The following is a 223,149-nucleotide window of genomic DNA, read 5'->3' on the forward strand; positions in this document are numbered from 1 at the left end:
TGATTGATCGCGCTGCGCGTCAGGACGATCCCGCCGACGAGCAATACGCCCGTGACGGCGGCGATCGCTCCCCACACGGTAAGCAGGGGGCTGAGTGCTATCACCAGGCCCACGACCATGCCGATCAGGGCGAGGTGGATCATCGCGAATGCTGCCAGCCCCCGGACGACCCCGCGCTTGCCCTTGTCGGCAACGAAAGCGGCGCGGCTCTTCTGAAAGGCCTTCTCGGCTTCCAGATAGGTTTTGCCGTCTTCGAGAAGCGCGAGGATATCTTCGGTGAGCGAGACGCCCGCCGGCGCTTCCGCATCGGCGGGCCTCTCTTCACCGTCCTGCCCGTCGGGCAGGGGCTCGTTATCCGTGATTGCCACGCTGGGGTGCAGAATCAGTCGCGGCGGCCGCGGAGCATCCGGGCCAGCATGAAGCCCGCGACGGCGGCCACGCCGACCGCGAGGCCCGGGCTCTTGCGGACGACTTCGCGGGCGTCTTCACCCAGTTCGTCCACGCTCTTCGCGTCCAGCTTGACCGAGGCGTCCTGCAAGCTGCGCGAGGCCTTGCGGGCATATTCGCCGTATTGCGAACCGAATTTCTCGTCGATCGCGGCGGCGTTCTCGGCCACCATCCGGCTCAACGACGACAGCGCCTCGCTCGCCTTGGTCTTGCCTTCGGTGGCAAGTTCCTTGCCCTTGTCCCTGGCCTGCTCGCCATAGGCCTTCGCTTCGACAACCCAGTCGTCGGAACGGTCGCGGGCCTTGTCGCGATAGGCGGAGGCGCGATTGGCGGCCTCGGCCTTCAGCGCGGCCGCGCCGGCCTTGGCTTCCTCCAGCGCGGAATTGAACCGCGACTTGGCTTCGGTGCGGTGGTCCGCCGCAGGGGCTGCCGCCGAAGTCTTCTTCGCGGTGGAAGCGGAGCCGGCGGCCGGTTTTCTGGTGGTCTTCTTCTTGGTGGTGGGGGGTGTCGCGTCAGCCATGTTCTCGTTCCTTAATCCCTCGATATATTCGCAGCGCGCAGCCGTCGTCGGCGCAATAGCCGCTCAGATTGCCAACGCAACTTGCGCCGCATAGTTCCGGCGCATAGAGGGACGCCAGACATCCGATATTGGGGGTGTCATAGCCTATTACAACACCTGTCATTCCCGGAGCGCCCAATGACCGCCATCATCGACCTTCACGGCCGCGAAATCCTCGACAGCCGGGGCAATCCGACGGTCGAAGTGGACGTGCTGCTCGAAGACGGCAGCTTCGGCCGGGCGGCGGTCCCGTCCGGTGCGTCGACCGGCGCGCACGAGGCGGTCGAACTGCGCGACGGGGACAAGGCGCGCTATCTCGGCAAGGGCGTGACGAAGGCGGTCGATGCCGTGAACGGCGAGATTGCCGACACCTTGCTGGGTCTGGATGCGGAGGATCAGCGCGACATCGACCTGGCAATGATCGCGCTGGACGGCAGCGGCAACAAGGGGCGCCTCGGCGCCAACGCCATCCTGGGCGTCAGCCTGGCCGTGGCCAAGGCGGCTGCCAATACACGCGGCCTGCCGCTCTTCAGCTACGTCGGCGGCGTTTCGGCGCATGTCCTCCCGGTCCCGATGATGAACATCATCAACGGCGGCGAGCACGCCGACAATCCGATCGACATCCAGGAATTCATGATCATGCCGATCGGCGCCGAAACCCTGGCCGATGGGGTGCGCTGGGGCGCCGAGGTGTTCCACACGCTCAAGAAAGGGCTGGCGCAGAAAGGCCTCTCCACCGCGGTCGGCGACGAAGGCGGTTTCGCGCCCGATCTCGCCAGCACGCGGGCGGCGCTCGATTTCATCATGCGCTCGATCGAGGAGGCCGGCTTTCGCCCGGGCGACGACGTCGCACTGGCGCTCGACTGCGCCTCGACCGAATTCTTCACCGATGGTCGCTACGACCTTGCGGGCGAGGAAATTTCGCTCACCCCGACCGAAATGGCCGACTATCTGGCGAAGCTCTGCGCCGATTACCCGATCCGCTCGATCGAAGACGGGATGAGCGAGGACGATTTCGAGGGATGGAAGGCTCTGACGGACCTGGTGGGCGACAAAGTCCAGCTCGTCGGCGACGATCTTTTCGTCACCAATCCCGAGCGCCTGCGAATGGGAATCGACAAGGGGCTGGCGAACTCGCTGCTGGTGAAAGTCAACCAGATCGGCACGCTCACCGAAACGCTGGAAGCGGTCGATATCGCGACCCGCGCCGGATATACTTCGGTCATGAGCCATCGTTCCGGCGAAACCGAGGATGCGACGATCGCCGATCTCGCGGTGGCCACCAACTGCGGCCAGATCAAGACCGGCTCGCTCGCCCGTTCGGACCGCCTCGCCAAGTACAATCAGCTGGTCCGTATCGAGGAAGAGCTGGGCGACAGCGCGCGCTATGCCGGCGGCGCCTGTTTCGGTCGCTTGTCCCGTTGATCCAGCGGAAGCGGGAGGAAGGCGCTGCGCGGGCCAGTGCCGTCTCGATGAAATCTAGCCGTCGACGTCGCGCTCGGCCTCTTCCTCCAGCTCTTCCAGTTTTTCGAGCTTGCGCCTGTTTCGCGGGCTCAGGAGATACTGCCAGACGCCCCAGGCGTTGATGGCGAGCAGTATCGCGTTCATCGCGGCGATCGGCATGGCGCCGCTGGTCAGCCCGGACACGATCCAGGTGATCGCCACAGCGCAGAAAAGAACGAACCCCCACCCGGTAGCCTTGCGGCCCAGATCGGCTGCGATCAGGCCTGCCGCGATCATCGTGCCGATCGCCGCGATCCATTCCAGCGGGCCGTTCACATCCGCGGCTCCGCGTATCCGGGCCGGTGGTTCACGCGAACTTGCCCTGCAGGTCGAGCATCGCGATCGCGGCGCGGGCCGCTTCGCCGCCCTTGTCCTTCTGCATCCTGTCCGCGCGGGCCAGAGCCTGTTGCTCGTTTTCCACGGTCAGAATGCCGTTGCCGATCGCAATGCCGTCCATCGTCAGCGCCATGATGCCGCGGGCGCTTTCGCCGGCGACGATTTCGAAATGATAGGTCTCGCCGCGAATGACGACACCGAGCGCCACGAACCCGTCGTACCGGCCGCTTTCGGCCGCGAGGGCAATGGCGCCGGGCACTTCCAGCGCGCCGGGAACGGCGATCACGTCGACCTCGTGCCCCGCAGCTTCCAGCACGCTGCGAGCACCGTCGAGGAGCATGTCGTTGAGATGTTCGTAAAACCGGGCCTCGATCACCAGAAAGCGTGCCATGCAAATCTCCGCATCACAATTGCCCGCGCGGTAGCACAAGCATGGCGCGGGGGAAGAGGGCGACCGGCGGAAAATCGTGGACGCACCGGTCACCTGAATCTGAGTTCGCCTCGTCGTTCCTGGCAGAAGCGCTTGACGGAGGCGAGGATCTCGTCAGCGGACATGGTCCAGTGGCAGGCCTTCGGGTTTTCGTTGCGAGTCCCGATGAATGCGAGAGGCCATCTTCGAGCTTGGCGGGGGACCGAGCCGGTGATGACGACGTGCGCGGCGCGCCAGTGCCGCGACGCCTGGCGGCACTGTAAAGCCAGCCAGGTCACAGCCAAGATTCTGAGTCGGCGGAAGCTGTTGCTCGCAGCGCAACAGTTGTCGCCGATAGAGCGATACCGCTCTCCTCGCGGTCGAAGCTAGGTGCGCCTGCGAAATCGCCAGTTCGGGGGCAACGATGATTCGCGTATTTCTGCTGACCACCGCCGCTTTCCTTGCATCTGAGGCGAATGCCCGGGAAGCCGGGATCGACTCTTCGAATGTCGACGAGATCGTGGTGACCGGCACGCGCACCGAGGGGCGCGCCGCCGTGGAATCCTCCGCACCGATCGATATCGCCGGCGGCGAGGAGATCCTCGAAAGCGGCTATCCGGATCTGGGCCGCGCGCTCAATTTCCTCGAGCCCGGCGTGAACTTCGCACGCGCAGCCACGACGGCGACCGCGGCCAACACCCGGCCGGTCACACTGCGCGGGCTCTCGCCCGACCAGACATTGGTGCTCGTCAACGGCAAGCGCTGGCACGCGAATGCCGTGCTCAACGTCAACAACAGCATCGGCCGCGGGTCCGCCGGGGTCGATCTCGACACCATCCCGCAAAGCGGGATCGAACGGATCGAAGTGCTGCGCGACGGGGCAGCGGCGCAATATGGCTCGGACGCGATTGCGGGCGTCGTCAACATTATCCTGAAGTCGAACGCGTCGGGTGGCTACGGCGAGCTGCTTGCCGGCATCACCGAGGAAGGCGATGGCGCGAACGGAATGGCGACCGTTAGCGCCGGCTTCGGCCTGGGCCGCGGCGGTCATCTGACTCTGACCGCGCTTGCCCGGGGGCAGGAGGCGACCAATCGCGCATTCGTCGATCAGCGCTTCGACCGCGTGACCTATCGCATCGGCGATCCCGAGGCGCGTGTCGCCAATCTCGCCTTCGACGCCGGGCTGCCGCTGGGCACGGCCGAACTCTATGCGTTCGGCGCAGTCACACGGAAGATTTCGAACAATGCCGCGGGTTTCCGCGTACCGGGCTTCTCGCCGCTGTACCCGGACGGCTTCCTGCCGATCATCGAGCCGCGGATTTGGGATTTCGGCGGAACCGTCGGCGTCAGGACGGACTTCGGCCGCCTGCGCGCCGATCTGAGCTATGGCTATGGCGAGAACCAGGCGGATTTCCGTGTCCGCGACACCGCCAATGTGTCCCTGGGCCTGGAGAGCCCCACCAGCTTCGATTCCGGCGGTGTCACCTATGGACAGCATGTCGGCGATCTCGCCCTGTCGCTGCCGATCGAAGGCGTGCTGGCGGGCGGCAACATCGCAGCGGGCGGGCAATATCGGAGCGAGCGATACAGCATTCGCAGCGGTGAACCGCAGGCCTATTTCGGTCTCGGTGCGGCCGGCTTTGCGGGCTTCAACCCGAGCAATCCGACCGACGCGAAGCGCGACGCCTATGCCGCCTATCTCGACATCGAACTGCGGCCGGTAGAGGCGCTGCTGCTGGGCGGTGCGGTGCGCCATGACCATTATGACGATTTCGGGGGCGAGACGACCTGGCGCGCGACCGCGCGGCTCGACGCGGCTGACGGTATGGCGTTGCGCGGCACGATCGGCACCGGCTTCAAGGCGCCGTCGCTTCAGCAGCAATATTTCAGCGCGGTGCAGGGTGCGACCAGCCAGGGGCAGCTCGTCACCGTCGGCACGCTGCCTGTCGCCGATCCGGTGGCGCGTGCGCTGGGGGCCAGCGATCTCAAACCCGAGCGTTCGCGCAACACGACGGTCGGGGTGGTGTTCGGGCCGTTCGACGGCTTCGCCTTCACCGCCGACTGGTTCCGCATCCGCATTCGCGACCGGATCGCGCTGAGCGAGCAACTGGGCGGCGCGGCGGTGCAGGCGATCCTGGCGCAGGCCGGTATCACCGGTTATCAGCAGGTGCGCTTCTTCACCAACGCGGTCGATACGACGACCGAGGGCGTCGAAGTGACCGCGCGATGGCAGGGGAATCTCGGCCCCGAAACCCACGCATCGGTTCAACTCGGCTATGGCTGGTTCAAGTCGGAACTCGACAGGCTGCGGGCCAACCCGGTGCTGCCGTCGCTGCCGCTCCTGCGCACCAAGTCGATTCTGTTCCTGACCGAAGCCCAGCCGCGCGACAAGTTCACCGCGCAGGCAAGTCTTGCGCATGGGGCCTTCGACCTGCGTGCCAATGTGGCGGCGTTCGGCACCTACACCTCGGCGCCGCTCATCGGTGCGCAGATATTCGATGGCAAGGAAGTCGTCGATCTGGCCGCCGGCTATGCGGTGGCGGAGGATATCCGCTTCGTGCTCGGCGTGCAGAACCTGTTCGATGCCCGGCCCGACGAGATCGACGGGCAGGATCTCGTGATCGGCGCAACCGGCGGCAGTTTTCCCACCGGCGAGGAAACGCCGATCGGACTCAACGGCCGATCCTACTACGCCCGGCTGACGGCGCGCTTCTGATGCTCGACCGGCGACGACTTCTGGGGCGCGCGGCGGCGCTCGCCGCGATGCAGTTTCTCGCCGGGGGCATGCGTGCACGCCCCGCGCAAAGCCGGGTGCGGACCACGGTTGATCCCTTCGCACTCGGCGTCGCCTCCGGCGAGCCGACAGCGGATGGCTTCGTACTGTGGACGCGGATCGCCGGGATGACCGAGGACCGAACAGTCGGCTATGAGATTGCCGAGGATGCGGGTTTCCGCCGTATCGTCCGGCACGGACGCGCCCTTTCACCGGCGGCGCGCGGCGGCGCCGTGCATCTGGAAGTGCGCGGCCTCGAGCCGGGCCGCCCCTATTTCTATCGCTTCCATTTCGGCGAAGCGGTCAGCCGAACGGGGACTGTCGCCACGATCGCCCCAGCGCCGGAGCGGTTGCGCCTGGCTCTGACCTCGTGCCAGCATTGGGAACATGGGTGGTTCTCCGCCTATCGCGACATGATCGCGGCCGGGGTGGAGGCCGTGCTGCAGGTCGGCGACTACATCTACGAACGCTCGTTCGGCGCGGGTCCGAACGTGCGCAGCTTCGGCGCGGGCGATCCGCAGACGCTCGAGGACTATCGCGCCCGCCACGCGCTCTATCGCAGCGATCCCGATCTCGCCGCGGCGCATGCGGCGATGCCGTTCCTGGTCAGCTGGGACGATCACGAGGTCGAAAACGATTATTTGGCCGATCGCGCCGGCTATACCGCCGATCCGCAGGCGTTCGTCCGCCGGCGAGCCGCCGCCTATCGCGCCTATTTCGAGCATATGCCGCTGCGCCCCTCCGCGCTCCGCCCCGGCGGCGAAGTACGGCTCTATCGCAGCACCTCCTGGGGCGATCTTGCGGCAGCGCACATTCTCGACACGCGCCAGTATCGGACGCCAAGCGCCTGCATTGCGGAGGGCGAGACAGCGGGTGGGCCGATCGCCCGCTGTGCACGGGCCGGCGAGGACGTAGGGTCGATGCTGGGGCCCGCACAGGAGGCCTGGTTCGCGCGGACGGTCGCGGAGCGACCGGTGCGCTGGTCGTTGGTGACCCAGCAGACGCTGTTCGCCCGACTGGCGCTGCCCGAGGGTCCGAACTCTCTCTATCCGCAGTTCTGGGACGGCTATGCCGCCGCCCGCACCCGGATGCTCGATGCTCTGGAAGCCGCAAACACGCGCAATGCCGTGATCTTGGGCGGGGACGTGCATTCCTTCTGGATCAACGATGTGAAGCGGGATTTTGCGCGCTCCGATAGCGCTGCGGTTGCAACCGAAATCGTTACCAGTTGCCTTGCTTCGCACAACGGGCCGGAGGCGCTGTTCGGCCCGGCGCCGGCGCTCAACCCCCATGTGCGTTTTTTGAACAATACGCACGCCGGCTATGTCCTGCTGGACATTCGCCGCGATCGTATCGAGGGCATGCTGCGCGCCGTTTCCGACCTTGCCGACTCGCAGGCGACATGCCGTGAACTGCGCACCTTCACGATTGAGGACCGCCGGCCCGGCGCGCTGCTTTAGTCGAACGCCGGGACCGCCCCCGTTGTGTTCCGGCGCCGAGGAGAGCGGACGGCGCGGCAATCGCGAACATGGCGGGGATGGCAACGCCCATGGCGGCCTCCGGGTGCCGCCGACGATCAGGCGAGCATGGCGCACGCTGTGTCGCACAACCGTGACACTACGGGGTTACAGCGAAGCGATGCTTCGCAAGGCACCGCCACTCGAGTCGGTCGAAATCTTCGTCGCCGCAGCGCAGGGCAATAGCTTGCGCGCCGTCGGGCGCCGCCTTGCGCTCAGCCCGTCTGCAGTCAGCCGCCGGATTGCTGCGCTCGAGCAATTCCTGGGTACGCAACTGTTCGACCGCGCGGCCCAGTCGCTGGCCCTCAATGCCGTAGGCGAGCGCTATCTCGAGGACGTGGCCCCGGCGATCCGAAGCATCCAGAATGCGACCGAGGCAATCCGTCTGGGCGAGGCGCGCGCGCTGCGAGTCGCCACTTCGCACAGCCTCGGAGGCTGGCTCCTGTCGCATCTTCCGGCATTTCAGCGTGAGACGGGCGTGGATGTCGAGATCGCCGTCACTCGCGACGTTCAGACGCTCGCCAGCGGCGAAGTGCATCTCGCCATTTGGGGCGATCTTGCAGTGCCGGCCGGCATCGCTGCCGTACATCTGCTGACTCCCGAGACCGTCCCGGTCTGCGCACCGCACCTTGCCGACGGACGCGCCATGCCAACTGCGGAAGCCGAACTGCCTCATTACCCGCTCGTATCGGTCCGCCAGCCTGTCGGCCTGTGGGAGCGATGGTTCGCAATGGCCGGATTGGAATTGGAAACCGGCAAGCTCAACCTGCGGAGCTTCGACACGCTGCAACTCGCCTATGAAGCCGCAGCGGCCGGTTCGGGGATCACGCTTGCAATGCCGCTGATCTCGAACAGCTTCCTCGCCGGCGGGAGGCTGGTCGTTTGCACGCGCCGTGCCTTTCCGCTGGGAGCGAGCTATCAGTTGTTCCGATCGGTCGAACGGCCGCAACATCCTGCCGCCGACATCTTCACTCCCTGGCTCCGGGAGCAGATCGACAGGTCCGCTGCGGAGTTTCGAGGGATGCTCCAAGCCGCATAGTTCCTCTCGTTTCCCGCTTCGGGGTCTACGCCTTCGACGCGCAAGCGTGCGATCGGGGCCGGTCTCCAACTCGCAACGGTTTTGCGGCATCCTTTTTGCAGAAGAGGCTCTTTGCAGAAGGGGCCCCTTGCAGAAGGGGGAAATGCCATGAAGCTCGCAGTCTACAATGTCGAAAATCTGTTCGATCGCGCCAAGGCGATGAATCTTGCAAGCTGGGACGAAGGCCGCCCGGTGCTGGAGAAGTTCGCCGAGTTGAATCAACTGCTTGGCGAGATCGACTATACGCCTGCCGACAAGTCGCGCATGGTCGCGTTGATGCGGGAACTGGGGCTGGAAAAGTCCGACACCGGCCCCTTCGTCATCCTGCGCCGCAACCGGGGCGGCCTGTTGCGCCGGCCCAGGCCCGGCGGCATCGTGATCGAGGCAAACGGCCGTGCCGACTGGGTGGGATCGCTGGAACTGCGCTACGAACCGGTCAACGAACATGCGATGCGCAACACCGCGCGGGTAATGATCGACATTCAGGCTGACGTACTCGGAGTGGTCGAGGCCGAAAGCCGCCCGGTGCTGAGCGCCTTCAATACCGAAATCCTTCCCGCACTCGGCGGCGAGGCATTTCGGCACGTGATGCTGATCGACGGCAATGACGAGCGCGGCATCGATGTCGGTCTTATGAGCCGGGACGGCTATCCGATCGGAACGATGCGCAGCCATGTCGATGACAGGCTGCCGAACGGCCAACCCGTCTTCTCGCGCGACTGCCCGGAGTTCGAAGTGACGACGCCGAGCGGCAATCGGCTGCTGGTGCTGGTCAACCATCTCAAGAGCAAAGGCTATGGCGGCATGGCCGCGTCCAACGCGAAGCGGAAGGCGCAGGCCGAGCGGATCGCTCAGATCTATAAGAGTCTGATCGACAATGGTGAGACCAATGTCGCGATCATCGGCGACTTCAACGACACCCCCGCGAGCGCACCGCTTGCCCCACTGCTGGACGAGACCGATCTCAAGGACATTTTCGAGCACCCCGCTTTCGATGATGGCGGCTGGCCGGGCACTTATGGTCTGTGCAACGCCTCGAACAAGATCGACTATATCCTGCTCTCGCCCGGCCTGTTCGACCGCGTTCAGTCGGGCGGCGTATTCCGCAAGGGCATGTGGCCCGGCTCCCGACCGAGGCGCTGGGACGCCTATGCCGAAGTCAAGCGTCCGGCCGATGCAGGATCGGATCACGCCGCTCTCTGGGCGGAGATCGACATTTGATCGATGGTCCGGCCGCAAGGCAGTAAGCTCGTCGACCAGAGGATCGAACAGCGTGGCGACCGAGCTGGATGACGCCGGGGTCGAGGATATCCGGCCGATCACCGGCCATGACCAGGCAAACACCAACAAGATCAACGAGCGCAAAGCCACTGCCATCGCCAGAAAGCGGCGCGAGCACCTTACGCTTTTGGCCGACCCCGAAGCCGACGACAGCGAAGGAAGCTCCGCCGATTTGCCGGAACGCGATACGTCCAATGTCGGAATGAAAGGAGGATATGGCGGCTAAGCTACTGAGAATATGGTGGACGCACTAGGGCTCGAACCTAGGACCCGCTGATTAAGAGCTAGCCATAAGCTCTTGTTATTCCTTGTCATTCTGCGTCATTTCGCGTCTTGGGGAACACGAAAACGTATCTTCGACCCGCTGATTCCGAGGCATATTGCTTCACGTCTGGTCACGCAAGTTCGGGCGCCCGGGACCCCCGTGATACCCACACGGAAGATCGTCGATTTTCTGGGTATCAGAGCGATGGAGGGGAGAGGCGGGGCGATCTTCTACGAAGCCTCGCAGCAACGTCATATCGATTGTGGGTGTTCGCGTCAGGAAAAATCCTGGTGCCGCTACGATGGTAACCTTGCGCGCGTTGGTAACGGATTCGTTATTCTCGAGAGGTGAAAGTCACGAGGTCGTTACTTCGTTGGATGGAATGGCCCTATGTCGAATTGGCAGACGGATTTGCCTTCTTGAGTGCGGCCGTCGCCGTGGATGTGAGCATGAACAGCCGATCAGGATGCATCGGGAAGGGGATGAACCCGAACGATCGATAAAAGTCCGACGCGGAACCGTTCTTCGCTTGAACCACGATGGCAAAGACGGCCAAATCTTGCGCCACATTGACAATTCGATGCAAGGCATCGGCTATCAAAATCTCACCAATGCCTTTGCCGCGTGATCGCTCGTGCCGGGCAAGCCGACCGATTAAAGCGGCTGGGATGTGATCGTAGCGAGGAAGCTTTGCGGCGACATCATCCGGCATTTCGTCCAATGACAGGGTGAATGCGCTTAAGCTGTAGAAGCCGACAATCTGTGAATCATCGTCAAGTGCGACAAAGACGCGCGCGACGTTCCGGCGCTCATCTTGCCCCGCGCGTTTCTGGAACCACTCGTCAAGCTCCGCCTCACCACAGCGAAAGTGCGAACGGTCGTGGCGCTTGGCGAGCGGTTCAAATGTGATAGCCAAGCAGGATCAGCCGACGACAGATTTATGGCGTTCAAATGCCTTGATCAGTCGATCGGCAGGCGCAGGCGGGTTGGCAACCGCTTTCAGGAAAGCGTCGGCGTCGGCTTGCGAAAGCCTCATGCGCTCATGTTCATCGAGCACGCGGCGCGCACCCTCATAAGCAAGGTCGCCAGCCGTCATGCCGCTCACAGCCATTGCACGCTTGATCAACGCTTTGGCAGACGTCGCCACGCGCAATTCCATGCGCTCGCGCTTGATTTCGCTGTGCTGGGTCTGGCGGGATGAAGCTGACACCATCACAAATTCCTTTCATGCATTCATATACGGCATTTTGCCGTGCAATACAATGTGGAACGGCTTACCGATCAGGAAACAGCTGAAATGTGATCAATAGAATCCTACGCTATCGATCATGACACCCATGCAGGGAGCGGCGGCGTGAACAAAAAGACAATCAAGCAACATGAGACTGATCGACTGGGTTGTGATGCTGCCGCCGAAGATACGGCATGGCAGGAACTGAAAGTCGTGCTGGAACACAGGATCACCGAGGGCGTGGCGGACGGCACATCAGCCAAAAATGTTGATGCCATCGTTGATGAGGAATTGAGCAAAGACAGCCCTGCTTGACCTATGCTGATGCCGGCCACGAAAAATTCCTGAACGGTAAAATTGCGGTCTCTGCCTCGCTCGATTTGTATAAATTTACCGATCGGGAACATTATTGTTGCATTTGGGCGAAAAGGCTCATAATATCCCGATCGGGAAAACCGTGATGCTCGACACCAACGCCATAGGAAAAATCGTCCGCGAGGAACGCAAGGCGCTGGGGCTGCGTCAGGCAGAGCTTGCCGCTGCCAGCGGCGTTGGTGTGAGATTCCTTGTGGACTTGGAGCGGGGCAAGCCGACCGTCCAGCTCGGCAAAGTGATGGCAGTCCTAGCGGCGTTGGGGTGCTCGCTCGATATTCGGCGACCGCAATGAGCGGGCCGATCCTCGATAGCCTGAGCGTTTGGTGGGGGCAGCGTATTGCTGGAACGCTTTCGATCGATCGCGGCGGCGCGATGCACTTTGCCTATGCGCCTGATTGGCTGACCGCCCCCGATGCGCCTGACTTGTCGCGCGCGATGCCCAAGCGCGAAACCGAATATGATGACGCCATCTGCAAAGCGGTCTTCGGTGGTCTGCTTCCCGAGGAAGGGCAGCGCACCGCGATTGCTCGCGCGCTTGGTGTTTCTCCCGACAACCCATTTCGATTGCTGGCGGCATTGGGCGGCGATGTTGCGGGCGCGCTCGCGTTTCTGCCCACAGGCGAGCATCCACCACAAGCGACGACAGGCGATCCGGAGCCCTTGGATGATTCGGCGCTTGCCGAACTGATCGAACGGCTGCCGCGCGTGCCGATGCTTGCAGGAGAAGGGGGCGCACGTCTCAGTCTCGCCGGCGCGCAGACCAAGCTCCCGGTCGTGCTCATAGGTGGCCAGATCGCCGTTCCCTTGCCCGGCCAACCTTCAACCCATCTGATAAAGCCCGAACCGGATCGTTTTCCGGGCCTTGCCGCGAATGAGGCCTATTGCCTCGCCCTCGCGCGCGCCGTGGGCTTTGATGCCGTGGATGCGGAATGGAGGCAGGTCAACGGGCGGCCCTATCTGCTTGTGACCCGCTACGATCGTGTGGCAGCGGATGGCGAAATCCGGCGGTTGCATCAAGAGGATTTTGCGCAGGCGCTGGGCGTTCCATCGAACCGCAAATATGCGGCTGAAGGCGGGCCGGTGTTTCGGGACTGCTTCGCCCTGCTGCGCGAGGCGGCAGCACGTCCGGCGCTTGAGGTGCTGAAGCTGGTCGATGCGGCCATCTTCAACGTCATCATCGGTAATGCCGACGCCCATGCGAAGAATTTCAGCCTGCTGCGACAGGAAGACGACGGCGGTCCTATCGTCCTCGCTCCGCTCTATGATCTGGTCGGCACGGTGATCTGGCCCGAGCTGTCTCCGCGCTTCGCAATGACGTTCGGTGGAGCCGGGACATTGGAGCAGTTGGAGGCCAAGCATTTCGATCGGTTCGCAGCCGATGCAGGCGTTGCAGCGCCCTTCGTGCGACGTCGGGCTTCGCAATTGGCGGAAGCCGTGGCCGATGCGATCGAGGGCGACTTGAACGTTACGGGGCTTGATAATCGCGAACTCATAGCGACTCAGGCGGACGCCATCCGGGATCGTGCCCAGCGTTTCATGTTCAAGGCTCGCGCGCGTAGTTGATAGCCGACACGTAATCGCGTGAGACCGAAAACCCAGAATCAGTGTCGCGGCACTTGGTCCGACTATCGATGCTGGCTCTCTATCCAAACGACCCCCCGGGTGCGGGGAGGCATGGTCACATCGCGTCACGCTGCACTTTCCTGTTTCAGGTCCTTCGCGACCCGGGATTTTCTTTGAGATTGGCGGAATTCCGTGATTATTGAAGTGTCATTCGAAAGGATGACACATGCAAAAGGCGCTGACTGCAAAGACCCTCGACGCCCTGAAGCCGCAGGCAAAACGCTACGAGGTTCATGATCTTCATTGCCCCGGCATGAGCGTCCGGGTCTCGGCGCAGGGCCAGAAGGTCTTCACGGTCAAGTTCCGCTACGGCCTTGAACAGAAGCGCATGAAGCTGGGCGTCTATCCCCGCATCTCGCTCGCCACGGCCCGCGAAAAGGCGATCGACATCTTGCGGCAGGTTGATGAAGGTATCGATCCGACCAAGCGCAGGCGCACGGCCAATATGAAGGTCGAGAATATCTGCCGGGAATTCATCCGGCTTCACGCATTGCCGCGCAACAAGAGCTGGCGCGAGGCTGAACGCATCTTGGATCGCGAATTCGTCGGCACCTTCGGGCAGCGCGACATTCGCGAGATCAAGCGGTTCGATGTGCTGGAAATCATGGACGCCGCCGTCGCGCGCGGTTCGACCTATCAGGCCAATCGCATCCATTCGAACATGCGCAAGCTGTTCAACTGGTGTGTCGAGCGCGGCATCCTTGATGCCAGTCCCATCAATGGCCTGAAGCCGTTGACCAAGGAGGAGTCGCGCGATCGGGTGTTGGAGGATAACGAGATCGTCCGGCTGCTGCGTGCTTGCCGCAACGATGTCTATCCTTTCCGCCAGTTCGTGCCGATGTTGCTGGCGACGGCGCAGCGCCGGGGAGAGTTGGCCGAGATGCGCTGGAGCGAAGTCGATCTCGACGCCAGGCAATGGGTCATTCCCGCCGAACGCTCGAAGAATGGCAAGCCGCATGTCGTGCCGCTCAGCGCCTTTGCGCTTGCCGTCCTTGATGAGGTGCCGCGTTTCCTCGATTGCGACTATGTGTTCACGACCACCCGCCGGTCACCCGTCAGCGGCTTTTCGAAGATGCTGCGCCGTTTGTCCGAAGGTTCCCAGACGTCCGGTTGGCGCTTGCACGATCTGAGGCGAACCGCCGCCTCGGGTATGGCACGGCTAGGCGTAGCGCCGCATGTGGTCGAAAAGGTGCTGAACCATATTTCGGGCACGATTTCCGGTGTCGCGGCTGTCTACAACCGTTATGGCTACGACAAAGAGAAACGCGACGCCTTGGAGCAATGGGGGCAACTGCTTGAGGGATATAACAAGCGAACTGAGTGAACTTTTCGGCGATGCCGTCATGCAAGAGATTGCCGATATCGCCGGTGTTGCGGGGAAGGGGGCGATTGCCGACTTACAAACCCGGTTGAAGGCGGTTGGCACTGAATATCGTCGCGTCATTTCCATCACACCATGCGACCTGCCCGGAGCGCCCTCGGGCGATACATTGTCGCAGCGGCTTGCGTGGGTGGATGCACAATTGCTCAATCCGGTTGAAAGACTGCTCGAGGCGCTTGAACCTGAAAATCGTCACATGCTGTCGCTATGGCCCGAGGAGCCCAATGCGGACCTGATCCCCGACTATGACGAGATCGCCGAGCAATTGGAGAACTTGCAATTGCTGGGCAAGAACCTCGCTATCATCATCGCGAAGTACCGGTTTCATGATCTGCCGCCCGGCCCGCTGATCCGATACCGGATCGTCGCCGCTATCGCTGAAGTGCTCGACGACGCACTGCCCGACCTTCGCCCCAGCCGGGGCACCTATGACGTCAGCACCAAACAATTCCATGGCGTCTATCCCGCATTGATCCGCCGCATCTTTCTGGAGATCACCGGCCTGCATGAGCAGTTGGACCGGCTGATCAAGGAACAGGTCGACGAACGCCGCCAGCGATGAACATGCCATCGGCTTGTCCGATGATGTGTTCATTCGCCTCTGTAGAATCTCTTCGCCGCGTGGTCCTAATAATTCGCCGTCATTGAACGCGAAGAAAGGACCAAATCATGACGGTATTGAATTCAAACAAGCTTCTACTGGTGCGACAGGACTTGCCACGCCTTGGCATCAACCTGTCTCCATCCACATTGTTGCGGCTCGAAGCGGCGGGGAAATTCCCCAAGCGCGTGCGCATCGGGGCGCATTCGGTGGCGTGGCTGGCTTCTGAAATCCATGCCCATATCGAAGCGCTTGCCGCTGAGCGGGAGGCGGCGTGATGCGCGTTCCCAATCGATTCACTTCACTCGCCGATGCGGCTCCAAGTTCGCGCAGCCACGATGCGATCGTCCGGTTCCTAGAAGAGGTGTGGGACTACTCGTCCACGGAATATACATTCCTATACACCCGCCGCGCTGGCACGAACCGAATGGTTCCGCATCCCATCCGAGGCGAACGAGCCAGCAAGATCGGCCGTTTGCTGGAACAGCGTTCGCCGGAAAACCACGACTACTATTTCTGCCCGAATCCATTTGACGCTCCCCGGAACACGAAGGGCAGAGCTATGGCGACGCGCTACGCATGGTCCGACATCGATGATGCCGACCCTATGCGCTTCAAGCCGCAGCCAAACGTCCTTTGGGAAACGTCTACGGGCCGCTTTCAGGGGCTGTGGATTTGGCGAAAGACTGTGCCGGCCTTTGAGGCCGAACAGTACACGAAGAACCTCTGGAAGCTCTATGGTGGTGACAGAGGAGCATGGTCAGCCAACAAGCTCCTGCGTGTGCCCGGTACGATCAACCACAAGCCTGAGCGGCATGGCGAGACAGTGCGTCTTGTCCATTATGACGCGCGGCCAAAACGGGTGCCGGAGGCAATTCGGGATCTGTCGGAGATGCACAAGCCGAGCTGCGATCGGGGCGGTGTCGATCCATCACGATATGATCCCCATGAAGTGATGCGACGCTACCGTCGGAGCATGGGCCTTGTCGCGGGCACGCTGATGACCGCGCGGATCGTGATGCGGACCGATCGATCCGGTGCGGTGTATCAAATCGTTTCCGCCATGGCGACTGCAGGGGCGACGGATGATGAAATCGCCGCCGTGCTGCTCGTCAATCCGTACTTCACATCCAAGTGGGGCAGCGATGTCGGCGAAGCCGAACGGCAAATCCTGCGCATCCGCAATCTTGTGGAGGCAGGCCGATGAGCGCCGGATCGAAGAGAAAGGGCCTCAGGTTGAAGGGCAGAGACCGTGGAAGGGAACTGCAATCCGCGATTGTGGAATGGCGCCTACGCGGAATGTCGAAGGCTCAAAGCATGCAATTGGCAGAACTGTTCGATGAGACCGCAAACTCGCCTCCACTAACGGACAAGGAGTTCGCAGAGGTGCTCGACCAAGCTTGGGCAGAAGTCCGTCAGATCAATAAGGAAGAGCATTTCAAAGACCTTGCCGAATTCGAGGTTCTGCCTGTTGAATATCTGATCGAGCCGCTTGTGCCGATCGGGTGTACATCAATCCTCGATGGCAATCCGGGAATGGGCAAGTCGTTTCTCAGTCTTGCCATGACGGCTGCCGTAACGGCAGGAGGCCAATTCTGCGAAAAGCAACCTGACCGAAACGGCCGCGTCCTGCTGCTCAACGATGAGGATGATCCCAGTCGGGTGTTGCTGCCGAGGCTTGAAGCGATGGGAGCGGATATCAACAAAGTCAGAGTGATCGATGCGCCGTTCACTCTGAATGATGATGGTGTCGAAATTCTGCGCCGACAAATCCGAAGCTACGACCCCACACTGGTCGTCATCGATCCTTTGACGAATTTCATGGGAGCTAGTGTCGATATGTATCGACCTAATGAAGCCAACGCATTTATGCGGCCGCTGCACCGGTTAGCGAAGGAGTTCGACATCAGCCTCCTGATTGCTCGCCATTTGCGAAAGCAGACATCTGAAAATGCCATGCATATGGGGCAAGGATCAATGGCGTTTGGCGGAGCCGTGCGATCGGGCATGATCGTCACGGCCCATCCAACACAACCCCAATGGCGTGTGCTTTCGCACTATAAGAGCAGTTACGCCCAAGAAGCGGTGTCTCAGGCTTTCGAGATTGGCACTCCTCCCAAGGGTGGTGGCGCTCGCATAATCTGGCGCGGACCGGTTGAAATGTCGGCCAATGAACTGGTGGCTTTGTCGTCCGTCCAAGAATCGGTGTTGGATCGGGCGGCGCGTGCCCTTGAGGACTATCTTTCCGAGGGAGAAGCCGAGGCGCGGGACGTTAAGGAAGCGATGAAAAAGAAGGGAATCCAAGAGCGCACACTGGACCGTGCGAAAAAGAAGCTGGGCGTAATCAGCGGTAGAGGGCCGGGAGCAACATGGAAACTGCCGGACTAAAGAGCGCCAAATGTGCTTATATACAATGTTGGCGCTCTTTATCGATCCGCGTCAGCTTTCGACCGGTGTGGTCAGCGCCTTCTTTGCCTCTTCCAGCGCCTTCGAGCCCGGCTCCCATTGCCACGGTTGACGTGCGACATGCTCCTTGCCGAGTGCGGATATTGCCTCGTCTGTTTCGCGGCAAGACGCAGCAGCATCCGGGCCTCGCGCGGGGTCATCTTCAATTCACGGGCGAGCTGGTCGAGCGTGACCAATTCGGGGTTGCCGCTGTCGGCCTTCTTCGCGTTGGTCGTCGTGGCAGCGGGCTTTGTGATTTTGGTCGTGGTCATGTCGGTCATCTCCTTTGGTTTGGGACCGACATTTCCATTAAGACGGGTTCCGGAGGCTTGTCAGGGCAAATCCCAGAAATCCTCATCGCATTCCATCAGGGGTATCGCGAACGTGGTCACACCGTCGGTGAAGACATATTCATCATCATCGCTCCCGATCTCGAAGGTGTAGCGATGGCCGTTCACATCGATGTGGATGATTTCGTCCGGCGTATAGATCACGTTGATAACCGCGCCGGGGAATAGTGCCTGCGCATGGGATAGAAGATGCAGACGGTCGCGGGGGTCGTCGTTGGACAAGATGGCCTCCTTTCGTTGACCATCACCTCATTAAGATCATCGCTGGCACGAAGTCAGGAAAAAGCCCGGAAATCCTGAGTTTTCTCTTCATCTGGTCGGCTTACAATTGGTCGCATGAAACGGGACTTTCGGTATTCAGATATTCCGATCCGATCGGCGGTGATCGCGTGGCAACCGGCATTCTTGCCTCGCTTCGCCGACAGCGCCCGGGTTAGCGAGGTTGCCGTTCTTCGGGAGGGGGATCGGCGAGAACGACAGTTCGGGATGATCCACGGCGCATGCTGGTGCGATTGGGCAGAGCAATCGGTAGAAGAATTGATCGATACGCTGGATTGGCTGAAAGGGGTAATGGTCAGCGAGCACGGCATCGCCCCGCATCGGATCAAGGCAGCCTTCGCCAACATCCCCGAATATCGCCAACGACAAACCCGTCAGGGCAGGGCGAGCCTTTAGGGAAGGCGATACGATTTCTCGTGCGGGGTCCCACTGGGGTACCAGCTATGATCAAGGCTGAAGATTCCTAGAATTCTGCGCTTATTGGGTTGAATGGCTCGAAATTTCGAAAAAGCGCACGTCGCGAAAGTGGCGGATTTCCGTCAGGACCCGCTGATATCAAATGAGGCCATCGAGTCGACGTGGATCGCAAAATTGCGTCTCTTTTTACCGTCTGATCGGTGCGCTGGGTCACCAGTGGGTACCAGACCATGATTTTCCATCATTCGCTTTATGATCAGGGTCGAATTGGGCTACCTGAGTCCCATTCGTTATCGGCTTTTAAATGCGATGAATGGTTTCTCGTGATGACACGTCCAGCTCAACGTGAGGGCAGCCACTTTGCCTTTGCTGACTTACATTGATAAATAGGGGCACACCCACGCATGGGAAAAAGCAAAGTAAATGAGGGCCTTGGGTTTGTTAGGTTTGTCCTAGTATGGTCAAGCCTAAGCCCTGTGTTTTTGCTCTGGTCGATTCGAGGTGTGGATGCAGTCGGAGACCACATTTGGATTCCTGTATGCTTATTTCTTTTTGCTCTACCTACGATTATTATTTATTTTATTTTCCGCCGAGTTCGGAAAAGTGAGAATGTAAAGACAATTGATATTGTCAACGCACGGGATCAACGGGAGCATTTGCTCACTTATCTTTTTGCTATGCTCATTCCACTGTTCGACGTCAATTTAGGCGGGACCCGAGACATATTAGCCGTCGCATTCGCCCTGGCGTTCGTCATGTTCTTGTTCTGGCACATGCGGCTTCATTACATGAACTTGATCTTCGCAATCTGGGGTTATCGGATCTATACGGTTGAGGCAAAAATTGGCACTACGGGGCGGGACCGGGAAGAGCGTCGATTGGTAACCTTCGCGATAATATCGCGGCAGCATCATCTATCCGATGGCTCAGCGGTAACAGGCTATCGACTAGGGGGGAACGTTCTGGTGGATAAAAACGATGATTGATCAGGAGTTCGATGTTCAAAACATCGCTGACGTAAATTTTGGCATATCTCTCAGAAGCAATGGAGATATGTATTTTATACCGACCGATGGCCCGACAAAAAACACTTTGAAGGAAACATTCACAAATACCAGAAATATTTTTGAGGGTCTTCCTGGTGACTGGGAACTACATGATATCTCGGAAGACTATGGTGCTCGTAGACGGATATACGCACCACGAAATAACGAATTCATGGCTGAGCTATCAGCAGTCTATAATGCCGGCACGCTCGATGATCTGACGAACATCCAAGATCACGCACACGATGTGGACTTCTACTTCGCGGAATTCCGAGATAACCAGCAACGGAGAGCGGTTGGTATTCGCAAAGCCACCAAGCTTAAAGGTACCTTGAATGCCCGGAACAGGCTGGTTCGGCTCGTTGACGATACTCTGGTGCTTATCCAAGACGCAGTGTTGCACCTAGACACGGAATTCGACGTCATCGTAACCGATGGAAAGGTCTTTATCTTAAATGCCCGTCAAACTGAGCAAGTCGCCAAGATCGTCCAGCACGTCGCCGCAACAGCCGCTGCTAAAGTGCAGGCAATTCATGATGCAATACCGTTTCTGGATTTGAGCAGGATAGCCGAAAAGATAGGAAGACATCCGCGTATGGCCCGCCATGCCGCCTCTATCGCCGCAAATCCAAACTTGGCAAACTTTCAGCGACCGCAGATTGAAGCGCTTGCCGTTCGGCATGGGATCAAGTTCAAAGAACTTTATGATGGGCGTCTACAGTGCCGCGTCACAGATGAAGCCAAGCTTTTAGAGCTTCTCGATGCTCGCCGCTATCATCTTGATTTGCAAGGAAATGGTGGAGATCCTTACCGGGCCACCGGCCGCCAACGCGTGACAGTATAGCTTTTTGCTCACCACTATGACCGCTTTCACCACGCGTACGGCCGCATATTACAACTCATTTTGCGCTCGAAGTAGGCATGGGGCACCGACGGATATTCTAACTCCTGTGGCAGTTGTCCTCTTCCCCTAAATTATATTCAAATGCTACCGGTCATCCCGCGCAAATGCTCACGGTAGAACTCGCGAGCAACGTGCTTCGCCTGCTTGAGTTCCTGTACTTTAGCATATCGATTCCGACCCCGTGGACGTGCGTAGCGGGTGTCGCCTTCAACCTGCCTGTGCAGTTTGCGCGCTTTGCGGCGGGCACGGGATAAGTCGTCCTCGCTCTGACTGGCATAGGTCAGCCTGTGGGCCTTGCGGGATGCAAATATGCCATCCGCGAGGAATAGCTGTCCGCACCGCGTACCAGTCAGCGGGCAGAGGAAATAGCAGCGATAGCCGCCATAGGGGCAGGGGACGCATTCGATCGCCGCTCGCTGGTCAGCGACATCCCCGGCAATGCGTATCGATGCGTCGTCCTCATCACTCAAATCGACGAAAATTCGAACCTCAAGCACCTGTAGGTCCTGATTTCGCCATCGCAATGTGTCATATGTGCATTCACCGGGCTTCAACAGTCGAGCGCGCTTCAGCACGCGCAGGTCGATGACGGGAAACTGCTCGACCGAGCCGCGATGGACGCTGCGCCTCCGCCCGGAATTGATGCCGCCCATGATGGCCTCTCTGTGCCGCTGATACTGGGCGATTATACGAAATAGTCTGGCGAAGATCAGGCGAAACCCCGGCCATACAGCTTTCCGTTGCTTGAAAGCGGCACCTGTCCCATACAGCTTGGTGATGCCGCCACGCACGGCATTGGGGATTAGTAACCCCGAACACAGCGGTTGGCCTGCCCGTAGCGGTCCACACTCCTTGACCTATGGTCGGGGAGCCTATGGCGTATGTCCAGGGCTCTCGGGCCTAAAGGCTATAGGGCCGACTGTGTTCGGTTTACTAACTCCCCGATCACCAGAGGATCAGGTGTGAAGTCGAAAGCGGGGGCGTACCGCCATCGACTTCCGGGGAGATACCCGAAATGCCGAGAGGAGCGCGCCACGTGGAGACGGGCATTCTGCGCCCGTCGCAATACGGCCTGTACGCACTGGAGATGGACGGTGGCGGTATCTGGCAGCTTGACGTTGGCTGGGGGTGGAAAGCTCGAAAGCTCGTCGGTCAACGCGTTACGGTCGAAGGCACCCGGGCAGGGTTCAACTTGCTGGATGTGAGGCGGATTAAGATCAAAGGCGAAGGCCGATCAAGATAATGAAATTGAGCTTCTGGGGTGCATGACAATTCAACATCGCATAAGAATGCCAGCTTGTCAGATAACGTTTGATGACAGCAGATTTGCCGATAGCGGACAAGCAACTCATGGCTATCAGGCCGCGACAGCCGACCATTGTTCGGTTGCGCATGGGCGCATCCGAACGCCGCGAATGTCATCACAGCGGGTAGTGGGCCTCGACGACGTAACAGTCATCGCGGATAATGGCACCATGTCTCGCATTGTCTATCTTGACCAGAACGCTTGGGTGACACTCGCAAAAGGTTCATGGGACAAGGAACGCTATCCGGAAGAGCACGCGGCGCTGACCAAGGTCGTCGGCATGGTGCAAGCTGGCTCGATTAGAATTCCGCTTAGCTTCACCAACATTTACGAGACCTCGAAGGTTAACGTGCCGCATCGGCGCGCCAATTTGGCCCGAACGCAGGCAGTGCTCAGCAGCGGCATCGTCTTTCGCGGACGGCGAAGAATTCTACGTGAGACGTTGGCCGCTTACCTCGCGGATAGGTGCAAAATCAACCGACCCGCTCCTCAGAAGCGATGGTTCCTGTCTGAATTGTGGTTTGAGGCAGCGGGCGATTACTCGCCTGAGAGCTATGGGTTCGTGATGTCGGAGCGCTTGCTAGCCCTCATCCGTCAGGATCCAGGCGGTGCGCTGCTCGACTACCTAGCGTTCCAAGACGAGGAAGTGAGGCTCGAGGCTGTGCGTCGCTACAGCGCCAGTTCGGCACAACTTATCTCACGAATTGAGTCTCGGCGCGCGGTGGTCGCCGGCGAGACTTTCGCAAAAAGGAAGCGAGCATACGGCGCCAGACTCATCATCGACGAACTCGACCTCATCTTCGATACCGCGCGTGCCCTAGGCCTAAATTGGTCCAGCGTCGCCGATATAGGATCATCGCTAGTTCGCAGCATGGTGGTTGATGTGCCAGTCCTAAACGTGGAGAGCGAGCTCGTCGTTCGTCTCGAAGATCAGGGACGAGCCATATCGGAGAACGACTTACGAGATATTGCCGCGTTCATGACGGTGCTACCACTCGCCGATGTGATCGTCGCCGAGAAGCAGTTCGTGAACCTCGCGCGCCAGGCTCGTCTCGACGAGCGCCATGAGACGATGCTGCTGACCTCGATCCTCGACCTCTAAGTTCGGGTTGGGCGATATCGCGGATTCTTTGGCGTATCGGCATATACCTCAAGGTGATCGCCATGTAGTTAATCTTTGGCTTGCAGCCACCATTTCATGGCCGCGTCGAGCACTGCGTGTGCCTCTTTTATGAGTTTGATGTCGCGCGCCCATTGGCCGTCAGGGCCTCCCCTGAATTTCTCACCATGAAGGTAGCTGTTTCTGACTCGGCAAACTCCTTGCACGATTAACCCGTGCACGTTTGTGAGAGGAGCAGGAGTTTCAGGCGCCCACTCAAGGTCGTTCATTAGCCTGCGAGGTGGTATGCCAATCAGTGTCTTGGCGACGCCCATTTCTACAACCGCACAAAAGAAGTCTTGCCCGAGTTCACGAGCAAACGCGTCCCAATCCGCTTGCGCTGCTTCTTTGTTGTGCCGAAGAATACCCGAGCGCTTCATTACGTACTCTGCCTCGCCGAATGCACGAGCGAAGTCGGAGGCGGCTTTGTAGGGATCATTCACCTGGATGCTCCGTATTTTCCAATGCTTCACTGGCCATGAATCACACCGCTAAATCAATTGGGAATTTCCTGAGGTCGGATTGTAAATGCCCAATACCACACAATATTGTTGAGCCGATTCCATGAGAAAATCCGACCGAGGTTGGGATAATCGGTTGCCATCTTGGAATGGCGCAATGCATTAGGATCATCGATCAGCGAAATGGGGCAAAAAACATCAGGGTCTGGGGAACGCACTGCTCGGCAAGGTCTGAGATACCAAGACCGCGCGTCTGCAACCCTTGCTTACCAAGCGATCTTGGACGGTACTCTCTCGTTCATTGCCCTTGCGGACGATCGGGCAGGCATGTTCGACGACCTTGTTCTGGGGATTGCTGGGCAGGTTATCGGGCATCAGTACAAATCCTCGACCAAGCCAAAGCCGGTTGGAGTTCGTGGACTGCTTCTGGGCAAGGAAAACGTCATCGCGGATTGTGCCGCCTCCTTCAAGGAGTTGGAGGCCGCATATCCTCGGAAGCACATCAGGGTGCGTTATGTCACATCGCATATCGCATCGGTCAGCGACAAAGGTCGGTTTGGCGTCAAAGGACGGGATTCACAGGACTTCTTTTTGGAGAAGGATCGGCATCCCGACTGGTCGCTGCTAGATTGGCGCGCTTCCGTCTGGCAACCTATCATCGACGAGCTAGTCAGCGCTTCAGGTCTCGACGAGCACGATTTTGAGCGCTTTTTTCACCGCTTCGAGATCGAACTGGGCGCCCCTCGGACAATTGAACTGAATCACACCTTGGATGCCTCGGTTCGCGGGCAAATCGTGGAGCTTGCCCGAGCAATTGGAGATTTGGTGGGGCGTGCCGAAGGGAAGACCTCTTGGACCCGTCGGGAACTACTCGATGAACTTGGATGGCCAGATCGGTTCCGGCAGCGCTTCGAGCATCGTTTCCCGCTTGGAGCACATGTTCAAAGTAATGAGCAAAGCGAAGCCGAACTCGAAGCAGCGCTGAAAAATCACAGCTCGGGATACATATGCCTGCTGGGTTCTCCGGGAACCGGAAAATCGACTCTGCTTGAACGCTTCGTTCAATCCGGCCCGAACCGCAAGGTCGTTCGGTATCTCGCCTACGTTCCAGGGACCGCGCAAGGTCAAGGGCGAGGTAATGACGCAAATTTTCTGGCAGACCTCAACAGTCAGCTCATCAGCTCGGGATTTCAAGCAAGCCGAGTTAAGGACGACACCCTCGAACAGCGACGCGAGACATTTCAAAGGCTACTCCAGCAAGCTGGAAAAGAATTTGAGACGAGCGGCCAGTCGACCATCATCGTGATCGATGGCCTGGATCATGTGCCTCGAGAAGAGAAGCCAGTCGCAAGTTTCCTTCGCGCGCTACCACTCCCAGCGAGTATCCCGGAAGGCGTCGTCTTCGTTCTGGGAAGTCAGCGAATTGATTTGGAGGACATTCCTCGCGAAGTGAGAGAACAAGCCTCACTTCCCGACCGAAAGATTGAGATTGCTCCCCTCACCGAGGCCGCCGTCAGCGAGATGGTCACTTCGATCGGACTCGCCAGCGAGATTGACTCAGCAGAGGTGTTTTCAGTCAGTTTAGGCCATCCGCTGGTCACGCAGTATCTGCTAGGAAAACTCCTCGTTGCCGATGCGGAAGAACGAAGAGTTCTCCTCGATGGGGGCTTCGAGTTCGACGGTGACCTAGAGAAGGTTTATCAGGCTGCCTGGCGCGAAGCTGAGGGAGCAGATCGCGAGGTAGCGAAGGTTCTTGTCACGCTAAGCTTCGTCGAAGGGCGAATAGAACCCGAGTTGCTAGCGGCTTGTCTATCCAGTTCAGCCGTCGACAACACCTTCAAATTAGCGCACCATCTAATCGATCATTACAACCGTGGTTGGCTGATCTTCCATAACAGCTTTCGTCTGTTCCTACGCCAGAAGACCATAACGCTTTATGGGGCCCCCGACCCGGATTTCACTGTCATTGCGATATATCGCCGGCTCGCAAAAGTTGCCAAATCGGCCCCAGCCACCAGCGCACAACGATGGCTCGAATTTCGCTACCGGTATCTGGCTAATGATCACGCCGAAGCAGCCGCGATCGCTTGCCGTAGGTACTTCGTGACCCAATTCATAGATGGTCGAAGAAGCGACGAAGTTAGCAATGACATTGAGGACGCATTTGCCTGCCTCGATGCTGGCGAGACACCCGTGCAACTTTTCGATCTGATGCTTGCAAAGGATGAAGTCTGGAGGCGCCAACAAGCCCTAGAGATGGCGGAGCAACTTGTCGCAGCGCAAATCGCTGCGGGTGACCTTTATTCTGCCGAAGCACAACTCGACGCCAATCATGTAGCTGGAGATGAATGGCTGGTGGTCAAGGCTTTGCTTGAAGATGGCCAGCCTGAGCGCGCGCGGGCAATCTTTGACAGGGAAAATCCTTGGGACTGGTATGACGACCATCATTCGGGAGGAGAAGACTCCGCGAACAAATGGGCGGATTTCGCCGTGGTCCTGCTCGATGACGAGCAGATCGAACGCCGTATCAAAATGCCTGACGTCAAAGGTGATAATGACAAGCAATCATTCTATGGCCAGACGCGACAGCAATATCTTGATGAACTGCGCTTCGCGCTTGCAAGAGCCATGCTTCGCCATGATCCGAATTGCAGCGTCGATGACGTGGTCTCCCGGTTCATCATCATGGCTGGAGCGCACCCCATCCTTTATGCGGAAAGCGCAGAAGCGAAAGTTCGGGCGTCGCGCTATGAAGAAGCGCTAGCTTGCCTCGGCGACTACGAAAAATGCCAAGGCATTGAAGACGTGCATGGCTCTTGGCACCTCCATGCTGCCAACCTGGCAATCGCATGCCGTCACAGTGAACTCGCCACCCGTCTCTTTGCAAAGGCCAAGATTCCCGATCTATGCAATCTTGAGCACCGCTCTGAGGAAGTAGCCGACGCGGTCCGCTACCTCATTCGGTATTGTGTCGTCGCAGCTCAACTTGGCGCGAGTCCGCCCCAGCCAGCTCTGCCAAAAGAGCACCTCTTCAAGGCAATCCAAAACCATGCGGTGCGGTTGGGCACCCGGATTGGCAAACTGCGGCAAGACGCCGCTGATGCAACGACGGGTGTATCAGCGCAGATCAAATCGTCTCTGGAGTTTATTGCGGGGGCGGTTGCTGACCGGCGTGATGATGTTCTCTTGGACTACCATGTTCGCAAAGCGGACCAACCGCTCTTTGACGCGATCTGTGAGATCGTACGGCTTAGCCCGGACGCTGCGCCTGACTTCGCCAGCAATTTCGAGGCGTGCCTTAAACTGTCGGTTTGTACATTCAGGGGATCATTGCCGATTGTCCGCAAATTCACTGAAACCATGTTCAATTTTGATGGGGATGCTGCAGCGGCAGTAGCGCGGCTTGAAAGGTCACGTCGAGAAGTCGACGGAGCCCGCTCGCCGCAGGAAGCAATCGACGGACTCGCCGAACTTGCGATCGTGTTCGGGAAAATCGGTCTCCAAGAGCGAGCGCGTGAATTGCTACATGAAATGCGAAAGATGTCCTTGGGCAGTTATGCGGCGGCCAAGAAGGACGGGCAGTACCTTCTTTGGGCGGATTTGCTTGAATTGGCCAATCGCATGGATCCGGCGCAAGCAGCGGAACGGTCATTCATGATGTTGCGCCTAGTGGCGGGCGTGGACGACAGCGACGCGCACGACCAAGCGTGGCGCATTTCCAAGACTGTTTTGGTGGAAGCGATTGCCAGTGGGCAGGAAGAAGCGTGGGATGCCTTCGAATGGGCGAAGGCAACGGGTGTTTGGCGCTGGGATGCGCTCGTGGATGCGGTCGCTAGGGGGATAATGCGGAGGAGACCAGACCTATCGATTCCAATCGCGATTACCTGGACCGCCCTTTGCCTTCCCTATTATGATGAGGTTTACAACAGCGTAACACGGACTGGCGAATATCTGCGGGAGCTGGTTTCTGCGACGCCCGAGGCGCAGCTCCCCGAAGTCGAACGCATTATTGTTGCTGGCATTGAACGCGATGCCAGATCCGAACTTCGGCCAAGGCTCCTTCGAGCATTCCGCGACGCGCTGGCTGATTGCGGTCCTATTTCGCCGCTCGTTTCAGCGGCAGTCGATAGATGGAACGCTGAGCCTGCATTTGACACTGAATATTCGTCGGATGAGAAAGTTTTGCCTGACTACTTCCAGCTGCAATCCTTTGAAGATGTGGAACAAGCCGTGGCGCTCGAACGACAGCGTCGAGAGGCACAAACGAGCGTTTACTACGGCAATTTCGTAAATGGCACGCTGGGGAAACGCATAGGGCGCATTATCCAGGAGCGACCTTGGCCCGAGGTTCATGCATTTGCTTTGCGTAACCCAGAGCTTGTACGTGACCGGCCGATTAAGGAGGCGTTGGCAAGGGCAGCAATCGCGGCTGGAGAAGTCGACTACGCCGAGACTTCGTTACTACCTGAGAGGCCAGAAAGGGATGGTTGGGGTGGTTGGGCCAGTCGAGACACGCTAGAATATCATAAGGCGCGGCACGTCTTGGGTTTTGCTGATGCTCACAAACGCGCGCAAGATGATTTTGTTCGCGACCTCTCTGAAGGGGGCTATGGCACCGGCTCGGCGTTATACAGCATCGATGAGATATACCCGATGCTGTACAAGGACATTGATTGGCCAGCATTGTGGGACCGCCTCGCGGAGCAGGTCGATGGCTATCGCGATTATCAGAAGGTTGAGCCCATCCCGCGCAATGACGACGTGGCGCATGACGACATTGACCTACTAACTCGCCTCTTTCTGGAGGCAGTAACGTTCGGCGTGTCGGATCCGTGCGAGCAAGCGACCAATGGGCTTCTCGAACTAGTCAGGGCTGGCGCACCTGAACTTTTCTGCAGGACATGCAGCCGTTTGCTTGAAGGTGAAGGTCATGCAGTGCAACTCGGCGCCCGCCTCCTGATTGAAGCCCATGACAATCAAGCGGTCGCGACGAAGTTTCGTCATGAATTAGGCAAGCTCACTGCGCACGAGGATACCTGCGTCGCGGCAATCGGTGAGATATTGGCCGACTTTTGGGGCGTCGACGCACACATGGAAGCTGCTGATCTCCCGCCTCTTTATTCTCTCGAACTTCCACCTCTGGATGAGACTTCAGGTCGATCCCTACGCGACGAAGCATCGCTGGGTCCTGTTATCGACGATCCTGCAGCGTGGACCGAAGGATTCAACCAGTGGTTGGAGGCACTCTCCCGGTATTCCGAAGTGCCTGTCAGCACTCTCCGGCGTCGCGTCGCGCAGCTAATCAACCAATGGGGGGGAGTTGAAAAATATGGAGCGAAGGCGACGAAGCAGCTTGAAAATAGCCTTTCTCCTCTTGGCTTGCTGCTTCCCTTTGTGCGCCCACATATAGGCATCTGCTTGCGAGCATTTCATGTGGTTGTCGGTGAACTCTGGCGTGCATCACGGCTCTCCGAAAGGGACGTGGACGTTCTTCTTCATCGGTTGACGGGGGCCCCGGTGCTTCCACCCCATGTCCCCCAATTGTCTCGTCCCGTCGACATCGACTGGCCAACCTTTCCGGAAGATACGTGGAGTACGGATGGAATAGAATGGATCGAGGCCGAGGATATAAGGCGGCATTGCGTCTCGCCCGCGGTTGTGGGCGAATGGGCGCGCCTAGTAATGTATAAGTCAAATTCGCTCTACACTGAGGAAATGCTGGTCGCGCGCGGGATCGAGGACGGCGCGTTCGAGGACCTAGACCGGGCAATCGGGAAGCTGCCAATTGCCTTTTGGGCTGCCGGGAGAATGATGGTCGACTCAGAGCGCGCAGCAGAAATGGTTGGCATCGTGAATTTGCGGACTTCGCTCGTAGGCAACCGGCCCGAGGTGCTTATTTTCGATCCCTTGCTGGCCCAGATGCTAGGCTGGCACCTGTCGGCGGATAACCCGTTCACTTTCGTTGATTCACAGGGAAAAGCAATGGCCACGACGCGCTTTTGGCGTGATGGGTGGCAACAAGAAATGAAGCATGCACGTGCCTTTCGCTGGGCTGAGGGCCAACGGGTTGAGCTTACAGAAGCCGGACAGGCGGAAGTCGAACGGCAAGGCTGTTTGCCTCCGTCAGTCACTGCGAGGTGGCGCACACACAAGCCGCACTCGTCAAAAACTGAACTTGCATCGCAATGGAGAAGTGACGGCGAAGTTCTGTGACCCCATTGGGACCCACGCGGGAGGTCCCCCCACCCGATCATCTGTAAGTCGTTGAAAAATGGTGGACGCACTAGGGCTCGAACCTAGGACCCGCTGATTAAGAGTCAGCTGCTCTACCAACTGAGCTATGCGTCCCCATGCCGTCAGGCTGGCCGGGCGGGGCAGGGCGCCCCGACTCGGGAGGCGCTGCATATAGCGATCCTCCCGCGCATGAAAAGAGGCGATTTCGCCGGGCTAGCTGAAACGGCTTTGCGGCGCCTGGCGATTCCAGCGATTGACCATCATCAGCGAACCGATGCAGATCATGTTGGTCAACATCGACGATCCCCCATGGCTCATGAAAGGCAGGGGGATGCCGACGACCGGCGCGAGGCCCATCACCATCATCAGGTTGATGGCGACGTAGAAGAAGATCGTCGCCACCATCCCTGCCGCCAGCAGCTTGGCGAACCGGTCGCGCGACTTGTGCGCCACCTGCAATCCCCAGCGCATGATCAGCCCGAAGATGAGGATCACCACGATCCCGCCGATCAGCCCCCATTCCTCGGCCATGGTGGCGAATACGAAATCGGTATGCGGCTCCGGCAGATAATTGAGATGGCTCTGCGATCCTTCGTTGAAGCCCTTGCCCGTCAATCCGCCCGATCCGATCGCGATTTTCGACTGGGTGATGTGATAGCCGGCCCCCAGCGGATCGCTTTCGGGGTCGAGAAACGTGGTCACCCGTCGTCGCTGGTAATCGTGCAGGCCGAAGAAGTAGGCGATCGGGGCGACGATCAGCGCCGCCAGCGCGCCGGTAGCGAACCAGCGCATCGGCAGCCCGGCGAGAAACATCAGGACCGCTCCGCCGAATGCGATCGCGAGCGCCGTGCCGAGATCGGGCTGCAGCAGCACGAGGCCCATCGGCATGGCGATCAGGACTCCGGCCGGGACGAGCGCTCGCCACGAAGTGGTCATAGCCGGAGGCAGGCCGCTGTAGAAGCGTGCCAGAACGAGCACGACGGCCGGCTTCATCAGTTCCGATGGTTGCAGTTGGATAACGCCCAGATCGAGCCAGCGCTGGCTTCCGCCGCCGACAAAGCCCATGGCCTCCACTGCGACCAGCATTACCAGGACCACGGCATATCCCGGATAGGCCAGCAGACGGACGAGATCGCGGCTGAACAGCGTCATCACGCACGCCATCGCCAGGAAAATGCCGAAGCGCACCAGGTGCGAGACGGCAAATGGCTGCCAGTGCCCGCCTGCTGCGGAGTACAGGACCATCGCTCCGAAACCGACCAGCACGAACAGGGGCAGCAACATGCCCCAGGGCTGGCGCGCGACGGGTGCTGGAATGACCGAACTCATTCGTCCACCTGCGAACGGTTGATCGCGGCATCGGTCGCTTCGTTGACGGGAACCATAGCGGCGGCCCGCGCTTCGGCATCAACGCGGTCGAAGATCTCCTCTTCCCGGCGGGGCACGGGGATGACGGCCTCGCCCGCCTGCGCGGCATAAGCGGCGTACTTCGCGTTCAGCCGCTCCTGCGCCGTTCCGCCCCATTGCTGTTCCAGCGCATGAAGCGCCTCCATCCCTTTTTCGGGGTCGAACAGAAAGGTCGTGACGTCCCGCGCGATCGGATAGGCGGCCCCCGATCCGCCGCCATGTTCGATCACCACGGCCCCGGCATAGCGAGGGTTGTCGTACGGCGCGAAGAAGATGAAGAGCCCATGGTCGCGATATTTCCACGGACCGGAGCGGCCGTCCGACTTGGCGAGCGAGACGACCTGTGCGGTGCCGGTCTTGCCGGCCATAAGGACATCGGGGATCGGCAGGCGTGCACGCCCGGCCGTGCCGGGGCCGTTCACCACGTCGCTCATCGCCTGGCGGACCAGCGCGACATGCTCGGGCGGGAAATCGGCGGAGGCGAACGGGGGCTCGGTGCCTCCGAACAGGAGCCTGGGCTGGACATGATATCCGGTAGCGATGCGCGAGGCCATGACCGCCAGCTGCAGAGGATTGGCCAGCATATAGCCCTGGCCGATGGTCGCATTGACCGTGTCGAAGGCCTGCCATTCCCGGCCGTGCTTGCGCAGTTTCCACGCCGGATCGGGGACGGTGCCGTAAAACTGGCTGAGCACCGGCAGGTCGAACTCTTGGCCCATGCCGCAACGGCGTGCCATCGCCGCGATCGGGTCCATCCCGATCCGCTGGGCGAAGTGATAGTAATACACATCGCAGCTCTGGTAGATGCCTTTGGCCATATCGACCCGGCCATGCCCGCCGCGTTTCCAGCAGCGAAACACCCGGTTTCCGACGCGAAGACCCCCGCCGCAAAAGACGCTTTCCTCCGGATCGAGGCCTTCGCGGAGAAACGCCAGCGAAACCATCGGTTTGACCGTGGAACCCGGGGGATAAAGGCCCTTCAGAACCTTGTTTCGCAAAGGCACGCGTTCGTCTTCGCGCAACATGGCATATTCGATACTGCCGATCCCGTCGGAAAAGCTGTTGGGATCGAAGCTCGGCATCGAGGCCATGCACAGCAGGTCGCCGGTCCGGCAGTCCATCACCACGACGGAACCGGATTCGAGCCCGATGCGGCGGGCGGCATAGTCCTGCAGCGGACCGTCGATTGTCAGCTTGACCGATTTGCCCTGCACGTCTTCGCGCGTTTCCAGGTCGCGCACGATTCGGCCCGATGCGGTGACTTCCACCCGGCGAGCGCCGGGGATACCACGGAGCCGCTGCTCGAACTGTTTTTCCAGGCCGTCCTTGCCGATCTTGTAGCCCGGAGTGATCAGCAGCGGGTTGCGGTCAGCCTCGTATTCTTCGGCGGAAGCCGGGCCGACATATCCGATCAGGTGCCCGACCGAGGGCCCGGTGGGATAGAAGCGGGAAAAGCCGCGCTGGGGGACCACCCCAGGCAACTCCGGAAGACGCACGCTGAGTGCCGCGAACTGTTCGTAGCTGAGGCCGGTGCCGACTTCGACCGGGCGAAATCCCCGGGTCTGGTCCATTCGTTCGCGCAAGTCGCGCAATTGCGTTCGGTCGAGCGCAAGCACCTCTCCCAGCACCGCAATCTCGCGATCGGTGTCGGTCATTCGCTCCGGGATGACGTCGACCCGGAAATCGGCGCGGTTGGACGCCAGCGGAGCGCCGTTGCGATCGAGGATCCAGCCCCGCCGCGGAGGGATCAGCGACAGGTTGACGCGATTGCTTTCCGCCTCGGTGCGGTATTTCTCGTTCTCGGCGATGGCGATATAGCCCATGCGCACCGCCAGAAGCGTGCCGATCCCGGCGCCGAAAGCCGCGATCGCGAAGCTGCGCCGGTCGTAGACGTTTTCCAGCGTGGCTGACGTGATCTGTGACGAGGCGGCCTTGCGATAGCGCGACTTCCTGCCGAACATCAGGCGAGTATCCGAATGCGCAGGAGCCTGAACCGGTCGAGGGCGGAAACCATACGGGCGATAATGGGATAGACGAGCAGCGACAGCAAGATCTGCGGCATCAACGCACCCAGCAGCGGCGTGCCCGGGCTTGCGCCCGACAGCAGCGCGGCCGCGACGATGTAGCCGGTCGTGATCACGCCGGCGATCAGCCAGTCCTGAAGAAAGCTGCGCCAGGGGAACCGGATTTCGATCGCTTCTATCGCGATCATTGCCAGCGACCACAACAGAACGCCGCTGCCGAAAGGCTGGCCGCTGAAGAGATCGTCGATAGCGCCGAACGGAACGCCGGCCCATACCGGGAGGAGGCCGGGCCGTACCAGGCGCCACGATACCAGCACCATCAGCCCGATCGGCGGAACCAGCGGTGCGGCGGAAGCAATGGGGAACACGGGCAGAAGGCTGGCCAGAACGATGGTCGCCCAGGGAACCGCATATGCCAGCGTTGGCGAATGGGCCCGGTTGATCCGCGAACCGTAGGCGTCGCGGCGCGATCGGGGGTCGGCGCGCTCCATCAGTCGCCCACCCGCTGCTCGACCGGCGTTTCCGCCGCCAGAATGGCGTCTTCCTGCCAGATGTCCTCGACTGCGACGTAATCGGTGGCCGCGGGGTCGCTGATGATCCGCGCCAGGGCGCCGTCCTCGGTCTTCTCGGCGACGATGGCGACCGCCGTGCCGGGCCGGTAATAGCCGCCTGCGCCGCTGGTGACGAAGACGTCGCCGGGCTTCAGCGGATTGATGCCGAGATTGATCAGCCGGATGCGAAGCATGCTGTCGCCGCGCCCTTCGGCGAAGGCGACGACATTGCCGTCGGCAAGGCGGACCGGCAGGACGCTCTGGCTATCGGTGAGAAGCAGGACCCGCGAGCTGTGCCGCCCGACCTCGAGCACGCGACCGACCACGCCGCGCGGACTGCGCACCGGCATTCCGGCGGTCACGCCGTCGGCGCTGCCGGCGCCGAGATAGGCGAAGCGCCGGGCGCTGGCGGAGGTCGATCCGATCAGGCGCGCGACCGCCACCGGGCGAACTTCGCCCTCCTGCAATCCCAGCAGGGCTTTGAGCCGTTCGTTCTCGAGCGCGATCGCCTCCGCTTCTGCCAGGCGAATACGGGCGAGTTCGACTTCCTTCTTCAGCTCGGCGTTCTGGCTTCCCGCGCGCAGATAGCCGCGTATCGATTCGATCAGATTCTGGCTTTCGGCCCGAACTTCGGCGCTTGTCGCAGCCGCCGGTGCAATCGCGTCGGCGGCGACGGAACGCGGGCCGCTGAAGCTGGCCGGGCGCCAGAGCGAGAGGGCGAGCAGAACTGCGCCGACAAGCGCACCTATCCCGGCGATCACATAGCCGGTAAAAACCCCGTATTGCGCCCTGCGCGAATAGCTCGAGCGCCGTGACGAAGTCGGCGCCATATGTCCTCCCTCAAGCGGTCATCAATACGCCGCGATAGATCGGATCTTCCATCGCCCGGCCGGTGCCGATGGCGACGCACGACAACGGATCTTCGGCGATGCTGACGGGCAGGCCGGTTTCCTCGCGCAGATGCTCGTCCAGTTCCTGGATCAGCGCGCCGCCGCCGGTGAGCACGATACCCTGGTCGACGATGTCTGCCGCAAGCTCGGGGGCCGTGTTCTCCAGCGCGATTCGCACGCCTTCGACGATCGCACCGATCGGCTCGGCCAGCGCTTCGGCGACATGCGCCTGGTTGATCGTGATTTCCTTGGGCACGCCGTTCACGAGATCGCGCCCCTTGAGCGTGATGGTTTCCCCCACGCCGTCTTCGGGGACGGTGGCGATGCCGTAATCCTTCTTGATCCGCTCCGCCGTCGATTCGCCGATCAGCAGGTTATGGTGGCGCCGGACGTAGGAAACGATCGCCTCGTCCATCTTGTCGCCGCCGGTGCGGACCGAAGTGGTGTAGGCGAGACCACGCAACGACAGCACCGCGACCTCGGTCGTGCCGCCGCCGATGTCGACGACCATCGAGCCGACCGGCTCCGTCACCGGCATGTCCGCGCCGATCGCAGCGGCCATCGGCTCGAGGATCAGGTAGACGGCGCTCGCACCGGCATTGCTGGCCGCATCGCGGATCGCGCGCCGTTCGACGGACGTCGAACCGGAAGGGACGCAGATGGTAATTTCGGGATAGCGAAACAGGCTCTTCTTCCCGTGCACCTTGCGAATGAAGTGCTTGATCATCTCCTCGGCGATTTCGATGTCGGCGATTACGCCGTCGCGCAGCGGGCGGATCGCCTCGATGCTGTCGGGCGTCTTGCCCATCATCATTTTCGCATCGTCGCCGACGGCCTTGACTCGCTTGATGCCGTTGATCGTCTCGATCGCGACCACCGAAGGCTCGTTGAGAATGATGCCCTGGTCCTGGACGTAGACCAGAGTGTTCGCCGTACCGAGGTCGATTGCCAGGTTCTGCGAGCCGAATTTGAACATATTGGACAGGAAGCTCATTGCCGTTGCGCGTTTCCGTAAATGTTTCGGGTCCTTGCCGCAGTTACCTGCGACTGCCGTAACCCGCATCTGACAGGGATGGCGGGTCCTTACCCAATGCTGCAGGAAAAGGCCAAAAGAATTGTCATGAAAAACCGGGCATACCCATCCGCCGGCCTCGAAATACCCGCGCTTCGCCGCTAGGTAACCGGTGATGCCCGAAATTCGCCGCCTGCCCGAAGACCTGGTGAACCGCATTGCCGCCGGCGAAGTGGTGGAGCGCCCGGCGTCGGCGCTCAAGGAACTGGTCGAGAACGCGATCGATTCCGGCGCCTCGCGAGTTGCGGTCAAGATCGCGGAAGGCGGATTGGCGCGGATCGAGGTTACCGATGACGGCTGCGGAATGACCCCTGCGGACATGGCGCTGGCGCTGGAGCGTCATGCGACGTCCAAACTGCCCGAGAGCCTGATCGGGGAAGAGGGCGCGATCGAGCGGGTCGTCAGTCTGGGTTTTCGCGGAGAGGCGCTGCCTTCCATTGCCAGCGTCGCCCGGCTCACTCTCGAAAGCCGGCCGCAGGGCGAGGCGGAAGGCTGGAAGTGCGTCGTCGACCACGGCGAGCTGCGCGAGGAAGGCCCCGCCGCTCTGCCGCCCGGAACGCGGGTGCGGGTGGAAAACCTGTTCGGCAACGTGCCGGCCCGCCGCAAATTCCTGCGTACCGCGCGGAGCGAATATGCTGCCTGCCACGATGTCGTCCGGCGGCTTGCAATGGCGCGGCCGGATATCGCCTTCATCTTCGAGCATGGCGAGCGCCGTATCCTTTCGCTCCAGGCCGGGCAGCCACTGACCGGGCGCGTGTCGGAAATCGTCGCCCGCGAACTGGCCGCGAACGGGGTCGAAATCGATCTCGAACGCGGCGCCATGCGCCTGACCGGAATAGCCGGGCTGCCGACGTACAACCGCGGGGTTGCCGACCACCAGTACTTGTTCGTCAACGGGCGGCCGGTGAAGGATCGCCTGCTCAGCGGAGCTGTGCGGGGCGCCTATGCCGACATGCTCGCGCGCGATCGTCATGCGGTGCTCGCGCTGTTCATCGAGCTTCCGGCGGAGGATGTCGACGTCAACGTCCATCCGGCCAAGACCGAAGTGCGTTTTCGCGATGCGGCGGCGGTGCGGGGCTTCATCGTCTCCGGTCTACGCCAGGCGCTCGCGACCGGCGACAAGCGCAGCGCACAGGCCCCCGATGCCGCCGCGATGGGACGCTGGCAGAGCGAACCTGCGGGAGAGGCGGCGGAGGGCGAGCGCTCGTCGGCAAGCGCCCTGCAGTCGATCTTCTCCGGGCGCGACTGGTCGCGCTCGCAGAGCGGCGTGCGCGAAGCGTCGCAAGCCTGGCGCGGTTACGAGCGCGAGGTCATGGCCGCCCCCCAGGGCCGGGCGGAAGAAGCGGCGCCCTTGCCGGAGGATGCCGCGGAATACCCGTTGGGGATCGCACGGGGGCAGGTTGCGAACACATATATCGTTGCCGAAGCGGCCGATGGCCTCGTGCTGGTCGATCAGCACGCGGCGCACGAACGGCTGGTCCTCGAACGTCTTCGCGCCGCGGGTGCGGGCGATTCGGTCGCCCGCGCGCAGGCGCTGCTGATTCCCGAGGTCGTCGAGCTGGAGGAAGCGGCGTGCGACCGGCTCGAAGAAGCGGCGGAGAAGCTGGGCGATCTGGGCCTGGCCATCGAACGGTTCGGCCCCGCCGCGATGCTGGTCCGCAGTGTGCCCCATTCGCTGCGCAAGTCCGATCCGCGCAAGCTGCTGCAGGATATCGCCGACGATCTCGCCCAGCACGGCGAGGCCCTGCTGCTTGGCGAAAAGCTCGATCTCGTACTGGCGACGATGGCGTGCCACGGATCGGTGCGGGCCGGGCGCGTGCTGTCGGTGGCCGAGATGAATGCCCTGCTGCGCGAAATGGAGCGCACCCCCAGGTCCGGCCAATGCAATCACGGCCGCCCGACCTGGGTCAAACTGAAGATGGAAGATGTCGAAAAACTGTTCGGAAGGCACTGAGATGAAGCGGCTTGTCGTCGTCGTGCCGTTCCTGTTGCTCGCTTGCGGGGACCCCGAGCCGACGCCCGAGCAGGTCCTTGCGGCCGAAAACCGTGCTATCGCCGCAGTAGAGGCGGCGCAGAATGTTCCGCCGGTGCCGGTTTCGCCGGAGCCCATCGCCCGCGCCGATATCGAAAGCCACGGGCTTTCAGGCGCCGGCTGCGTGTTCCGAAAGGATCCGGGAAACGACGATCCGCTGGCGCTGGCTCTGGAGCGGGGCGCGTTCGTCAAGATCGAGGGCGAACTGCATCGGCTCGCCCCCGATGCGGGCAGCGCATCGTTGCCGGTTATGGCCCGCTCGCGATACGATGGGCGCGAATACGGAATGATCCTCGACCTCGCGGAGGAGGAGGGCATGCAGACCGGTGCGGAAACGATCGACTATCCCGGCCGTCTGGAATTGCGCAACGGGCGCGGCCAGCTGGTCTTCGGTTCGAACGGCATCGTCCAGTGCGGCAGCTAGCGCGTTCGCCATTGGTAACGGGCGAACGGGCTTGATGCCTGCTTTCAATCCGCGATCGGCGCCGCAGGATCGCGCACCTGTATCAGACCGTTCGAGATCATTTCCAGCACGACGACATCGTCCTGGTTGAAGACCTGGATGCGCGACTTGAACAGGCCCATGTCGGGGCGCTTGCGGCTGCGCCGCTTGGCAATCACCTCGGTTTCGCAGCGAAGCGTGTCGCCGGGATAGACGGGGCGCTTCCACTTCAGCTCGTCGACACCGGGCGATCCCAGCCCCGCCTGTTTCACATCGCGCATGTTTTCGACCAGCATACGCATGGTCATCGCGCAGGTGTGCCATCCGCTGGCGGACAGCCGGCCGAAATGCGTCGCGGCCGCGGCATCGTCGTCGAGATGAAACGGTTGCGGGTCGTACTTCGCGGCGAAGTCCGTCACCTCCTCGCGCGTGACTTCGTACCGGCCGAAGCTTCGCCTCGTACCGACTTCGATATCTTCGAAATAGTTCACTTTGGTCCCCCAGACTGAATCGGGCCATCGCCGTGTAGCCCATCGGACCGCCGCCCGAACAGCGCCGCGTGCATCGGTCTTCGCGCGTCGTGACCCGCTGCACTGGCCATGCACAAGCGCGGGATGGGGGCAAGCAGACCGGTGCGGCCGTTATCGACCGGATCGCGGGATTCGGCTCGCCGGGGTCCTTCAGGGTCTGGCGATCATCCAGATCGCCATGCCGATCATGAAAAGGTTTTCGGTAAGCGAGACGAAGCCGAGCGGCACGTTGCTCGACCCGCCGACGCAGGCGCATTTGATCTCGCGCTTCTGGACATAAACCGCGTAGAATACGCTGACGGCGCCGATGGTGCCGATGACGAACGCAACCGGAATGGACAGCCAGTTGAGCGCATGGGCCGCCATCAACACACCGGCGCCCGCCTCCAGGAAAGGGTAGGCATAGGAATAGGGCACCCAGCGCCGGGCGAGCAGGTCGTAGCCGACGAACATGCTGGAGAACCGCTCCACGTCCTGCAGTTTCAGCATTGCCAGGATCGCCATCGTGAATGCCACGAACCATTCGGCAGCGCGCACGGTGAGAGCCGAACCGAATGCGAAATGGCTGACCGCCATCGCCAGCGCGGCCGCGATGGCGAACACTGCGATCACCGGGCGGTAGCTGGTCGAATCTTCGGGAGGCAGGGGCCGGTCGAAAAAGGCGCGCAGTTCGCTGTACCCGCCGATGCGCTTGCCCCCGATGAACACCTGGGGTGTGGTTTCGACGTCGTGCTCGCGCTTGAAGGCGTCCGTTTCTTCGCGGGTTGTAAGCCAGTGGTCTTCGACAGCATAGCCGTGCCGTCGAAGCAGCCATTTCGCTTTGATGCCGTAAGGGCAAACGTGCTTGTCCATCACCATGCGATGGAGGCGGGCGATCTTGTCGTTGCTCATGAATGTCTCCATAGCGTCCGTACCATGGTACGGAGTCAAGCATGAATGCCATGCGCATTTCCGATCTCGCCCGCGCCGGCGGTGTCGGGGTCGAAACGGTTCGCTTCTATCAGCGCAAGGGACTGCTCCCCAAACCGCGGGGAGCGGTGCAGGGCGCACGCCACTACGGACCCGAAGACGCCCGGCGGCTGCGTTTCGTGCGACAGGCGCAGGCCGCCGGGTTCTCGCTGGCCGAAATCGCTGAACTGATCGACCTGGACCGGACTGGCGACCGGGCGCGGGCCCGCACGATGGCGCGCGAGCGGATCGCCGCACTGGACGCGCGCATTGCGCAACTCGCTTCGGCGCGCGAGTCGCTGGCGAGGCTCGCAGCCGGTTGTGCGAAAGGCGATGCGGGTCCCTGTCCGATTCTTGCGGCGTTCGACTAGAGCCGTTTTCGGCAAGGCTGAAGCGGCACCGGCCCGGTGCCGTCTCAATGAAACGACTCTAGCTGCGAAACGCCGGGCGCAAGCCGTCGGCATCGAGTTTCGGAATGATCCGATAGCGCGAGAGCACGAGGCTGAAGAGGCCGAACATCAGAAGGCCGATCGCAACCAGTGTGAAGACGATGCCGTCGTCCGCAAGGCTCGCGACCGCGTCGCCCAGCGTCAGGACCTGCTCGCTTCCGCTCGAAAGAAAGCCTGCCTGAACGAGAGACCATCCGATCAGCAGGAACACCACCGCGCGGGCGATATAGCCGATACCGCCGAGCAGTCGCGTCTGGGAGGGCGCGCCCGGCGCGATGCGGTGCATGAACTCGCCCGTCCATCCTTTCTTCGCCTGAAACGCTGCCGCCACGATGAAAGCCGCACCCAGCAGGCCCAGAATCGCACCGCCGAATTGCATCGAGAGAATCCCCGAAGCAGCCGCCTGCGCGCCGCCCCCACTGTCCGAACCGGTAGTTGCGAACTCGAACGCCGAATAGGCCAAGGCCAGGTGGCCGACGGCGCTTCCGGCATGACCGATCCGGCGCGCCCAACCGGTCGTGTCGCTACCCTGATTTTCGATATCGAACAGCGGCGAGGCCAGGCGGAACAGCGCATAGGCCAGCAGGCCGACCACCATCAACCACAGGATTGCCGTGCCCAAGGGAAATTCCTGGATAGCGTGGAAAATGCCGTTGGTGCCCTGACCGATCCGTCCGGCACTGGTCAGAGCGATCAAGCCGAGAACGGAGTAGAGGATTGCGCGGCTGAAATAGCCGACGCGCACCAAGGTGCTGAATTTTGCGGACTTATCTGCCATGACACGGCGCTCCCCTGTTGAATTGCAGGGGAACGTCGCAAGGCCGAAATCTGTTCCACGGGCTGTTGGAATCGTTTTCCTGAGCGGGCCGGTGCCGCTTCAGCCTTGCTGAAAACGACTCTAGCGCTGTGCGTTGTCGTCCAGCGCGCCGCGAACCGGCGTCAGGGCCGAAGCGGCTTGCGGGAGGCCCATGAGTTCCCGAAGCAACGGCGCAACGACGGTGTTCTTGAACCCCGGAATGCGAACACCCTGCCGAAATGCGGGGCCGTGGGCAACGAACAGCGCCGCCATTTCGGGCGCTGCCGGATCGTACCCGTGACTGCCGCCGGTCCACTCTCCCTCACGCCGGGTCGGCGCGATCGTCCACCCGGTCTCGGGCAGGCAGAGGTAGGGCGGAATGCGCGCATGGGTACCATAGTCGAAGCGGGCCGGCATCTCGCCCTTGCGCCAGCATTCCATATGCGGATGTTCGCGCAGAAGCGCGGCCTCGAGCGCCTCGACGCTGCCCTCCGTGGGCTGGAACGTGGCGTAGGCGCCGCTTTCCACCAGGCGGTAGAGCGTGGGATCGAGCATTTCGTCGAGCGCGATCACCCGCGCCGAACTCGTCGCCGCCATTCCGTGATCGGACACGATCACCAGATTGGCGGGCTGGCCCAACCGTTCCAGACCTTCCACCAGCATTGCGATATCGCCATCGATATCCCGCAAGGCGGCATTGAGTTCCGCACTGTCCGGCCCTCCCACGTGGCCGGCCGTGTCGACGGTGTCGAAATAGAGCGTCACGAAAGCCGGACGGATCTCGGCCGGCCGGCGGAGCCAGTCGAGCACGGTGTTGACGCGCTGCACGTTGCTCACTGCCATGCTGAACTGTTGCCAGTCCTGCGGATAGCGGCCGCCTTCGGGAGAGCCCCATCCGCTCTCGGGCATGGTACCGCCCCAGGCGACGGCCGAGCCGGGCCAGAACATCACGGCGGTGCGGATGCCCGCCTCCTCGGCCTCGACCCAGACCGGCTTTGCCGCGTTCCACCACCATGGATCGACGGTGGCCATCGTGAACACTTCCTCCGGCCGGGCGGGATCCTCGATCCGGTTGGCGGTGATTCCGTGCACATCGGGCACCACGCCGGTTACCAGCGTCCAGTGGTTGGGAAAGGTCTTCGAAGGGAACGAAGGCTGTATCGGAGCGCGCACCCCCTCCGCCGCGAGCGACGACAAGGTCGGCGTCAGCCCGCGGTCGAGGTAGTCGGGACGAAATCCGTCGATCGAAACGAGCACCGTCACCGGCTTGCGCTGTTCGGCAGCTGCCTCTGGCGCCGCCGCGATGGATCGCACGGGGGCCTGATGGGCGGGGGCGCAAGCGGAAAGCAGCGCCGCCGCCGCCAGGGTGAGGGCACTTGCAAGCCTGCGCATGGATTCGCTCCGATCGATCAGACGTTGAACTTGAACAGCATTACGTCGCCGTCCTGGACGAGGTATTCCTTGCCTTCCTGCCGCAGCTTTCCGGCCTCTCGTGCGCCTGCCTCGCCGCCAAGCGCGACGTAGTCATCGTAGGCAATTGTTTCAGCTCGAATAAACCCGCGCTCGAAATCGGTATGGATTTCACCGGCCGCTTGCGGCGCCTTGGCGCCGTCGGGAAACGTCCAGGCGCGCGATTCCTTCGGCCCGGCAGTGAAGAAGGTCTTGAGGCCGAGCAGCTTGTATCCCGCGCGGATCACGCGGCTGAGCCCGCTTTCGGAAAGGCCCAGCTCCGCGAGGTATTCGGCGCGCTCTTCCTCGTCCATCGCGACCAGTTCGCTTTCGATCGCGGCGGAAACGACGACCGCTTCGGCGCCTTCGGCAGCGGCCTTCTCGAACACCTTTGCGCTGAAGGCGTTGCCCTCGGCCGCGTCTTCTTCCGCCACGTTGCAGACATAGAGCACGGGCTTGGCTGTCAGCAGCTGCGCCTGCGCGAAGATCCGCGCCTCCTCGTCGTCCTTCGGCTCGGTCAGCCGTGCGGGTTTGCCATCGCGCAGCAGTTCGAGCGCCTGGCCGAGCACGCTCGCCATGATCTTCGCTTCCTTGTCGCCGCCGGTGGCTTTCTTGGCCGCGGCGGGCACGCGCTTTTCCAGGCTTTCGAGGTCCGCGAGCATCAGTTCGGTTTCGACCACTTCGGCGTCGGCAATCGGATCGATCCGGTTGCTGACGTGCTGGATGTCGTCGTCTTCGAAACAGCGCAGGACATGCACGACGGCGTCGACCTCCCGGATATTGCCGAGAAACTGATTGCCCAGCCCTTCGCCCTTGCTCGCGCCTTTCACCAGCCCCGCGATGTCGACGAACGCCAGCTGGGTCGGGATGACCTTGGCCGAACCGGCGATGGCCGCGATCTTCTCCAGCCGTTCGTCGGGCACGGCAACCTGGCCGACATTCGGCTCGATCGTGCAGAACGGATAGTTGGCCGCCTGCGCCGCCTGCGTTTCGGTCAGCGCGTTGAACAGGGTGGACTTGCCCACGTTGGGCAGCCCGACGATTCCGCAGCGGAAACCCATGAGCTTCGAATACCTTCCATCAACCGTCGCCGCGAAAATGACGCGGCCTTACGGAGCGGGCGCTATAAAGAAATGCCGTGCCGCGACAAGCATGCGCTATTCGTGCACCGCCCGCACCAGCGGCCCGAGCCGTTCGGAGCGGCCAAGCCAGGCGACCTGGGTGGCGGCGGCAACGCGGTTGATTTCCGTTTGCGGGATTGCACTGCCGCTGACCGCGCGCCGCAGCGGGCGAGTGCCGGGCGGCATGGCGATAATTTCGGCGATCGCGTGCGGGATGTCCATGACGTCTGCTGTCCGGCCCGATCCGTCCTCTGTCCCCATCCGCGCCACGATTTCGGGGTAGCCGGCCTTGTGCACCTCCGCCGCGCGATCCTTGAGCGCGCTGGTGTAGATGTTGCGGTTGACCCAGACCCTGGTCGGATAGCCGCCCGGCTCGATGATGGTGACATCGATATTGTGCGGCACCAGTTCGTAGGCGAGCTGTTCGAACATCGCCTCCACCGCGAACTTGTTGGCCGAATAGTGGCCGCCATAGGGCACGATCACGCGGCCCAGTTGCGACGACACGGCGAAGATCTGACCGCTGCCGGCAGCGCGCATGGCCGGCAGGACCGCGCGTGCCACGCGGTAATAGCCGAAGACGTTGGTATCGAACGCAAGCCGGGTCGCTTCCATGTCCTGAACCTCGATCGGACCGGAAATTCCGATGCCGGCGTTGTTCACCAGAACATCGAGCGCGCCGCCCGCTTGCCGCTCGGCCTCGGCCACGGCGCGCGCGACCATTTCATCGTCGAGAACGTCGAGTTCGAGCACGGTGATATCGAGGTCTTCGTCGCGTGCCAGTCGCTCCAGTTCCGCCGCCTCGGGCCGCGGCAGGTTCCGCATGGTCGCGAAGACTTTCGCGCCGAGGCGGGCGTAGTGCTCGGCACCGACGCGGCCGAAACCGGACGAGCAGCCGGTGATGAGGATGGACTTGCCCGACAGGTCGGGACTGGCGGAAACGGCATCGGCCCGGGCGCGCGTTGCGGTAGCGGCAAGTGCGGTGGTCGCGGCGGCGCCAGCGAGCAGGGAACGGCGATCGATCGTCGGCATCGGTTGCTCCTGTAAGTTATCCGCCACGTCAATAGACGCAGGCGATGCTCACGGTCGATACTCCTGGCGCGTTTCGCTATCCCTGCATCCGCAAGGCCACGTCGCTCATGAACCGGGCGGAATCGCCCCGTGCGAGCCACTCCGCCTCTGCCCCGATCGCCGCCAGCATATCGGTCAGCGTGTCCATTTCCGCCTTGGCGTAATTGCCGAGGACGTGCCCGGTAACGCGATCCTTGTGCCCCGGATGGCCGATGCCGATGCGCACGCGGCGGAAGTCCGGGCCCAGATGCTGGTCGATCGAGCGCAGTCCGTTGTGTCCGGCAAGGCCGCCGCCCGTGCGGACCTTGATCTTGAACGGGGCGAGATCGAGTTCGTCGTGAAAGACCGTCAGGTCTTCGACCCCCAGCTTGTAGAAGCGCAACGCCTCGCCCACGCTGCGCCCGCTCTGGTTCATGAACGTCGCGGGCTTGAGCAGCAGGATCTTCTCGCCCCCGATGCGGCCTTCCTGAACCCAGCCGGAGAATTTCTTCTGCACCGGGCCGAAACCGTGCATCTCCGCGATCACGTCGCAGGCCATGAAGCCCACGTTGTGCCGGTGGAGCGCATATTGCGGTCCGGGATTGCCGAGGCCAGCCCAAATCTGCATCCGCGCGCTCTAGCGTTCCGGGAGAGGACGACAACCCCCCGATCCATGTCTTCTACCGGTTCAGCCGCCCCTCGATCAGGCCGTCGACCAGCGAAGGATCGGCCAGCGTCGACGTGTCGCCCAACGAACCGTAGTCGTTCTCGGCGATCTTGCGCAGGATGCGGCGCATGATCTTGCCGGAGCGGGTCTTGGGCAGGGCAGGGGTGAAGTGCAGGTGATCGGGCGTCGCGATCGGGCCGATTTCCTTGCGCACCCATTGGCGCAGTTCTGCGGCCAGATCGTCCGACGGCTCCTCGCCCGCATTGAGCGTGACGTAGCAGTAAATCCCCTGGCCCTTGATATCGTGCGGGAAGCCAACCACCGCCGCCTCCGCTACCTTGGGGTGGAGCACCAGGGCGCTTTCGACTTCGGCGGTGCCCATGCGGTGGCCCGATACGTTGATAACGTCGTCCACCCGCCCGGTGATCCAGTAATAGCCGTCTTCGTCGCGTCGGCAGCCGTCGCCGGTGAAATACTTGCCCCTATAGGTGCTGAAATAGGTCTGCACGAACCGCTCGTGATCGCCGTAGACGGTGCGCGCCTGCCCGGGCCACGAGCGGGCGATGCACAGGTTGCCGCTGGCCGCGCCTTCCAGCACCTGGCCGTCGCCGTCGACCAGTTCGGGACATACGCCGAAGAACGGGCGTCCGGCGCTGCCCGGTTTCATCGGGTGCGCGCCGGGCAGGGTAGTAATCATGATCCCCCCCGTTTCGGTCTGCCACCAGGTATCGACCACCGGGGTTTCGCCCCGGCCGACGTTATCGTGATACCAGCGCCAGGCCTCCGGATTGATCGGCTCCCCCACTGTGCCGAGCAGGCGCAGGGACGACAGGTCGTGCTTGCGCACATGGGCCGTGCCCTCGCGCATCAGCGCGCGGATCGCGGTCGGCGCGGTATAGAAGATGTTGACTTTGTGCTTGGCGCACACTGCCCAGAAACGGTCGTGATCGGGCCAGTTGGGCACACCTTCGAACATCAGCGCGGTCGCACCGTTCTGCAGCGGACCATAGACGATATAGCTGTGCCCGGTGACCCAGCCGATATCGGCGGTGCACCAGTAGACCTCGCCCGGACGGTAATCGAAGACATAGCGGAACGTGGTTTCGGTCCAGACGGCATAGCCGCCGACCGTATGCAGCACGCCCTTCGGCTTGCCCGTCGACCCAGAGGTGTAGAGGATGAACAGCGGATCTTCGGCCTTCATCTCCTCGCACGGGCAGTCTTCGGCAACCCCCTGGGACAGTTCGTGGTACCAGTGATCGCGCCCTTCGGTCATGGCCACGTCCGCGCCCGTGTGGCGCACGACCAGCGCGGCCTTGACCGGGGCTTTCTCCAGCGCTGCGTCGACATTGGCCTTAAGGGGCACGGTCTTCGATCCTCTCAGCCCCTCGTCGGCGGTGACGATCCAGTCGCTTGCGCAATCCTCGATCCGGCCGGCAATCGCGTCGGGCGAGAAACCGCCGAAGATCACCGAATGGACCGCGCCGATGCGGGCGCAGGCGAGCATGGCGATCGCGCCTTCGGGGATCATCGGCATGTAGATCGTCACGCGGTCGCCCTTGGCCACGCCCATCTTCTTGAGCGTGTTCGCCATGCGGATCGTCTCGCGGCGAAGATCGGCATAGGTCAGGCGGCGCACTTCGCCCTGCGGATCGTCCGGCTCGAAGATCAGGGCGACGGTGTCGCCATTGCCGGCTGCGACATGGCGGTCGACCGCGTTGTGGCAGATGTTCAGCGAACCGTCTTCGAACCAGCGGATATCGACCGGGTCGTAGCTCCAGTTCGCGATTGTCCGCGGGTCGCGGAACCAGTCGAGCCGCTGCGCCTGCTCGGCCCAGAAACCTTCGGGGTCGTCGATACTGCGGCGGTACATCGCCTCGTAGTCGGCAAGCGAGCAGGCGGCGCGTTCCTTCGCTGCGGCGGGAACGGGGACGGTTTCGTGATCGATTTCGCTCAAGCTGCTCTCTCCCGACGTGCGATTGCGATTCGTATACCGCGCCCGGGTTAGGCAAGCGACCGCTCAAACGCAAAACGCCGGCCCATCGCTGGGCCGGCGTTGCGTGTTCCGGGTAAAGGAACGGGGGGTCGAGGATCAGTCCTCGCCGCCTTCTTCCTTGTCGCCGCTATCGTCTTCGGCATTCTGTTCGGTCGCCGGGACATCGTCGGCCGACGCTTCCGCACCTTCTTCCGCCTCGGCGCGCTTGAGCGCAGACGGGGCGACGATGGTCGCGATGGTGAAGTCGCGATCGGTGATCGCGCTTTCCGAACCTTCCGGCAACTCGACGTGGCTGATGTGGATCGAATCGCCGACTTCGAGGCCGGTCACGTCGATTTCGATCTCGCTCGGGATCTGGTTGGCGTCGCACACCAGTTCCAGCTCGTGCCGCACGACATTGAGCACGCCGCCCTTCTTCAGGCCGGGGCTCGCCTCTTCGTTCACGAACAGGACCGGAACCGCCACGTCGACCTTGGCACCCTTGGCCAGGCGCAGGAAGTCGACATGGTTCGGGCGATCGGTGACCGGATGGAAAGCCACATCTTTGGGCAGGGTGCGAACGGTCTTGCCGCCCAGTTCGATCTCGACGATCGAATTCATGAAGTGTCCGGTGCCGAGCTGCTTGACCAGCAGACGTTCCTCGACGTGGATCGGGGTGGGGGCTTCCTTGCCGCCGTAGATGACGGCGGGAACACGGCCTTCACGACGCAGTGCACGGGAGGCTCCCTTGCCAGCCCGATCGCGCGTCTCGGCCGGCAGGGTCAGAGCGTCGCTCATGTCGCTTACCTTTCGAAATGCATTTGAGTACAGAACTTCCGCCACGCCTCCAGGGATGACCATGGCCGGAAGCGCGCGCCTATAGCGGGCCCGGGCGGAAATGCAAGCGCGGCCTGCTGCAGGCTATTGAATACGGCGGAGGGAATACCCGCGCTCGGCCAGCAGGGCAGCCAGGCCATCTTCCCCGGCGATATGCGCGGCGCCGACGGCCACGAAGGGACGCGGTGCGGCGGAAAGCATTGCCCCGAGCCGTTCGGCCCAGGCGCGGTTGCGATCGCCGTGGAGGGCCGCGCGCAGTTCCGGGTCGGCGAGGATCGCGCTGGTCGCCGGATCGGCGAGATGCGCGATTTCGCCGGAGTACCAGTTCGCCGCATGTCCGGCAGGCCGATCGCCCTGAACGGCAATGTCTGCGATCACCGAGGCCAGCAGGTCGCGCTGCTCCGTTTCGGGCAAGGTGTCGAATATATCGAGTTGCGGCCCCATGCCCTCCAGCTCCACCACTCGTGCCGGGGGCATTTCGCGCAGCAGGGCGCGGTCGACGCCGTTGGTCGCCTTCCCGCTCTTGGCATACTGCGCCAGCGTCAACGCCGCCGCCCAGGTCTCCATTCGGGACAGCGTGTCGGCAGGAACGGCATGTTCGGCCAGCAGGTCGCGCAACACGCCGCGCAGTTCCCCCGGAACCCGGTGGGCGATCGGCGGCAGTCCCTCGGCATAGGCGCGATCGTCGAACGCGCGCCGCAACGCCTCCGCATCGTCGAGATCGCGGACTTCGACGACCAGCAGGTCTGCGCTCTCCAGCGCAGCGTCGAGGCGTTCGGTTCTCCATTCGACGCCATCGGGCAGCGCATGGATCGTGCCGAACAGCCAACCTTCCACCCCGCCGCCAGGCGCGGAGATTTCGAACAGGGCGGGCGAAGCGGGCCCTGCAAACTCCGGGGGCGGATCGGACTTGCCGCAAGCCGTCAGAATCAGAAGTGCCAGAAGCGTAAGGGCTGTTCGCGAGATCACTGAACGCGCGCTGTTTCGATTCCCAGTTCGGCCAGCTTGTCCTGCACGCTCTGATTCCCGGCCAGGTGCCCGGCTCCCACAGCGACGAACACGGTGCCCGGCGTATCGAGCCGCTCTTCGATCCAGCGCGCCCAGTTGGCATTGCGCCTGTAGAGCAGCCGTTCGGCCAGCTCCGGATCGCTCATGCTCTCGTTGATAAGCCGGGCGAGTTCCTCGGCGTCGCCTTCGGCCCATTTGGCAACCATCAGATCGAGCATGGCCTTGATATCGTCGATACCCTCGACCGTCTCCATCAGGAAACGGATCTGCGTTTCGATCGGCAGCCCGTCGAAAATCGCAAGCTGTTCCTCGATCGTTTCCAGAGCGCCGCGCGCGATGCCTTCGGTTCGCGCCTGATCGAGCACGGTCTCGACCCCCGCATCGGGGCTATAGCCTTGCTGAAGCAGCGGCAGCATCGCCAGCATCATCGCGCCGTACCACGGCTCGAACCGGTCGAAGGCCGCCGGCGGCAGCCCGAGCCGGCCCAGCGCGGCTTCGTAGCTGGTGCGCTGTTCCTCGTTCAGCAGCCCGCGCAGGGTTTGATCGGCAGGAAGCATTCCAATCGAACTTATCAGGGCCTGCATCGCCTCTGCCGTTTCGGGTGTCATTTCGATCTCGGTAACCAGCAGTTCCGACCCGTCCAGCGCTTCGGCCACCGGCCCGTGATACCACTCGATCCCGGCCGGCAGCGCGTGGACGGTGCCGAACAGCCAGATTGTCGTGTCCTCGTCGGCGACTTTCCAAAGCGCCGGGGTCGCCGGCGTCGTGGCGGTTTCGACAACTTCGGTTGCAGGCGCCGCTGCACGCTTTTCGGCGAGGACAGGTGCGGTGAATGCCAGGGCAACGGCCGAGCCGGCAGCGGCAAGTCGGGAAAGGATGTCTGTCATGCGATGTCCCTGGCGCCCGATCCCTTGCCGGACGGTTAACCGATTGCGGGGCAGCCTGCGCACCTGTCAAGAACGCCCGCGACCACGGGCCGCGGCGCGCAGCACCATTGACCGATTTTTTCGCTTCCGCCATGGCCCGGGCCGATGGACCGGAACCCGAAGAACAGCTTCCAGGACATGATCCTCGCGCTCCACGATTTCTGGAGCGTGCGAGGCTGCCTGATCCTCCAGCCTTACGACATGCGTATGGGTGCGGGCACGTTCCACACCGCAACCACATTGCGCGCGCTCGGGCCCGAACCCTGGAACGCCGCCTTCGTCCAGCCAAGCCGCCGCCCGACCGACGGCCGTTATGGCGAGAACCCGAACCGGCTTCAGCACTATTACCAGTACCAGGTCATCCTGAAGCCGAGCCCGCCCGACATTCAGGAACTCTATCTGAAGAGCCTGGAAGCGATCGGCATCGATCCGCTGAAGCACGATATCCGTTTCGTGGAAGACGACTGGGAAAGTCCCACCCTGGGCGCCTGGGGGCTCGGCTGGGAGGTCTGGTGCGACGGGATGGAGGTGACCCAGTTCACCTATTTCCAGCAGATGGGCGGTTTCGACTGCAAGCCGGTTGCGGGCGAGCTGACGTACGGACTGGAACGCCTCGCCATGTATATCCAGGGTGTCGACAACGTTTACGATCTGGATTTCAACGGCCAGGGCGTAAGCTACGGCGACGTGTTTCTCGAGAACGAGCGGCAGATGTCGAAGTGGAACTTCGAAGTAGCCGATACCGACGCGCTGTTCGACCTGTTCAACAAGGCGGAGGCGGAGTGCCGCAATGCGATCGAGAACGACGTGCCGATCGCGGCTTACGAACAGGCGGTGGAAGCCAGCCACCTTTTCAACCTTCTCCAGGCCCGCGGCGTGATCAGCGTGCAGGAACGCGCCAGCTATATGGGCCGCGTGCGCGATCTGGCGCGCGGAAGCTGCGAAAAATATGCCGCGTTGAAAGCGCCGGAATGGCAGGCAAAATATCCGGAGTGGTCGCTGTGATGGCGTTTCTGTCGGACCCCGTCACATTCGCGGTGGCGCACATCCGGCCTCGTGTCGAAACGATGGCGGAGGCGGCGCATGCCTGATTTCCTCCTCGAACTTCGTTCCGAAGAAATTCCCGCCCGGATGCAGGCAGGTGCGCGGGCCGAACTGGAGAAGCTGTTCCGCCGCGAGATAGGGGCGGCGGGAATCGTCCCGGGCGAAATCACGGTGTGGTCCACCCCGCGCCGCCTTGCACTGATTGCGCGCGACCTTCCCGAAGCGACAGAGCCGGTATCCGAAGAGGCCAAGGGGCCTCCCGAAGGCGCGCCGGACCAGGCCGTCGAAGGGTTCTGCCGCAAGAACGGCGTTACGCGCGACGAACTGGAAGTGCGCGACGTAAAGGGGCGCCCGACTTATTTTGCCGTGAAGAGCGTTCCCGGCCGCGCCACGCGCGAACTGCTGGCGGAAGCGATCCCGGCGATCGTGCGCGACTTCTCGTGGCCCAAGTCCATGCGTTGGGGCGCTGCATCGCTGAGCACCGAATCGCCGCGCTGGGTGCGCCCGCTTTCGGGTATCGTGGCGATCCTGGGGGAGGATCTGGTCGAATGCGCGGTGGGCGACGTTCGCTCCGGCTATGCGACGCGGGGCCATCGCTTCCATTGTCCGGGCGAGATCACGATCGGCAGCGTCGCCGACTATGCCGACAAGCTGCGCGCGTGTCATGTGATCGTCGATCACGAGGAAAGGCAGAACCTGATCCGCGAAGGCGCACGCAAGGCCGCTGCCGACGCGGGGTTGACGCTGGTCGAAGACGAAGGGCTGGTGATCGAGAATGCCGGGCTGACCGAATGGCCTGTGCCGCTGCTCGGCCGGTTCGACGAGGACTTCCTCGCGGTCCCGCCCGAGGTCATCCAACTCACCGCCCGCGTGAACCAGAAGTATTTCGTCTGCGAAAACGACAGCGGCGAACTCGCCAACGCCTTCGTCTGCACTGCCAACATCGCCGCGGAAGACGGCGGCATGCGGGTGATCGACGGCAATCGCAAGGTGCTCGCCGCGCGCCTGTCCGACGCGCGGTTCTTCTGGGACGTGGACCGGAAGCAAACCCTTGCCGAACACGCCAAGGGGCTCGAGCGGATTACTTTCCACGAAAAGCTGGGCACCGTCGCCGACAAGGTCGAGCGCGTGGCGAAGCTGGCGCGCTGGCTGTGCGAAAACGGCATCGTCGAGGCCGACCCCGATCTGGCCGAACGGGCCGCGCGGCTTGCCAAGGCGGACCTGGTAACCGAGATGGTTGGAGAGTTCCCTGAACTTCAGGGTCTTATGGGCGGATATTACGCTCGTGCCGAAGGTTTGCCCGGCGACGTCGCCGATGCCGTCCGCGATCACTACAAGCCGGTGGGGCAGGGCGACGAAGTGCCCTCGGCGCCGATAACCGTGGCCGTATCGCTCGCGGACAAGCTGGATACTCTTCGCAGCTTCTTCTCGATCGACGAAAAGCCGACCGGCTCGAAAGATCCGTTCGCGCTTCGCAGGGCGGCCCTCGGCGTGATCCGCCTGCTTACCGACAACGAACTGCGCATGAGCGTGGGCACAGGCGACCTCCTCGAATTCTTCGCCGACCGCCTGAAGGTCCAGCAGCGCGAGGCAGGCGTCCGGCACGATCTGATCGATGCGGTCTTCGCGCTCGGGAACGAAGACGACCTCGTACGCCTTCTTGCTCGTGTGAGCGCTTTGCAGACCTTCATCGAAACCGAAGACGGGGCGAACCTCCTCGCCGCCTACAAGCGTGCCGCCAATATCCTGAAGAAGGAAGATTGGCACGGGATCGAGGGCGAAATCGCACAGACGGGGGAGGAAGACCCCCTGGCGATAGTCGACGATCCCGATCTGAAGGGCGTAATCGATGCCAAGATGTCCGAGCGACATGCGCGCGAGGCGGGTTATGCGCTGGAGCCTGCCGAGGCCGCGCTGGTCGACGCACTTGCCGAAGCCGAGCCGCGCGCGAAGCAGGCGGTTGCCGATGAGGATTTCGGTGCCGCCATGATGGCACTCGCGTCCCTGCGCGCGCCCATCGATCGCTTCTTCGATGAAGTGACGGTAAACGCAGATGAAGAAAACAAGCGCCACTTCCGGCTCGACCTGCTTGCACGCTTTCGCGCTGCGGTACACAACGTGGCGGATTTCTCTCGGATCGAGGGATAACGGGCGCTCGGGCGCAATCCACCGGGATCAGTAGGAACAGAATGGAACAGACGGTTTTCACCTTCGGCGGCGATTCTTCGCATACGAATGCTCGGCAGAAGGACAAGACCGTTACCGGCGGGAAAGGCGCCAATCTGGCGGAGATGGCCGCGATCGGTCTTCCGGTTCCGCCGGGCTTTACCATCGCGACCGACGAATGTGTCCGTTATCTGAAGGATGGCGGCGATTTCTCCAGCCAATTGCAAGACGATGTCGCCCAGGCGCTGAAGCATATCGAAAAATCCGTTGGAAAGCGGTTCGGGGATGCAGTCGATCCGTTGCTCGTTTCGGTCCGCTCCGGTGCCCGCGTCTCGATGCCGGGGATGATGGACACCGTCCTGAACCTCGGTCTCAATGACGAGACGGTGGAAGGCCTTGCGACCGCTTCCGGCGACCCGCGCTTTGCCTGGGACAGCTACCGCCGCTTCATCCAGATGTATTCCGACGTGGTGCTCGGCCTCGATCATGGACTGTTCGAAGAAGCACTCGAAATCGCCAAGGAAGACAAAGGCTTCTACAACGATACGGAAATGGAATGCGAAGACTGGCAGGCGCTGGTTGCGCAGTACAAGGCCATCGTTCGCGAGCAGCTCGGCGAGGATTTTCCGCAGGACGTGCATCATCAGCTCTGGGGCGCGATCCGCGCGGTCTTCGACAGCTGGGATTCGGAACGGGCCAAGGTCTATCGCAGGCTCAACGATATCCCGGGCGACTGGGGCACTGCGGTCAACGTCCAGGCGATGGTATTCGGCAATATGGGGGAAACCTCCGCCACCGGCGTCGCATTCACGCGCGACCCGGCGACGGGCGAGAAGGCTTACTACGGCGAATACCTGATCAACGCCCAGGGCGAAGACGTCGTCGCCGGCATCCGCACCCCGCAATACCTCACGAAGGCCGCGCGCGAAGCGGCGGGCGCGAAGCCGCTCTCGATGGAAGAGGCGATGCCTGACGCCTATGCCGAACTGGTGCAGGTATTCGAACTGCTCGAGCGGCATTATCGCGACATGCAGGATATCGAATTCACCGTGGAGCGCGGGAAGCTGTGGATGCTCCAGACGCGCAGCGGCAAGCGTACCGCAAAGGCCGCGCTCAAGCTGGCGGTGGATATGGTCGGGGAGGGGCTGATCGACGAGAAGACCGCGATCCTGCGGGTCGATCCGATGGCGCTCGATCAGTTGCTGCACCCGACACTCGATCCGGATGCGCCGCGTGACGTCCTGACCACAGGACTTCCCGCCTCGCCGGGGGCCGCATCCGGACGGATCGTGCTCGACGCCGACACGGCCGAACAGTGGTCGCATCGGGGGGAAAAGGTGATCCTGGTGCGGGTGGAAACCAGCCCGGAAGACATTCACGGAATGCACGCTGCCCAGGGCATTCTGACCGCTCGCGGCGGCATGACGTCACACGCGGCGGTCGTCGCGCGGGGGATGGGGCGGCCGTGCGTCTCAGGGGCGCCCGGCGTGTCGATCGATCTCAAGAACCGGACCCTGCGCATTGGCGAGCGCGAGTTGTCGGAAGGCGACACGCTCACGCTCGATGGGGGCAATGGACAGGTCATGGCCGGTCATGTGGCCACGATCGAACCGGAGCTGGCGGGCGATTTCGGCACCTTGATGGAATGGGCGGACAAGCATCGGCGCATGAAAGTCCGCACCAATGCAGAGACTCCGGCCGATTGCCGCATGGCGCGCCAGTTCGGCGCCGAAGGGATCGGGCTGTGCCGCACCGAACACATGTTCTTCGACGCAAGACGGATCAGGGCGGTGCGCGAGATGATCCTGGCCGACAGCGAGAAAGGCCGCCGGGCGGCGCTGGCCAAACTGCTGCCCGAACAGCGCGCCGACTTCCGCGAAATATTCGAGGTAATGGCGGGGCTGCCTTGCACGATCCGCCTGCTCGATCCGCCGCTACACGAATTTCTGCCGCACGGCGATGCCGAGTTCGCCGAACTCGCCGATGCGACCGGGCTGGGTGTGGATCACCTCAAGCGGCGGGCGGGCGAGCTGCACGAATTCAACCCCATGCTCGGTCATCGGGGCTGCAGGCTCGGGATCACCTATCCCGAGATTTACGAGATGCAGGCCAGGGCCATCTTCGAGGCGGTCTGCGACGTTGCCGAAGCGAGCGGCGCGGCACCTTTGCCCGAGATCATGATTCCGCTGGTTGCGACGAAGCGCGAACTGGCCTTGCTGCGCGAGCTGATCGACCGGATCGCCGCCGAAGTCTTCGCGGAGAAGGGCCGCGAGGTCGCCTATCTGGTCGGGACGATGATCGAACTGCCCCGCGCCGCGCTGATGGCGGGAGAAATTGCCGAAGAAGCACGCTTTTTCTCCTTCGGAACCAATGATTTGACGCAGACGACTCTCGGCGTTTCGAGGGACGATTCGGCGCGCTTCCTGGCGCAATACGTGGATCGCGGCATTTTCGCGCGCGACCCCTTCGTCAGCCTCGATATCGACGGTGTCGGACAACTCGTCGAGATCGCGGCGAAGCGCGGTCGCGCAACGCGCGGCGACATCAAACTCGGCATCTGCGGCGAGCATGGCGGCGACCCGGCCAGCATCGCATTCTGCGAGCAGGTGGGGCTCGATTACGTCAGCGCTTCCCCCTACCGGGTGCCGATTGCCAGACTCGCGGCTGCCCAAGCGGCGCTGCGCTAATCCTTCCATCCGGTCAGAACGACGATTTCGAAGGTTTCGGTCACGCGCCCTTCCGCGTCGGCTCCTTCGAGAAAGGACTCTCTCGCCCGTTGCAGCGCTTGGCGGCTGAGCGGCGGCGGTTGCACGGCGAGCACGTTGGTCAGCGCCTGGCTGCGTAGATCGTCGACCAGCCGGTCGAACTGGCGATAGCTTGCCTTCAGCGGATAGCTGTCGGCCACCTGCCGGGCGAACCCGGCACGCTGCATCAGGGCGGAGCCTGCCTGTATATCGATCATCGGATGCATTCGTGCTGCCGGCCGGTCGGGTTCGGCCGCGAGCAAGGCTCTGCGCAGATTGGCCAGACTGCCTGCGCCGACAAAGGCGATCATCGCGATGCCGCCAGGTGCCATGGCGTTGCGAGAGTGAATGAGCGCGCCCGGAACGTCGTTCACGGTATCGATATCCGCGAGGCTGGCGATGACGTCGAACCGCCCGTCGATCGCCGCTTCCTCTTGCCCGTCGAGCGGCGTGATCTCCGTAACCGTGGCGCCAAGGCGCTCGAACATGGCCCGGGATAGGCCGGTGGGATCGCCGCGGATCAACACCGATCCGGGGCGGACGTTCATGAAGTCCAGCCGGTCGTCGATGTCTTCCGCCAGCGAACGGTACAGAAAATCGGCCGCATCGCCGCGGCGTTGCCGGCCGATCGCGCGGCGCCAACGCGCCCGGCGGCGAGAATAGGAGAAGATTTTCGGGACACGGGGGGCATTCATGCGGCGGCCTCTGCCGGGCTTGCATTCGCCATGCAAGCGCGACAGCCTCGCATTATGCCGGCCGCGAGCATCCTGCGCGATTCCATCGCACCGTTGGTCGACCTGATCTATCCGCCCCGTTGCCCGGCCTGCGGCGCAGGTATCGCCAGTCAGGACGGGCTTTGCCAGACCTGCTGGGCGGATCTGGAGATTCCGGGAGAGCCTGCTTGTGCCTTGTGCCAATGGCCGCTGCCCGACAATCTTGCGCTGGGGCAGGGGGTGTGCGCCCGCTGCCTCGTGCAGCCGCCCGAACACGACGGAATCGCTGCCGGAACGATTTACAACCAGATGTCGCGCAAGCTCGTTCTGGCCTACAAGCACGGCCGGCGCATCGGCCTTGCACCGATGCTCGCGCGCCTCATCGTCGCTCGTTTGCCGGCGTTGGACGGCGAATGGCTGGTCGTGCCGGTTCCGCTCCATCGCTGGCGTCTGTGGCGCAGAGGCTTCAATCAGGCCGCCTTGCTGGCAGCGGAAATTGCCCGGGGAACGGACGCGCGGCTCGTGGTGGACGGGTTGTGCAGGAACCGACAGACGCCGGCACTCGGGGGCCTGGGGCGATCGGCCCGCAAGCGTGCGCTGCGTGGTGCGATCGGCGTATCGCCCCGTCATCGCCGCCGGTTCGACGGTGCGCAGATCATACTGGTCGATGATGTCCTGACGAGTGGGGCAACCAGCGAAGCCTGCGTTGCGGCTCTGAAACGTGCCGGAGCCGGGCGCGTTATCATCGCCTGCTTCGCGCGCGTCATCGACGCCGGCGGGTATAGGGCCGGCGAGCAAGGCCCGGGCAGGCGGCGCCTTGCCCATAACGAAACGCCCGAAGCCGAAGCTCCGGGCGCCACGTGACGAAAATCATTGGATCCGCCCTAAGGCTCGGTGACCATACCCCCCAGTCGGCCACGCGGGATCCGATCCCTCAACGTTTTTCGGGGGCGCCATCGCCAATCGGCGGGCTGCGTCCCCAGTCCCCTGAACCCGGCGCTCTTGCGGCACCGAACAGTCGGTGGGCATTCCTTGCGGAGTGCAGTCGCCTATTCCCATCTCCGGTTCGTTCATCAAAGCGTCATGTGCATTTCATGCCGATTTTGCCTGGCGGTTGTGGTTATCGTGCAACAAACCGGCTAACGGCGTTCCGAACGCTGCTGCCCCGGAGATACGATGACCGACACGTTCGAACCGAAATTCGATGCCGGCGGTTTGCTGACCGCAGTGGTTGTCGATGCGCGCGACAACGCGGTGCGTATGGTCGGCCATATGGACCGGGAGGCGCTCGACCGCACCCGCGAAACAGGCCTGGCGCACTTTCATTCGCGTTCGCGCGGCAAGCTGTGGCTGAAGGGCGAAACATCGGGCAATATGCTGGATGTGGTGGAGATTCTGGTGGACTGCGACCAGGACGCGCTGGTTCTGCGATGCATTCCCCGGGGGCCCACCTGTCATACCGGCGCCGACAGCTGCTTCTTCCGCCGCCTCGAAGATGACGCGCTGGTCGCGCTCGAAGATTGACGTTTACGTAAAGGGTATTATTCTGGTCCCATGTCAGAACCCGCCCGCAAGCTCCCCAATCAGCATTCCGGTGCCCATCTGGAACGGCCGGACAAGCATTCGCGCGAGCAATATTCGATCTCCGACCTGACCGCGGAGTTCGACTGCACGGCGCGCGCGCTTCGCTTCTACGAGGACGAGGGGCTGATCGCGCCCAAGCGAATCGGCCTTTCGCGCGTCTATTCGAAACGGGACCGGGCACGGCTCGCCTGGATCATGCGCGCCAAGAATGTCGGCTTCTCGCTGTCGGAAATCCGCGAGATGATCGACCTCTACGATCTCGGCGACGGCCGGGTGGAGCAGCGCCGCGTAACGATCGAGAAATGTCGCGCTCACGTCGCCAAGCTCAAGCGTCAGAAAGCAGACATCGATTCGTCGATCAAGGAGCTTTCGGCCTTCATCAAACTGGTCGAATCGATCGATTCCGACTGACCCGACCTTCTGCAGGACACTATTCGATGCCGATCTATTCCGCCCCCGCCCGCGACACGCGTTTCGTGGTGAACGAAGTATTGGACCTGGCGAGCTACGCCGGCCTGCCGGGGTTCGAAAGCGCCACGCCCGACATGATCGATACGGTCATCAACGAGGCGGGCAAGTTCTGTTCGGAAGTGCTCGCGCCGCTCAACCAGTCCGGCGACGAACACGGTTGCACCCGGCACGACGACGGCACAGTGACCACGCCGCCGGGTTTCAAGGAGGCCTTCGAGCAGTTCCGCGAAGCGGGTTGGGGCACGATCTCCGCGCCCGAGGAATTCGGCGGGCAGGGCATGCCGCACGTGCTCGGGTTCGTGATCGAGGAGTTCATCTCGTCGGCTAACCAGGCGTTCGGCATGTATCCCGGCCTCACCAACGGCGCGGTTTCGGCGCTCCTCGCCAAAGGCTCGCCGGAGCAGCAGGCGAAGTACGTGCCGAAGATGATCGCCAACGAATGGCTGGGCACGATGAACCTTACCGAGCCGCAATGCGGCACCGACCTGGGCCTGATCCGCACCAAGGCCGAGCCGCAGGACGACGGCAGCTATGCGATCACGGGAACCAAGATCTTCATCTCGGCCGGCGAGCACGACCTGACCGAGCAGATCATCCACCTCGTGCTGGCAAAGACCCCCGGCGCGCCCGATTCGACCAAGGGCATCTCGCTGTTCGTGGTGCCCAAGGTCCTGGTGAACGACGATGGGTCGCTGGGGGAGCGCAACGGTGTCACCTGCGGCTCGATCGAGCACAAGATGGGGATCCACGGTAACTCGACCTGCGTGCTGAACTACGACGGGGCCAAGGGCTGGCTGGTCGGCGAGGAGAACAAAGGCCTCGCCGCGATGTTCATCATGATGAACGCCGCGCGTCTGGGCGTCGGCATTCAGGGCTTCAGCCAGGCCGAGGCGGCTTACCAGAATGCGGTTGCCTACGCGCTGGACCGGCGGCAGGGGCGGGCGCTGACCGGCCCTGCCGACCCCGAGGAGAAGGCCGACCCGATCATCGTCCATCCCGATGTCCGCCGCATGCTGATGGATGCCAAGGCCTTCACCGAAGGCTTCCGCGCGCTGGCGCTGTGGGGCGCCTTGCTGGTCGATCTGTCGCACAAGGCCGAGACCGAAGAGGAACGGGCCGAAGCCGACATGCTGCTCGGCCTGATGACGCCGGTCATCAAGGGTTACGGAACCGACAAGGGGTTCGAGACGGCCGTCAATATGCAACAGGTCTTCGGCGGCCACGGCTATATCAAGGAATGGGGCATGGAGCAGTTCGTGCGCGATGCCCGCATTACCCAGATTTACGAAGGTACCAATGGCATTCAGGCCATGGACCTTTGTGGCAGGAAGCTGGCGAAGAACGGCGGTGCGGCGGTCCAGGCCTTCTTCAAACTGATCGAGGAGGAGGTTTCCGCCGCCAAGGGCGATGAAGGGCTCGCCTTCATTGCCGAGCGGCTGGAAAAGGCACTGAACGAACAGCAGGCCGCCACGATGTGGTTCATGCAGAACGCGATGGAAAACCCGAACGATCTTGGCGCGGGCGCGCACCACTACATGCACATCATGGGCATCGTCACGCTCGGCCTGATGTGGCTCCGCATGGCCCGGGTCGCGCAGACGAAGCTGGCAGAGGGCGGCGAGGACAAGGCCTTTTACGAGGCCAAGCTGGTTACCGCCCGATATTATGCGGAGCGCTTCCTGCCCGATGCCGGCGCGCTGCGCCGCAAGCTCGAGGCCGGCAGCGAGGCCATGATGGCGCTCAGCGCAGAAGCCTTCTCCACCGCCGCCTGAAGCAGCCTTGCCCGGTATCGATACCGGCGTTGCGCCGGGAGCCGATACCGGGCGATCGGCTCAGCTCTTCTCCGCTTCGCCGGCGAGATCTTCGAGCCCCTCGCCAGGCATCAGGAAGAAGCGCCAGATCAGCGCACCCAGGGCCGCTCCGACCAGCGGCGCAACCCAGAAGAGCCAAAGCTGCCCCATCGCCGCGGTATCGGCAAACAGTGCAACCCCGGTCGAACGCGCGGGGTTGACCGAGGTGTTGGTCACCGGGATCGAGATCAGGTGGATCAGCGTCAGCGCAAGGCCAATCGCCAGTGGCGCGAAACCGGCCGGCGCAACCCTCGACGTCGCTCCCAGGATCACGATCAGGAACCCTGCGGTGAGGATAACCTCGATCAGCAGCGCCGCCTCCATCGAATAGCCGCCCGGAGAAAGCTCGCCGAATCCATTGGTGGCAAACCCGCCCGCCTCGAAACCGGCCTGGCCGGATGCAATCGCGAACAGCGCCGCGCCAGCGACGATCGCCGCCACCACTTGCGCGATCCAATAGGGAACCACGTCGCTCCACGATACGCGGTTCGCCAGGACCAGACCGAGCGTTACCGCGGGATTGAAATGTCCGCCCGAAATACCGCCGACGGCATAGGCCATCGTCAGGACGGTAAGCCCGAACGCCAGTGCAACACCCGCGAAGCCGATGCCCAGTTCGGGAAATCCCGCCGCAAGAACGGCCGAACCGCAGCCGCCGAACACCAGCCAGAACGTGCCGAAGAATTCGGCCCCCAATCTACGGACCATATCGTTTCCTCCTCTTCTCCACCCAATTTCCCGGAGAAAGCAGTACGATATAAATCGGAGCTGGAGAATGCCTTTCAGATATGCGGTCTTCGGGCACAACCCGGATTGCACCGCCGGTGGACCCGCGCAAAGTATCGAGCCGTGCCACCCACATCGCCCGATCCAGACGCAAGAATACTATAAATCTAACGCAATTTCATGATATTGCGGCGATTTTATCGCTTGTCTTCAAGCACTTCCTCCAACAGGCCGAGCATTGCCGCCCAACTCTGCCGATCGGCACTCGAATCGTAGGCCACGACATCGTTGCCCGGCGGAGGGTCGGGATTGGTGAAGCCGTGCTTGACCCGGCCATAGCTGTGAAAGTGCCAGTCTGCGCCGGCACGATCCATCTCCTGCCAGAAGTCCAGCACGTGCTCGCGCGGAACGAGCGGATCGGCGTCGCCGTGGCAGACCAGCACCCGTGCCTTGATCGCTCCGGGTTCGGCGGGTGCCCTGGTATCGAGCAGACCGTGGAAACTGGCCACAAGCTCAAGCTGCGCACCGTCTCGGGCGAGTTCGAGCACCGCCTGTCCGCCCATGCAGAAGCCGATCGCGGCCTTTGGATGGTCCGGCGCGGCATCGTGCAGCGCGACGAGAGCCGCACGCAGGCGCCCACGCCAGACCGCGACATCGGCACGCAGGGCATCGGCCCATTCGAACGCAACGGGACCTTCCGGCCGGCGGCCGTAGAAGTCTGCGATCATGGCAAGATAGCCGGCCTTCGCCAGCGCCCGCGCCTTTGCCTCGACCGCGGGGGTCGTGTTCATGATTGTCGGAAATACCGCAATCGCACCGCGCGGCGCCGTGTCCGGACGGACGAGATGGCCTGTGAGCGCAAGATCGCCGTCGCGATAGGAGACAGTCTCGAAGTCGCTCATAGATCGGATACGCGCTCCATATGGCGTCCGGGCATGATCTTCACCGGGGATAGGCCTGTCGCAAGATCGCCAGGGCGCGTTCGGTTTCGGCCGGATCGGGAGCTTCACTGGTCTCGCCGTAACCGAAATCCTCGTTCGGACCGTAGTACTGGATGACAACCCCATCCCGGCGCGAGATGGCATTCACGCCGCCGTAATAGAGCGTATATCGCGCCTCGGGCTGGGGGATCAGCCAGCCGATCTGGCCGCGGACCGGCACGACCGTCGGATCGCCCCAGATCGCCTTCGCGCCATATCCCATGCAGTTGACGATCACCGGCTCCGGCAGCGCCAGGGCCTCGGCGCGATCGGGGAAAGTGCGGCGAACCATTCGGCCACCGCGCAACATGAACAGCCGGGCCAGCCTGTCCGCGTAGCTCGCGACGTTGAACACCATGCCCTGGCCGCTCGCGGTTCGTCGCGGAGCAAAGGGGTTTTCGCGATCGTCCAGAATGCGCCAGGGCGGGGTCAAATCCCGCACCCGGCGGTGAATATGGAGGAAGTCATGCGTCGCGGGTGGGGAGGGCGTATCGGTGTCGTCTCCGCCGGCAACTTCGTACTGCGGCAGGAACTCCACCGGATCGCCGAGCAATCCCACCATACGCAAATGCGTAGCATGGGACGCCCGCGCCCAGCTTTCCCATCGTTCGGCAAAGCCGGCCGGAGCGGCATCGGCCAGCGCGATCCGGCTACTCGGCGACCATACGCCGGTGGCCCGTGCCGATCGTGTTTCTGCCGGAAACTCCTCGGCATAGATCGTGACCCTGGCACCGCTCTCGATCAGGCGCAGCGCACTGGTGAGCCCGATCACGCCGGCACCGATCACGGCGAAGTCATCGCCGCCGCCCGAGCGCGCGAGTGCAGCCGCTTCGTCGGCGCATCCCCAACCGAGCGACCAGCCCGCGCCGCCGTGGCCGTAATTGTGCACCACGGTCTTGTCGCCGAACCGCTCGACCTCGAGGCGCGGCCCGGCCGGGCGGAAGGGGCGCAGGCACACGGTGATCTTCATCAGGTGCGCCATGTCGAGAGCGAGCGGCATGAGCCTGCGCTGAGGCTGCCCAGCGGGAATCGCCATGCCGGCGCGGGTACAGCCGGCCAGCAGGGCTGCCGATGTTCCGGCAAGAAACGCTCTGCGCCGAACGGCGTGCTGCACTGCCCCTCTCCCTGTCACGCCACGAATCCGCGGAGCCAGCTAAGCCTTTCGCGCGTGCGGACGCAAGCGGATCGCTTTCGGGTCGCGGGAAGACGACCGGGAAGAACGGCGAACCGGGGCGGCCTATTCTTCCGGCAGGAAGTCGGGCACGGACAGATAGCGCTCGCCGGTGTCGTAATTGAACCCGAGGATGCGCGCACCCTGATCGAACTCGCCCAGCCTGTTGGCGATCGCGGCCAGCGTGGCCCCGCTGGAGATGCCGACCAGCAATCCCTCGGAGCGGGCGCAGCGGCGGGCCATATCCTTTGCTTCGTCGGCCGTGACCTGAAACGCCCCGTCGATTGCCTGGGTATGCAGGTTGCCCGGAATGAATCCGGCGCCGATTCCCTGAATCGGATGCGGGCCGGGCTGTCCGCCGGAAATGACCGGCGAAAGCTCGGGTTCGACCGCATAGGCCTTCATCCCGCTCCATTCGCGCTTCAGCTCTTCGGCGCATCCGGTGAGATGGCCTCCGGTGCCCACGCCGGTGACCAGCACATCGATCGGCGTGTCGCGAAAGTCTTCCAGAATCTCCCTTGCGGTCGTGGCCACGTGAACTTTCCAGTTCGCTTCGTTGTCGAACTGGCTCGGGATCCATGCGCCTTCGGTTTCGGCCGCCAGTTCGCTTGCGCGTTCGATCGCGCCCTTCATGCCCTTTTCCTTCGGCGTGAGATCGAAGGTTGCGCCATAGGCGAGCATGAGGCGGCGGCGCTCCACACTCATGCTTTCGGGCATGACGAGAACGAGCTTGTAGCCCTTGACCGCGGCCACCATCGCAAGGCCGATGCCGGTGTTGCCGCTGGTCGGTTCGATAATGGTGCCGCCGGGCTTGAGCGCGCCCGTTTTCTCTGCATCTTCCACCATGGCGAGAGCGATGCGATCCTTGATCGAGCCGCCGGGGTTGGCGCGTTCGCTTTTTACCCAGACTTCATGGTCTGGAAACAGGCGCGACAGGCGGATGTGGGGGGTCCTGCCGATGGTTTCGAGGACATTGGCGGCTTTCATGGCATCTGCTCCTGCAGCTTGTCTTCGGGGATATGATCGTCCAATTCGCGAGGCGGGTCAAAGGTCCGTGTCGTGCGAAGAACGGGAAACAGCCGTGCCCACAGCGCGACGGTGGCGATCGCCCCGATCCCGCCGCTGACAACCGCCAGCACCGGGCCGATCAGCCAGGCCAGCGTTCCCGAGAAGAAATCGCCGAACTCGTTCGATGCGGAAATCGTCAGCAGCGAGACCGAGGAGACGCGCCCGCGCTTGTCGTCGGGGGTGTGAAGCTGGATCAGCGACTGGCGGATATAGACCGAGAACATGTCGGCCGCGCCCACGATGAACAGCATCGCGAGGCTCAAGGGCATCCAGGTGGAAAGCCCGAAGACGACGGTCGCCAGTCCGAAAACCGCCACGGCCCACAGCATCTTGGGCCCGACGTTGGTCTTGAGCGGTCGGAAGGAAAACCATAGCGCGGTCAGCGCAGCGCCTGCAGCCGGCGCCATGGCGAGCTGGGCAAGACCCGTTTCCCCGACCTGCAGGATATCGCGGGCGTAGACGGGAAACAGCGCGGTGGCACCCGCGAGGAAAACCGCGAACAGGTCGAGCGTGATTGCCCCCAGAACCATCCTGTTGCGCATTACGTAGCGCAATCCGTCCACCATTTGCCCGATCGGTCGCGCGGCGCCGGGTATCGGCGGTTGGGGGACTTTCCCGATGAACGACAAGGCTGTGATCGAAACGGCAAACAGCGCGGCCGCCGCGGCATAGGGAAGGGCAGGCACGATGGCGTAGAGGTATCCCCCTATGGCCGGGCCGACGATCATCCCCGTCTGCCAGGCGATCGAGCTGAGCGCGATCGCGTTGGGCAAAATCGCCTTGGGGACGAGGTTGGGGGCAAGCGCCGACAAGGCCGGCCCGTTGAAAGCCCGCACAACGCCCAACACCACGGCAATGGCATAGAGCCAGTGGAGACGGATCTCCTCCTGCCAGGTCAGCAGCGCGAGCGCCACGGCGCAGGCCAGCTGGAGCAGGATCGTCAACCGCGCAAGGTCGCGCCGGTCGAAGCGGTCGGCGGCGAGCCCGGAAAACGGGGTCAGCAGGAACAGCGGAACGAACTGGAACAGCCCGATCAGCGCGAGCTGGCCCGAAGCGCCCCCGACACTCATGCCGCCGTCGCGCGCGATGTTGTAGGTCTGCCATCCGATGATCAGCATCATCGCATACTGCGCCAGCGTCATCGTCAGGCGTGACAGCCAGTACGCGCGAAAATTGGCGACGCGGAACGGGGAAGACGTGGAAGTTTCGGTCACAGGGGCGCAATGGCACCGGGCGTTCCGCAAGCCAAGCAATCAGAACGACCCGGCCGGAAAGCGACGCTTGGCTGTCCCGCCGTCAGGGGTGACGAAGCCGCGGGTTTGCGTGCAGGTTGTCGATCAATTGCGCGAAGTCGTCGGCGCGAATGATCCGTTCGAACTGCAGCCCGGCCCGGGTGTCGCGCGTCCAGATCACATAGGCTTCGATGAGGCCGATTACCGGCAGGCGGACCATCAGGCGGTCCCCCCGGGCGAGATCGCGCGCGTTGTCGACCATGAAACCGTGGGCGGAAATGTTGCTGATGTGCAGCGGCACGTCTCCCCGAACGTGGTGTTCGGCGATGACGTTGTGATCGACCGGATGGCGCGCGGCACGGCGCTGATCGGTTACGCTCAGGTTTGCTCCGGCTGGCAAGGATGACCACTCTCTGTTCGTCGGTTGGTGCCGTCGTCTTGCCGGTGAAAGGCTGACAATTGGTAAAACCCGCAGCGTGCGAAATGTGCCCGCCTGTGCCGCATTTACCACTTAGCGGGTGAGAATGCCGTGCTTCTTCTTGCCCAGGCTGAGCCGCAGCTCTTGCCCCTCCGCAGGCAGCACGACCTGCCCTGGATCAACCACCGTATCGCCATCGAGCCTGACAGCACCTTCGGCGACCTTGCGCTTGGCCTCGCCATTGGAGGCGGTGAAGCCGATCGCGGTCAGCGCCGCGGCGATCCGCAGGCCCTGTGGCCCTACCGCCAGTGTCGGCAAGTCCTCCCCCGCGCCGCCCGCGAATGTCTCGGCCGCCGTCGCTTCGGCTGCCCGGGCTGCTTCTTCGCCGCGAACGAGCGCGGTAACGGCATTGGCCAGCACGGTCTTGGCGGTGTTGATTTCGCTGCCTTCCAGCGCCTCGAGCCGCGCGATCTCGTCCAGCGGAAGATCGGTGAACAGGCGCAGGAAGCGGCCCACGTCGCGATCATCGACGTTGCGCCAATACTGCCAGAAATCGTAGGACGGCAGCTGCGCCTCGTTCAGCCAGACCGCGCCGCTCGCGGTCTTGCCCATCTTGGCGCCGTCCGCCGTGGTCAGCAGCGGCGTGGTCAGTCCGAACAGTTCGATCCCGTCCATCCGCCGGCCGAGTTCCACCCCGTTGACGATATTGCCCCACTGATCGCTGCCGCCCATCTGCAGGCGCGCACCCATTTCCTTCGCCAGGTGTCGAAAATCGTAACCCTGCAGGATCATGTAGTTGAATTCGAGGAACGTCATCGGCTGTTCGCGATCGAGGCGCAGCCGCACGGAATCGAACGTCAGCATCCGATTGACCGTGAAATGCGTGCCCACTTTCTGCAGCATCTCGATATAGCCCAGCTCGCCCAGCCAGTCCTGGTTGTCGACCAGCACCGCATCGGTCGGCCCGTCGCCGAAAACCAGCAACCGTTCGAAAACCGTGCGAATGCCGGCGATATTGGCGGCGATCGTTTCGTCCGTCAGCATCTTGCGGCTTTCGTCGCGGCCGGTCGGATCGCCGATGCGCGTGGTTCCGCCGCCCATCAGGACGATCGGCTTGTGACCCGTCTGCTGGAGGCGACGCAGCATCATGATCTGCACGAGGCTGCCGATGTGAAGCGAAGGCGCCGTCGCGTCGAACCCGATATAGCCGGGCACGATCTGCCGCGCGGCGAGGGCATCCAGCCCTGTCGCGTCGGTCGTCTGGTGGACATAGCCGCGTTCGTCGAGCACGCGCAGCAGGTCGGATTCGTAAGTCGTCGTCATCAAAGCCCTCGGATGCGGGGCGGCGCCTAGCACGAGGATACCTGCTTGCAAACGCATGAACTGACCGCCCATCGGGACCATCCGCCGCTCGAGGTGAAACGTGTCGAAGCCCGGGTGTTGAATTCGGACAGCGACTGGCTGCGGCTGCGCTGGCGGATCGAAGGCATCGGCAAGCTCGTCGTGCCCCCGTTCGCCGGCCGCGGCCGCGCCGACGAGCTGTGGCGCACGACCTGCTTCGAACTCTTTCTGAAGCCCGACCGGGGAAGCGCCTATTGCGAGATCAACCTTTCCCCATCCGAGCGCTGGGCGGCATATGACTTCTCCGCCTATCGGGACGGGATGACCGAACGGGCATTCCCGCGCGAGCCCGAATGCACGCTCCGGCTGGGAACCGCCATGGCCATCTTCGATGCCACGCTGCCGCGCGGCGGATTGCCCACGGGCGACTGCGCGGCAGCACTTTGCGCAGTGATCGAGGAGGAGGGCGGAGCCAGGAGTTACTGGGCCATCGCCCATCCCGATCATGGGCCCAATTTTCATCACGAGGCTTGCTTCGCGGCACGGCTTGCGGCACCCGCCGGCGCATGAAATTCGGCATCGACCGGCTGCTCGCCGACCGCGAACTGAGAAAACCGCTCGATGGCAAGCGGGTCGCCCTTGTCGCCCATCCGGCGTCGGTCACGGCCGATCTGACGCACAGCCTGGATGCGCTGGTCGCAGCGGGGATCGACATTGCCAGTGCCTTCGGTCCGCAACACGGATTGAAGGGCGACAAGCAGGACAACATGGTCGAAACGGCCGACGATATCGATCCGCGCCTGGGCATCCCGGTTTTCAGCCTCTACGGCGAGGTCCGCCGCCCCACCGAAGAGATGATGGCCAGTGCCGACTTGTTCCTGTTCGACCTGCAGGACCTCGGTTGCCGGATCTACACGTTCGTGACGACGCTCCTCTACCTGCTCGACGAGGCTGCGCGGCACAAGAAGAGCGTCTGGGTGCTCGACCGCCCGAATCCGGCCGGTCGCCCGATCGAGGGACTGTCTCTGCTGCCGGGGCAGGAAAGCTTCGTCGGCGCCGCGCCCATGCCGATGCGGCACGGCCTGACGATGGGCGAGATGGGGCACTGGTTCGTCGAGCACTTCGGGCTGGATGTCGATTATCGCGTGATCGCGATGGAGGGTTGGCAGCCGGATGGCCCTGGGCACGGGTGGCCCGATGACCGGATCTGGATCAATCCCAGCCCCAACGCCGCCAATGTCAACATGGCCCGCGCCTATGCCGGGACGGTCATGCTGGAAGGGACGACGCTCAGCGAAGGGCGGGGCACGACCCGTCCGCTGGAGGTTCTCTTCGGCGCCCCCGATCTCGACGCTGCCGCCGTTCGGGCCGAGATGGAGCGGCTCGCCCCCGAATGGCCGGCCGGCTGCGCCCTGCGCGAATGCTGGTTCGAGCCGACGTTCCACAAACACGCCGGCAAGCTGTGCAACGCGCTGATGATCCATGCGGAGGGGCCGTTCTATGCGCACGACACGTTTCGCCCGTGGCGGCTTCAGTCGCTCGCCTTCAAGGCGATCCGCCGGCTTCACCCCGATTATCCTTTGTGGCGCGATTTCGCATACGAGTACGAACTCGACCGCCTGGCGATCGACGTCATCAACGGCGGCCCTACGCTGCGCACCTGGGTCGATGATCCCGATGCCGAACCAGCCGATCTCGACCAGTTGGCCGCCAGGGACGAACGTCAATGGCGAGAAAAGATCGCACCGTATCTTCGATACTAGAGATCACCCCTTGACGCGTGCCGTGCAGTAGGGGACCTATGCGCCTCGCGACGGGCATACCCGCGCTTCAGGAGAGGGTCGATTTCAATGGCAGCAACGGCGGCAGCAGACGGCACGACGCAGCGTTCGGTGCGCGCGACTCTGTGGATCCTGCTGATCGTCTATATCTTCAATTTCATCGATCGGCAGATCGTCAACATTCTGGCCGAGCCGATCGCCCTCGATCTCGGCCTCAGCGATACCCAGATCGGGTTGATGACGGGGCTGGCCTTCGCCCTGTTCTACACCGCGCTGGGGCTGCCGATCGCGCGCTATGCCGATCGCCCCACGACCAATCGCCCGCGGTTGATCGCCATCGCACTGGCAACATGGTCGGCGATGACGGCGCTTTGCGGGCTGGCGCAGAATTTCGGCCAGCTCCTGCTCGCGCGGATAGGGGTGGGTGTCGGCGAGGCGGGCTGCACGCCGCCGGCACACTCGCTGATCAGCGATATCGTGCCGCCCGAACGGCGCAGCTCCGCCTTGGCATTCTACGCTCTCGGTATTCCGGTCGGGACGCTCCTGGGCATGATGATCGGCGGATTCCTGGCCGACTGGGTCGGCTGGCGAAGAGCCTTTCTGATCGTGGGCCTTCCCGGGATCGCGCTGGCCCTGGTTGTCCACTTCGTCTTGCGCGACCCTCGCACGCGGCTCGCCGGCGCGGCCCACACGCAAAGCGCGCCGGAACCGGACATCTCGCTGTGGAAAGCGGTTCGCTCGGTAATGGGGTCGCGCGCTTTCGTTCTGCTGCTCGCCGCCGGTTCCACGGCGTCGTTCCTTGCTTACGGCAAGGTGACCTGGACGACGATCTTCTTCCAGCGCACGCACGAGTTGACGCCGGGCGAGGTGGGATTCTGGTTCGGTGTGGTGAACGGTGCCGCGGGCATCTTCGGCACCTGGCTGGGGGGCTGGGTGGCCGACCGCTTCGGGGCGACGCGGCGACGGCATGTCCTTTCCGCCCCTGCAATCGGCATGGCGATCGCCGCGCCTGTCGCTTTCCTCGCCTATCAGACGACGAGCTGGCAGATCGCGCTGGCCCTGCTGATCATCCCGACCGTGTGCAATTCGCTTTACTACGGCCCGACCTATTCGGCAGCGCAGGGCCTGGTTCCCCTGCGTGCGCGGGCAATAGCGGCCGCGCTCGTGCTGTTCTTCCAGAACCTGATCGGCCTCGGGCTGGGGCCGCTGTTCTTCGGAATGCTGTCGGACTTCCTGCAGCCAGTCGCCGGCGAGGAAAGCGTCCGCTATGTTCTTTACGGAGCCGCCTTCCTGGGCCTCGTGCCCGCGTTCTTCTTCTGGCGATGCAGTCTGCGGCTCGACGAGGAACTCGACCGCAAGGGTTAGCGACAGCGGTTGAGCGGTCGGATCGGCTGTACCAGACCGACGAGGACGAAGCTGATCAGCATCAGCAGGTACCAGCTTCCCAGCTTGGCGAGGCCGACCATTTCCCAGCCGGTTTCCTGTCCGGGATAGGACCAGGCCCGGGCGAAAGTGCCGATATTCTCGGCGAACCAGATGAACAACGCGACCAAGCCGAAGCCGAGGAGGAGGGGCATCCAGCGATGTTCGCGCCAGTTGCGAAAGTGGATGCGCGTGCGCCAGAACAGCCCGGCCGTCGCCGCGAACAGTAGCCAGCGGATGTCGACGGTCCAGTGGTGCGCAAAGAAATTGACGTAGATGGCGGCGGCGAGCAGCCATGTGGCCCATTGCGGCGGATAGTGGCTGTAACGGAAATCGAAGATCCGCCAGACCCGGGCGATATAGCTGCCCACCGCAGCGTACATGAAGCCGGAAAACAGCGGAACCTCGCCGACCCTCAGCAGGCTGGGTTCGGGATAGACCCAGGAGCCCGCGGCTGTCTTGAACAGTTCCATCACGGTGCCCACGAGGTGAAAGATCAGGATTACTTTCGCTTCGCGCCAGGTTTCGAGTCGTAGCCCCAGCATCCCCACCTGGATTGCGATCGCCGCCAGTGTGAGGAAGTCGTATCGGGCGAGCGGGGCGTCTGCAGGATAGAGAACGTGCGTTGCCAGCAGCAGCGCCAGCATCAGTGCCCCGAACAGACAGGCCCAAGCCTGCTTGAAACCGAAAAGAACGAATTCGTAGAGCGCGAGCCGCCAGCCGTCCCCCGGATCGAACGTCTCGAGCCGGTGCCGCACCGCCGCGAAGCGTGTGTGGAGCCGACGTTCAGCCGCCATGCGGAAACGAATTCAGCGTGACGCCGGGGCAGGGCAGACGATCGGGATCATCCTTGCTTGCGGCTCAATTCGCGCATGGCGTCGTCGAGACCGTCGAGCGTGAGGGGATACATGCGATCGTTGACCAGCTGCCTGATGAGCTTCGTGGACTGCGAATAGCTCCACTGCTTCTCCGGCACGGGGTTGAGCCATACCGTGGCAGGGTAGGTGTTGGTGACCCGCTGCATCCAGGTGGCGCCGGCTTCCTCGTTCATATGCTCGACACTGCCGCCCGGATGGGTGATCTCGTACGGGCTCATCGCCGCATCGCCGACGAAGATGACCTTGTAGTCGTGACCGTACTTGTGGAGCACGTCCCAGGTTTTCGTGCGTTCCTGCCAGCGCCTGCGGTTGTCCTTCCACACCCCTTCGTAAAGGCAATTGTGGAAATAGAAGAATTCGAGGTTCTTGAACTCGCTCGTCGCAGCGCTGAACAGCTCCTCGCACAGCTTGATGAACGGGTCCATCGAACCGCCCACGTCGAGAAACAGCAGCAGCTTGACCGCATTGTGCCGTTCGGGCCGCATGTGGATGTCGAGCCAGCCCTGCTTGGCCGTCCCCTCGATCGTGGCATCCAGGTCCAGCTCGTCCGCCGCACCCTCGCGCGCGAAGCGGCGCAGGCGGCGCAGCGCCATCTTGATATTGCGGGTGCCCAGTTCCTTCGTGTTGTCGAGATTGCGGAACTCGCGCTTGTCCCACACCTTGATCGCGCGCTTGTGCCGGCTTTCCCCGCCGATCCGCACGCCTTCCGGGTTATAGCCCGAATTGCCGAAGGGCGACGTGCCCCCGGTGCCGATCCACTTGTTACCGCCCTGATGGCGCTTTTCCTGTTCCTCGAGCCGCTTCTTCAGCGTCTCCATGATCTCGTCCCAGTCGCCCAGAGACTTGATCTTCTCCATCTCCTCGGGAGTCAGGAATTTCTCCGCGACCGCTTTCAGCCAGTCTTCGGGAACGTCCGCCGGATTGGTGCCATAGTCGGTCAGGATTCCCTTGAAAACCTTCTGAAAAACCTGGTCGAAGCGGTCCAGCAGCCCTTCGTCCTTCACGAAGGTGGCGCGGGAAAGGTAGTAGAAGGCTTCGGGCGTCCGGTCGATCACCTCGCGATCGAGCGCTTCGAGCAGAGTCAGGTGCTCCTTGAAACTGGCGGGAATCCCCGCAGCACGCAGTTCGTCGACGAAATTGAAGAACATGCCGAAGGTCCTAACCGCTCCGGCTCAGGATCGCCAGCGTGACGTTACGGCAAGTTTCTGCGGCAGTTTAAGTCTTCGCTAACCATGACCGTTTATCGACGCGCATCGGCCAATCCGTCGGGGGGAAGCGAGTTGATGGAACACTTCAGGTTCGATGCGGACGACAGGGACCCCATCGAACGCATCCCGGAAAGCTGCGGCGAGGTTACCGTCGGTTGCACCGATGTTGCCGGCATCGTCGCCGCGGTCATCAAGTCGTCCGAAACCCTTCGCGCCGAACACACCGCGCTGCGTGGAACGGTGGAGGAACTCGAAGCCGATCAGCGCAAGGTTTCGCAGGCGAGCGACGAAGCTCGCATGCTCTCGGAACGGGCGATCGACCGCCTGGGGCAGGGGACGGAACTGATACAGTCCTCGCTAGGTCAGATAACCGACCTGCTCGAACTGGTTGCCACGCTGACGCAGCATGTCACCGGATTCGCGGCGGCGATGGACCAGGTGCGCCGTTGTTCGCAGGATATCGAACAGATCGCGGAAACGACCAACATCCTGGCGCTCAACGCCACGATCGAGGCGATGCGCGCGGGCGATGCGGGGCGGACGTTCGCAGTCGTGGCGAACGAGGTGAAGAGCCTTGCCGGCGACACCCGGCGCGCGACGGAAGAAATCGCGCGCACTGTCGATACGCTGGGTGAAGAGGCAAGTTCGGTGATCGCGCAGATCGAGAGCGGCGCCGAGGCGAGCAAGGAAGCGAAAGCCTCGGTATTCCAGATCGAGCAGACCATCCACGGCGTTGCCGAACTGGTCGAGGAAGTCGACCGGCAGAACGACGAAATCGCCCGGGCGACCGGCACCATCAGCGGCCATGTCGGGCGCGTTCAGCATGTGCTCGACAATTTCGACGCCGCCGCGATCGAGAACGAGAGCAAGCTGCAAAGCGTCCATGGCCGGATGGGTGAACTGGAAATGACCTCGAGCGACATGTTCGATTCGATCGTCAAGGCCGGCCTATCGCCGCACGACAGCGCGATGGTCGAGCAAGCCCGGCAAAGCGCCCGCGAGGTCGAGCGCCTTGCCGAAGAGGCGGTGGAGCGCGGCGAACTGACTGCGGAGCAGCTGTTCGATCAGAACTATGTCAGGATCGAAGGCAGCAATCCGCCGCGCTATCGCACTGCGCTGATGGATTGGGCGCATGCAAACTGGCGCCATCTTCTCGACCGGGTGGAAGGCAGCAATCCGGCGATAATGGGCACCGCCTGCACTGATATGAACGGGTATTTGCCGACGCACCTGACAAAGCATTCGCAAGAACCCACCGGCGATCTCGCGCACGATACCCATTCATGCCGAAACGGCCGGATCATCCTCGACCCGATCGACCGCAAGGCCAAGCACAGCGGCGCCCCTTACATGATGGCCGTCTATCGCCAGGAAGGCGACGGCAAGACTTATCGCGTGGTGCGCAACGTCTACGTCCCGATCTATATCGCCGGGCGTCGCTGGGGCGATTTCGAGCTGGCCTACAGCTTCGATTGATCCGTCGGCTCTATTGCTGGCGCCGCGCCATGAAGGCGAGGCGCTCGAACAGCATCACGTCCTGCTCGTTCTTCAGCAGCGCGCCGTGGAGCGGCGGGATGGCGCTGTTGGGGTTCGCATCCTGCAAGACCTCCAGCGGCATGTCCTCGTTCAGCAGCAGCTTGAGCCAGTCGAGCAGCTCGCTCGTCGAAGGCTTCTTCTTCAACCCGGGCACGTCGCGGATCTCGTAGAAGACCTCCATCGCCTTGGTCACGAGGGCCTTCTGGATACCCGGATAGTGAACCTCGATGATCTCGCGCATCGTGTCGCGGTCGGGGAACTTGATGTAGTGGAAGAAGCAGCGGCGTAGGAACGCGTCGGGCAGCTCCTTCTCGTTGTTCGAGGTGATGACGACGATCGGGCGTTCCTTCGCCTCGATCCGTTCCTGCGTTTCGTAAACGTCGAAACTCATCCGGTCGAGTTCCTGGAGCAGGTCGTTGGGAAACTCGATGTCCGCCTTGTCGATCTCGTCGATCAGCAGAACGGGCAGTTCCGGGCTGGTGAACGCCTCCCACAGCTTGCCGCGCTTGATGTAGTTGCGGATATCGTGAACCCGCTCGTCGCCGAGCTGGCCATCGCGCAGCCGGGCAACCGCATCGTATTCGTAAAGGCCCTGGTGCGCCTTGGTGGTGGACTTCACGTTCCATTCGATCAGCGGCGCGTCGATCGCCTTGGCGATTTCGTGGGCGAGCACGGTCTTGCCGGTTCCCGGCTCGCCCTTGACCAGCAAAGGGCGGCGCAAAGTAACCGCGGCATCGACCGCGACCTTGAGATCATCGGTGGCGATATACGAACTGGTACCTTCGAAGCGCTGGGTCATCCGGTTTCCTCGTGCAACTTTACGTGCGCGTTAAGCGGTGCGGCACGCGAGTGCAAGACCGCTCTGGGACGGATCCGTCGCTTCGCCGCCGGCTACGAGGGCAAAGCCATCCCCGTTGCCGGCTTCGGCTTCCTCGCCGCAGCCGGGCTATGGCCCGATGAATGTCGATCCGGCCTAGGGCGCCGGGGAACCTCCGCCATCCTCGACGGCCCCGACATCCTCCACGCTTTCCTCCAGCCAGTGCATCTCCTCGTCGGAGAAGCCGAAGTGATGCCCCGCTTCGTGGATCACGACGTGGCGTACCAGATCGCCGAAATCGACGCCTGTTTCGCGCCACTCGCGCACCAGCGGCTGACGGAACAGGCTGATCACGGGCGGCAAGTCGCCCGGGTCCCAGATCGACTGTTCGTCGAGCGGACGCCCTTCATAGAGGCCGGTCAGGTCCCACTTGCTGCGAATACCGACCGAATCGAGCTGCTCGCGCGTGGCGAATTCCTCGATCCGCACGACGACGGCGCGCAACGGTTCACGAAACGCCTCGGGCAGTCCCGCGACAACGGCATGCGCCATGCGCTCCATTTCCGCGGCGTCGGGAGGTTGGGGATTACGATCCATCATGCGCATATGGTCCTCCCGATCGCGATAGTCATCCCGCTTGCTTGCGGAACGATGTATCGCTTCGCCCATTTCAGGCTAGACCATCATGACAGCACGAGGACTCCGAACATGGCCGCCGAAGCGATTTTCGCGCGACTTAAACAGGATCACGACAGACACCGCAAACTGTTGGACCAGCTGCTCGAAACCGAAGGCGAGAGCGAGCAGCGCAAACAGCTATTCACCGAACTCACCAAAGAGCTGAAAAGCCACGCCGCGGCCGAGGAGCAGGCGCTCTATTCCACCATGTTGCGCAAGCCCGAAACGACCGACGAAACCCGGCATTCGGTGGCCGAGCATCACGAGATCGACGAAATGCTGAACGATCTGGCCGCGACCGACATGTCGTCGAGCGCGTGGCTGACCAAGTTCAAAACGCTCGATCATCGCTATCGCCACCACATCGACGAGGAAGAGGAAGATCACTTTCCCGATTTCGAAGGTTATCTTACAGACGAGGATGAGGAGCACATGGAATCGGTGTTCGAACGTCGCAAGCGCGAGGAGAAAGCGGATGCCGAAGTCACGCCCGAAAAAATGGAAGACGCCAAGGAATAACAGCGCGGAGGCGGGGTGAGAACAGGCGACGCCGGGGCCGCGGAGGCCGAGTTCGGCGACGAGTCCGACGAGCCCGGGGTATGGCGATATGCCCGGGTCGATCGGGCCAGCGTGATCGTCGATGCTGCCGATTATTTCGCGCTGATGCAGCAGGCGATGCTGAAGGCGCGGCATCGGATATTTCTGGTCGGGTGGGATTTCGACACCCGCATCCACCTGGCACTCGGCCGCAGGTGGTTTCATCGCATCCTGCGGCGAAAATATCCCCGCCGGCTGGGCAGTTTCCTGATGTGGCTGGCGCGCCATCGCCAGGGTCTGGAGATTCGCGTGCTCAAATGGAGCCTGGGCCTCGTCCAGTTCTTCACGCGCGGATACATGCTGGTCGATCTGGCGCGCATGGCTGCCCACAAGGGGATCACCCTGAAGTTCGATACCCACCATCCCGTCGGTTGTTCGCATCATCAGAAGATCGCCGTGCTCGACGACAAGCTGGCGGTTTGCGGCGGGATCGACATGACTCAGGACCGGTGGGATACGCGCGACCACCACGAACACGACCGGCGCCGCCGCCGGCCGCATGGCAGGCGTTACGGGCCCTGGCACGATGCCACCATGATGTTCGAGGGGGAGGCGGCCAGGATCCTGGGCGTTCTGGGCCGCGAACGATGGGAACGGGCTGGCGGGGAAACCCTGGACCAGGTTCCGATTCCCGAAGAGAGCCTGTGGCCCGACGGTCTGGCCGTGCAGTTCGAGAACGTCGAACTCGGCATTGCCCGCACGCGCGCCTGCTACGACGGTATGCCGCAGGTTTGCGAGATCGAGCAACTTCTGCTGGCACAGATCCGTCAGGCAAAGCGCTTCATCTACAGCGAGAACCAGTATTTCACCTCGCGCAAGATCGCCGAAGCGATCGGTGAGCGATTGAAGGAGGACGATCCGCCCGAAATCGTGATGGTCCAGCCCAAAACGGCCGAAGGCTGGCTGGAACAGCAGGCGATGGATTACGCGCGGGTGCGACTGATCGAGTGTCTGGCCGAACTCGATCACAAGGACCGTTTTCGCATCTATGTGCCCCATACGGGGGAAACGCCGATCTACGTCCACGCCAAGGTCACGATTATTGACGACCGCATCCTGCGGATCGGGTCGGCCAACTTCAACAACCGTTCGATGGGTCTCGATTCGGAATGCGACGTGTTCTTGGACTGCGATCGACCGGGCAACGACCATGCGGCGGCAGGCATCGCTGCGCTGCGGCATTCCCTGCTGGCCGAACATTGCGGGCTGGCGGAGGAGGAGGTCGGTCGGCTGCTGGCAGACGATCCGTCGATGCATCGCCTGATCGCGCGCCATGGGCAGGGCGACGGGCGATCGCTGCGGCCCTATGAAGTGCCCGATCTCAGCGGAGTCGAGGAAGCGCTCGCCGATTCCGGCATCCTCGACCCGGAAAACCCGCAGGACATCCTCGAGCCGTTTGCCAACGGCGGACTTTTCCGCAAGGGAAGCCTTCTGCGAAGCGCTGCCCGCAGCGTGAAAAAGGCATGAAAGGGGACGATAGCATGAGCAGTCTGGTCGGGCCGGACGAAGACGTATTGCACGGCAAACCACCCGTGCCCGACGATGTGCAGGAAGCGATCCGCACACTGATCCGCTGGGCGGGCGACGACCCGGAGCGGGAAGGGCTGCTCGACACCCCCAGCCGCGTTGCCCGCGCGTGGAAGGAATATTGCCTCGGCTATCGCGAGGATCCCGCGATCCATCTGAGCCGCGTTTTCGAGGAGGTCGGCGGCTACAACGAAATCGTCCTGCTGAAGGACATTCCCTTCCAGAGCCACTGCGAACACCATATGGCGCCGATCATCGGCAAGGCCGCGATCGCCTATCTGCCGACCGACCGCGTCGTCGGCATTTCCAAGCTCGCTCGCGTGCTCCACGGTTTCGCCCGCCGCCTGCAGGTGCAGGAGCGGCTGACCGCCGAAGTTGCCGACTGCATCTGGGAGCACCTCCAGCCCCAGGGCGTGGCAGTCGTGATCGAAGCGAGCCACAGCTGCATGACCGCACGCGGGGTCCGTACCCCCGGCGTGACGATGACCACCAGCCGCATGATGGGCACGTTCCTCGACGACCCGCGCAGCCGCGAGGAAGTGCTCAAGCTGATGGGCTATTGAGAGGCAGGGGGTGCCCCTCGGGATCGACGCTGACCAGTGTGAACAGGGCGGTCGCGGCATGTCGCCGCTCGCCGGTCAGTAGCGCTTCCGACCATAGCTCGACCGCCACGCGGATCGAACTGCGCCCCGTCATCTTCACTTGCGCCACCAGCTCTACCATGTCGCCTTCGCCGATCGGGGCGACGAAATCGATCCGGTCGGACGATGCCATGACGAGGACTCTACGCACGTGCCTGGTCGCGGCGATAAACGCGGCCTTGCCCATCATCCGCAGCGCATCGCCGCCGTAGAGCGTGCCGTAGTGATTGGTCTGCCCGGGGAACACCATCTCGGCCAGTCTCAGCGCGCCGCCCCAGGCCGCCTCTCCCGCACTTTCGTCAGGCGCGATCGGTGGAAGCGGCAGGCGCGTGTCCGGCCCTTTTCGCGCCACCATTGCGAAGCGGCCTCTCGTGCACACGTTCCGTTCGCCCGTTACCGGCCCCTCGGCCACCAGCTCGACTTCGACATCGAGCGAGCTGGAGCCGACGCGCACCACCCGGCCGGTCACTTCGACCATATCGCCTTCGCGCGCAGGAGCGGCGAAATCGATCTTCTCGCATGATGCGGTGACGAACGGCGCGCGGCCGTGGCGCGATGCGGCGAGGAATGCCACTTTGTCCATGTGGGCGAGCGCCACGCCGCCGAACAGGGTGCCGTGATGGTTGGCGTCGCCGGGGAACACCATGTCGATCAATTGCACCGGCCGGCCGGTGCAGGCTTTCGGATTGCCGTCGTCGGACGCCGGCGGTGTGGAGCCGGGCGAGGGGGTGCGAAGCGTCATCGTCGTCTAATCCCGCGAATGGGGCGAGACGGCCGATCGGGCACGCGCACCGGTCGCGCAGGCTTGGCCGCGCGGCTTGCATGCGACCAGACCGGGCACCCCGCCGGTGGACGTTTTCGTGTCGGAGGCAGGTCTCCTGGCTCGCGGGTCGGCGCGGACGGTCCGTCTTCCCAGGGCGAGACCCCCAGTGACATCGATGGACCGCCGCTCTCCGCTTACAGTTGCGGGGGCAGCGCCGGACTTGCCCGCAGGGCGCACCGGCTTCCCGTCTTAGCTCCGGCAGGACAGCCCAGCCGGAGAACCTCGACACCGTTCGAATCGCGCCGATCGGGGCGCGGGTCAAGGCGGTCCGGCGTCAGACGCGCGGACCGCCGGCAGATCGTCAGAGCTGGCCGAGCATGTGCTCCGCACTCGAGACCGAGAAATCGCCCGGCTGCTCGACATTGAGTTCCTTCACCACGCCGTCTTCGACGATCATCGAATAGCGCTGGCCGCGCTGGCCGAGTCCGAAACCGCTGCCGTCCATGGTCAGCCCGGTCGCCTGCGCGAATTCGCCGTTCCCGTCGGCCAGCATCGTGATGTCCGAAGATCCGGCCTGGCTGTTCCACGCGCTCAGGACGAACGCATCGTTGACCGCGGTGCAGGCAATCTCGTCCACACCCTTCGCCTTGAGGTCCGCTGCCTTCTCGACATAGCCGGGCAGATGGCGCGCCGAGCAGGTCGGCGTGAACGCGCCGGGGACCGAAAACAGCGCCACTTTCTTGCCCTGGAAATACTCGCTCGTCTGAACCTGTTCGGGACCGTTCTCGGTCGCCTTCACCAGCTTCACATCGGGAATTCTGTCGCCAACCGAAATCGTCATCTCGCAATATCCTTTCGTCGTCCCATTCGTTCGCGTGCCGATATAGAGGCTGCAATGCGCGCGGCAACGGCAAAGGATATAAAGATCGCTTTATATTTGCTTCGCGGCAGGGCGGTCGCTAAATGCGCAGACCCGAAGAACCCGCGCTCCGCGCGCGCAATGCAAGCAGATTTCAGGAGAATTTCGTGGCCGACGCCAAGCAGGATTACATCGTCAAGGACATCAGCCTCGCCGACTACGGACGCGACGAGATCGCGATCGCCGAAACCGAAATGCCGGGGTTGATGGCGCTGCGCGAGGAGTACGGCGAAGCGCAGCCGCTGAAGGGCGCGCGGATCACCGGGTCGCTGCACATGACGATCCAGACCGCGGTCCTGATCGAAACGCTGACCGCGCTCGGTGCGGAAGTGCGGTGGGCGACCTGCAACATTTTCTCGACCCAGGATCATGCCGCCGCGGCTATGGCCGCCAACGGCGTGCCGGTGTTCGCGGTGAAGGGCGAAAGCCTGGCCGATTACTGGGACTATGTCGGCAGGATTTTCGACTGGTCGACCGGCGACGACGCCGATCGCACGGCCAACATGATCCTCGACGATGGCGGCGATGCGACGATGTTCGCGCTCTGGGGCGCGCGGATCGAGGCGGGCGAGGAAATGCCTGCGCCGCAGAACGCCGAAGAGATCGAGATGCAGCGCGCGCTCAAGGCGTTCGTCAAGGCGAAGCCGGGCTACCTCACGAAATCGGTCAAGGCGATCAAGGGCGTTTCGGAAGAGACCACCACCGGCGTCATGCGGCTGTATCAGATCGCCAAGCAGGGCAAGCTGCCGTTCCCCGCGATCAACGTGAATGACAGCGTGACCAAATCGAAGTTCGACAATCTCTACGGGTGCAAGGAATCGCTGGTCGATGCGATCCGCCGCGCGACCGACGTCATGCTGGCCGGCAAGGTCGCCTGCGTCGCGGGCTACGGCGACGTCGGCAAAGGCTCGGCGGCGTCGCTGCGCAATGGCGGTGCGCGCGTCATGGTGACCGAGATCGATCCGATCTGCGCGCTCCAGGCGGCGATGGACGGGTTCGAGGTGGTGACGATGGAAGAAGCCGTGCAGCGCTGCGACATCTTCGTCACCGCGACCGGCAACGAGGATGTTATCACCGCCGAGCACATGAAGGCGATGAAGCACATGGCGATCGTGTGCAACATCGGGCACTTCGACAGCGAGATCCAGATCTCCGCGCTCGACAACTACACCTGGAAGGAGATCAAGCCGGGCACGGACCTCGTGACTTTCCCCGACGGCAAGTCGATCCTCGTCCTCGCGAAGGGGCGGCTGGTGAACCTGGGCTGCGCCACGGGCCATCCGAGCTTCGTGATGAGCAGCAGCTTCACCAATCAGACGCTGGCGCAGATCGAACTGTTCACCAAGTCAGGCGAGTATCAGAACGACGTTTACGTCCTGCCCAAGCATCTCGACGAGAAGGTCGCCGCGCTGCATCTCGAAAAGCTCGGCGCCACGCTGACGCAGCTGAGCAAGAAGCAGGCCGACTATATCGGCGTTCCGCAACAGGGGCCGTTCAAGCCGGATCACTACCGGTACTAGGCGGCAGGGGCTTTGGCCCCGCCCCGGCTGGCCGCCCGCAGCGGTTGTCCGGGGCGGGAAGCCATCGGGCCTGCCGGACCGCTGCCTTCGCCGGGACCGACAGGATTGCCGTTGCATCGCGCGCGCTTGCCGCATAGCTGACCGGCATGGACCTTTCCCCCACCGCGCTGGCGTTGATCGGGCTGCTGCTGGCGGCCTGGACCGCCGGCGCCGCCTGGCTGATGATTGCCGCCGCGGGGAAGGCGAAGGGCGCGGAGACCAGCCGCAAGGCGGCGCGGCGCATGGCGCGTATGATCGACGAGGCCCCGGCCATTCCGCTGCTGGTGCGCGCCGACATGCGCATCGAAGCGTCGGAACGGCTGGCAGGCTGGCTCGGCCTGGCCCGCCTGCCGGTCTACCTCAGCGAACTCTCCGGCCCGGGTGGAGAAGGGTTGTCCCGCGCGCAATTGGCCGAACTGACCGAACACGTCCTGCGCGCCCAGAAGACGGCGGCCCCGTTCCGCATGGCGCTGACGCCACCGGGCTCGCGCCGCAGCCTGGCGCTGCGCGGGACGCTGGCCGATCCGCAAGTCTCGCCCGGCGGCGCCGCGCTGATCTGGGTGTTCGATTTCAGCGAGAGCGAAAGCGAGCTGGCGCGCCTGCGCGAGGAAGCCGCGCGTGCCCAGGGCGATTTCGCCGCGCTGGTGGGTCTGATCGAGGCGGCGCCGATGCCGATGTGGTTCCGCGGCACCGATAGCCGGCTGCGGCTGGTCAATGCCGCCTACGTCGAAGCGGTCGGCGCTTCGAGCGCTGCCGATGCCGTCGATCGCCAGCTCGAACTGATCGAGACGGTCGACGGTCTTTCCGCGGCCCAGGTGGCCCGGCAATCGGCGGAGCAGGACGCGCCGATCGAACGGATCGTGACTGCCACCGTCGCCGGGGAGCGTCGCTCGCTGCGGGTCAGCGATCTTCCGCTGGGGCGCGAGGGCATCGCCGGATATGCCATCGATATCGAAGACATGGAAGAACTCGCACGCGAATTCCGCGCCTTTCGCGAGGCGCAGCGTTCGATCCTCGACCAGCTTTCGGTGGGTGTCGCCCAGTTCGACGATCGCCGCCGCCTGACTTTTGCCAACCAGCCGTTCCGCCGGATATTCGGCATCCCACAGGGATCGGTCGCGGCGGGGCTCGATTTCGAACGCTTTCTCAGCGATGCGCGCGATGCGGGAAAAACGCCGGTGGTGCGCGATTTTCCTGCATGGCGGCGCGAGCACGCCGAGTGGTTCAGTGCCAGCGCCCCGTGCGAAGAAGCCTGGCCGCTTGCCGACAAGACCCATCTGCGCGTCGTCGCCAACCCGATGCCCGATGGCGGGTTGGTCGTGGTGGCGGAAGACCGGACCGAACAGCTCGCGCTTTCGGCCACGCGCGACACGCTTTTGCGGACACGCACCGCGACGTTCGACAGCCTGTTCGAAGCGCTCGCCGTGTTCGCCCCCGACGGACACCTGCAATTGTGGAACCGCAGTTTCGCCGGCACCTGGGGCCTCGACCCCGAGTTGATGGACCGACACCCTGCGGCCGACGCCCTGATCGAGGCGCTGGCGCCTAACCTCGCCAATCCTGCGCAGGCGAAAGCGGTCGGCGAAGTGATTCGCGCCGCGACTCTCGACCGGAAGGAGAAGGCCGGCCGCATTCAGCTCGCCGACGGGCGGACGCTGGAATTCGCCGGGGTCCCGCTGCCCGATGGCAACGGACTGCTGACCGTGCTCGACATCACCGATTCGGTGAAGGCGGAAGAGGCGCTGCGCGAACGGAACATGGCGCTGGAAGAGGCCGATCAGGTCAAGACGCGCTTCCTCGCCAATATGAGCTATGAGTTCCGCACGCCGTTGACGTCCATCGGCGGGTTTGCCGAATTGCTCGATAGCGGGACGGCGGGCGATCTGTCGGATCAGGCGAAAGACTATGTCCGTGCAATCCTCGATTCCGTTGCGCGTCTGACCGATCAGGTGGAGGATGTGCTCGACCTGTCGCAGAGCGAGGCGGGCCTGCTGCCGGTCGCAAAGGAGCGGATTGCGTTGATGCCGCTCGTCACCCGGGTCGTGCGCGAGCGGGAACAGGCGATCGTGTCGGGCGGGCTGAGCCTCGACCTGGAAGGCAGCGCTGTCGGCAAGATCGACGCCGATCCACGTCAGCTCGGTCGCGCGATCGGCCATCTGCTCGACAATGCCATCGCGGCAACGGACAAAGGCGGGAAGATCGTCGTCAACCTGACCCGCGAGCCCGAGGGCGCGCAGGTCATCATTTCGGACAACGGCCGCGGGATGACCGCCAGCGAGCTGGCTCATGCCCTTGATGGGCTGCGCAAGACGCAGGGTGGCAGTGGCCTGGAACGGCGGCAGGGGCTGGGAATCCCGCTGGCGCGCGAACTGGTCGAGGGGCAGGGCGGCACACTCGAAATCGTTTCGCGCAAGGGCGTGGGAACGACCGCGACGATCAGGCTACCCTCGGTCCGATGAAAACGCTCGACCTGCCCGATCTGGACGCGATGGAGGCACTCGGCCGCCGGATCGCACCGCTGCTGCGCGCCGGAGACGTCGTGGCGCTCTCGGGCGGGCTGGGTACGGGCAAGACCACGCTGGCCCGCGCGATCATCGCCGCGCTAGGCCATCGGGGCGAGGTGCCGTCGCCCACTTTCACCATCGTCGAGACTTACGACGCAACCGATCCGCCGCTGGTCCATGCCGACTTCTATCGCCTCGAGCACCCCGGCGAGACAGAGGAGATCGGGCTCGACGATTATCGCACCGGCGCCGCGCTGATTGCGGAATGGCCGGAGAACGCAGGCGGGTTCGCGCATGAGCCGGGATGCCTTTCGATCGCGCTCGAAATCGCGGATAGCGGGCGCAAGGCGATTGTCGCGGGGGGCGCCGATTGGCTAGGGCGCATGCCATGAGCGACCTGCCCGATGGCCTGATTCCGTTTCTCGAAACCGCCGGCTGGCGAGGGGCGGCGATCGAGCCGCTCGAAGGCGATGCCTCGTTCCGCCGCTATTTCCGTGTGCGCGATGGAGGGCGGCGGGCTATGGTCATGCATGCCCCGCCTCCGCACGAGGACCCGCGCCCTTTTCTCGACGTGGCGCGCTGGCTCGCCGCCCACGGGCAGCGCGCGCCCGAAGTCCTTGCCGAAGACGCCGCCGCCGGTTGGGTGCTGCTGGAGGATTTCGGGGCGGACCGGATGCGCGACTGGCTCGAAACCCATCCCGAAGGCGAGACGAACGCCTATGCTGCCGCGATCGACGCGCTGGTGGAACTGCACCGCGCGCCCCCGGGGCCGTTCGCGGCCTACGATCTCGCCACGTACCGGCGGGAGGCGGCACTGCTCACCGAATGGTATTGCCCGGCGATGGGCCTGACTGTCGATGGCGAGGGATATCTGGCCGCGTGGGGCGAAGTGCTCGCCCCCCTGCTGGAGCGGCAGCGACCCGGTGTCACGGTGCTGCGCGATTACCATGCCGAGAACATCATGCTGCTCGGCCCCGCGCCCGACGGCACCGGCGCGCAGGGCCTGATCGATTTTCAGGACGCGCTGGTCGGACACCCGGCGTACGATCTGGTTTCGCTGTTGCAGGATGCGCGGCGCGACGTTTCGCCCGAGCTGGAGCGCGCCATGATCGAGCGGTATGTTGCGGCAATCGAACCGGGTGACAGCTTCCTCGCCGACTACGCCCGGCTGGGCGCGCAGCGCAATGCCAAGATCGTGGGGATATTCACCCGCTTGTGGAAGCGCGACGGCAAGGCGCGGTACCTGGCGATGATCCCGCGCGTGTGGGAGGCGATGGAACGCGATCTCGCCGATCCGGCGCTGGCTCCGGTTGCGCGGTGGTTCGACGCCAATATTCCGCGCAACATACGCGATACTTTCGGTGGAGAACTGATGTGACCGGGCTCGCTTCGAATACCGCGATGGTCATGGCGGCCGGGCTGGGCAAACGCATGCGGCCACTCACCGCAAGCCAGCCCAAACCGATGGTCCGCGTCGCGGGCAAGCCGCTGATCGACCATACGCTGGACAGGCTGGCCGAGGCGGGGATCGAGCGGGCGGTGGTCAATGTCCACTACTATGCCGACACGCTGGAAGCGCATCTGAAGGAACGCGCACGCCCCGCCGTGACGATTTCGGACGAACGCGACGAGCTGCTCGACACCGGCGGGGGGATGAAAAAGGCGCTGCCGCACCTGCCCGATCCGTTCTTCTGCCTCAATTCGGACAGCATCTGGCTCGACGGGCCGCGCAATGCCTTCGCCGACCTGTCCGACCGCTGGAACCCGGAAGAAATGGATGCGCTGCTGCTGGTCGTTCCGCACGCCCGTGCGAGCAACTTCCGCGGCCTGGGCGATTTTCACATGGACCCGAACGGGCGGCTGAAATGGCGCCTTCCCGCCCGGATCGCGCCGTTCATCTACACGGGTATCCAGCTCGTGTCGCACCGCTTCCTGCACGATGCGCCGGAGGGGCGGTTCGGCACCAAGGAGCTGTGGAAGCGCACACTGGCCGAAGGGCGCCTGTTCGGGACGAGCTTCACCGGTCGCTGGTTCGAAGTGGGCACCCCGCAGGCGATCGGGCCGACCGAAGAAGCGTTGCAGAGTGGCTGAGCGGAGCGGACCCGGCGTCTACTCCATCGCCGCGCATCGCGGCTTCGCCGATGCGCTGGTGGCGGGCCTGGTGCCGCGTTACGCACAGGGCGACCTCGGCCTCGCTCGTCTGACGTTGCTGCTGCCCAGCGCGCGGGCGGTGCGCACCGTGACCGAGGCCTTTATCCGCCACTTCGGCGCCGCGGAACGGGGCGGGATGCTGATGCCACGCATGGCCGCGGTGGGCGACCTGGATCTCGACGAAACGCTGGGGCCACTGCTCGATCCGCTCGGCGCGGCGGATGTCCCGCCCGCGGTGGAGCCGACGCGGCGCTGGCTGATCCTCGCCGAATTGATCGATCGCGCGATGGAGGCGCTCGGACGCGCCCCGCGTCCCTCCGCAGCAGGGCGCCTGCGTCTGGCGAGAGAAATCGGGCAGACGATGGATCGCCTGTTGGTGGAAGGGGTCGCGCCTGACGACTTATGGGCCGAACCGGTCATGCAGGCTCTGGCTGAAGTAGCCGCCCACTGGAGCGAGAATACCAAGCTGTTCTACGCGGTCCAGAAGATGTGGCTGGCGGAGCTGGAAACACTGGGCATGGTCGATGCGGCCACGCGGCGGAACATGCTGTTTGCACAGGCTGCGCGGCAATGGCGGGACAGGCCGCCGCCCACGCCCGTGGTCGCCGCAGGGGTTACCAGCGCGGCTCCCGAACTGGCGCGATTGCTGCGGGTAATCGCGGATTTTCCCGATGGCGCCGTGATCTTGCCGGATCTCGATCTTTCCCTGGACGACGATGTATGGGACGAGCTTGGCCGCGCCGGGAACGCGCCCGAGCCGAACGACAGCGCCTTCGCGCGCGGCGATGCCGTCACGCACCCCCAGTACCATCTCAAGCTGCTGCTCAACCGCATGGGCGTGGCTCGCGGCGAGGTCCGCCCCTGGCACCGGCGCGGTGTCGGCGCGGCCGAGCCGGAGCGCAGTCACGCGATTTCAAGCCTGTTTCTGCCGCCGCAGGCCAGCACGCGCTGGGTCGATCTGCCGCCGGAAAAGCGCCGACTGGCAGGGGTGCGGATCATGGAAAGCGCCAATCCTGAGGAGGAGGCGCAGGCGATTGCGCTGCTGGTGCGTCGTGCGCTGTCGGAGGCCGGCAGGCGCGTCGCGGTTGTAACACCCGACAGGGGGCTGGCATCGCGCGTTGCCGGGCATTTGCGCCGCTGGAATATAGAGGCCGACGATTCCGCGGGCAGGCCCTTGTCGCAGACTGCGGCAGGACGGGTTCTTCTCCTGCTCGCCGATGTCCTGGCGGACGACGTTTCGCCGGTCGCACTGTTTGCGCTGCTGGAGCATCCCCTGGCGGGCGAGCCGTTCGGCCGCGCCGCCTGGCTCGAACACGCTCGCATTCTGGAGCTGGAACTGCGCGGCCCGCGTCCGGCGGCCGGCCTTGCGCCGATTCGCGAGCGTGTCGGCCGTCTTGCCGATCGCACAGGCGGCCTTGCCGAATGGTGGCAGGCGGTGGAAGCGATCCTGGCGCCGCTGCTGGACTTTGAGGAAGAGCAGAGAAGCCTCGGCGCACATGTCGCCGCACTCGCCCGGGCGGCGGAGGCCTTGTGCGGAGAGCATGTCTGGGCTCGCGAGGACGGCCGCGCGCTGTCCGCCTTCGTCGACGACTTGCGGCTGCACGAGGCCGACGCCGGCCTCGCCCTCGCGCCCGGCGACCTGCCGGCCGTGCTGCGCGAGGCGATGGAACTGGTCGCAGTGCGGCCTCCGTACGGCGGGCACCCGCGCGTGGCGATCTACGGCCTGCTCGAATCGCGCATGGCCCGGGCCGATCTGGTGATTTGCGGCGGTCTCAACGAAGGCACATGGCCGCCACGCCCCGCGCCCGACCCGCTGCTCGCCCCGCCGGTCATGCGAGCGCTGGGCGTACCGGGGGCGGACTTCCGCATCGGATTGTCGGCGCACGATCTCGCCGGGGCGCTGGGCGCGCCCGAGGTCGTGCTCAGCCGCGCGGCGCGCGACGAGAGCGGGCCGGCGATCCCGTCGCGTTTCCTGTTGCGGGTCAAGGCGCTGCTGGGCGACCGATTGCTCGAGAAGCATCGCGAGACGGCGGCCGTGGAGCTTGCCCGCTCTCTCGATGATACCCCCGGGGAGCCGCCGGTCTATCCGCGCCCCGCGCCGCGCCCCGCCGCTGCGCAGCGCCAGGTCGATATCGCGGTGACCGCGCTCGACCGGCTGCTGGGCGACCCTTACCAGTTCTATGCCCGCGAAATTCTCGGTCTGCGCAGTCTCGACACGCTGGATGCGGAGCCCTCCGCCGCGTGGCAGGGCATTGCCGCACACGCGATCCTCGAACGCTGGCACCGCGCGCGGATGGCCGACCCTGCGGCGTGCCTCGCGCCCGTGGCCGACGATGTCCTGGAAGAGATGAACATGCATCCGCTCATGCGCGGACTATGGCGGCCGCGCCTGCTCGCGGCGCTCGAATGGGTCGAGCGGGAGATTGGGGACGACAAGGAGCGGCAAGTCGTCGCGATCGAGCGCAAAGGCGAGATGACGGTGGACGGTGTCCGCATCCACGGTCGGGCCGACCGGATCGACCGCCTGGCGGATGGCAGGTTGGCGATCGTCGACTACAAGACCGGCAAGCCGCCGGGGTGGAAGATGGTGGAACAGGGCTTTGCGCTCCAGCTCGGGCTGATCGGGATGATGGCGCGCGAAGGAGGAATCGCCGATGTCGAAGGCGAGCCGGCGGCGTTCGAGTATTGGTCGCTGGCCAAGAACCGCGAGGGCGATTTCGGATATATCGAGACGCCCCTGCGCATCGGTCGCAAGACGACGGGGATCGAGCCGGAACGCTTCCTTCCCCTGACAGAGGCGAAGCTGCGCGAAGCGATCGCCGACTATATCAACGGCACGGAGCCTTTCGTCGCGCGCAAGAATCCCGACTATCCCGGCTATGCCGATTACGACCAGCTTATGCGGCTCGACGAATGGCAGGCGCGGGTCGACGACGCGCCTGAAGGCGAGGGCGCATGAGCGGCAAGGTCTATCCCCTGCACGGCAGCCAGCGCCAGGCGGTCGACCCGCGCGAATGCGTCTGGCTTTCGGCCTCGGCCGGGACCGGCAAGACGCAGGTGCTCTCCGCCCGCGTGCTGCGCCTGCTGCTGCAACCCGATACCGACCCTTCGCAGATCCTGTGCCTTACGTTCACAAAGGCCGGTGCAGCCGAAATGGCGGTGCGCGTGAACGAGGTTCTCGCCCGGTGGGTGCGGATGGACGCCGCCTCGCTGGCGAGCGAGCTGAAGGCTATCGGCGCGCCGTTCGATCCCGAAACCCAGGCGAGGGCGCGCACGCTGTTCGCAAGCGTGCTCGACACGCCGGGCGGGGGCTTGCGGATCGACACGATCCACGCATTTGCCCAGTGGCTGCTGGCGACATTCCCGGAAGAGGCGCAGATTGCGCCCGGGTCGCAGCCGATGGAAGATCGCGACCGCGAACTGCTTTCGCGCGAGGTGCTGGCGGACATGCTGGTCGCGGCCGAGCGAGAAGCGGACTCCGCGACGCTCGACGCGATCGCTCGGCTCAGTTGCGACAAGGGTGTCGACGGGGTCCGGGGCTGGCTGATGCGCTGCGCCGGCGCGAGCGAACTCTGGACAGGCCCCGGATCGTGGCAGCCGCCGATGCGGCCGCGGGTGAACCGCCTGCTGGGCCTGGCGGCGGATGCGAAGGCGGAAGACGCCGCGGCCCTTTGCGCCGAAGGGACTTTCGACCTTGCCGCTTTGCACGATTGCCTGACGCACTATCGCGGATGGAAGGGCAAGCAGGGCGCGGCGGCGGTCGAGGCGATCGGCGATTGGCTGGGGGCGTCTCCGGCTGAACGCGCGCGCGGGATCGACCGCTTGGCCGACGCGCTGTTCTTCAAGAACGGCAACCCCCGCTTGCCCAAGTCCGCCGATGCCGCGTTCACCGACGCGAGCGCGCGGGCAGGGGCCGCTATTGCGCGGGTCCGCGAGTTCCTCGGCCTCGTCGCTCTGGCCGAAACGATCGCTCCCCAGCTCGAGCTGGGGCGCAAGTTCGCCCTGCTATGGGAAGAGGCCAAGGCGCGCGAGGGGCTGGTCGACTTCGACGACCAGATCCGCCGTGCAGCCGATCTGCTGCGCCGTTCGGACATGGCCGCCTGGGTCCGTTACAAGCTGGACCGGCGTTTCGATCACATCCTGATCGACGAGGCGCAGGATACCAATGCCGCGCAGTGGGCGATCGTCTTTGCGCTGATCGACGATTTCTTTGCCGGGGAGGGGGCGCACGACGACAAGCTGCGCACGATCTTCACCGTCGGCGACTACAAGCAGGCGATCTTCCGCTTTCAGGGTACCAGTCCAGAGAATTTCGAGGCGGCGCGGGCGCGCGTGAAAGCGGCAATGGAGGCCGCGGCGCAGGGCGCGAGAGAGTCGCGCGCCGGGGTGCCCGTTCGCGAATTGCGGCAATACGGGCTCGGCGAATCGTTCCGTACGGGGCAACCGGTGCTGGATTTCGTCGACCGGGCGATCGACGCGATCGGCTACCCGGAACTCGGACTGTCGCGTCCGGCCGATCGGCACAAGGGGCGGTTCGATACCGGGCTGGTGACTCTGTGGCGCCCGGTTGCAGGAGGCATGGAGGGTGAGGACGACGAGGGCGAGGAAGGCTGGCTCGCGCGTCACGACCGGCAAATGGCCGACCGTATTGCCCGCCAGGTCAGATCGTGGCTGGACAATGGCTTTACGCTCGCCAAGCACGATCCGCCGCGCAACGCCGGGCCGGGCGACATCATGGTGCTGGTCCGCAAGCGCAAGGAACTGGCGGGGCTGATCGTCGCGCGGCTCCACGCGGCGGGCGTGCCGGTGGCAGGGGTGGACCGCCTCCGGCTGGGTGCGCCGCTGGGTGTCAAGGACCTGATGGCGGCGATGCGTTTCGCAGCCCAGCCGCTCGACGATCTCAATCTCGCCAATCTGCTCGTGTCTCCGCTCGGCGGCTGGAGCCAGGAGGATCTGCTGGCACATGCCCACAGGCCGCGCGGTGTACGGCTGTGGGCGCACTTGCTCTCATCCCGCGATCCCTTCGTTGCTCGAACGCGGGAGGCGCTGGGGGCCCTGCTGGCGCGTGCGGATTACGAATTGCCGCAATCGCTGCTGCGCTGGATCCTGGTCGGCCCCTGGCAGGGGCGGCGCAAGCTGGTTGCGCGGTTGGGGCGCGAAGCCAACGATCCGATCGACGAACTTCTCAATGCAGCCCATGCCTATGCCACGGCGCATTCGGCCAGTCTTCAGGGGTTCATCCGCTGGTTCGACGCCGGCGATGGCGAGCTGAAGCGCGAGGCGGGCGAGGGCGGCGGGCTTGTGCGCGTGATGACCGCGCACGGATCGAAAGGGCTTCAGGCGCCAATCGTCATCCTGGCCGACGCCACCGGCGCACCGCCGACCGGCGGGGCGCTGGCATTGGCGGAAAAGGTCCCGGGCGAAGAGGTGCCGCGAACAGTGCCTGTCCCGGCCCTTTCGAAGGAGCAGCGCCTCGGCCCCGTCGCCGCAGCCCACGCGGAAGCCTTGGCGGAGGAGATGCGGGAGCACTGGCGGCTGCTCTACGTTGCGATGACCCGGGCGGAAGAGGCGCTGTTCATCGGCGGATCGCTCGGCCCGCGCGACAGGGGAGAGCCGCATCCCGACAGCTGGTATGCCCGCCTTGCGCCGTTGTTCGAAGGCGAAGCCCTTGCCGACGACATATGGGGCGCGCGGTGGGAAATCGGCTCGCCTGGACCGAAAGTTGCGATAGAGCGCCTGCAAATGGAGCGTCGCATGCCACCGGTACCCGCCTGGGCCACGACCGTGGTCGGTTCGGAACCGCGCCCGCCGCGCCCCCTCGCACCATCGTCGGCCGGCGAGGACAGTGGCGCCGATCCCCCCTATCCGCCCGACCGCCTGCGCGAAGCGGCGCTGCGTGGCACTTTGATCCACAAGCTGCTGGAACGCCTGCCCGACGTGGCAGAAGCCCATCGCGAAGATCTTGGTCGACGGTGGCTGGCGCGTCAGGGGCGCGATTTCAGCGAAGAGATAAGAGAGGAAATTCTGTCCAGCGCACTGGAAGTCATGGCTGATCCGGCTTTCTCGCATGTTTTCGGCCCTTCCGCGCTCGCCGAAGTACCGTTGGCGGCAATTGTCGAGAACCAGGTTGTGGCCGGGACCGCGGATCGTCTCCTGGTCGAAGCCGACAAAGTGATCGTGGTCGACTTTAAGACCACCCGGCGTCCGCCGGAGTCGCTGGATGGGATACCGCGCGCCACTTTGCGTCAGATGGGCGCTTATACCGCAGCCCTGGAGCGTATATATCCCGGTCGTGCGATTGAGGCTGCCGTACTTTATACGCAGATACCCCGATTGATCGCCATACCTGGCGCTGTACTGACGCAGCAGAAAGTCGCCTTGTCGGCCGCGCAGGAAAGCTTTGAACGGCCCCCCGTTGAGCCAAGCAAACCCGCTCCTAAATAAAGAGCGAAGAAACAGGAGATATCCCATGGCGACTGTCAATGTCACCGACGCCAGCTTTCAGACCGACGTTTTAGAAAGTGACAAACCCGTTCTGGTTGATTTCTGGGCTGACTGGTGCGGCCCGTGCAAGATGATCGCGCCTGCGTTGGAAGAGATCAGCGACGAACTGGGTGACCAGGTGACGATCGCCAAAATGGACATCATGGAAAACACCGGCGTCCCGGGCGAGATGGGCGTGCAATCGATCCCCTTCATGGTCCTTTTCAAGGGTGGGAAGGCCGTGGCGCAAAAAGTGGGGGCTGCTCCCAAAAGCCAGCTCAAAGGCTGGCTGGAGAGCGAACTTCAAGCGATTGGCTGAGCCTAGAGGCCGACCATGCGCGCGGCCAGAGAGTCCCACAGGGCAGGGCTGGCCGCGCCCAGCAGGCCCGGCCGGTTCCAGTCGTCGACGCGATAGACCGACCCGTCGGGTCGCGCGGCCTTGCCGCCCGCTTCGTTCAGCCAAAGTGAGCCCGCGGCATGGTCCCAGGGCAGCGTGCGTTCGAAGATCGAGACATCGTTTACGCCCAGCGCCAGCCGGGGATATTGCTCGGCGGCGCAGAACGGAATGTCGGTCAGGCGATAGTGGGGCGCCACCTGCCGCTTCACCGCTTCGCGCCGGGCCTCGTCCATGAACAGCAGTGAAATGGCCGCCAGCGGAGGTGTTTGCCCGGTGTCGCGGGCCACGATCCGTTCACCGTCGACGAATGCGCCGGCGCCTGCGTGCGCGGCGCAGAACCGGCCGCTGAGGCAGTCGTAGATCCAGCCGTCCCGCGCAACGCCGCCTTCGGCACGCGCCACGAGGATTCCGAACGGCGCCTGGCCGCGCGCGAAATTGCGGGTTCCGTCGAGCGGATCGACGATCCAGCAATCGCCGGAAAGAGCGTCCACGACCGATGCATCGGCATGGGCAGCTTCTTCGCCGACCACGGGCAGGGCAGGCTCGAACGCGGCCAGCGCTTCAGTCAACATAGCCTCGGCAGCGTGGTCGGCGACGGTTACGACGTCGCCCGGGGCCTTGGCTTCGATCTGTCCATCGTCGAGCGCGCGATAGAGTGGCATTATCGCCTCTTCGCCGACGCGCCGCAGCAGCGCCATGATCTCGCGGTCGAGAACGCTCACGAGCGATAGTCCGCGTTGATGGCGATGTATCCGTGGGTGAGGTCGCAGGTCCACACCGTCGCCCGACCGTCGCCGAGCCCCAGATCGACGTCGATCCGCACTTCGCTGCCGCGCAAGTGTTCGGCCACCGGCGTCTCGTCGTAATCGGGGAGGGGCACCCCGTCACGCGCAACCCAATGGCCGCCGAACCCGACGGACAGCGTGTCGCGATCGGCCGGTTCGCCCGCCTTGCCCACCGCCATAACCACGCGGCCCCAGTTTGCGTCTTCTCCCGCGATAGCCGTCTTGACGAGCGGCGAATTGGCGATTGCCAGCCCGACCTTGCGCGCGCTTTCGTCCGAAACGGCGCCGGTGACGGCGACCTCGATGAACTTGCGCGCGCCTTCGCCGTCGCGCACCACGAGATGCGCGAGCTGACGACAGATGTCGTGCAGCGCGGCGGCGAAGGCATCGGCACCGGGGGCGTCGGGCGACGCCAGCGGGGCGTTGCCCGCCCGGCCGGTGGCAAAGGCCAGCACGGTGTCGCTGGTAGAGGTGTCGCTGTCGACTGTGATGCACGAGAACGTGCGTTCGTTGGCGGCCGAGAGCATGTCCTGCAGGAACGCCGGTTCCACCGCGGCGTCAGTGAAGATATAACCCAGCATCGTGGCCATGTCGGGCGCGATCATGCCGCTGCCTTTGATGATCGCGGCCAGAGTGACCGTGGTATCGCCGATCACTGCCCGCGCCAGCGCGCCTTTGGGAAAAGTGTCGGTGGTTCCGATGGTTGCGGCGGCTTCCTCCCACGAACATTCTGGCGCATCGAGCGCGGCGGAAACCCCCGCGCGCGCCTTGTCCAGCGGCAGCGGGACGCCGATCACCCCGGTGGAAGAGACGAAGACCTCACCCCGGTCGCACCCGAGCCGCTTGGCCACTTGGGCCATGATCTGCTCTACGGCTTCCCGCCCGCGATAGCCGGTGAAGGCATTCGAGTTGCCGGCATTGACCACCAGCGCGCGCGCACGCCCGCCTCGAACCTGTTCGCGGCCCAGCTCCACTTCGCTCGAACAGCAGACGTTGCGGGTGAACAGTCCGGCCACCGCGGTGTTTTCCGCCAGTTCGACATAAGTCAGATCGCACCGTCCCCAGTCCTTGTACCCGGCGCGGGCGACGCGCGGCGTAACGCCGGCTATTTTCGGAAGATCGGGGAAGGGCGCGGCAAGGGGGGAGCGATCGAGGTCCATCTGCCGGCTCCTACCCCGACCGGGCACGGGGGTAAATCCGGCATTCGCGGTGGACGATCCGGTGAACAGCGCCTATCTTGCGACGAGATGCTGACCCGCCTTCTCGCCTGCCTTGCGCTGATTACCGGCCTTGCCGCCGCCGGCGCGCCGGCCAATGCGGCGTTCGCGCAGGCTACGAGTGCCGAGATCAGCGGGGGCGCCGTGGCGATGCAGCCGGGCCGCGCATCGCGTTGCGAGGCTGCCGTGCGCAACGGGTGCGTGCCTTCCAGATCCGATTCTGCATCGGGCTGCCGTGGCTGTGCCTCGATCCAGATCTATATTCCGACCGTCCAGTTCGGCCCCGATCGCGCCTTCGAGTAGGCGCCGCTTTCGCATTCTCCGGTTCGATCCGCTGCCCCTCGCGCCAGATGCGCGCGGGCGGCATCCATTCATTTTCAGTCCTGACAGGGCCCCTCGATGTTCCAGACCATAGCCAAATCCATTTTCGGTTCCGCGAACGAGCGTTACGTCAAATCGATCGGCAAGATCGTCAACCAGATCAACGCGCTCGAAGAACAGATCCAGGCCTTCTCCGACGAAGAGCTGCAAGCGCAGACCGCGAAGTTCCGCGCCCAGTTGGAAGAGGGCAAAACGCTGGATGACATTCTCCCCGAAGCTTTTGCCACTGTGCGGGAGGCTTCGGTGCGCGTGCTCGGCATGCGGCATTTCGACGTGCAGATGATCGGCGGCGTGGTCCTTCATCGCGGCGAAATCGCCGAGATGCGGACGGGCGAGGGCAAGACGCTGGTGGCCACGCTGGCGACCTATCTCAATGCGATCGGGGGCAAGGGCGTCCATGTCGTCACCGTGAACGATTACCTCGCCCGGCGCGATGCCGAGTGGATGGGCCAGCTCTATCGCTGGCTGGGCCTCACGGTCGGGGTTATCGTACCCAATCTTAACGAGCAGCAGCGGCGCGAAGCCTATGCCGCCGACATCACTTACGGCACCAACAACGAATTCGGTTTCGACTACCTGCGCGACAATATGAAGCACGAGCGCAGCCAGATGGTGCAGCGCCCGTTCAACTATGCGATCGTGGACGAGGTGGATTCGATCCTGATCGACGAAGCGCGCACGCCGTTGATCATTTCCGGTCCGACCGAGGACAAGAGCGAACTCTACACCACGATCGACGCCATCGTGAAGCAGATCGACGACAGCTTCTACGATGCGGACGAAAAGACCAAGAACATCACCTGGACCGAGGACGGGATCGAGAAGGTCGAAGCCATGCTTTCCGAAGCCGGCCTGCTCGAGACCGAGAATCTCTACGATGTTGAGAACACGCAGGTGGTGCACCACCTCGACCAGGCGTTGAAAGCCAACATCATGTTCAAGCGGGACACCGATTACATCGTGAAGGACGGGAAAGTCGTCATCATCGACGAATTCACCGGCCGCATGATGGACGGGCGCCGCTGGTCGAACGGCCTGCACCAGGCGGTCGAAGCCAAGGAAGGGGTCAAGATCGAGCCCGAGAACCAGACGATGGCCTCGATCACCTTCCAGAACTATTTCCGCATGTATCCCAAGCTTTCCGGCATGACCGGCACGGCTGCCACCGAGGCAGCGGAGTTCTGGGACATTTACAAGATGAACGTGGTCGAGATCCCCACCAACGTGCCGGTGCAGCGGATCGACGAGGACGACGAATTCTACAAGAACACGGTCGACAAGTTCAAAGCCATCGCCAAGGCCATTCGCGAAAAGAGCGAGATCGGCCAGCCGGTCCTGGTCGGCACGGTTTCGATCGAGAAATCGGAAATGCTGTCGAAATTCCTCGACGAGGAGGGGGTCAAGCACGCCGTGCTGAACGCCCGCTTCCACGAGATGGAGGCGCGCATCGTCGCCCAGGCCGGCCGTCTCGGCGCAGTGACCATTGCGACCAACATGGCCGGCCGCGGCACCGATATCCAGCTCGGCGGCAATGTCGATTTTCGGATCGAGGACGAACTGGGCGACATGCCCGAAGGGCCGGAGCGCGACGCCGCGATCGAGAAGATCAAGCAGGAAGTCGCTGCCGAGCGGAACAAGGTGCTCGAAGCCGGCGGCCTGTTCGTGCTCGGCACCGAACGCCACGAATCGCGCCGCATCGACAACCAGCTGCGCGGTCGTTCGGGCCGCCAGGGGGACCCGGGGCTTTCGCGGTTCTACTTGTGCCTGGAAGACGACCTGCTGCGCATTTTCGGGCCGGACACGCTGTTTGCGCGGATGATGAACTCCAACCTGGAAGATGGCGAAGCGATCGGGTCGCGCTGGCTTTCCAAGGCGATCGAAACGGCGCAGAAGAAGGTCGAAGCGCGCAACTACGACATTCGCAAACAGGTCGTCGAATACGACGACGTGATGAACGATCAGCGCAAGGTGATCTACGAGCAGCGCGCCGAGATCATGGATAGCGAGACCGTCGACGACGTGGTGGTCGACATGCGTCATGACACGGTCAATGCGATCGTCAGCGAGGCGTGCCCGCCCGGCTCCTATCCCGAACAGTGGAATGTCGAAGGCCTGAAGGAACGGGTTGCGGACGTCTTCGGGATCGAACCGCCGATCGACGCCTGGATGCAGGAAGACACCCTGGAGCCCGAGTTGATCGAGGAACGCCTGCGCGCCGAGACCGACGCGATCATGGAGCGCAAGATCGGCGAGAACGATCCGTCGATCTGGCGCCAGGTGGAAAAGTCGATCCTGCTCGAACGGCTGGATTATCACTGGAAGGAGCATCTCGCGACGCTCGATGCCTTGCGGCAGGTGGTGTTCCTGCGCGCTTACGCGCAGAAGCAGCCGATCAACGAATACAAGCAGGAAGCTTTCGGCCTGTTCGAATCGATGCTGCACAAGCTGCGCGAGGACGTGACCGGTATCCTGCTCAAGAGCGAGCTGCGCATCGCCCCGCAACAACAGCAGTCGCTGCCCGACCTGCCCGATTTCCTGACCGGACATATCGATCCGTTGACCGGACTGGACAATTCGGCCGACGGCGATGGCTCGGCAACGCGCGGCGCCCTGTTCGGCGCGCTGGCAGGCAGCCCGCGCGCGGCGGCCGGGCCCGGGGGGGCGGTAAGCGAGAACCCCTATGCCGGAATGGACATCAGCCGCAATGCGCCATGCCCGTGCGGTTCGGGCAGCAAGTACAAGCATTGCCACGGCGCCGCCGGGTAAGGCATTGCAGGAGCCGCCCTTGCGGACATGAAAAAGGGCGCGGAGGGACATGCCCGCCGCGCCCTTTTCACGTCCGCTACCGAGTGGCTCCCCGAGTTGGATTCGGTTTGCATCGTTAAACTCCCGTGTTGTAACGTTTTTGCTCTTGAAGTGATGGAAGTGTGCCCCCAGGGATGCCCCCAAATGCGAACTGCTAGGCCTGGTCGAGGTGCTCGAGCTGGCGACGCTTCCAGGCTTCCACTTCACACTCCGGCCATGCGACTCGGCCGCCGCCGATCGGCACCGGCTTGGGAAATTCGCCCTCGGCGATCCGTCGGTAGATTGTGGTGCGGTGAAGTGAGGTTTCGGCAACCACGTCCTTCATCTTGAGGAGGCGGCCGATCGGGCGGTCGAGAGAGGCGGTCTCGGTCATTGCGGTGGTCTCCAGTCAATGCTCGGCCTGGCGACCGAGGCGAGTGACAATGCGGTGGAAAAGTGCCTCAGCTCGGAAGATCGATATCCCCAAGCGCGTCGCGGCGACTTGAAGTGAGCGGCCTTCGGCCAGCTGATCGGCAAGACGATCCATGTCGTGCTCGTCCGTGGTGCTCATGGGGAACCTTTGCGGCGCGGCTGTCCGACCACCGCCTTGATGCGATCGACGCGCGCGTGCCCGGCATCGGTCAGTCGATACTTGCCGTCCACGTTCCGTAGAAATCCGCGACGGACGAGTTCGGCGCGCATGCGGTGAAATGGGGTGTTCTGAGGTGGCAGGTGAGACGCTTCGCAGTGCTTCATTTCGCGAGGCCTCTCCCCGCCGGCCTCCGCCAGATCACGATTGGCCCGAGCTTCCAGACCTTCACCTGGTAGATGCCCCATAGATCGCGGCAGGTGTGCGTTCTCGAGCGGATCAACAGCATTCTCGGACCTCCCCAGGTTGCTCACTGTTTGCGACCCTCCGCGCGCGCCCAATTGAGGCGCTTGGCGACTTCCTCGCAGCCGCCGCGATCGGGATGGGCTTCGGCCATCTTCGCGCGCCAGGCGGCGTCGATCTGTTCGAGAGTGGCGTCGGGCTTTACGCCCAGGACCTGCCACCACTGTTCGGGAGCGGGCAGCTGCTGGAACCCGGCAAACGCCTGCTCAAGACTACCGACGCCCCAACGTTCGATGCCGCGCAGAGCATCGATGTGTTTGGCGATTGCGGCGATGTTGTCGGCAACCCTGTCCCACTTGTCGCAGGCCATTGCCGTGTCGCGACCGTTGAGGCGGAAATAGAGCGCGGCACCGGGATCGTCCGGCAGGCGACGGTTGGAGCGGGGCAAACCGTCGAGGCGCAGTTCGACGTTTGTCGACAGTATGATGTCGCTTGCGCCGAGGCGCTCGAGCTCGTGCTGAAGGCGCAGGCGCGCGTCGGCGATCGACAGGGATTTCTTGCTGGTCCAGCTGCCCGAGTGGTCGGCGCGGCCGAATGTCGCCGATTTGCGACGCTGGGGCGGCGTGCGCGGCCGGCCGAGGGGCCAGGTCAGCGGGAATGCGGTTGCGTTTGTCATCAGTCGCTCCCATTCTCAGTTCGAGCGCGCCCGCGCTGCCGGGCGGCGCGCGCTGCTCTCCAGGCCTCGAAAGCCTGCGCGTGCTCCGGGCACAGATCCTTTCCGGGGGCAGGGGACGTCGCGCAGTTTCCGCAGATCGGTGCATCGCAGGTTCCGCTTCGCGTTTCCGGCGCTTTCCAATCGCAGAGGAGATTGGCCGGCCGCCCGCAGTTACAGCGCCGGCGGCGCCCGGATCCGCAAACGATCGCGATCCCGCCATTCGGAAGGCTGATCAGATCGCACGTCATTCCGGCGCCGCCTTGAACGGAGCGAAGTGGCAACAGCCGAGATCGCCACGGGTCGCGCAGAAAGGGCACGGCTCACGGTTTTCGCGCGGCGGGCGACGGTCGTTTGCGGTTTGCGGCTGCGACATGGCCGCGACCGTTTTGCGGTGGGGAAGGTTGGCCATCGCCGTCCCGGAGAGGCGCTTTGCGTCCCGGTAGCGTTCGGCAAAAGCCCGGGCGTCGGCGACGAGGTTCATTCGGCCGGCTCCAGCGCTTCGGAGGGCCGGCTGGTGGCGGATGCCCTCTTACCGCGCTTTGCGCGCGCGCCGTCCTCGGCTCCGCGAGGACTACCCTCGCCGAAGGAAAGGAGTGGATGGACCCAGCGTTTGGCGGCAGCGGACTGCGAGCCGCCGCATTCGCCCTGCAGCGCGGCCGAGACGGCGCCGGATACGGCCTTGTCCTTTTGCTTGTGCCAGGACTTGAATGCGTCCGGATCGACGAAAGGTTGCGCCATGGCGAGGCGCTGGAGCTTGCCGAACAGGCCGACGAATGCCGGGGTCGGCTGCCACAGGATGCGCAGCGCCTCTGCATCGCCGTCGGCCCGCTGTGCGAGTTCGTCGTGCACGGCGATGCGCCATCCCGGCGTATTCGCGCTGCGTTCCAGCGCGAGGCCGGCGAGGACGGCCTCGGCCAGGTGGCGCTCGCCTTCCGGAAGTTCGAGCCAGGCGACGAAAGAGCTCACCGGGTCGGGGTCGACCATCCATTCGGCCGAACTCACGTCGCCGAGCGCTTCATGCCAGAGGTGGTGGGCGACCGTATCGTCGACCCATGATTTGACCTTGTCGCGCGGCTCTGCGTCTCGCGCGTACGCCCATTCTTCCCCGGCGAGGCCTCGGGCCCCGACCGCGCTCTTGCGGCCGCCGCCGAAAGAATCGGCAAGGGCGATGCGGAGTTGGGCCCAGGTGAGATAGTCGCGTGCGAGGGTGCCGCCGAGCGCAGCGTCGCGTATGAGAAGTGCGCGCAGGATCTCGCGGCGGAGCGAGCGAACGACCTGCAGTCCGTCGGCCGTCAGACCATGTTCGTCCCGCACGATCTCGCGCGCGCGCTGGCCGTAAGTGCTGTCCGGGTTGTCGATCGCCTCGCCGCAGATCGGGGCAATGTCGGCGTCACGCGCCGGCGATTGGCCGGGTTTGGCGACGGCGCGCTGCGCAGCCTTGCGCGCCTTGCGGCTCGCCCACCAGAAGCGCGGTTCCCACTCGCCTTCGTCGTCGATCTCGATCGTGGCGACAATATCGGCGCCCTGCGCTTCCTTCGGCAGCAGCAGCCGATCCTTTCGGCGTGTAGCCGAAATCTCGAGCTGGACGTCCGGATAGCCGGCAATCGTGGGCGGTGAAGCCTGAAAGCGAAGATCGCGGTCCTGCACGTCCTCGCGAACCTGATTGCGCAGGACTTCGAACTTTTCTTCGGCCAGGCGGCGGAGCAGCGTCTCGTCGGTTACGCGGCCGCGCCAGGGCGCGTCATCCGGGCCGTCGGCAAAGAGGTCCAGCTCGAACCGGCCGCCGGCAGATCGATAGATCGCTTCGCCGACGAACAGGAGAAGGCGACCGAGTTCCCGATCGCCCACCTTGAGGAACGCGCGAATCTTGACCGGAGATGCTTCCCACGTCGATAGCGACCGGAAATGTAGCCAGGCGGCGCGCTGCAAATCGGTGTCCTCGGTTGCAGCATAGGCCTGGGCCTGATCGTAGGAGATTTCGCCGGCCGAATAGGCGTCGAATATCTCCGGCTGCAGCTGGCCGAGACGCAGTTGTCGGCGCACCCAGTCGGGCGACTGGCCGATCCGGGTCGCGATCGCTTCGACCGTTTCGCCGAGTTCGACCGCCCGGGCGATCGCCTTGTGCACCTCGTAACCGCGAAGATCGCGTCGCAGCAGGTTTTCGCCAAGCGAGTCGAGAACGATCTGGCCCTCGGGTTCGTCGCGCAGTTCGGCCTTGATCGGAAAATCGGCCGGCAGACGACCGTCGGCGATCGCCAGGCCGATGGCGCGCCAGCGGCGACCGCCGGCCCAGACACCGAATTTGGCCTTTCCGGCCCATTTTGCCTTCGGCGGCGCGGTATGGAGCAGCAGCTGCTGCAGCTGCCCCTCTTCGACGATCGACGCGGCGAGCACCTCGACCGCAGCGCAATCCTCCTCGTTGTAGCGGACGTTGAGCGGCGAGATCGCCAGTTCGGCATGGGTGTAGGTTCGTTGTTCGGTCATGGCCGTTGGTCTCCGTTCGGCGGGGAAAGGCCGCGCGCGGCCCGTTCGCGGCGGTGCAGATCGAGAAGGCGCTGATCGCGCTCGTCGAGGGGGAGGATGGGTTGCGATGGCGACGTAGGGGGAGGGCGGTGGCGCCTGGAGAAGAAGGGGAACCGCATCAGCTCATCCCCAGTGCGGCTTTATAGGTCTCGAGGGTCGCTTCCATTTCCGCGCGATCGTCCGGCTTCATCTTTCGAAGCCGAACGATCTGGCGCATCATTTTGCTGTCGTAGCCGACGGCCTTTCCCTCGGCGTAGACATCGCGAATGTCGTCGGCGATGCCCTTCTTTTCCTCCTCGAGGCGTTCGATGCGCTCTATCAGCAGGCGCAGGCGATCGTCGGTGGCTTCAGCCATGAGCCTTCTCCAGCTGCCCCTCGAAGAAGGTGACACCTTCGCGCTGAGCAGCTGCCTTTAGCCCCTCCCGCATGCGCTCGGCGTCGTGGAGCGCAAGCGATGCGGCAAGGCCGAACGCCGTCATCGAAATCATGGGGTTGCTCGCCCGATCGAGCACTTCGAGCATGCTCGTTCGCGCGGAGGCAGCAGCATGGCAGGCGATATCGACAATCTCGTCGACGGCGCTCGCGGGAATGTTGCCCTCACAGGAGAGCAAATGGGCGCGCAGGTCCGCGCGCGGAAAGTCGGGGAACTCGAGAGTGGCGAATTTCTTCATCGGTAGGTCTCCCACAGAGTGGCGAGGGCAAGGCCCAGTGCGATCAGGCTCAGCAGCGCGGCAGCCAAGGCGATACGGCGGCGCGCATCCCCTGCGAACGGGTCGACACCGCCGGACATCACGCCGCCACCTTCTCGGGCTTGTCGGTCAGAGCGTTGCGGAGCTTTCGGGCGAAGGCCTCGTCGCAGGCTTCCTGCGTCGGACGGACTTTCCGGAAGCCGATGCAGGCATAGAACAGGCGAGCCGGCCGGCCCTCGAAGGCCAGGCCGCTGATGAGAAGGCCGGGGTCGTCGATTGCCTCACCTTCATCCAGGCCGGACACGCGCAGGAGAGTTCCGCGCGCAATTCCTCGTGCAAATGGGCGATCCGGGAAGGGTTGGATACAGCGGGCCAGGTCGCCGACCTGCCAGTCCTCGTTCCAACTCCGCTCGTCGCGCAGCTGGGGCGGGACCGGATTTTTCCTGAACAGGCCGAACATCATGCAGTCTCCATCGTCGATTCAGCGATGAGCCGCAGCGGCCGGTGGCGGTTCACGTGTTCCGCCCCACCGGTATTCGCGCAGACGGTGCAGAGATCGTCGCTGTGCCAGGCGCAGGGACCGTCGGTGCCCATGCAGGCGTCGAAATAGCTGCAGGCGCAATTGCGGCAGATCTGCGGTTCGGGGAGGGCGGCGCCCGGGCCGGCCAGGTGGAAATCGACCAGCTGCTCGTAGACGTTGGGATCGAAGGGAAAGACATTGCGCAGGATCTGCGCTTCGCAGAGCGTGAAGTGATCCCTGTCCGCCTCGGCCGCGGCGAGGCGCTGTTGCAATTGGCCGATCCGGCCGCGGACGGTTCGATGCGCGAGGATCTCCAGCGCGGCGAGGGCGCCAGATGCCTGGGCGACGCTGACACCGGCCATCGTGCGCCGTTTGCGGATGTAGGTTCCGGGTGACATCGCGGGCGATTGCGGTGCGGCGTTGACCATTATCGGCTCCCGAGCAGGACGTGAGAAATCGCTCCGGACCGCGCGGATTGCGCGCCGGTGCTGAAAGGCGGGAAAAGGAGGGGCGGGCCGGCAAAGGGTTCGGACAGGCCACCCGCCCCCAAGGATGCGGCCGCCGGCAGGAACGATCCCGCCCGGCCGCGCGGAGTATCAGGGAGGGGCGCGGGCAAGCTCCGCATTCGAAGACGCGGCTTCGAGTGCGGCAATGGCGCGGGTCAGGACGTCGCGCGCTTCGCTCGCCTCGGCCAGGGCATCGCGGTGTTCGGCAGGGCCGGCGCACGGCTTGCAAGCGCGGACGAGTGCACTGTGCGCCTCTCCGCCTTCCCTGATGACTTCGGCCGTGTGCGCGAGCAGTTCGATGCGATCGGCAAACTTGCGCACTTCCGCGAGTTCGAGGCGCGCGGCATAAGTCTCGAATATCGGGGCGCCGGCGCCGCCGTGTTCCTGGAAAGCGAGATCGAGCGTGATCGCGTGCTTCACCGGGATTTCCTCCCGACGATCGGGGTCGCCCCAGGCGCGGACGTGAGAGGATGAGAGTTCGACCAGTTCGGCCATGGCGGAATAGCCGCCGGAGATCTGCGCGGCGATGCGGACGAGCGCCTCGTCGATCGAAAGGGGGGCGCGCCGCTTGGTCACCGAACCTCGCCATTCGGTGATCCGCTGCCGCCCGTATGCGCGGGTGCGGCAGAGCCAGGACAGTAGCGGCGCGCCCCCGCGCCCGCGGCCTGAGAGGACACCGCGGGGATGGGTTGTGCAGTAAAGCGGGCGGACGATCGTGGCGGCGCGTCGAGCACGGGCACGATAGGCTCGAATGGCAAGGAGCCCGTCATGCGCGAACACCTTCGAGAGCCGAACTGGACCCGCCCGCCGGCGAGGAGGGGACACCGGCGGGCGGCTGCGCGGGCGAATCCTCGCGCGGATAGAGGTCGGGGCGGAGATCGTGGCGGGAGATGCCGGTGGCGGCTTCGACGTCTCGAACGTTCTCTGCCCAAATTTCGCGTTTGGCGGCCAATCGCTTTGATACGGCGCCTTGTGTCTTGCCGCACAGCTTGCCCATGGCGGTCTGTCCACCGTCGATTCTTTCGACGGCGAGCGCGAAGGCTTCTGCAGGGGAAATCGGGGTGGGAAGCGCGTTCATGAGATTTGGATATTCCCAAAGTATTAGCGAGTCAATCCCACTCTCCATTCCACCGGGAATATTTTTCCCGGTATGGGCTGTCACGTGAGTGTAACTGCGGTCAGACTGACCGAGGCCATGCGTCTCAGGTCGACCGACCAGTCAGAGCTCGCGCGAGAAATCGGCGTTACGCAGGGCGCGATCAGCAAGATCGTCTTGGGCAAGACGGCGAACTCTCGCTTGCTGCCACGGATTGCGTCACATCTTGGTGTCTCGCTTCCATGGTTGCTTGGCGAGAGCGAGCACATGGAGGGGGACAGCGAGGCACCGCTTTCGAGCGCCGAGCGTGACTGGGTGGAAGCTATGCGCGCTCTGGATCCGGATGATCGGAAGGCGGTATTGAGACTTACGCGCTCGTTGGCCCGACGCGTCCGCCAGAGCACCCTTCATGACAATCGCGACGCATACAGGGGGGAACAAGACATTGGATTCGGAGGGCCGACCAAAGGGGCCTAATTGGTTCAAGATCGGTTGCCTGGGCTTCGCCGGCTTCATCGCTGCGGCAATAGCGTTGAACGTAATCCACAACATCGTTGATCCAGAGGGGTACGCCGAGCAGCAACGGGTCGCGAAGGCGAAGCGTGCTTCTCAAGATGAGTGGAAGGCTGCAGTAGCTGGCTCGTCCGAAGATACTGCAACATCCGATGAGATCGCAGACCGCCAAAAGGGTCTGCATTGCCTCTCGGACTGGGACGGCTCCAACCGGAGCACTGTCCGCCAGGTGAAGGACAGGATGCGAAACCCCAGCAGCTTCGAACACGTCGAAACCGAGATCTATGGCAATGACAACGGAGAGCATGGTCTTTGGATGACGTTCCGCGCCGAGAACGGGTTTGGCGGGATGAACGTCGAGCGGATTTATGCTCGCGTCGACCATGAAACCTGCGAGGCCAGGCTGCTCCCGGGCGGACCAGGTAGCGGATAATCCGGGGGTATCGGCGGGGGTATCATTGCTGTCCCTAATCCTGGAGATACGCGCGCGCGCGCGTATCTGCACCGCGATCGCGGCGGAGGGAGTATCCGCCGCGGTCAAACTGCTGCTATTGGGCGACCCAAATGCCGATCATCACACTGGAGGTTTAAAATGACTTGGGAAGCATATCTTCGCAAACAGCGGAAGCTGAAGCTTGAACAGATCGACGCTATGACCACCTCGAACTTGGAAGTTAGGATCGTCAGAAACGGAGAGACGAGGGATATCACGCACGAATCGCTGGAACGTGAGAAGCAGGATGTGGCTGAAATCGAGGAGATACTTGCGAGCGAAGGTGTCCAGTTCGACTAAGCCGAGTCCTAAGATCGGCATTGCAATTCGAGGCTTAGGCATCTGACCTAGCCCCGATTTCGTAACCTTTCGCCCAAAGGCGCTCCAAAACGGCACGCGCCAAGTGGCGGCTTTCCTCATTGGACTTCATTTGCTGGTCCCACTGTGAGCCATCACCCGTATCGGGAAAGTCCAGGTTCGCCGTTTGAATGGCACTGGCGATCAGCTCAAAGACTTCGTTGTCCACCTTCTCGTCAGCCATCCTGCCTCCATGCTTCGCGCTAAGCATAACATGGGAACGGCTCGACCGAACGTCAAATTTCAAACGGAGACACTACGCCCTTTGATCTTTAGGAGGCTCCGCAGCGTTGAGACTGGAATTCCAGCAGATTCCCGCTATGTTCCCGTGAATGGGGGGCGACGGGGCGCAAGTGGGCCGATCGCCGAACATCGATGCGAGTGAGCCGCCGCGGCTCGCACCCGAGATGGCGAGTTTCCGCCTGCTCGTGCTCGCTTTCGTGCGCGAGTACATCGAGACCTATAGTGTCAGCCCGAGCCAGGGCGAGATTGTCAACGCACTCGACACCACGCGCACCCGGGTGCGGGATGCGCTGCGCAGCCTGGCGAAGGATGGCCTCCTGCTGCGTTCGCCAGGCCCGCGGGGGCTGAAACTGCCATCCACACGCGACGAGGCTCTGCGACAGCTGCGCGAGCTCGGCTGGACGATCGATCCGGAGGGCGCGCGTGTTCATGGTCCCCCGTCCGAAACGGGCGGCCGGAATTCCCCCCTGCAGGATCCGATCGTGCTCGACTATCCCGAATCCGGGGCGTTGGACGGAGACAGCGATGGCAACGAGGTCGATCAGCCCTGAGGGCAAGCGCCTGGCGGTAGCGCGCCAGCAGCGGCGCGAAGCGATCCACACGAACTGGAAGAGGCTGCACCCGGCGCTCGCCCGAGACGAAAAGCGATTGCGGCAGGAAAATCGGGCTAAGCAGCGCGAGTTCGGACACAAGCAGAACGGAACGGTCGAGACGCACCAGAAGGCCGCTCGAGTGCAACAGGGCTCACTCATGAGAATGTATGAGGCGGGACAGCTCACAATCGAGCAGCTGGCCAGCAGTCAATCGATCCGGTCGGTGGCAGAGCGGATCGGCGCCGACGTCGGAATCGGCACGGTCAGCCTCGAGACACGCGTTGACCAGGGCCGACCGCATGATGGCGGGTTCTTCGAACGACTGGGCGCGGTGCGTGCTGAGGTCGCTTACGGCCGATGGCGCGCCTCCATCGCGCGCAAGCGCGGCGGCGCGGCACCGGTGCTGGCGATGATCGTCGACGACATGAGCTGTAGCGAGGCCGCGCGGCTGTTCCGGATGCGCAAAGAGACAGCCCGAACGCGGCTGCGCGACGCGCTGAATCTATGGCCGGATTATATCGGGAAAGCCTGCGACGAGATCGACGAAGCGACGATGCTGGCGGCGCAGGCGGGCATCCTCTGACGAAGAAAAATCCGCTCAGCCCAAATTCCACCCTGCCGAAATGTGACCGAATCGGCCTATTTCGACCCCGCGACAATTGCGTCCATCGGCCTCCTGGCCCTCTGCGCAATACCCGAGAAGCCCGTGCCCCCATCCTGCCCCGGGGAGCGCGGGCTTTTTCATATCCGAAGGAGAAGCGCCCCATGCGAATGGCTGCAGCTCCCCGATCGCAAACAATTCGGCCGACACTCGAGCAGCTGCTCGACGAGCAGGTCGATGCGCTGGACAGCGTCATGGCCGAGGTACGTCTCGGTATCCGAAACCAGCGCCACTACGACGATTTGGAAGAGCGGGCAGGCGCGATTGGCGCCGAGATCCGCGGCGCGTTCCGTGAGGGACGGCGCGCGTGATCGACCTCGGCAAGCTCGAGCAAACGCTGGCGGACGCTGAAGGCGGTCGACCGGTCACCGTAACGCCCGCCTGGTTACGCCAGGTCCTCGAGGAGCTTCGCGCCGGCCGAGATGCCGCGGCGCGCTCCGGGCAGGTATTCGGCCTGCCTGAGGGCACAATCCTGTGACAGGTCCGAGCTTCGACCCCGCGATCGGCCGCAAGGTGTTGGCCGACCGCAGGTTGATCGAGCAGCTGCTCGCGCTTGCCGGCGGTGCCGGCCGCATGGCCTGGCACAGTCAGCGCAAATGGCAGAGCGGCACGTTCCGTGGCGCGCGTCACCAGATGTGCGTCGAGTTCGAGGGCCTAGCCGAGATCGAAGGCGGTGAACGGCTGATCGCCGGCCTGTCCATTCGCCATTTCGCGGTGCCTGGTGTGACGGTGGTCGAGGCGCAGGTGACCGAAAGCAAGCACGTCGCCCAACCGCCGCACCTCACGGTGACGGCCGAACTGCTCACGCTCGAGGAGGATTGATGGACACCATTCGCCAACCCCGCACGGTCGAGCAGGCCACAGCCCTGTGCGAGAAGCTCGCCGTCCTCGAGGGCCAGATCGCCGACATCGAGTCCGACCGTCAGGATTCGATCGCCGCGATCAATGCGCGCGCCGACACGGCCGCCAACGATCTGATCGCGCAGCGCGATGTGATCGCCGAAAAGCTCGAGCCCTGGTGGAAGAAGGCAGGCAAGGCGCTCCTCGACGGCAAGCGTAAGTCGATCGAGCTCGGCGGGTGTGTCATTGGCACGACAGCAACGCGCAAGTCGCTGGCGATCGCCGGGGATGAAAGCGCAGTGGTCGAGCTCATGCGCGGTCTGCGCTGGGCCAAGCCCTTCCTGCGCGAGAAATGGTCGATCGACCGTGCTGCAACGCTGAAGGCGCTAGACGGCAAGCACAAGCCCAAGCTCGTGGAGCTCGGCTTCGACGAGGCAGGCGGCGAAGACAGGTTCTTCGTAAAGCGTGCCGAGCAGGCCGGAACGAGGAGCGGCCAATGAAGCTGTCGATGCTGCCCATCGTGCGACGCACAGCGGAGGCGCTCGGTCGGATCGACGCCGACATCGGCATCGTAGAGAGCGATCTGTTCGATATCACCTTCGCCGGCCGATACCAGGACGACGCCCTGAAGGCCGCTGCCAAGGCTGCAATTCTCGCCGAGCTCCGCGGCCGCAAGGCCTCGCTCGAGCGGGACCTCCAGAACTACGGCGTCGAGGTCTGCGACGGCTGATGCCGATGCGACCGCCAGTCTTCCGCCCGCCGGGCTGGCGTGAGCGAAAGCCGTGGCAACTGCAGGATGGCCGCAAGGATCGCCGCAAGCGCGGGCGTGCCGGCATGCGTGATCGCGCGCAGGTTCTGGCCGAGGAGCCGTTCTGCAGGCTCTGTCTGGCCGCAGGGCTCCATGTGCGTGCCACGGTGGTCGACCACATCATCCCGCTCGCCTGGGGCGGCAGCGACGAGCGTTGGAACAAGCAGGCTCTCTGCACCGCTTGCCACGATGCCAAGTCGGCCGCTGAGCGAAAGAACGGCCCGCCGGCCGACATCGCGCGGCGATTGGCGAAGCTTAAGGCGGATTGGTTGGCGTCGACGAGCTGAGGCCTCGCGAGTTCGGCCCCCGGGGGGAGGGTCGATTTCGCGAGGCCTCTCGCCCGGACACCGACGCTTTAATCAGATTCTCGCGCGGGCGATTTCAAAGGTGAAAAAGTTCGAGCCTCGGAGCAAGGGGCGAGGGGAGGGCTGGCGCGATGCCTCGAGGGGGCGCTCGGCCGAACAGCGGCCGAAAGCGGAAGGAACCTTCGCTGAAGGCGCTAACCGGAAACAACCGACCCGATCGGGAGAACGCAGTAGGCGAGCCGGCGCCGATCGCGCCGATGATATGTCCTCTGCATCTGAGCGACCTCGCTCAATTGCATTTCAAGTCGATCGCCGGGATCCTCGAGGAGCAGCAGCGCGCGAGCCCGCACTATGCGGAGCATGTCGCATTGCTCGCGCAGCGGCTTGAGCAGATCCAGCGATACCAGTCTGTCATCGAGATCGAGGGCGATACGTTCACCAGCGAATCGGCCAAGAAAGTGGGAGATCGGATCGTCGTCACGAAGATGGTCCGTGCGCGGCCCGAAGTGGCGATGCTGAACGAGGCGATGCGCCATGCGCAGTCATTGCTTGCCGAGCTGATGCTCAACCCGGCCGCAGCGCTGCGCCTGGCCAGCGGCCGCAAGCCCGAGGCCGGCGCGTTCGACGACTTTTTCAGTTGAGAGGTGACATGGCACGATCGCGTTTGGCGGCCCGGCTGAAAAAGCGCTGGTGGTTTGGGATTGCGTATCGCATCGGCGTGGTGCTGTTCGCACTCCGACTGATCCGCCGGCCCGACCGCTACATTGACTGGATGGTGCGCCGCGGCACGAAGACGGTGATCGAGGCAATGCCCGAAGACTGATGTGCAGGAGCGCGACTATGCGGCGATGGCGCGGCAGTACGCCGGCGACGTCGTCAAAGGGAAGATTCCTGCCTGCAAGTCGATCCGGCTGCAGTGCGCGAGGTTCCTCGACGAGCTGAAGCTCCAGCGGAAGAAAGAGTTTCCCTTCCGCTTCGACGCCGGGAAGGCGGCGCGCGCCTGCAAGTTCATCGAGCGGCTGCCACACTCGAAGGGCCGGTGGGCTCGAGCGAAGGAGACGCTGCGCCTCGAAGGCTGGCAGGTATGGATTCTTGCCTGCACGTTCGGGTGGCTGCGGAAGAAGGACGGCCTTCGCCGCTTCCGTGTCCTGTTCGTGGTCGTACCGCGGAAGAACGGCAAGTCCGCGATCGCCGCGGGCATCGGCCTCTACATGTTCTGTGCCGATGGTGAGTTCGGCGCCGAGGTCTATTCCGGCGCGACCAACGAGAAGCAGGCGTGGGAAGTGTTCGGGCCTGCGCGCCTCATGGCGAAGCGCACGCCGGCGCTGACGAAAGCGGCCGGCATCGAGGTCAACGCGAAGAACCTGGTTCGCTTTGCAGACAACTCCAAATTCGAAACGATCATCGGGGACCCGGGGGACGGTCAAAGCCCGAGCTGCTCGATCCACGACGAGTACCACGAACACGCGGACGACGGGCAGGTCAACACGATGCAGACCGGCATGGGCGCACGCGAGCAGCCCCTGCAGGTCCTGATCACGACCGCCGGCGATAACCTCGCGGGCCCATGCTACGCCGCGATCCAGGAGGAGCGCGCCAAACTCGCTGGCATCGGCCACAACGGCGGGCCTCCGCTCGACGACGAAACATTCTTCGTCGAGTACACGATCGACGAAGACGACGACTGGAAAAGCGAGGCCGCGCTCCGGAAGGCGAATCCGAATTACGATGTCTCGGTCAAGGCGGACTTCCTGCTCGCGCGCCAGCGCGACGCGATCGCCACGCCGCGCAAGGCCGGCGCGTTCAAGACGAAGCATCTGAACCTGTGGGTCGCGGCAAAGGCCGCCTACTTCGACATCGAAGCGTGGCGAAGATGCCGCGACCCGAACCTGCCGATGCGGGCCGTCGAGGCGTTCGAGCTGGAGATGCTGCTCGGCCGGCGATGCATTGCCAGTTTCGACCTTGCTGCCAAGGTCGACATTGCCGCGCTGGAGCTGCTGTTTCCGCCGATCGGCGCGAAGGCGACGATCGACGATCCGTACATCCGATTCGGATTCTACTTCGTGCCGGAAGAGACGGTGCTGAAGGTAGAGGCGTATCAGAACTGGGATGCGCAGGGCCTGCTCAACGTCACCGACGGGGAAGTGATCGACTACGACGAGATTTTCGAGGTGCTGCGCCAAGCACGTAGCGCATTCCAGCTCGACCAAGTCGCCTACGACCCGCACCAGGCCAGATACCTGGTCAGGAAGATGCAGGACGAGGGCATCCCGGTCGTGGAGGTCCGCCCGAACGTCCTCAACTTCAGCGAGCCGATGAAGGAACTCGACGCGCTCACCCGCGCCAGGACGATCGCTCACGGCGGTTGCCCAGTCATGGAGTGGCAGATGAACAACGTCGTCGCCCAGGCCGACGCGAAAGACAACGTCTATCCGCGCAAGCCGCGCGCAGAGGACAAGATCGATAATCCGGTGGCGCTGATCGCCGGTCTCGCTGTCGCGATGGCGGAGGAGGAAGAGCACGTGCCGACTTCGCCGTGGGATGATCCCGAGTATTCGATGACCGGGGCCGAAGACTAATGAGTTTCTGGCGGCGCCTGGTCGGCCGGGAGAGCGAGAAGCGATCGCTTGAGGACCCGAGCTACAAGCTCAGCGAGAATCCCGAGGCGCTGATGCAGCTACTCGGCGTCCTCGATCGCAACAACGCACTGCCCGTTGTGTCGATCGAGGCGGCGCTGCAGGTGCCGGCGGTCTGGTCGATCGTCAATTTCCTCCCGCGTACGCTTGCTGCGCTGCCGTTGCACACGTTCGAATCCGGGGAGAACGGCGAACGCGTTGACGATCGGTCGGCACAGCTCCTCTCGTTTGCGCCCAACGAAGAAGAGACCAGCTTTGGTTGGCGGTGCTATCACTGGCATCAGGTCTTCACCGGCGGACGCGGATGCAACTGGATCGAGCGTGTCGGCGGAAGGCCGGTCGCGATCTGGCCGATGGATCCTGCGCTGACGCAGGTTGTGCGCCGTGACGGACGCAAGATCTACCGCTTCGACGGTCGCGAATACCCGGCGCGCGATGTCATCGACACGCCGTTCATGCTGAAGCGCGATCGCCTGGGCAGCTATAGCCCTATCGTGAAGTGCAACAAGGCAATCAGCCTCGCGGTCGCAATGGGCGATTTCGCAGGATCGTTTTTCAATGGCGGCGGTGTCCCGCCGCTCGCGCTCGAAGGGCCACTGCCAAGTGGCGCCGACGCCTTCAAGCGGGCGCAGGCGGACATCCAGCGCGCGATCGACACGGCGAAGAAGGCGGGTCTGCCATTCTTCGGCATGCCACCCGGTCACAAGCTGAATCCTATCGGGTTCGAGCCGGGCAAGAGCCAGATGGTGGAAGCGCGGCTGTTTCAAGTGCAGGAACTCGCGCGCGTCTGGCAGATGCCGCCGGTATTCGTGGGTGACCTGTCGAAGGGCACCTTCAGCAATACCGAGCAGCAGGATTTGCAGCTCGTGAAGCACCTGATCGGTCAATGGGCAAAGGCGTTCGAGGACGAACTTACGCTCAAGCTCTACGGCTGGCGCAATCCGCGGCGCCGAGTGAAGCACAACCTGGACGGGCTGCAGCGTGGCGCCTTCAAAGATCGCATCGAGGCGCTCGCCCGCGCGATCCTGACCGGCCAGATGATGCCGGACGAAGCCCGCGCGCTGGAAAACCGGCCGCCGGATCCGAACGGCGAGGGCGGTCGTCTCTACGTTCAGCAGGCGACCGTGCCGCTCGGAACGATGCCTGGCCCAGGCCACAACGGCGGCTCGCCGCTCGACGAGGAAGAAGAGGAGGAAGGTGCGGATGGCAACGCCGACACCGAAGACTGACGGGCGCGAGACGCGCACGTTCACCAAAGGCCTGGAGCTGCGCTTCGCCAGCGGCGACGGGGGGAGCAAGACGACGAAAGGCTATGCCTGTCTGTTCGACAATGTGACCTCGATCGGCGGATACTGGCAGGAACGGTTCGCAAAAGGCGCCTTCACCAATTCTCTCGGCGATCGCGACGTTGTGGCGCTCCATAGTCACGACGACGGGCGGCCGATGGGGCGGATGAGCCGCGATACGCTGCGCATCAAGGAGGATGACAAAGGTCTCGCCTTCGAGAACGACCTGCCCGACACGCAAGACGGGCGCGACCTAGCCACGTCGATCGACCGCGGAGACATCGAGGGCATGAGCTTCCGCTTTCGCGCGCTCAAGGAAGAGTGGGACGAAACGCAGGATCCGCCGATGCGGACGATCATCGAAGCCGAGCTTTACGAGATCACCTATACGGCATTCCCTGCCTATCCCGACACTGAAGTCGGGATGCGAAGCCTCGAACATGCGCGCCAGGAGCGCCGGCAGCACAATCAGGCCGGCGCGATCGGCCGCATTGCGGCGCGGCGCATGAAGCTCGCGCAGCGCGATCGCAGGATCTGAGATCCCGGGATACCCGGAGGTGGCGAAAGCGGCCCGCTTCTCGCCCTAGTTGCCCGCCGCCGGCGGGCTTTTTCATGTCCAGGAGAGACAGATGATTCTCACCCAGTATTACGAGGAGCGGGGCCAGCTGGTGGCCGAAGCCCGCTCGATCCTCGACGGCATCGAGAACGAGACCGACGAGACCAAGATCAAGGACGCCGAAGATCGGCACGATGCCGTGATGGGCAAGCTCGATGCGCTCGACAAGAAGATCGAGCGCGAGGAACGGACCGCCAAGCGCGAGCAGGAAGAGGAAGAGCGGCGTAGCCGCCAGCGTCCGAGCGGGCGCGACGGATCCGCAACCGGCGTCGACGGCGGCGAGGACGAAGAGCGCAGCGACGAAGAGCTGCAGGCCGAATATCGCGATGCATTCTACGCGGCGCTTCGGGCCGGTGGCGAACTCAGCGCCCTCGAACCCGAACAGCGCGCCCTGCTTCGCAAGGGCTACGTCGAGAGCCGCGCCCAGACGGCGGGCGATGCCGCAGCAGGCGGCTACACCGTCCCGACCGAGCTGGCGAACAAGATCGTCGAGACGATGAAGGACTGGGGCCCGATGTACGACCCCGGCGTGACTGACGAAATGGTGACCAGTGGCGGCAATCCGTTCGATATCCCGACGAACGACGATACGGGGAATTCGGCGGATGCGCTGGCCGAAGCGGCCGATCTGACCGACGATGGCAGCGGTGACCTGGTATTCGGCGAGAAGAATCTCGCTGCGTATGTCTATGCGACGCCGTGGTTGAAGATCAGCTTCGAGCTTCTGCAGGATTCCGCGTTCAATATCGAAAGCTTTGTCGGCGGAAAGCTCGGGCAGCGGCTCGGGCGCCTTGCAAACGCGCAGCTGACGGTCGGCCTCGGCGTCTCGGCGCCGAACGGCGTCGTTACCGCGTCGAGCCTGGGCAAGACTACCGCCTCCGCGGCCGCGATCGCGGCGGACGAGCTGATCGAACTGCAGCATTCGGTCAATGCCGCCTACCGCCGCTCGCCGAAGTGCGGTTGGATGTTCGCCGATACGACTCTCGCGTCCATCCGGAAGCTGAAGGATGGCCAGGGCAACTACCTCTGGCAGATGGGCGATGTTCGCGTCGGCGCTCCGGATCTGATCCTGGGCAAAAAATACCACGTGAACGACGACGTGCCGGCGATCGCCGCAAGCGCCAAGCCGGTCATCTTCGGCGACCTTGGAGCGTACATGGTGCGCAAAGTTGGCCGCCCGCTGATTGGCACCGTGCGCGAGCGCTTCTGGCCGAAGGTCGGCATGGCCGGCCTGATCCGCTTCGACGGCGAACTGACCGACGTGGCGGCGGTGAAGCACCTCGCGATGGCGGCCGCGTAACCAGCACAACACCGAAACCGGGCGGAGCAACCGCTCCGCCCGGCTTTTCGTAGAGCGCCGGCGGGCCGGTGTTCCATGAAGGGAAGGAGCTACCGATGCGACTCATTATGCTGACCGGCCTGTCCGGCCCCACCGTCACCCTCAGCCGCGGCGATCCGCATGAACCGGCAACGGATGCGGAGGCGATACGCCTGATCGACGCCGGATTCGCGAAAGCCGAGGATCCGAAGGAAGAGAAGGCCGCCCGCGCGAAGATCGCCGCGGCCGAGAAGGAGGCGGCCGAGAAGGAGGCGGCCGAGAAGGAGGCGGCCGAGAAGATTGAGCAGGGCGAAGCCGAGCAGCCCGGGAATGGGAAGTCAAATCGCAAGACGGCCAACGCGAAGCAGGCCTGAACGATGGGATGGGCCGCGCCGATTGCCGTTGTGCCACCGGCTGCCGAACCGGTTTCGGTGGCCGAAGCGAAGGAATTCCTGTCGATCGGCGCGGACGAACCGGATTTCGACGTTCTGCTTGCGAGTTTCATCGCGGCCGCGCGCGAGCAGCTCGAGGCGGTAACGAGCACGCGCCTGGCCGAACAGACCTTGCAGCTCCACGCCGACGGCTTTGCCGATCTGCGGCGATTGCCGCTTGGGCCAGTACAGGCGGTCTCCGAAATCGTATACGACGATGCGGCCGGCGCTGAGCAGGTGTTGGCGAGCGGCGACTACGAGCTGTTCGGCGCGGGCCTCGAGCAGGGCGTCCGCCCGGCCTTTGGAAAGACGTGGCCGGCGGGCGCGCTTCGCGCCAGTGCGGTCCGCGTGACTGCGGCCGTGGGGTATGAGCAGTTGCCGAGGCCGCTGTGGGCCGCGATCCTGCTGATGACCGGCGACCTTTTTGCAAACCGCGAAACGACGTCGAGCACCACGTCGACCAAGATCCCGATGTCGATGCAGGTCGAGGCACTGATCACGAACTACCGGATCTGGCTATGACGCCCGCAGGCAAGCGCGATCGGAGAATCGTGATCGAGCAGCGCGCTCAGGACGGCGAAGACGCGATGGGGGCTCCGGTCGAAAATTGGGTCTCCTTTGCCACCCCAATGGCTCGGATCTTCTACGGCCGCGGCGACGAGCGGCGCGAGGCCGCGCGCGAAGGCGCGAGCCAGGCAGCGTCATTCCTCGTGCTCGCCACCGCGAAAACCCGCGTGGTGAAGCCGATCGGTTTCCGGATCATCTTCGACGGGTCGACATGGGACATCACTGCCGCGCCGCCGATCGGCCGCCGCGAGATCGAATTCACCGCAACACGGAGAGCATCATGAAGGTCAAGACGCTGCGCGATCATCAGAATCAGTATGGCAAGAAGTACTCGAAGAAGGTGGGCGACGAGTACGAGCACCCATCGCCCGAGACGGACATCGCCTTTGGTTATGTCGCACCGGCCGATCGCGACGGAGAAAAGGATGCGTCGAAGTCCAGCGGAACGAAAGCGCCGGCCGGTAACGTCAAGGGCTGACGATGGTACCCGAGCTGGTGGTCGATGGGTTCGAGGATGCGTTGCGCCGTATCCGTTCGATCACCGGCCAGGTGCATGGCAACATCGGTGACAATGCGATGGCCGCGCTGGAACCGGTTGCCGAAGATGCGCGGCGGCTCGCGCCTGTCGATAGCGGAGAATACCGGGACAGCATCGTTGTCGCCGATCGGCTCGCGGGGGAATCGACCCGGGAGGGGGCCAGCTCAGTCTACATCGGGCCGCTGCACAGCAACGTGTTCTACGCCTGGTTTCTGGAGTTCGGCACGGTGAACATGCCCGCCTATCCGGTGATCATCCCCGCGATCGAGGCCAACAGGGAACTGGTGTTCGAAGTGCTCGGAGAACGCGTGGCCAACGACATTCTGGCGCCGACGATCTGACATGCGCGGAGATCTGCTGGCGCGATTGCGCGCTCATCCTGCTGTCATAGCGACGGCGGGAACAATCCCGCTCGGCCAGGGCACGCGCCCGGCTGTGGATTGGCTCGAGCGCCATTCCGATGAAGCGACCGCGTTTCCGGCCTGCGTTCTGCAGGTGATCGCCCGCGTGGGATCGTACGATCACGATGGTCCGGATGGGCTGGAGCTGCCGCGCATACGGTTGATGTCGTTCGGCACGAGTTTCGACCAGGCCGACGCGCTGCAGAAGGTGCTGCGCACGGCGATCGAGCCAAAGACGACACACGGATCCACGCGGTTCGGGCCGGCGAAGCTGGTGCTCGAGCGCGATCTGCCGCCGGAAGACCTTCCGGGCGGCCTCACCATTTTTCGAATTGCCGGCGATTACGTGATCCCGGCGGCGCCAGCATAGGAGACAGGAAATGGCGGAAGGCGACGGCGTACTGAGCGACGGCACGGAGCTCCACTTCACCGATGTCGGCGGCACGCTGACCAAGGTGAAGGGGTTGATGAACGTGAATCGGCCGACATTGTCGGTTGCGAAGGTCGAGAATACCGATCACGACAGCGGCGGGACCAAGACCTATCTGGCCGGTCACGGCGACGTCGGCGAGCTGACAGCGACGATCAAATACGAGCCGGGCAGCCCGACCGACCTGCTGATCCTCGAACACCTGGCCAGCAAGGAAAAGCGGCCGTTCAAGCTCGTGACTGTCGAGGAAGACGGTACGACGCAGGACAATACGGCATCGATCTTCCTGATGACGTATGTTCCGGACAATGCCCCGTTGGGGCAGGTCCGCACCGCGACCGTCACCGGGCAGCCGAGTCCGCTCACCCAGGCAGCGACCGTATAATGGGCACGCGAGGAAATCGCCTGAAGGGTGAGGCGGAATTCACCTACGAGGGTGAGACCTTTCGCCTGTCGCTCAACAACCGGGCCTGGATCGAAGCGGAAGAAGTGCTCGGCATCTCGATGCTCGACGTGATCGACGAACTGAAGGCCACGCTGGACGCCGGTCGGAATCCGAAGATCAAGCACATGGTCGCCTTGATGTTCGGCGGTCTGGTCCAGAATCACCCCGACATCACCGAGGGCGAAGTGATCGACATGGTCTTTTCCGGCGATGCCGCGGTGAAGAAGGGCCTCCTGGCGGCGATCGCCGGAGCGCAGCCGCCTGACCTCGTGGACGACGACGCCGGGGGAACTGAGGGAAACGCGCCGGCGCCGGCGACCAGGGCTGGGACTGGGAAGACGTCTTCCGCGCCTGGTGCCAGGCCGGCTTCGAACCGCAAGGGTTCTGGTACGAAACGCCGCGCTCGGTAATCCTCGCGCTCTGGGGCGCCAGGAGGCGCTCCAGAGAAGCGTATCAGGTGGCGATCACCAACGCCTGGCTCGCCGGAAAGCTCGGCCAGTCCGACCCAAGCCCGGACAAGTACCCGAAGCTCGAGGATCTGCTGCGCAACGAAAAAGCGGAAGCCGCCGCGGCGGCGGCGCCGACGGCATTGGAATCGCAACAGAATGCCCGGGCGTGGGGCGCAGCGCTGCGCGCGATCAATCGTCGCGCGCCGAAGGGGAGGTGACAGATGGCCGGTGGCACGATCGCCTCCCTCAATGCCGCGCTTCGCTGGGATCTCGACGACTTCGATCGCGGGACCGCCCATATCGAGGGTACGTTCGGCCGGCTGAGGGACTTCGTGGGCGGCGTGGCCGATTCCATCGTTGCGGCCGGACGCCGGATGACGCTGGGAATCACTCTGCCGCTCGCTGGGTTGGCCGTGTATACCGTGAAGGCGGCGTCGGACGCAGAAGAGCTGCAATCGGCGTTCGATTACACGTTCGGCGCGATGGCCGAGACCATGAACGAGTGGGCCGTCGCCACCGGCGACGCCATGGGCCGGTCGACGCAGGAGATGCAGCGCGGGGCGTTTGCGCTGGGCGGCCTGTTCAATGCGGCGGCGCCTACGCGCGAGGCGGCCGCCCAGCTTTCTCAGCAATTCGTCGAGCTCGCCCAGGACGCCGGATCGTTCTTCAATGTTCCGTTCGACGACGCTCTAGATCGAATCCGGGCCGGGTTGATTGGTGAAGCCGAACCGATGCGGCGGTTCAATGTCTTCCTGTCCGATATGGCGGTTCAAGCGAAGGCGGCCGAGCTAGGCCTCGTAGGCGAGGGCGAAGAGCTCAACGAAAACGGCAAGATCATGGCGCGCGCCGCGCTGATCGCACAAGGCCTCGCTGACGCGCACGGCGACGTCGAAAGAACGTCCGAAAGTCTCGAAAACCAGACGCGATCGCTTGGCGCAGAGTTTGAGGAACTGCGCGTCGAGATGGGCGAGATGCTGATTCCGATGTTCAAGACGCTGGTCCAGGTCGGACGCACGGTGGTGGCGTGGTTCAACGAGCTGCCCGAGGGCGTGAAGCGGGGCATTCTCATCTTCGCTGCATTCGCGGCAGCGGCCGGCCCGGTGCTGCTCGTCTTGACGACGCTGGCGAAACTGGTGCTGCCGTTGCTGCTGGTGAACATGGGGCCGCTCTTCCTGGCCATCAGCGCGCTGATCAATCCATTCGGCACACTCGTCGTCATGGCGGGTAAGCTGTTCGTCGAATTCGGCGGCATCGGAGCCGTCCTGTCGCGGATACTGCCGTTGTTCCTGCGCTTCGCCGGGCCGATCGGCGTGGTGATCACGCTGTTCCTGTTGTTCAAGGACACGATCGCCGACGCGCTTGAAACTGTCTGGGAATACGCGAAGAAGTCGCTCGGGCCGGAAGTCCAGGGGCTGTTTTCTGCAATGGCGCGGCTTGCGCAGGCGCTGTTGCGCGCGTGGGATTCGCTCGCAGGTACCAAGCTGGGGCGGAGCCTGGGCGAACTGCTGGAGATGGTGCAGGCGCTTGCCGGCTACCTGATTAAGTTCTTCGGGAGCGCGGTGGTGATCGCGATCGAAGTCGTGATCGATGCACTCGTCTGGTTTGTGAACATGGCAACCGACGTGGTCAATGCGATCACCGCCCTGATCAATGGCGATTGGGCGGGCGCCTGGTTCCACATCGGAAAGATCGCCGGCGACACCATGCGCACGATCGCCGACTGGATCGACTGGATATTCCCGAAGCTGGCCGCCTTTTTGCGGATGAAGGCGCTGGCCTTCGGCAGCGAGGAGCCGACAACTGGGAATGCACCCGGCGGCGGAAACGAACCGACAGACCCGGGCAACGGCGCAAATCCCTACGCTGGTGGCGATTATTCAGCACCCGGCAAGGCCTCTCCATCTCGCCGGCGCGGCCGAACCGGGCCAACCGCCGAAGCGCTCGCCGATCGCCGCGAGGAAATCCGGCTTGAGCACGAACTCGCCGTTGCACGACAGCGCGGTGACATCGAGGCTGTTCGCCGTCTCGAGCGCGAGCTCGACCTGAAGGACCAAATCGATCGCTACGAGCAGGCCGGCATCGACAAAGCGCAGGCACGGGCGGCCGCCGCGAAGGACATGCTCCAGCTGGACCAGGCGCGCGCCGAAGCGCGGGCTCGCGAACTCGACCAGCACGAGCGTTCAATCGACCTCGATCTCGCTGAGTTGCGGAACGATCATGAGATGCTCCGTGCGCTGCAGGACGAAGAATTCCTTGAGCAGCGCATTCTCGACTATCGCGAGCTCGGGATCGGCCTTGCGGAAGCGGAGAAGCGTGCGCAGCTGGACCTGCTCGATCTCGAGGAGGCCCGCGCCGACGCCACAGCTCGCCGCCATGCCGACGCGGCACTGGCGCACGACATCGAACTCGCGCGGTTGCGCGGTGACTTCGACCAGGCCGACCGGCTATACGAACTCGGGCGCATTCGCGATCGCACCGACGAACTGCGCAGAGACGGCTTGAACGAGGCGGACGCGCGTGCCCAGGCGATGCGCGAGGCGTCCGACCGCACACAGGCGCATATACAGGGCAACTTCCGCGATGCGTTCCGGAGCGGATTGCGCGCGGCGCTCGACGGCGACCTGAAGGGCTTCTTCGAGAACTGGCTCGAGGACGCCAGCTTCGATGCGCTTTCGCGCGTGCTCGATCGCCTGGCCGACAGTCTGGCGAACCTGATCGCGGGGCAGAGTGGCGGGGGTGGGGGACTGCTGGGTTCGATCTTCGGCGCAATCACCGGCATTGCGGGAATCGCCGGCGGCGGATCGGCGCATGGTGTCGGCAACAGCATCGGCAGCGGCCATACCAATCGCCTGCCGGGGTTCTCCACGGGCGGTTGGGGCCGGATCAAGGGCTTTTCCGGCATCGACCAGAATGTCCTTTCGCTCAACGGCAATCCGATTGCCCGGGTAAGCGACGGCGAACTGTTGAACGTCAGCAAAGGTGAGCCGGGCGGCGGGGGAGGGGACCTGACGATCAGGCTCGGACCGGGCCTGGAAGCCGAGTGGCTAAGGAAGAGCGCGGGGCAGACGGTCAAGATCGTGGAGGCAACTGCGCCGGCGATGCTGCGGACCGCCTCTGCGAAGACGCGCCGCGACGCTGCGCGTCCAATCATGCCGGGAGGCCAGACTGGCTGATGGTGCTCGTCCCTTATCCGGGTACGCCCCGGCACCAATCGGTGGAACTGCAGCCGATCGCGGCGGCGCGCGTCAACACCTCTGCGCTGTCGAATGCACGGCAGGCCGTCGACATGGGCTATTCGTGGTGGGAGGCCGCGGTAACGGTTGCGCCGATGACGATCGACGACGCGCGCGAATGGCGCGTGTTCTTCGGCCGGCTGCGCGGTGCGGTGCACAGTTTCCGCCTGCCCGTGACATCCGCGGCGCAGCATGACGGCAGTTTCATCGCCCGAGCGAACGGTGCGGGCGGCGGATACTCTCTCGCTTCCGACGGATGGCCCGTTTCGACGAAAGTGCTGCTCGCCGGCGATTTCGTGACGGTCGGCGACCAGTTGATGGCGCTCGACATCGATGTCGACACCGACGCGACCGGCAATGCGACGCTCCAGTTCCACGCGCCACTGCGCCGGTCGATTGCCGACGATACGATAATCGAGACCAAGCGCCCGTTCCTGACCGCCTGGCTTCCCGAAGGTGCGCCGGCGCTCACCCTAAACAGCGCGCAGCTGCAAGACGGATTCAGCTTCGCGGCGACGGAGGCCTATTGATGGACGCCGCGACGATCGAAGCGCTGGGGCAGGAAGTCGTCTACGTCCAGTGGTTCGCCTGGATCGACATCGAGGGCGATCCGGTGCGCGCCGTCAGCGGGGTGCAGGATATCGCGATCGGCGCCGGCGAGACCGGCGATCCGGACCTGGACGGCCATGTATTCGAAGCAGTGCCAAGCGAGCTGACCGATATCAGCGACGTGCAGCACAGCGAGGACGGGTCGGAGACCGTCACGGCCCGGCTTTCCGGCCTGCCGCTGGTCAACAGCGATCTGCTGGACGTGGTCGGGCAGAAGAGCAAATGGCGCAAGCGCGAGGCGCGGCTGTGGTTCCGGGTGCTCGAGCCGGCCACGTTCGGGGCGGGCGGCCAACCGGTCACCTTCACGCCGCTGCCAATCCACTCGTATTACAGCGGCTATCTGGTCGGGCTGACGGTCAATGTCGGTGAGGACGATCAGACGATCGTCGCCGCGATCGAGAACTATCAAGCGGCGCTGAGCGAAGGCTCGGGCCTGACGTATCTGCACCAGAGCGAGTTCGACGCCGGCGACAAGAGCGCCGAGCAGACGCTGGCGGCTTCGAACGGGATCCAGAAGGCCGGTGTGCGCGGTGGAGCCGGTGGCGGGGGTGGCGGCCGGGGAGGCGGCGGTATCTGGTCGCGGCAGGTCCACAAATGAGCCGGTTGCCCGATTGGGAGCATCGCCTCTCTGCCACCATTGCGGAATGGCGTGTCCGCCCGTTTCGGTGGGACCGCGATTGCGCGCGGTGGGGCGCGGCGGTCGTCATCGCGCAGACGGGTATCGATCCGATCGCCGAATGGCGCGGGCGCTATCGAACAAAGCGCGAGGCGCTGGAACTGCTGGCCGAGAAACCGATGCCGGTCCGGCTCGATGAGTTGTTCCCGCGCGTACATCCCGCAATGGCGCGGCGAGGGGATATCGCGCTGACGCAGAAGTCCTGCCTTGGATGCGTGCTGGGCGGCGAGGCGCTGTTCTATTTCGCCGCCGGCGGGATGACCCGGGTTCCACGTCGCGAGTGGGAAGGCGTGTGGGGGGTTGGCCGCGATGGGTAGTGTCGTCCGCGCAGTCGGCAAAGTCGTCGGCGCGATTGCCTCAATCGCGGCCGCGATTCCCGGCCCGCATCAGTTGATTGCGGCTGGCATCGCGCTCGGCGCGAACGTTCTGACCGCGGTCACCGCGAAGAAGGACATCCCGCAATCGGAGACGCAGCTCGGCCGGCTCAGCGCGCGCCTCGACACGCAAGCGCCGCGCAAGATTGTCCTCGGCACCACGGCAATGCCCGCCGACATCCGATACTACGAGGGAAGCGGCGACGATGAGGAGTACGTCGACTACATCGTAGCGGTGGCCGCGCACCGTGTGCGGTCGATCGACGAAATCTGGTTCGAGGATTCGCTCGCCTGGTCGGCAAGCGGCGGCGTCCAGGGGGAATATGTCGGTTATCTCACCGCGGTCACCACGCGGCGCGAAGGATCTGCCGCGAACACGGTCTCGATAAACGGCGGCGCGCGGTGGGGCGCCGACGACCGACTGACCGGCTGCGCCTATGTGCATTTGCGCGTCAAGCGCACCGGCAACAGCGACGAAGAGCAATCGCCGCTCGCTTCCGGTCTGCCGGGCCGCGTCACGATCGTAGGCGAAGGCATGCCGCAGTACGATCCGCGGTTCGACACCACGGTGGGCGGCAGCGGCCCGATGCGGATCGACGACCAGTCCACTTGGGGAGCCAGTACCGATAATCCGATCATTCAGTCCCTGAACGTGCTGCTGGGATGGCGAATCGCTGGGAAACTGTCGGTCGGCGCCGGGATCCCGGCGAAGTACATCGACCTCGACAGCGCGATGACCGCGGCGAATATTTGCGACGAGGATATTGTGCTGGCCGGCGGCGGGACGCAGGCGCGATATCGCACCGCTGGTGCATTCTCGACCAACGATTCGCCGATGGCGATCGTCAGCGCACTGCTGGCCGGATGCGCGGGCGAGCTGCTCGACAGTGACGGCAAGCTCTCCTTCCTGATCAAGGTCAACGATCTGGCTTCGCCGGCGGTGGAGCTGGACGATCACGACATCCTGGGCGCGGCAGTCTGGGACCCGATGGGCGGCGAGACCAACGTGCCCAACATCATTGCCGGCAAGTACACGGATCCGTCGAACAACTCGCTCTACCAGATGGCGCCATACCCGTCGGTCTCGCTGCCGAGCGAGGACGGGATCGAGCGAACCCGGCCGGTCGATTTCGGCGTAGTCGAGAATGCCGCACGTGCAGAGCGGCTCGCCAAGCAAACGCTGCAGCGGGCGCAATACCCGGGCACGTTCACCGCCGAATACAACCTGAAAGGGATGGCGGCGAAGGTCGGGCGCATCGTGTGGCAGACCTATTCCCCGCTGGGGTGGGTCAACAAGCCGTTTCGCGTAGAACGGCAAAAGCCGAGCCGATCGGGACGAATTGCGCTGGAACTGCGCGAGGAGCACGAGGATATCTATGCCTGGGAAGCCGAGGATTCGGCAGCGGTGCAGGCGGCCGAGCCCGTGCGGTTCGATCCGCGGAACACCGGGCCCATATTGCTGGCGCGGAAGGCGGCGGAGTCCGCGAATTGGTCAAAGGTTCGTGACGACGACGGGCACCGGCCCGAAGACGATGCAACAGTCGGCGCTCCGCCAGGCACTCCGGTGGGCGATCGCCCGGCCGAGGATGTCGTCAGCGAGCTGGACCAGCACACGGCGGAGCTGATCGTCGCGAACGCAGCGATTGCGGATGCGCAGGGCGATATCCAGGATCTGTTCGACGTCTACGGCGACACCGCCAGCGCGGCGGACAGCGCGGCGGCTGCCGAACTGGCGCGGCAAGCGGCTGAGCAGCATGATCTCAATTCGCTTGCTCATGAGCAGAACGCGCAGGCAGCGCGCGATGCAGCGTTGGCGGCAGAACAGGGGGCGACCGATCAAGCGGGCATAGCGACGACGCAGCGGCAGCTCGCGGAGACGGCCCGGGCAGGAGCGGAAGGCTTCCGCGACGAAGCGTTCACAGCGAAGGAAGGCGCTGAGGATGCGTCGGCCACCGCCTCGGTCCAGGCGGGGCTTGCTGCCGAAGCGGCGACCACCTCCCGGCAGGTCGCAAACCAGCTGTTCCGGGCGGACTTCAACAATGGCGCGGACTACTGGCTGCCCGCATTTGGATCTTCGGCGGCCAGTGGACGCCCCAGCTCCCCGTCGGTGACTGAGCACTATGCCGATGTCACGCTGACGCCCGTCGACGGCATCGGGCAGGTCATACAAAGCTCGGCATACCGATATTTCTCGGAGCGCTCGCTAAGACCGGTGATCGACGGGCAGAATTTGCGGTGCAGGGTGCGCACCCGATTGGAGTCAGGGACCGGCCACACCGGCCACTACCTGTTCATGGTAGGCTTCGATGCCGCCGGCCAAGCCTTGGGCTATCAGGTTCTTCGCTCGTGGGGAGCGCTCACGGTCGCCGACGGCTGGGTAACCAGGGAGCATACCTTCTCGCCGGCGGCAATCCGAGATCAGGGTGGAAACTTCAATCAGATCGGCAGCATCAGCGGCCCCCGAGCCGACTTGGCGTCATGGGCTATCGTGCCCTCACTCGGACGCTCAGATTCGTCGGGCAACCAGCAGATCGCGTGGGTCACGCTCGACGACGTTACCTCCGAACTGGCGTCCGAGGGCTTCGCGCAGGCGTCTCAAGGTAGCGCCCTCGTAGCGACGGCAGAGGCGAGCGGCGCAGAGCAGTCGGCGTCGTTGGCGGTTACCGAACGACAGGCGGCGGAGACCGCCCGGAGCGAGACGCAGGGTTTCCGAAACGAGACGTTCACTGCGCGAGACGATGCGGCAGGATCGGCAGCATCGGCCTCCACATCCGAGGCAGTGGTTTCGGAGACAAGAAAGCGTGCCAGTGCCTCGCTGGCCGAGAGCTTTCCGAAGGTGCTCGACCCGGCGCTGCTGAATGCGCATCTCGCGCCGAGCGGTAACCCCTACGCGGTTGCTTCCGTTGAAGAAACCAACCCGTCGTGGATCGATGCGGGACGGGCCTCGCTCACTGTCCATGCGGGAACTGGCGGCACCTATGCAGTCGGCCACAACGGACTGCTGAAATGGGAGACAGGCCGCGTTTACCGCCTTTACGCAGATGTCGAGATTATTGCCGACGGTGGCGAGGGTGGTGTGTCCGTCGCATTTTATGGGCGATCACTGGGGCCGAACTACGCAAACACCGGCAACTTTTCATGGCACGACGTCACCACTCAGACACTCGCGGTCGGCACGCGCCAGATCATCTCCTACAAACCGGTGACTGTGACAATCTCCGGTGTCGCGTGGGCACGCCCCGGTATCCTCGTCAACCGGATGCCGGGGTCTTCCGCTGGCAACCCGAACGCCGTTACGCGGGTCCATGGCCTTTGGGTCGAAGACATAACCGAGAGCACGGCAGCAGAAGGGTCGGCATCGGCAGCAGCGACTTCTGCAAGCACGGCGACCAGCAAGGCCGATGAGGCAGGACAGGCGGCTCAAGCGGCTATCAATGCCCAGACTGAGGCAGAGGCATTCAACTCGAGCGCGCAGAGCCATGCCACAGCCGCACAGGGGTTCGCATCCAGCGCGGATGCCGATGCTGCGGCAGCGGCGACTTCGGCGACCCTCTCTGCTCAATACTCGCGAAGAGGCCCAGGTACGACCTTCAATGGTGATATCACTGAGCCGGTGGGTTGGTATGCGAACAACGAACGAACAATTCTCGTATTCGGAGCCTCTGCCACGCACCTTGATACCGTACTCGGCCGGGCGGGTGTCATGCGCAGTAACCCGGGTGAGCAGCGCTACGTGTTTGGCGAGGCGATACCCTGCGACACCTCTCGGAAGTATATCTGCCGGGCCGTCGCTAGAACTGGCACAGGGACCTCGACATTCTATGCTGGATTTGCGGCCTACGACGAGCAGGGGAACTACCTGCCGAGCAGCCCCGGCTCTTACGGATACGCAGCGACGAAGGGTTCCACATCCCTCCCCGCGACGTGGACCGAATATGAGAGCGATCCGGTAACGGGGGAAGGAACCGGGACGTGGACAGTCTTCCCGGTCGGCACAAGATACATCGCCCCGATGTGCCTGATGAACTATGGGTCGACCAATCCTGGCAACGTCTTCGTCGACAAGCTCTACATCGAAGACGCCACCGGTCAGGTTCTTGCTGAAAGCGCCGCCGGTGTCTCGACAACTCAAGCCGCGGTCGCCACCGACGCTGCCGCGGCCGCCCGGCACAATATGTCCGTTGCTGCCAGCATCGGGCAGGGTTTCCTCAACAAAAACGCTGGGTTTGACGATTATCCAAGTTCGGCAGTTGGACAGCTGCCGGCCGGCTGGGTGAATTGGACCGGTGGTGGCAGCATGTATCGGGTTGCCGACCCGCAAGGCGGCTACGCATTGAGAATGCCTGCGGGGGCCGGGGCAAGCGCTGGTGTTCGCACAGACACATTCCCGTCTGGATCGGTTAAGCCGGGCGACTGGTTTGTCTTGAAAGGCGAAGTCATTCTCAACTCCGGCACTCTCCGGGGTGCTGGGATCTATTTCCCGATTACGAACGATGCCGGCACGGCGGTCGGCACCACCCTTCGAATGCCATTCTCTGCCGAATTTGGCGATGGTGTCGTAGGGAAAACATATCGCCTGACCAAACTCGTGCAGATTGACCCGACATGGACGAACGCTTCGAGAGGCATTGTCTATGGGATGGGGCATTGGCAATATTTTGGCGATCCCATCGATCAAGCCAATAACCTGACATGGTTGAAGGCTGGCGTTTATCCCGCCTCTCAAGCCGAGATTGAGACGCAGACGGTACTGCCGGCGCTTGAAGCGAGCGTTTCCAGCCACAGCCAGGCCCTGACCGATCTCGATACCGCGTTCGCCAGCATGGAATCGACGGTCCAGGCGCAGGGCGTGACCGTCAGTCAGCACACTCAGGCGATCAACGAAGTCGAGGGCGACCTCCAGAGCATGGCGGGCATGTGGGGCGTCGCGATCGATGCGAACGGGCGCGTCGTCGGCCAGATCAGGTTGGACGGTACCGGGCAGTCGAGTGCGTTTACGGTGGTCGCCAACAAGTTCGCGGTCGAAAACCCTGGGAGCGGCGAAGGTACGGAATTCACCAACGGGTCGTGGAAGGTCTTCGATGCAAATAGTGTCAAGCGGGTGCAGCTGGGCAAGCTGGGTTCGTAGCAATGGCGGTGGGTCTTCGCATTTGGGATACGGCCGGCAACCTGATTTTTGACGAGAATACGCGCATCACGCGCTATCTTGGATCAGGATCGACCGGAACAGCAGACGGCAGCATTAGCGATGCCAAGCTCGCCGAGAGCGGCGCAGCGGTCTGGTGGCGGTTCATCGGCTCAGCAACGCCACCCGTGATGTTGCACAGTGGCACCAACCTGTCGTGGCAGTGGGATATCCCCCTGACATATCGCACTTCGCGCACGTTCGTTTACGGGCTCTTCTGAGATGGCGGATTACGGGCTCCGGATCATCGGCGAACACGGCGCTACCCAGATCGACAGCGAGTATCGAAACCATCAATTGGTGGCAAGCGGCTCTATTGCCCATGAGGATATGACTTTTGTCTCCGGAAGCGGCGGCGCATCGGTGATGTACGAAATGAACATGCCCGGGCTTACGTCGCCACTGATCGCCTTCGCCTGTGCGGACGCTCCGGTGTTTTACTACGAGTCTTCGTCAGGAAACTATCTCTTTATCAAGACCGATCCGGACACAGCGAATCCCGCGCCGATCAACTACTGGGTATTCGATCTCGTAGCGACCGCTGCCGAGCCAGCTGGATACGGTCTGGTGATATGGAATGCCACGGGTCAGATCGCCTTCGATTCCGGCCGAAAGTCGCTGTCGATCGTCGATTTTCTGCTTGGAGTTGATCCGGGAGGGACGTCAGGTTCGGGATCGCTCGACACGACCTATCCGTCTGGCAGAACTTACGCAGTCGCACCCTGCCGTCTCGGATTTGACTACGTTCATCAGGCTCTTGGCGTTGGAACGAACTTCGACGTGCTGCACGCCAAGTTCACGACGGGGATGATGCAGGCAGGCAATGTCTGCCGGCTGCGATGGGTGCCGGAGTACATACAAATCCTGCCCAACAACCAATCGCCTCCGTTCAGCGAAGCCTATCGCAGCGCCGAGACGGATTGGTTGATTGTCGACGTCACCAACTACTGACGAAAGGAACCGGATGTGTCCGAAGAAGTGCAGCCATTGACGCCCGAAGAAGAAACGCAGCTCACAGAGTTGCAATACCGCCAGGCGATGACAGAGTGGCAGACGGCCGACGATGCCCGGGAAGCCGAACTGGCATCGCTCGCCCCGGTTGTTGGGGCGCTGGGTGATGCAGCCGCAATCGAGTCGCTGGCGAGTACGCTTGAAGGCGCGATCGAGGATCTCGCCGAGGACAACGCAAAGCGTCTGACCCGGATTGTGCAGATACTGCGCTTCGATGCCGTGAAGCTGGCGAACCGACATTCGCAGCTGCAGCACCCCGCGCCGCAGCCTGAGGCGCCGCCAGTGCCGGAGCCAACCGCCTAGCCCCTCCTACAACTCAGACGCAATGCACACCGGTACACCGCCGGGCGAGGAGACGCGCCATGAACGAAAGTCAACGCCAGCTCACCGAGAACGCGGGGAGCGAGATCTTCGCCGCGGCCGGGAAGGCCAGCCCGCCTATCACCGTCAGCGGCCTGGCCGTTGCCGGCGTCAGCCTGCAGGACTGGGTTTTTATCGCCACCCTGATCTACACGGTGGTCCAGACCTTGCTGCTGATGCCCAAGCTCGTGAAGTTTGTGCAGGGGTGGCGTCGTGGCTGAGCTGAAGAAGAGGGCCACGCTCGGAATTGCCGCGGCGATCGGCGCGATCGTGCTGGCCGTTGTCAGCATCGAGGGAGATTTCGTCGACCACCGGGACGATCCCGGCGGCAAGACGCGTCACGGGATTACCGAGGAGGTCGCGCGCGAACACGGCTACACGGGCGATATGCGATCGCTCCCGATCGAGACGGCTATCGAGATCTACGGCACGAAGTATGTGACTAGGCCGGGCTTCGATGCGATCGTCCAGCGCAACGTGGCGCTGGGCGAGGAAGTGGTCGATCAAGGCGTGAACTTCGGCCCGCATCGACCGAGCTGCTGGATGCAGACCGCGCTCAATTCGCTCAACCGGGGCGGACGCGACTATCGCGATCTCGCCGTCGATTGCCGGGTCGGGCCCGCAACCATGGACGCCTATGATTCCCTCGCTCGCAAACGCGGGGCGACCAAAGCCTGCGAGCTGGTGCTCAAGCTGATGGAGGCGCAGCAGGGGGCCGAGTACCTGCGCCTGACGCATGTCAATTCGCGCCTCGAGACCTTCATGCCCGGTTGGATCGATCACCGGCTCGGAAATGTTCCGATCGACCGGTGTCGCGAAGGTGGAGTGCAGTGATGCCAACGTGGACGTCTGCGACAATCGCGTTGAAAGGCATCTGGGCCGCGGCGATCGCGCTGGCCTTCGCCGCGCTGCTGATCGCGCTGGCGGTGCAGACGATTCGTCTCGAGGGGCTGAGGATCTGGCCGATCTCCTTCGACGGTTGGATCGCCAGGGCCGAACAGCGCCTGGTGCGGATTGCGGAGCTGGAAGACGATATCGAAGACATCGAAGCGGCGCAGGAGCACGCGGCGGACCGCGCGCGTGCCGCCCGGCTCGAGCGCGAGAAGATCTACAGCGACCTGGCGGAAAGGATCGACGACAATGCGGATTCGAAATTGGGCGGCGCACTCGATGCTGCTGAGCGTTTCATTGCTGCTGGCGGCATGCGCGGGCACGAAGCAGATCGAGGTGAGGGCGGCCGAACCGGAGCCGGCGCCGAAGATCAAGACTCCAGAGATTCTGAAGGAGCCGGTCAAGCGGCCGAGCTGGATGATTCCAGTGGCCCTGGCACCGATCGCGCCGGCGGCGGCCTTGTCCTGGTCAATGCAAGCGACGTGAGAATCTGCACACACAATACGATAAAGGCCGAGGCGGGGCGCGAATTGGCCCTCGAGCTCGAGGAAGCGAGTGGTCGCTAGTGGTTGGTGCGATCTAGGTGCGTCGCCACGGGTCGCGGGTGCGATCGATCGACACTTCGCCCTCGTATCCCCGGCACAATGCGCGCGCCTCTTCCGGCGCTGCATCCTGCCACCGGGCATATTCCTCCGGCCGCAGGATGACGGGCATCCGGTTGTGGACTTCCGCCGCCGCGCCGGCCGCGTCGGTCATGACCATCGAATAGCAGTCGCCCCACTCCTCGCTGCCGCGCCAGATCCCGGCAACGGCGAACACCGGCTGATCGGGCAAGCTCATCCAGGTGCGGGTCATGGCACCCTTGGGGCCTTCCGCCTCGGCCCACGCGGTGAGTGGGATCAGGCACCTGCGCCGCTCGAAGCTGTCGCGCCACATGCCAAACGGATTAACGAGCTGATCCGAACGGGCGTTGTTGACGGCGGTGGGCTTCAGCGGCTTACCGGTCTTCTTGCTGATCTGCTCGCGCGGGAAGCCCCACGTCATGGTGCGGAGCCGTCCCTGGGCGATCACGAGACCGGGGTATTTCGGATAGACCTCTTCGGCTGTGTTCCCGGCCGTGCCTTCGACGCCGAACAGGCGGGCGATTTCAGCGTCGGCGCTCTTGATGCGGTAAAGGTTACACACGGCAGCAGCTTACCGCGATCGCGCGGCGACCGCTACGGGTGTCGCGACACGTCCGCGCTCGACGGGCGCTCCCCGCATATTTCGCATCGCAGCCTGGCGATCAGCTCGTAGAACTTCATCGTGCCTGGCAGGCGATGGAAGCGCGTGAATTCGCGCACCGGGTAAGTCGCCCGCCGCCCGCAACGGCAGTGGATGCGCAGGTAGGCGTGCGGCTGGAACGCTATCGGGTCGATCGGTTTCGGGCTGGAGTAGTCTGCCATTTCGCATTGCCGGCTTGCGCATTTGTTCCGCGTCTGTTCTCATTGGGGCATGGAAATGATTCGCGCCAGTGATGAAGAGATCGAGACCGCCCTGCACGTCGCGGTGACCACCGCGCCGAACTATGTGCTTCGGGATGTCTTCGCCGGGAAGTTCGACCGTAGCCGGGCGGTCGAGACGATCGTGCAGCGCGTGTTTGCAGCGCTGCGCAGCTACGAGTTGATGCGGGAGCCGAGGGCAGAGGACCTGGCACGCCCGATGCTTCCGCTGTTCGCGGGCGACCGCTAACGGCGCTGTTCGATGTTCTTCAACAGATAACCACCGGAAGCATAGCCGCTGGTGCGTGGCCCGAGACGCCATTTCCCTTTGTGGCAGTAGTACTTGCTCGACCGCGGCTCATTGGCCGTAGCCACAATTGCTGCGCCGAGGCGTTCACACTCCGCCCGAGTCTCAACGACTGTGACGCGCAGCGCGCGCCCAAGATTTGCCGGGTCGTGCGCCAATTTGACTACTAGCAGGAACGATTCTGAAGGTGCGTCGGCTCCGACCGGGGCAGACGCCAGCGCCAAGATGGCAACCAACATCATTTTCATCGAAAGTTCTCCCCCCCTCCAGGGTGACCCTAGCACCAATCTACCCACCCAGGCCAGTCCGTCAGCCGTGAACGAAGACCAGGATTAGCGCACCAGAAAACATGCTCCAAAATGGGGGTATCGGCGGGGGTATCGTGACAACCAGATAGGCCGGTTCCGCCCGGGATTCCTCCGTTTTGTCAACCGATCGCGGCGGAGGGGTTATCCGCCGCGATGGCGGCGAAGCCACCCGGGCACTCGCGGCACCGGCAACGTGATCTCCAGCGCCAGCCAAGGCCAGTAGCGCTCCCGCACTAGCCGCACGGACCAACGGTTCGGCGCTCGCAACTTTCTTCCCACCGTCCTCCATTAGCGGAGAATTCGATGCTGACCAACGCCGCGGCGAAAGCCGCCGGCGCGCAGTCGCGCGCCTACAAGCTGTTTGACGGTGGCGGACTGTTCTTGCACGTTGCACCCACGGGTACGAAGGGCTGGCGGCTGAAGTATCGCTGGCGTGGCCGCGAGAAGCTGCTCGTGCTCGGCCGATTCCCCGCGATGAACCTCGCCAAGGCGCGCATGGCGCGCGAGGAGGCTAAGGCGAAGCTGCGCGATGGTGTCGATCCCGCCGCGGCCGGCGCGCGTCTCGACACGTTCGACCAGGTCGCGCGCGCCTGGCATGCGATCCACCGGGCCCGCTGGTCGGCCGTTCACGCTGGCGACGTTCTCGCGAGCCTCGAGCGCGACGTGTTCCCTGCGATCGGCGCGCGCGCGATCGATGCGATCGGCGCGGCTGAGCTGGTGCAGCTGCTCGAGGCGATCGAAGCGAGCGGCAGGATCGAGACCGCCAAGCGATTACGGCAGCGGCTACGGCAGATCTTCGCGTTCGCGAAGACGCGCGAGCTGGTCGGCGACAACCCTGCGAGCGAGCTTGGCGCCGCGCTCGCCGGCGTGGCGGTGTCGACGCCGCACCCTGCTCTTACCGATATCGCCGAATGCAGAGCGCTTCTGGCCGCGTGTGAGGCGGTGCCGGCGCGGCCGATCACGCGGCTCGCGTCGCGATTCCTCGCGTTGACGGCAGTACGCCTCGAGGCGGTTCGCGGATTGCGGTGGAGCGAGATCGACTGGGAAGCGCGCATTTGGACGGTTCCGGCTGTGCGGATGAAGCTCGCGAAAGCGAAGAAGGGTGAGCAGCGGTTCGACCATATCGTTCCACTGGCGCCCGCTGCGATCGACGTTCTGCGCGAAGCAGCCGCCGAGAACGGGTATGATACCCGTTCTCTTGTGGTTGACCCCAAGTTTATTGGGGGTTCGCCCCACGTTTTCCCGGGCCGGACCCCAGGCACGCCCATTGGTGAAGGCGCGCTGCGCGAGCTCTATATTCGCGCCGGCTATGCGGGCCGGCATGTCCCGCACGGCTGGCGATCGAGCTTCTCGACGATACTCAACGAGCAGCTCGGCGAAGAATGGAGCGGCGCGATCGATCGAGCTCTGGCTCACGCCGCGATGGGCAAGGTCGAAGCCGCCTATAACCGAGCGCAGATGCTCGACCGCCGGCGCCAACTCTTCGAACGCTGGGGTGCCTTGCTCGCGTCCTAGCCGCGCGCAGCGAGCTGCGCGCGCGCCGCGCTGGCCAGGAATGCCGAGCGGTTCGATGCGACGGTATCGATCCGCCGGATAAGATCCTCGTCCATGGTGATGTTGATGCGCTTCGACTGGCCGGGCATCGTTGCCGGCAGCAGCACAATAGTGCCTCCATTTGGCTCGATATCGGCGCGCTTGAGCGGCTGCGGAATTCCGGCATCGTCGCTCGCAAGATCGTCGATAACGTCCTGCAGCACAGCGGCGGCCATTTGCAGTGCGGCTTCTTCGCTGGAAGCGCTCACGTTGACATTGATTCCGGGTACGACGACCCCGAACAGGCCATCCTGATCGGAGGGATAGAGGATCGCGGGATAGAATTGCTGGGGCATAGTAGGCTTCCTGTGGTGGGTGGCGACCGGCTTCAGCGAAGGCTGACCCCGGTCTGTTTCTCAATCGCCTTGACGATCGGTTCGGCAATTTCGGTATGGCGCCCGATTGCCGACACGTAGCGGCCGTTCTTCATCACCTTCGTATGATTGCCGCCTTCGACCATCTCGAAACCGGCGGCTTTCAACTTCTTGATGACATCCCGGCGCTTCATTCGTCGTCTCCGCTCTTGATGTGTTCTTAATACACACATCGAGACGTGGCGTCAAGCATTTATCGCCATTAAATACACACAGAATACCCCACCTGCTCCGGCGGGAACGGGGGTTGCCTGGTTGCAGCCAGGCGAACCGACGGGATTGGCCCCCGCCGCGACACAGCTGGCCAACTGGCCGCCCCGCACCCGCGCATACGGGCGGGGTCAATGGAGCCTTTTCGAAAAATGGAGTCAACGCAGGCAGTTAAGTCCGTCTCACCGGCCGCCGGATATATCGGTGGAAAACGCAATCTTTCGCGCAGGATCTGCGCGCTGATCGACCAGACGCCGCATGACGGCTATGCCGAGCCGTTCGTCGGAATGGGTGGTATCTTCCTGCGCCGGTCGAGCCGGCCGAAGGTCGAGGCCATCAACGATATCAGCGGCGACGTCGTCACCTTCTTCCGCGTGCTGCAGGAGCACTATCCCTATTTCATCGACATGCTGCGCTGGCGGATCGCGAGCCGGAACGAGTTCGAGCGGCTGAAGGGTATGGATCCCGACCGGCTGACGGATCTGCAGCGCGCGGCGCGGTTCCTCTACCTGCAGCGGCTCGCGTTCGGTGGGAAAGTCGCCGGGCGGAACTTCGGGGTCGACTCCCGTCAGGGCGCCCGGTTCAATGTCGCCAAGCTCGAGCCGCTGCTCGCCGATATCCACGAGCGCCTTTGCGGGGTGACGATAGAGGAGCTGCCGTTCGATGCCTTCCTGTCGAAGTACGACCGCCCGGGCATGCTGTTCTATTGCGACCCGCCGTATTTCGGCAGCGAGGGCGATTACGGGGCCGGCGTCTTTTCCCGGGCCGACTTCAAACGCCTGGCGGCGGCGATCGGGGCGGCGCGCGGCAAAGTCCTGCTATCGATCAACGATACGCCGGAGATCCGCGAATGTTTTTCCGCCTTCGAGATGGTTGAGGTGCGGACTACGTACCATATCCAGACGAAAATGACCGGGAAGGGAAAGCCTGCGGGCGAGTTGATCATCGGCAATTTCGCGCTGGAACCGGGATGAACGTCCGCTGCCGCGTGACGGCAGCCGTCTGGCACGGCTTTTGCGCTCGGCCCCGTGCCGAGCCCCGGCCCCGCGCAAGCGGGGCCGTCCTCCGGTGCGGAAGGTGGATGCTTGCGGTCCTGGTCGGGCTTTGGGGGGCCAATCAGGTGATCAAAACAGCGGGTGGGCCGGCGAAGTCGGCCCACTCCTTTCAAGGATTATTTATAATCCCCCGGTTTCATCGGCCCTGCCGGATTCGCCCCTGTGCGCTTCGCGGCGGTCGACGGCCGTTGCCAGCCTGCGGAGCGTTTCGCCCAGCAGGGTCGAACGGTCGAAGTGGTGGTCGATGAATTCGGTTGCCGTGAGCTGGTCCAGCATGCGCTGGAATTCGGCCCGCTCGCGTTCCCTGCGTGCTTCCTCGCATTCCGGTGTCGTTGCCCTGCCAACGAGGCGTGATAGCCACTTTCGCATCCCTTCGGGCACCAGGAGCGCATATGCATTGCTGGCCTGTTCCACCTGCTGGCCACCAGGCTTTGGCTCTTCGACCGGCTTGCTGCGGCGCATCCAGTTGATGAATCCGTGCGCGCGCAATCGAACGAGTGCGTCATGGACCGCGGAGTAGGAATATCCGATGGCTTCGGCGATCGTGCGGACCGCCGGCTCGAGGCGGCCGGTAGCGTAGTCGACCACCTCGTAGAGATAGTCGAGCACTTCGATACCGATCGGGCCGAGGGCGCCGTTGCGGGCGCCAGGCTCTGTTTCGCGCCGCTTCTCCCTGGTGCTTCGCTCGAAGCTGCGTGCCGCCTTCAGGAGCGCACGCGTCCAACGTTTGCCGTCGCGAACGCGGCCGCCGTTGATGGGGCGCCAGATGCGATCTTCGATTTGTCCAACGTAGTAGCTGTTGCGCCAGACCGGTTCGCCCGATCGTGGACTATCACCGCGCGACCACTGCTTCCTCTGTTCGCGACTGACCTGCAGACCGAGCATCCTCGTCGCGATTGCGCCTATCGGCTTTGCTTCTGCGCGCGCCGTCATGTCCGGCCTCCTGCGCGCGAAGTGGTGCCGGCAGCAGCTGCTCGGGTGGGGGAAGATCCTTTGTGATGAGATCCGCCCACGCCTGCGCAAGTTCTCGCCGGCGGGGCATGTAGACGGCCCGATTGTAAGCCGCCTCGACGCCCTCCGAAACGTGGGCAAGCATAAGGTCGATAATCGCGCGATCGCGCTCGCGGTCCTCGATTGCTGCGCGTTCGTTCATGATCGTCGAGAAGCTCGACCGCCACCCGTGCGGGCAGTGGCGATCCTGAAACCCCGCCGAACGGTAGAATTTGCTGAGCGTCGAATCGCTGATCGGTTTTCGGCGATCGCCGATCCCGGGGAAAAGCAGTGCCTCGTTCGGGCTTGCCGCCATCGCAGCCTTCACGGTGGCCACGGCCTGGCGAGAGAGTGGAACAACGAACTCGAAGGCTGCGTCCTTCTTCCGCTCGCGCGAGAGTTTCATCTTGGCCGCCGGGATACGCCAAATCGGCGTTTCGCCATCGAGATCCTCGAATTCTGCCCGTTCTGCCAGTCGCAACACGCCCGGCCGCACAACCGTTAGCGCGAGCAGGCGCGAAGCTAGCGCGGTCGCCCAGTAGATGTCCGGCTGGGCCTCGGCACTCGGCAGCACCTTGCGCAGCTCGGAGAGTTTCACAAGGGCTGGTCGCAAACGCGCTTCGTGCGGCATCAGCGCCTTGCGTATGATCGCGGCGGGATCCTGCTCGCACAGCCCCGAAGCAATTCCCCAAACGAACACGTCGGAAATGTGCATCCGCACCCGGTGCGCCATCTCGCGCGAGCCGCGTGCCTCGATCGCGCGAATGCACTCGAGAACAAGGGGAGGGGTGATCTCGCGTATCGGCAATTTGCCCAGCCTGGGAAAGACATCCGCCTCGAGCCGGTCGAGGATCTGGCCGGCATAGCGCGCATTGAGCGCAGACTGGCGCTGTTCGTGCCAGGCGCGTGCGCAGGCCTCGAAGCTGTTCAGAGCGTCGGCCGCCGCACGCGCTCTGGCCAGTTTCTTCTCGGCCGAAGGATCCCGGCCTTCCTGCAGCATGCGTTTCGCAGCGTCGCGTTTCTCCCGCGCGGTCGATAGCGACACATCCGGATAGCGTCCGATGGTCAGCTGCTTTTCGCGGCCGTGCAGGCGGTACTTCATTCGCCAGGACTTGAGCCCGCTTGCTTTCACCAGCAGGAAAAGGCCACCTGAATCCGCCATCTTGCGATCGCGGTCGCCCGGCTTGGCCTTCCTGCAGGCTGCGTCTGTCAGCAAATCGTCCCCCCGTTTGTGCCCCCAAATTGGGGGCATTTGGATGCGCCGCGATGCGACAACATGCACACGGTATGGAGGAAAAAGCCCCGAATTTGCAAGGGTTTTGCGACCCTATGCGACAACTGTCCGCTACCGAGTGGCTCCCCGAGTTGGATTCGAACCAACGACCAAGTGATTAACAGTCACCTACTCTACCGCTGAGCTATCGGGGAACAGTCTCGGTAGTGCGGACAGGGGTGCGCCTATATGGGCGCGTTTCGGCTTTGGCAAGGGGCGTTCTGCCACTTCGATCGGCTGCCGGATTTCAGGCGATGAACTGTTCGGCGACGATCCGTTCGTCCAGCGCGTGGCCGGGATCGAACAGCAAAGTCAGCTCGCATTCGCGAGCGATCTCCAGCGTGACCTGGGCCACGTCGCGCACTTCCTTCTGGTCGGCGACCGCGGACACCGGGCGCTTGGCCGGTTCGCGCACGCGCAGCTCGATCCGGCTGCGATCGGGCAATAGCGCACCGTTCCAGCGGCGCGGACGGAACGGGCTGATCGGTGTCAGCGCCAGAAGCTGCGAATCCAGCGGCAGGATCGGCCCGTGGGCGGAAAGGTTGTAAGCCGTGGACCCGGCGGGCGTTGCCACCAGCACGCCGTCGCAGACCAGTTCGGCAATGCGCACGCGGCCGTTGACCGAAACCTCTATCTTCGCGGTCTGGCGCGTTTCGCGCAGCAGCGAAACCTCGTTGATGGCGCAGAACGTGGTCTTCGCCCCGTCCTGCGTGACCGCCTCCATCCGCAGCGGGGCAATGGTGAAGGCGCGCGCACGGTTGACTTTGTCGAGCAGCGCGCCGCCCCTGCGATGCCGGTTCATGAGAAAACCGATGGTGCCGAGGTTGATGCCGTAGACCGGCTTGATATCCCCCTGGTCCAGCATCTGATGCAGGGTCTGAAGCATGAAACCGTCGCCCCCGATCACCGCCACGGCTTCCGCCTCCTCGATCGGGCAGAATTCGGTCGTCTGGCGCAGTTCCTGCGCAGCGGCCTGTGCACGCTCGCTGTCGGAGGCGATCATCGCCAGCCGTGCAAATCCGTTGGAAACACTCATTGAAGGAGGCTCCGTCCCTGCCCGCGGCGCAACCTATGTGCGGTCGTCTCGATTTGCAACGCGCGCGGCGGGCGGGCAGACGGGAGCAGGCGTTTCCGTCATCGCGCGAGGATGAAAGCAATGCTGCCGATTCGGGAACGCCGCACCTCCACCGACCGCCGCAAGAACGACGAGGCGATAGCCGCCGAACTGGCCGTCGCGCTCGCGGAAGGCCAGATCGAGATACTTTTCCAGCCGCAGTTCTTCTGTGCCAGCGACGCGCTGGCAGGGGCCGAGGCGCTCGCGCGGTGGAACCACCCGGTGCGCGGCCGGATCGGCGCGGAGACGATGTTTGCGCTGGCAGCGCGGGCCGGGATGTCGGAAGCGCTCACGCGCCGCATCGCATCGCAAGCGCTTGCTGCGGCGGCCGCATGGCCGGCGGACCTGCGGCTTTCGCTCAACGTCACTGCGTCGGACATTGCGGCCGACGATTTCGCCACCGTTCTCGCGGACGTGATCGCCCGCTCGGACTTTCCCGCCGAGCGGCTCACTCTCGAACTGACCGAGCAGGCGCTGGTGCGCGATATGGAAGGAAGCGCCGAACAGATCGCCCGGCTCGCCGATAGCGGGGTGCGATTTGCGCTGGACGACTTCGGCGCGGGGTTCTGCAACTTCCGTTATCTCAAGATCCTGCCGCTCCACTATCTCAAACTGGACCGCACGATGGTGGAAGGGATCGTGAACGACGCCCGCGATCTCGCGGTGCTGCGGGCGATCGTGGCGATGGCGGGCGCTCTCGATCTCGCAGTGATCGCGGAGGGGATCGAGAGCGAGGCCCAGCTCGAAAAGGTGCGTGCCGAAGGCTGCGCGCTGTTTCAGGGCTTCCTGCGCGCGCGACCGATGGAGGCGGCATCCTTCGCTCGGTTCGCGCACGATGGGGAGTGATCAGGCCGCGACACTGTCGTGCCGCGTGGCGGCCGCCTTGCGCGCAATGCCGCTCAGCCCCCTGGTCAACTGGAACAGGCCGTTGAGGCGCGATTTCGGATCGCTCCATGCCCGGTTGATCACGAGCTTCATGTCGGGCCGCAGCTTGGCCGTGTCCTTCAGCCGCTCGACATAGGCAAGCAGCCCCGCCGGATCGGGGAAGTCGTCGTTGTGGAACGTCACCAGTGAGCCGCGCGCACCGACATCGATCTTCGCGATATTGGCCTCGATGGCCTGATGCTTGATCTCGATCAGCTTGACCAGATTGGCGGTGGCGTCGGGTAGCGGGCCGAAACGGTCGATCATCTCGGCGGCCATGGCCTCGATCTCCGCCTTGTCCTTCGCGTCGTTGAGGCGGCGATAGAGCGCCATGCGTACGGCCAGGTCCGGCACGTAGTCTTCGGGGATCATGATCGGCGCATCGACGGTGATCTGCGGGCTCAACGGTCCGCTGTCGCGTTCCAGCCCCGCATCGCCCGCCTTGGCCGCAAGGATCGCGTCTTCGAGCATCGACTGGTAGAGTTCGAAGCCGACCTCGCGAATATGCCCCGATTGCTCGTCGCCCAGCAGGTTGCCCGCCCCGCGAATGTCGAGATCGTGGCTGGCAAGCTGGAAGCCGGCGCCCAGGCTGTCGAGATCGCCAAGCACTTTCAGCCGCTTTTCGGCCACCTCGGAAAGGGCGACGTCCTTCTCGTATGTCAGGTAGGCATAGGCGCGCAGCTTGGATCGCCCGACACGCCCGCGAAGCTGGTAGAGCTGGGCCAGGCCGAAGATATCGGCGCGATGGATGATGATCGTGTTCGCGCTGGGCAGATCCAGTCCGCTCTCGACGATCGTGGTCGAAAGCAGGACATCGTACTTGCCTTCGTAGAACGCGCTCATGCGTTCCTCGATCTCGGTTGCCCCCATCTGGCCGTGGGCGGCGACGAACTTCACCTCGGGCACGTGTTCGTGCAGCCAGTCCGAAACCTGTTCCATGTCCGAAATGCGCGGCACGACAATGAAGCTCTGGCCGCCGCGGTGATGTTCGCGCAGCAGCGCCTCGCGCATCACCATGTCGTCCCACTCCATCACGTAAGTTCGCACGGCGAGGCGGTCGACCGGCGGGGTCTGGATGGTGGAAAGCTCGCGCAGCCCGCTCATCGCCATCTGCAGCGTGCGCGGGATCGGCGTGGCGGTGAGCGTGAGGACGTGAACGTCGGCGCGGAGCTGCTTCAGCTTCTCCTTGTGGGTCACGCCGAAACGCTGCTCCTCGTCCACGATCACCAGGCCCAGGTCGCGAAATTTCGTGTTTTTCGACAGAATTGCATGGGTGCCGATGACGATATCGACTTGCCCTGCTGCCAGACCGTCGCGCGTTTCCGACGCTTCCTTGGACGGCACGAGCCGCGAAAGGCGGCCGATACGTAGCGGGAAGCCGGCGAAGCGCTCGACGAAATTGGTGTAGTGCTGGCGCGCGAGCAGGGTGGTGGGTGCGACCACGGCAACCTGCTGGCCCGCCATTGCGGCGACGAAGGCGGCGCGCAGCGCGACTTCCGTCTTGCCGAAGCCGACGTCGCCGCAGATCAGCCGGTCCATCGGACTGCCTTCGGCCAGATCGCCCAGGACATCCTCGATCGCGCGATCCTGGTCGTCGGTTTCCTGCCAGGGGAAGCGATCGACGAACTGGTTGTAGCTCGCTTCCTCGGGCTGAAGCACCGGCGCCTTCTTCAAGGCGCGCCGCGCCGCGACCTGCATCAGCTCGCCCGCAATTTCGCGGATACGCTCTTTCAGCCGTGCACGGCGCTTCTGCCAGGCTTCGCCGCCCAGCCGGTCGAGCATGACCGCTTCCTCGCTGCTGCCATAGCGGCTGAGGACGTCGATATTCTCGACCGGGATGTAGAGTTTGTCGCCGCCCTTGTACTCCAGCATGACGCAATCGTGCTGGCTCTTGCCCACCGCGATCGGCTCCAGCCCGAGATACTTGCCGATGCCGTGCTCGACGTGGACGACCAGATCGCCGCGATTGAGCGCGGAAAGTTCGGCCAGGAAAGCATCGGAATCCTTGCGCCGTTTCTTGCGCCGCACGAGCCGGTCGCCGAGCACGTCCTGCTCGGTCAGCAGCTCCATTTCCTCGTTGGCGAAGCCTGTTTCGAGCGGGAGGACGAGCGCGGCGGGCTTGCCCCTGGCCGCCATGCCCAGCGCTTCCTGCCAGCTATCGGCCAGCTGGGTGGCGGCGCCCGCTTCGGAAAGGATCGATGCGATGCGCGCCCGGCTTCCCGTGGAATAGGCGGCAAACAGCGCTTTCTTTCCCCTTTTCCCCTGCGCACCGAGATAGGCGGCAGCCGCTTCGTAGACGTTGTCGCCCCGGGCGCGCTCGGGCGCGAAATCGCGTGCCGACGAGAAACCGAAATCGACGACGCTCTCGCCCTCCGGCTCGGCAAAGATCGTCGTGCGATGCACCGGGTGCTTTTCCAGCGCCGTGCCGAACTCGCTTTCCGCCAGATAGAGCGTGTCGGGGGCGAGCGGGCGATAGCTGCCTTTCGTCTGGCCGGCCGTGCCCCTGCGCTGTTCGTAATAGTCGCCGATGTCGCTCAGCCGCTCTTCCGCAGCCTGGAGCGCGGCCGAATCGATGACCATCAGATCGCCTGCGTCGAGGTGGTCGAACAAGGTGGCCATCCGGTCTTCGAACAAGGGCAGCCAGTGTTCCATCCCCGCAAGGCGCCGTCCTTCGCTGACCGCTTCGTACAGCGGGTCCTGCGTCGCGTGGGCGCCGAAAAGTTCGCGATACCGGGTGCGGAAACGCTTGATGCTGTCGTCGTCGAGCAGCGCCTCGCTGGCAGGCAGCAGCAGATGCGATTCGAGCACTCCGGTGCTCATCTGGGTCGAGGGATCGAAGCTGCGCAAGCTTTCCAGCTCGTCGCCGAAGAAATCGAGACGAAGCCCTTCCTCCATGCCGGAGGGAAAGATGTCGACGATCGATCCGCGGACCGCGTATTCGCCTTTGTCGATCACGGTTTCGGTGCGTCCGTAACCCTGTCGCTGGAGCAGGGCGGCCAGGCTGTCGCGCCCGATCTCGACACCCGGGCGGAACTCGCGAACGCTTTCGCGAATGCGGAACGGCGTGAGCACGCGCTGAAGCAGGGCGTTGGCGGTGGTGACCAGCAACTGCGCGCCGGCCTTGCCGGCCTGAAGGCGGTGCAGCGCCGCCAGCCGCCGCGCACTGACCGAAAGGGCCGGGCTTGCCCGGTCGTAGGGCAGGCAATCCCAGGCCGGGAACTCGAGCACCTCGAGTTCGGGGGCGAAGTACTGCGCGGCGTCCGCGACCGCGCGCATTGCCGCATCGTCGGGTGCGACGAAAACCGCCCGGCCGCCGGCCGCACGCGCCAGATCGGCCATCACCAGCGGCTGCGCCCCGCGTGCGACCGAAGCGAGAGTGAGCGGCCGTTCCGCTTTCAGGATACGTTGGAGATCGGGCATTGACTGGTCACAGGTTCCAAGGCGCGCGGGGTTCCGGGCACAAGCAAAAAGCCCCTTCTCCTTGGCGGAGGGGGCGGCGATCGTTCTTTGCGTTAGCGCGGCAAGGCGCCCGGCGCCACCCCGCGGCGGTTAGATCTCGACGTAATCGAGCTTTTGCATGGCCGCCATCTGCGGGCCGGCAAAGCGATCGGGCACGGGCTGCGTGCGCAAGGCCCAGGCCATGACATCGACGTCATTCTGTTCGAGCAGGCTTTCGAACCAGGCGAGATCCCCTTCGGTCCAGTCTGCATGATATCGGTCGAAGAATCCGCCGATCATGAAGTCGGCTTCGCGGGTGCCGCGGTGCCATGCGCGAAAGCGGGCGCGGGAAAGGCGAACGGGGTCAATCATCGCGCGTGCCCTATCGGCTTTGCCCGCGCGCGTCATCCCCGCGCGTGTCTTTCGCTGCGACTGCGGCTAGGGTAGTGGCACGATATGCGTCCCGACATTCTCAACCCGTTGTTCGCCGAGACCGCGACGCTCGACGGGGTGGGGCCGAAACTGCAGAAGCCGCTCGACAAACTGGGGCTCGTCCGGGTGCGCGACATTGCCTATCACCTGCCCGAACGGTTCGTAACGCGGCGGCCGGTTGAAGCACTCGACCAGGCGGGCGAGGGCGAGCAGATCGTCATCGCCCTGACGCCGACAGAGCATCGCCCCGCGCGTTCGGGCCGCGGCCCCTATCGCGTGCTGGCCCAGGACGGGGCCGGCAATATTTGTGCGCTGACCTATTTCGGCCGCGCTTCGTACACTGCGAAAAAGCAGCTTCCGGTGGGCGAGAAGCGGTGGGTCGCCGGGCGGCTCGACCGCTATGGCGACATGCTGCAGATCGTCCATCCCGACCATGTGAGCGAAGCGGGCGACAATACGCTCGGCCAGTTGTGCGAGCCGGTCTACGCCCTTTCGGAAGGGCTGACGCAGACGAAGGTCGCTGGGCTGGTCGCGCAGGCGCTGGCCCGGCTGCCCGACTTGCCCGAATGGATCGAGCCGGGGCAACTCGCGCAACGGAAATGGCCGGCCTGGAAGGACGCGCTGCCGCAGGCGCACCGGGGCGAGCATGCGGGAGCACGCGACCGCCTCGCCTACGACGAATTGCTTGCCAACAGTCTCGCTCTTATGCTGGTGCGTGCGGACAATCGCCGCCGCAGGGGCCAGCCGTTGGCCGGCGACGGCAGACTGCGCGCCAGGCTCGAACTGTCGTTCCCGCTTACCGGCGCGCAAACGCGCTCGATTGCGGAGATCGAGGGCGATCTTGCGCAGGATGCCCCGATGCTGCGGCTGCTGCAGGGCGATGTCGGCGCGGGGAAGACAGTGGTTGCGCTCCACGCCATGCTGGTCGCGGTCGAGGCGGGAAAGCAGGCCGCGCTGCTGGCGCCGACCGAAATCCTCGCCCGCCAGCACTTCGAAACCTTGCGCGCGATGTTGCGGCCGACGGGGATCGAGATTGCACTGCTGACGGGCCGCGACAAGGGCAGGGCGCGCGAATCGATCCTGATGGGCCTGATGGACGGTTCGATCGATATCGTCGTGGGCACGCACGCCATCTTCCAGGACAGCGTGGCCTATCGCGATCTCGCGCTGGCGGTGATCGACGAACAGCATCGCTTCGGCGTCGCTCAGCGGCTGCAACTGGCGGCCAAGGGACGGCGCACGCCGCATACGCTGGCGATGACGGCGACTCCGATTCCGCGCACGCTGACACTGGCCCAGTACGGGGAAATGGACGTGAGTCGCCTCGACGAGATGCCGCCGGGGCGGCAGGCGATCGATACCCGCGTCGTGTCCCAGGAACGGCTCGCCGATGTGGTGGAGGCCGTGGGCCGGCATATCGCCGGGGGTCAGCAAGCCTATTGGGTCTGCCCGATGGTGCGCGAACACGAGAGCGAGGACATTGCTGCGGCCGAGGCACGCTATGCCGCGCTGAAAGAACGGTTCGGAGAAGCGGTCGTGCTGGTTCACGGACAACTGGGGCCGGAACGCAAGGACTCGGCGATGGCGCGGTTCGCCTCGGGCGAGGCGAAGCTGCTGGTCGCGACCACGGTGATCGAAGTCGGCGTGGATGTGCCCGCGGCGACATTGATGGTGATCGAACAGGCGGAACGCTTCGGCCTTGCCCAGTTGCATCAGTTGCGCGGACGGGTCGGGCGGGGCAGCGAGAAATCGACCTGTCTGCTGCTGCGCGGCGACGCCTTGTCGGAAACGGGCCGCGAACGGCTGGCGCTGATGCGCGAGACGCAGGACGGCTTTCGCCTGGCGGAGGAAGACTTGCGCTTGCGCGGCGGCGGCGAGCTGCTGGGCACCCGCCAGTCGGGCGATACCCCGTTTCGCGTTGCCACGCTGGATCAGATCCAGCGCCTGCTCCCGCTCGCGCACGACGATGCCCGGCTTTTGATGGAGCGCGACGGCGGGCTGGAGGGCGAGCGTGGCGCCGCGGCACGCGTGCTGCTCTATCTGTTCGAACGCGACTGGGGCGTTCAGCTTCTTCGCGGCGGTTAGCGCAGCAAGGCCACGAGCGCCTCTGCGCCAAGGCTCACATCTTCCCAGGTGCGGCTGAAATTCTCCTCCCCTCCATGCCACGGATCGGCGACTTCCGCACCTTCGCGGCCGGGCACGAGGTCCATCAGCATGGCGACCTTCGCCCGGCTGCTCGCGGGCCGCAGGCGGTCGATATTGCGCATGTTCGCCCGGTCCATGCCGATGATCCAGTCGAAGCGGTCGAAATCTTCGCGCGCCAGCTGCCGTCCACGATAGTGCGCGATATCGATTCCGTGACGGGCCGCGGTGGCGATGCTGCGCGGATCGGGCGGCTCGCCGACATGATAGTCCGCGGTCCCCGCGCTGTCGGCAGTGGCGTCGAGCCCGGCGCGAGCCGCTGCGTCTCGAAAAACCGCTTCGGCCAGGGGAGAACGGCAGATATTGCCGAGACAGACGAAGAGGATAGCGGGCCCGGTCACGATCGTCCTCCGGCGCTGGCGCCGGGATGGGTTCCGGCCGCGAACGTCCGCGGCGTTTTCAACTCGCGGAAATGGTCGGGGAGAGAGGATTCGAACCTCCGGCCCCTGCCTCCCGAAGACAGTGCTCTACCAGGCTGAGCTACTCCCCGACCGTGTCGGTCCCGTCCGGCGACGTGCCGGGCGGGTCGAGGCAGGCGGGCCCTATAGGAAGGGTGAGCCGGGGTGGCAAGCGGGCATTTGCAGGTCTAGGGAAAAGCCATGGCCAGCGCCGCAACCCCTGCCGATTCTCCCGCCCGCGATCATCCCGAGTGGCAATACCTCGACCTGATGCGACGCATCTGGGCGGAAGGCAGCGAGCGCGTGGATCGCACCGGTGTCGGAACCCGCTCGGTTTTCGGTGCGATGCTGCGATTCGATCTGGCGGGCGGGGCAATGCCCCTGCTGACCACCAAGCGCGTGTACTGGAAAACGGCGACGCGCGAGATGCTGTGGTTCCTTACCGGCGAGACGAACATTCGTCCGCTGGTGCTCCAGGGCGTGAAGATATGGAACGAGTGGCCTCATGCGCGCTACGTGCGCGAAACCGGCGATGCGATCGAATTGGAGGTGTTCGTCCAGCGGATCGCGGAGGACGAGGCGTTTGCCGAACGCTGGGGCGACCTGGGCCCGGTTTATGGCAAGCAATGGGTGGATTGGCCGACCTGGCGTTATCGCAAGGACGGGCTCTACGAACCGGGGCCGGGCATCAATCAGGTTGCGCAAGTGGTCGAATCGCTGCGCAGCAACCCGGGCAGCCGTCGCCATATCGTCGAAGGGTGGAACGTGGCGGAGCTGGAGCGCATGGCGCTGCCGCCCTGCCACAAGACTTACCAGTTCCACGTCGCGGACGGACGGCTCAACTGCGCGCTCTATCAGCGCAGTTGCGACGTCGCGCTGGGCCTGCCGTTCAACCTGTGGTCCGGGGCACTGCTCCAGCGTATGATTGCCCAGCAGGTCGATCTCGAACCGGGGGAGCTGGTATGGATGGGGGGAGACGTGCATCTCTATCTCAACCATGAACATCTGATCGAGGAACAGCTCGGCAGGGAACCGCAGGGCCATCCGCGGCTTGAAATAATGCGGCGCCCGGAAACCATTTTCGACTACCGGATCGACGATTTCGAAGTGCGCGATTACACGCCGCTGGGGGCGATCAAGGCACCGGTGGCCGTCTGATACGGAGAGCTTGACCCTTCCGGCGCCGTGAAATAAAATAACGCACACGTAAAAGAATGCGTCTCACGCTCTGGGAGAAAACCCTATGGCCGACAGGCCCGACGCGGATCGCGAAGCAGGGGCGAACAAGCCTGCGCTTCGGCTCCACGTTCCCGAACCCAAGTTCCGGCCCGGCGACGCGGTCGATTTCAGCCATGTGCCGATCAGCGAGCCGGGCAAACAGCCGCGGCCCGACGAAGCCTGCGATGCGCGCGAGACCGAGGGCTTGTGTTACGACCTGATTCGCGTGCTGGGCGACGACGACCGGGCCCATGGGCCCTGGGACCCCAAGCTCGATCCCGATACGTTGCGCACGATGCTCGGGCATTTCGCGCTCGTGCGTGCGTTCGACGAGCGGATGTTCCGCGGTCAGCGGCAGGGCAAGACCAGCTTCTACATGAAATGCACCGGCGAGGAGGCCACTTCGGTCTCGGCCGCCATGGCGCTGGCCAGCGACGACATGGTCTTCCCCAGCTATCGCCAGCAAGGCGTGCTGATCGCGCGCGGATACGATCTGGTCGAGATGATCAACCAGATCTATTCGAACAAGGGCGACAAGCTGAAGGGCCGCCAGCTCCCGATCATGTATTCGAGCCGGGAACACAGCTTCTTCTCCATCAGCGGGAACCTGGCGACGCAGACGCCGCAGGCGGTCGGCTGGGCCATGGCGAGCGCGATCAAGGGCGACAGCCGCATTGCCGCGACCTGGGTGGGCGAGGGCAGTACGGCGGAAGGCGATTTCCACAGCGCCTGCACTTTCGCGACCGTCTACAATGCACCGGTTATCCTCAACGTTATCAACAACCAGTGGGCGATTTCGAGCTTCTCCGGCTTTGCCGGTTCGGAACGGACGACCTTTGCCGCGCGGGCGCTGGGCTATGGTCTCGCCGGCCTGCGGGTCGACGGCAACGACGCGCTCGCGGTTTACGCCACGCAGCGCTGGGCGGCCAATCGTGCGCGGGCCAACGCCGGCCCGACCCTGATCGAATACTTCACCTATCGCGCGGAGGGGCATTCGACCTCCGACGATCCATCCGGCTACCGCAGCGCGCAGGAGCGCGAGGAATGGCCGCTGGGCGATCCCGTCATGCGGCTGAAGAACCATTTGATCGCGCTGGGCGAATGGGACGAGGATCGCCAGGCGGAGATGGACCGCGAGACGGCAGAACGGGTCAAGGCCGCCACGAAAGAGGCTGAAAAGAACGGCATTCTCGGCCACGGCATGCACCAGCCGTTTCGGACCATGTTCGAGGACGTGTTCGAGGAGCTGCCGTGGAATCTCAAGGAACAGGCCGAACAGGCGACGCGCGAACGGTTGATCAAGTTCAACGGGGGGCGCCCGCAATGAGCACCGAAGTCCAGGATATCCAGGCGGCCGGCGACGGCGCCGAGCGGCGCCTCAACATGATCGAGGCGATCAACGACGCGCTCGACATCATGCTCGAACGCGACCCCGACGTGATCGTGATGGGGGAGGACGTCGGCTATTTCGGCGGCGTCTTCCGGTGCACTGCCGGCTTGCAGCAGAAGTACGGGAAGACGCGGGTGTTCGACACGCCGATTTCCGAATGCGGGATCATCGGCGTTGCGGTGGGCATGGGCGCCTATGGCTTGCGGCCGGTGCCCGAAATCCAGTTCGCCGACTATATCTACCCCGGCCTCGACCAGCTCGTGTCGGAAGCGGCGCGACTGCGCTATCGCTCGGCCACGGAATATATCGCGCCGATGACGGTGCGTTCGCCCTTCGGCGGCGGAATCTTCGGCGGGCAGACGCACAGCCAGAGCCCGGAGGCGCTGTTCACCCACGTTTCGGGCCTGAAGACGGTGATCCCTTCGACGCCCTACGATGCCAAAGGTCTGTTGATCTCGTGCATCGAGGACAACGACCCGGTGATCTTCTTCGAACCCAAGCGCATCTACAACGGCCCGTTCAGCGGGTTCTACGACAAACCGGCCGAACCGTGGAAGCGCCATCCGCAAAGCGCGGTGCCCGAAGGGTATTACAAGATCCCCCTCGGCAAGGCGCGGACCGTATCCGAAGGCGAGGCCCTGACCGTTCTCGCCTATGGCACGATGGTCCACGTGGCCGAATCGGTTTGCCGCGAAAAGGGCGTCGACGCCGAGATCCTGGACTTGCGCACGCTGGTCCCGCTCGACATCGAGGCTATCGAAGAGTCGGTGAAGAAGACCGGCCGCTGCCTGATCGTGCACGAGGCGACGCGCACTTCCGGTTTCGGGGCCGAGCTGTCGGCCCTGGTGACCGAGCGCTGCTTCTACCATCTCGAAGCCCCGGTCGAGCGCGTGACCGGTTTCGACACCCCGTATCCGCACAGCCTCGAATGGGCCTATTTCCCCGGCCCCATTCGCATCGGCGAAGCGATCGACAAGCTCTTGAGCGAGTAATCCCATGGCGAAATTCACCTTCAACCTGCCCGATATCGGCGAAGGCATCGCCGAAGCCGAAATCGTCGATTGGCACGTCAAAGTCGGCGACACCGTCGAGGAAGACGATCGCCTGGCCGACATGATGACCGACAAGGCGACGGTCGAGATGGAAAGCCCGGTGGCGGGCAAAGTCGTCGAAGTCGCGGGCGAAGTCGGCGACACGATCGCGATCGGTTCTATGCTGGTGGTGATCGAGGTCGAAGGCGAGGTGCCCGACGACGTCGCCGGCGAAGAGGCGGCTCCCGCGCCCAAGGCGGACGAGGTCGAGGAGCGGATCGAGGTGGAAAACCCCGACGCGAGCGACGCAGACGATGCGATTGCGGCGGAAAAGGCCTCTCCCCCTCCAGCGAAGGGGAAGAGCCGCGAAGCGGCGGAGGAAGAGGGGGGCGTAGACGAGGCTCCGCGCTCCTCCAGCCTCTCCGCTCAAGGGCAAGGGGGGCGGAAGGTCCTTGCTTCTCCCGCCGTCCGCGCCCGAGCGAAGGATCTCGGTATCGATCTCGCGGAAGTAAAACCGGCCGCCGACGGCCGCGTGCGCCACGCCGATCTGGATGCCTTCCTGTCGTACAACGCAGGCGGGGGGTTTTCCTCCGCAGGTCGCACGCGGGCGGACGAAGAGGTCAAGGTCATCGGCCTTCGCAAGCGCATCGCGCAGAACATGGCCGAGGCCAAGCGCAACATTCCGCATTTCTCCTATGTCGAGGAATGCGATGTTACCGATATGGAGCGTCTGCGGGCCGACCTCAACGCGAACCGGGGAGACGATCGGGATTCTCGGCCGAAGCTGACCATGCTGCCGCTCCTGATCACGGCGATCTGCAAGACTCTGCCCGATTTTCCGATGATCAATGCGCGCTTCGACGACGAGGCCGGCGTGGTTACCCGTCACGGTGCGGTTCACCTGGGCATGGCGACGCAGACCGACAAGGGATTGATGGTCCCGGTCATCCGCGATGCACAGGCGAAGAACCTGTGGCAACTCGCGCGCGAGATCGTGCGACTGGCGAATGCGGCGCGCGACGGTTCGGCCAAATCGGAGGAGCTTTCGGGCTCGACGCTGACCGTGACCTCGCTCGGCCCGCTGGGCGGGGTTGCCACCACGCCGGTGATCAATCGCCCCGAAGTGGCGATTATCGGGCCCAATCGCATCGTCGAACGCCCGATGTTCGTTCCCGACGGGATGGGCGGCGAACGGATCGAGAAGCGCAAGTTGATGAACATCTCGATCAGCTGCGACCACCGCGTGGTCGATGGCTGGGACGCGGCGAGCTTCGTCCAGGCGCTCAAGCGGCTGATCGAAACGCCGGCCCTGCTTCTGGCCAACTAGGATCGTTTCGAAAGGGGCGGTCCGCCTACCGCACGATCGCGCTGTAGGTCAGGCGTGCCGGGCGCCCGCCTCTGAAACGCCAGCGCAGATGCGTCACGTCTTCGGGCGAGGCAAGCCGCATCGTGCCGCCGTCCGCGATCCGCAGCGTGCCCAGGCGGCCCCAGTTGCGCCCGCCGTCGACCGAAACCTCGACCTCTTCGGAGCTGGATTCCTGAAACGCCAGCGGCGCCGGCACCGGGCTGGAGAGCGTCAGCGGCGCGCCGGCGTGCGACGCGCGCGTTTCCACCATCAGTATGACTTTGTCGCCCCTGCGAAGCGCGTCGGCCGGCTCGATCGTGCGAGCGCGCGTTCCGTCGGGGCTCACGACGGTTCGCTCGACATATACGGCCCGCGAAATACCGTTGGCCGGTTGAGCCGACAGGCTGCCTGCGACAAGCCAGGCGCAGCCGCCGATCGCAATGCCGATACGCATGAAAAGTCCCCTCGTGTCGTCGGCAAGACGATGCCGGAGAGGAACGAAAATATGGTTAACGCAGCGTGTCGCCGCGGTCTCTGCAAGGCCTGTGAAAAAGCCGCGCGCAAGTGGATTGACAGCCCTCGCGGCCTGCCCTAGTGGCGCGGCTCCCAAGCGGCGCACCGCCCGAGAATGCGCGGGTGTAGCTCAGTTGGTTAGAGCGCCGGCCTGTCACGCCGGAGGTCGCGGGTTCGAGTCCCGTCACTCGCGCCACTTGGGGTTTTCCTCGATTCTTTCCGGTAACGTGCGGCGCTTATATGGCGACGCCGGCCCTTGTCTGCGGACCTGCGCGTCAGCCCCAGCGGCCGGTTTCCATCCAGACCAGAAACCGCTTGAGCGGCAGCAGCCAGATCACACCCAGTATCAGGTAGACCGGGGCCTGCGCCCACGCCGGCCAATCGCCGATCAGTTCGGGAACGTAGCGGGCGATCAGCAGGCCGTAGACGGTCAGTCCGGCCAGCAGCGCGAGAATGCCGACCGGAAGGCGCCAGCTCGGTTGGTCGCGCATCAGAACGGACCGTAGAGGCGCGTGGGGGTGACCACCGCATCGAGCGGCACATCGTGCTCTTCGACCGGAATATCCTCCGCCAGTTGAGCGTCCCAGGCGAGCCCGATGCGCAGGGTGTCCGGCCGGTCGGCCAGCCACCGGTCGTAGTGCCCGCCACCTTGCCCCAGCCGGTCGCCGCGCGCGGTGAAACCGATCAGGGGGACGAACAGGACCTCGGGCTCCACTATCGGAGCTTCGGTTCCGGGCTGACGGATTCCGAACAGGCCGTCGACCAGGTCGCTTTCCCCGAACGGATCGGTGTGGAGCGCGAACTGCATCGCTGCCTCGCGCGTGGAAAACCGCGGAAGCGCTATCCGATGGCCGCGTTCGGCGAAGAACCGCGCGTAGGACGCCGCGGGCGCCTCTTCGCGATCGGCGAGATAGAGGCCGATCGTTGCCCCTTCGGCTATTCGTTCCAGCAAGGGCGCAGGGGGGCGGTGAAACACCAGCGCGCGAACCCGATCGGGCAGGGCGGCAACATGTTCGCGCCGCGCGATGCGAAGCGCCTTTCTCAGATCGGCCTTGGTCATTCTTCGCATATATCCGGGAAATGGGGCGGCGGAACCACCATGGGTCGTTTTCCGGGAAATCCTCTGACGCCTCGACGTCAGGTGGGCGCCGTATGCCCCGGCCCCCCGGACGAACCAGTGAACCGGAGCAGGGACAGCTCCCTTCGGATTGCTTATAGCCTCAGGGATGTTCGATCGGATCGTGCCGGGCAGTCCCGCCGCGCCCTACTTAGGTGTTCGCAGCCTGCCCCTCAAGCTTGTCGGCACAAGTTTCGAGCAAGTCGGCGAAACGTTCGAGCGCGGGGGCCAGGTCGGGATCGTCGAACAGGCTCCCCGGCGGAGGCTGCGGATCGGCGCGAATTCGGGCAACTTCGTTCGCCAGTGTCTCCCGTTCGGCCTCCAGCGTCGCCAGTCTGGCGCGCAGGCTTTCGGCCGTATCGCGCTGCTCGCGCGCCTCGTCGGCCAGCAGGAGCGCGGCGAACAGCATGTTCTGCGCCTCCCTGGTCGAAATGTTATTGCCAAGCTGCTGAAATTTCCGGTCTATCTCAAGGCCCAACTCCATGACGCGCGCTTCTTCGCCGTCGGCGCAGGCAATGGCATAGTCGCGGCCGCCGACCGACAGTGTGACCTCGCTCATCGTTCGAGCCTTGCGATCAGTGCGTCGATCTCCTTCAGCGCACCGGCAGCCGCCTGGCTCAGCCGCTCGTGCCGTTCGGCCAGATCGGCGCTGGCGGCGGGGGGTGTTGCGCGCTCGGCATCGGCCACAGCGGCGATCCGCGCGAGCGCGGACTCGATGCGCTGGACGGCGCGTTCTATGCGCTGGTCAACCATAAGACCAAAATATCGCAAATCCGTGACCGCGCAAAGCCTTGCCGCCGCCTGTTGATAACTCGATGCGACGGGCCGCGGGGAAGGGGCCGGTCCCCGCTGTTGACCTGCGCCCGCGGGTCCGCAAAGGGTTCCGCGCCCGAATCGTCGCGGGCAAGGTGCAGCATCACTACCGGCAGGAGCCCGCCCCGCATGAGCCTCGACCCGACCCGACTGGCGCCGATGGCCAACGCCATACGCGCGCTTTCCATGGACGCGGTGCAGGCAGCCAAATCGGGACATCCCGGGATGCCGATGGGCATGGCCGATGTGGCCACGGTGCTGTGGTCGAACTATCTGAAGTTCGATCCCGCGGCGCCCGAATGGGCCGATCGCGACCGCTTCGTGCTCAGCGCCGGGCACGGATCGATGCTGCTCTATTCGCTGCTGCACCTGTCGGGCTATGCGCGTCCCACGCTCGACGACATCCGCAATTTCCGCCAGCTCGGCAGCCCCTGTGCGGGGCACCCGGAAAACTTCCTGCTCGACGGCGTCGAATCGACCACCGGGCCGCTGGGCCAGGGGCTGGCGATGGCGGTCGGCATGGCGATCGCCGAACGCCATCTCAATGCCGAGTTCGGCAGCGATCTGGTCGATCACCGGACCTGGGTGGTCGCTGGCGACGGCTGCCTGATGGAAGGGATCAACCACGAAGCGATCGGCATCGCCGGGCACCTGAAGCTCGGCCGGATGATCGTGCTGTGGGACGATAACGCGATCACCATCGACGGATCGACCGATCTTTCCACCAGCGAGGACATTCGCACCCGCTATGCCGCGACCGGGTGGCATATCGTGTCGTGCGACGGGCACGATCCGGCCGACATCGGGCGCGCGATCGACGAGGCCCTGGCCGACGAGCGCCCCTCGCTGGTCGCCTGCCGCACGGTAATCGGCAAGGGTGCGCCGAACAAGGAAGGGAGCAGCGCGGTGCACGGTGCGCCGCTGGGGCCGGAGGAAGTCGCCGCCGCGCGCGAGAGCATGGGCTGGCACGCACCGGCGTTCGAAATCCCGGAGGACATCCTGGCCGACTGGCGCGCCACGGGCGAACGCGGCCGCGCGGCGCACGCCGAGTGGGAGGTCCGGCTCGCAGCGTCCGACCGGAAGGCGGAATTCGTACGCCGCATGGCGGGCGACCTGCCCACGGGCGACAAGGCGAAGCAGGCCTTTGCCGAATGGCTGGCCCAGGATTACACCGTCGCCACTCGCAAGGCGTCGGAAATGGCGCTGGAAGTGCTCGTGCCGCTGCTGCCCGAAATGATCGGCGGCTCGGCCGACCTCACCGGATCGAACAACACCAAGACCAAGGCAATGGAGCCGCTGACCGCCGACGATTACGGCGGCCGCTACCTCTATTACGGTATCCGCGAATTCGGGATGGCGGCGGCGATGAACGGGATGGCGCTGCACGGCGGCGTGATCCCTTATGGCGGCACGTTCCTGATCTTCAGCGACTATTGCCGCAACGCCGTGCGCCTTTCGGCCTTGCAGCAAGTGCGGGCGATCTACGTCTTCACCCACGATTCGATCGGGCTGGGCGAGGATGGACCGACGCACCAGCCGGTCGAGCAGCTGATGAGCCTGCGGCTGATCCCCAATCTCAACGTCTTCCGTCCCGCCGACGTGATCGAGACGGCCGAATGCTGGCAGCTCGCGCTCGAGGACAAGGACACGCCTTCGGTCCTCGCGCTCAGCCGCCAGAACCTGCCGCAGCTGCGCCATGGCGAGAGTTCCGGCGGTGAAATGCCGAGCGCGCGGGGCGCCTATCGCCTGCGCGCGGCGGGCGGCGAGCGCAAGGTCGTGCTGATCGCGACCGGCTCCGAAGTCCAGGTCGCCTGCGCCACCGCAGAAGCGCTGGAGGCGGACGGGATCGGGGCCGATGTCGTCTCGATGCCGTGCATGGAACTGTTCGCCGCGCAGGACGAAGCCTATCGCAGCGAAATCCTGCCGGCCGATGCGCTCAAGGTCTCGATCGAGGCCGGATCGACGCTGGGCTGGGAGCGTTATACCGGCACCGACGGGTTGCAGATCGGCCTCGACCGGTTCGGCGCCTCCGCCCCCGCCGGCGACCTGTTCGAAAAATTCGGCTTCACCGCCGAAGCCATTGTCCCACAAATCAAGGCCCGCCTGGGTCTCTAGCAGGAGCTTGTCATATGGCGACCAAGGTTGCGATCAACGGATTCGGACGTATCGGGCGCCTCGTCGCGCGGGCCATCCTGGAGCGTGACGATCACGATCTCGAGCTTGTCTCTATCAACGACCTCGCCGACACTGCTTCCAACGCGCTGCTGTTCGGGTTCGACAGCACGCATGGCCGTTTTCCGGGGACGGTCGAGACCGATGGCAACGATCTGGTCGTCAACGGCAAGCGCATCCATGTGACCGCAGAGCGCGAACCGGGCAAGCTGCCGCACAAGGCGAACGGCATCGATATCGTGCTCGAATGCACCGGCTTCTTCCAGTCGGACGAGGCGAGCCGCCCGCATATCGAAGCGGGCGCGAAGCGGGTGCTGATCTCTGCCCCGGCCAGCGGCGTGTCGAAGACCATCGTGTTCGGCGTAAACCAGGATACGCTGACCGCCGACGACGACATCGTTTCCAACGCCAGCTGCACCACCAATTGTCTGGCCCCTGTGGCCAAAGTGCTGAACGACGCCGTGGGCATCGAACGCGGTTTCATGACCACGATCCACAGCTACACCAACGACCAGCGAATGCTCGACCAGATCCACAAGGATCTGCGCCGCGCCCGCGCCGGGGCGCAGAACATGATCCCGACCACCACGGGCGCTGCTCGTGCGGTCGGCCTGGTCCTGCCCGAGCTCAAGGGCAAGCTCGACGGCTCCTCGGTCCGCGTGCCGACGCCGAACGTCTCGCTGATCGATCTCGTGTTCACACCGGGCCGCGACACCGACGCGGACGAGCTGAACGCCGCGCTCAAGGCCGCGTCCGAAGGGGCGATGAAGGGCGTGCTCGACTATACCGACAAGCCGCTCGTTTCGAGCGACTTCAACCACTATCCGGCCAGCTCGACGGTCGACAGCCTCGAAACTTCGGTCATGGAAGGCAAGCTGGCGCGGGTCGTCAGCTGGTACGACAACGAATGGGGCTTCTCCAACCGGATGATCGACACCGCCGGTGTCATGGCTCGGTTGCTTTGACGGCTTGCCCCTCCCGCTTGCGGGAGGGGCGCGAGACTTGCGGGCGCGAAGCGGTCGCCAGTCGCAGCGGGGTGGGCCCCTTGCGGGCCCATGCCCACCCCGACCCCTCCCGCAAGCGGGAGGGGGGAAGGAGATGCAAATGCCCAGGTTCAAAACTCTCGACGATCTCGGCGATGTGACCGGCAAGGTCGCGCTCGTGCGGGTCGACCTCAACCTGCCGATGAAGGACGGTTCGGCGACCGACGTCACCCGGGTCGAGGCGAGCATGCCGACGATCCTCGAACTGGCGGACGGCGGTGCGAAAGTCCTGCTGCTGGCGCATTTCGGCCGGCCGAAGGGCGAGCGTCACTCCACCCTGACCACCAGCTTCGTCCAGGGCGACGTCGAACGGGTGCTGGGGCGCGAGATCATGTTCATTTCCGAAGTCGCGGGCCCGGTCGTCGAACAGTCGCTCTCCATCCTCCGCAACGGCGATATCGGCTTGCTCGACAACGTTCGCTTCTGGCCGGGCGAGGAAGCGAACGATCCCGGGTTCGCCAAAGGTATCGCGGCGCTGGGCGACTTCTACGTCAACGATGCCTTCTCCGCCGCGCACCGCGCCCATGCCAGCACCGAGGGGCTGGCACACCTGTTGCCCGCCTATGCCGGCCGCGCGATGGAGAAGGAACTGACCGCGCTCGACAAGGCGCTCGGCAATCCCGAGCAGCCGGTTGCGGCGGTGGTCGGCGGAGCCAAGGTCTCGACCAAGCTCGCCGTGTTGGAAAACCTGGTGGGCCGCGTGCAGCACCTGATTATCGGCGGCGGCATGGCCAACACCTTCCTCGCCGCGCGAGGCGTGGATGTCGGCAAGTCGCTCTGCGAACACGAGCTGACCGCCACCGCGAGCGCGATCATGGACAAGGCCGACCATGCCGGCTGCACCGTGCACTTGCCCTATGACGTCGTGGTGGCGAAGGAATTTGCCGCCAACCCGCCGGGCCTGCGCACTTGCAACGTGCACGAGGTCGCGCCCGACGAGATGATTCTCGACATCGGCCCGCAGGCGACCGAGGCGCTGGCCGACGTGCTCAAGACCTGCCGCACGCTGGTGTGGAACGGTCCGCTCGGCGCGTTCGAGACCGAGCCGTTCGACACCGCCACCGTCGCGCTCGCCCGCACGGCGGCGGCGTTGACGCAGGACGGCTCGCTCGTTTCGGTGGCCGGCGGGGGCGATACCGTCGCGGCGCTCAATCACGCAGGCGTGACGGGCGATTTCACTTATGTTTCAACCGCTGGCGGAGCTTTTCTCGAATGGATGGAAGGCAAGGAGCTGCCCGGCGTTGCGGCACTGATGCATTGAGGTGGCTGCTTGCGCTCGTGCTGGCCGCCGTGCCGCTGCCCGCCTCGGCGCACGACAGCTATGCCGAGTTCGGCGCGTTTCTCGAACGGTTCCGCAGGGACAGCGCGACACCCTCGCTCAGCGCGGTCGTCGTCAAGGACGGCCGGATCGTCTGGGAGGGTTACTTCGGCACCTACGATGACGAGGGAGAACTGCCGACGACGGCCGATACGACCTACTCGATCGCTTCCGTAACCAAGCCGATCGCGGCCACTGCGATCGTCGCCGAGAGCCTGGCCGGCGATCTCGATCTCGGCACGCCCATGAGCGCCGACGAGGGCTGGGCCGACACCTGCGAATGGCTGTCGGGCTCGCAGATCCCGTTCGGCGGCGGAGGCGCCGATCGCCTCGGAAACCGGATAGCGCCGATGGATTGCGCCCGGCCGACCACGCTTGCCGAAATGCTCGACATGCGCGCCAACGGCGATGCCTTCGTCTACAACCCCATCGCCTTCGCCCGGATCGACCGTGCGATCTCCGGCGCGGGCGGGCGGACGCTGAGGGCGATCGTGCGCGATCGCGTGGCCGAGCCTTCGGGTATGCGCAATGTCGCGCTCGGGTGGCACGACCCGGAAGGCGGCGACGCGCTGCGGTTTCTGGCGCCGCCGTTCGATGTGATCGCCGGGCGCCCGGTCAAGCAGGCGATATCGGACGACGATTTCCGGGCGTCTGCCGGGATCAAGGCCGCGCCGCGCGCGATCGCCGCGTTCGACATGGCCTACGACGCCGGCGTGCTGATCCCGCCAGCCTTGCGCAAGCGCTTGCTGGAAGAGGTCGAGATCGGCCCGCTCGGCGATTACCGGCAGGGCTGGTGGCTCGAGGACTGGAACGGCGAGCGCCTGATGTGGCATTCGGGCTGGGACGAGAAGCGATACTCGGCGCTGTATCTCAAGGTTCCGGCTAGGCGACTGACCCTGATCGTTCTCGCGAATACCGAGGCGCTGTGGTGGGGCAACTCGCTGGTGAAGGCCGAGGTTTCCCAAAGCCCGGTCGCGCGGCATTTCCTCGAACGATATGCGAAGTAGACGGGATGACCGTCGGGAGTAGAGCTGAATGAGCGAAGCACCGGTCGTCGGCGACGAGAACGGCCTGATCGAAGTCACCGAAGGCGAATGGGCCGGATGGTCGCGCTGGCAGGGCGATCCGTTCGAGGAGCGGGCAGGGCCGTTCTACGAAAAGGAACTGGACGACGGCACCGTCGTCACCGCCTTCCGCGCCGAACGGCGGCACATGAACGGCGCCGGTTTCATGCACGGCGGATGCCTGATGACGTTCGCCGATTCGGCGATTTTCTCGATCGCCCGCCATGCCATGGGCGGCAGTCACGGGGTGACGCTGCATCTCGGTGCCGACTTCCTCGATCCGGCCCGCGTGGGCGAGCTGATCGAGGCGCGGGGCGAGGTCGTGCGGGCAGGGGGCAAGACGGTGTTCGTCCAGGGCCTTGTCACTGCGGACGGGCGGCCCGTCCTGCGTCTCGACGGCATAATCCGCAAGGTTTCGGGCCGCCGCGACTGACGGCGCGCCTGCGCCGGCCACATGCTGTTGCGGCAGGCCGGCGCGCTGGCTAAAGGGCCGCTCGACGCATTCGTATGCACCGGACACGAGGGAAACTGTCGATGAATCATCAGGAAATGACCGACCGCATTGCCAACGGACAGGGCTTCATCGCCGCGCTGGACCAGTCGGGCGGTTCGACGCCCAAGGCGCTGCGCGGCTATGGCGTTTCCGATGATTCCTGGTCGGGCGAGGACGAGATGTTCGCGCAAATCCACGCGATGCGCAGCCGGATCGTCGAAAGCCCCTGCTTCGGTTGCGGCAAGGTGCTGGGCGCGATCCTGTTCGAAAAGACGATGGACGGGGAAAGCGGGGGCAAGCCGGTGCCCGACCGCCTGAAGGAACGCGGCATCGTGCCTTTCCTCAAGGTCGACAAGGGCCTGGAGGACGAAGCGAACGGCGTGCAGCTGATGAAGCCGATGCCGGACCTCGAAAGCCTGCTGGAACGCGCGAAACGGAAGGGCGTGTTCGGGACCAAGATGCGCTCGGTCATCAAGCGCAACGATACGGCCGGGATCAAGGCGATCGTCCACCAGCAGTTTGCGGAAGGCGCGCGCATTCTCGCTGCCGGGCTGGTCCCCATTATCGAGCCGGAATACGACATCACCGCGGCCGACCGCGCCGAGGGCGAGAAAATCCTGCTCGAAGCGATCGAGGAAGGTCTGGAAGCGCTGCCGGCCGATCAGCAGGTCATGCTCAAGTTGTCGATCCCGGCAGAGGCGGGGCTCTATTCCGGGTTGGTCGATCACCCGCGCGTGCTGCGCGTGGTCGCGCTGTCGGGTGGCTATTCGACCGACGAGGCGTGCGAGAAGCTGGCCGAAAATCCGGGCATGATCGCAAGCTTCAGCCGCGGCCTGCTGCAGGATCTGCGCGTGACCCAGACCGACGAGGAGTTCGATGCGACGCTGAAGGCGGCAATCGACCGCATTCATGCCGCCAGCGTGGCCTAGGCGCGTCTATCGCGCTTCGTAGAGAAAGCGATATTCGCGCGGGGCGATCTCGCGGTTTGTCTGCCTTTCGGGAAGGCCCGAAACCAGCGCGATGACACGATCGTGCGTGCCATAGGTCTCCCCCAGGGTCAGATCGGCGGTGTCGCGCCAACCGGCGCCGTCGATCCTGGTTCGGACGATCAGCCGCCCGGCCCAGACGCAGCGTGCGTTCGCGGGACACCGGCTGTCTTCCACCACCGCCTTGGGCGTGACGACCAGATCGCCGACGCGCACGGGCCGATCGATCGGCACGCGATAGCCTTCGGGCCTGGGCGTGTCCTTCACGATCGGCGCTTCGGGGATGACGGCGCATCCGGCAAGCGCGAGAGCCGACAGCGCAAGGGCGGCATGGGAGCTGGCTTTGACCATGCCCGCCATAACGCGCAGCGGGGCTGTCGCGTCCCTGAACGCGTGACGAATCCGTCCCGGAGCACTACCTAGCCGCGCATGACAGGATCGAACCCACCCACGCAGCTCTATCTGATTTCCCCGCCCGATGTCGGCGGCGACTTCCCGGCGCGACTGGAACGCGCGCTGGCGGCCGGTCCGGTGGCGGCATTCCAGTTCCGCGTGAAAGGCCTCGACCAGCACGCGGCGGCGCGCCTTGCTGCGCCGCTGCAGGAAATCTGCGCCGCGCGCGATTGCGCCTTCATCGTCAACGATTCGGTCGCACTGGCGAAGCGACTTGGCGCCGACGGGGTGCATCTGGGGCAGTCCGACGGCTCGCCCGGGGAAGCGCGCGAGGCATTGGGGCGCGAGGCTCAGATCGGCGTCACCTGCCATGCCTCGAAGCACCTGGCGATGGAGGCGGGCGAAGCGGGCGCCGACTATGTCGCGTTCGGCAGCTTCTTCCCCAGCGAGACCAAGGCGAGCGAGCATCGCCCGGAGCCGGATCTGCTCGCCTGGTGGCAATCGCTGTTCGAGATTCCCTGCGTCGCGATCGGCGGCATCACCCCGATGAACTGCGGCCCGCTGGTCGCCGCGGGGGCCGATTTCCTGGCCGTGAGCCATGCCGTCTGGGGCGCGGACGATGTCGCGCAAGCGGTCGAGGCTTTCCACCGCGCGATCGGTACGGCGGCCTCGTCTCCGCCATGACCGGGCCTGCGCGGACGGCCCATATGGTTGCCGGCGCGAAATGGTGCTATTCCAAGCCGCTATGGCCATGAACTTTGTCGACCGGACTCTGACCGTGGTGGTCACCGCCACCCTGACTTCTGCCGTGTGGATCGTTGCCGGCGGCAGCGTGATGGAGTTCGCCGACAGCGAAGGCCAGCGCGAGACGACGCGCCCGGCCGAAGCGGCGCCCAGCCCGGCCCCGACTCCCGCGCCCGCCGCCACGGACGCTGCCGCATCGCCGCCGGCAGAGGGCGCGCTTCGTGCGGTCCCGCTGGCTCCGGAGCCGGTCGACACGGGCGCCGACTCACCACGTGAACTGATCGTCCCGGTCCTCAACGTGCGCGCCAGCGACCTCAGCGACACATTCTCCGACACGCGCGAAGGCGGGGTGGGAATGCACGAGGCGCTCGACATCATGGCGCCCGAAGGCACCAGCGTCATCGCCGCCGCCCCCGGGACGATCGAGAAGCTCTATCGTTCCGAAGCCGGGGGGAACACGATCTACGTCCGGTCGACCGACGGCAAGACGATCTACTACTACGCCCATCTCCAGAAGTACGCGCCTGGCCTGACCGAGGGGCAGAGGATCCGGCGCGGGCAGCGTCTCGGCGCGGTCGGCCGCACCGGGAATGCTGCGGGCGATGCGCCGCATCTGCACTTCGCGATGCTGCGCACCACGGCCGATGCCGAATGGTGGGAACCGGCCAACGCGGTCAATCCCTATCCGCTGCTGACAGGCGGCGCGGGCTAGCGTCGTTTTGATCGAGACCGCCCGCGCGTCAGGGGCGGCCCGGCCCGCCGCGAACGCACCGCACCCGGCCCGGCGTGCCGTCGGCGCCGATTTCGCGCAGGATCGTCGTGCCGGTGCGGACGAATCGCCGGCCTTTCATCGGTCCGCGGGTGAAGACCACGCGATCGCCGGTCAGCAGGTAAGTGCCCGTGTCGCCTTCCGCGCGGTAGGTGGAGGCGGTGTTGATGGCGAAGACATCCCCCGGGACCGGCTGCCACGGGGCGCCCGCGGCGTCGCCGGGCGTTGCGCAGCGATAGACGCCATGGGGCAGAGTGCCGAGCTTGCCGCCCGGCGCGGCCCCTGCCGGCTGCGCGAGCAGGGCCAGCAGGACGGTCGCCAACGACAGGGCGGAGCGCGCGAGAGCGGGGATCGGCATGATCCGGCGGCTTTAGCATCGCGGCATTCGGCACGCCAGCGACCTTGCCCGATCCGGGCCGCTAAGCTAAGGCGCGGCCCGATTGCAGGCGGTTGGTCCGCCCATCAGACGAAGGCTCCTTGAACCATGAAAATCAGCGGCGTGGACATCCGTCCCGGCAATATCCTCGAATACGAAGGCGGCATCTGGAAAGTCGCCAAGATCCAGCACACCCAGCCGGGCAAGGGCGGCGCCTACATGCAGGTCGAGATGAAGAACCTGCAGGACGGGCGCAAGACCAATGTCCGCTTTCGCAGCGCCGACACGGTCGAGCGCGTGCGGCTCGACACCAAGGAGTTCCAGTATCTCTACGAAGACGGCGAGATGCTGGTGTTCATGGACCAGGAAACGTACGAGCAGATCCACCTGCCGTCCGACCTGCTCGGCGATGCCAAGGCGTTCCTGCAGGACGGAATGCAGGTGACGCTGGAGCTGTGGGAGGAAAAGCCGATCTCGGTCGCGCTGCCCGAACAGGTCGAAGCGACGATCGTGGAGGCGGACGCGGTGGTGAAAGGGCAGACGGCGTCGTCCAGCTACAAGCCCGCCGTGCTCGACAACGGCGTGCGCGTGATGGTGCCGCCCCATATCGAAAGCGGCACGCGGATCGTGGTCGACGTGTACGAACGCACTTACGTGGGCAAGGCAGGCTGACATGGGCGAGGGCGGCGATCCGAAAACGGCCGGGATCGACCTGGCCGCCAGCTATATCCTCGGCGTGATCTACGACGACGAGTCGCTGACGCTGGAGATGGATTTCCGCCTTCTCGAATCCCACCCGCGCTACGAACCTCCCGACGACGGTGCGGAGGGCTGCTATCGCAAGGGCTTCATCCGTTTCGCCGACCTCGACGACCTGCGCCTGCGCAAGGCGAAGCCCGAGGACGGCCGCGAACTCGACTACAGCGATATCTATTCGGCGACGATCGACGGCGACTATGCTAATATCGCGAGCGGATGGGGCGAAATCGAGCTGACCGCGCAATCGATCCAGATCGCGCTCGACTGACAGGACTGACAAGACGATGGCCCTTTCCGGACTGATCCGCGTGATGGAGCGCGCCGCGCGCAAGGCCGGCGGCCGCCTGCGCCGCGACTTCGGCGAGATCGAACACCTCCAGGTCAGCCGCAAGGGCCCGTCGGACTTCGTTTCCAAGGCCGACCGGGTTGCCGAACGCACGATCTACGACGAACTGCTCCATGCCCGGCCCGACTGGGGCTTCGTGATGGAGGAGGCCGGCACGATCGAGGGCGACCCGAGCAAGCCGCGCTGGATCGTCGACCCGCTCGACGGCACGAGCAACTTCCTCCACGGAATTCCGCATTTCGCGATTTCGATCGCGGTCCAGGAACCGAAGCTCGACGGCTCGGGCTGGGGCGAAGTGACGGCGGGGGTGGTGTACCAGCCGATTACCGACGAAACCTTCTGGGCGGAAAAGACGCGCGGCGCATGGCTGCAGGACGGGCGGCTGCGGGTTTCCTCGCGCTCGCACTTGCCCGAGGCGCTGATCGCCACCGGCATTCCCTATGGCGGACACGGCGACTTCGGCGAATGGGGCCGGATCTTCGCCGCCATCGGCCCGCAGGTCGCCGGCATCCGCCGCTACGGCGCCGCCTCGCTCGATCTCGCGTGGCTCGCAGCCGGCCGCTTCGACGGGTTCTGGGAAAGCGACCTGGCGGATTGGGACACTGCCGCGGGCTGCCTGCTGGTGCGCGAGGCCGGCGGCTTCGTCAGCGACTATCGCGGCCGGTCGCAGCCGATCCACGCCAAGCAGGTCCTCGCCGCCAACGACAGTCTGCATTCGCGTCTGCACAAACTGCTGGCCGGCGCGCTGAAAGGCTGAACAAGGCCCAAGTGCATTCTTGCCGGGGCGAAGCCGCTCCGCTATCCGCCGCCTTCCCGCACAGTGCCCCTGTGGCGGAATTGGTAGACGCGTTCGACTCAAAATCGAATTTCCACGGAAGTGCCGGTTCGAGTCCGGCCAGGGGCACCAGGCTATCCCGCGCCCTCCCTGCAGAACCCGAAGGCGAAGGGGCCGGCCGCTTCGAACCGGCTCCGGCCCTCGGCCGGCGTCGTCCCGGACAGATCCGCACCCACGTCGGCCGCATGTTCGCGCTTGCCAAATGTGATAAAAAATGATTTTTATCATTTATTGCATTTGGAGGCCTGCATGAACCGCGTCATTCCCCCGATCCTGTTCCTCGTCCTGCTGGCGGCCCAGGCCGCGCTTGCCGTTTTCTATTCGGACGATTTCGTCATGCGCGCAGGCCGCGCCATGCCGTGGGATATTCCCCTTGCGCTGGGCGTCGTCGTGCTGGTCTGGGCGCGCTTGCAGTTTCGCGCGCAAGAGGCGGAAATCCATACCTTTCGCCAGCCGCGCACTCTGGTGACGGGCGGCCTGTTCCGGTTCTCCCGCAACCCGATGTATCTCGGTTTCCTGCTGCTGCTGATAGCCGCCGCCTTTTTCGTCAATCACTGGTGTGCGCTGATCGCTCCGGCCATCTTCTTCATCGCCGCATCGTTCTGGTACATTCCGCACGAGGAACGCACGCTCCGCGCCGTCTTCGGCCCGCAATACGAAGCCTATGCGGGCCGTGTCCGCAGATGGCTGTAAATGGCGCGGGCAAAGGCCGACGTCGCGACAGTCCGGGCGAAGCTGCTGGCCGAAGCGGAGCGGATGCTGGCGCAAACGCGCGGGCGGCGGCTCGTCCTGTCCGAACTCGCGCAGCGAGTCGGCATGTCGCAATCCTACGCCCATCGGTTCTTTCCCACGAAAGCCGACCTTGTGCGGGCGCTCGCCGCGCGCTGGTTTCGCGAGGTCGAGGCGGCATCGGCTGAGGCCGCCTCGCTCGACCTGGCGCCTGCCGAGCGTCTCGAGCGCTGGGTTCTGGCGCTTCTGTCGCTCAAGCGTGACCGGTACGATGCCGACCCGGCCGTTTTCGACGCCTACCTCGCCCTGGCCGCCGACCATATGGATCTCGTGGCCGCCCATACCGACCGGCTGACGGACGACCTAAGGCGAATACTGTCGGACCTGGTGTCTCCGGCCGATCTGGAACGGGCCGTGCAGACGGTGGAAGACGCGACGATGCTGTTCCGCGTGCCTTTCGCCATTTCCCGCTTCCGCGACCGCGCGACTGACGATCGGGCGCGGGCGGTCGTCGCCGCACTGCTGCCCGCGCTGTCGCGCCCCGGCGGGACGGCGACAGGCGGCTGAGCCGCTTCGCACTTCCGATCGCCTGCATTGCGGGCGCGCCCGCCCGATAGCGGGACGGCCCGACGATATTCGCTTGATCTTGCGGCGCACGTCTGGGAATTCGACCGGGAATGTTTCCGGGGGTCCCCTCTTTCCACGCAATCGCAGCAATGGCGATTACGGTCGTCATGTTCGTCGCCTTCGCGCGTGGGCGCATGTCGGTGGAAATCATCTCGCTGCTGACGATCGCGGTGATCGCAGTCGGGCTCTATTTCTTCCCGCTGGAAGGGACGGGACCCACCGACGGGCTTCAGCTCGCCTTTTCGGGCTTCGGACACTACGCGCTGATCACGATCTGCGCGCTGATGATCATGGGGCGCGGCCTCGTGGTCACCGGGGCGCTGGAGCCGGCGGCCCGGTTCCTGGAACGGGTGTTCAAGCTCAACGTCCAGCTGGGGCTGCTGGTTTCGCTGGTGCTCGCTTTCGGGCTTTCGATGGGGGTCAACGATACCCCGGTCCTGGTGCTTCTGCTGCCGATTTTCGTCAGCCTCGCCGCGCGCGGGGCGATGCCGGCATCCAAGACGCTGATCCCGCTCAACGCCGCGGTGCTGATCGGCGGGATGGCGACCACGATCGGCACCTCGACGAACATTCTCGTCGTCTCGATCGCGCGCGACCTGGGCATGCCGCCGATGGGCGTGTTCCACTATACCCCGATCGTCCTGACCGCCTCGCTGATCGCGCTCCCCTATCTCTGGCTGGTCATGCCGCGCCTGCTGCGCGACAACACGGTTGCCGAATCCTACGCCCCCCGCCGGTTCCAGACCCGGCTGCGGGTCGGCGACGACAGCGTGCTCAACGGCCAGGTCCTGGCCGCGATCCTGCCGCGCCTGCCGGCCGATATCGCGTTTCACGACGCGCCGCAGGGACCGATCCAGCCGCAGCAGCAGCTGACCATTTCCGGCACGCACGAGGCGCTGGAGGAGGCCATGCGCACGTTGAAGGGCGAAGTCGCCCCGGCGTGGGTGCTCGATCGCATTCGCCGGCGCTCTTCGGAAAGCGGGGCCGACATCGCGGTCGTCGAAATGACGGTGACTGCCGATTCGCGGCTCATCAATCGCACCCTGCCGACTTCGGGGATCGCGGACCTTTACGGCGTGGCCGTGCTCGGCATTCATCGTCCCGACCGGCTCATGGGCGAGAAGGACCGCTATAGCGAAGGCGGCGACTTGCGCATCGCGGAAGGCGACGTGCTGCTGGTGATGGGAATCGGCGAGGACCTCAACGATTTCGCCCAGGCCGACAGCCTCCTGACGCTGGAGGGAATGCGCGAGCTGCCGCGCCGTTCGAAAGCCGTTCTGGCGGGCGCGATCATGCTCGGTTCGGTCGGGCTCGCCTCGATCGGCCTGCTGCCGATCGCCGTCTCCGCGCTGGCCGGTGCGATCCTGATGTTCGTGACCGGCTGCGTGAAGTTCGACCGGGTGGGCCGTGCGCTTTCGGCGAAGGTCATCGTGCTCGTCGCCGCGAGCATCGCCGTTGGCCGGATCGTGCTGGAAAGCGGGGCGGCGGCCTGGCTGGGCGAAGCGCTCGCCTCGGGCCTCCAGTTCCTGCCGCCGGCCATGGTGCTGGCCACGATCATGCTGTTCGTGACGTTCCTGACCAACTTCGCCTCGAACGCCACCGCCGCCACCGTCGGCACGCCGATCGCTTTCAATATCGCGCATCAGCTGGGGCTGCCGCCCGAACCGCTGATCCTGGCCGTCCTGTTCGGCTGCAACCTGTGCTACGCGACGCCCATCGCCTATCAGACGAACATGCTGATCATGGCGGAGGGCAATTACGAGTTCAAAGACTACCTCCGCACCGGCGTCCCGCTGGTCCTGCTGATGGTGGCGACGCTGTCGATCCTGCTGGTGACGACATACGGGATGTAGCGCACCCGCGACTTTCCTACACGCGTGCAATCTGCAATGGTCGTTCCGGCCATTGCCTGCCGGACAGGCTCCGGCAGGCAATGGCGGAAAGTCACAAGCGGCGAGACCGGTGAAATGGAAAGGTCACGTCAAAGGGGGAATTCTTCAATGATGGCAAAGGTTTCGCGCAATCGTATCGGGCATTGTGTGTCACGTTTCTCGATCCTCGCAAGTGCGATGCTGCTGGCGGCTCCGGCCCATGCCGACGAACTGCGCGATGCGGTCGCGGCCGACATGCCCGAATTGATGGCGCTCTATCGCGACCTCCACGCCCATCCCGAACTCAGTTTCCAGGAAGTGGAAACCGCGGCGAAACTCGCAGCGCGGATGCGCGATCTCGGCTTTGCGGTGACCGAGCAGGTCGGCCGGACCGGGGTGGTCGCAGTGCTTGAGAACGGCGAGGGGCCGACCGTCATGCTTCGCGCCGACATGGACGGATTGCCGGTGGTCGAGCAGACCGGGCTGCCTTTCGCCTCGAAGCAAGTCGCCGTGCCCGCCTCGGGCGTCGAAACCGGCGTGATGCACGCCTGCGGCCACGATACGCACATGGCGGCATGGATCGGCGCGGCGCAGCAGCTCGTCGAGCGGCGGGACAGCTGGTCGGGCACCCTGGTCATGATCCTTCAGCCGGCGGAGGAGATCGGGGAAGGCGCCCTGGCGATGATCGAGGACGGTCTCTACACGCGCTTCCCGAAGCCCGACTATGTCATTGCATTCCACGATGCGGCCCAGTTCCCGGCCGGCATGATCGGCTATTCGCCCGGCTTCGCCCTGGCCAACGTCGACAGCGTCGACATCGTCATTCCCGGTATCGGCGGGCACGGGGCCTATCCCCACACCACGCGCGATCCGGTGGTGCTGGCAAGCGCGATCGTGATGAAACTGCAAACGCTGGTCAGCCGCGAGAGCAGCCCGCTCGATCCGGCGGTGGTGACCGTCGGCTCGTTTCACGCCGGGGCGAAGCACAACATCATATCCGACGAGGCGCGGCTGCAGCTGACGGTGCGTTCCTACACCGACGAATCGCGCAAGCTCCTGCTCGACGGGATTGCCCGGATCGCGCGGGGAGAAGCGATTGCCGCGGGCATGCCGGAGGACAAGATGCCGACGGTCACCGTGCAGGAGCCCTATACTCCGGCGACGTTCAACACGCCCGACTTCACCGAGGAAGTGATGGCCGGTTTCCGCGCCCGCTTCGGCGAAGATCGCGTGATGCAGGTCCCCTCCGTGATGGGCGGGGAAGATTTCGGCCAGTTCCTGCGTGCCGATCCCGACGGGGTGAAGTCGCTGATCTTCTGGGTCGGCGGAGTGCCGCAGGAGCAGTTCGATGCGGCGCAGCGGGGCGAGGGAACCCTGCCGTCGCTGCACAGCCCGTTCTGGGCGCCCGACGCGGAGAAGGTGATCGCCACGGCGGCGGAGGCGCTGACGGCCGCGACGCTGGACCTGATGCCCGCCAACGGCGGCTGAACCTGGATTTCGCCGCCGCCGCCGTCGGCCGACGCCGAATGTATGACGGCCGCCGAGGTCCCGAAAGACCCCGACGGCCGTGCTCTCCTCCCCAGGAGACCGTTTGCAAGCTCAGCAGTAGGTGCCGAGCCGGTGGTGCAAAGCGTTGATGCGCGCCAGCTCGTCGCGATCCTCGATCGTTCGGGCGTGGCTGGCTAGCGCGGCGCGCAGAAGCTTGAAATCCGCGGTCGAAAACAGCGCGCGGGCGCGTCCGGGTTCGCGGGGCAGGGTATCGGTCGTCATCGTGCCTCTCCTTCGGGCGGTGTCGCGGGTCAGGCGGCCGCGAACTGGTTCATCGTGTTGTGTTCGCCGCCGGCCTTGAGGGCGGCTTCCCCGGCGAAGTATTCCTTGTGATCGTCGCCAATGTCGCTGCCCGCCATGTTCTGGTGCTTGACGCAGGCAATGCCCTGGCGAATTTCCTCGCGCTGGACCTGCTTCACGTAACCCAGCATGCCCTCCTCGCCGAAATAGCGCCTGGCCAGATTGTCGGTGCTGAGCGCCGCCGTGTGATACGTCGGCAGCGTGATGAGGTGGTGGAACACCCCCGCTTCGCGCGCCGCATCCCGCTGGAAGGTGCGGATGCGCTCGTCGGCTTCGGCGGCGAGTTCGGTGTCGTCGTAATCCACGCTCATCAGCCTGTCCCGATCGTAAGCGGACAGGTCGCGGCCTTCCTCTTCCCAGGCGTCGTAGACCTGCTGGCGGAAGTTGAGCGTCCAGTTGAAGCTGGGCGAGTTGTTGTACACCAGCTTGGCATCGGGAACGACCTCGCGGATGCGGCTCACCATCCCGCCGATCTGGCCGATGTGCGGCTTCTCGGTCTCGATCCAGAGCAGGTCGGCACCGTTTTCGAGCGCGGTTATGCAGTCGAGCACACAGCGGTCCTCCCCGGTACCCGGGCGGAACTGATAGAGGTTGCTGGGCAACCGCTTGGGCCGCAGCAGCTTGCCTTCGCGCGTGATCAGGACATCGCCGTTGCCGATCTGCGCGGGATCCACCTCGTCGCAATCGAGAAAGGCATTGTACCGGTCGCCCAGGTCGCCCGGCTCGCGGCTGAAAGCGATCTGCTTGGTGAGACCGGCGCCGAGGCTGTCGGTTCGCGCGACAATGATGCCGTCCTCCACGCCCAGCTCGAGGAAAGCGTAGCGGATGGCGCGGATCTTCTGCAGGAAATCCTCGTGCGGGACGGTGACTTTGCCGTCCTGATGGCCGCACTGCTTCTCGTCGCTGACCTGGTTTTCGATCTGAAGCGCACAGGCCCCCGCCTCGATCATCTTGCGCGCGAGCAGATAGGTGGCCTCGGCATTGCCGAACCCGGCGTCGATGTCGGCGATGATCGGCACGACATGGGTTTCGTGGTTCTCGATCGCATGTTCGAGACGCTTCGCTTCGACGGCGTCGCCGCGTTCGCGCGCCTCGTCCAGGTCGCGAAACAGCATTCCCAGCTCGCGGGCGTCGGCCTGGCGCAGGAACGTGTACAGTTCCTCGATCAGCGCGGGGACGCTGGTCTTTTCGTGCATCGACTGGTCGGGCAGCGGCCCGAATTCGCTGCGCAGGGCAGCGATCATCCAGCCGGACAGATAGAGATAGCGGCCCTTCGTGGTGCCGAAATGCTTCTTGATGGAGATCATCTTCTGCTGGCCGATGAAACCGTGCCAGCAGCCGAGCGACTGGGTATAGGCGGCGGGATCGGCGTCGTAAGCCGCCATATCCTCGCGCATGATCCGGGCGGTGTAGCGCGCGATATCGAGCCCGGTGGGGAAGCGGTTCTGGGTCCGCATCCGGGCGGCGGATTCGGGATCGATCGCGTTCCACGGCGCGCCCCGGCTGCCGATGGTCTTGCGGAATTCCTCGATCTTGCCCTGATACGTCACGTCTCGTCTCCTGAATTCTGGGCGATGTCGCCTCGGGCCTTCTGGTCGCACTCCGCGCGCCGATTCTCCAGATAAAGTTACAGACTTTCTTGTCCTTTTGCGTCATGAAGCGCATAATAGGCTGTAAATCTGTAAAGGAATTTACAAATGGCTGAGGAAGCTGTCTTTGCCGGGCCGGCGCTGCGCCGCCTGCGCAGGCGCGAGGGGCTGACGCAGGCGGCCATGGCCACCCAGCTGGGGATTTCGCCCAGCTACCTGAATCTGATCGAGCGCAATCAGCGCCCGCTGACCGCGCGCGTCATGGTTCAGATCGTCGAGCGATTCGACTTCGATCCGCGAAGCCTGCGCGAGGCGGAAAGCGTTGGCGGCGTCGACGGGCTGGCCCGGCGGCTTGCGGATCAGCGCTTTTCGGAACTGGCGATCGATCGCGACGAAATGGCCGAGATCCTGGCTGTCGCTCCCCATTTCGCCAGCGCGTTCGCCCAGTTGTACGACGCGGCGGGCCAGGGCGGGGGCGTTGGTGGCGGGCAGGACCCGCTCGAAATCGCGCGCCGCGAGATCGAACGCTGGCGCAACCATTTCGCCGATCTCGATTCGGCGGCCGAGGAAGTGGCGGACGAGCTGCGCCTTTCGCGCGCGGACATCGGTGCGGCGCTGACCGAGCGGCTGCGCGAGCGGCACCAGATCGCCCTTCGCATTCTTCCCAGCGATGTCATGCCCGACCACGTGCGCCGGCTCGATCTTCATGCGCGCCAGCTGCAGCTTTCGGAAATGCTCGACCCGGCTTCGCGCAACTTCCAGATCGCGACGCAACTGGCGCAGCTGGAACAGCGCGAGACGATCCGTACGCTGGCTGCGGGTGCCGATCCGGCGAACGAACAGGCCCGCAACCTGTTCGAGCACCATCTCTATGCCTATTTCGCGGCGGCACTCATCATGCCCTATGGGCGCTTTCTGCGCGCCTGCGATGCGACCGGGTACGATTTCCCCGTCCTCATGCGGCGTTTCGGCGTCAGCTTCGAACAACTCGCGCATCGCCTCACGACGTTGCAGCGGGTCGGGCAGCGCGGCCTGCCGTTCTTCATGGCGCGCGTCGATCGCGCCGGACAGCTTTCCAAACGCTTTGCCGGAGCCAGCGGAGCGACGTTTCTCGAAAGCGAGACGACCTGCCCTTTGTGGCACGTCCATCGCGCTTTCGAACGCGCGGGCGAGTGGTGCATCCAGGACATCGCGCTTTACGGGACGGAGGGGCACGATCACTGGCTGACGATCTCGCGCCTTTCCGACGGGGTCGGCGCGGAAGGAGAGGCGCAGTTTGCAGTGGTCGTCGGCCTGGAAGCCCGCTTTGCCGGCGAACTGGCGGCCGCCCGCGGTCTCGCGCTCCGGCGCGATCGGGCGCAGGTGATCGGCCCCGGTTGCCGGGTCTGCCATGCCCCCGAATGCCGGCAGCGGTCGCTGCCGCCGCGCAATGCACAGCTTGCGTTCGACACCCATCAGCGCGGTGTCACCGCTTACCGCTTCAACAATCCGGGTTAGAATGCCGCGCATCGACGGCCGGCCGGTCACGCGATCTTAACGCTCCGAACGGGCCGCGATCGCCGGTTTCGCCGTCGATGTAAAATTTACCGACATTTCATCTCTCTTGCCTAGTCCGGCCATGGTCGAAGCAACTCCCGGACCGGACAGAGATGATCCGCCTGTTCAAGCACTATATTCCCCATGCGGTCTTGCTGCTGGGCCTGGTCGACCTGCTGCTGCTGCTGGCAGCGGGCGAGCTGGGCTGGATCCTGCGCGCGTCGCAGGCCGGGATCGACACCGGGCCGCTGAGCGATCGGGTCGCGCCGCTCGCCGGTTTTGCGATCACGGTCTGGGTCGCGATGATTTCCGTCGGGGTCTACGGCAACGATGCGCTGCGTTCCATGCGCTATGCCTGCGCGCGCCTGCTCGTGGCGATCAGCCTCTCGATCATCGGGCTTTCGCTGCTCGATTTCCTCTTGCCGGGGCTGACCTTCTGGCGATCGACCCTGCTGTTCGCGATGGTGCTTTCGGCGCTGTTTCTGCTGCTGAATCGACTCTTGCTCGGGTCGCTTCTCGGCGCTTCCGCATTTCGCCGCCGGATCATGGTTCTCGGCGCCGGCGCGCGCGCACAGCGCCTGCGCGAACTCGGCGAACGGCCCGAAGCCGGCTTTGCAATCGTGTCCTACATCGCGATGGCCGACGGCGAGCGCGAAGTCGAAGAGGCGATCTCGCGCGCGGCAATTCACGACCTGGGCCGTTTCGTGGAAAACCTGGGGGTGAGCGAGGTAGTGCTGGCGCTGGAAGAGCGACGCAATGCCTTGCCCCTGAAGGATCTTCTGCGGGTCAAGACAATGGGCGTGCACGTCAACGATTTCTCCAGCTTTCTGGAGCGGGAAACCGGTCGCGTCGATCTCGATACCCTCAACCCGAGCTGGCTGATATTCTCCGACGGATTTTCCTCCGGCCGGATGTTGTCGAGCGCGTTCAAGCGCGTGTTCGACATTGCGGCGAGCGGCCTGCTGTTGCTGCTGACTTTCCCGGTGATCGTTCTGTTCGCGATCCTGGTCAAACTCGACAGCAAGGGGCCGGCATTCTTCCGCCAGACGCGCATCGGCCTCTACGGCCAGCATTTCGATCTCGTCAAACTGCGATCGATGCGGATCGATGCGGAGAAGGACGGGGCCAGGTGGGCGGAGCGCAACGACAGCCGGATCACGCGGATCGGCCGTTTCATTCGCAAGACCCGGATCGACGAGTTGCCCCAGGTCTGGACCGTGCTGACCGGACGGATGAGCTTCGTCGGGCCGCGACCCGAGGTGCCGAAATTCGTCGCCGATCTCGAAGAGCAGCTCCCCTATTACGCCGAACGGCACATGGTTAAGCCGGGCATCACCGGCTGGGCCCAGATCAACTATCCCTATGGCGCCTCGATCGAGGATTCGCGGCACAAGCTGGAATACGATCTCTACTACGCGAAGAACTATACCCCTTTCCTCGATCTGCTGATCCTGCTGCAAACCTTGCGCGTGGTGCTCTGGCACGAGGGCGCGCGATGATCGCGCTCGCTTCGCCCGGCTGGCAGTTTGCCGGCTTCTTCTTCCATCTGGCGGGGGCGCTGGCCTGTACGATCGCCGGTTTCTGGCTGGTGCGACACCCGCGGGTGTCGATACCGCATCGCGGATGGACGCTCGGCACCCTCGCGGCCACGGCTGCCTGGTGCCTTGCCGTTGCAGCGCTGGGGCCCGAAAATCTGCTCACCGTGCTGTCGGCGGCAGGCCGCGATATCGCCTGGATCTTCGTGCTCTATCGCCTGTTCGCGGCCGACGGGCGCCATCAGCTCATGCAACCGGTCCGTCCGGTCGTCGCCGCGCTGATACTGGTGATCCTCTTGCAGCTGGCGGTGGCGGCGGCCGCGACCTTCGTCGGGCCCGGCGCCGCCCCCGATCGCGGTTCGCCCGCGTTCGAGATTTCGGCCTTGCTGCATATTCTGGTCGCCGTGGGTGCCCTCGTCCTCGCCCACAACCTCTACGTCGGGGCAGCGCCGGCGTTGCGCCCGGTCCTGCGCTGGCCGGCCGGGGCGCTGGCCGCGTTCTGGGCCTATCGCCTCAACCTGTTCACGATCGCCTATCTGGGCGGGGCCACGGACGGGCTGATCGCGTTCCAGGGCCTGGTCGCCGGGCTGGTCGGCGCGCTGCTGGTTTTCGGCGGCAGCGCGCAAGTGGAGGGCCGTCGGTTCAGTCCATCGCGCACGGTCGCCTTCCGAACTCTCTCGCTCGCGGTGATCGGCGCCTACCTGCTGGCGATGGCGATCGTCGCTCAGTCGCTGAGCCTCTTGGGCGATGGTCTGGCACGATTGACGCAAGTCGGCCTGCTGTTCGCCGCGGCGGTGCTGGCGCTTCACTGGCTGCCGTCGCGCAAGCTGCGCGGATGGTGGCGCGTCACCGTAATCAAACACCTTTTCGAGCATCGCTACGACTATCGCGCCGAATGGCTTCGCTTCACCCGCACGATCGGGCAGAAAGATGGGGCGGGGAGAGAGACCGAGGATCTCTCCGACCGCGCCATTCGCGCGATGGCCGAGGTGGTGGAGAGCCCTTCGGGCCTGCTGTTCGCGCCGGACGAGGACGGGGCTTTCGTTCTCGCCGGCCGGTGGAACTGGCCCGATATCGAAGTGCCGCCACAGCCCATTCCCGCCGCGCTTGCGACAGCGATCGAAGCGTCCGACCGCATCGTCGACATCGATCAGGCGGCGGACGGAGCCGACCAGTATGCCGTACCCGAATGGATCGCGAAGGAGCCGGCGGCCTGGGCAATCGTTCCGCTGCTGCATTTCGAACGGTTGCAGGCGGTGATCGTGCTCTCGCGTCCCGCATTTCCGCGAAAGCTCGATTGGGAAGACTTCGATCTGCTGCGCATTATCGGGCGCCAGCTGGCAAGCTATCTGGCCGAGCGGGCCAAGCACGAGGCCTTGCTGGAGGCGCGCCAGTTCGACGAATTCAGCCGCCGTATCGCCTTCGTGATGCACGATGTGAAGAACCTCGCGAGCCAGCTTTCGCTATTGGCCCGCAACGCGGAGTATCATGGGGAAAACCCCGCCTTCCGCGCCGATATGCTTGTGACGCTGCGAAACAGCGCGGAGAAGCTCAACGCGCTGATCGCGCGGCTCGGCCGCTACCGGGCCGGCGACAGCATGCAACTGGGCCGGGTGGCGCTGGACGACATCGCTCGGCGGATCGCGGCTGGGTTGGGTGATCCCGGGGCTCTGGTCGCGCTCGGCACGTCGGGAATCGCGGTTCTTGCGAACGACGAAGCGCTCGAACAGGCGCTCGCTCACCTGGTGCAGAACGCGATCGAGGCGAGCGATCCGGGAACGCCGGTCTATCTCGACTTCTCGACCGACGGCGTGCGGGCCCGGATCGACGTGGTGGATTCGGGCGAGGGCATGGCGCCGGAGTTCGTTCGCGACGGTTTGTTCAAGCCCTTCGTATCGTCGAAATCGGCCGGCTTCGGCATCGGCGCATTCGAGGCGCGCGAACTCGTACGGGCGATGGGCGGCCGGATCGATGTCGATTCGCGGCCCGGCATCGGCACCCGTTTTTCGATCAGCCTGCCGATATTCGCCGCGGCGGAGCTGGTTCGACTGGCAAACGAAGGCGCCACAGGCGGCGCGAAAGGAAAGTGATGCCGAAGGACAGACCCCGGCTGCTGATCGTAGAAGACGATCAGGGCCTGCAAGCGCAACTGAAATGGGCTTACGACGATTTCGATATCGTATGCGCCGGCGATCGCGAATCGGCGATCGCCGCACTGCGTGCGGAAGAGCCGGCGGTCGTGACGCTCGATCTCGGCCTTCCGCCGGACCCGGACGGGGTCAGCGAGGGGTTCGCGCTGCTCGATGCGATCATGGAGCTGAAGCCCGATACCAAAGTGATCGTCGCTTCGGGGCACGGCGCGCGCGAAAGCGCCCTCGCCGCGATCGCGCGCGGTGCCTACGACTTTTACGGCAAGCCGGTGGATATCGACGAACTCGGCCTGATCGTACGGCGCGCCTATAAATTGTGGCAGATCGAGCGCGAGAACGCGCGTCTTTCGCTCCGTGCGGGGGAAGACAAGACGGTGCTCGGCGGATTGATCACCGCAGCGCCCGAAATGCTCAAGGTCGCCCGAACGATCGAGCGCGTGGCAAACACCGGCGTTTCGGTCATGCTGCTTGGAGCGAGCGGCACGGGCAAGGAGCTTCTGGCGCGCGGCCTGCACGAAGCGAGCGACCGGGCGGAGGGGCGGTTCGTCGCGATCAATTGTGCCGCGATACCGGAAACCCTGCTGGAAGCGGAGCTGTTCGGTCACGAGAAAGGGGCCTTTACCGGAGCGGTCAAGGCCACCGAAGGCAAGATCGAGCAGGCCCATGGCGGGACGCTCTTTCTCGACGAGGTAGGCGACATTCCGCTGGCCTTGCAGGTCAAGCTGCTGCGGTTCCTGCAGGAACGCCAGATCGAACGGATCGGCGGCCGCAAGACCATCGATGTCGACACGCGGATCGTATGCGCCACGCACCAGGACCTTGAAGCGATGATCGGCGAAGGCCGCTTTCGAGAGGATCTGTTCTATCGCCTGGCCGAGATCGTGGTGAAAATCCCCGCATTGGCCGAACGCACGGGGGACGCGGCACTGCTGGCGCGAGCGTTCGTCAAGCGATTCGCGGCCGAAATGAACCCCTCGATCAGAGGGTTCGCACCCGATGCGATCGCGGCGATCGACAGTTGGCACTGGCCCGGCAATGTGCGCGAACTGGAAAACCGCGTGAAGCGCGCCGTGATCATGGCCGACAGCAAGCTGATCGGTGCGGCCGATCTCGATCTGGAAGATGCGCTGGAAGAGGGCGAACGATCGCTCAACCTCAAGAGCGCCCGTGAACGCTCCGACCGGCGGGTTATCCGCCATGCGCTGGCGCGAAGCGACGGGAATATTTCGCACGCCGCCAAGCTGCTCGGGATCAGCCGGCCGACGCTCTACGATCTTCTCAAGCACCACGATCTGCAAAACTGAACCGATGGCACGCAAGATCGCCATCCTGCTGCTTGCCATCGCGGTTGTCGCCTGCGCGGAAGCCGAACCGCGACAGCCGCCCTTGATCGCCGCGCGCGCTCTGCTGGACCGGGGCGACGGGCTGGGCGGCGAGATCGCCCTGCGCCGCCTCCTCGCGGAAGGCACGCCGCGGGAGGAACTGGCAGCCTATTTGGGGGAGGCGGAGCTGTTGCAGGGCGACATGCGCTCCGCCCGCACATGGCTGGATTTGGGCGACTTCTCGGCCGAAACCCGGGGCCACGGTTTTCGCATGTTGGGCCGGCTGGAGATGGCCGAGGGGAACCTTGCCGCTGCCGGCGCAGCGTTCGATCGCGCCCTGCAAAGCGCGCCCGACGATCCCGAGCTGTGGGTCGATATCGGGCGCCTCCGCTATCTCGGCGGCGAGCAGGTTCAGGCCGTCGACGCAAGCGAGCGGGCGGTCGAGCTGGGCCCGCAGAATGCCGCCGCGCTGGCGTTCAGAGGGCAACTGGTGCGCGATGCCCACGGCATGGAGGCGGCCTTGCCCTGGTTCGAGGCGGCGCTGGCGATCGCCCCGGACGATGCTGACGTGCTGGCCGACTATGCGGCCACGCTTGGGGAACTGGGGCGAGCGCGCGAGATGCTGGCTGTCGTGCGCAAGCTTGCCGCGGCTGCACCGCGCGATCCGCGGGCTCCCCTGTTCCAGGCCGTGCTCGCGGCGCGCGCAGGAGAGTTCGGACTGGCGCACGATATTCTCGGGCGAAGGGGCGATCCGCGGCGGACGAGTGCGGCGGGAGCATTGATGGCCGCGGTTGCGGATCTGGAAGCGGGCAATCACGCCAGCGCGGCCCAGACATTCGATCGCCTCCTGCGCGCGCAACCCGATAATCGCCGTCTCCGCCAACTACTCGTGCGTGCGCTTCATCTGGCGGGGAACGATCGCGAGCTGGTCTATCGTTTCGGCGAAGAGGCCCGTGCCGCAAGCGCCGACCGATATCTCGTCCAGATGGTCGGCAGAGCTTACGAGGCACTGGGGGAACGGGAGATGGCAGCGCCATTCCTGGAACGGGCGGCGCGGAAAAGCGGAACCGGAATGGCGCCACTGCGATCCGCGATCCCGCTGGACCTGGCGGAGACGCGGGGCGCCGCCACCGGCAGCGAAGCACGGGCGCTGGTGCGCGCATCGATCGCTGCCGGTCGCCTGGATGCGGCGATCGCGGGTGCGGAAGCTTTTCGCAATCGGGCCAGGGGATCGGCCGATGCCCTGGGCCTGGCGGGGGACGCCTATCTGGCCGCCGGCCAGCCACAAAGGGCGCTCGAACGATATCGTTCCGCTGCGGAGATTCGCCGGCCGTGGCCGCTGACGCGCCGCATGCTGGCTGCCCTGTCCACCATCGGAAACCGGACCGAGGCGGAATGGCTGATCGCTAGCCAGCTGGCCAGCGAACCGGCCAACCGGGAGGCGCTTGCAATGGCGGCGGAGATGGCTTTCGACGCCGGTCGCACGGCGCGGGGCGAGGCTTTGCTCGACCGTGCGCTGATCCTTGGCGGATCGCGCGACCCCGGCCTTCTTGCCCTCGCTGTGGAAGCCGCCCTTCGCACCGGCGCGCGGGAGGAGGCCGAGCAACTTGCCATGCAGGCCTATCGCCTCCAGCGGAGGAATCCGGCGGCCGGACGAGCGCTTTTCCAGGCCTTGCGAGCCGCGGGGAAGCGTGTGGCGGCGGAAACCGTTCAGTCGGATCTCTGAACTTCTACCCGCGCATTCCCGGAGCTTTGGGAACGCCGCACGCCTCGTGCTCGACAAGCGCCGGGCGAGGCGGCATGGCGCAGGGCATGGCCGGATCGATCCTCTCGCGCGTGGACCCTATGGTCCGGCTCCTGGCGGTGACGATCGCGCTGGCCACGGTCCTGCCGGCAACCGGTGTGGGCCGGGAGATCGCTCAGGGTATTTCCAACCTCGCGATCTTCCTGCTCTTCTTCCTCAACGGATTGCGGCTTTCGCGGGCCGACGTTCTGCGCGGTCTCGGGCATGGCCGCTTTCTGCTTCCCCTTGCCGCCTGGTGCTTCGGGGCAATGGCCGCGGCGGGGATGGCCCTTTCGCACCTGGCCGACGCCCGGCTGCCCGAGGAGATCGCGATCGGCTTTCTCTTCCTGGGCACTCTTGCGTCGACGGTGCAGTCGGCAACGGCCTATTCGTCGTTGGCGGGCGGCAATGTGGCGGCGTCGGTCGTTGCCGCCGCGCTGCTCAACATTCTCGGCGTATTCCTCACCGCGCCTCTGTTCGCGTTGCTCGGCGGGTTCGCGGCGGCGGAGGTGGGTGTCGGCGCTCTCGGCAAGATCCTCGCATTGCTGGTGCTGCCGTTCGTCCTCGGACAGGCCCTGCAGGGCGTGGGGCGGGCCTTTGTCGCCAGACATGCGTCGGTGGTAACCTGGATGGACCGGCTGGCGATTGCCATCGCGGTCTACGTGGCGTTTTCCGCCGCCGTCGAGCAGGGCATCTGGCAGACCTTGTCGATTGCTCAGTGGGCTGTCGTTTCGGTCTTTCTGGCGGCGATGCTGGCATTCGCCTTCGGCGGAGGGTGGCATCTGGCCCGGCTTCTCAGGCTCGACCGGCCGATGCGAATCTCTTTCATGTTCGCGGGCGCGCACAAGAGCGTGGTCAGCGGAGCGCCGATTGCGCTGATCCTGTTCGGGGCGGAACGTGCGGGCCTGATCCTGGTGCCGCTGCTCGCCTATCATCTGCTCCAGCTGATCGTCTCGGCGCCGCTGGCTACCCGACTGGCGCGTTATCCGGGCCCGGAGCGCTGAGCGCCTGGCTCCGGTTGTGGCGCACCGACCACCAGAATGACAGCCCGATCAGGATCGCCCCGATCAGGCCGGTGATCGTCTCGGGAATATGCGCGACTGCCGAGAACAGCATGATCATGCCCAGAACGATGATCGCCCAGAAGGCACCGTGTTCGAGGAAGCGATAGTGCGCCAGAGTCCCCTGCTTGACGAGGTGAATGGTCATCGAACGCACGAACATCGCACCGATGGAAAGCCCGAGGGCAATGACGATCATATTGTTCGACAGGGCAAAGGCGCCGATCACCCCGTCGAAACTGAACGATGCGTCGAGCACGTTGAGGTAGAGGAACCCGCCCAGACCGCTGCGGATCACGGCGCCCTGGAGGCGCGCGGCTTCCGCCCGCATCTCCAGGATCGTGTTGACCCCTTCGACCGCGATGAATGTGACCAGGCCCAGTATTCCGGCGACGAGGAATGTCAGTGCATCGGCAGGCGGAAGCATGGTGGAGATACCCCACATGACGAGCAGCAGCAGAGCGATTTCCGCCGCAGGAAGCGCGGCGAAGCGCGCGAGCTGCAATTCGACGATGCGGATCCAGTGCACGTCCTTGTCCAGGTCGAAAAAGAACTTGAGCCCGACCATGGCAAGAAAGGCACCGCCGAAGCCGGCAATGCCGACATGGGCAGAACTGACGATCTCCTCGTAGCGCTCAGGATCGTTGAGCGAGAGGTTCAGCGTTTCGACGGGGCCGAGGCCGGCCGCGATCGCCACGATCGCCAGCGGAAAGACCACACGCATGCCGAAAACGGCGAAGGCGATGCCCCAGGTCAGGAAGCGGCGTTGCCAGACTTCGTCCATTTCCTTCAGCACCGAGGCATTGACCACGGCGTTGTCGAAGCTGAGCGACACCTCGAGCACCGAAAGCACGACGATGATCCACAGCAGCGATGCCGTGGCGCCAACGTTGCCGGTGCTGGCCCAACCGTACCAGACCCCCAGTCCGAGACAAATCAGCGTGAAGACGAACGAGAACTTGTAGAAGCGAAGCAGCGTGGCCATGCGGCGATCCCGTGAACTGGACGGCTCGGTCGGTGCCGACGATCCGATTGATGTGCGCGCGGGCTAGGAAATCCGACGCCGGGACGCAAGTTCCCCGATGCTATTTCGGTTGGTAGGTCTGCGCCTCGTCGGGAAAGGCGCGCTCGCGAACTTCGGCGGCATACGTCGCCGCGGCGCGCGAGATGATTTCCGCCATTTCCTCGTATCGTTTGACGAAACGGGGCACGCGTTCGAACATGCCCAGCATGTCCTCGCTCACCAGGACCTGGCCGTCGCACTGCGCCGACGCGCCGATCCCGATGGTGGGGCAGGCGACAGCCTGCGTGACTTCGATCGCGATCGGCTCGACCACCCCCTCCACCACGATCGCGAAAGCGCCCGCCTCGTCCAGCGCTTTCGCATCTCCGACGATCTTTTCGGCTTCGGCATCGCTGCGGCCGCGGGCGGCATATCCGCCAAGCACGTTGACCGCCTGCGGCGTCAGCCCGACGTGTCCCATCACGGGGATGCCGCGCTGCGTCAGGAACGCGACCGTCTCGGCCATAGCGGCGCCCCCTTCCAGCTTGACGCCCGCCGCCCCGCTGACCTTGAGCAGGTGCGAAGCGCTTTCGAACGCCTGCTGCGGCGAGCTCTCGTAGCTGCCGAACGGCATATCCACGATCACGACCGAATGGTAGCTCCCGCGGACCACCGCGGCCCCATGGTTCGCCATCATGTCCAGCGTGACGGGAATCGTCGAAGGCAGGCCGTAGATGACCTGCGCCAGCGAGTCGCCGACCAGCAGAAGGTCGCAATGCTCGTCCAGCAACTGCGCCTGTCGGGCGGTATAGGCAGTCAGCATCACCAGCGGTTGTTCGGTAACGCCGTCCTTCTTGCGCTCCCGAATCTTGGGGACCGTCAACCGCCGCATCGGCTGGGGCGTGGGGGTTGCGCGGCTGGTAGCCGTGTCGAGCTGGAAGGTGGTAGACATGTGCAGGGTTTAGCGGCGTTGGGGGCAAGCGCCAACCATCCCCTTGGCCTTTGCGGCAAAACTTGCAACAGGGGTCAAGTCGTCCAAAGGGAAGAGGATTTTCGGATGGTTGCAACCGCGGGTGCGCAAGTGGGTGAGCAGGGCTGGTCCTCGCGCACGGCGTTCATTCTGGCAGCGGTCGGGGCCGCCGTCGGGCTTGGCAATATCTGGCGGTTTCCGACACTTGCGGGCGAAAACGGCGGCGGCGCCTTCGTGCTGGTCTATCTCGTGTGCGTGCTGCTGATCGGATTGCCGTTGATGCTTTCCGAGTTCGTGGTGGGTCGCGCCGGGCAGTCCGACGCGATCGGTTCGGTCAGGCGCGTTGCCGACGAATCGCGCGTTTCGCGGCGCTGGAGCATCTTCGGCGGGATCGAGATCCTCGCCGGCTTTCTGATTCTGTCGTTCTATTCGGTCGTCGCGGGCTGGGTGCTCTATTACATCTGGCTGTCGGGCGGCGACTTCTTGGGCAATCTCTTCGCGGGCGAGGCGCTGCGCGGCGCCTTCTCCGGCATCGGGCAGGAAGCGGTCAGCGGAATGATGGGCGACCTTTTCGCCAGCCCGGGCCGGCTTATCCTGGTCCACGCCCTGTTCATGGCCGCGACGATCGCCATTGTCGCCAGCGGGGTGCACGACGGCATCGAGAAGGCAGCCACATGGTTGATGCCGGCCTTCTTCTTCCTGCTTCTGGGAATCACTGTTTATGGTGCGTTCACCGGCGACTTCGCCCGGGCGCTGACTTTCATGTTCACCCCGGATTTCTCCAAACTGACGGCGCCGGTGATGAACGAAGCGCTTGGGCAGGCGTTCTTCTCGCTCAGCCTGGCATCGGGAGCGCTGGTTACCTACGGCGCCTATGTCGCGCGCGATGTGAACCTCGGCCCGACGGCCGCCACTATCAGTCTTGCGGACACTGCCGTGGCAATGATCGCCGGACTGATGATCTTCCCTATCGTCTTCGCGGTCGGTCTCGATCCTTCGGCTGGGCCGGCGCTCATCTTTCAGTCGTTGCCGGTTGCCTTCCAGACGATGCCCGGCGGCTCCCTCATCGGGCTGTTGTTCTTCGTTCTCATCTTCTTTGCCGCGCTGACCAGCTCGATTTCGCTGCTGGAAGGCCCGACGGCCTGGGCGATCGACCGTTTCGGCCTGCGCCGCCCGGTCGCTGCGGTCATTCTCGGCCTCGGCGCCTTCGTGATCGGGATCGCCTGCGCACTCGGGTACAACGTGTGGGCCGACGTGCGGCCGCTGGGCTTCTGGAATATTTTCGCGGAGACCGACATTCTCGACACGATCGACGGCTTTACCGGCAAGCTGATGCTGCCGCTCGCCGGACTTCTGCTGTCGATTTTCGTCGGCTGGAAGGCAGACAGGCGCCTGGTGGAGGCCCAAAGCGGCCTGAGCGGCGGCCTGTTCGTCCTGTGGCGCTTTCTCGTGGCATGGCTGTGCCCCATCGCCGTCGCCCTGATCCTGCTCTTCGGCCTGTTCCCTCAGCTTCTCGTCTGACCGCCGGCTTCGGCAGGCTGTTCTCCCGGGAACGCGATATCGATCTGCTCGCTCTCGACAGCAGGGCAGATCGAAGGGGTGACGTGCAGCCTCGGAAGCGAGCAGAGCGGAAATGAGGACGCGAGACAGGTTCGACGCGATCGAAGGACCGGGAACACCGGGCGCGGTGGACGACGCCGGGTTCCGGGCAGACCGGTGCGGGTTGCGGCACCTCGGATGGGCCCTTGCCTGATCGGCGGTCGGCCATCGCGCGCCATATCGGGCGCTTGCGCGGCGACCTTCGTGTTCTGGCGCTGCTGATCCTGGCCGGCCTCGTGCTGGCGGCGCGCGGGTGGCTGGCCGATCATCCGCACCATAATCCCTGGGCTCCGCTCGATCTGAACGATCCGCAGGGGTGGGCCACCCAAGCCAAGCTTCGCTCGCTGCGAGAGGACATCGGCGAATGCAGGGCGGTTCTCGAGCGGAGCGGGGTGGCTTTCCGCGCGCTCGACGCGCGCGGGGAGGGGGCCTGTCACCGGCCCGACCGCACCCTGATCGGCAGTCTCCCCCTTGCGCCGCGGGTTCCGCCGACCACTTGCCCGGTCGGAGTCGGCCTCGAACTATGGTTGCGCGATGTCGTGCAGCCGGCGGCGCGAAGCCATTTCGGCGCCGAAGTCGACCGCGTCGAGCACCTGGGGGCTTACAGCTGCCGGAGGCTCTATGGCCGCGCGGAAGGACGCTGGAGCGAGCACGCGACCGGCAACGCCATCGACATCGGCGCGTTCGTCCTGACCGACGGGAGGAGAATCGCCGTGCTGGACGACTGGTCGGGCGAGGGCGACGAGGCGCGCTTCCTGCGCGACGTTCGCGATGGCGCCTGCCCGCTGTTCGCAACGGTTCTTTCGCCCGAATACAATGCCGCCCATGCCGATCATTTTCACTTCGACCAATCCGGCCGCTACACGGGCCTGTGTCGATAAAGCGGTGTCCGGCGCGAGCACGAGGCCTGGCCGGCAGAGGCACCGGCGCGATCAGGCGGCGCGAGCCAGCTCCAGTTCCAGACGATCCCAGATCTCGACCAGAGCGCCGGTCAGTTCGTCCATCATCGCTTCGGTATGGGCAGGGCCGGGGGTGAAGCGCAGACGCTCCGTCCCGCGCGGCACGGTCGGAAAATTGATCGGCTGCACGTATGCGCCATATTCGGCCAGCAGGATATCGCTGATCTTCTTCGCCCGCACCGGGTCGCCCACCATCAGCGGCACGATATGCGTCTCGCTGGGCATGACGGGAAGCCCGGCGGCCGAGAACTTGGCCTTGAGCATGGCCGCATTGGCCTGCTGCGCCTCGCGCTCCTCGCTCGAATCCTTCAGGTGGCGGACGGCGGCCAGCACGCCGGCAACCAGGACGGGGCTGAGCGAAGTCGTAAAGATGAACCCGGGGGCGTAGGAACGGATGCAGTCGATGACTTTGGTGTCGGCCGCGATGTAACCGCCCATCACGCCGAACGCCTTGCCCAGCGTGCCTTCGATGATATCGATCCGCTGCGCTGCCTCGTCGCGCTCCGAAATGCCGCCGCCCCGCTTGCCGTACATGCCGACCGCGTGAACTTCGTCGATATAGGTCAGGGCGTTGTACTTTTCGGCAAGGTCGCAGATCGCGTGGATCGGCGCGACGTCGCCGTCCATCGAATAGACGCTCTCGAACGCGACGACCTTGGGCGTTTCGAGATCTTCCGCCGCCAGCAATTCTTCGAGATGCTCGATATCGTTGTGGCGGAAAACACGCTTCTCGCAACCCGAGTTGCGGATCCCGGCGATCATGCTCGCATGGTTCAGCTCGTCGGAGAAGATCACGCAACCCGGCAGGAGCTTGGCGAGCGTGGAGAGCGTCGCGTCGTTGGAGACGTAGCCGCTGGTGAAGAGCAAAGCCCCTTCCTTGCCGTGAAGGTCGGCCAGCTCGCGCTCCAGCTCGATATGAAAATGCGTATTGCCGCCGATATTGCGGGTGCCGCCGCTACCCGCGCCGACATCGTGCAGCGCGGTTTCCATCGCCTCGACCACTTTGGGATGCTGTCCCATGGCCAGGTAGTCGTTCGAACACCAGACGGTGATCGGCTTCGGTCCATTGTGCCCGGCGAAGCAGCGTGCGTTGGGATAGGCGCCCTTGTTGCGCAGAATATCGATGAAGACGCGATAGCGGCCTTCGGAATGCAGGCGATCGATCGCCTGGTCGAAGATCTGGTCGTAGTTCATTGCTCGCTCGGTCTTCGTCGCTGCGACAGCGGCCAGTTCCGGGGGCATTTAGGCCGCAACGGCAGGCATTTCCACCGCGATCTTTGCGAGCGATTCGCAGTTAGAACCGTTCCAGCCGTTCGATCCCGAGCGCGCGGAAAGCCGGCGCCAGCCGGTGCAACGAATCGAGAGGCCCCGTGGTCACAGCGCGATCGGGCTGGCTGCGCACAGGCGCACTGCCGGCGACGAGATGGGCGATCCGCCGCGCGATGCCTTCGGCCCCGTCGACGAGGACGGTATCCGGGCCGAATGCCGCTTGCAGCTCCTCGTGCAGCAGAGGAAAATGCGTGCAGGCCAACACTACCGTATCGATCCGCGCGCCTTCTGCCTGGCTGCGCAGGCCGGCGGTGGCCGAAGCGATCGCCGTGGGATCGATCCGCGCTCCGCGCAGCTTTGCCTCGGCGGCATCGACCAGTTCGGGTGCCGCATGGCGCAGCAGGATCTTTCCGGCGGCGAATTCCGCTTCCAGGTTGTCGACATAGGCCTGGCGGATCGTCGCTTCGGTGCCGAGGAGGCCGATCACTCCGCTTCGCGTCAGCGCCGCCGCCGGCTTGATTGCGGGGACAGTGCCGACGACGGGTATTTCCAGCACTTCGCGCACCATGCCCAGCGCGATCGTGCTGGCGGTGTTGCAGGCGATGCAGATCAGCCGCGGTTGCCAGCGTTCGGCCATGCGCCCGAGCAGCCCACAAACCCGCGCGGCAACCTCCGCTTCGCTCTTCGTGCCATAGGGCAAGCCGGCCAGATCGGCAGCATAGATGACCGGCGCATCGGGCAGGGCACGGCGCGTTTCCTTGAGAACGCTGAGGCCGCCCACGCCGGAATCGAACAGCAGGATGGGAGAGTGTGGAGAAACGTCCAAAATCGCTCCGTTCGTGGCGCCTCGGCCAGGACAATCGCTATTGCTTTGGGCTTGCGCCTATTGGAAGTATGGGGCTTCGACAAGCACGCGGCGAAGCGATGGGGGAAATGGCGTGGAAACGGGTTTGACAGTCGATATCCTGCTCGCCGCCCTGCTGGGCTATGCGTGCGGTTCGATTCCCTTCGGCTTGCTCCTGACGCGGATCGCCGGCCTCGGCGATGTCCGCAAGATCGGCAGCGGCAATATCGGCGCGACGAATGTCCTGCGCGCGGGCAACAAGGGGCTGGCCGCGGCGACATTGCTGCTCGACCTTGCCAAAGGCCTGGTTCCGGTGGTGCTCGCCGCCAGGCTCTTCGCCGCACCCGCGGACATGCCGGCGGCGGCATTGGGACCGGTTCCTGTGGCGGCCGTGTTTGCGGTCCTCGGGCATTGTTTTCCGGTCTGGCTCGGCTTTCGCGGCGGGAAAGGGGTGGCGACGAATGCGGGGGTCAGCTTCGGACTCGCATGGCCGATCGGGCTCGCATATGGGGCCGTCTGGCTCGGGGTTTTGGCTGTGACCCGGATCAGTTCGCTGGCGGGGATGTCCGCGGTCTGCGGGGCCGCGATCGTCGCGGCGGTATTGGGATACATAGCCTACCTGCCTGCTCTGGCCCTGATCGCGGTGCTTGTCCTCTGGCTCCATCGCGAGAATATCCGGCGGCTTGCCGCAGGCTCGGAACCGAAAGTCGGCTCCGGCAAGTGAGCGCGCTCTCGCAGTCGGAGGCGTTCGCCCGGATCAGGCTGCTCCGTTCACCTCATATCGGCCCGGTTTCCTACGCCCAGTTGCTGGCGCGTTTCGGCAATGCGGAGGCGGCTCTGGCGGCCTTGCCCGAAATCGGCGGGCAGCGCAGCCAGACCTACCGCGCCGCCCCCGAAAAGGCGATCGCGCGCGAGGTCGAGGCCGTTCGCAATGCCGGCGCGCGATACCTCTTCCACGACCAGCCGGGTTATCCGCCCTTGCTTGCCCGGATCGAAGGCGCGCCGCCGATCATGACATTCCGCGGCGACCTCTCGATTGCGGAGCGGCCCTGTGTCGCGATCGTCGGCGCGCGCAACGCCTCGGCCGCCTCGTCCGGGCTGGCTCGCGACTTTGCCGCCGCGCTGGCCGGGGAAGGCTTCGCGATCGTTTCGGGGCTTGCTCGCGGGATCGACGGTGCCGCACACAGGGGGGCGCTGCCGGCGACGATCGGAGTGATCGCCAGCGGGATCGACATCGCCTATCCACCCCAGCACGCCGAGCTTCAGGAAGCGATCGCGGAAGACGGCCTGCTGTTCGCCGAACAGCCTCCTGGAACCGAACCGAGAGGAAGCCATTTCCCCAGCCGCAATCGCATAATCGCCGGCCTGGCGCTCGGCACCCTGGTGGTCGAGGCCGCGCCGAAATCGGGTTCGCTGATCACGGCGCGCCTGGCGGGGGAGGCGGGGCGCGAGGTCATGGCCGTTCCCGGCAGCCCGCTCGACGCCCGTTCGCGGGGATGCAATCAGCTGATCCGCGACGGTGCCGTGCTGGTCCAGTCGCCCGACGAAGTGATGGAACTGCTTAAAGGTTTCGACGGCAGCACGCGCTCGGCCGTGTGCGAGGAATCGCCGGTGTTCGCGTTCGAAGCGGAGGAACTGGCGGAAGCACAGCCGGCGGATATCGGCGACCTGCTGTCCACAGTGCCTGTCGCAGTGGACGAAGTGATCCGGCAATCGGGCGAGCCGCCCGCTGCGGTGCATCTGGCCTTGCTCGAGCTGGAAATCGCCGGGCAGTTGCAGCGACATGCTGCCGGGCGGGTGAGCCTGGCGGGATAGTTATCGGAAGGAAGATTTGGTGAAGGGAAAGGTCGGCATTGGCGGGCTGCTCGAGGAAACGGTCTCGTTGATCGGGGACGGGATCGCGTTCCTGGCGGCGTTCGTGGTCGTTGTGGCAGGGCTGACCGCAACGAGCCAGATCGGAGGCGCCGTCGATCCCGAGAGGATCTGGGGCTTTGGCTTCGCCCTCGGTGATCGTACCACGGCGTGGGGAGCTGCTGCCGCAATCGTGGCGACGGTGGTGCAATTCGTCGGCGGCTATCTGGTGATCGAGCGGCTTCTGGAACTTCGCGATAGCCTGTTTGCAACGGGAACGCGCATCTGGGCCTATGTCGGCCTCACGATCCTGACCACGCTGGGAATGATGTTCGGTCTCCTGCTGCTGATCGTGCCCGGCCTGATCCTTGCCGTTCGCTGGAGTGCGGCACCGGCCTATCTTATCGCCAGGGGAACAGGCGTATTCGAGGCGATGAGATTGAGCTGGGACACCACGAAGGGGGCAGGGTGGTCGATATTCCTTGCGGGCCTGGTTCTCATCTGCGCGATCGGTTTTCTGGCCCTCGTCGTTGGAGGCATGTCCGAAATGCTGGCCGGCGATTTCTGGTTGGCAGCGGTGGCGGGCAGCCTGATCGAAACGGCCGGGACGGCAGCCTTCCTGGTATTCGGCGTAGCGGTGTTCCTGCACGTCGATGACGGCGAGGAACGGATTGAGCAGGTTTTCGCCTGAATGTCGCGATCGGGCGACCTGTTGCCGATTTGATGGATTGACGAATGCTGTCGCATCTCGCCACCCTCGCGCACGTACACACGTAAGGGACTGCCGTTACTTTCATGCAACTTGTCATCGTCGAATCGCCCGCCAAGGCGAAAACCATCGAGAAATATCTCGGCAAGGACTTCAAGGTTCTCGCTTCGTACGGCCACGTCCGCGATCTGCCGCCGAAGGATGGCAGCGTCCGCCCGGACGAAGACTTCGCGATGGACTGGGAACTCTATCGCGACAAACAGAGCCGGTTCAAGGAAATCGCCGACGCGGCGAAGAAGGCCGACCGCCTCGTGCTCGCAACCGACCCCGACCGCGAGGGGGAGGCGATTTCCTGGCATGTCCGCGAACTGCTGGCCAAGCGCAAGGCATTGCCGGCCAAAGTCGACCGCGTGACTTTCAACGCCATTACCAAACCGGCCGTGACCGAAGCAATGGGCCGCCCGCGCGAGCTGGACAGCGACCTGATCGATGCCTACCTGGCCCGGCGCGCGCTCGATTACCTCTACGGCTTCACGCTGTCCCCGGTGCTCTGGCGCCGCCTCCCCGGGGCCAAGAGTGCCGGACGCGTCCAGTCGGTTGCGCTGCGTCTGATCGTCGATCGTGAACGCGAGATCGAGGCTTTTCGTGCCCAGGAATACTGGTCGGTCGTTGCAAAGCTCGAACAGGACGGGACGGAGTTCGATGCCAGGCTGGTCAAGTACGACGGCGCCAAGCTCGACAAGCTGACGCTGGGCGACGAGGGCAGCGCGCTGGCGGCGAAGGCGGCGGTGGAACAGGGCCGCTTCACGGTCGAAGAGATCGAGACGCGGCCGCTCACTCGCAATCCGGCGCCGCCGTTCACCACCTCTACCCTGCAGCAAGAGGCCGCGCGCAAGCTCGGCTTTTCCGCCAGCCACACGATGCGGCTCGCGCAGTCGCTCTACGAAGCCGGTGCCATCACCTACATGCGGACCGACGGCGTGCAGATGGACGGCAGCGCGATCAGCGCCTGCCGCAAGGCCATCGCCGACCGCTACGACGGGCACTACCTGCCCGAAAAGCCGCGCCATTACAGCACCAAGGCCAAGAATGCCCAGGAGGCGCACGAGGCGATCCGGCCGACCGATTTCAGCCGCGACCGGGCGGGATCGGGCGACGAGGGGAAGCTGTACGGGCTGATCTTCAAGCGGGCGATGGCGAGCCAGATGGCGCCCGCTCGACTGGAGCGCACCACGGTCACGCTGCGCGACGGCAGCGGGCGCAACGAGTTGCGCGCAACCGGGCAGGTGGTGAAATTCCCCGGGTTCTTCGCGGTCTATCAGGAAGGCTTTGACGATCGCGACAACGATGACGACGACGGCCTGCTGCCGGTGATGAACAAGGGTGACAGCCCGGTGAAGAAGGGCGTCGAAGCCAATCAGCACTTCACCCAGCCTCCGCCGCGCTTCTCCGAAGCCTCGCTCGTCAAGCGGCTGGAGGAGCTGGGCATCGGGCGCCCCTCGACATACGCGTCCACGATCCAGACCCTGCGCGATCGCAACTACGTCAGGATGGAGAAAAACCGGTTCTTCGCCGAGGAATCGGGCCGGCTCCTGACTGCATTTCTCGAGCGGTTCTTCGATCGCTACGTCGCATACGACTTCACCGCCGGGATGGAAGACGAGCTGGACGAGGTTTCGGGCGGAAGGGAGGAATGGAAGGTCCTGCTGAGCCAGTTCTGGCGCGACTTCAAACCCAAGACCGAAGAAGTGATGGAGCGCAAGCCGTCGGAAGTTACCCAAGCGCTCGACGAGTTCCTCTCCGATTTCCTCTTCCCGCCGCGCGACGACGGCAAGGATCCGCGGACCTGCCCGCTATGCGAGCAGGAAGGGCGCGAAGGCGGGCGTCTGGCGCTGCGCGGGGGTCGCTATGGCGCGTTCGTCGCCTGCGCCAATTACCCGGAGTGCAAATATACTCGCCGCTTTGCCCAACCGGGCGCCGACGGCGAGGCGGCGGCCGAGGACGGGGTGATGGGCAAGCACCCCGAGACCGGCGAGGATATCCACCGCAAGACCGGCCGCTTCGGACCCTATGTCCAGATGGGCGAGGGCAAGGACGCGAAACGGGCCAGCATTCCCAAGGACTTGCCGGATTTCGACCTCGAATGGGCGATCAAGCTGCTCGAACTGCCGCGCATCGTCGGCAAGCATCCGGAAACCGGCAATGAGATCGAAGCCAATATCGGCCGCTACGGCCCCTATCTTCGCCACGACGGCAAGTATGCCAAGCTGTCATCAACGCGCGACGTCTTCGATACCGGGATGAACGCTGCGGTGACGCTGCTGGCCGAGGCAGCGCAGAAAGGGGGCCGGGGCCGCGCCAAGGCGGAGCCGATCAAGACGCTTGGGACCCACCCCACCTCCGGCGGAGAGATCAGGGTCATGCCCGGCCGTTACGGGCCCTACGTCACCGACGGCACGACCAATGCCACGATCCCGAAGGACGTGAAACCCGAAGACGTGACCGAAGCCCAGGCGATCGAGCTGATCGATGCGCGCGCGGCCAAGGGGCCGGCAAAGAAGAAGGGGCGCAAGAAGGCCCCGGCCAGGAAGACCGCGGCAAAGAAGCCTTCCGCAGCGAAGAAAGCGAAGGCCGGGTCGTGACGCGCCGATGACCGCCATCGCCGGAATCGCCGGGAGACCGGTCGATCGCGGCGCGGATTACTCGGCGATCATGACATCCGGGATGGTGACAAGCGTGGTGCTGCCGCAACCGACGATGATCTCACGATAGTGGGGATAATCGGCCGGCGCGCGGTATCGCACCTCGGTCGGCGTGACGACCTGGGCGACCATTCCGTCGGGCGGGGTCGCCTCCAGCGCGAAGCGCTGCCCCGGGGGCATCGCGCGGTCTGCCGGGCCGGCGCGCAGCGAGACGCTGTAACCCGGGGTCGGCAGGTCGACCTCGCCGCTGATGTTCAGCGTCGCCTTGCTGCCCGGCCCGGGCATCCTGTCTACCCAGGCGTGCCAGTTGCGGCTGTCCGAAACCGGACAATCGGTGGCAGGCCGCGGCGGTGTTTCGCCCACTGGCGCGCAGCCGGCGAGGATTCCGGCGCTCAGCAGACCCAGACAGACATTACGCATTGCGGCTCTCCCGTTGCGCGACCGAATTCGGGCGAGGCTATACCCTCTAGCGAACCCAATCCAGCCCCATCTCTTCGAACATCTCGCGGTTTTCGCTCCAGTTCTCCTCCACTTTGACGTGAAGGAAGAGGTGGACCCGAACGCCGAGCAGCGCCGCAAGCTCCTTGCGCGCGGCCTCGCCGATCGCCTTTATCCGGCTGCCGCCCTTGCCGAGCACGATCGCGCGCTGGTTGTCGCGCGCAACCACGATCTGCTGGTGGATTTCGAGGCTGCCGTCGGGGCGGGTGCGATAGAGTTCGGGGCGAACCGCGCTGTCATACGGCAATTCTTCGTGGAGCTGCCGGTAAAGCTGCTCGCGGGTCACTTCCGCGGCGAGCAGCCGCTCGCTGGTGTCGCTCACCTGATCTTCGGGATACATCCAGTCGCCTTGCGGCATCGTCCCGGCCAGCGCGGTCTTCAACTCGCGCACACCGTCGCTCGTCAGCGCCGAGACGAAGAAGATCTCCGCAAATTCCACTTTCCCCGCCAGCTCCTGCGCCAGCGCCAGCAGCGGTTCCTTCTTCGCGACGTCGACTTTGTTGAGAACCAGGATCTTGCGCTCCGGGCGCTGCGCCAGGGCTTCCAGAAGCGGCTCCAGCTCGTGCCGGCGCTGCTTGACCGGATCGACCAGCAGCAGGATCGCATCGGCCGCCTCGGCGCCTTCCCACGCGGCGCTCACCATCGCGCGATCGAGGCGCCGGCGGGGCGCGAATATGCCGGGCGTGTCGACCAGGATCATCTGGGTCGCAGCCCCGTCGGCACCTTCGCCCAGTGCGATGCCCAGCATGCGGGCGCGGGTCGTCTGCGCCTTGGGGCTGGTGATCGCGACCTTTTGCCCCACGAGCTGATTGACCAGAGTCGACTTGCCGGCATTGGGCGCGCCGATGACCGCCACCAGGCCGCAGCGCGTGGTTGCATTTTCGCTCACCCGAAGGTCTCCATAAATGTTCTGGCGGCCGCGGTCTCGGCTTCCTGCTTGCTGGCTGCGGTCGCTTCCGCTTCGCCCACGTTGTGCACTCTTACGCGGACGGTGAAGCGGGCGGCGTGATCGGGCCCGGAACGGTCGAGCAATTCGTACTCGGGCGGACGGCGCTGGTTGCCCGCTGCCCATTCCTGCAACGCGCTCTTGGGATGCTTGGCGCGCCCCGTCTGGCCTTCGACCTGCTCGCGCCAGAAGGTTCGCACGAGGTCGCAAGTCGATTCGAATCCCCCGGCAAGGTAATTGGCGCCGAGCAGGGCCTCCATCACGTCGCCGAGCACGTTCTCGCTCTCGGCCGCCCCGTCGTCGCGCGCCTGTTTGCCCAGGCGAACATGGCCCGGCACGCCCAGCCGTCGCGCGACCTCGGCGCAGGCACGCTTGCTCACGAGTGCGTTCAACCGCTGTGCCAGCTTGCCTTCGTCGTCCTGCGTCCGTTCGAACAGCCAGCCGGCGATGGCGAGGCCCAGCACTCTGTCGCCGAGGAATTCCAGCCGCTGGTAGTGGCGCGATTCCCCGGTGCTGCCGTGGGTCAATGCCTCGCACCACAGCGCCTCGTCGTCCACTGTGAAGCCGGCCGACCCGAGCCATTTGCGCGTTTCGCGATCGAGTGCGGTCACAGGCCGTCTCCGATCCGGTGCCAGCGCGCCGCCGTGAACCAGGTCCAGGGCAGCAGCCATTCGGCGCTGCCGTCGGTCGACCACATCAGCATGGTCGCCCGGCCGACCAGGTTTTCCTGCGGCACCAGGCCGACCCCGCCGCCCGGCGTCGGCGGAAAACGGCTGTCCTGCGAATTGTCGCGATTGTCGCCCAGGACGAAAAGATGTCCTTCGGGCACGATCATGGGGCCGAAATCGTCCTGCGGCGTGCGCCCGAAGTCGAGCACTTCGTAACTGCGGCCCGAAGGCAGCGTTTCGCGAAACCGCGCATATCGGCACCGCTCGCCTTCGCCCATGCGCCTCTCGCGTATGCCGCCCCAGGCGCAGCCGGTGTTGGGCGAGACCGCGACGACGAAATCCGCGATCCGTTCCCTGCGCACACGCTCGCCGTTCAGCAGCACTTGCCCGTCGCGCAGTTCCACGGTCTCGCCGGGCAGGGCGATCGCGCGCTTGATATAGTCCATCCCGTCCACCGGATGCTTGAAGATCACCACGTCGCCGCGCTCCGGTTCGTTCGCCAGGATGCGGCCCGGGATCAGCGGTATCGAGAAGGGCAGCGAGTGGCTGGAAAAGCCGTAGGGCCACTTGGCCGCGATCAGGTAATCGCCGTTCATCAGCCGGGGCAGCATCGATTCGCTGGGGATCGAGAACGGCGAGAAGACGAAGCTGCGGAAGATCAGCACCGCCAGCGCGAGCTTGATCAGGAACCAGGTGAAACTGCCGAGAGTCTCGCCCTGGTCTTCGGCAGGCGATTCGGATTTGGGCGCGGCGGGAGCGGTCTGTGTCATGCAGGTGCTTTACACTCGAGCGGTAACATGGAAACCGCGAAACCCGCGGATAGCGCGGCACAGAAGCCGATGGCCGTGACCTTCCAGCCGGGCACTGTCGGGGCGATCGTCGTGCTTGAAAACATGGCCACAAGCCCTAGTCGGGTGGGGGCGATGTAGGAAAGGGATTTTCGCATGAGCGAGGCTGTTTCGGCGGCATGGGAAGCGATCGCGGCGGTGCCGCGGCGAACGCTGGGCGAACTGTTTCACGCCGACGAAGGGCGCGTCGCGCGCTTTTCGGACAGTCTGGCGCTGCCGGGCGACGGCGGCGGGACGATCCGCTTCGATTGGTCCAAGACCCATCTCGACGACCCGCTTTGCGCCCGTTTCGAAGCCCTCGCCGAAGCGGCCGGTTTCGCGGCGATGCGCGAGAAGCTGTTCGAAGCCGAGATCGTCAACCCGACCGAAGGGCGCGCGGCGACCCACGCCGCGATGCGCGGATCGGGCAATGCGGCCAAGGCGGAGGAGGCGGAGGCCTTGCTGCGCCGCATGGCCATGCTGGTCGAAGCCGTGCACGAAGGGGCGCTGGGCGAGGTCAGGCATCTCATCCATATCGGCATCGGCGGCAGCGCGCTGGGCCCCGCGCTGGCCGTCGATGCGTTGACCCGCGACGGGGCGCGGGTGGACGTTCATGTCGTTTCGAACATCGACGGCCTCGCGCTCGAAAGTGCCTTCGCCGCCTGCGATCCGGCGAAGACGCTGGTTGCCGTGGCGAGCAAGACCTTCACCACCATCGAAACGATGACCAATGCCGCAACCGCGCTGGCCTGGCTCGCCGACAACGGCGTATCCGATCCGACCGGCCGGGTCGTGGCGCTCACCGCCAGCCCGGAAAAGGCCGTGGAATGGGGCGTCGACGAAACGCGCGTGCTGCCTTTCCCCGAAACGGTGGGCGGGCGATACTCGCTGTGGTCCAGTATCGGGTTTCCCGTCGCGCTCGCCATCGGGATGGACGGCTTTCGGCAGATGCTGGCGGGGGCGCAGGCCGTCGACACGCATTTCCTGAAGGCCGAGGGGCGGGACAACCTGCCGCTGCGCGCGGCCTTCGCCGATCTGTACTATACCCGCATTCGCGGATGTCAGACGCGCGCGGTCTTCGCCTATGACGAGCGGCTGTCGCTGCTGCCCGACTATCTCCAGCAGCTGGAGATGGAATCGAACGGAAAGCGCGTCACTGCGGAGCAGGAACCGGTTTCGGGACCGACCGCGCCGATCACCTGGGGCGGCGTGGGCACCGATGCCCAGCACGCCGTGTTTCAGTTGCTCCACCAGGGCACGCATCTCGTCCCGGTCGACTTTATCGCCAGCATCGCGCCCGGCGACGCACTCGACCCGGCCCATCACCGCATTCTGCTGACGAACTGCTTCGCCCAGGCCGCCGCGCTGATGGCAGGGGACAAGGGGACCGACCCCGCGCGCCATTTTCCCGGCGACCGGCCGAGCGCGACGATCCTGTGCGACGATATCGATCCGGCGACATTCGGCGCGCTCATCGCCTTCCACGAGCATCGGACGTTCGCCAACGCCGTGCTGATGGGTATCAACCCGTTCGATCAGTTCGGCGTCGAACTGGGCAAGCGCATGGCGAAGGAGATCGATGCCGGCGGGGGCGAGTTCGATCCCAGCACCCAGGCGCTGCTGGACGCGGCGGGCCTGGGGTAGGGCGCGGCGCGCCACCTCGCTGAAGCGGAGGGAGAAGGACCATGTTGCGAGCTTTCGCCATGTTTGCGATTGCCCTGCTGATCTGGGTTTCGCCGGCCGCTGCCAGGGACGATGCGCGCACGATCCTGTTCATCGGCAACAGCTTTACCCAGGGCGCCGGGTCGGCGGTTCTCCGCTACCGCGCCGATAGCGTCGAAGACCTGAACGAAGAGGGCGTCGGCGGCGTGCCCGCGTTGTTCGCGACATTCGCCGAGCAGGCGGGCCTGCGCTGGAAGGTGTCGCACGAACTGCGCGGGGGTTCGACTCTCGGCTTTCACTTGCGCGAACGGCGCGCGGTTATCGATGCGCCCTGGGACGTCGTGGTTATGCAGCAGTATTCGGTGCTCGATCCCGAAAGGCCGGGCGATCCGACCGAGACGGCGCATGACGCACCGGCGCTTGCAGCAATGTTCACCCGCGCCAATCCGTCGGTCGACGTCTATCTGATGGCCACCTGGTCGCGTGCGGACCAGGTCTACCGCGAGGGCGGCCACTGGTATCGCCGGCCGCTGGCCGCGATGGCGCTGGACCTGCGCGCCGCGATGGACGCGATCCAGGCTGCCTCGCCGGATATCGACGGCGTCATTCCGGTGGGCGAAGGCTGGAACAGGGCGATCGCGCACGGCATTGCCGATCCCGATCCCTACGACGGGCGCGCGTTCGGCAAGATCGATCTTTGGAGCCACGATCAATATCATGCGAGCGCCGCAGGATCGTATCTCGAGGCGTTGATCGTGTTCGGATATGTAACCGGGATCGATCCCCGCACGCTGGGGCCGGATGAACGCGCCGCGCGCGATCTGGGCATTGCCACCCCGGTGGCCACCGCGCTGCAGCAAATCGCCGCCGAGCAACTCGGACGGGGCTGAAAGGCCCGCTTTCCAGAGCGGACGGAGAGCGTCGAATTGCTTTTTGTTGCACGGTAAACCCGTTGTTCTTGAACGATTATATGCTAGTCGGCGCGAGTGCACGGGCACCCGAACACATTTCGCGACGCGCATATGGCAGCGATCGTCGATCATTCCTCGGACGCAATCGTTTCGAGGGATCTGGACGGCAATGTGATGAGCTGGAATGTCGCGGCCGAACGTCTGTTCGATATTCCCGCAGCCGAGATGGTCGGCCATTCGATCCGGCGGATCGTTCCGGCGGACCGGCAGGACGAGGAAGATTCCATTTTCGCCCGGGTGCGGAACGGCGAACTGGTGCCCAAGTTCGAGACCATGCGGCTGAGAGCCGATGGAACGGAGATTCCGGTTGCCATCACCGTGTCGCCCATCCGCGATGCGGCAGGAACCATCATCGGCGCGTCGGAGATCGCGAACGATCTGCGCGAACAGGCGAACCTGCGTGCCGAACTGCTGCAAAGCCGGCAGCGGTTCGAGGCGCTTGCCAACAATATTCCGCAACTGGCCTGGATGGCCGACCGGAACGGGTGGATGTTCTGGTACAACCAGCGGTGGTACGATTTCACCGGGACAACGCTGGCGGAGATGGAGGGCTGGGGCTGGTGCGGCGTCCATCACCCGGACCATGTCGACCGGGTTGTCGAGAGCGTTCAGCGTTCCTGGGACACGGGCGAGCCCTGGAGCGAAACCTTTCCCCTTCGCGGCAAGACCGGCGAATACCGCTGGTTTCTGACACAGGCACAGCCGCTGCGCGACGAGAACGGCGATGTGATCCTGTGGTGCGGCACCCATACCGACATTACCGAGGAGCGCGAGACGAACGAGCGCATCCGTCTGCTGATGAACGAGGTCAATCACCGGTCGCGCAATATCCTGGCGACGATCCAGGCGATTATTCAGCGCACGGTGGGCGGTACCGATCCCGAACTGGTCGATGCACTGACCCGGCGCATCGCCGCGCTATCCGCCAATCAGGATCTTCTGACCAGCGGCAACTGGATCGGCGCCACGGTGGAAGACATCGCAAAGTCCCAGATCCTCCACGTCAGCGACATTTCCGAAGGGCGCGTGGAGTTCGACGGCCCTCCCGACGTCAAGTTGAAGCCATCCGCCGCGGAGGCGCTGGGCCTGGCGATTCACGAACTGGCGACCAATGCCGCCAAGTACGGCGCGCTCTCCAATTCGGAAGGGCGGGTGACGCTGCGCTGGCGTGTGGAGGAACGCGATGGCGCGCCGACGCTCGCTCTCGAATGGCGCGAACGCGACGGTCCGCCGGTCGTTTCGCCAAAACGTTGCGGTTTCGGCACGACCATTATCAAGCGCAATCCCGAAATGGCAATGCGCGCCCAGGTGACGCTCGATTATCTGCCGGACGGCGTGGAATGGCGGGTTCTCGCCCCGCTCGACGTTCTGGCGAAGGCCGCAAAAGAATCGATCCGCCAATCGGGCGATTGACTTCCGGGACGTTTCCCCCCATCTGCGCATCCAGCGAAGCGCGCGTGCCAGCGTGAAGTGGTGATCCCGAGACATGGGGCGCCCCGGCCGCGTTTCGGTTTTCTCGAAGACTTCCCTTTTCACGCGGGCGGTTTCAACCCCCGCGCCGCGTGCCGGATACGGCAGCGCGTCGCATCTGTTGCGAGTTCAATATACCATGACATTCGATAAACTCGGGCTTTCGCAGCCCGTCCTTCAGGCGCTCGACCTGAAAGGCTACAACACGCCCACGCCGATCCAGGCGCAGGCGATCCCCCCCGTTCTCGAAGGCCGCGACTTGCTCGGCATCGCGCAAACCGGAACGGGCAAGACGGCGGCGTTCATGCTGCCCAGCATCGACCGGCTGCGCGAGGCCGGCCGGCAAACGCCGTTCAAGTCGTGCCGCATGCTCGTGCTGGCGCCCACCCGGGAACTGGCCGGGCAGATCGCCCAGTCGGCGAAGGATTACGGTGCGCTTGCGGGCCTCAAAGTGCAGTCGATCGTCGGCGGCACTTCGGTCAACAAGGACCGTAACAAGCTGCACCGCGGCACCGATATTCTGGTTGCCACGCCCGGGCGCTTGCTCGACCTGATCGACCAGAAGGCCTTCGGTCTGGGTTCGGTGGAAATCCTCGTCCTCGACGAGGCCGACCAGATGCTCGACCTCGGCTTCATTCACGCGCTGCGCAAGATCAGCCAGCTCGTGCCGGACGATCGCCAGACGCTGTTTTTCAGTGCCACGATGCCCAAGCAGATCAAGGAACTGGTCGGCAAATATTGCCGCGAGCCGGTCCATGTTTCGGTCACGCCCGAGAGCACGACGGCCGAGCGGATCGACCAGTACCTGTTCATGGTCCAGCAGGACGAGAAGCAGACGCTGCTCGAAATGATCCTGCGCGGCCGCCATCCGGTGCCGGGCAAGATCGAGCGCGTGCTCGTGTTCACCCGGACCAAGCATGGCGCGGACCGTGTGGTGAAGAAACTGGCGCAGGCCGGCGTTCCCGCCAATGCGATCCACGGCAACAAGAGCCAGCCGCAGCGCGAGCGCGCGTTGAGCGAATTCCGTTCGGCGAAGACGCCGGTGCTGGTCGCGACCGACGTTGCGGCACGCGGGATCGATATCCCGGGGGTCAGCCACGTCGTCAATTACGAGCTGCCCAACGTGCCCGAACAGTACGTCCACCGCATCGGCCGCACGGCGCGCGCGGGTGCGGACGGGATCGCGATCGCGTTCTGTGCGGAGGACGAGCGCGCTTACCTGAAGGATATCCGCAAGACCACCGATGCCGAGTTCGATCGTCTGCCCTTGCCGGACAACTTCCGCGCCGTGGTCGAGGGTGTGGGGCCGACAAAGCCGGCGCCGCGCCCGCCGCATCAACGCGTCGCGGTGAAGCCGCGCGGCGAGGGGCGCCCGGCGTCCGGCGAGCAGCGCAAGTCGAACGCGAAGCATTCGCACCGTACGGGCAGGCCCCGTATCGGCGAAGGCCGCGGCGGGGAGGGCGACAGCGCGCGACCCCGGCGCCGCCGCCGGCGGTCGGGGCGCGGCGGTCGGGGCTGAGGCCCCGCCTGCTTCGCTGGACTTGTCGGTGCGCGAACCGGTAGAGCGCGTCTCTTTGCGCAACCAAGGCCGAAATGAGCGATTTGCGATGGAACGATATTCCCATGCCACGGTCGAGCCGATCGAGCGCATTCAGGAGAACCTGATCGCGCGCCTAGAACGACGCGTTCTGAACCGCCTCTGCGCCGCCATGCCCGGTTGGGTCGTGCCCGACATGCTGACTTTCGCCGGCATGTTCGGTGCCATGCTGGTCTTCGCCGGCTATCTGGCGAGCAACCTCGACGCCGAATGGCTATGGCTCTCGATCGCCGGCTACGTCGTCCACTGGTTCGGCGACTCGCTTGATGGCAGCCTGGCACGCTTCCGCAAGATCGAACGGCCACGCTACGGCTATTTCCTGGACCACAGTTGTGACGGTTTCGCGACCATGCTGGTCGTCGTGGGCATCGGCCTCAGTTCTTACGTCGAGATGGAGGTCGCCCTCATCGCGCTCGTGGGATACCTGCTCATGTCGATCCACGCCTTCCTCTCGGTGCGCGTGCTGGGCGAACTCAGGCTGTCCTACCTCAACGCCGGACCGACCGAACTGCGCCTGATCCTGATCGGTCTCACGCTCGCGATGCTGATCGCCGGGCCGGAGAATCCGATCGTCTGGCAACTCAACGTATTCGATCTGTTCGTCGGGGGCGTGGGCCTGCTGCTGATCGCGCTCTTCGCGGCGCAGACTGCTTCGACGGCACGCCGACTGGCGAAAGAGGAACCGCCCGCCCACCGCCGCCGCGATTGATCGCCCGCTGGACAACCCACCGTCTCCTATATAAGTATAAACTTATATAGAGTCGAAAGGGGACCGAGATGGGCGATTGGGCAAACGAGGCGGTGGACGAAGTTGTTCGGGAAGTGCGCAGCATCGAGTGGCAGGGCAAGCCGGCCCGCGTCGTCGCTGCGGCGCGATCCTATGCCACCGATCCCGCCGATTTATGGGATGCGATAACCGATCCGGCCCGCCTGAAACGCTGGTTCCTGCCGATCTCCGGCGAACTGCGCGAAGGCGGGCATTACCAATTCGACGGGAACGCCGGCGGCACGATCGATCGCTGCGAGGCACCCCGGCACCTGGCGGTGACCTGGGAGTTCAACGGCGGGTTGAGCTGGGTCAACGTCACCCTCGAAGCCGACGGCAGCGGCGCGACACGTCTGTTGCTCGAACATATCGGGCTCGAGGATGAAGCGGGCCTTGCGTTCTGGCAGCAGTTCGGCCCCGGCGCAGTGGGCGTCGGCTGGGACCTCGGCCTCTACGGCCTGGCCGAGCATCTTCGCACCGGCGAGGGGAAACCGGAGCAGGGCGAGGAGGAATGGCTCGCAACGGGCGAAGGGCGTGCTTTCGCCACGGCGTCGAGCGAGGCGTGGTATCGCGCGGCGCTCGCTTTCGGCACGGATGAAAGCGCGGCGCGCGGCGCGGCGGATCGCACCACGGCGTTCTATACCGGTGGCGGCGAGGCCTGATATGGGAACCCGATGCACGCTTTCGACATTCTTGGCGATCCCGTCCGACGGCGGATTCTGGAGCTGCTTGCCACAGGGGAGCAATCGTCGGGCGCCATCGTCGCGGTAATTTCCGAGGAGTTCGGGATCAGCCAGCCCGCGGTGTCGCAGCATCTTCGCGTTCTACGCGAAAGCGGCTTCGCACAAGTCCGTTCGGAAGCGCAGCGGCGGCTCTATTCGATCGATGCCGCACCGCTGGAAGAGGTCGAGCGCTGGCTCGAGCCGTTCCGCCGGTTCTGGGACCACAAGCTCGAGGCGCTGGCGACCGAAGTGGCGCGCGGCAAGCGTGCCCGCCGGCAACGCGACGATGCGGCGGGGGAGGGCGCCTGAACACGCCGGTTGGCAAGCGCCCTCGCGCCCGCCATATCGCGCGTCCAACCAAGGAGCGCGCGCATGGCCGATCAGTACGACTACGACCTTTTCACCATCGGCGCCGGCTCGGGCGGCGTACGCGCGAGCCGGGTCGCAGCGTCGCATGGGGCAAGGGTAATCGTGGCGGAAGAGCATCGGGTCGGCGGCACCTGCGTCATCCGCGGCTGCGTTCCCAAGAAGATGCTCGTCTACGGCGCGCATTTCGCCGAGGATCTGGAAGACGCCAGGGCATTCGGCTGGACGATCGAGAATCCGAAATTCGACTGGGCAACCTTGCGCGACAATGTGTTGCGCGACGTCGACCGCCTGAACGGTCTCTACACAGAGACGCTCGACAATCATGGGGTCGAGATCGTCAACGAACGGGCCGAACTGGTCGGGCCGCACGAGATCAAGCTTTCCGGCGGGCGGACGGTCACTGCCAGGCATATCCTGATCGCGACCGGCGCGCGCCCCCACGTGCCTGATTGTCCGGGGCATGAGCTGGGCATCACCAGCAACGAGGCCTTTCACCTGGAAACCCTGCCGCGGCGCATCCTGATTGCCGGCGGAGGCTATATCGCCAACGAGTTCGCCGGGATTTTCAACGAGCTGGGCAGTCAGGTCACGATCATCAATCGCAGCGACCAGTTGCTGCGCGGCTATGATGAGGCACTGCGCGACCGGCTGCTTCAGATCAGCATGATGAAGGGGATCGATTTCCGCTTTCACGCGGAATTTCGCGGAATCGAGAAGAACGACGACGGCACGCTCAAGGTGTCGATGACCAATCACGACGATCTGATGGTTGATTGCGTGCTGTTCGCAACGGGGCGCCTGCCCAATACCGGAGGGCTGGGCCTGGAGAAGGCCGGTGTCGAAACCGGCGAAAAGAACGAAATCCTGGTCGATCGTTTCAGCAAGACGAATGTCGATCATATCTATGCCGTGGGCGACGTGACCGATCGCGTCCAACTGACCCCGGTCGCCATTCGCGAAGGGCAAGCCTTTGCCGATACCGTCTTCGGCGGTGGCGATCCGATCGCGGTCGATCACGATTGCATACCCAGCGCGGTGTTCAGCCATCCGCCGCTGGCCGGTGTCGGCCTTACCGAGGGGCAAGCGCGCAACAAGTACGGCTCCGTTCGGGTCTACCAGTCGGACTTTCGCCCGATGAAGAACGTCCTCGCCGGCCGCAACGAGCGCAGCCTATACAAGATGGTGTGCGACGAGGATTCGGGCCGAATCCTGGGTATTCACATGATCGGGCCGGAGGCGGCGGAAATCATGCAGGCGGCTGCCGTCGCCGTTAAGGCCGGGCTGACCAAGGCGGATTTCGACGCCACGGTCGCGATCCATCCGACTATGGCCGAGGAACTGGTTCTGCTGCGCTGACTCAGGCCTGGAGGAAGGCGGAACGGCGACCGGCAGCTGTTTGCATGAAAGATTGACGCTCGCTTGCGCTGGCCGCTAGGCCCGCCGGACCATAATTGCAGGGGTGCCGATGTCAGCCAATATCGCCGAAATGGAACGCCGTCGCGAAGCCGCCCGCATGGGCGGAGGGCAAAAGCGGATCGACGCACAACATGCCAAAGGCAAGCTCACCGCTCGCGAACGGCTCGACATCCTTCTCGACGAAGGCAGCTTCGAAGAACTCGACACATATGTCGAACACGATTGCGTCGATTTCGGCATGCAGGATCAGAAGATTCCGGGGGACGGCGTGGTCACCGGAAGCGGCACGATCAACGGCCGCCTCGTCTATGTCTTTTCGCAGGACTTCACCGTCTTCGGCGGTTCGCTGTCGAAGCGCCATGCGGAGAAGATCTGCAAGGTGATGGATACCGCCCTGAAGGTCGGCGCTCCGGTCATCGGCCTCAACGACAGTGGCGGCGCGCGCATCCAGGAAGGCGTCGCCTCGCTCGGCGGTTATGCCGAGGTATTTCAGCGCAACGTCCTGGCCAGCGGCGTCATCCCCCAGATCAGTCTGATCATGGGGCCTTGCGCGGGCGGAGCGGTCTATTCCCCGGCGATGACCGACTTCATCTTCATGGTGAAGGATTCCAGCTATATGTTCGTCACCGGCCCGGATGTGGTGAAGACGGTGACAAACGAGGTCGTGACGCAGGAAGATCTGGGCGGCGCGGTGACGCACACGACCAAGACCAGCGTCGCCGACCTCGCGTTCGAGAACGATATCGAGACCTTGCTGCAGACGCGCAACTTCTTCGACTACTTGCCGCTTTCCAATCGCGAGCCGGTGCCCGAACGGCCCACGGCAGACCCCTGGGATCGCGAGGAGCCGAGCCTCGACACGCTGATCCCCGACAATGCCAATCAGCCATACGACATGCACGAGGTGATCCGAAAGACGCTGGACGAAGGCGATTTCTTCGAGATCCAGCCGGCCCATGCGGGGAACATTATCTGCGGCTTCGGCCGGGTCGAGGGGCGCACCGTGGGGGTCGTCGCCAACCAGCCAATGGTGCTGGCGGGCGTGCTGGACATCAATTCGAGCAAGAAGGCTGCGCGCTTCGTTCGCTTCTGCGATGCCTTCGACATTCCCATCCTGACCTTCGTCGACGTCCCCGGCTTCCTGCCCGGCACGAGCCAGGAACTGGGCGGGATCATCAAGCACGGCGCCAAGCTGCTGTTCGCCTATGCCGAGGCGACCGTGCCCAAGATCACCGTGATCACCCGCAAGGCCTATGGCGGGGCCTACGACGTGATGGCCTCCAAGCACTTGCGCGGCGATCTCAACTACGCCTGGCCGACGGCCGAGATCGCGGTGATGGGCGCGAAGGGGGCGGTCGAGATCATCTTCCGGCAGGACCGCGACGACCCGGACAAGATCGCCGAGAAGACCAGGGAGTACGAGGAACGCTTCGCCAACCCCTTCGTGGCGGCATCGCGGGGGTATATCGACGAGGTGATCCACCCGCATTCGACAAGGCGGCGGATCGCGCTCGGGCTGCGCAAGCTACGCGGAAAGGTGCTGGAGAACCCGTGGAAGAAGCATGATAATATTCCGTTGTGATTACTGATATATTCGACACTCCTTGGGCGTTCTTGCTGATAATTGCGATGCTTTCCGCATTTAATGTTTGCTATCTTTTTACGACAAACGGAATTCCTCGATTCGACTTTCGAAACGGGTTCAGACTGGTTGATAAACAAGAACACAAGCTCGGCTATGTGTGGAGCATAATCTTGTCTCTGTTGATATTTCTTGGATCAATTGCAGTCATCATATCGCAATGGGTGGATTAAAATGAAACTCGGCCGTCTCAATCATATTGGCGTCGCGACGCCTTCGATCGCGGACTCGATCGCGCATTATCGCGACACGATGGGCGCGACCGATATCACCGAGCCGTTCGACCTGCCCGAACAAGGGGTGAAGGTCTGCTTCGTCAATACGCCGACCGATAGCGGGATGAACGGGACGCAGATCGAATTGATCGAGCCTTATGACGAGAACTCGCCGATCAATGGCTTCCTCGCCAAGAACCCGCTCGGCGGGCAGCACCATGTGTGCTTCGAGGTTGCGGATATCGCGAAGGCACGCGAATGGTTCGAGGGAGCCGGCAAGCGTATCCTCGGTCCGACACGTATCGGCGCGCACGGGACGCCGATCTTCTTCGTCCACCCCAAGGACATGATGGGCCAACTGACCGAGATTATGGAAACACCCCGGGGTGACGGCCATCGGTCGAACTGACCGGCGAAGGAGCACAGCCGATGCTTTTCTACGACAGTCCGAACCCTGCGCCGAACCCCCGCCGCGTGCGCATTTTCGCGGCCGAGAAGGGCATCGAGCTGCCGTCGCGGGAAGTGTCGATCGTCGGGCGCGAGCAGAAGGCGCCCGATTTCGTTGCCAAGAACCCGCGCGGGCAGACGCCGATCCTCGAGCTGGACGACGGCACGGTGATTGCCGAAAGCGTCGCGATCATGCGCTATCTCGAGGCAGAGCATCCCGAGCCGCCGTTGTTCGGCACGACCTCGCGCGAGATTGCCGCGATCGAAATGTGGTGCCGCCGGGTCGAAATGATCCTGATGTTTCCTGTCGCTGCGGTCTGGGTCCATACCCATCCGTTCACCGCCGCGCTGCCCGGCCGCAACGCCGAATGGGGGGAGGCGAACCGCCCGCGTGTCGCCGATGCCATGCGTTTTTTCGACGAATCGCTGGGCGCGCGCGAATATCTTGCGGGCGATGCCTTCACCGCCGCCGATATCCTGCTGTTGACCGCCATCGATTTCGCGAAATTCGTCGGCCTCGAAATGCCCGAAGGATGCGCGAATCTCGGGACATGGCACGATCGCGTTTCCGCGCGGCCGAGCGCCGACGCCTGATTTCCGCAGGGCGCCGTAACGGACTTGCGCAGGGCATTTATCGCGGCCACTCTCGGTTGCGAAACGCAACGCTTGGGAGAGACGTGTGAGCTACGAAACCATCATCGTCGAGAAGGACGGCCCGCTTACCACCATCACGCTCAACCGGCCCGACCGACTGAACGCGATGCCGCCGCAAATGGCGGACGAGATCGGCATGGTGTTCTACGACCTCGGCGATGCCCGCGCGGTGCTGATCACCGGCGCGGGGAAGGGATTCTGCTCGGGCGCCGATCTTGCCGCGCGGGGAGAGGGGAGCGCGCTCCAGAGCAAGGGCGGCAGCCACCGCGCACTGCAAAACCACTATAACCCCGCGATCAACCAGGTGCTGCGCACGCCGGTGCCGGTGGTCTGCGCGATCAACGGTCCGGCGGCAGGCATCGGCTGCTCGCTCGCCCTGGCAGGCGATTTCGTGATCGCGGGGAAGAGTGCCTATTTCCTCCAGGCTTTCGTCAATATCGGCCTCGTGCCCGATGGCGGCTCGACCTGGCTGTTGTCGCGCGCCGTCGGCCGTGCGCGGGCCACGCGCATGATGATGCTGGGCGAGAAGATCGGTGCGCAACAGGCGGAAGATTGGGGGCTGATCTACAAGGCGGTGGACGACGATGCGCTGATAGGCGAGGCAAGGGCGCTGGCTATGCAGCTCGCCAACGGTCCGACGCTGGCCTATGCGACAATGAAGAAGAATATCGCCACCGCGCTCGATGGCGACATCGCCCAGGTCCTTCTGGCCGAAGCGGAAGGGCAGCGGGTCGCCGCGGCGAGCAAGGATGCGGCCGAAGGCGGGATGGCCTTCCTCCAGAAGCGCAAGCCGGAATTTACAGGCGAGTAATTCCCGCCGCCCCCGGCCAGGCAGGAAGCGCCGGGGTTCGGGGCCAACCGCGCTAGAGGGAGCGAGGATTTCGTTGCCCTTCCCCTGTGCATACGATTGTGTTTAGGGGGAGCGCATGAACGACAAGCCGACCTATGACGACTGGAAGCCGCTCGCCGACAAGGAAGTGAAGGGCCGCGACCTCACCTGGCACACGCCCGAAGGCATCGACGTCAAGCCGCTCTACACCAGCGAGGACACCGAAGGCCTCGACCCCGGCGTTCCCGGTTTCGCCCCGTTCACCCGCGGGCCCTATGCCTCGATGTACACCGGTCGCCCGTGGACCATCCGGCAGTATGCGGGCTTTTCGACGGCGGAGGAATCGAACGCCTTCTATCGCCGCAATCTCGCGGCCGGTCAGAAGGGTCTCTCGGTCGCTTTCGACCTCGCCACCCATCGCGGTTACGACAGCGATCACCCGCGCGTGGTCGGCGATGTCGGCAAGGCGGGCGTCGCGATCGACACCGTGCGCGACATGGAAATCCTGTTCGACCAGATCCCGCTCGACCAGATGAGCGTCTCGATGACGATGAACGGCGCGGTGATCCCCGTCCTGGCATTCTACATCGTCGCAGCGGAGCGGCAGGGCGTTTCTCAGGAGAAGCTTTCGGGGACCATCCAGAACGACATCCTTAAGGAGTTCATGGTCCGCAACACCTATATCTATCCGCCTGAGCCGAGCATGCGGATCGTGAGCGACATCATCGCCTACACCAGCCAGAACATGCCGCGGTTCAACAGCATCTCGATCAGCGGCTATCACATGCACGAGGCCGGGGCGACCGCGGTTCAGGAACTGGCCTTCACCATCGCCGACGGCAAGGAATACGCCAAACGCGCGATGGAGGCGGGCCTCGATATCGATGCCTTCGCGCCGCGCCTCAGCTTCTTCTGGGGCATCGGAATGAATTTCTTCATGGAGATTGCCAAGATGCGCGCCGGGCGCGCCCTGTGGCATGATGTGATGGAAGGGCTGGGCGCGCAGAATCCCAAGTCGAAAATGCTGCGGACGCACTGCCAGACCAGCGGCGTTTCGCTGCAGGAGCAGGACCCTTACAACAACGTCATCCGCACGACCATCGAGGCGATGGCAGCGGTGCTGGGCGGCACGCAGTCGCTCCACACAAATGCGTTGGACGAGGCGATCGCTCTGCCGACCGATTTCTCCGCCCGCATCGCGCGCAACACGCAGCTGGTGATCCAGGAGGAAACCGGCATTACCAATGTCGCCGATCCGCTGGGCGGCAGCTATTATATCGAAAGCCTCACCGCCGCGCTGGTCGAACAGGCCGGCGCGCTGATCGACGAGGTCGATGCGGCGGGCGGGATGACCGCCTATGTCGCCAGCGGCAAGCCCAAGGCGCAGATCGAAGAGGCCGCCGCGCGCAAGCAGGCGATGGTCGATCGCGGCGAAACCGTGATCGTGGGCGTGAACAAATATCGCCTGCCCGAAGAGGCCGAGATCGAGACGCTCGACATCGACAATCACAAGGTACGGCATAGCCAGATCACGCGGATCGAGCGCGTCCGGGCGGAGCGCGACGGCGCGGCCTGCGACCGGGCGCTGGAAGGGCTGACGCGCGGTGCCGAATCCGGCGATAACCTCCTGGCGCTGGCGGTCGAGGCCGCCCGCCAGGACGCAACGCTGGGCGAGATCTCTGCGGCGATGGAAAAGGCCTTCGGCCGCTACGACACGATGCCGACGCCCGTGAGGGGCATATATTCGAAAGCCTATGCCGGCGACGAGCGCTACGAGCAGGTCGTGCGCGGGGTCGAGGCGGTCGCGCGGCGCCTGGGGCGCAAGCCGAAGGTCATGGTCGCCAAGATGGGCCAGGACGGCCACGACCGCGGGGCCAATGTGATCGCATCCGCCTTTGCCGACATGGGCTTCGACGTGTTGAGCGGGCCACTGTTCCAGACACCACGCGAAACCGCCGAAATGGCGCTGGAAAACGATGTCGACGCAGTGGGTGCGAGCAGTCTCGCCGCCGGGCACAAGACACTGATTCCCGAACTGATCGGGCACCTGAAGGAAGCGGGCCGTGCCGACATCAAGGTCGTGGCGGGCGGCGTGATCCCGGCCAAGGATTACGATTTCCTGCGGGAGGCCGGGGTGCAGGGCATCTACGGCCCGGGCAGCAACGTCGTCGAATGCGCGGCCGACGTGCTGCGCCTGCTGGGCCACAACATGCCGCCGGCGGGCGAAGATCTCGACGAGGCGGCGGAGTGAGCGCGTCCTCTTCGAGCGCCTTCGTTCCGATAGCCGCGATGATGTTCGCGGCCGGGCTGGGCATTCCCGTTTTTGCAGCGCTCAATTCTGCGCTCGGCCAGCAGCTCGGCGGACCGGTGGCCGCCACTGCGGTGACGTTCGCAGTGGGCTTTGTAATCGCCACTGCGATGCTCGTCGTTACTGGCTTCCCCGATCCTGCCTCGTTCACATTCGAGCGGCCATGGCTCTGGATCGGGGCGGTGGTCATGCTGTTCTACGCCACATCGGTGGCTTTTTCCGCGCCGCGCATCGGCCTTGGCAATGCCATCTTCTTCGTGCTGCTCGGCCAGATCGTCGCCGCGGCCATAATCGATCACTTCGGCCTGCTGGGCTCCATCCAGAGCGCGATTACTTTCAAGCGCGCGCTTGGTCTGGTTGTCATGGCAATCGGCCTCTATCTTGCCAGGAAACCCGTATGACTCGAATCCGCACCGACTGGACGCGCGAGGAAATCGCCGACCTGTTCGACCTTCCTTTCACCGAGCTGTTGTTCCGCGCGGCGACCGTCCACCGCGAATTCCATCCCCCCGAACAAGTGCAGCTGTGCACGCTGCTGTCGATCAAGACCGGCGGTTGCCCGGAGGATTGCGGCTATTGCTCGCAGTCTGTGAAGGCCGACAGCGGGGTCGAAGCGACCAAGCTGATGGAGGTGCAATCGGTCCTCCAGCGCGCTGCGCAGGCCAAGGATGCAGGCAGCCAGCGGTTCTGCATGGGCGCCGCCTGGCGCAATCCCAAGGACCGCGACATGCCCGCGATCGTCGAGATCGTGAAGGGCGTGCGCGCCATGGGGCTGGAGACCTGCATGACCCTGGGCATGCTGACGCCCAAACAGGCGGAGATGCTGAAGGAAGCCGGCCTCGATTACTACAACCACAATGTCGACACCGGCCCCGAATATTATGAGCGGGTGATCTCGACCCGCAACTATCAGGACCGGCTCGATACGCTGCAGAACGTGCGCGATGCGGGGATCAACGTGTGCAGCGGCGGGATCGTTGGCATGGGCGAGACACGTGCGGACCGGGTGAGCTTCGTCCACACGCTCGCCACGCTCGAACGCCACCCGGAAAGTGTGCCGGTCAATGCGCTGGTGCCGGTCAAGGGCACGGTGCTGGGCGACATGCTGGCCGATACGCCGCTCGCCAAGATCGACGATATCGAGTTCGTCCGCACCGTGGCGGTGGCGCGTATCTGTATGCCGATGTCCATGGTGCGCCTCTCCGCCGGACGCGAGAGCATGAGCGAGGCGACACAGGCGCTGTGCTTCCTGGCCGGCGCGAACTCGATCTTCACTGGCGACAAGCTGCTCACCGCCCCCAACGCGGGCGACGACACCGATGCGGCGCTGTTTGCGAAGCTGGGCCTGACAGCGCTGGCGCAGGACGAACCGATGCGGGCCGCTGCCTGCCAGACGGCGGATACGGCCGTCGAGGATGCGCCGGAGAAGGGGATCGTCGCCGCCCGTACGGGATAGAGCTTGTCGGGATATCGCCGCCGATCTCGAACAGGCACTGGCACAGATTCAAGCGCACTGGAAAACGGAAAAATGTTCAAGAAGATCCTTATCGCCAACCGTGGGGAAATCGCCTGCCGCGTGATCAAGACCGCGCGGCGGATGGGTATCGCCACGGTGGCGGTCTATTCCGATGCCGATGCCCGGGCGCCTTTCGTGCGCATGGCGGACGAGGCGGTGCATATCGGCCCCGCTGCCGCCTCGGAAAGCTATTTGCAGGCCGAGAAGATCATCGCCGCCGCCCGCCAGACTGGCGCCGAAGCCGTCCACCCCGGCTATGGCTTCCTCTCGGAACGCGCGAGCTTCGTCGAGGCGCTGGACAAGGAGGGCATCGTCTTCATCGGCCCGCCAGCGAACGCGATTGCGGCGATGGGCGACAAGATCCAGTCCAAGAAGATCGCCCGCGAGGCGGGAGTTAATGTCGTGCCTGGCTTCGTCGGCGAAATCCGCGATACCGATCATGCGGTCGAGATCAGCAACGAGATCGGCTACCCGGTGATGATGAAGGCCAGCGCCGGCGGCGGCGGTAAGGGCATGCGGCTCGCCTATAGCGAGAAGGACGTTCGCGAAGGGTTCGAGGCGACCAAACGCGAAGGCCTCAATTCCTTCGGCGACGACCGCGTCTTCATCGAAAAGTTCATCGAGGATCCGCGCCACATCGAAATCCAGATCCTCGGCGACAAGCACGGCAACATCATCTACCTGAACGAACGCGAATGCAGTATCCAGCGCCGCCATCAGAAGGTGGTGGAGGAAGCGCCGTCGCCCTTCGTGACGCCGAAGATGCGCAAGGCCATGGGCGAACAATGCGTCGCCTTGTCCAAAGCGGTCGGCTATTACAGCGCGGGCACGGTCGAACTGATCGTGAGCGGTGCCGACACGACCGGCGAGAGCTTCTACTTCCTCGAAATGAACACCCGGCTGCAGGTTGAACATCCGGTGACCGAGGCGATCACCGGTGTTGATCTGGTCGAACAGATGATCCGCGTCGCAGCCGGCGAGAAGCTCACGATGGCGCAGGAAGACGTGAAGATCGATGGCTGGGCGATCGAGAACCGCGTCTATGCCGAAGATCCCTATCGCGGGTTCCTGCCCTCCACCGGCCGTCTCGTGCACTATCGGCCACCGGTCGAGCCCTGGGCCGACGACGGCGCGGAGAACGGCCGCCGCGGCGTCGACGGTGTTCGCGTCGACGACGGTGTGTTCGAAGGCGGCGAAGTCTCGATGTTTTACGACCCGATGATCGCCAAGCTGATAACCTGGGGTGAAACGCGCGACGATGCGGCCGACCTCCAGGTCGCGGCGCTCGACGCCTTCCGCATCGAGGGGCTGGGACACAATGTCGATTTCCTCAGCGCGATCATGCAGCATCCGCGTTTCCGTTCGGGCGAACTGACGACCGGTTTCATTGCGGAAGAGTATCCCGAGGGCTTCGCCGGTGCGCCAGCTTCGGACGAACTGAAGCGCGTGCTCGCGGCGGTCGGCGGCGTGATCGCCACTGCCGATGCCGATCGCGCGCGGCGGATCGACCAGCAGCTCGATCGCGAATTCTACGCCCCGGGCGACTGGACAGTCCGCATCGGCGAGCGGGAGGAAAACGCGAACACTTACGAAGTGCGCCTGGCGGAGGACGCGATCACCGTCGATGGCGAACCGGTTGCGCTGGAGATGGAATATACCCCCGGCGAAACGATGGTGGAGGTGGTACATGGCGGCACCGACGGGGACACGGGAACGGCACTGACGCTTCAGCTCAAACCCACACGCACCGGCTATGCGATCACCACCCGCGGTGCCACGCACAGCTTGCGCATCCTCCAGAGCCGGATTGCACATCTCGCGGAGCACATGATCGAGAAGGAGCCGCCCGATCTTTCGAAAATGCTGATCTGCCCGATGCCAGGCCTGCTCGTGAAACTGCACGTGAGCGAAGGGGAGGAAGTCCAGCCGGGCCAGCCGCTCGCCACGGTCGAGGCGATGAAGATGGAAAACATCCTGCGCGCCGAGAAGGCCGGCACGATCGGCAAGATCAATGCCGCGCAGGGCGACAGCCTCGCGGTCGACGAGGTGATCCTGGAGCTGGAATAGTGCACCTCAACCATTCCCCCGATACCCCGGCCGCGGACGAGACGGACTTCGAGACTTTCCTGAAGGCGGATATCCGCGTCGGGACCATCGTTTCGGCCGAACCCTTTCCCGAAGCGCGCAAGCCCAGTTATCGCCTGTGGATCGATTTCGGGCCTGCGATCGGTGAGAAGAAGAGCTCGGCGCAGATCGTGGCGAACTATTCGCTCGAGGACCTGCCCGGACGTCAGGTCGCGGCCGTGGTCAACTTCCCGCCCCGCCAGATCGGGCCGATGATGTCCGAAGTCCTGACCCTCGGTTTTGCGGACGAGAACGGCGACGTCGTGCTGTTCCGGCCGGACAAGCCGGTGCCCAACGGGTCGCGCCTGTTCTGATGCCCTCGCGCATCTGGACCGTCGGCTACGAACAGATCACCCAGTCCGCCCTGGTCGAATGTCTCGTGAACGCTGCGGTGGAGGTCCTTGCGGACGTCCGCTACCTCCCGCTGTCGCGGCGGCCGGGCTTCTCGAAGAACAGCCTGCGGGCTGCGGTGGAAGAAGCCGGGATCGGCTATCGTCACTTTCGCCATCTCGGCACCCCGACGGAGGGGCGCGCCGCCGCCCGGCGGGGCGATCTCGCGGAGCTGGACCGGATCTATTCCGGGCAGCTCGAACTGCCCGAAGCGCTGGCTCAGATGGCCGAACTGCGCACACTGGCCGAAACGGGCCGGGTGGCTCTGCTATGCTACGAACGGAAAGCGGCGGAATGCCATCGCAGCCTGCTGGTCTCCGCCCTGTTCGACGGCTTCGAACGCGTCGATCTCCTGCCCGAACTAGTGCGCGGGTAGCTGTTCGTCGAGGAAGGCGGCGACATCGGCCAGTGCAACGTCCCTTGCGACGAAGGCCGATCCGATGCCGTTCAGAAGGATGAAGGGCAAGGTGCCGGCGTCCATCTTCTTGTCGTGCAGCATGTGCTCCGCAAGTCGCCGGCCGTCGCAATCGAGCCCGAGCGCCGCGATTTCGCTTGGAAGCCCGGCCGTTTCGACCGCCTGTGCCACGCGGGTTGCATCGTCTGTGGAAATCAGATCGAGCCTGGCGGAGTATCGCGCCGCGAGAACCATGCCGAGCGCAACCGCCTCGCCATGGAGCAGGCGATCGGAAAATCCCGTCTCGGCCTCGAGAGCATGTCCGAAAGTATGCCCGAGATTGAGCAGCGCGCGCAGATCGGCGGTTTCGCGCTCGTCCTCCGCCACGATGCGGGCCTTGGCGGCGACGCTGGTGGCCACCGCATGTTCCAGCGCGTCGCTTTCGCGCGCTAGCACTGCCGCGCCGTTTTCCACCAGCCAGTCGAAGAATGTCCGATCGCCGAGAACCCCGTATTTCAACACTTCGGCATAACCCGCACGCATCTGCCGATCGGGAAGGGTGGTGAGCGCCGAGAGGTCGGCCAGCACCAGCGAAGGCTGATGAAAGGCCCCGATCAGGTTTTTCCCCGCTCCGGCGTTGATAGCGGTCTTTCCCCCGACCGAACTGTCGACCTGGGCGAGCAGCGAAGTCGGCAGTTGGATAAACCGGCAGCCGCGTTTGAGGATGGCAGCGGCGAACCCGACCAGATCGCCGATCACGCCGCCACCCAGCGCGACGACGTGATCGCCGCGTTCCACCTGCCCGGCCAGAAGCCAGTCGGTGACCTGTTCGAGACCGGCCCAGCTCTTTGTCGATTCGCCGGGATCGAGCACGAGCCAGCGGGTGGCAATTCCCGCCTGATCGAAAGACCGTTCCACGATCTTTCGCCAGTCCCCGGCCACGTTCGTGTCGGTGACGATGGAGACGCTGTTCTTCCGCAACAGCGGAAGGCAATGCTGCCCCGCCTCGGCCAGCAGGTTGGGCGCAATGCGCACCTTATAGGATCGCCCGCCCAGTTCCACAGGCACTACAGCCATCGATCGATTGCTCCGATTATCGCCATCGCCGTATCGACGTGCGGGCGGTTTTCGCCGGTAATGCGAATGGGTGCCAGGGCGTAGAACGGTTCGCGTTCGCGGCGCAGGCGGGTGAGAATCTCGTGCGGATCGCCATCGCGCAACAGCGGGCGGACGTCGCGCCGCGCGGTCCGTTCGACAAGGGTGTCGACATCGCAGTCTATCCAGATGGGGATAGCCCGATCGAGCAGCAGGGTCCGCGTTTCCTCTTTCACGAACGCGCCGCCTCCGGTTGCGATGACGCCGTGCCCCTCTTCGATCAGCCGTGCGATCACACGCCGTTCGCCGTCGCGGAAATAGGCTTCGCCGAACTGTTCGAAAATATCCGCGACGGTCATCTGTGCGGCTTCTTCGATCGCCTCGTCCGCATCGACGAAGTCCTTCCCCAGCAGAGCTGCCAGTTTTCGGCCGACCGTCGACTTGCCGACCCCCATCAGCCCGACGAGCGCAATCGGCCGATCGATCCGGTGCGCTATTCGGGCGATCTCTGCATCGCTGAGCTTTTCGTCCGCCTGGGTCATTGCCGCTTCGCCTATAGATGGGCTAGATGCCGCGCAACCGTGCAGCATATGCAAGAAAGGGTCTGCTGGCTTGGCGATGACGGGTAGGCGTGCCGTAGGGGCGTTGGTGGTGCTGGTTGCCGCCCTGTTGCTCTATGCCTGGATCGACGGTGGGGAGGAGCCGCTGCGGCCGATCGCAGAGCCGGTTCCGGTGCCCGAGGGCATTCGATGAAGACGCTGCTTGCAACAGGCGCCGCCGCGCTGGCGCTCACATCCACTCTCGTGCTGGCGCAAGGGGCGCCCGAATCGTTGCTGCCGCCCGGATTCGACGATCCGCCGCCGGCCGAGCCGACCGCGACGCCTGCACCGCCGGCCCCGGCACCCGCCGCACCGGCAGAGGGCTCCACGCCTCCTTCCGACAGCACCGGCACACCGGTGATCCAGCCTTTGCCTGAACGATCGGCCGAACCGCAGCCGGCGATAGACCTGCCCGACGATCTGCCTTCGCTCGAGGAGCTGGAGGCGATGAATACCGACGAGCTGGACGAGCTTCTGGGGCTCAAGCCGCGTTACGACATTCCGCCTGCAGCGCGCCGGTCGCTGTCCGAAGTGGGGATCGTCGGTCCTGCCGAAGGGGGTTTCGCCACGGCTTCGCTGGAAGCACAGCCGGCCTCTCTCGTGCGGGCGATAATCGCCGGGATGCGCGGCCCCCTGGTGTCGCGCTGGGGCCATATTCTGGTACGCCGCACCCTCGCGAGCCGGCTGACCGCGCCGGACGGCATGGACCCGGTGGACTTCGCCGCCTTGCGCGCGGCGGCTCTCAACGCGATGGGGGAATACACGGCCGCCCGCGGCATTGCGCAGGACGTCGATACCAGCAACTGGCACCGTCCGCTAACCGATGCCGCGCTCGAAGCCTATGTGGCAACCGGCGACATCGTCGGTGCTTGTCCGGCCGTCCAGCTTCAGGGAAGCGATCGCGACGATGGCCGGTGGCAGCTGTGGCAGTCGATTTGCGCCGCCTATGCCGGCCAGGGAGTGCGCGCGGCGACCGAGCTGCGCCGGGCTCTTTCGCGCGGAACCGCGCCGGCGATCGACGTTCTCCTGGCACAGCGCTTTGCCGGCGCGGCCGGGTCGGGCCGGCAGGCGGTGAACCTCGAATGGGACGAAGTCGACGAGATGACGCCGTGGCGTTACGCCCTGGCCAATGCCGTCGGCGCCGAAATCCCCGAGCGATTGCTTGCCGATCTGCCGCCCTATTACAGCAGGGCGGCGGCGATCGCGCCGACGCTTGCGCCCGCCGACAGGCTCCCCGGCGCGCATCGTGCCGCGGGCGAGGGCATTCTGTCGGCTTCTGCCATGGTCAGCCTCTACAGCGAGGTTCTGAACAGCGCCGAGGACGGCGATGGCGCGGAAGCGGCCGCTCGCCTGCGCATGGCCTACACCGGCGACACCCCGGCCGCGCGGCTTGCGGCGATGCGCGCCATCTGGGGCGGAGGCGGGGCGGAATACAGCCGGCTCGTGCTTACCGCATATGCATCGGCGCGAATGCCCGCGAGCGAGGAGTTTCGCGACGAGGCGCCGACCTTGATCGCCTCGATGCTGTCGGCCGGGCTCGATCGCGACGCGATGGAATGGTCGCAGGTCGTGGAGCAGGGCGGCCTCGGCTGGGCTTTGCTGGCGCTGGCTCGGCCCGAGGGCGGAGGCAACATCGCCGGCGGACAGCTCGATGCTTTCGTGGACGAAGACGACAGCGACAGTCGGCGCAAGTCGCAATTCCTTGTCGCGGCGCTTGCGGGTCTCGGCCGGATCGATGACTCGACCGCCCGCTCCTATAGCGACCGGCTGGCGATGGAACTGTTGCGGGACAGCAAGTGGACGCGGACGATCGAACGGGCCGCTGCGGTCGACAATGCCGCCCTGGTGGCCCTGCTGGCCGGTCTCGGCATGCAGGGCGATGCCTGGGACAAGATGACGGCGCGCCATCTCTATCATATCGTGTCGGCATTGAATCGTGTCGGCCTTTCGGCCGAAGCGCGGATGATCGCGGCGGAGGCGGTGGCGCGCGCGTGATGGCCGCCCCGGTCGAGGATTTCCTCGCCATGCTCGCCGCCGAACGGGGCGCGGCGAGCAACACGCTGGCGGCATATCGCAGGGATCTGGAACGCGCGGGCGAGATCGTCGGCCCTCTCGCAGATGCAACTCGCGCCGATCTCGCCCGGCTGGGGCAGGCCTGGAGCGCGCTTGCGCCATCGACGGTCGCGCGCAAGGCCTCCGCGCTGCGGCAGTTCTATGGGTTCCTGGTCGACGAAGGCTTGCGCGAGGACGATCCTTCGCCGGCCCTCCCGCGCCCGGCGGCGAGGCGCCCGCTGCCGAGGATACTGTCTCACGACGAGGTCGGGATCCTGTTCGCCAGAGCGGAAGAGGACGCGCGCGGCGATGCGCCCGCAGCGGTTCGTATGCTGACGCTTCTCGAGCTGCTCTACGGGTCAGGCTTGCGTGCCACCGAGCTGGTTTCGCTACCGCTTGCCGCCGTGCCGCGCGACGCGCCGTTTCTGACGATCACGGGGAAAGGCGGGCAGACGCGCATGGTGCCGGTAAGCGGCCGTGCCCGGTCGGCGCTTTCGCGCTGGCTCGCGCTGCGTCCCGCGGGCGGACGATACGTGTTCCCCTCGCGCAGCGGCAAGCATCTGACCCGCATCCGCCTGTTTCAATTGCTCAAATCGCTGGCCACTAGCGCCGGTCTGGATGCGGAGAAAGTCAGCCCTCACGTCCTTCGCCATGCCTTCGCGACTCATCTGCTGGAAGGGGGCGCAGATCTGCGCGTGCTCCAATCGCTGCTCGGCCATGCCGACATTGCCACGACGCAGATCTACACCCACGTCGACAGCGCGCGTCTGGTGACATTGGTCAACGAACGGCATCCCCTTGCCGTTCGCGACGGCGCGGACTAGGCGCTGAGGCATGATCTCCTACCTCGAATTCGAGAAGCCCGTGGCGCAGCTCGATGCGCGTATCGCCGAACTTCGTACCGCCGCCGAGGGCGACGATGTCGATATCTCGACCGAGCTTGCACGGCTCGAGCGCAAGAGTACCGATCTTCTGGCAAGCACTTATGCGTCGTTGACGCCGTGGCAGAAGACGCAAGTTGCGCGCCATCCTTCGCGGCCGCATTTCCGCGACCTTGTTCGCCATGCATTCGACGAGTTCATCCCCCTCGGCGGCGATCGCTACTACGGCGAGGACGAGGCGATCCTGGGCGGTTTCGCAAAGCTGCGGGGGCGGCGGGTGATGTTGATCGGCCACGAGAAAGGTCACGACACCGAGAGCCGGCTGAAACACAATTTCGGCATGGGCAAGCCGGAGGGCTATCGCAAGGCCATCCGCCTGATGGACATGGCGGGCCGCTTCGGATTGCCGGTGGTGACGCTGGTCGACACTTCGGGTGCGTTCCCGGGCGTCGAAGCGGAGGAGCGAGGACAGGCCGAAGCGATCGCCCGCTCGACCGAAGCATGCCTTGCGCTGCCCGTGCCGATGGTTGCGACCATCGTGGGGGAGGGCGGCTCGGGCGGTGCGGTCGCGCTGGCGAGCGCCGAGCGCGTGCTGATGCTCGAACACGCGGTCTATTCGGTGATCTCGCCCGAAGGCTGCGCATCGATCCTCTGGCGCACGGCCGACAAGGCGCCCGATGCGGCCGAGGCGATGAAAGTCACGGCCCAGCATCTCGAAGCGCTCGGCGTAATCGATCGTATCGTTCCCGAACCGGTGGGGGGCGCGCATCGCAATCCGGAAGCGGCGGCCCAGGCGCTGGCCCAGGCGATCGACGAGGAACTGGAGGCGCTGGAGCCTCTCGGGCCCGATGAGCTTCGCCGAGCCCGCGAAGAGCGTTTCCTGCGGATCGGGGCGGCCTGAGCGCGCAAGCTGAAGGCAATCGACGCCCGAAAGACCCTGCGTCGCGGGGTGAGCCATATCGGGCCCATGGGAACAAAGTTCGCCTGTTCAGGGTTCGTTTTCAAGGATCAATCGCAGCGGTGGAAGGAACGCCGCGCGCTCGGAGGAGACTTGGCACCATGCCTCGAATCAGTAAAGTCGCTCTTGGTTCCACCGCGGCATTATCGCTCGCGCTGACGTCGTGCATGGGTGCCGGGGCCAATATTCCCAGCGCATCGACCCCGATCACGCAGGCGGAAGCGCGGACCGGCGCGGAAGCCCATCCGCAGCTGCTCGCGGAATTCGGCGGCGCGATGAGCGGCCCTCACGCGCAATATGTCGAGCAGGTGGGGCGGAATATCGCCGTGCGATCGGGACTGGGCAATGCCCAGTCGGACTTCACGGTGACTTTGCTCAACAGCTCGGTCAACAACGCCTTCGCCATTCCCGGCGGCTACATCTACACGACGCGCCAGTTGGTCACGTTGATGAACAACGAGGCTGAGCTGGCGGGCGTGCTGGGGCACGAAGTGGGGCACGTCGCCGCGCGT

Annotated in this window: 227 protein-coding genes, 5 tRNA genes, 1 other RNA gene and 1 riboswitch (2 of these 234 only partly in view); of the genes, 144 read left to right on the top strand and 89 right to left on the bottom strand. The window is 64.4% G+C overall.

The genetic code is table 11. The features are described from left to right. Together V5F89_RS11845 and V5F89_RS11850 are read right to left on the bottom strand one after the other, a co-directional pair. A protein-coding gene (locus V5F89_RS11845) for a phage holin family protein (protein WP_338445833.1) crosses the window boundary here: on the bottom strand, nt 1-368 show its 5' portion. 43 nt of this gene lie to the left of the window's left edge; only the first 368 of its 411 coding nucleotides appear in the window; the start codon lies at nt 366-368; the stop codon falls past the left edge of the window. Nucleotides 369-382: 14 nt separating this feature from the next. Then, nucleotides 383-967 carry a hypothetical protein gene (locus V5F89_RS11850; protein WP_338445834.1) on the bottom strand — a complete coding sequence of 195 codons (585 nt, stop codon included), beginning with the start codon at nt 965-967 and terminating at the stop codon, nt 383-385. A gap of 177 nt (nt 968-1,144) precedes the next feature. Here V5F89_RS11850 and eno point away from each other — a divergent pair, with 177 nt between their 5' ends. Continuing rightward, nucleotides 1,145-2,431 carry a phosphopyruvate hydratase gene (gene eno, locus V5F89_RS11855; protein ID WP_338445835.1) on the top strand — a complete coding sequence of 429 codons (1,287 nt, stop codon included), beginning with the start codon at nt 1,145-1,147 and terminating at the stop codon, nt 2,429-2,431. Between the two features lie 54 nt (nt 2,432-2,485). On the opposite strand, the gene V5F89_RS11860 is transcribed toward eno, so the two are convergent. Together V5F89_RS11860 and ribH are read right to left on the bottom strand one after the other, a co-directional pair. Continuing rightward, nucleotides 2,486-2,785 carry a hypothetical protein gene (locus V5F89_RS11860; protein WP_338445836.1) on the bottom strand — a complete coding sequence of 100 codons (300 nt, stop codon included), beginning with the start codon at nt 2,783-2,785 and terminating at the stop codon, nt 2,486-2,488. A 31-nt stretch (nt 2,786-2,816) separates the two neighbouring features. Beyond that, complete coding sequence (gene ribH, locus V5F89_RS11865; RefSeq protein WP_338445837.1) at nt 2,817-3,236, bottom strand: 6,7-dimethyl-8-ribityllumazine synthase; 420 nt, start codon at nt 3,234-3,236, stop codon at nt 2,817-2,819. Between the two features lie 442 nt (nt 3,237-3,678). Between ribH and V5F89_RS11870 the strand changes: the two genes are divergently transcribed. From V5F89_RS11870 to V5F89_RS11890, 5 genes are all read left to right on the top strand, one after another. Continuing rightward, the gene (locus V5F89_RS11870) at nt 3,679-5,970 is read left to right on the top strand and encodes a TonB-dependent receptor (RefSeq protein ID WP_338445838.1); all 2,292 of its coding nucleotides are present in this window, start codon (nt 3,679-3,681) and stop codon (nt 5,968-5,970) included. Next, nucleotides 5,970-7,487: an alkaline phosphatase D family protein gene (locus tag V5F89_RS11875; RefSeq protein ID WP_338445839.1), complete on the top strand. Its 1,518-nt coding sequence runs from the start codon at nt 5,970-5,972 to the stop codon at nt 7,485-7,487. Before V5F89_RS11870 ends, V5F89_RS11875 begins: the two co-directional genes overlap by 1 nt. Nucleotides 7,488-7,665: 178 nt before the next feature. Continuing rightward, the gene (locus tag V5F89_RS11880) at nt 7,666-8,583 is read left to right on the top strand and encodes a LysR substrate-binding domain-containing protein (protein ID WP_338445840.1); all 918 of its coding nucleotides are present in this window, start codon (nt 7,666-7,668) and stop codon (nt 8,581-8,583) included. Nucleotides 8,584-8,730: 147 nt separating this feature from the next. Next, nucleotides 8,731-9,843: an endonuclease/exonuclease/phosphatase family protein gene (locus V5F89_RS11885; RefSeq protein WP_338445841.1), complete on the top strand. Its 1,113-nt coding sequence runs from the start codon at nt 8,731-8,733 to the stop codon at nt 9,841-9,843. Between the two features lie 52 nt (nt 9,844-9,895). Next, nucleotides 9,896-10,129, top strand: a complete 234-nt coding sequence (locus V5F89_RS11890; protein WP_338445842.1) for a hypothetical protein — start codon at nt 9,896-9,898, stop codon at nt 10,127-10,129. A 427-nt stretch (nt 10,130-10,556) separates the two neighbouring features. Here V5F89_RS11890 and V5F89_RS11895 read toward each other — a convergent pair whose 3' ends face one another. Continuing rightward, the gene (locus tag V5F89_RS11895; protein WP_338445843.1) at nt 10,557-11,084 is read right to left on the bottom strand and encodes a GNAT family N-acetyltransferase; all 528 of its coding nucleotides are present in this window, start codon (nt 11,082-11,084) and stop codon (nt 10,557-10,559) included. A gap of 6 nt (nt 11,085-11,090) precedes the next feature. Continuing rightward, the gene (locus V5F89_RS11900; protein ID WP_338445844.1) at nt 11,091-11,381 is read right to left on the bottom strand and encodes a DUF1778 domain-containing protein; all 291 of its coding nucleotides are present in this window, start codon (nt 11,379-11,381) and stop codon (nt 11,091-11,093) included. 141 nt (nt 11,382-11,522) lie between these two features. Between V5F89_RS11900 and V5F89_RS11905 the strand changes: the two genes are divergently transcribed. The 8 genes from V5F89_RS11905 to V5F89_RS11940 all read left to right on the top strand — a co-directional run bounded on the left by V5F89_RS11905 (nt 11,523) and on the right by V5F89_RS11940 (nt 17,767). Then, nucleotides 11,523-11,714 carry an antitoxin gene (locus V5F89_RS11905; protein WP_338445845.1) on the top strand — a complete coding sequence of 64 codons (192 nt, stop codon included), beginning with the start codon at nt 11,523-11,525 and terminating at the stop codon, nt 11,712-11,714. Nucleotides 11,715-11,859: 145 nt separating this feature from the next. Then, nucleotides 11,860-12,066, top strand: coding sequence for a type II toxin-antitoxin system Y4mF family antitoxin (locus V5F89_RS11910; protein ID WP_338445846.1), 207 nt, complete (start codon nt 11,860-11,862; stop codon nt 12,064-12,066). Beyond that, complete coding sequence (locus tag V5F89_RS11915; protein ID WP_338445847.1) at nt 12,063-13,337, top strand: type II toxin-antitoxin system HipA family toxin; 1,275 nt, start codon at nt 12,063-12,065, stop codon at nt 13,335-13,337. The genes V5F89_RS11910 and V5F89_RS11915 overlap by 4 nt, the downstream gene beginning before the upstream one ends. Nucleotides 13,338-13,563: 226 nt before the next feature. Next, nucleotides 13,564-14,721 (top strand): tyrosine-type recombinase/integrase, encoded by a 1,158-nt coding sequence (locus V5F89_RS11920; RefSeq protein ID WP_338445848.1) that lies wholly within the window; start codon nt 13,564-13,566, stop codon nt 14,719-14,721. A gap of 19 nt (nt 14,722-14,740) precedes the next feature. After that, a complete protein-coding gene (locus V5F89_RS11925; RefSeq protein ID WP_338445849.1) occupies nt 14,741-15,340 on the top strand; it encodes a hypothetical protein in 600 nt (199 codons plus the stop codon). Nucleotides 15,341-15,447: 107 nt separating this feature from the next. Next, entirely contained in the window at nt 15,448-15,657 is a 210-nt protein-coding gene (locus tag V5F89_RS11930; protein ID WP_338445850.1) for a helix-turn-helix transcriptional regulator, read from the top strand. Next, nucleotides 15,657-16,586, top strand: a complete 930-nt coding sequence (locus V5F89_RS11935) for a DNA-primase RepB domain-containing protein (RefSeq protein WP_338445851.1) — start codon at nt 15,657-15,659, stop codon at nt 16,584-16,586. The genes V5F89_RS11930 and V5F89_RS11935 overlap by 1 nt, the downstream gene beginning before the upstream one ends. 110 nt (nt 16,587-16,696) lie before the next feature. Then, nucleotides 16,697-17,767 carry an AAA family ATPase gene (locus V5F89_RS11940; protein WP_338445852.1) on the top strand — a complete coding sequence of 357 codons (1,071 nt, stop codon included), beginning with the start codon at nt 16,697-16,699 and terminating at the stop codon, nt 17,765-17,767. 71 nt (nt 17,768-17,838) lie between these two features. Here V5F89_RS11940 and V5F89_RS11945 read toward each other — a convergent pair whose 3' ends face one another. Both V5F89_RS11945 and V5F89_RS11950 read right to left on the bottom strand, forming a co-directional pair. Beyond that, nucleotides 17,839-18,096, bottom strand: coding sequence for a hypothetical protein (locus V5F89_RS11945; protein WP_338445853.1), 258 nt, complete (start codon nt 18,094-18,096; stop codon nt 17,839-17,841). A 60-nt stretch (nt 18,097-18,156) separates the two neighbouring features. Next, the gene (locus tag V5F89_RS11950; RefSeq protein ID WP_338445854.1) at nt 18,157-18,396 is read right to left on the bottom strand and encodes a hypothetical protein; all 240 of its coding nucleotides are present in this window, start codon (nt 18,394-18,396) and stop codon (nt 18,157-18,159) included. A 114-nt stretch (nt 18,397-18,510) separates the two neighbouring features. On the opposite strand from V5F89_RS11950, the gene V5F89_RS11955 reads away from it, so the two are divergent. Both V5F89_RS11955 and V5F89_RS11960 read left to right on the top strand, forming a co-directional pair. Next, nucleotides 18,511-18,849, top strand: a complete 339-nt coding sequence (locus tag V5F89_RS11955) for a hypothetical protein (RefSeq protein WP_338445855.1) — start codon at nt 18,511-18,513, stop codon at nt 18,847-18,849. Between the two features lie 999 nt (nt 18,850-19,848). After that, on the top strand, nt 19,849-20,760 hold the full coding sequence (locus V5F89_RS11960) for a Kiwa anti-phage protein KwaB-like domain-containing protein (RefSeq protein WP_338445856.1): 912 nt from the start codon (nt 19,849-19,851) through the stop codon (nt 20,758-20,760). A 137-nt stretch (nt 20,761-20,897) separates the two neighbouring features. On the opposite strand, the gene V5F89_RS11965 is transcribed toward V5F89_RS11960, so the two are convergent. Beyond that, nucleotides 20,898-21,473 (bottom strand): hypothetical protein, encoded by a 576-nt coding sequence (locus tag V5F89_RS11965; protein WP_338445857.1) that lies wholly within the window; start codon nt 21,471-21,473, stop codon nt 20,898-20,900. A 362-nt stretch (nt 21,474-21,835) separates the two neighbouring features. Here V5F89_RS11965 and V5F89_RS11970 point away from each other — a divergent pair, with 362 nt between their 5' ends. Beyond that, nucleotides 21,836-22,063: a DUF5818 domain-containing protein gene (locus V5F89_RS11970; protein WP_338445858.1), complete on the top strand. Its 228-nt coding sequence runs from the start codon at nt 21,836-21,838 to the stop codon at nt 22,061-22,063. Between the two features lie 22 nt (nt 22,064-22,085). Continuing rightward, entirely contained in the window at nt 22,086-23,228 is a 1,143-nt protein-coding gene (locus V5F89_RS11975) for a hypothetical protein (protein ID WP_338445859.1), read from the top strand. A gap of 68 nt (nt 23,229-23,296) precedes the next feature. On the opposite strand, the gene V5F89_RS11980 is transcribed toward V5F89_RS11975, so the two are convergent. Next, on the bottom strand, nt 23,297-23,728 hold the full coding sequence (locus V5F89_RS11980) for a hypothetical protein (protein ID WP_338445860.1): 432 nt from the start codon (nt 23,726-23,728) through the stop codon (nt 23,297-23,299). Between the two features lie 345 nt (nt 23,729-24,073). Here V5F89_RS11980 and V5F89_RS11985 point away from each other — a divergent pair, with 345 nt between their 5' ends. Beyond that, complete coding sequence (locus V5F89_RS11985; RefSeq protein WP_338445861.1) at nt 24,074-29,959, top strand: ATP-binding protein; 5,886 nt, start codon at nt 24,074-24,076, stop codon at nt 29,957-29,959. 59 nt (nt 29,960-30,018) lie between these two features. On the opposite strand, the gene V5F89_RS11990 is transcribed toward V5F89_RS11985, so the two are convergent. The 6 genes from V5F89_RS11990 to V5F89_RS12015 all read right to left on the bottom strand — a co-directional run bounded on the left by V5F89_RS11990 (nt 30,019) and on the right by V5F89_RS12015 (nt 35,846). Continuing rightward, a tRNA-Lys gene (locus tag V5F89_RS11990) sits at nt 30,019-30,094 on the bottom strand. Between the two features lie 99 nt (nt 30,095-30,193). Then, nucleotides 30,194-31,309, bottom strand: coding sequence for a rod shape-determining protein RodA (gene rodA, locus V5F89_RS11995; RefSeq protein ID WP_338445862.1), 1,116 nt, complete (start codon nt 31,307-31,309; stop codon nt 30,194-30,196). Next, nucleotides 31,306-33,348 (bottom strand): penicillin-binding protein 2, encoded by a 2,043-nt coding sequence (gene mrdA / locus V5F89_RS12000; protein ID WP_338445863.1) that lies wholly within the window; start codon nt 33,346-33,348, stop codon nt 31,306-31,308. The genes rodA and mrdA overlap by 4 nt, the downstream gene beginning before the upstream one ends. After that, the gene (gene mreD / locus V5F89_RS12005) at nt 33,348-33,902 is read right to left on the bottom strand and encodes a rod shape-determining protein MreD (RefSeq protein WP_338445864.1); all 555 of its coding nucleotides are present in this window, start codon (nt 33,900-33,902) and stop codon (nt 33,348-33,350) included. Before mreD ends, mrdA begins: the two co-directional genes overlap by 1 nt. Then, nucleotides 33,902-34,792, bottom strand: coding sequence for a rod shape-determining protein MreC (gene mreC / locus V5F89_RS12010; RefSeq protein ID WP_338445865.1), 891 nt, complete (start codon nt 34,790-34,792; stop codon nt 33,902-33,904). The genes mreD and mreC overlap by 1 nt, the downstream gene beginning before the upstream one ends. Before the next feature lie 10 nt (nt 34,793-34,802). Continuing rightward, nucleotides 34,803-35,846 (bottom strand): rod shape-determining protein, encoded by a 1,044-nt coding sequence (locus V5F89_RS12015; RefSeq protein ID WP_160732936.1) that lies wholly within the window; start codon nt 35,844-35,846, stop codon nt 34,803-34,805. A gap of 193 nt (nt 35,847-36,039) precedes the next feature. Here V5F89_RS12015 and mutL point away from each other — a divergent pair, with 193 nt between their 5' ends. Together mutL and V5F89_RS12025 are read left to right on the top strand one after the other, a co-directional pair. Beyond that, nucleotides 36,040-37,878 (top strand): DNA mismatch repair endonuclease MutL, encoded by a 1,839-nt coding sequence (gene mutL / locus V5F89_RS12020; RefSeq protein ID WP_338445866.1) that lies wholly within the window; start codon nt 36,040-36,042, stop codon nt 37,876-37,878. A 1-nt stretch (nt 37,879) separates the two neighbouring features. Then, complete coding sequence (locus tag V5F89_RS12025; RefSeq protein WP_338445867.1) at nt 37,880-38,380, top strand: hypothetical protein; 501 nt, start codon at nt 37,880-37,882, stop codon at nt 38,378-38,380. Between the two features lie 44 nt (nt 38,381-38,424). Here the strand turns inward: V5F89_RS12025 and V5F89_RS12030 are convergent, their stop codons facing one another. Together V5F89_RS12030 and V5F89_RS12035 are read right to left on the bottom strand one after the other, a co-directional pair. Beyond that, nucleotides 38,425-38,889 carry a MaoC family dehydratase gene (locus V5F89_RS12030; protein ID WP_338445868.1) on the bottom strand — a complete coding sequence of 155 codons (465 nt, stop codon included), beginning with the start codon at nt 38,887-38,889 and terminating at the stop codon, nt 38,425-38,427. A gap of 189 nt (nt 38,890-39,078) precedes the next feature. Next, nucleotides 39,079-39,819, bottom strand: coding sequence for a glutaredoxin (locus tag V5F89_RS12035; protein ID WP_338445869.1), 741 nt, complete (start codon nt 39,817-39,819; stop codon nt 39,079-39,081). Between the two features lie 41 nt (nt 39,820-39,860). On the opposite strand from V5F89_RS12035, the gene V5F89_RS12040 reads away from it, so the two are divergent. Continuing rightward, nucleotides 39,861-40,247, top strand: a complete 387-nt coding sequence (locus V5F89_RS12040; RefSeq protein WP_338445870.1) for a MerR family transcriptional regulator — start codon at nt 39,861-39,863, stop codon at nt 40,245-40,247. A gap of 58 nt (nt 40,248-40,305) precedes the next feature. Here the strand turns inward: V5F89_RS12040 and V5F89_RS12045 are convergent, their stop codons facing one another. From V5F89_RS12045 to V5F89_RS12085, 9 genes are all read right to left on the bottom strand, one after another. Beyond that, on the bottom strand, nt 40,306-41,103 hold the full coding sequence (locus V5F89_RS12045; RefSeq protein ID WP_338445871.1) for a DUF1206 domain-containing protein: 798 nt from the start codon (nt 41,101-41,103) through the stop codon (nt 40,306-40,308). A 120-nt stretch (nt 41,104-41,223) separates the two neighbouring features. Beyond that, a complete protein-coding gene (locus V5F89_RS12050) occupies nt 41,224-42,513 on the bottom strand; it encodes an ectonucleotide pyrophosphatase/phosphodiesterase (RefSeq protein WP_338445872.1) in 1,290 nt (429 codons plus the stop codon). Nucleotides 42,514-42,530: 17 nt separating this feature from the next. Beyond that, on the bottom strand, nt 42,531-43,631 hold the full coding sequence (ychF, locus tag V5F89_RS12055; protein ID WP_338445873.1) for a redox-regulated ATPase YchF: 1,101 nt from the start codon (nt 43,629-43,631) through the stop codon (nt 42,531-42,533). Between the two features lie 96 nt (nt 43,632-43,727). Beyond that, entirely contained in the window at nt 43,728-44,723 is a 996-nt protein-coding gene (locus tag V5F89_RS12060) for an SDR family oxidoreductase (RefSeq protein ID WP_338445874.1), read from the bottom strand. A 76-nt stretch (nt 44,724-44,799) separates the two neighbouring features. After that, nucleotides 44,800-45,369, bottom strand: a complete 570-nt coding sequence (pth, locus tag V5F89_RS12065; RefSeq protein WP_338445875.1) for an aminoacyl-tRNA hydrolase — start codon at nt 45,367-45,369, stop codon at nt 44,800-44,802. A gap of 52 nt (nt 45,370-45,421) precedes the next feature. After that, the gene (gene acs / locus V5F89_RS12070) at nt 45,422-47,365 is read right to left on the bottom strand and encodes an acetate--CoA ligase (RefSeq protein ID WP_338445876.1); all 1,944 of its coding nucleotides are present in this window, start codon (nt 47,363-47,365) and stop codon (nt 45,422-45,424) included. Nucleotides 47,366-47,500: 135 nt separating this feature from the next. Further along, nucleotides 47,501-48,181, bottom strand: a complete 681-nt coding sequence (locus V5F89_RS12075; RefSeq protein ID WP_338445877.1) for a 50S ribosomal protein L25/general stress protein Ctc — start codon at nt 48,179-48,181, stop codon at nt 47,501-47,503. Nucleotides 48,182-48,304: 123 nt separating this feature from the next. After that, nucleotides 48,305-49,189 carry a TraB/GumN family protein gene (locus V5F89_RS12080; RefSeq protein WP_338445878.1) on the bottom strand — a complete coding sequence of 295 codons (885 nt, stop codon included), beginning with the start codon at nt 49,187-49,189 and terminating at the stop codon, nt 48,305-48,307. Continuing rightward, nucleotides 49,186-50,115: a TraB/GumN family protein gene (locus V5F89_RS12085; RefSeq protein ID WP_338445879.1), complete on the bottom strand. Its 930-nt coding sequence runs from the start codon at nt 50,113-50,115 to the stop codon at nt 49,186-49,188. Before V5F89_RS12085 ends, V5F89_RS12080 begins: the two co-directional genes overlap by 4 nt. Before the next feature lie 144 nt (nt 50,116-50,259). On the opposite strand from V5F89_RS12085, the gene V5F89_RS12090 reads away from it, so the two are divergent. From V5F89_RS12090 to ppdK, 3 genes are all read left to right on the top strand, one after another. Beyond that, on the top strand, nt 50,260-51,159 hold the full coding sequence (locus V5F89_RS12090; RefSeq protein WP_338445880.1) for a glycine--tRNA ligase subunit alpha: 900 nt from the start codon (nt 50,260-50,262) through the stop codon (nt 51,157-51,159). Nucleotides 51,160-51,237: 78 nt separating this feature from the next. Further along, nucleotides 51,238-53,346 (top strand): glycine--tRNA ligase subunit beta, encoded by a 2,109-nt coding sequence (glyS, locus tag V5F89_RS12095; RefSeq protein ID WP_338445881.1) that lies wholly within the window; start codon nt 51,238-51,240, stop codon nt 53,344-53,346. Between the two features lie 41 nt (nt 53,347-53,387). Next, nucleotides 53,388-56,051, top strand: coding sequence for a pyruvate, phosphate dikinase (gene ppdK / locus V5F89_RS12100; protein ID WP_338445882.1), 2,664 nt, complete (start codon nt 53,388-53,390; stop codon nt 56,049-56,051). Here the strand turns inward: ppdK and V5F89_RS12105 are convergent. Then, the gene (locus tag V5F89_RS12105; protein WP_338445883.1) at nt 56,048-56,803 is read right to left on the bottom strand and encodes a methyltransferase domain-containing protein; all 756 of its coding nucleotides are present in this window, start codon (nt 56,801-56,803) and stop codon (nt 56,048-56,050) included. The two genes, ppdK and V5F89_RS12105, sit on opposite strands and share 4 nt — an antisense overlap. A 54-nt stretch (nt 56,804-56,857) precedes the next feature. Here V5F89_RS12105 and V5F89_RS12110 point away from each other — a divergent pair, with 54 nt between their 5' ends. From V5F89_RS12110 to V5F89_RS12125, 4 genes are all read left to right on the top strand, one after another. Next, nucleotides 56,858-57,685, top strand: coding sequence for a ComF family protein (locus V5F89_RS12110; RefSeq protein ID WP_338445884.1), 828 nt, complete (start codon nt 56,858-56,860; stop codon nt 57,683-57,685). 312 nt (nt 57,686-57,997) lie between these two features. Next, nucleotides 57,998-58,345, top strand: a complete 348-nt coding sequence (gene hisI / locus V5F89_RS12115) for a phosphoribosyl-AMP cyclohydrolase (protein ID WP_338445885.1) — start codon at nt 57,998-58,000, stop codon at nt 58,343-58,345. Nucleotides 58,346-58,375: 30 nt separating this feature from the next. Beyond that, nucleotides 58,376-58,816 carry a MerR family DNA-binding transcriptional regulator gene (locus tag V5F89_RS12120; RefSeq protein ID WP_338445886.1) on the top strand — a complete coding sequence of 147 codons (441 nt, stop codon included), beginning with the start codon at nt 58,376-58,378 and terminating at the stop codon, nt 58,814-58,816. A gap of 26 nt (nt 58,817-58,842) precedes the next feature. Then, nucleotides 58,843-60,648: an acyl-CoA dehydrogenase C-terminal domain-containing protein gene (locus V5F89_RS12125; protein ID WP_338445887.1), complete on the top strand. Its 1,806-nt coding sequence runs from the start codon at nt 58,843-58,845 to the stop codon at nt 60,646-60,648. Nucleotides 60,649-60,708: 60 nt separating this feature from the next. Here the strand turns inward: V5F89_RS12125 and aqpZ are convergent, their stop codons facing one another. The 7 genes from aqpZ to tyrS all read right to left on the bottom strand — a co-directional run bounded on the left by aqpZ (nt 60,709) and on the right by tyrS (nt 67,644). After that, entirely contained in the window at nt 60,709-61,434 is a 726-nt protein-coding gene (gene aqpZ, locus V5F89_RS12130; RefSeq protein ID WP_338445888.1) for an aquaporin Z, read from the bottom strand. A gap of 215 nt (nt 61,435-61,649) precedes the next feature. Further along, the gene (locus V5F89_RS12135; protein ID WP_338445889.1) at nt 61,650-62,354 is read right to left on the bottom strand and encodes a dienelactone hydrolase family protein; all 705 of its coding nucleotides are present in this window, start codon (nt 62,352-62,354) and stop codon (nt 61,650-61,652) included. A 40-nt stretch (nt 62,355-62,394) separates the two neighbouring features. After that, on the bottom strand, nt 62,395-63,546 hold the full coding sequence (locus tag V5F89_RS12140; protein ID WP_338445890.1) for an FAD-dependent oxidoreductase: 1,152 nt from the start codon (nt 63,544-63,546) through the stop codon (nt 62,395-62,397). Between the two features lie 123 nt (nt 63,547-63,669). Then, nucleotides 63,670-64,590: a cysteine synthase A gene (gene cysK, locus V5F89_RS12145; RefSeq protein ID WP_338445891.1), complete on the bottom strand. Its 921-nt coding sequence runs from the start codon at nt 64,588-64,590 to the stop codon at nt 63,670-63,672. After that, nucleotides 64,587-65,885 (bottom strand): MFS transporter, encoded by a 1,299-nt coding sequence (locus V5F89_RS12150; RefSeq protein WP_338445892.1) that lies wholly within the window; start codon nt 65,883-65,885, stop codon nt 64,587-64,589. The genes cysK and V5F89_RS12150 overlap by 4 nt, the downstream gene beginning before the upstream one ends. An 82-nt stretch (nt 65,886-65,967) precedes the next feature. Next, nucleotides 65,968-66,303 carry a PilZ domain-containing protein gene (locus tag V5F89_RS12155; RefSeq protein ID WP_338445893.1) on the bottom strand — a complete coding sequence of 112 codons (336 nt, stop codon included), beginning with the start codon at nt 66,301-66,303 and terminating at the stop codon, nt 65,968-65,970. Nucleotides 66,304-66,414: 111 nt separating this feature from the next. Continuing rightward, nucleotides 66,415-67,644: a tyrosine--tRNA ligase gene (gene tyrS, locus V5F89_RS12160; protein ID WP_338445894.1), complete on the bottom strand. Its 1,230-nt coding sequence runs from the start codon at nt 67,642-67,644 to the stop codon at nt 66,415-66,417. 45 nt (nt 67,645-67,689) lie between these two features. Here tyrS and V5F89_RS12165 point away from each other — a divergent pair, with 45 nt between their 5' ends. The 3 genes from V5F89_RS12165 to V5F89_RS12175 all read left to right on the top strand — a co-directional run bounded on the left by V5F89_RS12165 (nt 67,690) and on the right by V5F89_RS12175 (nt 70,808). Then, nucleotides 67,690-68,232, top strand: coding sequence for a DOMON-like domain-containing protein (locus V5F89_RS12165; RefSeq protein WP_338445895.1), 543 nt, complete (start codon nt 67,690-67,692; stop codon nt 68,230-68,232). After that, nucleotides 68,229-69,425, top strand: coding sequence for a DUF1343 domain-containing protein (locus tag V5F89_RS12170; RefSeq protein WP_338445896.1), 1,197 nt, complete (start codon nt 68,229-68,231; stop codon nt 69,423-69,425). The genes V5F89_RS12165 and V5F89_RS12170 overlap by 4 nt, the downstream gene beginning before the upstream one ends. Nucleotides 69,426-69,512: 87 nt before the next feature. After that, complete coding sequence (locus tag V5F89_RS12175) at nt 69,513-70,808, top strand: MFS transporter (RefSeq protein WP_338445897.1); 1,296 nt, start codon at nt 69,513-69,515, stop codon at nt 70,806-70,808. Here V5F89_RS12175 and V5F89_RS12180 read toward each other — a convergent pair. Beyond that, nucleotides 70,805-71,662 carry a DUF817 domain-containing protein gene (locus V5F89_RS12180; RefSeq protein ID WP_338445898.1) on the bottom strand — a complete coding sequence of 286 codons (858 nt, stop codon included), beginning with the start codon at nt 71,660-71,662 and terminating at the stop codon, nt 70,805-70,807. The two genes, V5F89_RS12175 and V5F89_RS12180, sit on opposite strands and share 4 nt — an antisense overlap. Before the next feature lie 47 nt (nt 71,663-71,709). Next, on the bottom strand, nt 71,710-72,891 hold the full coding sequence (locus V5F89_RS12185) for a vWA domain-containing protein (protein WP_338445899.1): 1,182 nt from the start codon (nt 72,889-72,891) through the stop codon (nt 71,710-71,712). Between the two features lie 135 nt (nt 72,892-73,026). On the opposite strand from V5F89_RS12185, the gene V5F89_RS12190 reads away from it, so the two are divergent. After that, nucleotides 73,027-74,427: a methyl-accepting chemotaxis protein gene (locus tag V5F89_RS12190; RefSeq protein WP_338445900.1), complete on the top strand. Its 1,401-nt coding sequence runs from the start codon at nt 73,027-73,029 to the stop codon at nt 74,425-74,427. Between the two features lie 10 nt (nt 74,428-74,437). On the opposite strand, the gene V5F89_RS12195 is transcribed toward V5F89_RS12190, so the two are convergent. After that, the gene (locus tag V5F89_RS12195; RefSeq protein WP_338445901.1) at nt 74,438-75,286 is read right to left on the bottom strand and encodes a MoxR family ATPase; all 849 of its coding nucleotides are present in this window, start codon (nt 75,284-75,286) and stop codon (nt 74,438-74,440) included. 174 nt (nt 75,287-75,460) lie between these two features. After that, nucleotides 75,461-75,904: a metallopeptidase family protein gene (locus V5F89_RS12200; RefSeq protein ID WP_338445902.1), complete on the bottom strand. Its 444-nt coding sequence runs from the start codon at nt 75,902-75,904 to the stop codon at nt 75,461-75,463. 108 nt (nt 75,905-76,012) lie between these two features. Here V5F89_RS12200 and V5F89_RS12205 point away from each other — a divergent pair, with 108 nt between their 5' ends. Genes V5F89_RS12205 through folE form a run of 3 tightly spaced genes read left to right on the top strand, consistent with a single transcriptional unit; the run spans nt 76,013 to nt 78,669 of the window. Next, on the top strand, nt 76,013-76,501 hold the full coding sequence (locus V5F89_RS12205) for a hemerythrin domain-containing protein (RefSeq protein WP_338445903.1): 489 nt from the start codon (nt 76,013-76,015) through the stop codon (nt 76,499-76,501). Between the two features lie 15 nt (nt 76,502-76,516). Then, complete coding sequence (locus V5F89_RS12210) at nt 76,517-78,046, top strand: phospholipase D-like domain-containing protein (protein ID WP_338445904.1); 1,530 nt, start codon at nt 76,517-76,519, stop codon at nt 78,044-78,046. A gap of 14 nt (nt 78,047-78,060) precedes the next feature. After that, nucleotides 78,061-78,669: a GTP cyclohydrolase I FolE gene (folE, locus tag V5F89_RS12215; protein ID WP_338445905.1), complete on the top strand. Its 609-nt coding sequence runs from the start codon at nt 78,061-78,063 to the stop codon at nt 78,667-78,669. Here the strand turns inward: folE and V5F89_RS12220 are convergent. Beyond that, on the bottom strand, nt 78,650-79,489 hold the full coding sequence (locus V5F89_RS12220; protein WP_338445906.1) for an acyl-CoA thioesterase: 840 nt from the start codon (nt 79,487-79,489) through the stop codon (nt 78,650-78,652). The two genes, folE and V5F89_RS12220, sit on opposite strands and share 20 nt — an antisense overlap. Before the next feature lie 109 nt (nt 79,490-79,598). Then, nucleotides 79,599-79,810, bottom strand: a riboswitch (cobalamin riboswitch). Nucleotides 79,811-79,871: 61 nt separating this feature from the next. After that, nucleotides 79,872-80,351, bottom strand: coding sequence for a peroxiredoxin (locus V5F89_RS12225; RefSeq protein ID WP_338445907.1), 480 nt, complete (start codon nt 80,349-80,351; stop codon nt 79,872-79,874). 185 nt (nt 80,352-80,536) lie between these two features. Here V5F89_RS12225 and ahcY point away from each other — a divergent pair, with 185 nt between their 5' ends. From ahcY to trxA, 8 genes are all read left to right on the top strand, one after another. Further along, nucleotides 80,537-81,949 carry an adenosylhomocysteinase gene (gene ahcY / locus V5F89_RS12230; RefSeq protein ID WP_338445908.1) on the top strand — a complete coding sequence of 471 codons (1,413 nt, stop codon included), beginning with the start codon at nt 80,537-80,539 and terminating at the stop codon, nt 81,947-81,949. Nucleotides 81,950-82,095: 146 nt separating this feature from the next. Continuing rightward, nucleotides 82,096-84,447 (top strand): sensor histidine kinase, encoded by a 2,352-nt coding sequence (locus V5F89_RS12235; RefSeq protein WP_338445909.1) that lies wholly within the window; start codon nt 82,096-82,098, stop codon nt 84,445-84,447. After that, complete coding sequence (gene tsaE, locus V5F89_RS12240; protein ID WP_338445910.1) at nt 84,444-84,884, top strand: tRNA (adenosine(37)-N6)-threonylcarbamoyltransferase complex ATPase subunit type 1 TsaE; 441 nt, start codon at nt 84,444-84,446, stop codon at nt 84,882-84,884. The genes V5F89_RS12235 and tsaE overlap by 4 nt, the downstream gene beginning before the upstream one ends. Continuing rightward, nucleotides 84,881-85,870 carry an aminoglycoside phosphotransferase family protein gene (locus V5F89_RS12245; protein ID WP_338445911.1) on the top strand — a complete coding sequence of 330 codons (990 nt, stop codon included), beginning with the start codon at nt 84,881-84,883 and terminating at the stop codon, nt 85,868-85,870. Before tsaE ends, V5F89_RS12245 begins: the two co-directional genes overlap by 4 nt. Nucleotides 85,871-85,893: 23 nt before the next feature. Further along, nucleotides 85,894-86,583: a nucleotidyltransferase family protein gene (locus tag V5F89_RS12250; protein WP_425334387.1), complete on the top strand. Its 690-nt coding sequence runs from the start codon at nt 85,894-85,896 to the stop codon at nt 86,581-86,583. Beyond that, nucleotides 86,576-89,602, top strand: coding sequence for a double-strand break repair protein AddB (gene addB / locus V5F89_RS12255; protein WP_338445913.1), 3,027 nt, complete (start codon nt 86,576-86,578; stop codon nt 89,600-89,602). Before V5F89_RS12250 ends, addB begins: the two co-directional genes overlap by 8 nt. After that, entirely contained in the window at nt 89,599-93,087 is a 3,489-nt protein-coding gene (addA, locus tag V5F89_RS12260; protein ID WP_338445914.1) for a double-strand break repair helicase AddA, read from the top strand. Before addB ends, addA begins: the two co-directional genes overlap by 4 nt. 25 nt (nt 93,088-93,112) lie before the next feature. Next, on the top strand, nt 93,113-93,445 hold the full coding sequence (trxA, locus tag V5F89_RS12265) for a thioredoxin (RefSeq protein ID WP_338445915.1): 333 nt from the start codon (nt 93,113-93,115) through the stop codon (nt 93,443-93,445). A gap of 2 nt (nt 93,446-93,447) precedes the next feature. On the opposite strand, the gene V5F89_RS12270 is transcribed toward trxA, so the two are convergent. Further along, nucleotides 93,448-94,221, bottom strand: a complete 774-nt coding sequence (locus V5F89_RS12270) for an inositol monophosphatase family protein (RefSeq protein ID WP_338447577.1) — start codon at nt 94,219-94,221, stop codon at nt 93,448-93,450. A 20-nt stretch (nt 94,222-94,241) separates the two neighbouring features. Next, a complete protein-coding gene (argJ, locus tag V5F89_RS12275; protein ID WP_338445916.1) occupies nt 94,242-95,468 on the bottom strand; it encodes a bifunctional glutamate N-acetyltransferase/amino-acid acetyltransferase ArgJ in 1,227 nt (408 codons plus the stop codon). A gap of 87 nt (nt 95,469-95,555) precedes the next feature. Between argJ and V5F89_RS12280 the strand changes: the two genes are divergently transcribed. After that, a complete protein-coding gene (locus V5F89_RS12280) occupies nt 95,556-95,828 on the top strand; it encodes a hypothetical protein (RefSeq protein WP_338445917.1) in 273 nt (90 codons plus the stop codon). A gap of 96 nt (nt 95,829-95,924) precedes the next feature. Continuing rightward, entirely contained in the window at nt 95,925-98,672 is a 2,748-nt protein-coding gene (secA, locus tag V5F89_RS12285) for a preprotein translocase subunit SecA (RefSeq protein WP_338445918.1), read from the top strand. Nucleotides 98,673-98,865: 193 nt separating this feature from the next. Here the strand turns inward: secA and V5F89_RS12290 are convergent, their stop codons facing one another. The 12 genes from V5F89_RS12290 to V5F89_RS12345 all read right to left on the bottom strand — a co-directional run bounded on the left by V5F89_RS12290 (nt 98,866) and on the right by V5F89_RS12345 (nt 105,553). Then, nucleotides 98,866-99,084, bottom strand: a complete 219-nt coding sequence (locus tag V5F89_RS12290; protein WP_338445919.1) for an AlpA family transcriptional regulator — start codon at nt 99,082-99,084, stop codon at nt 98,866-98,868. A gap of 15 nt (nt 99,085-99,099) precedes the next feature. Further along, complete coding sequence (locus V5F89_RS12295) at nt 99,100-99,261, bottom strand: hypothetical protein (protein ID WP_338445920.1); 162 nt, start codon at nt 99,259-99,261, stop codon at nt 99,100-99,102. Between the two features lie 328 nt (nt 99,262-99,589). Beyond that, complete coding sequence (locus V5F89_RS12300) at nt 99,590-100,198, bottom strand: J domain-containing protein (RefSeq protein WP_338445921.1); 609 nt, start codon at nt 100,196-100,198, stop codon at nt 99,590-99,592. A gap of 283 nt (nt 100,199-100,481) precedes the next feature. After that, the gene (locus V5F89_RS12305; RefSeq protein WP_338445922.1) at nt 100,482-100,718 is read right to left on the bottom strand and encodes a hypothetical protein; all 237 of its coding nucleotides are present in this window, start codon (nt 100,716-100,718) and stop codon (nt 100,482-100,484) included. After that, the gene (locus tag V5F89_RS12310; protein ID WP_338445923.1) at nt 100,715-102,721 is read right to left on the bottom strand and encodes a ParB/RepB/Spo0J family partition protein; all 2,007 of its coding nucleotides are present in this window, start codon (nt 102,719-102,721) and stop codon (nt 100,715-100,717) included. The genes V5F89_RS12305 and V5F89_RS12310 overlap by 4 nt, the downstream gene beginning before the upstream one ends. A gap of 157 nt (nt 102,722-102,878) precedes the next feature. Next, entirely contained in the window at nt 102,879-103,115 is a 237-nt protein-coding gene (locus tag V5F89_RS12315; protein WP_338445924.1) for a DUF2312 domain-containing protein, read from the bottom strand. Beyond that, nucleotides 103,108-103,431 (bottom strand): hypothetical protein, encoded by a 324-nt coding sequence (locus V5F89_RS12320; protein WP_338445925.1) that lies wholly within the window; start codon nt 103,429-103,431, stop codon nt 103,108-103,110. The genes V5F89_RS12315 and V5F89_RS12320 overlap by 8 nt, the downstream gene beginning before the upstream one ends. Beyond that, on the bottom strand, nt 103,428-103,550 hold the full coding sequence (locus V5F89_RS12325) for a hypothetical protein (protein ID WP_338445926.1): 123 nt from the start codon (nt 103,548-103,550) through the stop codon (nt 103,428-103,430). Before V5F89_RS12325 ends, V5F89_RS12320 begins: the two co-directional genes overlap by 4 nt. Beyond that, complete coding sequence (locus V5F89_RS12330; protein ID WP_338445927.1) at nt 103,550-103,912, bottom strand: hypothetical protein; 363 nt, start codon at nt 103,910-103,912, stop codon at nt 103,550-103,552. Before V5F89_RS12330 ends, V5F89_RS12325 begins: the two co-directional genes overlap by 1 nt. Beyond that, a complete protein-coding gene (locus V5F89_RS12335) occupies nt 103,909-104,397 on the bottom strand; it encodes a hypothetical protein (protein WP_338445928.1) in 489 nt (162 codons plus the stop codon). Before V5F89_RS12335 ends, V5F89_RS12330 begins: the two co-directional genes overlap by 4 nt. Nucleotides 104,398-104,565: 168 nt before the next feature. Next, a complete protein-coding gene (locus tag V5F89_RS12340; protein WP_338445929.1) occupies nt 104,566-105,051 on the bottom strand; it encodes a hypothetical protein in 486 nt (161 codons plus the stop codon). Nucleotides 105,052-105,241: 190 nt separating this feature from the next. Further along, nucleotides 105,242-105,553: a transcriptional regulator gene (locus tag V5F89_RS12345; RefSeq protein ID WP_338445930.1), complete on the bottom strand. Its 312-nt coding sequence runs from the start codon at nt 105,551-105,553 to the stop codon at nt 105,242-105,244. A gap of 117 nt (nt 105,554-105,670) precedes the next feature. Between V5F89_RS12345 and V5F89_RS13915 the strand changes: the two genes are divergently transcribed. From V5F89_RS13915 to V5F89_RS12355, 3 genes are all read left to right on the top strand, one after another. Beyond that, a complete protein-coding gene (locus V5F89_RS13915; protein WP_425334388.1) occupies nt 105,671-106,048 on the top strand; it encodes a helix-turn-helix domain-containing protein in 378 nt (125 codons plus the stop codon). Further along, nucleotides 105,981-106,517, top strand: coding sequence for a hypothetical protein (locus V5F89_RS12350; RefSeq protein ID WP_338445931.1), 537 nt, complete (start codon nt 105,981-105,983; stop codon nt 106,515-106,517). Before V5F89_RS13915 ends, V5F89_RS12350 begins: the two co-directional genes overlap by 68 nt. A 159-nt stretch (nt 106,518-106,676) precedes the next feature. Beyond that, a complete protein-coding gene (locus V5F89_RS12355; protein WP_338445932.1) occupies nt 106,677-106,877 on the top strand; it encodes a hypothetical protein in 201 nt (66 codons plus the stop codon). Between the two features lie 34 nt (nt 106,878-106,911). Here V5F89_RS12355 and V5F89_RS12360 read toward each other — a convergent pair whose 3' ends face one another. Further along, nucleotides 106,912-107,118, bottom strand: a complete 207-nt coding sequence (locus tag V5F89_RS12360) for a hypothetical protein (RefSeq protein WP_338445933.1) — start codon at nt 107,116-107,118, stop codon at nt 106,912-106,914. Nucleotides 107,119-107,341: 223 nt separating this feature from the next. Between V5F89_RS12360 and V5F89_RS12365 the strand changes: the two genes are divergently transcribed. The 34 genes from V5F89_RS12365 (at nt 107,342) to V5F89_RS12530 (ending at nt 132,406) form a co-directional block, all read left to right on the top strand. Then, nucleotides 107,342-107,728, top strand: a complete 387-nt coding sequence (locus V5F89_RS12365) for a hypothetical protein (protein ID WP_338445934.1) — start codon at nt 107,342-107,344, stop codon at nt 107,726-107,728. Between the two features lie 97 nt (nt 107,729-107,825). Further along, nucleotides 107,826-108,353, top strand: coding sequence for a hypothetical protein (locus tag V5F89_RS12370; protein ID WP_338445935.1), 528 nt, complete (start codon nt 107,826-107,828; stop codon nt 108,351-108,353). Between the two features lie 182 nt (nt 108,354-108,535). Beyond that, entirely contained in the window at nt 108,536-108,742 is a 207-nt protein-coding gene (locus V5F89_RS12375) for a hypothetical protein (RefSeq protein WP_338445936.1), read from the top strand. Then, complete coding sequence (locus V5F89_RS12380; protein WP_338445937.1) at nt 108,739-108,909, top strand: hypothetical protein; 171 nt, start codon at nt 108,739-108,741, stop codon at nt 108,907-108,909. The genes V5F89_RS12375 and V5F89_RS12380 overlap by 4 nt, the downstream gene beginning before the upstream one ends. Beyond that, complete coding sequence (locus V5F89_RS12385; RefSeq protein WP_338445938.1) at nt 108,906-109,253, top strand: hypothetical protein; 348 nt, start codon at nt 108,906-108,908, stop codon at nt 109,251-109,253. The genes V5F89_RS12380 and V5F89_RS12385 overlap by 4 nt, the downstream gene beginning before the upstream one ends. After that, a complete protein-coding gene (locus tag V5F89_RS12390) occupies nt 109,253-109,771 on the top strand; it encodes a host-nuclease inhibitor Gam family protein (RefSeq protein WP_338445939.1) in 519 nt (172 codons plus the stop codon). Before V5F89_RS12385 ends, V5F89_RS12390 begins: the two co-directional genes overlap by 1 nt. Next, complete coding sequence (locus V5F89_RS12395; RefSeq protein WP_338445940.1) at nt 109,768-110,001, top strand: hypothetical protein; 234 nt, start codon at nt 109,768-109,770, stop codon at nt 109,999-110,001. Before V5F89_RS12390 ends, V5F89_RS12395 begins: the two co-directional genes overlap by 4 nt. 5 nt (nt 110,002-110,006) lie before the next feature. Beyond that, nucleotides 110,007-110,366: an HNH endonuclease signature motif containing protein gene (locus tag V5F89_RS12400; protein ID WP_338445941.1), complete on the top strand. Its 360-nt coding sequence runs from the start codon at nt 110,007-110,009 to the stop codon at nt 110,364-110,366. A gap of 275 nt (nt 110,367-110,641) precedes the next feature. Beyond that, the gene (locus V5F89_RS12405) at nt 110,642-111,025 is read left to right on the top strand and encodes a P27 family phage terminase small subunit (protein WP_338445942.1); all 384 of its coding nucleotides are present in this window, start codon (nt 110,642-110,644) and stop codon (nt 111,023-111,025) included. 8 nt (nt 111,026-111,033) lie between these two features. Next, entirely contained in the window at nt 111,034-111,207 is a 174-nt protein-coding gene (locus V5F89_RS12410) for a hypothetical protein (RefSeq protein WP_338445943.1), read from the top strand. A 1-nt stretch (nt 111,208) separates the two neighbouring features. Then, on the top strand, nt 111,209-112,963 hold the full coding sequence (locus V5F89_RS12415; RefSeq protein ID WP_338445944.1) for a terminase large subunit: 1,755 nt from the start codon (nt 111,209-111,211) through the stop codon (nt 112,961-112,963). A gap of 92 nt (nt 112,964-113,055) precedes the next feature. After that, entirely contained in the window at nt 113,056-114,249 is a 1,194-nt protein-coding gene (locus V5F89_RS12420; RefSeq protein WP_338445945.1) for a phage portal protein, read from the top strand. Then, on the top strand, nt 114,224-114,844 hold the full coding sequence (locus V5F89_RS12425) for an HK97 family phage prohead protease (protein WP_338445946.1): 621 nt from the start codon (nt 114,224-114,226) through the stop codon (nt 114,842-114,844). The genes V5F89_RS12420 and V5F89_RS12425 overlap by 26 nt, the downstream gene beginning before the upstream one ends. Nucleotides 114,845-114,935: 91 nt before the next feature. Further along, nucleotides 114,936-116,222 carry a phage major capsid protein gene (locus V5F89_RS12430; RefSeq protein WP_338445947.1) on the top strand — a complete coding sequence of 429 codons (1,287 nt, stop codon included), beginning with the start codon at nt 114,936-114,938 and terminating at the stop codon, nt 116,220-116,222. 107 nt (nt 116,223-116,329) lie between these two features. Continuing rightward, a complete protein-coding gene (locus tag V5F89_RS12435; protein WP_338445948.1) occupies nt 116,330-116,614 on the top strand; it encodes a hypothetical protein in 285 nt (94 codons plus the stop codon). Nucleotides 116,615-116,617: 3 nt separating this feature from the next. After that, a complete protein-coding gene (locus tag V5F89_RS12440; protein WP_338445949.1) occupies nt 116,618-117,193 on the top strand; it encodes a head-tail connector protein in 576 nt (191 codons plus the stop codon). Beyond that, entirely contained in the window at nt 117,190-117,522 is a 333-nt protein-coding gene (locus tag V5F89_RS12445; protein WP_338445950.1) for a phage head closure protein, read from the top strand. Before V5F89_RS12440 ends, V5F89_RS12445 begins: the two co-directional genes overlap by 4 nt. Beyond that, nucleotides 117,519-117,716, top strand: a complete 198-nt coding sequence (locus tag V5F89_RS12450; protein WP_338445951.1) for a hypothetical protein — start codon at nt 117,519-117,521, stop codon at nt 117,714-117,716. Before V5F89_RS12445 ends, V5F89_RS12450 begins: the two co-directional genes overlap by 4 nt. 2 nt (nt 117,717-117,718) lie before the next feature. Next, complete coding sequence (locus V5F89_RS12455) at nt 117,719-118,117, top strand: HK97-gp10 family putative phage morphogenesis protein (RefSeq protein WP_338445952.1); 399 nt, start codon at nt 117,719-117,721, stop codon at nt 118,115-118,117. A 1-nt stretch (nt 118,118) separates the two neighbouring features. Further along, nucleotides 118,119-118,547: a hypothetical protein gene (locus V5F89_RS12460; RefSeq protein WP_338445953.1), complete on the top strand. Its 429-nt coding sequence runs from the start codon at nt 118,119-118,121 to the stop codon at nt 118,545-118,547. A 10-nt stretch (nt 118,548-118,557) separates the two neighbouring features. After that, nucleotides 118,558-118,992, top strand: a complete 435-nt coding sequence (locus tag V5F89_RS12465; RefSeq protein ID WP_338445954.1) for a phage tail tube protein — start codon at nt 118,558-118,560, stop codon at nt 118,990-118,992. Next, a complete protein-coding gene (locus V5F89_RS12470) occupies nt 118,992-119,462 on the top strand; it encodes a hypothetical protein (protein WP_338445955.1) in 471 nt (156 codons plus the stop codon). Before V5F89_RS12465 ends, V5F89_RS12470 begins: the two co-directional genes overlap by 1 nt. Before the next feature lie 47 nt (nt 119,463-119,509). Next, entirely contained in the window at nt 119,510-119,719 is a 210-nt protein-coding gene (locus V5F89_RS12475) for a hypothetical protein (RefSeq protein ID WP_338445956.1), read from the top strand. 3 nt (nt 119,720-119,722) lie between these two features. Further along, nucleotides 119,723-122,674: a hypothetical protein gene (locus V5F89_RS12480; protein WP_338445957.1), complete on the top strand. Its 2,952-nt coding sequence runs from the start codon at nt 119,723-119,725 to the stop codon at nt 122,672-122,674. Continuing rightward, complete coding sequence (locus tag V5F89_RS12485; protein WP_338445958.1) at nt 122,674-123,264, top strand: hypothetical protein; 591 nt, start codon at nt 122,674-122,676, stop codon at nt 123,262-123,264. Before V5F89_RS12480 ends, V5F89_RS12485 begins: the two co-directional genes overlap by 1 nt. Further along, nucleotides 123,264-123,941, top strand: a complete 678-nt coding sequence (locus V5F89_RS12490) for a hypothetical protein (RefSeq protein WP_338445959.1) — start codon at nt 123,264-123,266, stop codon at nt 123,939-123,941. The genes V5F89_RS12485 and V5F89_RS12490 overlap by 1 nt, the downstream gene beginning before the upstream one ends. Beyond that, nucleotides 123,938-124,336, top strand: coding sequence for a DUF6950 family protein (locus tag V5F89_RS12495; RefSeq protein ID WP_338445960.1), 399 nt, complete (start codon nt 123,938-123,940; stop codon nt 124,334-124,336). The genes V5F89_RS12490 and V5F89_RS12495 overlap by 4 nt, the downstream gene beginning before the upstream one ends. Next, nucleotides 124,329-129,521, top strand: coding sequence for a hypothetical protein (locus V5F89_RS12500; RefSeq protein WP_338445961.1), 5,193 nt, complete (start codon nt 124,329-124,331; stop codon nt 129,519-129,521). Before V5F89_RS12495 ends, V5F89_RS12500 begins: the two co-directional genes overlap by 8 nt. 2 nt (nt 129,522-129,523) lie before the next feature. Then, the gene (locus V5F89_RS12505) at nt 129,524-129,799 is read left to right on the top strand and encodes a hypothetical protein (RefSeq protein WP_338445962.1); all 276 of its coding nucleotides are present in this window, start codon (nt 129,524-129,526) and stop codon (nt 129,797-129,799) included. Between the two features lies 1 nt (nt 129,800). Next, nucleotides 129,801-130,529 (top strand): hypothetical protein, encoded by a 729-nt coding sequence (locus V5F89_RS12510; protein ID WP_338445963.1) that lies wholly within the window; start codon nt 129,801-129,803, stop codon nt 130,527-130,529. Nucleotides 130,530-130,544: 15 nt separating this feature from the next. Beyond that, on the top strand, nt 130,545-130,892 hold the full coding sequence (locus V5F89_RS12515; RefSeq protein ID WP_338445964.1) for a hypothetical protein: 348 nt from the start codon (nt 130,545-130,547) through the stop codon (nt 130,890-130,892). A 59-nt stretch (nt 130,893-130,951) separates the two neighbouring features. Then, complete coding sequence (locus V5F89_RS12520) at nt 130,952-131,170, top strand: hypothetical protein (RefSeq protein ID WP_338445965.1); 219 nt, start codon at nt 130,952-130,954, stop codon at nt 131,168-131,170. After that, complete coding sequence (locus V5F89_RS12525) at nt 131,163-131,783, top strand: glycoside hydrolase family 108 protein (protein WP_338445966.1); 621 nt, start codon at nt 131,163-131,165, stop codon at nt 131,781-131,783. Before V5F89_RS12520 ends, V5F89_RS12525 begins: the two co-directional genes overlap by 8 nt. A 29-nt stretch (nt 131,784-131,812) precedes the next feature. Further along, nucleotides 131,813-132,406: a hypothetical protein gene (locus tag V5F89_RS12530; protein WP_338445967.1), complete on the top strand. Its 594-nt coding sequence runs from the start codon at nt 131,813-131,815 to the stop codon at nt 132,404-132,406. Between the two features lie 13 nt (nt 132,407-132,419). Here the strand turns inward: V5F89_RS12530 and V5F89_RS12535 are convergent, their stop codons facing one another. Continuing rightward, a complete protein-coding gene (locus V5F89_RS12535; protein ID WP_338445968.1) occupies nt 132,420-133,025 on the bottom strand; it encodes an SOS response-associated peptidase in 606 nt (201 codons plus the stop codon). Nucleotides 133,026-133,057: 32 nt separating this feature from the next. Next, entirely contained in the window at nt 133,058-133,285 is a 228-nt protein-coding gene (locus V5F89_RS12540; protein ID WP_338445969.1) for a hypothetical protein, read from the bottom strand. 55 nt (nt 133,286-133,340) lie between these two features. Here V5F89_RS12540 and V5F89_RS12545 point away from each other — a divergent pair, with 55 nt between their 5' ends. Next, nucleotides 133,341-133,571 (top strand): hypothetical protein, encoded by a 231-nt coding sequence (locus tag V5F89_RS12545; protein WP_338445970.1) that lies wholly within the window; start codon nt 133,341-133,343, stop codon nt 133,569-133,571. Here the strand turns inward: V5F89_RS12545 and V5F89_RS12550 are convergent. Further along, nucleotides 133,568-133,876 (bottom strand): hypothetical protein, encoded by a 309-nt coding sequence (locus V5F89_RS12550; protein ID WP_338445971.1) that lies wholly within the window; start codon nt 133,874-133,876, stop codon nt 133,568-133,570. The genes V5F89_RS12545 and V5F89_RS12550 overlap by 4 nt on opposite strands. Before the next feature lie 363 nt (nt 133,877-134,239). On the opposite strand from V5F89_RS12550, the gene V5F89_RS12555 reads away from it, so the two are divergent. Further along, nucleotides 134,240-135,451, top strand: a complete 1,212-nt coding sequence (locus V5F89_RS12555) for a tyrosine-type recombinase/integrase (protein ID WP_338445972.1) — start codon at nt 134,240-134,242, stop codon at nt 135,449-135,451. On the opposite strand, the gene V5F89_RS12560 is transcribed toward V5F89_RS12555, so the two are convergent. Together V5F89_RS12560 and V5F89_RS12565 are read right to left on the bottom strand one after the other, a co-directional pair. Continuing rightward, nucleotides 135,448-135,825: a type II toxin-antitoxin system HicB family antitoxin gene (locus tag V5F89_RS12560; RefSeq protein ID WP_338445973.1), complete on the bottom strand. Its 378-nt coding sequence runs from the start codon at nt 135,823-135,825 to the stop codon at nt 135,448-135,450. The two genes, V5F89_RS12555 and V5F89_RS12560, sit on opposite strands and share 4 nt — an antisense overlap. Nucleotides 135,826-135,857: 32 nt before the next feature. Then, nucleotides 135,858-136,037: a type II toxin-antitoxin system HicA family toxin gene (locus tag V5F89_RS12565; protein ID WP_338445974.1), complete on the bottom strand. Its 180-nt coding sequence runs from the start codon at nt 136,035-136,037 to the stop codon at nt 135,858-135,860. A gap of 228 nt (nt 136,038-136,265) precedes the next feature. On the opposite strand from V5F89_RS12565, the gene V5F89_RS12570 reads away from it, so the two are divergent. Next, nucleotides 136,266-137,087, top strand: a complete 822-nt coding sequence (locus V5F89_RS12570) for a DNA adenine methylase (RefSeq protein ID WP_338445975.1) — start codon at nt 136,266-136,268, stop codon at nt 137,085-137,087. 201 nt (nt 137,088-137,288) lie between these two features. On the opposite strand, the gene V5F89_RS12575 is transcribed toward V5F89_RS12570, so the two are convergent. From V5F89_RS12575 to V5F89_RS12590, 4 genes are all read right to left on the bottom strand, one after another. Continuing rightward, entirely contained in the window at nt 137,289-138,053 is a 765-nt protein-coding gene (locus tag V5F89_RS12575; protein ID WP_338445976.1) for a hypothetical protein, read from the bottom strand. Continuing rightward, nucleotides 138,001-139,374: a tyrosine-type recombinase/integrase gene (locus V5F89_RS12580; protein ID WP_338445977.1), complete on the bottom strand. Its 1,374-nt coding sequence runs from the start codon at nt 139,372-139,374 to the stop codon at nt 138,001-138,003. The genes V5F89_RS12575 and V5F89_RS12580 overlap by 53 nt, the downstream gene beginning before the upstream one ends. A 137-nt stretch (nt 139,375-139,511) precedes the next feature. Continuing rightward, nucleotides 139,512-139,586, bottom strand: a tRNA-Asn gene (locus V5F89_RS12585). Nucleotides 139,587-139,678: 92 nt separating this feature from the next. After that, the gene (locus V5F89_RS12590; RefSeq protein ID WP_338445978.1) at nt 139,679-140,467 is read right to left on the bottom strand and encodes an NAD kinase; all 789 of its coding nucleotides are present in this window, start codon (nt 140,465-140,467) and stop codon (nt 139,679-139,681) included. A gap of 120 nt (nt 140,468-140,587) precedes the next feature. On the opposite strand from V5F89_RS12590, the gene V5F89_RS12595 reads away from it, so the two are divergent. Continuing rightward, nucleotides 140,588-141,391, top strand: coding sequence for an EAL domain-containing protein (locus V5F89_RS12595; protein ID WP_338445979.1), 804 nt, complete (start codon nt 140,588-140,590; stop codon nt 141,389-141,391). Here V5F89_RS12595 and mfd read toward each other — a convergent pair whose 3' ends face one another. Continuing rightward, a complete protein-coding gene (gene mfd, locus V5F89_RS12600; RefSeq protein ID WP_338445980.1) occupies nt 141,392-144,889 on the bottom strand; it encodes a transcription-repair coupling factor in 3,498 nt (1,165 codons plus the stop codon). A 129-nt stretch (nt 144,890-145,018) separates the two neighbouring features. After that, a complete protein-coding gene (locus V5F89_RS12605) occupies nt 145,019-145,279 on the bottom strand; it encodes a succinate dehydrogenase assembly factor 2 (RefSeq protein WP_338445981.1) in 261 nt (86 codons plus the stop codon). A gap of 84 nt (nt 145,280-145,363) precedes the next feature. Between V5F89_RS12605 and recG the strand changes: the two genes are divergently transcribed. Beyond that, nucleotides 145,364-147,424, top strand: coding sequence for an ATP-dependent DNA helicase RecG (gene recG, locus V5F89_RS12610; protein ID WP_338445982.1), 2,061 nt, complete (start codon nt 145,364-145,366; stop codon nt 147,422-147,424). On the opposite strand, the gene V5F89_RS12615 is transcribed toward recG, so the two are convergent. Together V5F89_RS12615 and V5F89_RS12620 are read right to left on the bottom strand one after the other, a co-directional pair. Further along, a complete protein-coding gene (locus V5F89_RS12615; protein ID WP_338445983.1) occupies nt 147,421-147,882 on the bottom strand; it encodes a low molecular weight protein-tyrosine-phosphatase in 462 nt (153 codons plus the stop codon). The genes recG and V5F89_RS12615 overlap by 4 nt on opposite strands. A gap of 72 nt (nt 147,883-147,954) precedes the next feature. After that, nucleotides 147,955-148,031: transfer RNA gene (locus V5F89_RS12620), tRNA-Pro, on the bottom strand. Between the two features lie 109 nt (nt 148,032-148,140). On the opposite strand from V5F89_RS12620, the gene thyA reads away from it, so the two are divergent. From thyA to V5F89_RS12640, 4 genes are all read left to right on the top strand, one after another. Beyond that, nucleotides 148,141-149,097, top strand: a complete 957-nt coding sequence (thyA, locus tag V5F89_RS12625) for a thymidylate synthase (protein ID WP_338445984.1) — start codon at nt 148,141-148,143, stop codon at nt 149,095-149,097. An 85-nt stretch (nt 149,098-149,182) separates the two neighbouring features. Further along, a complete protein-coding gene (locus tag V5F89_RS12630; protein ID WP_338445985.1) occupies nt 149,183-150,484 on the top strand; it encodes a 3-methyl-2-oxobutanoate dehydrogenase (2-methylpropanoyl-transferring) subunit alpha in 1,302 nt (433 codons plus the stop codon). Next, a complete protein-coding gene (locus V5F89_RS12635; protein ID WP_338445986.1) occupies nt 150,481-151,539 on the top strand; it encodes an alpha-ketoacid dehydrogenase subunit beta in 1,059 nt (352 codons plus the stop codon). Before V5F89_RS12630 ends, V5F89_RS12635 begins: the two co-directional genes overlap by 4 nt. A gap of 4 nt (nt 151,540-151,543) precedes the next feature. Next, a complete protein-coding gene (locus V5F89_RS12640; protein WP_338445987.1) occupies nt 151,544-152,905 on the top strand; it encodes a dihydrolipoamide acetyltransferase family protein in 1,362 nt (453 codons plus the stop codon). Between the two features lie 25 nt (nt 152,906-152,930). Here the strand turns inward: V5F89_RS12640 and V5F89_RS12645 are convergent, their stop codons facing one another. After that, on the bottom strand, nt 152,931-153,377 hold the full coding sequence (locus V5F89_RS12645) for a hypothetical protein (RefSeq protein WP_338445988.1): 447 nt from the start codon (nt 153,375-153,377) through the stop codon (nt 152,931-152,933). A 178-nt stretch (nt 153,378-153,555) separates the two neighbouring features. Between V5F89_RS12645 and V5F89_RS12650 the strand changes: the two genes are divergently transcribed. After that, nucleotides 153,556-153,632: transfer RNA gene (locus V5F89_RS12650), tRNA-Asp, on the top strand. A gap of 79 nt (nt 153,633-153,711) precedes the next feature. On the opposite strand, the gene V5F89_RS12655 is transcribed toward V5F89_RS12650, so the two are convergent. The 5 genes from V5F89_RS12655 to V5F89_RS12670 all read right to left on the bottom strand — a co-directional run bounded on the left by V5F89_RS12655 (nt 153,712) and on the right by V5F89_RS12670 (nt 155,306). After that, nucleotides 153,712-153,927 carry a DUF2842 domain-containing protein gene (locus V5F89_RS12655; RefSeq protein WP_338445989.1) on the bottom strand — a complete coding sequence of 72 codons (216 nt, stop codon included), beginning with the start codon at nt 153,925-153,927 and terminating at the stop codon, nt 153,712-153,714. Further along, nucleotides 153,927-154,496 (bottom strand): 5-formyltetrahydrofolate cyclo-ligase, encoded by a 570-nt coding sequence (locus V5F89_RS12660; RefSeq protein ID WP_425334355.1) that lies wholly within the window; start codon nt 154,494-154,496, stop codon nt 153,927-153,929. The genes V5F89_RS12655 and V5F89_RS12660 overlap by 1 nt, the downstream gene beginning before the upstream one ends. Nucleotides 154,497-154,523: 27 nt before the next feature. Then, a non-coding RNA gene (gene ssrS / locus V5F89_RS13920) (6S RNA) lies at nt 154,524-154,694 on the bottom strand. Between the two features lie 10 nt (nt 154,695-154,704). Continuing rightward, nucleotides 154,705-155,112, bottom strand: coding sequence for a cell division protein ZapA (locus V5F89_RS12665; protein ID WP_338445991.1), 408 nt, complete (start codon nt 155,110-155,112; stop codon nt 154,705-154,707). Beyond that, nucleotides 155,109-155,306 (bottom strand): hypothetical protein, encoded by a 198-nt coding sequence (locus V5F89_RS12670; protein ID WP_338445992.1) that lies wholly within the window; start codon nt 155,304-155,306, stop codon nt 155,109-155,111. The genes V5F89_RS12665 and V5F89_RS12670 overlap by 4 nt, the downstream gene beginning before the upstream one ends. A 189-nt stretch (nt 155,307-155,495) precedes the next feature. On the opposite strand from V5F89_RS12670, the gene tkt reads away from it, so the two are divergent. From tkt to V5F89_RS12700, 6 genes are all read left to right on the top strand, one after another. Then, on the top strand, nt 155,496-157,481 hold the full coding sequence (gene tkt / locus V5F89_RS12675) for a transketolase (protein ID WP_338445993.1): 1,986 nt from the start codon (nt 155,496-155,498) through the stop codon (nt 157,479-157,481). 14 nt (nt 157,482-157,495) lie between these two features. Beyond that, nucleotides 157,496-158,503: a type I glyceraldehyde-3-phosphate dehydrogenase gene (gene gap / locus V5F89_RS12680; RefSeq protein ID WP_338445994.1), complete on the top strand. Its 1,008-nt coding sequence runs from the start codon at nt 157,496-157,498 to the stop codon at nt 158,501-158,503. 139 nt (nt 158,504-158,642) lie between these two features. After that, a complete protein-coding gene (locus V5F89_RS12685) occupies nt 158,643-159,842 on the top strand; it encodes a phosphoglycerate kinase (RefSeq protein WP_338445995.1) in 1,200 nt (399 codons plus the stop codon). After that, on the top strand, nt 159,839-160,906 hold the full coding sequence (locus V5F89_RS12690) for a serine hydrolase domain-containing protein (protein WP_338445996.1): 1,068 nt from the start codon (nt 159,839-159,841) through the stop codon (nt 160,904-160,906). Before V5F89_RS12685 ends, V5F89_RS12690 begins: the two co-directional genes overlap by 4 nt. Nucleotides 160,907-160,934: 28 nt before the next feature. After that, a complete protein-coding gene (locus V5F89_RS12695; RefSeq protein WP_338445997.1) occupies nt 160,935-161,396 on the top strand; it encodes a PaaI family thioesterase in 462 nt (153 codons plus the stop codon). Nucleotides 161,397-161,497: 101 nt separating this feature from the next. Beyond that, complete coding sequence (locus tag V5F89_RS12700; protein ID WP_338445998.1) at nt 161,498-162,385, top strand: fructose bisphosphate aldolase; 888 nt, start codon at nt 161,498-161,500, stop codon at nt 162,383-162,385. A 6-nt stretch (nt 162,386-162,391) separates the two neighbouring features. Here V5F89_RS12700 and V5F89_RS12705 read toward each other — a convergent pair whose 3' ends face one another. Next, nucleotides 162,392-162,793, bottom strand: coding sequence for a hypothetical protein (locus tag V5F89_RS12705; protein WP_338445999.1), 402 nt, complete (start codon nt 162,791-162,793; stop codon nt 162,392-162,394). 78 nt (nt 162,794-162,871) lie between these two features. Here V5F89_RS12705 and thiE point away from each other — a divergent pair, with 78 nt between their 5' ends. Both thiE and V5F89_RS12715 read left to right on the top strand, forming a co-directional pair. Further along, nucleotides 162,872-163,519, top strand: a complete 648-nt coding sequence (thiE, locus tag V5F89_RS12710) for a thiamine phosphate synthase (protein ID WP_338446000.1) — start codon at nt 162,872-162,874, stop codon at nt 163,517-163,519. A gap of 67 nt (nt 163,520-163,586) precedes the next feature. Beyond that, nucleotides 163,587-164,291, top strand: coding sequence for a M23 family metallopeptidase (locus tag V5F89_RS12715; protein WP_338446001.1), 705 nt, complete (start codon nt 163,587-163,589; stop codon nt 164,289-164,291). Between the two features lie 28 nt (nt 164,292-164,319). On the opposite strand, the gene V5F89_RS12720 is transcribed toward V5F89_RS12715, so the two are convergent. Further along, nucleotides 164,320-164,706, bottom strand: coding sequence for an elongation factor P (locus V5F89_RS12720; protein ID WP_338446002.1), 387 nt, complete (start codon nt 164,704-164,706; stop codon nt 164,320-164,322). Nucleotides 164,707-164,832: 126 nt separating this feature from the next. Between V5F89_RS12720 and efp the strand changes: the two genes are divergently transcribed. The 8 genes from efp to V5F89_RS12760 all read left to right on the top strand — a co-directional run bounded on the left by efp (nt 164,833) and on the right by V5F89_RS12760 (nt 171,379). Further along, entirely contained in the window at nt 164,833-165,396 is a 564-nt protein-coding gene (gene efp, locus V5F89_RS12725; RefSeq protein WP_338446003.1) for an elongation factor P, read from the top strand. Between the two features lies 1 nt (nt 165,397). Beyond that, the gene (locus V5F89_RS12730) at nt 165,398-165,751 is read left to right on the top strand and encodes a hypothetical protein (protein WP_338446004.1); all 354 of its coding nucleotides are present in this window, start codon (nt 165,398-165,400) and stop codon (nt 165,749-165,751) included. 16 nt (nt 165,752-165,767) lie between these two features. Continuing rightward, the gene (locus V5F89_RS12735) at nt 165,768-166,586 is read left to right on the top strand and encodes an inositol monophosphatase family protein (protein ID WP_338446005.1); all 819 of its coding nucleotides are present in this window, start codon (nt 165,768-165,770) and stop codon (nt 166,584-166,586) included. 65 nt (nt 166,587-166,651) lie between these two features. Further along, a tRNA-Leu gene (locus V5F89_RS12740) sits at nt 166,652-166,736 on the top strand. A gap of 177 nt (nt 166,737-166,913) precedes the next feature. Beyond that, nucleotides 166,914-167,357, top strand: a complete 444-nt coding sequence (locus tag V5F89_RS12745) for an isoprenylcysteine carboxylmethyltransferase family protein (RefSeq protein WP_338446006.1) — start codon at nt 166,914-166,916, stop codon at nt 167,355-167,357. Then, nucleotides 167,358-167,960: a hypothetical protein gene (locus V5F89_RS12750; protein WP_338446007.1), complete on the top strand. Its 603-nt coding sequence runs from the start codon at nt 167,358-167,360 to the stop codon at nt 167,958-167,960. 149 nt (nt 167,961-168,109) lie between these two features. Further along, nucleotides 168,110-169,873 carry an SLC13 family permease gene (locus V5F89_RS12755; RefSeq protein WP_338446008.1) on the top strand — a complete coding sequence of 588 codons (1,764 nt, stop codon included), beginning with the start codon at nt 168,110-168,112 and terminating at the stop codon, nt 169,871-169,873. A 216-nt stretch (nt 169,874-170,089) separates the two neighbouring features. Beyond that, nucleotides 170,090-171,379 carry an amidohydrolase gene (locus V5F89_RS12760; RefSeq protein ID WP_425334389.1) on the top strand — a complete coding sequence of 430 codons (1,290 nt, stop codon included), beginning with the start codon at nt 170,090-170,092 and terminating at the stop codon, nt 171,377-171,379. Between the two features lie 111 nt (nt 171,380-171,490). On the opposite strand, the gene V5F89_RS12765 is transcribed toward V5F89_RS12760, so the two are convergent. Further along, nucleotides 171,491-171,661, bottom strand: a complete 171-nt coding sequence (locus V5F89_RS12765; protein ID WP_338446010.1) for a hypothetical protein — start codon at nt 171,659-171,661, stop codon at nt 171,491-171,493. Between the two features lie 29 nt (nt 171,662-171,690). After that, nucleotides 171,691-173,289 (bottom strand): isocitrate lyase, encoded by a 1,599-nt coding sequence (locus V5F89_RS12770; protein WP_338446011.1) that lies wholly within the window; start codon nt 173,287-173,289, stop codon nt 171,691-171,693. A gap of 147 nt (nt 173,290-173,436) precedes the next feature. Between V5F89_RS12770 and V5F89_RS12775 the strand changes: the two genes are divergently transcribed. From V5F89_RS12775 to V5F89_RS12800, 6 genes are all read left to right on the top strand, one after another. Then, complete coding sequence (locus tag V5F89_RS12775; RefSeq protein WP_338446012.1) at nt 173,437-174,825, top strand: helix-turn-helix domain-containing protein; 1,389 nt, start codon at nt 173,437-173,439, stop codon at nt 174,823-174,825. 152 nt (nt 174,826-174,977) lie between these two features. Beyond that, a complete protein-coding gene (locus tag V5F89_RS12780; RefSeq protein WP_338446013.1) occupies nt 174,978-176,363 on the top strand; it encodes a TIGR03013 family XrtA/PEP-CTERM system glycosyltransferase in 1,386 nt (461 codons plus the stop codon). Continuing rightward, nucleotides 176,360-178,489 (top strand): XrtA/PEP-CTERM system histidine kinase PrsK, encoded by a 2,130-nt coding sequence (gene prsK / locus V5F89_RS12785; RefSeq protein ID WP_338446014.1) that lies wholly within the window; start codon nt 176,360-176,362, stop codon nt 178,487-178,489. Before V5F89_RS12780 ends, prsK begins: the two co-directional genes overlap by 4 nt. Continuing rightward, complete coding sequence (prsR, locus tag V5F89_RS12790) at nt 178,489-179,853, top strand: PEP-CTERM-box response regulator transcription factor (protein ID WP_338446015.1); 1,365 nt, start codon at nt 178,489-178,491, stop codon at nt 179,851-179,853. The genes prsK and prsR overlap by 1 nt, the downstream gene beginning before the upstream one ends. A gap of 4 nt (nt 179,854-179,857) precedes the next feature. Further along, the gene (locus tag V5F89_RS12795; RefSeq protein WP_338446016.1) at nt 179,858-181,597 is read left to right on the top strand and encodes a tetratricopeptide repeat protein; all 1,740 of its coding nucleotides are present in this window, start codon (nt 179,858-179,860) and stop codon (nt 181,595-181,597) included. Nucleotides 181,598-181,734: 137 nt separating this feature from the next. Further along, nucleotides 181,735-182,658 carry a bile acid:sodium symporter family protein gene (locus V5F89_RS12800; RefSeq protein WP_338446017.1) on the top strand — a complete coding sequence of 308 codons (924 nt, stop codon included), beginning with the start codon at nt 181,735-181,737 and terminating at the stop codon, nt 182,656-182,658. Here the strand turns inward: V5F89_RS12800 and V5F89_RS12805 are convergent. Both V5F89_RS12805 and panB read right to left on the bottom strand, forming a co-directional pair. Continuing rightward, entirely contained in the window at nt 182,621-183,700 is a 1,080-nt protein-coding gene (locus tag V5F89_RS12805; RefSeq protein ID WP_338446018.1) for a DUF475 domain-containing protein, read from the bottom strand. The two genes, V5F89_RS12800 and V5F89_RS12805, sit on opposite strands and share 38 nt — an antisense overlap. 100 nt (nt 183,701-183,800) lie before the next feature. Next, nucleotides 183,801-184,670 carry a 3-methyl-2-oxobutanoate hydroxymethyltransferase gene (panB, locus tag V5F89_RS12810; protein ID WP_338446019.1) on the bottom strand — a complete coding sequence of 290 codons (870 nt, stop codon included), beginning with the start codon at nt 184,668-184,670 and terminating at the stop codon, nt 183,801-183,803. Nucleotides 184,671-184,775: 105 nt separating this feature from the next. On the opposite strand from panB, the gene V5F89_RS12815 reads away from it, so the two are divergent. Next, on the top strand, nt 184,776-186,209 hold the full coding sequence (locus V5F89_RS12815) for a sodium-dependent transporter (RefSeq protein WP_338446020.1): 1,434 nt from the start codon (nt 184,776-184,778) through the stop codon (nt 186,207-186,209). Nucleotides 186,210-186,433: 224 nt separating this feature from the next. Further along, a complete protein-coding gene (locus V5F89_RS12820; protein ID WP_338446021.1) occupies nt 186,434-187,168 on the top strand; it encodes an extensin family protein in 735 nt (244 codons plus the stop codon). 51 nt (nt 187,169-187,219) lie between these two features. Here the strand turns inward: V5F89_RS12820 and hemA are convergent, their stop codons facing one another. After that, a complete protein-coding gene (gene hemA / locus V5F89_RS12825) occupies nt 187,220-188,440 on the bottom strand; it encodes a 5-aminolevulinate synthase (RefSeq protein ID WP_338446022.1) in 1,221 nt (406 codons plus the stop codon). A 100-nt stretch (nt 188,441-188,540) separates the two neighbouring features. Beyond that, nucleotides 188,541-189,341: a glutamate racemase gene (gene murI / locus V5F89_RS12830; protein ID WP_338446023.1), complete on the bottom strand. Its 801-nt coding sequence runs from the start codon at nt 189,339-189,341 to the stop codon at nt 188,541-188,543. Nucleotides 189,342-189,465: 124 nt separating this feature from the next. Here murI and plsY point away from each other — a divergent pair, with 124 nt between their 5' ends. The 4 genes from plsY (at nt 189,466) to topA (ending at nt 194,561) form a co-directional block, all read left to right on the top strand. Continuing rightward, entirely contained in the window at nt 189,466-190,083 is a 618-nt protein-coding gene (gene plsY / locus V5F89_RS12835) for a glycerol-3-phosphate 1-O-acyltransferase PlsY (protein ID WP_338446024.1), read from the top strand. Next, nucleotides 190,080-191,174, top strand: a complete 1,095-nt coding sequence (gene dprA, locus V5F89_RS12840) for a DNA-processing protein DprA (protein WP_338446025.1) — start codon at nt 190,080-190,082, stop codon at nt 191,172-191,174. The genes plsY and dprA overlap by 4 nt, the downstream gene beginning before the upstream one ends. A gap of 19 nt (nt 191,175-191,193) precedes the next feature. After that, the gene (locus V5F89_RS12845) at nt 191,194-191,901 is read left to right on the top strand and encodes a glycerophosphoryl diester phosphodiesterase membrane domain-containing protein (protein ID WP_338446026.1); all 708 of its coding nucleotides are present in this window, start codon (nt 191,194-191,196) and stop codon (nt 191,899-191,901) included. Nucleotides 191,902-192,005: 104 nt separating this feature from the next. Continuing rightward, the gene (gene topA / locus V5F89_RS12850; protein ID WP_338446027.1) at nt 192,006-194,561 is read left to right on the top strand and encodes a type I DNA topoisomerase; all 2,556 of its coding nucleotides are present in this window, start codon (nt 192,006-192,008) and stop codon (nt 194,559-194,561) included. Between the two features lie 57 nt (nt 194,562-194,618). Here the strand turns inward: topA and V5F89_RS12855 are convergent, their stop codons facing one another. The 4 genes from V5F89_RS12855 to lepB are packed head-to-tail and all read right to left on the bottom strand — an operon-like array spanning nt 194,619 to nt 197,503. Next, the gene (locus V5F89_RS12855) at nt 194,619-195,041 is read right to left on the bottom strand and encodes a hypothetical protein (RefSeq protein WP_338446028.1); all 423 of its coding nucleotides are present in this window, start codon (nt 195,039-195,041) and stop codon (nt 194,619-194,621) included. Nucleotides 195,042-195,087: 46 nt separating this feature from the next. Beyond that, a complete protein-coding gene (gene era, locus V5F89_RS12860) occupies nt 195,088-196,008 on the bottom strand; it encodes a GTPase Era (protein WP_338446029.1) in 921 nt (306 codons plus the stop codon). Beyond that, a complete protein-coding gene (rnc, locus tag V5F89_RS12865) occupies nt 196,005-196,676 on the bottom strand; it encodes a ribonuclease III (protein WP_338446030.1) in 672 nt (223 codons plus the stop codon). Before rnc ends, era begins: the two co-directional genes overlap by 4 nt. Further along, entirely contained in the window at nt 196,673-197,503 is an 831-nt protein-coding gene (gene lepB / locus V5F89_RS12870; RefSeq protein ID WP_338446031.1) for a signal peptidase I, read from the bottom strand. The genes rnc and lepB overlap by 4 nt, the downstream gene beginning before the upstream one ends. 174 nt (nt 197,504-197,677) lie before the next feature. On the opposite strand from lepB, the gene pgi reads away from it, so the two are divergent. The 18 genes from pgi (at nt 197,678) to V5F89_RS12960 (ending at nt 217,034) form a co-directional block, all read left to right on the top strand. Next, nucleotides 197,678-199,204 carry a glucose-6-phosphate isomerase gene (gene pgi / locus V5F89_RS12875; RefSeq protein ID WP_338446032.1) on the top strand — a complete coding sequence of 509 codons (1,527 nt, stop codon included), beginning with the start codon at nt 197,678-197,680 and terminating at the stop codon, nt 199,202-199,204. Nucleotides 199,205-199,245: 41 nt separating this feature from the next. After that, the gene (locus V5F89_RS12880) at nt 199,246-200,112 is read left to right on the top strand and encodes a DUF4886 domain-containing protein (protein ID WP_338446033.1); all 867 of its coding nucleotides are present in this window, start codon (nt 199,246-199,248) and stop codon (nt 200,110-200,112) included. 132 nt (nt 200,113-200,244) lie between these two features. Then, nucleotides 200,245-201,606 (top strand): PAS domain S-box protein, encoded by a 1,362-nt coding sequence (locus V5F89_RS12885; protein ID WP_338446034.1) that lies wholly within the window; start codon nt 200,245-200,247, stop codon nt 201,604-201,606. Nucleotides 201,607-201,802: 196 nt separating this feature from the next. Further along, nucleotides 201,803-203,182: a DEAD/DEAH box helicase gene (locus V5F89_RS12890; RefSeq protein ID WP_338446035.1), complete on the top strand. Its 1,380-nt coding sequence runs from the start codon at nt 201,803-201,805 to the stop codon at nt 203,180-203,182. 88 nt (nt 203,183-203,270) lie between these two features. Then, nucleotides 203,271-203,969, top strand: coding sequence for a CDP-alcohol phosphatidyltransferase family protein (locus V5F89_RS12895; RefSeq protein WP_338446036.1), 699 nt, complete (start codon nt 203,271-203,273; stop codon nt 203,967-203,969). A gap of 68 nt (nt 203,970-204,037) precedes the next feature. After that, the gene (locus tag V5F89_RS12900; protein ID WP_338446037.1) at nt 204,038-204,688 is read left to right on the top strand and encodes an SRPBCC family protein; all 651 of its coding nucleotides are present in this window, start codon (nt 204,038-204,040) and stop codon (nt 204,686-204,688) included. A 12-nt stretch (nt 204,689-204,700) separates the two neighbouring features. Further along, on the top strand, nt 204,701-205,057 hold the full coding sequence (locus V5F89_RS12905; protein ID WP_338446038.1) for a metalloregulator ArsR/SmtB family transcription factor: 357 nt from the start codon (nt 204,701-204,703) through the stop codon (nt 205,055-205,057). A 63-nt stretch (nt 205,058-205,120) separates the two neighbouring features. Next, entirely contained in the window at nt 205,121-206,473 is a 1,353-nt protein-coding gene (gene gor, locus V5F89_RS12910; RefSeq protein WP_338446039.1) for a glutathione-disulfide reductase, read from the top strand. A 109-nt stretch (nt 206,474-206,582) separates the two neighbouring features. Then, complete coding sequence (locus V5F89_RS12915; RefSeq protein ID WP_338446040.1) at nt 206,583-208,115, top strand: acyl-CoA carboxylase subunit beta; 1,533 nt, start codon at nt 206,583-206,585, stop codon at nt 208,113-208,115. Between the two features lie 234 nt (nt 208,116-208,349). Then, nucleotides 208,350-208,799, top strand: a complete 450-nt coding sequence (mce, locus tag V5F89_RS12920) for a methylmalonyl-CoA epimerase (protein WP_338446041.1) — start codon at nt 208,350-208,352, stop codon at nt 208,797-208,799. A gap of 20 nt (nt 208,800-208,819) precedes the next feature. Further along, nucleotides 208,820-209,431 carry a glutathione S-transferase family protein gene (locus V5F89_RS12925; RefSeq protein WP_338446042.1) on the top strand — a complete coding sequence of 204 codons (612 nt, stop codon included), beginning with the start codon at nt 208,820-208,822 and terminating at the stop codon, nt 209,429-209,431. Nucleotides 209,432-209,516: 85 nt separating this feature from the next. Beyond that, the gene (locus V5F89_RS12930; protein WP_338446043.1) at nt 209,517-210,302 is read left to right on the top strand and encodes an enoyl-CoA hydratase-related protein; all 786 of its coding nucleotides are present in this window, start codon (nt 209,517-209,519) and stop codon (nt 210,300-210,302) included. A gap of 115 nt (nt 210,303-210,417) precedes the next feature. Next, entirely contained in the window at nt 210,418-212,571 is a 2,154-nt protein-coding gene (gene scpA, locus V5F89_RS12935; RefSeq protein ID WP_338446044.1) for a methylmalonyl-CoA mutase, read from the top strand. Beyond that, nucleotides 212,568-213,029 (top strand): DMT family transporter, encoded by a 462-nt coding sequence (locus V5F89_RS12940; RefSeq protein WP_338446045.1) that lies wholly within the window; start codon nt 212,568-212,570, stop codon nt 213,027-213,029. The genes scpA and V5F89_RS12940 overlap by 4 nt, the downstream gene beginning before the upstream one ends. After that, on the top strand, nt 213,026-214,084 hold the full coding sequence (gene bioB, locus V5F89_RS12945) for a biotin synthase BioB (protein WP_338446046.1): 1,059 nt from the start codon (nt 213,026-213,028) through the stop codon (nt 214,082-214,084). Before V5F89_RS12940 ends, bioB begins: the two co-directional genes overlap by 4 nt. 72 nt (nt 214,085-214,156) lie before the next feature. Continuing rightward, nucleotides 214,157-216,211, top strand: coding sequence for an acetyl/propionyl/methylcrotonyl-CoA carboxylase subunit alpha (locus V5F89_RS12950; protein ID WP_338446047.1), 2,055 nt, complete (start codon nt 214,157-214,159; stop codon nt 216,209-216,211). Next, on the top strand, nt 216,211-216,582 hold the full coding sequence (locus V5F89_RS12955; protein WP_338446048.1) for a tRNA-binding protein: 372 nt from the start codon (nt 216,211-216,213) through the stop codon (nt 216,580-216,582). The genes V5F89_RS12950 and V5F89_RS12955 overlap by 1 nt, the downstream gene beginning before the upstream one ends. Further along, on the top strand, nt 216,582-217,034 hold the full coding sequence (locus tag V5F89_RS12960) for a DUF488 domain-containing protein (protein WP_338446049.1): 453 nt from the start codon (nt 216,582-216,584) through the stop codon (nt 217,032-217,034). The genes V5F89_RS12955 and V5F89_RS12960 overlap by 1 nt, the downstream gene beginning before the upstream one ends. On the opposite strand, the gene aroB is transcribed toward V5F89_RS12960, so the two are convergent. Both aroB and V5F89_RS12970 read right to left on the bottom strand, forming a co-directional pair. Then, a complete protein-coding gene (aroB, locus tag V5F89_RS12965) occupies nt 217,020-218,129 on the bottom strand; it encodes a 3-dehydroquinate synthase (protein WP_338446050.1) in 1,110 nt (369 codons plus the stop codon). The two genes, V5F89_RS12960 and aroB, sit on opposite strands and share 15 nt — an antisense overlap. Beyond that, the gene (locus V5F89_RS12970; protein ID WP_338446051.1) at nt 218,120-218,689 is read right to left on the bottom strand and encodes a shikimate kinase; all 570 of its coding nucleotides are present in this window, start codon (nt 218,687-218,689) and stop codon (nt 218,120-218,122) included. Before V5F89_RS12970 ends, aroB begins: the two co-directional genes overlap by 10 nt. A gap of 76 nt (nt 218,690-218,765) precedes the next feature. Here V5F89_RS12970 and V5F89_RS12975 point away from each other — a divergent pair, with 76 nt between their 5' ends. The 5 genes from V5F89_RS12975 to V5F89_RS12995 form a co-directional block, all read left to right on the top strand. Beyond that, the gene (locus V5F89_RS12975; protein ID WP_338446052.1) at nt 218,766-218,900 is read left to right on the top strand and encodes a hypothetical protein; all 135 of its coding nucleotides are present in this window, start codon (nt 218,766-218,768) and stop codon (nt 218,898-218,900) included. Further along, nucleotides 218,897-220,741: a hypothetical protein gene (locus tag V5F89_RS12980; protein ID WP_338446053.1), complete on the top strand. Its 1,845-nt coding sequence runs from the start codon at nt 218,897-218,899 to the stop codon at nt 220,739-220,741. The genes V5F89_RS12975 and V5F89_RS12980 overlap by 4 nt, the downstream gene beginning before the upstream one ends. Beyond that, nucleotides 220,741-221,622 carry a tyrosine recombinase gene (locus V5F89_RS12985; RefSeq protein WP_338446054.1) on the top strand — a complete coding sequence of 294 codons (882 nt, stop codon included), beginning with the start codon at nt 220,741-220,743 and terminating at the stop codon, nt 221,620-221,622. The genes V5F89_RS12980 and V5F89_RS12985 overlap by 1 nt, the downstream gene beginning before the upstream one ends. A 10-nt stretch (nt 221,623-221,632) precedes the next feature. Then, nucleotides 221,633-222,580 carry an acetyl-CoA carboxylase carboxyltransferase subunit alpha gene (locus tag V5F89_RS12990; RefSeq protein WP_338446055.1) on the top strand — a complete coding sequence of 316 codons (948 nt, stop codon included), beginning with the start codon at nt 221,633-221,635 and terminating at the stop codon, nt 222,578-222,580. A 158-nt stretch (nt 222,581-222,738) separates the two neighbouring features. Next, a protein-coding gene (locus V5F89_RS12995; RefSeq protein ID WP_338446056.1) for a M48 family metalloprotease crosses the window boundary here: on the top strand, nt 222,739-223,149 show its beginning. It continues 1,065 nt past the right edge of the window; only the first 411 of its 1,476 coding nucleotides appear in the window; it begins with the start codon at nt 222,739-222,741; its stop codon lies off the right edge, out of view.

Origin of the sequence: Pelagerythrobacter marensis, assembly GCF_036700095.1 — a bacterium.
GTDB lineage: Bacteria > Pseudomonadota > Alphaproteobacteria > Sphingomonadales > Sphingomonadaceae > Pelagerythrobacter > Pelagerythrobacter marensis_A.

Bases quoted from the DNA above. Each gene is read 5' to 3' on its own strand.
- V5F89_RS11850 (WP_338445834.1), bottom strand. From the start codon at position 967: ATGGCTGACGCGACACCCCCCACCACCAAGAAGAAGACCACCAGAAAA.
- eno (WP_338445835.1), top strand. From the start codon at position 1,145: ATGACCGCCATCATCGACCTTCACGGCCGCGAAATCCTCGACAGCCGG.
- ribH (WP_338445837.1), bottom strand. From the start codon at position 3,236: ATGGCACGCTTTCTGGTGATCGAGGCCCGGTTTTACGAACATCTCAAC.
- V5F89_RS11870 (WP_338445838.1), top strand. From the start codon at position 3,679: ATGATTCGCGTATTTCTGCTGACCACCGCCGCTTTCCTTGCATCTGAG.
- V5F89_RS11875 (WP_338445839.1), top strand. From the start codon at position 5,970: ATGCTCGACCGGCGACGACTTCTGGGGCGCGCGGCGGCGCTCGCCGCG.
- V5F89_RS11880 (WP_338445840.1), top strand. From the start codon at position 7,666: ATGCTTCGCAAGGCACCGCCACTCGAGTCGGTCGAAATCTTCGTCGCC.
- V5F89_RS11885 (WP_338445841.1), top strand. From the start codon at position 8,731: ATGAAGCTCGCAGTCTACAATGTCGAAAATCTGTTCGATCGCGCCAAG.
- V5F89_RS11900 (WP_338445844.1), bottom strand. From the start codon at position 11,381: ATGGTGTCAGCTTCATCCCGCCAGACCCAGCACAGCGAAATCAAGCGC.
- V5F89_RS11910 (WP_338445846.1), top strand. From the start codon at position 11,860: ATGCTCGACACCAACGCCATAGGAAAAATCGTCCGCGAGGAACGCAAG.
- V5F89_RS11915 (WP_338445847.1), top strand. From the start codon at position 12,063: ATGAGCGGGCCGATCCTCGATAGCCTGAGCGTTTGGTGGGGGCAGCGT.
- V5F89_RS11920 (WP_338445848.1), top strand. From the start codon at position 13,564: ATGCAAAAGGCGCTGACTGCAAAGACCCTCGACGCCCTGAAGCCGCAG.
- V5F89_RS11925 (WP_338445849.1), top strand. From the start codon at position 14,741: ATGCAAGAGATTGCCGATATCGCCGGTGTTGCGGGGAAGGGGGCGATT.
- V5F89_RS11930 (WP_338445850.1), top strand. From the start codon at position 15,448: ATGACGGTATTGAATTCAAACAAGCTTCTACTGGTGCGACAGGACTTG.
- V5F89_RS11935 (WP_338445851.1), top strand. From the start codon at position 15,657: ATGCGCGTTCCCAATCGATTCACTTCACTCGCCGATGCGGCTCCAAGT.
- V5F89_RS11940 (WP_338445852.1), top strand. From the start codon at position 16,697: ATGCAATTGGCAGAACTGTTCGATGAGACCGCAAACTCGCCTCCACTA.
- V5F89_RS11945 (WP_338445853.1), bottom strand. From the start codon at position 18,096: ATGACCACGACCAAAATCACAAAGCCCGCTGCCACGACGACCAACGCG.
- V5F89_RS11955 (WP_338445855.1), top strand. From the start codon at position 18,511: ATGAAACGGGACTTTCGGTATTCAGATATTCCGATCCGATCGGCGGTG.
- V5F89_RS11960 (WP_338445856.1), top strand. From the start codon at position 19,849: ATGATTGATCAGGAGTTCGATGTTCAAAACATCGCTGACGTAAATTTT.
- V5F89_RS11965 (WP_338445857.1), bottom strand. From the start codon at position 21,473: ATGGGCGGCATCAATTCCGGGCGGAGGCGCAGCGTCCATCGCGGCTCG.
- V5F89_RS11970 (WP_338445858.1), top strand. From the start codon at position 21,836: ATGCCGAGAGGAGCGCGCCACGTGGAGACGGGCATTCTGCGCCCGTCG.
- V5F89_RS11975 (WP_338445859.1), top strand. From the start codon at position 22,086: ATGACAATTCAACATCGCATAAGAATGCCAGCTTGTCAGATAACGTTT.
- V5F89_RS11985 (WP_338445861.1), top strand. From the start codon at position 24,074: ATGTTCGACGACCTTGTTCTGGGGATTGCTGGGCAGGTTATCGGGCAT.
- rodA (WP_338445862.1), bottom strand. From the start codon at position 31,309: ATGAGTTCGGTCATTCCAGCACCCGTCGCGCGCCAGCCCTGGGGCATG.
- mrdA (WP_338445863.1), bottom strand. From the start codon at position 33,348: ATGTTCGGCAGGAAGTCGCGCTATCGCAAGGCCGCCTCGTCACAGATC.
- mreD (WP_338445864.1), bottom strand. From the start codon at position 33,902: ATGGAGCGCGCCGACCCCCGATCGCGCCGCGACGCCTACGGTTCGCGG.
- mreC (WP_338445865.1), bottom strand. From the start codon at position 34,792: ATGGCGCCGACTTCGTCACGGCGCTCGAGCTATTCGCGCAGGGCGCAA.
- V5F89_RS12015 (WP_160732936.1), bottom strand. From the start codon at position 35,846: ATGAGCTTCCTGTCCAATATGTTCAAATTCGGCTCGCAGAACCTGGCA.
- mutL (WP_338445866.1), top strand. From the start codon at position 36,040: ATGCCCGAAATTCGCCGCCTGCCCGAAGACCTGGTGAACCGCATTGCC.
- V5F89_RS12025 (WP_338445867.1), top strand. From the start codon at position 37,880: ATGAAGCGGCTTGTCGTCGTCGTGCCGTTCCTGTTGCTCGCTTGCGGG.
- V5F89_RS12035 (WP_338445869.1), bottom strand. From the start codon at position 39,819: ATGAGCAACGACAAGATCGCCCGCCTCCATCGCATGGTGATGGACAAG.
- V5F89_RS12040 (WP_338445870.1), top strand. From the start codon at position 39,861: ATGAATGCCATGCGCATTTCCGATCTCGCCCGCGCCGGCGGTGTCGGG.
- V5F89_RS12045 (WP_338445871.1), bottom strand. From the start codon at position 41,103: ATGGCAGATAAGTCCGCAAAATTCAGCACCTTGGTGCGCGTCGGCTAT.
- V5F89_RS12050 (WP_338445872.1), bottom strand. From the start codon at position 42,513: ATGCGCAGGCTTGCAAGTGCCCTCACCCTGGCGGCGGCGGCGCTGCTT.
- ychF (WP_338445873.1), bottom strand. From the start codon at position 43,631: ATGGGTTTCCGCTGCGGAATCGTCGGGCTGCCCAACGTGGGCAAGTCC.
- V5F89_RS12060 (WP_338445874.1), bottom strand. From the start codon at position 44,723: ATGCCGACGATCGATCGCCGTTCCCTGCTCGCTGGCGCCGCCGCGACC.
- pth (WP_338445875.1), bottom strand. From the start codon at position 45,369: ATGCAGATTTGGGCTGGCCTCGGCAATCCCGGACCGCAATATGCGCTC.
- V5F89_RS12075 (WP_338445877.1), bottom strand. From the start codon at position 48,181: ATGAGCGACGCTCTGACCCTGCCGGCCGAGACGCGCGATCGGGCTGGC.
- V5F89_RS12085 (WP_338445879.1), bottom strand. From the start codon at position 50,115: ATGACAGACATCCTTTCCCGACTTGCCGCTGCCGGCTCGGCCGTTGCC.
- V5F89_RS12090 (WP_338445880.1), top strand. From the start codon at position 50,260: ATGGACCGGAACCCGAAGAACAGCTTCCAGGACATGATCCTCGCGCTC.
- glyS (WP_338445881.1), top strand. From the start codon at position 51,238: ATGCCTGATTTCCTCCTCGAACTTCGTTCCGAAGAAATTCCCGCCCGG.
- ppdK (WP_338445882.1), top strand. From the start codon at position 53,388: ATGGAACAGACGGTTTTCACCTTCGGCGGCGATTCTTCGCATACGAAT.
- V5F89_RS12105 (WP_338445883.1), bottom strand. From the start codon at position 56,803: ATGAATGCCCCCCGTGTCCCGAAAATCTTCTCCTATTCTCGCCGCCGG.
- V5F89_RS12110 (WP_338445884.1), top strand. From the start codon at position 56,858: ATGCCGGCCGCGAGCATCCTGCGCGATTCCATCGCACCGTTGGTCGAC.
- hisI (WP_338445885.1), top strand. From the start codon at position 57,998: ATGACCGACACGTTCGAACCGAAATTCGATGCCGGCGGTTTGCTGACC.
- V5F89_RS12120 (WP_338445886.1), top strand. From the start codon at position 58,376: ATGTCAGAACCCGCCCGCAAGCTCCCCAATCAGCATTCCGGTGCCCAT.
- V5F89_RS12125 (WP_338445887.1), top strand. From the start codon at position 58,843: ATGCCGATCTATTCCGCCCCCGCCCGCGACACGCGTTTCGTGGTGAAC.
- aqpZ (WP_338445888.1), bottom strand. From the start codon at position 61,434: ATGGTCCGTAGATTGGGGGCCGAATTCTTCGGCACGTTCTGGCTGGTG.
- V5F89_RS12135 (WP_338445889.1), bottom strand. From the start codon at position 62,354: ATGAGCGACTTCGAGACTGTCTCCTATCGCGACGGCGATCTTGCGCTC.
- cysK (WP_338445891.1), bottom strand. From the start codon at position 64,590: ATGAAAGCCGCCAATGTCCTCGAAACCATCGGCAGGACCCCCCACATC.
- tyrS (WP_338445894.1), bottom strand. From the start codon at position 67,644: ATGACGACGACTTACGAATCCGACCTGCTGCGCGTGCTCGACGAACGC.
- V5F89_RS12170 (WP_338445896.1), top strand. From the start codon at position 68,229: ATGAAATTCGGCATCGACCGGCTGCTCGCCGACCGCGAACTGAGAAAA.
- V5F89_RS12175 (WP_338445897.1), top strand. From the start codon at position 69,513: ATGGCAGCAACGGCGGCAGCAGACGGCACGACGCAGCGTTCGGTGCGC.
- V5F89_RS12180 (WP_338445898.1), bottom strand. From the start codon at position 71,662: ATGGCGGCTGAACGTCGGCTCCACACACGCTTCGCGGCGGTGCGGCAC.
- V5F89_RS12185 (WP_338445899.1), bottom strand. From the start codon at position 72,891: ATGTTCTTCAATTTCGTCGACGAACTGCGTGCTGCGGGGATTCCCGCC.
- V5F89_RS12190 (WP_338445900.1), top strand. From the start codon at position 73,027: ATGGAACACTTCAGGTTCGATGCGGACGACAGGGACCCCATCGAACGC.
- V5F89_RS12195 (WP_338445901.1), bottom strand. From the start codon at position 75,286: ATGACCCAGCGCTTCGAAGGTACCAGTTCGTATATCGCCACCGATGAT.
- V5F89_RS12200 (WP_338445902.1), bottom strand. From the start codon at position 75,904: ATGATGGATCGTAATCCCCAACCTCCCGACGCCGCGGAAATGGAGCGC.
- V5F89_RS12205 (WP_338445903.1), top strand. From the start codon at position 76,013: ATGGCCGCCGAAGCGATTTTCGCGCGACTTAAACAGGATCACGACAGA.
- folE (WP_338445905.1), top strand. From the start codon at position 78,061: ATGAGCAGTCTGGTCGGGCCGGACGAAGACGTATTGCACGGCAAACCA.
- V5F89_RS12220 (WP_338445906.1), bottom strand. From the start codon at position 79,489: ATGACGCTTCGCACCCCCTCGCCCGGCTCCACACCGCCGGCGTCCGAC.
- V5F89_RS12225 (WP_338445907.1), bottom strand. From the start codon at position 80,351: ATGACGATTTCGGTTGGCGACAGAATTCCCGATGTGAAGCTGGTGAAG.
- V5F89_RS12235 (WP_338445909.1), top strand. From the start codon at position 82,096: ATGGACCTTTCCCCCACCGCGCTGGCGTTGATCGGGCTGCTGCTGGCG.
- tsaE (WP_338445910.1), top strand. From the start codon at position 84,444: ATGAAAACGCTCGACCTGCCCGATCTGGACGCGATGGAGGCACTCGGC.
- V5F89_RS12245 (WP_338445911.1), top strand. From the start codon at position 84,881: ATGAGCGACCTGCCCGATGGCCTGATTCCGTTTCTCGAAACCGCCGGC.
- V5F89_RS12250 (WP_425334387.1), top strand. From the start codon at position 85,894: ATGGTCATGGCGGCCGGGCTGGGCAAACGCATGCGGCCACTCACCGCA.
- addA (WP_338445914.1), top strand. From the start codon at position 89,599: ATGAGCGGCAAGGTCTATCCCCTGCACGGCAGCCAGCGCCAGGCGGTC.
- trxA (WP_338445915.1), top strand. From the start codon at position 93,113: ATGGCGACTGTCAATGTCACCGACGCCAGCTTTCAGACCGACGTTTTA.
- V5F89_RS12270 (WP_338447577.1), bottom strand. From the start codon at position 94,221: ATGGCGCTGCTGCGGCGCGTCGGCGAAGAGGCGATAATGCCACTCTAT.
- argJ (WP_338445916.1), bottom strand. From the start codon at position 95,468: ATGGACCTCGATCGCTCCCCCCTTGCCGCGCCCTTCCCCGATCTTCCG.
- V5F89_RS12280 (WP_338445917.1), top strand. From the start codon at position 95,556: ATGCTGACCCGCCTTCTCGCCTGCCTTGCGCTGATTACCGGCCTTGCC.
- secA (WP_338445918.1), top strand. From the start codon at position 95,925: ATGTTCCAGACCATAGCCAAATCCATTTTCGGTTCCGCGAACGAGCGT.
- V5F89_RS12290 (WP_338445919.1), bottom strand. From the start codon at position 99,084: ATGACCGAGACCGCCTCTCTCGACCGCCCGATCGGCCGCCTCCTCAAG.
- V5F89_RS12295 (WP_338445920.1), bottom strand. From the start codon at position 99,261: ATGAGCACCACGGACGAGCACGACATGGATCGTCTTGCCGATCAGCTG.
- V5F89_RS12300 (WP_338445921.1), bottom strand. From the start codon at position 100,198: ATGACAAACGCAACCGCATTCCCGCTGACCTGGCCCCTCGGCCGGCCG.
- V5F89_RS12305 (WP_338445922.1), bottom strand. From the start codon at position 100,718: ATGAACCTCGTCGCCGACGCCCGGGCTTTTGCCGAACGCTACCGGGAC.
- V5F89_RS12310 (WP_338445923.1), bottom strand. From the start codon at position 102,721: ATGACCGAACAACGAACCTACACCCATGCCGAACTGGCGATCTCGCCG.
- V5F89_RS12315 (WP_338445924.1), bottom strand. From the start codon at position 103,115: ATGGCTGAAGCCACCGACGATCGCCTGCGCCTGCTGATAGAGCGCATC.
- V5F89_RS12320 (WP_338445925.1), bottom strand. From the start codon at position 103,431: ATGAAGAAATTCGCCACTCTCGAGTTCCCCGACTTTCCGCGCGCGGAC.
- V5F89_RS12325 (WP_338445926.1), bottom strand. From the start codon at position 103,550: ATGTCCGGCGGTGTCGACCCGTTCGCAGGGGATGCGCGCCGCCGTATC.
- V5F89_RS12330 (WP_338445927.1), bottom strand. From the start codon at position 103,912: ATGATGTTCGGCCTGTTCAGGAAAAATCCGGTCCCGCCCCAGCTGCGC.
- V5F89_RS12335 (WP_338445928.1), bottom strand. From the start codon at position 104,397: ATGGTCAACGCCGCACCGCAATCGCCCGCGATGTCACCCGGAACCTAC.
- V5F89_RS12345 (WP_338445930.1), bottom strand. From the start codon at position 105,553: ATGAACGCGCTTCCCACCCCGATTTCCCCTGCAGAAGCCTTCGCGCTC.
- V5F89_RS13915 (WP_425334388.1), top strand. From the start codon at position 105,671: ATGCGTCTCAGGTCGACCGACCAGTCAGAGCTCGCGCGAGAAATCGGC.
- V5F89_RS12350 (WP_338445931.1), top strand. From the start codon at position 105,981: ATGACAATCGCGACGCATACAGGGGGGAACAAGACATTGGATTCGGAG.
- V5F89_RS12355 (WP_338445932.1), top strand. From the start codon at position 106,677: ATGACTTGGGAAGCATATCTTCGCAAACAGCGGAAGCTGAAGCTTGAA.
- V5F89_RS12360 (WP_338445933.1), bottom strand. From the start codon at position 107,118: ATGGCTGACGAGAAGGTGGACAACGAAGTCTTTGAGCTGATCGCCAGT.
- V5F89_RS12365 (WP_338445934.1), top strand. From the start codon at position 107,342: ATGGCGAGTTTCCGCCTGCTCGTGCTCGCTTTCGTGCGCGAGTACATC.
- V5F89_RS12375 (WP_338445936.1), top strand. From the start codon at position 108,536: ATGCGAATGGCTGCAGCTCCCCGATCGCAAACAATTCGGCCGACACTC.
- V5F89_RS12390 (WP_338445939.1), top strand. From the start codon at position 109,253: ATGGACACCATTCGCCAACCCCGCACGGTCGAGCAGGCCACAGCCCTG.
- V5F89_RS12395 (WP_338445940.1), top strand. From the start codon at position 109,768: ATGAAGCTGTCGATGCTGCCCATCGTGCGACGCACAGCGGAGGCGCTC.
- V5F89_RS12400 (WP_338445941.1), top strand. From the start codon at position 110,007: ATGCGACCGCCAGTCTTCCGCCCGCCGGGCTGGCGTGAGCGAAAGCCG.
- V5F89_RS12405 (WP_338445942.1), top strand. From the start codon at position 110,642: ATGATATGTCCTCTGCATCTGAGCGACCTCGCTCAATTGCATTTCAAG.
- V5F89_RS12410 (WP_338445943.1), top strand. From the start codon at position 111,034: ATGGCACGATCGCGTTTGGCGGCCCGGCTGAAAAAGCGCTGGTGGTTT.
- V5F89_RS12420 (WP_338445945.1), top strand. From the start codon at position 113,056: ATGCAGCTACTCGGCGTCCTCGATCGCAACAACGCACTGCCCGTTGTG.
- V5F89_RS12425 (WP_338445946.1), top strand. From the start codon at position 114,224: ATGGCAACGCCGACACCGAAGACTGACGGGCGCGAGACGCGCACGTTC.
- V5F89_RS12430 (WP_338445947.1), top strand. From the start codon at position 114,936: ATGATTCTCACCCAGTATTACGAGGAGCGGGGCCAGCTGGTGGCCGAA.
- V5F89_RS12435 (WP_338445948.1), top strand. From the start codon at position 116,330: ATGCTGACCGGCCTGTCCGGCCCCACCGTCACCCTCAGCCGCGGCGAT.
- V5F89_RS12440 (WP_338445949.1), top strand. From the start codon at position 116,618: ATGGGATGGGCCGCGCCGATTGCCGTTGTGCCACCGGCTGCCGAACCG.
- V5F89_RS12445 (WP_338445950.1), top strand. From the start codon at position 117,190: ATGACGCCCGCAGGCAAGCGCGATCGGAGAATCGTGATCGAGCAGCGC.
- V5F89_RS12450 (WP_338445951.1), top strand. From the start codon at position 117,519: ATGAAGGTCAAGACGCTGCGCGATCATCAGAATCAGTATGGCAAGAAG.
- V5F89_RS12455 (WP_338445952.1), top strand. From the start codon at position 117,719: ATGGTACCCGAGCTGGTGGTCGATGGGTTCGAGGATGCGTTGCGCCGT.
- V5F89_RS12460 (WP_338445953.1), top strand. From the start codon at position 118,119: ATGCGCGGAGATCTGCTGGCGCGATTGCGCGCTCATCCTGCTGTCATA.
- V5F89_RS12465 (WP_338445954.1), top strand. From the start codon at position 118,558: ATGGCGGAAGGCGACGGCGTACTGAGCGACGGCACGGAGCTCCACTTC.
- V5F89_RS12470 (WP_338445955.1), top strand. From the start codon at position 118,992: ATGGGCACGCGAGGAAATCGCCTGAAGGGTGAGGCGGAATTCACCTAC.
- V5F89_RS12480 (WP_338445957.1), top strand. From the start codon at position 119,723: ATGGCCGGTGGCACGATCGCCTCCCTCAATGCCGCGCTTCGCTGGGAT.
- V5F89_RS12485 (WP_338445958.1), top strand. From the start codon at position 122,674: ATGGTGCTCGTCCCTTATCCGGGTACGCCCCGGCACCAATCGGTGGAA.
- V5F89_RS12490 (WP_338445959.1), top strand. From the start codon at position 123,264: ATGGACGCCGCGACGATCGAAGCGCTGGGGCAGGAAGTCGTCTACGTC.
- V5F89_RS12495 (WP_338445960.1), top strand. From the start codon at position 123,938: ATGAGCCGGTTGCCCGATTGGGAGCATCGCCTCTCTGCCACCATTGCG.
- V5F89_RS12500 (WP_338445961.1), top strand. From the start codon at position 124,329: ATGGGTAGTGTCGTCCGCGCAGTCGGCAAAGTCGTCGGCGCGATTGCC.
- V5F89_RS12505 (WP_338445962.1), top strand. From the start codon at position 129,524: ATGGCGGTGGGTCTTCGCATTTGGGATACGGCCGGCAACCTGATTTTT.
- V5F89_RS12510 (WP_338445963.1), top strand. From the start codon at position 129,801: ATGGCGGATTACGGGCTCCGGATCATCGGCGAACACGGCGCTACCCAG.
- V5F89_RS12520 (WP_338445965.1), top strand. From the start codon at position 130,952: ATGAACGAAAGTCAACGCCAGCTCACCGAGAACGCGGGGAGCGAGATC.
- V5F89_RS12540 (WP_338445969.1), bottom strand. From the start codon at position 133,285: ATGGCAGACTACTCCAGCCCGAAACCGATCGACCCGATAGCGTTCCAG.
- V5F89_RS12545 (WP_338445970.1), top strand. From the start codon at position 133,341: ATGATTCGCGCCAGTGATGAAGAGATCGAGACCGCCCTGCACGTCGCG.
- V5F89_RS12550 (WP_338445971.1), bottom strand. From the start codon at position 133,876: ATGAAAATGATGTTGGTTGCCATCTTGGCGCTGGCGTCTGCCCCGGTC.
- V5F89_RS12555 (WP_338445972.1), top strand. From the start codon at position 134,240: ATGCTGACCAACGCCGCGGCGAAAGCCGCCGGCGCGCAGTCGCGCGCC.
- V5F89_RS12560 (WP_338445973.1), bottom strand. From the start codon at position 135,825: ATGCCCCAGCAATTCTATCCCGCGATCCTCTATCCCTCCGATCAGGAT.
- V5F89_RS12565 (WP_338445974.1), bottom strand. From the start codon at position 136,037: ATGAAGCGCCGGGATGTCATCAAGAAGTTGAAAGCCGCCGGTTTCGAG.
- V5F89_RS12570 (WP_338445975.1), top strand. From the start codon at position 136,266: ATGGAGTCAACGCAGGCAGTTAAGTCCGTCTCACCGGCCGCCGGATAT.
- V5F89_RS12575 (WP_338445976.1), bottom strand. From the start codon at position 138,053: ATGCTCGGTCTGCAGGTCAGTCGCGAACAGAGGAAGCAGTGGTCGCGC.
- V5F89_RS12590 (WP_338445978.1), bottom strand. From the start codon at position 140,467: ATGAGTGTTTCCAACGGATTTGCACGGCTGGCGATGATCGCCTCCGAC.
- V5F89_RS12595 (WP_338445979.1), top strand. From the start codon at position 140,588: ATGCTGCCGATTCGGGAACGCCGCACCTCCACCGACCGCCGCAAGAAC.
- mfd (WP_338445980.1), bottom strand. From the start codon at position 144,889: ATGCCCGATCTCCAACGTATCCTGAAAGCGGAACGGCCGCTCACTCTC.
- V5F89_RS12605 (WP_338445981.1), bottom strand. From the start codon at position 145,279: ATGATTGACCCCGTTCGCCTTTCCCGCGCCCGCTTTCGCGCATGGCAC.
- recG (WP_338445982.1), top strand. From the start codon at position 145,364: ATGCGTCCCGACATTCTCAACCCGTTGTTCGCCGAGACCGCGACGCTC.
- thyA (WP_338445984.1), top strand. From the start codon at position 148,141: ATGGCCAGCGCCGCAACCCCTGCCGATTCTCCCGCCCGCGATCATCCC.
- V5F89_RS12630 (WP_338445985.1), top strand. From the start codon at position 149,183: ATGGCCGACAGGCCCGACGCGGATCGCGAAGCAGGGGCGAACAAGCCT.
- V5F89_RS12635 (WP_338445986.1), top strand. From the start codon at position 150,481: ATGAGCACCGAAGTCCAGGATATCCAGGCGGCCGGCGACGGCGCCGAG.
- V5F89_RS12640 (WP_338445987.1), top strand. From the start codon at position 151,544: ATGGCGAAATTCACCTTCAACCTGCCCGATATCGGCGAAGGCATCGCC.
- V5F89_RS12645 (WP_338445988.1), bottom strand. From the start codon at position 153,377: ATGCGTATCGGCATTGCGATCGGCGGCTGCGCCTGGCTTGTCGCAGGC.
- V5F89_RS12655 (WP_338445989.1), bottom strand. From the start codon at position 153,927: ATGCGCGACCAACCGAGCTGGCGCCTTCCGGTCGGCATTCTCGCGCTG.
- V5F89_RS12660 (WP_425334355.1), bottom strand. From the start codon at position 154,496: ATGACCAAGGCCGATCTGAGAAAGGCGCTTCGCATCGCGCGGCGCGAA.
- V5F89_RS12665 (WP_338445991.1), bottom strand. From the start codon at position 155,112: ATGAGCGAGGTCACACTGTCGGTCGGCGGCCGCGACTATGCCATTGCC.
- V5F89_RS12670 (WP_338445992.1), bottom strand. From the start codon at position 155,306: ATGGTTGACCAGCGCATAGAACGCGCCGTCCAGCGCATCGAGTCCGCG.
- tkt (WP_338445993.1), top strand. From the start codon at position 155,496: ATGAGCCTCGACCCGACCCGACTGGCGCCGATGGCCAACGCCATACGC.
- gap (WP_338445994.1), top strand. From the start codon at position 157,496: ATGGCGACCAAGGTTGCGATCAACGGATTCGGACGTATCGGGCGCCTC.
- V5F89_RS12685 (WP_338445995.1), top strand. From the start codon at position 158,643: ATGCCCAGGTTCAAAACTCTCGACGATCTCGGCGATGTGACCGGCAAG.
- V5F89_RS12695 (WP_338445997.1), top strand. From the start codon at position 160,935: ATGAGCGAAGCACCGGTCGTCGGCGACGAGAACGGCCTGATCGAAGTC.
- V5F89_RS12700 (WP_338445998.1), top strand. From the start codon at position 161,498: ATGAATCATCAGGAAATGACCGACCGCATTGCCAACGGACAGGGCTTC.
- V5F89_RS12705 (WP_338445999.1), bottom strand. From the start codon at position 162,793: ATGGTCAAAGCCAGCTCCCATGCCGCCCTTGCGCTGTCGGCTCTCGCG.
- thiE (WP_338446000.1), top strand. From the start codon at position 162,872: ATGACAGGATCGAACCCACCCACGCAGCTCTATCTGATTTCCCCGCCC.
- V5F89_RS12715 (WP_338446001.1), top strand. From the start codon at position 163,587: ATGAACTTTGTCGACCGGACTCTGACCGTGGTGGTCACCGCCACCCTG.
- V5F89_RS12720 (WP_338446002.1), bottom strand. From the start codon at position 164,706: ATGCCGATCCCCGCTCTCGCGCGCTCCGCCCTGTCGTTGGCGACCGTC.
- efp (WP_338446003.1), top strand. From the start codon at position 164,833: ATGAAAATCAGCGGCGTGGACATCCGTCCCGGCAATATCCTCGAATAC.
- V5F89_RS12730 (WP_338446004.1), top strand. From the start codon at position 165,398: ATGGGCGAGGGCGGCGATCCGAAAACGGCCGGGATCGACCTGGCCGCC.
- V5F89_RS12735 (WP_338446005.1), top strand. From the start codon at position 165,768: ATGGCCCTTTCCGGACTGATCCGCGTGATGGAGCGCGCCGCGCGCAAG.
- V5F89_RS12745 (WP_338446006.1), top strand. From the start codon at position 166,914: ATGAACCGCGTCATTCCCCCGATCCTGTTCCTCGTCCTGCTGGCGGCC.
- V5F89_RS12750 (WP_338446007.1), top strand. From the start codon at position 167,358: ATGGCGCGGGCAAAGGCCGACGTCGCGACAGTCCGGGCGAAGCTGCTG.
- V5F89_RS12755 (WP_338446008.1), top strand. From the start codon at position 168,110: ATGGCGATTACGGTCGTCATGTTCGTCGCCTTCGCGCGTGGGCGCATG.
- V5F89_RS12760 (WP_425334389.1), top strand. From the start codon at position 170,090: ATGCTGCTGGCGGCTCCGGCCCATGCCGACGAACTGCGCGATGCGGTC.
- V5F89_RS12765 (WP_338446010.1), bottom strand. From the start codon at position 171,661: ATGACGACCGATACCCTGCCCCGCGAACCCGGACGCGCCCGCGCGCTG.
- V5F89_RS12775 (WP_338446012.1), top strand. From the start codon at position 173,437: ATGGCTGAGGAAGCTGTCTTTGCCGGGCCGGCGCTGCGCCGCCTGCGC.
- V5F89_RS12780 (WP_338446013.1), top strand. From the start codon at position 174,978: ATGATCCGCCTGTTCAAGCACTATATTCCCCATGCGGTCTTGCTGCTG.
- prsK (WP_338446014.1), top strand. From the start codon at position 176,360: ATGATCGCGCTCGCTTCGCCCGGCTGGCAGTTTGCCGGCTTCTTCTTC.
- prsR (WP_338446015.1), top strand. From the start codon at position 178,489: ATGCCGAAGGACAGACCCCGGCTGCTGATCGTAGAAGACGATCAGGGC.
- V5F89_RS12795 (WP_338446016.1), top strand. From the start codon at position 179,858: ATGGCACGCAAGATCGCCATCCTGCTGCTTGCCATCGCGGTTGTCGCC.
- V5F89_RS12805 (WP_338446018.1), bottom strand. From the start codon at position 183,700: ATGGCCACGCTGCTTCGCTTCTACAAGTTCTCGTTCGTCTTCACGCTG.
- panB (WP_338446019.1), bottom strand. From the start codon at position 184,670: ATGTCTACCACCTTCCAGCTCGACACGGCTACCAGCCGCGCAACCCCC.
- V5F89_RS12815 (WP_338446020.1), top strand. From the start codon at position 184,776: ATGGTTGCAACCGCGGGTGCGCAAGTGGGTGAGCAGGGCTGGTCCTCG.
- hemA (WP_338446022.1), bottom strand. From the start codon at position 188,440: ATGAACTACGACCAGATCTTCGACCAGGCGATCGATCGCCTGCATTCC.
- topA (WP_338446027.1), top strand. From the start codon at position 192,006: ATGCAACTTGTCATCGTCGAATCGCCCGCCAAGGCGAAAACCATCGAG.
- V5F89_RS12855 (WP_338446028.1), bottom strand. From the start codon at position 195,041: ATGCGTAATGTCTGTCTGGGTCTGCTGAGCGCCGGAATCCTCGCCGGC.
- lepB (WP_338446031.1), bottom strand. From the start codon at position 197,503: ATGACACAGACCGCTCCCGCCGCGCCCAAATCCGAATCGCCTGCCGAA.
- pgi (WP_338446032.1), top strand. From the start codon at position 197,678: ATGAGCGAGGCTGTTTCGGCGGCATGGGAAGCGATCGCGGCGGTGCCG.
- V5F89_RS12880 (WP_338446033.1), top strand. From the start codon at position 199,246: ATGTTGCGAGCTTTCGCCATGTTTGCGATTGCCCTGCTGATCTGGGTT.
- V5F89_RS12885 (WP_338446034.1), top strand. From the start codon at position 200,245: ATGGCAGCGATCGTCGATCATTCCTCGGACGCAATCGTTTCGAGGGAT.
- V5F89_RS12890 (WP_338446035.1), top strand. From the start codon at position 201,803: ATGACATTCGATAAACTCGGGCTTTCGCAGCCCGTCCTTCAGGCGCTC.
- V5F89_RS12895 (WP_338446036.1), top strand. From the start codon at position 203,271: ATGGAACGATATTCCCATGCCACGGTCGAGCCGATCGAGCGCATTCAG.
- V5F89_RS12900 (WP_338446037.1), top strand. From the start codon at position 204,038: ATGGGCGATTGGGCAAACGAGGCGGTGGACGAAGTTGTTCGGGAAGTG.
- V5F89_RS12905 (WP_338446038.1), top strand. From the start codon at position 204,701: ATGCACGCTTTCGACATTCTTGGCGATCCCGTCCGACGGCGGATTCTG.
- gor (WP_338446039.1), top strand. From the start codon at position 205,121: ATGGCCGATCAGTACGACTACGACCTTTTCACCATCGGCGCCGGCTCG.
- V5F89_RS12915 (WP_338446040.1), top strand. From the start codon at position 206,583: ATGTCAGCCAATATCGCCGAAATGGAACGCCGTCGCGAAGCCGCCCGC.
- mce (WP_338446041.1), top strand. From the start codon at position 208,350: ATGAAACTCGGCCGTCTCAATCATATTGGCGTCGCGACGCCTTCGATC.
- V5F89_RS12925 (WP_338446042.1), top strand. From the start codon at position 208,820: ATGCTTTTCTACGACAGTCCGAACCCTGCGCCGAACCCCCGCCGCGTG.
- scpA (WP_338446044.1), top strand. From the start codon at position 210,418: ATGAACGACAAGCCGACCTATGACGACTGGAAGCCGCTCGCCGACAAG.
- bioB (WP_338446046.1), top strand. From the start codon at position 213,026: ATGACTCGAATCCGCACCGACTGGACGCGCGAGGAAATCGCCGACCTG.
- V5F89_RS12950 (WP_338446047.1), top strand. From the start codon at position 214,157: ATGTTCAAGAAGATCCTTATCGCCAACCGTGGGGAAATCGCCTGCCGC.
- V5F89_RS12960 (WP_338446049.1), top strand. From the start codon at position 216,582: ATGCCCTCGCGCATCTGGACCGTCGGCTACGAACAGATCACCCAGTCC.
- aroB (WP_338446050.1), bottom strand. From the start codon at position 218,129: ATGGCTGTAGTGCCTGTGGAACTGGGCGGGCGATCCTATAAGGTGCGC.
- V5F89_RS12970 (WP_338446051.1), bottom strand. From the start codon at position 218,689: ATGACCCAGGCGGACGAAAAGCTCAGCGATGCAGAGATCGCCCGAATA.
- V5F89_RS12975 (WP_338446052.1), top strand. From the start codon at position 218,766: ATGACGGGTAGGCGTGCCGTAGGGGCGTTGGTGGTGCTGGTTGCCGCC.
- V5F89_RS12980 (WP_338446053.1), top strand. From the start codon at position 218,897: ATGAAGACGCTGCTTGCAACAGGCGCCGCCGCGCTGGCGCTCACATCC.
- V5F89_RS12985 (WP_338446054.1), top strand. From the start codon at position 220,741: ATGGCCGCCCCGGTCGAGGATTTCCTCGCCATGCTCGCCGCCGAACGG.
- V5F89_RS12990 (WP_338446055.1), top strand. From the start codon at position 221,633: ATGATCTCCTACCTCGAATTCGAGAAGCCCGTGGCGCAGCTCGATGCG.